A 230,686-nucleotide genomic window follows, 5' to 3' on the forward strand; every position below is an offset into this window, starting at 1 on the left:
ACCAATGCCACTGCTTCAGGTATGGTCCATAAAATAACGAATAATTTTCTTATCAGTGACCGTTACTAGCCCACCTGCTTTAATTTGTTTTTTAAACAAAGGAATCACTAAGCCAGTAAAATCTAACACATTGCCAAATCTCACCATATTAAATCTTGTACCGTTTGATGACTTTGATAGTGCTTGCAATACCATTTCAGCACTACGTTTAGTAGCGCCCATAGGCATTTGTTGGGCGAACAGCTTCATCGGTGAATATTAGTACAAACGTTTCAACCTTGCTACTAATAGTAGCTTGTGCGCAACTGAGCGTACCAAAAATGTTGTTCATCACAACACCTTCAGTAGTGATTAGATTCTACCATAGGTACGTGCTTATAAGCTGCTGCATGATAAATTGTCTACACCTTGAATTGCTTACACACTCTTTCTATTCTATCTTGATTAACCACCGAACCCAATATTGGAAACACCTTAGTGCTATCCTTCAATTCTTTGTCAATGATACAAAGTTCCAATTCACTTTGTTCAAATAATATTAACTTGGACGCACTGAGACTAATAACTTCTCTACACGGCTCTGAACCAATTGATTCATCAGCACCTGTAATCATAACAACTTTGTTTTTGATGTTCACCTCAAGCAGGGATTGATTAAGCCTAACAGGCTTTCTACTCAGCAAGTCACCAATACTCACATCACGCAAATAATCAACTTTAACCTTGCTTTGCGCAAGTGCAGACACACCCGGCAAAATCCACACAAGAACTGGATGTGGCTCTAACTAGATTGATGATTTCATTACGCCTTTGACGTGATGCCAAAGATGGTGCTAATAAAATTTCATTGACACTATATCTGTGTATCAATAATTCAATATGTTTGGCGCTATGCACTTTTACGCCATTAATATGTTGCTTGTTTAAATCCTTCGCATCATCAATAAAAGCAACAGGCTTATACTCTTTTGATTGTAACAACACTTCAGACAACGCCCATCTGGCCAACATTCTCAATCCGCCAATTGGCCATGATTGCCATGATTGCCAGCAACCCATTAATAAGTATAACCGACCTTGGAATACCCTCTACAGCAGACATAAAGCCCAAATTGAATAAAAACTGGAATAGCAATCACTGGCACACCAATAGTCACCCAAAAAAGATCACTTTGTGGCTAATGCCAATATCCAAGTCTAAGAGAAAAGGAAGCTAACAATATACCGACCAGTACAACTGAATCAATTAGTAATACAATTAATTGCTTAATATCTGGGCAAATGTTGTTAATTTATTAAATAATCATCATTAAAAAGTGTTTCAGCAATATACTGTATATGCCCTTTATTAATATAAAATATTCTACTAGTTATGGTGTTATGAAAAAAATAATCTAGACAAAAAACAAATGAATAAAGTTAATATTGTATGTATGAAGTGGGGGGATAAATTTCCTGTTAAGTATGTTAATCGACTCTTTAGCATGGTTTCTCGTCATCTTTCTATACCATTTCGATTTGTGTGTTTCACTGAAAATAATATAGGTATACGGAATGAGATAGAAATACAAGATTTACCAGAATTAGACTTACCATCTGGGCTGCCAGAAAGAGGTTGGCGAAAATTAACTGTATTTAAACAAGGCTTTGGTGGCTTATCTGGGTCTACTTTGTTTCTAGATTTAGACATAGTGGTGGTTGGAAATTTAGATGAATTTTTCACTTATTCTGGTGATTTTCTAATTGCCCATGATAAGAAAAATCCAAAAAAAATAGAGGGAAACTCATCAATATTTAGGTTCGAAATTGGTCAATACCCAGAAATTTTAAGTTATTTTGAACAAAACCCTGAACTGATAAAGAGCGAAGTTCGCCACGAACAAGCGTACTTATCACGCGAAATACACCAACAAGACAAATTGAGATATTGGCCAGATGAATGGGTACCAAGCTTTAAGTATCGCTGTTGTCCTTCTTGGATAAAGTCTTGGTTTCAAGCACCCTCTATACCCAAGGGTGCAAAAGTTATTTTATTCCACGGTTTGCCCAATCCACCTGAAGCAATTACTGGGCACAGTGGAAAATGGTATCGGCACATCCAGCCATCACCTTGGATTAAAAAATATTGGAAAATTTAATGAGTACCAAAGAAATTCCTATTTATATTATCAATTTAGGTAGAAGCCTTAACAGGCTATCTCATATGGACAAACAGTTATCTAAATTAAAGATGCCATTTGAAAAGATGGTCGCAATTGATGGTCACCAAATTCAACTTCAAATATTACAATCTTACTAACAATAATCAAAGCGCTCATGGATTCATTATGCGACTTTATCTGCAGGAGGAATTGGTTACGTTCTTAGTTGGCATAACGCTTGGTGAACAGTATCAAACCATAACTCTAAGGCATGTGTTGTATTAAAGGATAATGTCAAAATACATAACAACTTTAAGAATATAATTGAAATTATATTTCAACATTTAGATGAAAATATTGTAATTGATTTATCTGACAAAAAAGGTATGATAGAAAAAATATTAATGCTGTTATGCTTATTCGTTATCAAACACCACCACTTAAAAATCAAGGTACTATTTATGGCGGGTTAGCTGCTCAAAAAAAATTTAAACAAAATGCAAAATTTTAAGGCACCCGTCGACACGCTACAGAAAATGCTCTAGTTCCATAATGTACAAACTTGGAGTCTAGATAAAGATTGCATCTCTCACCAAGATTTTGAAGTAGGTGGCTCAACAATTTCAACCAAGAAAAGGAAATTACCAACAAGAATAAAGAATGAACTAAGTCATCCTTATATGGAGAATGTGGATTGTTACTAGAAATTTTTTGTCGAATTAAGTAAAAAATGGGACGCAAAGATAAAAGTAAATTTGAAAAATGGTTTTCGTTAAATCGTCATCAAAGACGACTTGGCGCAAAAAACCTATCCAATCAGATTGATACAGATTTTAGAAGCCAAAAAAATAAATTAATTACCGATGGCAAAATCATATATACACACGGCAGTCCCAAGAGTATTGAAAAACACTTTAATACTTTGAAAAATGAGTTTTCTGGACAAAGTGAATTTTGCTATACCCATGCAAAGATTATTGTTTTAATCAGACAGGACTTTGAATCAAGCAAGCATTTTGCTATTTTTAAGAATCTTCGGTATAAAGAGACAAGATTTTTACTCAAGAATTTAAACACACGGTGGTTAATTTCTGCAACTGATACCTTTGCAGATTACTCTAATGATAATGCGCTTAGGGGTTTATCCATAGCTTGTTCATGCCTGTTAAATACTGTCAAAATACAAGAAAGTGAGCGTTTCATTACCAACACCCAAAACTACAAAGATGATAAAGAAAAAATCATTAGACTAGATAATGAAGAGAGAATAGCGCTTTTTTATGGCATTTCGGTATTTAAAATTGGCACTAATGACACGCTTAGAAATATGCGTTGGCGTATTGATAAAGCAGCAAAAATTAATATTGTAGGTCAAATATTACTTGAGGTGTTTCTAAGATTACAAAAATTTGATACCATCTATAAGCGCCTAAAGAATAAGCACACAAGAGGAAAAACTGGTTGGTGGTAAATGGATATTTTTATTATTAATCTAATAAGTTCGATTAAACGACGAGAGTTTCAAGAAAGGCAATTATCATCATTAAAACTAGATTACCAAATAATCCATGCCATGTCTACCAAAGATATTGATAATAATACCTACAAAAAGCATTACTACGACTGGCAAAGACCGCTAAAAAATACTGAAGTTGCCTGCTATTATTCACATAAATTGGTATGGCATAAGATTATCAAAAATAATCAACCAGCTCTAGTATTAGAAGACGATGTATTGCTATCAAAATGCGTACCAAAATTACTTGCAGGTCTCTCTGGCAAAAAAGGCATGGACTTAGTCAACTTTGAAAATAGAGGTAGAAAAAAATTCGTTTCAAAATCTAGCGTAGCTCTTGGATGCAACTCGAAACTTCTTCGTCTTTATCAAGATAGGACAGGCGCAGCAGGATACATACTTTGGCCAGAGGGTGCTAAAAAACTTATTCAATGCGAAAAAAGAAAAGGAATTGCACTAGCTGATGCACATGTTACCGCTTGCCATAGTATTCGTGCCTATCAAGTAGAACCAGCACCTATTATTCAACTGAATCAATGTGCTTATTACGGGTTAAGCAACACCTATTCGGATGAAATATCCACATCAACCATTAATAATTGCAATAACCCAAAAGGTAGTTTTTTATTCCGAATTAAAAGAAACTACTTCCAATTGAAACTAGGATTATACCAATTGTTGTTAATAACAAAATCAGACAGGCGTTATATCAAAACAAGGAAGAAAGATTTTTTTACTAGTTAACAACATTAAATAATGGAAAAAAATCTACACTTAACAACACCTATCAAAATCAAACCCTCTGATATTTTGAGAATGCCAATTGGCAATAAAAATATCAGGGGATTAACAATATATGAATAAATAATTGGCATTCTCACGGAGCGTATTTTACATTTATATTGACTATAATCTGGTACTTATGAACAAGGATACTTACACCAACTTTATCCGCAATCAAATTGATAACGATTTAGAGCAAAAATTGCATACTTCTATTCAAACACGTTTTCCACCTGAACCTAATGGTTATTTACATATTGGACATGCTAAATCAATTTGTCTAAATTTTGGTTTAGCAAAAGATTACAAGGGGCAGTGTAATTTTCGATTTGATGACACTAATCCTGCTAAAGAAGATATTAAATTTATAGACGCCATCAAAGGAGATATTAAGTGGCTTGGGTTTATGTGGGATGGTGATATTAAGTATAGTTCTCATTATTTTGACCAATTTTATAAATACGCCATTGAGCTTATTAATAAAAACCTAGCTTACGTTTGCTTTTTAAATGCAAATGAAACTCGTACTTACCGAGGCACCTTAAAAGAGGCTGGGGAAAATAGCCCTTATCGAGATGCATCAATTGCAGAAAATCTAGAATTGCTTGCAAAAATGAAGGCAGGTAAATTTTCAGAAGGTGAGTGTGTACTACGCGGCAAAATTGATATGAGCAGTTCATTTATGTGTATGCGCGACCCAACTCTATACCGTATTCGCTTTGATAAACATCACCAAACTGGTAATCAGTGGCGTATTTATCCCATGTATGATTTTGCTCATTGTATTAGTGATGCCATTGAAAAAGTAACTCACTCTCTATGCACATTAGAATTCCAAGAGAATCGTCGTCTATATGATTGGATACTAGAAAACCTAAATGATTTTAACAAGCCTAATCGCCCACATCAATATGAGTTTTCACGGCTGAATTTAGAATACACCGTTATGTCAAAACGTAAATTACAAAAATTAGTCGAAGATGAGTTGGTATCTGGCTGGGATGATCCACGTATGCCTACGCTTTCAGGGCTTCGTCGTCGTGGCTATACTGCGGCTAGTATTCGTGATTTTGTCAGTCGAATTGGCATTTCTAAAGTAGACAGCATGACCGATATAGCAATTCTAGAAGCTGCTGTACGTGATGATTTGAATATCAAAGCACCACGCACAATGGGTGTAATTGATCCAATACGCGTTATTATTGAAAATTATCCTGAAGATAAAATTGAAACCTTGAAAGCCCCTATTCACCCACAAAATAAGGCGATGGGAAAGCGTGATATATTCTTCTCTCGTGAATTATATATTGATAGAGCAGACTTTAAAGAAGTGGCGCCTAATAAAAAATTTAAACGACTGACAATCAATAAAGAAGTGCGCCTACGATTTGCTTATGTCATTAATGCCACTACTTTTGATACCGATTTTGATGGCAATGTTACCACCGTATACGCAACATATGACCCTGATACATTAGGTAAAAATCCTACAGATGGTCGTAAAGTCAAAGGCGTGATTCACTTTGTTGAAGCCACCAAAGCACTCAAGGCAGAATTTAGACTATATGATCGATTGTTCACACTTGAGAACCCTGGCAAAAATGACCACTTTGAACAATTGCTTAATTCACAATCACTAATCAGCACTTATGGTGTGGTAGAACCTAGTATGACTAATAGTAAGCCTGAATTTGCTTATCAATTTGAACGTGAAGGATATTTTTGTCGAGACAATCAATCAAACGATGAACTGGTATTTAACAAAACGACAAGTTTACGTGACACTTGGTGCGCTTAATACTCTAATCATCCATCGCTCATGAATAATCACGAAAAAAAATCTAGTAATACTAAAATCAACCAAACAAATAAGATTGTCATTATTTGATTTGATTTAGCCATTCTGATACCGTGTCAATCTCGTTATATTTAGTCAAATCAATTTGTAAAGGCGTGACTGACACATAATGATTAGCAATGGCATGAAAATCTGTGCCTACGCCATTATCAGCCTCTTTACCATTTTCACCAATCCAATAAAGGCTTGGATCGTCTTTATCAGCAACACTTTGCTCCGACATATGACGCTTTCCTAAGCGTGTTGTTTGAAACCCTTTAATATCTCTAAAAGGCACATCTGGTACATTAACATTCAACACAGTATCGTGTGATAACTGAGTATGAGATATTTGACTAATCAGTTGCTTGGCAACCATGCCCGCTGTTTCAAAATTCTGACCTTCCCAGCTTGCCAATGATATTGCCACCGATGGCAAGCCTAAAAATCGTCCTTCTATCGCACCAGCAACTGTGCCTGAATAAATCACATCATCACCTAAATTAGCACCAAAGTTAATGCCTGTCACTACCAAATCAATTTTTTCATTTAAGAAGCCACATAGAGCTAAATGCACACAATCGCTTGGCGTTGCGTCAATGCTATAAACATTATTTGATATTTGAATTGGCCCTAAAGGATTATCAAGTGTAAGCGAACTACTGGCAGCTGATTTGTTTTCACTGGGTGCAACCACGATAACGTCATGTTCCTGCGCTAAAGATTGGGAGAGTTGCACAATACCTGGAGCTTGATAGCCATCATCATTGCTAATTAAAATCTTCATCTTTAATTAGCAAATACTTTGCATCACGATTGCATTGCAAGGATAATTTTATCTTTTTTAACACCAACTTTCACCAATCCACCATTGACTAATTTACCAAATAATAACTCATCTGCTAATGGTTTACGAACTTCTTTTTCAATCAGACGCACCATGGGTCGTGCACCCATCTTGGCATTATAACCATGCTTTGCAAACCATTTTCGAGCAGTGTCAGATACAATTAGCAAAACCTGTTTATTTTCTAATGCTTCTTCCAATTCAAATAAGAATTTATTCACCACGTAAACAATAGTTTGCTCGTTAAGTGCATTAAAATAAATAACCTCTGATAGACGGTTTCTAAATTCTGGTGTAAATAACTTCTTCAATTCAGTTTCATAATCCAATGAGTAATCTTGTTCACTAAAGCCAATTGACGTACGTTGAATACTTTGTGCACCAGCGTTTGAAGTCATTACCAAGATCACATTTCTAAAGTCAACCTCTCGACCATTGGCATCAGTCATCTTGCCGTTGTCCATAACTTGTAGCAATAAATTAAAGATATCAGGATGGGCCTTCTCAATTTCATCAAGCAATAACACAGCATACGGACTGGCATTAACTGCTTCAGTTAGCAAGCCACCTTCATCATAGCCCACATAACCTGGTGGTGAGCCAATGAGCTTTGAAATTGAGTGACGTTCTCCGTACTCACTCATATCAAAACGTAACAACTTAACCTCCATAATTCGAGCCAGTTGCTTACAAATTTCTGTTTTACCCACACCTGTTGGGCCTGCAAATAAGAATGACCCCATCGGCTTATCAGTTTGTGCCAAACCTGAACGTGATAATTTAATCGCTGTGGATAAACTACTTAGTGCATAATCTTGCCCAAACACACCCAATTTAAGTTCTGATTCTAAGTTTTTAAGTAAAGATTTGTCATTATTAGTCACTTGCTTAGATGGAATACGTGCTAATTTAGCAATAATATTTTCAATATCACCCACGCCAATATTAATCTTACGTTTTGATTTAGGCTGAATCTGCTGATAAGCGCCTGCTTCGTCAATCACATCAATGGCTTTATCTGGCAAGCGACGATTATTCATATAACGATGGGACAATTCAGCGGCAGAGCTTAATGCCGCTGCTGAATATTTAACTTTATGATAATTTTGGTAATATTTTTTAAGACCTTGCAAAATTTTGACAGTATCTGCTATCGAAGGCTCATTAATATCAATTTTTTGAAAACGACGCGACAACGCATAATCTTTTTCAAACACTTTTCGATATTCTTCATAAGTGGTTGAACCCATACACCTAAGAGTGCCATCAGCCAATGTAGGTTTTAATAAATTAGAAGCATCTAATGAGCCACCAGAAACACTACCTGCACCAATTAATGTGTGAATTTCATCAATAAACAAAATAGCTTGCGGGATTTTTTCCAAATCTGTTAATACTGCTTTAAGGCGTTTCTCAAAATCACCTCGATATTTTGTACCCGCAATAAGCACGCCGATATCTAATGAATAAATACTGGCTTTCTTTAAAATCTCTGGTACTTTTCCCTCAACAATTTTCAAGGCAATGCCTTGTGCAATAGCTGTTTTACCAACACCAGCAAGGCCAACAAATAGCGGGTTATTTTTACGACGCCTAGACAGTACTTGCACTGTACGAACAACCTCTTTCTCTCTACCGAGTAAGGGGTCTATTTGCCCAGATTTTGCTTTTTCACATAGATTTATTGTATAAGCTTCCAATGAGGATTGTTTGGATTTTTTCTTGTCTAGTTCAATTTTTAATTCACTTGTAATAGATTCTGGCACTCTATTTAAAATACCTTCCATGGCATCTAGGCGTGAGATATTATTAAGTTTTAGTAAATAAACCGCATGGGACTCCTTTTCAGAAAAAATACTCACCAACACATTCATCGCATATACCGTATTTCTTTGTGCAGATTGTGCCTGATAAACACTACGCTGTAAAACACGCTGGAAGCCTACTGTTGGTACGATATCGACATTAGACTCAAGCGCAATGAGTGGTGTATGCGAATCAATATAGCCTTCTAATTCATTTTGAAATTCGTCAATATCAACCCGCTTATTTCTTAAAAAAGTGACTACTTCATCAATATTAAGTAGTGCTAAAAGCAAATGTTCAACCGTTACAAATTCCAAACGATTATTGCGCGCTTGTGTCATAACATAATTAATTTCTTGTTGTAATCCTGTTTCAATCATGGTTTTATTATATCTCCAACTCGCGCAATACGCACATTAATGGTTGTTCATTTCTACGCGCAAACTCTATTACCTGTGTTACTTTAGTTTGTGCAATGTCATGCGAAAAAATACCACAAATTCCCTCTCCCTCTATATGAATTTTAAGCATAATTTCTTGAGCCGCCTTGTCACTTTTGGAAAAAAATTGCACAAGCACATCAATCACAAATTCCATGGTTGTGTAATCATCGTTTAGCAATAATACTTGAAATTTATTTGGTTTTTTTAGCTTTGGTTTTGAAGTTTTTGTTAGTGCCTTTGTCATTCTAAGTCGCTGATTTTTTCTTTAACAATACCCATACAAAAACTAACACCACCAATGTTGGTATTGAGGCACTCAAGAAGTGATTATAGTCAAACCTAAGTGACAATACACCGCCAATACGCGAGGCTAACTCAAAAAACAAGCTCATCATCAAACCTAAGAAAATCTTCTTGCCAAGTGATGCATCACGAAGTGAGCCAAAAATAAACAGCATTGAAAATAATATCATCGCAATCAAAGTAATGGGCTTCATAAGACGTTTATATATTTCTACTTCAGAAACATCAGCGGCAAGATGGTTAATTGTTAAAAAACGTATTTGTTGATAAAGATGCCAAGTGGATAGTTCACGTGGGTCTTTTTTAAGGCTTTCTATCAATTTTTGATTAAACGACACTTGGACACTGTATTTCTCAAAATTATTTTCAGAAAATGTTGTCAACTGACTATTTTTACCTAACTGATAATGGATTGACTGACCAAGCTCTAAATTATCCCCATTAGAAATAGCACTATCAGAATGCGTTATAGAGTCTAATCTATTTGATTCTCGCAACTTAATAAGAGTGACATCTTGAAATGATTTACCATCAAAGTTCTTTTTAACATGAATAAAGAATCCACTATCTTTAAGCCAAAAACCTTGCTGATTCTTAAACGTTATGTTTTGTCCTAGCGCTCTAGCACGTGAACCTTCTGCATACTCAGTGGTTATTGGTGCAATCAATTCACCTATAAAAATAACAATCGCAATAAACGTAAGCGCAGCTCTAACAACAATATGTGAAATTTGCATAATTGAAACACCTGCGCTTCTAATAACAACTAGTTGAGATGTGGACGCTAAATGACCCAATGCCAAAAGCGAGCCTAATAAAATAATCACCGATGAGTGCGAATACATAACTGCAGGAATATCTGAGATTACATATTTTGTTGCTTCAAATACCGTGTAATCAGCTTGCCCTATAAATTTAACTTCTTCAAGAAAGTTAAAAAATGCATAAATACCTAGCCAAACTAACATAACAGCTAATGTGTAAAAGGTCATGCTTTTAACAATGTAGCGGTCTAAAATTTTCATTAAAATATGAGTCTTAAAAATAGAATTATTTAACTTTGGCGCCATGATGAAAAATATTCACCTTGATAAAATCCTTATTCTTGATTTCGGCTCTCAATATACCCAACTTATTGCTCGCCGTGTGCGTGAAATTGGTGTTTATTGTGAATTATTTCCCTATGATGTAGATAATGCTTTTATTAAAAATTTTAACCCTAAAGGCATTATCCTTTCAGGTGGACCTGACACCGTAACACTTGATAATTCTGCTAGAGCGCCAAGTATTATATTTGATCTTAATGTGCCAATACTAGGTATTTGTTATGGTATGCAAACCATGGCCATACAGCTTGGTGGCCATGCTACTTCAGCCGATAAGCATGAATATGGTTTTTCTAAAGTTCATGTTCGCAATCACTCACCACTACTTAGTAACATTAGTGACGAAATTAATCATGAAGGTCATAGTTTATTAGATGTATGGATGAGTCATGGTATTGAGGTAGAACAATTACCAGATGGATTTAAATTGATTGCCTCTACAGACAACTGTGATATAGCTGGATTTGCCAATGTAAAAAAGCATTATTACGGCTTACAATTTCATCCAGAAGTAACTCATACTAAACAGGGAAAACATATTCTAGATCATTTTATTAGTGGCATTTGTCAATGCGAAAAAAACTGGACAACGGATAATATCATCACTGAGTTAGTAGAGAATCTTAAAGGCCAAATTGGTGATAGCAATGTATTACTTGGACTTTCAGGAGGTGTTGATTCATCAGTCGTAGCTGTATTATTACACCAAGCTATCGGCAAACAACTCACCTGTGTATTTGTTGATAATGGTCTTTTACGTTTAAATGAAGGCGATGAAGTCATGCAAACCTTTGCGCAAAATATGGGTGTGACAGTTATCCGCGCTGATGCACAACAAAAATTTTATAATGCACTAGCTGATGAAAGCGACCCTGAGAAAAAACGCAAAATTATCGGTCATGCTTTCATCGAAGTATTTGAAGAAGAGGCTAAAAAACTCAACAATATTCAATTTCTAGCCCAAGGCACAATTTATCCTGATGTGATTGAATCGGCAGGCGCTAAATCAGGTAAAGCCAAAGTGATTAAATCACATCACAATGTAGGTGGATTGCCAGAAGATTTAAAGTTTAGACTGGTAGAACCCTTGAAAGAATTATTTAAAGACGAGATTCGTCAAATTGGTATAAAACTTGGTATTCCAGCACACATGTTATATCGTCACCCTTTCCCAGGTCCTGGACTGGGTGTGCGTATTTTAGGCCAAGTCAAACAAGAATATGTTGATATTCTTAGACAAGCCGATGCCATCTTTATGGATGAATTGCATAAAAACGATTTATATGACGCAGTCAACCAAGCCTTTGCTGTATTTTTACCCATTAAATCAGTCGGTGTTACAGGTGATGAGCGTCGTTATGACTACGTTATTGCACTACGTGCTGTTGAAACCATTGACTTTATGACAGCCCGCTGGGCAAGATTACCGTATGATTTTTTAGATTTGGTGTCTAATCAAATCATGAATGAAATCTCTCGTATTTCACGCGTGGTTTATGATGTTTCTGGCAAACCACCAGCAACCATTGAATGGGAGTAGACCCTTTAATTGATGAAAAGTGGATGGCACTTGCCATTGAACAAGCCAAACAAGCACAAGAGGTAGATGAAATGCCTGTTGGTGCAATTTTGGTGCAAAATAATCAACTAATTAGCAGTGCGCACAATCAACCCATCTCAAACAATGATCCAACTGCACATGCAGAAATACAGTTATTACGTGCTGCAGGTAAACAATTAAACAACTATCGACTGTCTGGCACAGTCTTATATGTCACTTTAGAGCCTTGCGCTATGTGTCTAGGCGCTATAGTTCATGCACGAATATCATGTGTAGTATTTGGTGCTTATGATCAAAAATCAGGAGTTTGTGGGTCGTGTATAGATTTACCAAACAGTCAATGTTTTAACCATTCAATTAATATTCAAGGTGGTATTCTAGCCAACAAATGCAAAGAGTTATTACAGAAATTTTTTAAAAAAAAACGGAAAAAAACGGAAAAATAACCTAAATTTTAGACTGTGTACACGCCACCATTCACATGCAATGTCTGTGCTGTGATATAGGCACCACCCTCACCTGCTAAAAATAATACTGCATTAGCAACTTCATCAACCGTGCCTAAACGACTCATTGGAATTTGCTGGGATAAGGCTATTCTTTGTTCTTCAGGTAGTGCATGAGTCATATCTGTTTCAATAAAACCAGGAGCAACTGCATTAACAGTAATACCACGAGAACCAACTTCACGTGCGAGTGACTTACTAAAACCCATAATACCCGCCTTAGCAGCAGCGTAATTAGTTTGACCTGCATTGCCCATAGCACCCACAACAGAAGCAATAGAAATAATGCGACCTGCTTTTTTCTTCATCATGCCACGCAATACGGCTTTTGACATTTTATAAACAGAAGTCAAGTTGGTATTCATAATATCATCCCATTCATCTTCTTTCATCCGAATCAACAAATTATCACGAGTAATACCTGCATTATTAACCAAGATATCAATAGTGCCATAAGTGTCAACAATAGACTTTATCACCTTAGCAATTTGATTATTATTAGTCACATTAAGTGTCATGCCTATACCTGTAACGTTATTGTCTTTGAATATAGCGCTAATTGCACTTGCGCCTTTATCACTCGTTGCTGTACCAGTAACAGTTGCACCTGCCACGCCTAAAGTCAAAGCGATTGCCTGACCAATACCACGACTTGCGCCTGTTACTAATACGATTTTTCCATCCAAATTGTTCATGATAAAATTTCCTCTAAAGTTGTTTCTATACTCGCTAAATCTAAGATGGCCTTAGCCGTTAAAGATTTTTCGATTCTTTTGGTCAAATCTGTAAGTACTTTACCTGGACCAGATTCAATTAACATTGAAGCGCCCATATTATGCATCGCTTGGACAGTGTTTGTCCATAATACTGGTTTGTGTAATTGTGCAACTAGTTTGACTTTTATATCGTTAATATCTGTTGCTTTAAGTGCATCAAAATTATGTAATACGCCAACACTACCTTGATTGAACTTAACTGTATCTACAAAAATTTTAAACTCGGCTGCTACATCATTCATTAATGAGCAATGTGATGGCACGCTCACTGGTAACACCACTGCACGCTTAGCACCTGCATCTTTCATTGCTTGACAGGTAATCTCCACAGCTTCTTTATTGCCTGCAATAACCACCTGCCCTAATGAATTAAAGTTAGCCACTTCAACAACCCCACTGCCCGTATAATTTGCACACAACTTGATGACAGTTTGATCCTCTAAACCTAGAATTGCCGCCATTACACCCACCCCTTCAGGCACTGCCGATTGCATTAATTTTGCACGCTGTTTGACCAATTTAATACCATCACTAAACCCTAAAGTGCCTGATGCTACCAATGCTGTATATTCGCCCAAACTATGGCCTGCCATACAAATAGGTGATAAATCATATTCACTAGTCAGTGCCAAATAAGTTGCATAACCTGCAGCCAACATCGCTGGCTGGGTATTTTGTGTTTGATTAAGAGCATCTTGGTCTTGCTGTATCAATACCCAAAGATCGAGCCCCAGTACATTGCTCGCCTCAGAAAATGTCTCTTTTACGATTGAAAAATGATCAGCAAGTTCTGATAACATGCCTAAAGATTGCGACCCTTGACCTGGAAATATAATAGCGTATTTCATAAAATTTTAAACAAATGGAATGGACATATTTTAATCAATAAAAAAAGCGCCTGAAAAGCGCTTTTTAAAAATAATATTGGTACGAAAAATTACGCGGTTTCAATCGAAACATATTGACGCATAAACTTGCCTTTTTTAGCAAATACAACTCTGCCATCTATTGTAGCAAATAACGTATCGTCTTTACCCTTGCGAACATTAGTGCCTGAGTGAAATTTTGTGCCTCTTTGACGCACTAAAATGTTGCCTGCCAATACAACTTGACCACCAAATCTTTTAACACCTAGGCGTTTCGATACGGAGTCCCTACCGTTATTAGTACTACCGCCTGCTTTTTTATGTGCCATAAATTATTCCTTATGCCTTAATCTTAACAATTTCAATTTCAGTAAACAATTGGCGATGACCTTGTTGTTTCATTGAATGCTTACGACGACGGAATTTAAGAATATGTACTTTTTTTCCTTTGCCTTGTGAAATAATTTTCGCCTCAACAGTTGCTTTAGGTATAGAAGGTGTGCCTACTTGAACATTGTCACCATCGGCAACCATTAATACTTCTTCAAAAGTGACTGTCTTACCTAGTTCAATTTCTAATTTTTCAATCTTTAAAGTCGTGCCTTGTTCAACTCTAAATTGTTGACCACCTGTCTTGATAACTGCGTACATAACTAATCCTAAATATGCTAGTCAAAAAAAGACGTAATTATACTTGAACGTTTAGGTTTGTGAAGTTTGTTTAATAAAATTCTAATGTATAATTACATTTTTTCTTCAAATAGATCTTAATACATGATTATTTTTGAAACCAACATGGGCAATATTCACATTCACGTTGACACTAAAAACGCATCAATCAGCGCGAAAAACTTTATTGATTACGTGAATGATGGCTTTTATGATGATACTATTTTTCATCGTGTGATTAAAAATTTTATGATTCAAGGTGGTGGTTTTACAAAAAACATGAGTGAAAAAATCACTAAAGCTAATATTGAAAATGAAGCCAAGAATGGTTTAAAAAATACCAAATATTCACTGGCCATGGCTAGAACTTCTGCACCACACTCTGCCAGCTCACAATTCTTTATCAACACATCTGATAATTCATTCTTAGATTGTCCCGGAGAAAATGGTTGGGGCTATTGCGTATTTGGTGAAGTCGTTGAAGGCTTTGAGATAGTTGACAAAATCAATCAAGTCTCTACTGGCAATAAGGGTGGACATGGTGATGTACCAAATAACCCTGTTATTATCAACAAGGCATACAGCCGATTCATAATGAGCCAAACGCTCATCGTAGCAGATTTACACCTTACTACTGATGAGACGAACAAAACCCATCTTTTTATTAAGTTTTGCCAAGAGCAGGCGGTTATGGCCGATCAGCTTTTTATTCTTGGAGATTTGTTTAATATTTGGTTAGGTGATGACTTGTCAATTGATCATTATCAGAAAGTTGTCTTAGCACTAAAAACACTAAGTCTTAAAACTAAAATTTTTATCATAGCTGGCAATCGTGATTTTTTATTAGGTGATGACTTTGCCAAACAAACTAATTGTATTTTGATTGATGCGCCTTATTTACTTGAAGTCAATAACCAACAATATGTGCTCACACATGGCGATGAGTTATGCACTAAGGACAAAGGCTACCAGCGTTTAAAGGACATACTACAATACCCAATTACAAAATTTATTTTTCTGCATTTAGGAGTAGAACTACGCTTAAGAATTAGCGCTCAATTACGCCAAAAGAGCATCAAAGCTCAACAACATAAATCATACGAGATTATGGATGTCGATATAACAACCGTCAATCAATTAATGAAAAAATACCCTGGTGCAAATCTTATTCACGGACATACACACCGATTAAACACTCATGTTAATAATGACTTTACTAGATACGTATTGGGAGACTGGTCAAATAACCAAGGCAATGCAATTGAAATTAGTCGTCAGCTAAATCGTCTTGAAATTAGCACGGCAGTCAACTAAATCAACGGTTGTTACCTTTAGCGCTATCTTTTCATCTAGCTTAGGCAAAATTTTAAACTTAATCTGCGTCATCATACCCAATTCAGGAATCATAAACAACACTTTGTCACCACGTGTATCCACCACAACACCTTCACCTTGCCATGATGGATTATCAAGCAGATAAACGCATTTATAATGGTCATTACTAAAACGCACCGTTCTACCAACACTGGACATGTTGACATTATGAATGCCGATAATATTTTTAACATCTTCCTTGTTTAGTGTATCTTCACCTTTAATAAAATGGCTGAGTTGCTGATGTGCAAGCAGATCAAGATACCTTCTAAGTGGACTGGTAATACGTAAATACGCTTTAAGTCCTAGTCCAAAATGTGGTAAATTCTTGGTGGATGTGGTTGAACGTTTAAAAAACTTTGTGGCTTTGAATGACTCAGATAAAGACAATGCATCTTTATTATCCAGTGCTCCTTGTGGAAACTTCCCTTCATCTTGAATTGCATAAGGCATAACAATGTCATTATCAACAGAAAATTGTGCAACAACACGACCCGCCATTACCATCATTTCAGCCACCAATTCACGACTTTGACTTGAGCTTTGTGGCGTAATTGACACTTGACCTTGCTTAAATCTAACATCAACATTGGGCAAATTTAAACTGATTGCACCACAATTATCTCTATATTGTTTGTGCGTCTTTGTAATGCCTTGTAATTTGGATAAATGTTCATTAGACACTAACATTCCATCTGCATCATCATAGCTGATATTAGTCACTTTGATCAAACTATGAACTACTTCAATATTATCAATCTCACCTGATTCTAAAGTAAACCCTATCGATAAAGCACTTGATGTTTCAGCCAACCCCAATGCGCACATTTTTGTTGCAGAAACAGGCAACATGTGAATAATCTGTTCAGGCAAATATAAATTAGAAACACGTTCTTGTGCGTAAGTATCCAACTCAGAGCCAGCAGTAGCAATCAAAGATACATCAGCAACATGGATCCAAATCTTATCACCATCAATACTAATTGCATCATCAGCATCGTTTGAATCAGCATTGTCTATTGCATAACTGGATAAATGCGTTAAATCAACGCGCTCAACTTGAACCATACTAACATCAATTTGCTCATCCTTAGAAATGTCATGACGCGCTGGATAGGGATTAAAGCTTGGCTTGAAATAGTCAAGTCTTAATAACAATTTATGAGCAGACTCGGGTGTATTTTCTATACCAATATTGGCCAAAATCTTAGCGTGCTTAGATTGATTTAGTGCAACTTTTTCAATCTCTTCAATATAAGACAAATCTTGCTTATCAAAGGTATTATTGGAAAGATTATCCACACAGTGTTTAAGATTTTCAGCCTCAAGAATTTGGGCGTCACGCTTAGTTTGGATGCTTTCAACTTGAGCAGTTGGACGTATAAAAACTTTGTCTTTTTGCCAAAAAAGATACAAACCATCTTCAATTAAAATACGACTACACCAAGCGTTTTTGGCACTGTATTCGTCAAACAACCATTGCGTTATTTCTTCTAATGTTAGTGTCTCTTCTTGAAAATCTTCAAGAACAGCAATATCTGCATGTGCACAAGCATCATCTACTTGAACAAATTCAGGGTGAATAAAACGGAAATCTTTTTCCCGTACCGAACGCGAAGAACCATCAGCAAACTCTAATGCAAATTTATGCATCGTTTGCTTAACAATACGCGCAGGTTTGCCTTTGTAGGCAACTAAAGCGTTAATCAATTTAAATTTTAGTCTAGTGTTTGCGCATAAGTAGCAGCATCCATTAAGTCACTAACTGAATGAGACTTAAATTTAACCAACCAGCCATCATCATAACAACTAGAATTAACCAGTTCTGGTTCGTCATCAAGCGCTTCGTTGACTTTAATAATTTGCAAATCAGCAGGAGCATAAACGCCACTAGCCGCTTTGACAGATTCAACCACACAAAATTCATCCTCGATAGAGACTTCATCATCAACGTTGGATAATTCTACAAATACCGCATCACCTAATAATGCTTGTGCATAATCAGTAATACCCATGGTATAAGTACCGTCGCCATGATCTAAAATCCACTCGTGGGTTTGTGTGTATTGTCTATCCTCTCTTATTTCGCTCATGTTCTTCTCCTGAATTTCTCAAGCAGGACTTTGCCCTACTTATTTAAACCAATACTTTACCATTACGCACGAATGGTGGTTTGACTATTTTAGCGCAAACTTTCTTTTTTCGTATCTCAATTTCACACTTGCCAGTACTACCCTTAGGTACACTTGCCAGTGCAATTGCCTTGCCCATAGTGGGTGAAAATGTGCCTGAAGTAACTTCACCTTCACTCAGGCTGGTGATTACTTTTTGATGATCTCGAATTACACCTTTGCCTTCTAAAACTAATCCAACAATAGTCCTTTCAACGCCTTTTTCTTTTAATGCTTCTAATGCATCACGACCTATAAATGCACGATTTTCATTGACCAGATCAACCGTCCAAGTGAGTGCCGCTTCAAGTGGTGAAACCTCATCACTCATCTCTGAACCATATAAACTCATACCTGCTTCTAGGCGCAAAGTGTCACGCGCGCCTAAACCACAAGGCTTAACGCCAGCCTCAAATAACATTTGCCAAGTAAATTTGGCCGAACTTGAAGGCAGCATAATCTCAAACCCATCTTCACCTGTATAGCCTGTACGTGCAATGAATAACCCGCCTAAACTAGCCGCATTAAATGGCTTTAACTCACCACAAACCTCTTCAAGGCCTGGCATGGCTGTAAATACTTTTGCCCTTGCATTTGGACCTTGTACAGCAATCATTGCTAAATCAGACATCCGCTCAACCGATACATCAAAATCATTTACTTGGACCTTAATCCAGAGCATATCCTTTTCAGCAGTACCCGCATTAATTACCATGCGATAATATTCGTCATTTTGGTAATAAACAATCAAATCATCCACCACTCCACCTGATTTATTTAGCATGCAACTATATAACGCCTTGCCTTGTGTTTTCAGCTTATCAACATCATTAGCAATCAAAACTTGCAAAAATGCTTTTGCTTCAGCACCTTTAAAATCAACCACACTCATGTGCGAAACATCAAACATACCTGCATCACGGCGCACTTGATGATGCTCCTCAATTTGAGAGCCATAATTAAGCGGCATTTCCCAACCTCCAAAATCAACCATCTTCCCTTGCGACTCTATGTGTGTTTGATACAAAGGCGTTTGTTTCATTATTTTTTATCCTTTTTTAATGTATTTATTGATAAAAATTATCGTGATAACAATCAATATAAATGTTAGCCCTATGGTGCCAAATAGCTTGAAATTAACCCAAGATTCCTCAGTCTGCTGGGCAATAATACAAAGTTGCTCCATTGTTGTATTTGCACAATCTAGCTCTGTCAATTCAATTTTAGAATCAAGTTCAGTAGCGGTAAATAACTTCTCTCTAGCACCCAAAGCAAGATTAACATAATAAGCATTAACAATAGAAATGCCTGTAAAACCAAGCCCCCACAACCAACTAAGTTGATGCCACACATTTTCTGACAATTCTAATTCTTTACCCAACATCCTTTGCAATAAAGTTTTCTTGCCAATCCACATACTCAACACTAGCGCAAAAGCAAACACCACATACAACACACTAACTTTCCACATTAAAAATGCAGGATTTCTAAGGGCAAGTGTTGCACCACCTAAAATCACCAATAAACCAAATGTTATTAAATGGATGTTTTCAAACTTGTCCGTTCGGTAACGTGCAATCATCATCTGCAAAAAAGTTGCACCAATCATGGCATAAATTGCCATGTATAAACCCATCGTCTTATAAATAACAAAAAATAGGACAATAGGAAAAAAATCAAGTAAAAATTTCATCACTTATTCCAAATGCTCTTTTGAGCAATACACCTTATTATTTTGAATGATTGCCTCATTTTCAGGAACATGAACCTTGCAAACACTACAAGCGAGCATTTTATTAACCGATGATTCTTGGTCAAGATGATTAGCTGGTTTTTTAATTTTTTTTAAAAGCCAAAAGCCTGTCCACACAAGTAAAACAATAATAATTAACTTAACAATCCCCATACAATTCAATCCTGACAATAAAGTGAAATTTTACCAATGCTTAGTATATAATTGCCTATTTTTATGTGTCGATAAATTCACAAACTGCCCGGGTGGTGAAATTGGTAGACACACAGGACTTAAAATCCTGCGGCTTCACGGCTGTGCCGGTTCGATTCCGGCCCCGGGCACCACTCTTAAATTCGCCTCTTATTGCAATTTAAAATAATTACACAACTGCCTTTCAATATCTTCTTTCAATATCTTACTGATTAGATTGATCATATAAATTAGAATCTCATAAACCTCGGTATTTATCAAAAAAGTCCGCCTTAATCCATCAAAGATTTCGTATAATTAATATATTTTCTAACTTAGGCACTTTAATCATGCAAAAACATATTATTTCAACTAGTAAAGCCCCTAAAGCAATTGGCACTTACTCTCAAGCAGTGTGCATTACTGGTGGCTCTAGCGTTTATTTATCCGGCCAAATCCCCCTAATACCAGAAACAATGGAAATAATCAGTGGCGGTATTAACGAACAAATTAATCAAGTTTTTAAAAATCTAATGGCTGTTTGTCAAAAATCTAATGGCAACTTAAAAGATATTGTTAAGCTTAATATCTATCTCACTGACCTTAACAATTTCCCAAAAGTTAATGAAGTTATGTCCACCTATTTTGATGAGTCCTATCCTGCACGTGCAGTAGTTGGTGTTAGTGAACTGCCCAAAGGCTCAATGGTGGAAATGGATGGAATTATGATAATAGAACCCTGCGATTATACCTACTAAATGTTGCATAAAATACAATCTCTTCAAATAACTTAATGCAATCTTAATGGTTTGTTTAGATAAAACTTCTCCCATCTATGTATCAATTATCTGACCCAATCATTGCATTAAATGGCCTAGGTCCAAAAACACAACAAAAACTAAATGCCATTGGTGTTTTTAATTTGGAACATTTACTGTTTCACCTGCCAATACGTTATCAAGATAAGACCAAACTAATTAAACTAAATCAAGCTCGAGTGGGCGATGAAGTGTTAGTTCAACTGAATATCGAGCGTATCGAAGAAACATCAACCCGTCAACGACAATTATTATGCTACTTGTCTGATTCTAATCATCAAAATTTATTGCTTAGATTTTTTCATTTTAATCAATACCAAAAACAAAACTTTATTCGTGGCGATATTGTTCAATGTTTTGGTGAGGTAAAGATTAGCAGAAATGGTTTAGAAATGCACCATCCTGAATATCGATTAATTTCCAAAGGTCAGGATAATTTACTAGAAAAAACACTCAGCCCCATCTATCCATTAACTGCCAATATTCACCAAGCACAAATGAAAAGATGGATTGATATTGCATTAAAAACTTTGCAACAATCAGACTTGTCTGATAATTTTAAAAACCTAGCAAACAATTCTATACCCACCCTTAAGCAGGCTTTGAATACGCTACATCACCCTAAAGTTGATGATAATATTGAACAAATCTCTAATTTTAAACACCCTTCACAGCAGCGTCTGATTATTGAAGAATTATGTGCACAACGACTTAGTTTGCTCCAACTCAAAGATAAGCGTAAATCCAAAAAATCCAATACATTTAAAATTAAAAGCACTTTAACCAAAAAAGTATTAAACGTCTTAGGATTTCAACTAACAAAGGTACAACAGCGTAGCATTGATGACATTAATTCAGACCTTGCATCGAATCATCCAATGCTTAGACTATTGCAAGGCGACGTAGGCTCAGGAAAGACCATTGTGGCTGTATTTGCTTGTTTGCAGGCAATCGAAAATGGCTTCCAAGCAACCATTATGGCGCCCACTGAAATACTCGCTGCACAGCATTTACAAGAATTCTTAAATTATCTAACCCCTTTAGGTGTTGACATTGCGTTTTTAACTGGCTCACAGAGCGCAACACAAAAAACCAAACAACTTGAAAAAATCAACTCAGGCAAAGCACAAATTATTATTGGCACTCATGCACTATTTCAAACCCAAGTTGTTTTTAATAAATTGGGTTTGGTGATTATTGACGAACAGCACAAATTCGGCGTACATCAGCGTTTATCTCTTGTGCAAAAAGCACATAGCATCCCCCATCAACTGGTCATGACTGCCACCCCTATTCCAAGATCATTAACCATGAGTGCCTACGCAGATTTAGATTGTTCAGTGATTGATGAATTACCCCCTGATAGAAAACCTACTAAAACTATTGCACTTGGCAATGATAAAAAAGACAAAGTGATTAAAAAAATCAAACAAGTTTGTAGTACTGGTAATCAAGTGTATTGGGTATGTACACTGATTGAAGAATCTGAAGCACTCCGTGCTGAATCTGTCACCAATACCTGCCATTATCTACAGGAAAATTTAGAAGAATTAACCGTGGTATTGATTCATGGAAAGATACACAAAGATGAGAAATCTGCCATTATGGCACAATTTTTCAAAGGTGAGATTGATGTTTTAGTTACCACCACAGTCATTGAAGTGGGTGTTAATGTCACCAATGCATCACTCATGGTCATTGAAAATTCTGAAAGGCTAGGACTTGCACAATTACACCAATTACGTGGCCGTGTAGGGCGAGGTATTGATGCTAGTATATGTATTTTAATGTATCAGGCACCACTCAGTCACAGTGCATTTGCACGACTTGATATCTTAAGGCAAACAAATGACGGCTTTAAAATTGCACAAAAAGACTTAGAACTTCGTGGCCCTGGCGAGATTTTAGGCACGCAGCAAACAGGCATCGCCAATATGAAAATTGCCAATATTGTGCGTGATAAGTATTTACTCAAACAAGTACATTTTTACTCAGAGCAATTCTTAAAATTAGGCAAAGACAAGCAACAAGCACTTATTACTCGTTGGACTACTGATGATAAAAACCAATATGGCAATACTTAAAAGCATTTGATTGACGTAAAATGACCCGACTATATGATTAACACAAAAAACTTGATATGGACAAACTTAAATCAAGTGAACAATATACCTGATCAAGTTCTTACTTGGCTTGATGACCATCAATCCTTAACCGTTAAATTAAAGCAAAAATTTAATCGTTTTTCAATCAATGTTCTATCACAAGCAGAATCTCTTATACATGCTGATGAAACAGGTTTGCTTGATTGGCAAGGTCAATCTATTGTGCGTGAAGTAGAACTTTTAGGAAATGGCCAAGTTGTTGTATTTGCCAGATCAATCATTCCCATCACTAACGACACACAAAACTTATTAAAAATTGGCAGTAGGCCTCTAGGTGAGGTGTTGTTTAATGATAAAAATATTAAACGTAGTCAACTACAAATCACCCACACACATGACGCTTGGGGTAGGCGGTCTATTTTTACCATTGGCTCAACTCAAGTACTGGTAAGTGAATTTTTTATAAAAAATTTATATGCCTTATAAATCTTATAAAAATAAGCAAATTAGTCAGCCTAACTAATGCACGATACTATCTTCACTAAAGAAAATAACTTAGTTGATTTCACTTTTGATGCACAAGTGGCCGATGTATTTGATGACATGGTTAAACGCTCAGTACCAGGTTATCAATCCATGATTGAGATGATTAGTTTAAGTATTAAAACTTATGGTCAGGACAATACTAATTATTATGACCTTGGTGCTTCAACAGGTACCACTTCCATTGCGTTAGGCATCAATAACCCACACTCAAATAATCAAATTATTGCCCTTGATAATTCACCAGACATGGTTAAAAAATGTCAGCAAAATTTAACAGGTAAAATTGATAATATTGACGTGGTTTGTGGCGATATCCTTGATATAAAATTTGAGAATGCATCTATTATTGTGCTTAATCTCACCTTGCAGTTTATTACACCAAGCAATAGACAGACTTTAATTAACAAGATTTACAAGGGTCTAAATACGAATGGCGCGCTTATTGTCTCTGAAAAAATTCATTTTGATAATAAGAAAAAACAAAAACAGATAACTAAGTTACACTTAGATTTTAAACGCGCCAATGGTTATAGCGAACTTGAGATTGCAAATAAACGTCAATCGATTGAAAATGTGCTAATAACGGACAGCAAACAAACCCACTTTAAGCGATTTAACACAGCAGGCTTTAAGAACAGTATTTGTCATTTTCAGTGTCTTAACTTTGCCTCCTTTTTAGCGGTAAAATAACGCACAGTATGTTACTGATGATTGACAATTACGACTCATTTACCTATAACTTGGTGCAATATTTTGGCAAGTTGGGGCAAACCGTTGAAGTATATCGTAACGATGAAATTACAATAGAAGGCATTGGAAAACTTGCACCTGAATTTTTAGTCATTTCACCAGGTCCTTGTACACCAAACGAGGCAGGAATTTCAATTGAGGCTATTAAGCATTTTTCTAAGAAAATGCCAATTTTAGGAATTTGCTTAGGGTTTCAGGTTATGGTTCAGGCTTTTGGTGGGTATATTATTGGTGCAAAAAAAATTATGCACGGCAAAGTGTCCAGCATTCATCACACCAAGAAAGGTATATTTACAAACCTTAAAAATCCACTCAATGCAACACGCTATCACTCGTTGGTAGCACAGCAATCAACCCTACCAAACTGCTTTGAGATTACCTCATGGACTCAGAACAGTAAAGGGGAGATAGACGAAATCATGGGCATTAGACACAAAGAACTTGCCATTGAAGGCGTGCAATTTCACCCAGAATCAATTTTGACTGAACAAGGTCATGAAATGTTGGACAATTTTTTAACAGGGAAAACTTTATAGATCATGGAAATACTTGGATTTTTATTTGCTGATGAACAAATGTTTACAACCATTACACTCATATTATTAATTGCTTTGCTTGTTGGTAATATTGTTTTTGATAAATTAAAAAAATATGAAGATATTGATACCAATGGAGCAGTCACACTCATGGATAGTAGCGACCTTATCCTGTTAGATGTTAGGGAAGAGAAGGAGAGAAAGACGGGGTATATTGATGATGATATTCATATTCCACTTGCTAGTGTAAAGGGTAAATTGTCTTCATTGGATAAACGTAAAAAAATACTAGTATATTGTCGTAATGGCTCTCGTTCAGCACATATTGCTGGATTATTAACACGCAATGAGTTTGAAAATGTATATAGTTTAAAAGGTGGTTTTCAGGCATGGAAAAAAGCTAAACTACCCATTAAAACTTAATTAGTTATGAAAAAAAAAATTATTTATTGCTCAGATTCTTGTCCTTTTTGCCAAAGAGCTTATCAATTGTTTGAAAAAAGAGGCATTCCTTTCAAAAAATACCACGTTAAAAGCCAAAATGATTGGAATAAAGTCAAGGAAAAGATAGGTAGAGAAACCGTACCACAAGTATTTATTAACGGCTTTTATATAGGTGGATTTAATGGTTTATCAGCTGCGGATCAATCTGAGAAGTTAGATGAAATTCTAAATCAGCCATGAGCAAAAGCCTCAGCATTATTGGTGCTGGCGCTTGGGGAAGTGCTTTAGCCATTGCCCTTTATGATAATTTTGACACAATTTATCTACATGCCCACACTCAAGACGAAGTCAAAACACTAAAGCCAAAACATCCAGTATTGTCTACGTGCTATCCTCACAATATAAAAATTACTTGTGATTTTTCTAAATTACAAGACTCTAAAAACATATTGATTGTTACACCTAGTTATGCGTTTTCTGAAGTATTAGAAAAAATCAAACCACTCATTAACGATACCCATCAGATTGCTTGGGGCACTAAAGGTTTTGACACCACCAAAAAATGTTTTTTATATGAAAGTTTTGAGCATATATTCCCCAATCGCAATGGTTGTGTTATCTCTGGACCAAGTTTTGCTTTTGAAGTAGCAACGAATAAGCCTACTGCATTAGTCGTGGCATCTGTTGATAAAAATACCAGAAACCACTTTGCAAAATTAATACAAACAAGTACCCTGCGTGCTTATACCAATGCTGACATTGTTGGTGTAGAGATTGGCGGGTCAGTTAAAAATATCTTAGCCATCGCTGCGGGTATCGCTGCGGGATTAGGTTATGGTATTAACACCCAAGCAGCATTGATTACTAGAGGCTTAACAGAAATGTCACGCCTAGGAATAAGCCTTGGTGCAAAAAATTCTACCTTTGTTGGTTTGTCTGGTTTGGGAGATTTAGTACTTACTTGTTCAGATGATTTATCTAGAAATAGGAGGTTCGGCAAAGAATTGGCCTTTAATCATAGTATTAAAGATGCGTTGGCTAATGTAGGAAGCACTGTTGAAGGTCTTAATACACTTGAGCTTATTTTATCTATTGCCAATAAAGAGCAAGTGGAAATGCCAATTTGTGAACAAGTTTATCAGGTTACTCAAGGAAAGCTAACACCTACTGAAGCGGTTAACTATCTAATGTCTAGAGAACAAACTAACGAATGAAACTAGACTTGCTTAGGCATGGAGTGCCTATTGGTGGTCGTATTTATCGTGGTAATCGAGATGACCCCCTTAGCAAAAAGGGCTGGCAGCAAATGCTTGACTCTATCCAAGGAAAATCATGGGATTATATTGCCAGTTCACCCTTGATACGTTGTGCTAAGTTTGCTAAGTATTTGTCTAAAAATCAAACTACGCGTTGTGAAATCTTTAATAACTTTAAAGAGCTAGATTTTGGAGATTGGCAGGGAAAAAGTGTTGATTCTATTGGTCAGACATTGATTGATAATTTTAAACTAGACCCTGTTAATCATCGACCACTTAATGCAGAAAACCTTTATGCTTTTCAAGCGCGAGTTTTATCCTCTTTTAAAGAGATTGAGCTTCATCATACTAATGAATTGGTCTTAATTGTAGCGCACGCTGGCGTTATTCGGGTAATTAAATCCTATTTATTAAATCTACCCATTGAAAAAATGTTTACGATAGAAGTCATTTGTGCATCCAGTGAGCACTTTGACTTTTAAGGATTTTAATCCTTAGCATAACATTTTTAATCGTCCCAATTCAAGCAAATGAATTTCGGGGTTTAAAATCATGGATAAATTCTTTTAAAACACCAGACTTTGATCAAATCAAAGATACTAATCAAAGAAAAATTGCATTTTTAAATTATCCACTGCTTATTATCGAAAAAGAAAATAAAAAAATCAGACTACTAAGAGTGTTGATTAAGAACAATAAACTCAATAAAATACAAATTAATAAAGAAATATCGACTGAAAGAAAGCACTGTTGAACGTTATTGATATTATCCCAAGCTCCATGATATTGGCACAAACAGCGATAGAATCAAACTGGGGACGTTCACGATTTTCTAAACACTGGCATAATTATTTTGGCATTTAGTGTTTCAAGCCTGGTTGTGGTGTTGTACCTAAACAACGCCCTAAGAGTGCTGCGCATGAAATTTCAATATTTTCTTCAGCATCCAAATCTGTAGAATATTATATACTTAATATTAATCGACACTTTGCCTACACGCTACTTAGAAAAATTAGGAAATATAAACGTAATAACCACCTACTGCTTATTACCGGCATTGCTTTATCAGAAGGGCTGAGGCTGGGGTACTCTGAAATTGGCTTTGATTATGTTGAACAAGTGCAAAGCATTATTAGATACAATGAACTTGAATAGTACGATTTTCTAATTTAAAAAATCGTACTATTAATGAAGCAATAAAAAGCTCACATCTATTCAAAATAAATACGGGCTTTTATGAGCGTTTGAAAGTGATTTAACGCTTGGAGAACTGCTCGCTCTTACGTGCTTTCTTGCGACCGACTTTTTTACGCTCTACAATTCTAGCATCACGTGTCACAAAGCCTGCTTTACGTAACTCGCTTCGTAGATCGTTGTTATATGCCATTAATGCACGAGTCACACCCAGTCTAATTGCACCGGCTTGGCCAGTGTCACCGCCACCTTTGACCATGATATTAAAATCAAACTTATCTCTCATTTCAACTGTATCTAATGGTTGATTGATGATCATTGAAGAGGTTTCACGTCCGAAGTATTCATTCATTGGGCGCCTGTTAACTGTGAAAACACCTTTGCCTTTAGTCATATAAACACGGGCTACTGATGTCTTTCTTCTGCCTGTTGCGTAATAAGTTTCTGTCTTTGCCATAATATTTTTTACCTTAAATATCTAAAATTTGAGGTTGTTGCGCACCATGTGTGTGCTCGCTACCTGCAAATACTTTCATTTTTCTAAACATGTCTCTACCTAGAGGGCCTTTTGGCAACATGCCTTTTACCGCTTTATTGATAATTTCCTCTGGCTTTTTGGCTTGTAAGTCTTTAAATGCAATTGATTCTAAGCTACCAACATAACCTGTGTGATGATGATACATTTTGTCTTCAAATTTATTGCCCGTTACTTTAACCTTTGAAGCGTTAATAACAACAATATAATCGCCCGTATCCGTGTGTGGTGTATATTCAGGTTTGTGCTTACCACGAAGACGGGAGGCAATTTGCGTTGCTAAACGACCTAAGGTTTTACCGTCAGCGTCAACGAGTAACCAGTCTCTTTTGACTTCATGTGTTTTAGCGCTAAATGTTTTCATAATCCAATCTATCTTTATGCAGAATAATCGGACCATTATAATCACTTTTAACTTTGAATATTAAATTATATTCCAATATCAGCATCGCCAATACACTTTGAAAAATAGCCAATACCATTAATTTATTTGATATAACGAATGTAATCCAACTCTTTTTTGTAAAGAAGGGTATCTACATTCACCAGTCCTAACAATGTGTGAAACATGCCATCATGAGAAAGTTTAGTATTTGCTTTTTTATTTAACAATTCTGTATCAACATCCTTAGAAAATTCATCACCAAACCACAAAATTGAGCCAACATGAGTTTGCTCTTTAGGAGCAATAAAATAAGGCATTCCATGCAGATATAATCCATTCTCACCCAGAGATTCCCCATGATCACTCATATAAAACATAGCGGTTTTAAATTGATTTTGGTTACTTTTTAAAAAATTGATTGTTTTGGATAAAAAATAATCTGTGTAAACAATGGTATTATCATATGCATTGTTAATCTGATTATTGGTGCATTTATTAAGTTGATTGGTTTCACATATGGGGGTAAATATTTTAAACTTTCCAGGATAGCGCTTGTAATATGCCGGGCCATGGCTGCCCATCATATGTAAAACAATAAGCATGTCTTTGTCATAATGAGCGTTAACATATTGTTGTAAATCAACCAGCATGCCTTCATCTCTGCATTCAATATTACAAATCGTATTCAAACGCTTTGATTTAAAATCTTGATAAGTGAGACGATCTGCCACACCCTTTGAGCTAGAATTGTTATCCCTCCACAAGATCTCCACACCCGCATGGCTTAAAATATCAAGTACATTACTCATGTTCTTACCTTGAACATGCGTATAGTCACTTCGACCTAAGTTTGAAAACATACATGGCAATGAATAGGCAGTATCCGTACCGCAAGAATACACCTGGCTTAAACTAATCACATTTTCATTTGTAAGCAAAGGATTGGTCATTCTTTGATATCCATTCAAAGAAAAACGATCTGCTCTAGCTGTTTCACCAACAACCATAATAATTAATTTTTTTTTATTATCAGCTCGATTGATTAATGCATCTTGGGCAATTATCTTAAAAGAAATGGTAGTAGTTTCAAATTTTGAATTAATATGTTTACCAATGGCATATAAATAATAAGTTGGATTAATATATAGGCGAAGTTGCTTGTTTTCTCGAAAAAGAAAAGTGTACGATTTAGAAAACATCAAAGTTATTAGAACAAACATAACCAACAAAATAACAATCACTTTTAATTTAGACCACAATTGTTGTAGAAAATTTTCTTTAACAATTTGAACTTTATAAACCCAATAACTAGGCATTAGTCCTAACAAAATGACATATACAATTAATTCAAAACTAAACAAGTCCACTGACTCTGCTACATTGGTTTCTAGGCTATTAGCAATCATATTGTCGTCAAAGACAATACTATAATTATTAGTAAAATAATCGACAATAGCCGACACAATAAGTAACAGAATTAATATAGGCCTAGCACTATATCGATAACAAACCAAAAGTAATCCTATCACTAAAAATACAAGTAACCAGACTAGTAAGGAAGCTAAAAACGCAACATTATCAACCAAAGGATAAATCTCAATCACCTTTGAGAAAAATTTAAGATTGCCTGTCGTGGTCAAAAATATCGCAACAATAAACACCAAACTGGTTGTCGTTACTCTTTGGAAAAACTTCATTAATAAATAAGTTACATGTAAATAATGGTTATTATATTGTCTAAACCATAACGACACAAAGCAATGATTAACTCACATGCCCATTTGGATTTTGACCATATTCACACAATCGCTGAAAATACAGTGGCAATTGTGCCTAGTATAGGCAAGCAAAACTGGCAACAGGTGCAAATGTATCCATATTTTGCGCTGGGCATTCACCCTTGGTCGGTTGAATCACACGCTCAACAAGATTTAGGTACTTTGGAATATTTGATTAAATGTAACAATCCTATTGCCATCGGTGAGTGCGGGTTAGATTTTTCTAAAAACATTGATAAGTATAAGCAGTTTTATATCTTTGAATGTCAATTACAATTGGCCGAAACTTACAAATTACCAGTGATTATTCACGCAGTAAAGGCAACTGAAGAGGTTATATTGTTGTTAAAAAAATACCCAAAAGTCACTGGGGAAGTTCACAGCTTTTCAGGTAGTGAAGCACAGGCTAATACTTTGGTAAATATGGGGTTTTGTTTAGGATTTGGACTGCGAATCTTAAATGATAAACCTTTAAGATTAAGAAAGACCGTGCAAAACTTACCACTTGAATCACTACTAATTGAAACAGATGACCATGTTAATCCGAATGACTTAATACTGGTTGCTGAAAATATCGCTCAACTAAAACAAATATCAGTAGGAGACTTGAGTAGGCAATGTGATAATAATGCTATTTTACTATTTGGATTGCAATAATGAGTAGCAGCTGCGCACGAACTGAAATATTATTAGGTCAACAAGGATTAGCACGATTAGCAGAATCTCATGTGTTAGTTGGTGGTGTTGGTGGTGTTGGTGGCGCTTGTGCAGAAGCGCTTTGCAGAGCTGGCATTGGCACATTAACCTTGGTTGATTTTGACATTGTAGAAAAAACGGATCTTAATCGTCAAATTATTGCACTTAATTCAACACTTGGACTACCCAAAGTAGGTGTGTTAGCCGATAGATTGTGTGATATCAACCCTGACACTATGATCATTAAACGTCATGAATTTATAGACCGAGACAAAGCCCAAGCCATTGCGCTTGATGCTAGTCTAGACTTTATTGCAGATTGTATTGATGCTATTGCTTATAAAACTATACTCATTGACAGTTGTAATCAATCTAAAAAACCCATCATTTCAAGTATGGGTGTAGGTGGAAGGCTTGACCCTACTCAAGTTAAAATTTCACGCATGGATAAAACACAAAATTGTGCCTTAGCACGTGAAATGCGCAAGCAACTTAGGCGCATTCACGCCTCGCTTAAATTCCCTGTAGTGTATTCAACTGAAATACCAATCAAAGCACTGCCACATCAAGCAGTACGTGCAACTGATGTTGCACCTGCAGGTAGACCTAGAGCAGTGAATGGTGCAATCTCGTACATGCCTAATATTTTTGGGTTAATGATGGCAGGACACATCATCCAAACTCTATTAAAATTGTGATTTCCAAACAAGCTTTCGCCCGTTTATATCAAGAATGAATCGTATTTTAACTGATAAATATAATATAGTTCGCTAAGGAATTATCTAAATAGGTATAATTTTGGTCTTCATTTATCCCAAAAATCACATGTCTGAAAATAAATCTGACCAAAAGCCATTATCCAAATTTGAATGTTTAGGACTGTCTAATACCATCTTGAAAATATTGGATGTCATTGGCTATGAAACCCCTTCTCCCATTCAAGAGCAATGCATCACTCATTTATTAAATGGCGAAGATATTATCGGTCAAGCCCAAACAGGCACAGGAAAAACAGCAGCATTCGCCCTGCCACTGCTTGACAAAATTGACTTAAACATTAACGCACCACAATTACTAATCTTAACACCCACCCGTGAACTTGCTATTCAGGTATCAGAAGCAGTACAAACCTATGCACGAGGCATGAAGGGCTTTCACGTGCTACCCATTTATGGTGGGCAATCTTATGATATTCAACTACGCCCTCTAAAGCGTGGTGTACACGCTATTGTTGGTACGCCTGGTCGAGTGATGGATCACATTAAAAAAGGCACCTTAAAACTAGACAAACTTAAGTCATTCGTTTTAGATGAAGCCGATGAGATGCTTAAAATGGGTTTTATTAATGATATTAAATGGGTAATGGAGCGCATTCCAGAACAACGTCAAATTGCTTTATTTTCTGCCACCATGCCAAATGTTATCAAAAAAGTGGCTGAGCAATTTTTAAATCAACCAAAAATTGTTAAAATAAAAACCAAGACAGAAACAGCAACCAGCATTACCCAAAAATACTGCATGGTTGGTGGCTTATCACAAAAATTAGAAGCCTTAACTCGCATTCTTGAAGTGACTACCTTTGATGCAATGATTATCTTCGTTAGAACCAAAACACTCACAACAGAATTAGCAGAAAAATTATCCGCCCGTGGCTTTTCAGCAGAATCTATCAACGGCGATATTCAACAAAACCAACGAGAACGCATTATCACTAACTACAAGAAAGGTAAAATTGACATCCTTATTGCTACCGATGTTGCCGCACGTGGTTTAGATGTAGAACGTATCTCGCACGTAGTCAATTATGACATTCCTCAAGACGCCGAATCTTACGTACACCGTATTGGTAGAACAGGACGTGCAGGTCGAAAAGGTGATGCAATTTTATTCGTATCAAACCGTGAAAGACGTATGCTCAATACCATTGAGCGCGCTACTCGCCAAAAAATCACCCCCATTGAACTACCCAGTGCAAAGATTATTAATGCCAAACGCATCGAAACATTCAAACAAAATATAGCACAAACCATCAACAATCAAAACTTAGACACATTTGAAAAATTAGTTAGCGAATTTCAACAAGAAAATCCAGAAATTGAAGTCTCAAAAATCTCTGCCGCCTTAGCATTCATTGCACAAGGTAATGAACCATTGCTATTATCAGAAAAAGAGCCAAATTTTAGCGGCAATCGAACACCAAAAGAAGAAGAAATTCCCACCAAGGCCGACCCACTAAAAGACTTTCCTAAAATTCCAATGTGTCGCTATAAGATTGAAGTGGGCAATAATAATAATGTCAAGCCAGGTAATATTTTAGGTGCTATTGCCAATGAGGCTGACATGAACAGTGAATATATTGGCTCAATTCAAATTTTTGATCATTTCTCAACCATTGACTTGCCAGATGAGATGCCAAACGAGGTATTTGAGGTTTTAAAAAAGACCGTGGTTTGTGGAAAGCGCTTAAACATTGTCGAACTCACTGAGAAAAACAACAAGGCCACTATTGGAGTACGAACGGGAAAACGTAATTTTGGTCGTGGAAAATTCTCCAAGGAGAAAAGCAACAATCGACGTAACAATAAAGACTATCACGGCAAAAGTAAAAGAGACGACAAACACGGCAGAAAACCAAAATTTTCACGCTAAGATTTAAAACACAATGAAGTTCTCACGTTTTTTCCTTTTCTAATCTGATTTAAGCTTGTCAACAAAGCCTCTCTTAAAAACAGATCTAATCGCAGAATTAACTAGCTCTGTTATTGTCCTACCCCAAGGTGTCGCACATTTGCCACTATCGCTGGATTACCCCCTAAATATGGGCTATATACTGCGATGGTTACCCAATTGTTGCTCTGCGCTATTCGGCTTCATCATTGCATCTGGCTTCAGGGCCAACTACAGCCATTTCTATCATGATTTTTTTCCACCATTAGTCATCACGTCGAGCTAGACAGTGCTGAATTTTTATCCTTAGTATTCACACTTACTTTTCTTACTGGCATTTGGCTTAGCACGTTTAGATGTAATGGTTAATTTTGTTTCGCACACGGTCATTATTGGCTTTACGATAGGTGCAACTATTTTAATTGCCAGTAGCCAATTAAAGCACATTACAGGTATCTTTGTACCCAAAAGTAAGTCTTTTATTCATACTTTGATAGACCTATATCAAGGTGCTGGAGATGCTAATATGTATTTGATTATTATTGCCTTAGTAACTTTTAATTACAACTATTTTGACCAAAAAAATCTTTTCAAAATTGTCTAATTTATTATTAAGGCATGGTTATTGGGAGTCTGCTTGCCCTATATTTCAAAGACTTCATCACACAAATTAAGTTAGTGGATGAAATCCCTGCACACTTGCCACCTTTCTAGCAACCCTCTTTCTTGAGCTAGAATTTGCTATTTACTTAGGTGTTTTACTTTCATTAGTTTTATTCCTTAACAAAGCCTCCACATTTACCATTCCTACCCTGTCCCTAGACAATGCCCAAGTCAATGGTAAAAAGAAATTCATTGATATTAACAAAAAACCCATCAAACAATGCCCCTCAACTCAAAATTATTCGCATTGACATGTCCATTTATTTTGGCTCAGTTAATCACATTCAAAAACGCATTAATCATATTTTAATTGCTGCTAGTGGTATTAATTTTATTGACTTGGCAGGCACAGAAGCACTCATTTCAGAGAACAATCGCCTAGTAGAAACAATGGTGGCTTATATTTTGTTGGGCTTAAAGCCCTCGTTTATGAGTTTACCGCAAAACTAGAACAAAAAAAGATGTGTAATCTGCCAAGCACTTATTTTTAACGAATGTCAACCTTAATGACAAAAAGGTGTGCTAAAATTAAAACCGCTGGTAAAGAATACAGCTGCTATTTATATCTATGTTGTTGATTGATTTATTGTCGGTTTTCGTACTCTATAAAGGTGGTCTATTTTTTCGGTAATTTTTAACTTATAGGAGACACAATGTCTACAACAGGAAAAGTCAAATGGTTTGACGCAAAAAAAGGATTTGGTTTTATTGAGCAAGAAAGTGGTGATGATGTATTTGTTCACTTCCGTGCTATTCAAGGCGATGGTTACAAATCATTAGAAGAGGGTCAAGAAGTGGAGTTTGACCTAGAAGATGGTGAAAAAGGTCCGCAAGCCGCGAACGTTTACCCAAAATAATTTTCTAATTATTTAAATAAATAAACCCAGTTTAATCGCTGGGTTTTTTATTGTCTACAATAATATACCTTGTTCTAAGAGTTTCTTATACCATAACCTGCTTGGTGTAGTTATTGCATTTTTTGTATTGCCATTTATATTCTATAGCAAATAGGCTATTATCTAAATTTAACTCTATTTTTATTATTTGTTGTTATAGAATGTGGGCTAAACTGTATTAGCTGGACGAAAACACCCCCCTACAGTTTCAAGATATTGATTGATAGCAATAGTTTTTTCTTGGTCTGAGCACATAACAATAAGTCAAGAAATAACACAACTCTTACCAGTCATTAATAATCTGTTTTAAATAAAATCAAATTTATACTACTTGTACATTCTGATTGGTCAAAATCAGCCAAAAGATGTAGCTAAAATTAATCACAAGCTGCAAAATAATCCGAAAAATCGAAAGACGGAGAGTTTGTTGTAAATCTAACATATTTAATATTATTATTCTCATTGATCTCGCTAAATTTATTATCATAATCTGCTATAAATAATAGATACTGGGTATCTTAAGATGATAAGTTACTTGGCATATTTAATGTTTGATATTCTCTATTTGATGTATCATCAGAGGCTATAACTGGAGTCGTCAGTATCTAGGAGCTCGTCTGAGCTATCAAGGCGTGTATTCTCCGATAAATAATACCCAGTTTTAACACTGTTCATATCACTATTTAAAACATTGCCTGAATAATTAATATCAACATAAGAAGTTATTTCTCCACCAACTTCAACATTATATTTGTCAGCACCATCAACCTCTTACCAAGCCATTATTGCTTTTGATCCCTCTACTTTAACTGATACTTGGTCGCGCCCATCAATAGCATCCTAATATATTACAATCGCTTCATGTGTTATATACTCACCAGTTGTGTTTAGAGTGCTGGGCGTATCTTGGATTTACTCAATTTTAAAATATAATGGCTCTGCCCATGTACTACATCCAGCATCATTACACGCTGTAATATTCCAGTAATACTTATATCTAGCAGTTAAGTCGCTTGACACACTTAAAGATGTACCAACTACATTGGTTTTATTCAGCACTAAACCACCCGTATCCAAATCTTTAACAGAAACGGTGTAATACTTCAGCACCATCAGTTGTATTTCAAGATAAAACTGGATTGAGGCTTGTTAGTATCAACCCTGAAGATCTTGAGCTACCAGGAGATACAAGTATTGGTTTCTTAGGTATAGAAGTGCTATCACCAGTTACACTAATATATATACGTTCTTTATTTATTTTTACACCTTTAATTAAAACAATTTCACACTCTATATTAAAGTTTCCAGTTTGATTAAAAAAAGTACTGCCATTCTTATTACATGTTAAATTAACAGACCTGTCTTTAAACTTATCAAACAAAGATGGAAATGTCCGATAAACGACCTTAAATTCAATTACTTCATTGCTTTTAAAATCTTGTGAGAATTTTTTATAAAATCATAAGCCGAGCTAACAACTTTACTGTTACGAAAATCTTTTAGCGCTTTCTTCAGATTGAAAAAAATCCACAACAGGAGTGATAAAATAATTGTATATAGATTTGCTATCCAATTCTACTGAGCTTATATTATTACTTTCTATTGCTTGGTTTATTATTGATAGCATTTTATTTTCGCTATAACCATCTTTACCCCCATATTTTCATTTATCATTTAAATTAATAGTGTATAAATAGTATGGTTTTTTGTAACCTCAATAAGCGTTTTCTCTTTAGATAAAAAGTCAGTGCTTGCGTATATATCATGAATTGTAGTTGCTAAACTAGTTTCAACAGCAGACACGCATTGAGAAGATTTTTGAGACAGGTCTACATCTTTCCCGCATTTTGCTAACGCAATTGTGTTAAATAATATTTTTACAGTATGCTCATCTGCAAACGCCATTGCGATGAGAAAAACAAGGAGCCCCTATTACTTCCTGCTAAAAAATGAATTTCTGTGCCATATTTTAATAATTCACTGTATTTCAAAAATACTTTTACAGATTCTTCAACACTGTGCTCTGATATTTTGTATATATTCCCAACTGCAGATAGCGTTATATACAAGCTTTAGAACACGAGTCTATATTCACACACACCTCTATCTGAACTACCCCAATAGAACCAAATAGTAAATTGCCAAGTTTAAATGTAACAATATCGTTGTTTACGTAATTAAATTCACCCTTATTGTTAGTTAATCTAATAACACCACTAGCTGTGTTTTTATTACTGACTAATTTTCCAGTTGATGCAGTACCCTTTCTCTTTCTAATGCTTTAGATGCTGCCCCTCTATCTACCCACTTGAAAACAATTATTTTTTACCATCATTGGTTCTGGTTCTATCATTGGAATGGAGCCAGGTAAATTATGTTGCATTAAGACAGCATAGGGGTTTTTAGAAGACTCTAACTCAACTAAAGCTGCAACACCAAGAGGCTTGAACATTTTTTCTCCTTGATTGTGTTTCTCTATTAATTCAAGCGAACCAACATGTTTTCCAGAATAATCTCCTTCAATAACTAGCTTATTGGGTTTTCTTCTAACAAGTCTCCAGTGATGGTCTGTTCCATTGTCAGCTTCTAAAAAAAATTCTTTACCTTTGTAGTAATCAATTTAATTAAATTAAATTTCCACATCTCCTTTCTTCATCTTTCCTTGTTGTAAAATCTATTATAAAATTTTCAGTTACCTCTCAATATGAGACTAAAACAGCCTCATTATACATTTCAAAGAACATGTCATCAGCCTTCGCAAATTTTGGAAAAACAAGCGAAAAGCGCTTGATTTATCTCAACGAGCATTTGCTAGAAAGCATAATTACGACTATTTACTTATTAGTAAGATTGAGCGTGGTGATAGAAGGCTTGACAGCATCAAAACTGTTCAATATTGTAAAAACTTAAAGGTTAATTCCTTATGAGTTAATTGATATTATTTTAGAAAGCCTGAATTGAAGGATGTAAATGATTTTTGCTTAAATTTAGACACAGTGAGCATATTCTCAAAAAAGTAATACATTAAACTAACTACCTATGAAAACATTTTATTGGTATGACTATGAAACTTTTGGCATTTCGCCAAGAATAGATAGAATCTCTCAATTTGCTGGTATCAGGACTGATGAGAATTTTAATATTTTAGATGAGCAGATGTTTTACTGCAAGCCAACTCATGATTGTTTGCCATCACCTGAGGCTTGTTTTATAACTGGTATTAGCCCACAATTGTGTGAACAAAAAGGCATGATTGAACATGAATTTATTAAAAAAATTCATGTTCAATTCTCAACGCCAAATACCTGTGTTGTGGGTTACAATTCAATTCGTTTTGATGATGAATTTACTCGTCACACGCTGTATCGTAATTTTATAGACCCTTATACTTGGCATTGGCAAAATAGCAATACTCGCTGGGATATATTAGACGTTGTGCGACTGTGCTACGCACTTAAAAAAGATACAAGCCTTAAATGGGTTCATGATGAACAAGGCAAACCAGTCTTTAAACTTGATAAATTGTCACTTACTAATGACATTGAACATGCAAATGCACATGATGCTTTGGCTGATGTGCACGCCACTATTGCCATTGCTAAAATTATCAAGCAAACACAACCTCAATTGTTTGACTATAGCTTTAGTTTAAGAGAGAAGAAAACAGTCGCCTCTAAAATTAGTCTACTTGAGCCAATGTTACATACAACTGGTATGTATCCAGCACAACTGTCTTGTACTCGATTATCCGTTGCACTGGCTTATCATCCTGAGCATAACGACCGAGCGCTGGTGTTTAACCTGGATCAAGATCCTTGTATTTTGCTAGAACTTGGCATTGAAGCACTTAAAACTTTGATATTTACCAAGCAATCTGAACTACCAAAAGAGCAAGAAAGATTACAAATTAAAGAGTTAATTTTTAATAAAAGTCCGATGTTTGTCCCTAATGTTTATAAACTTGAGCCAAAAATTATTAAGCAGTTAAATATTGATACGAATCAATGTATGCGGCATCTCACTTTTATCAAAGACAACCAACTCAAGATTAGTAAAGTCGTACAAGATTTATACAAAAACGATCAAAAACGCATTGCAGCAAAAGATATAGACCAATCGCTTTATGATGGTTTTATTGACAATGCTGATAAGCGTATTTGCAACCAAATTCAAGTCTTATCTGTTAAAGAATTAGGCGTGTTTCATCCAAAATTTAAGGACAAAAAGCTCTCAACATTACTCATGCACTTTAAAGCTAGAAATTATCCCAACACTTTAACCGAAGAGGAAAAAGAAGACTGGTTTGAAACTGTACAAGGGCGAGTCCAAACAGGTGAAAATGGCTATACAGCTATTGATGATTACCTAGCAAGAATTAACGCAATGAGGCAACAACACCCAGAACAAGAAGAATTATGGCAACAACTTGAAACTTATAGTAAATCGTTCTTTTAGGGTATTTTGCCTTAAATTTAAATATAAGGTATAATATTCGGCATTGAGAAAAAAAATAGGCAAAGAAAAAATGAACGCCGAGACACGTACAGAAATGTTTGGAAGGTTGCTTAAAAAGATACCAAATCCAACCACAGAATTAAACTATTCAACACCATTTGAACTATTGGTGGCCGTGACATTATCCGCCCAAGCGACTGATAAAAGTGTTAACAAGGTCACTGATAAATTGTTTCCAATTGCCAATACACCTAAAGCTATTTTTAAATTAGGCGAAGACACACTCCGAGACACCATAAGAAGCATTGGTCTGTTCAACTCAAAAGCCAAACACATTATTCAAGCTTGTAAAATTTTGATTGAGAAATACAACTCAGGTGTGCCCGAAACTCGTAAAGAGTTAGAAGCACTACCTGGTGTTGGTCGTAAAACTGCCAATGTTGTGCTTAATACTGCCTTTGGTCATCCAACGATTGCGGTTGATACGCATATTTATCGTGTGGCAAACCGCACCGCTATTGCGAGTGGCAAAACTGTATTAGAGGTAGAGAAAAAATTGGTTAAATTCATCCCTGATGAGTACCGAGTGCCTGCGCACCACTTAATGATTCTACATGGTCGCTATACCTGTAAAGCCCGCTCTCCATTATGTACAGAGTGTATTTTGCTTGACCTTTGTGAATACGAAGAGAAAAACTTATAAACCTTTAAGTGTTTTACACTTAAGATAGAGCACAACAACGACAATTCCTTGCTAATGCTTAGCAAAAGTTCTTAAACAAGTAATCACTTGATTTGTTGAAAACTCAACTCACTCAGGTGATTGAAATACATCCTGGATATCACAAACTGATTAGTGGCATTGAGTCTGACTATTTTCTAGAAAGTGGTGGGATTAATCCTTATTTATACATTTATCCCCAAGGAAGCAAATGTCCATTAATCAGCCATAAGGTATTAATACCTATTATCAAACAATTCTGCGCAAGGTTAAAGATCCACACCAAGCTAAACATTTAATGATGGGTTGTAGCACAAAATGACAAAACTCGACTTATTATCGAGCTGGATAATTATAAAACCAAATAAGGAAAATCTTTGTTAAATCTGCCAACTAACAAAATTACTAAGCAATTGCAAACCATCGTGCTGTGATTTTTCAGGATGAAATTGCACTGCAAATAGTTTATCTTGAGTAATGGCACAAGTGAAATCAATACCATAATTGGTTGAACCAGCAATCACATCTGCATGACTGGCTTCTATATAATAACTATGCACACTATAAAAACGTGCATAGTTATTAATATTATGCCAAAGCGGATGCTCTATTGTTTGTTTCACCGTATTCCAGCCCATATGTGGTACTTTGAGGTTATTTTTAGCGAATTTAACAACATTACCTGAAATGATGGACAAACCATCAATGCCGTTATTTTCCTCGCTATGATCAAATAAAAGTTGCAACCCTAAGCAGATGCCCAAAAATGGTTTTTCATCAACACAACGCTTGATAACATCTACTAATCCATGTTGTGTTAATGCTTTCATACATGCACCCATTGCGCCTTGTCCTGGAAAAACAATACGATCAACGTTTGTGATTAAATCAGCATTATCAGTCAAAAAAACTTTATCATTCGGAGCGACATGCTCAAGTGCTTTTTGCACGCTACGCACATTGCCCATGCCATAATCAATAATTGCAATACTTTGCACGAATGTTTAAAGCAAGCCTTTGGTGGAAGGAATCATGCCTTTTTGACGTTCGTCTTTAGTTATTGCCATACGTAATGCTCTGCCAAATGCCTTGAAGATAGTTTCAGCCTGATGATGAGAATTAACGCCTTTAAGATTGTCAATATGCAGTGTAATCAACGCATGGTTCACAAAGCCTTGGAAAAATTCTGAAATCAAATCAACATCGAAAGTGCCAATCATAGCGCGCATAAAACTCACATTTAAATCCAAACTAGGGCGGCCAGAAAGATCTAACACAACACGTGATAGCGCTTCATCCAGTGGCACATAAGAATAACCATAACGGGTAAAGCCTTTTTTATCACCGACTGCTTGAACAAAGGCTTTACCCAATGTAATTCCAATATCTTCAACACTGTGGTGATCATCAATTTGTGTATCACCATCGCATTTAATGGTTAAATCCATTAAACCGTGCCGTGCAACTTGATCCAGCATATGATCCAAAAATGGCACACCGGTGTCTATATTTGCTTGACCTGTGCCATATAAATTGAGTTCAACACTAATATCAGTTTCATTGGTTTTTCTAGATACTTTAATCATATTCATTCTGCAAGTATTGACAGCAATAATCGCCCATATAATACAAATTATATAAGGGATAAATAGCCCAAACCCAAAGGTGATAGAACCAATAATTGCGGTAATAGCCAGCATAATCAAAGCGCCAATAACACTTGCATAAAACAGCCCGATTGGCCCTAAAAATATGGCTAAAAGAATGGCAAACAACAAGGCTTTTAGTGGGTAGTTTTTGTGATGACACGATTTATAAATACTCCTCAATTAGAATCTCAGCAATTTGTACCGTATTGAGTGCTGCACCTTTGCGAATATTATCAGAAACCACCCATAGATTTAAGCCTTTTTCATGGGAAATATCCTCACGGATACGGCTCACAAACGTATCATCATGGCTAATTGCTTCAACAAATGGTGTGGCATAACCACCATCGTCGCGTTTATCCATAACCGTAACACCATTCGCTTTTGACAAAATATTAGTGGCTTCAGCCGCAGTAATTTTTCTTATAGTTTCGATATTAATCGCTTCAGAATGCCCATAAATAACAGGCACACGTACCGCTGTTGGATTAACTGAAATGTCTTCATCCTCAAAAATCTTTTTCGTCTCCCATACCATTTTCATCTCCTCCTTGGTATAGCCATTATCTTGAAAAACATCAATATGTGGGATGACATTAAACGCAATCTGCTTTGGATAGACCTCAACATCAACCTTAGTATTACCACTTAATAATTTAGTTGTTTGGTCGATTAATTCACTAATCGCCTCCTTGCCAGAACCCGACACCGCTTGATAAGTCGCCACATTAATGCGCTTAATCCCCACCGCATCATAAATCGGTTTGAGTGCCACCAGCATTTGAATGGTTGAACAATTTGGATTAGCAATAATATTGCGCTTTGTATAATCTGCAATTACATGTGGATTTACCTCTGGCACAACCAAAGGAATATCCTTATCACGACGAAAATATGCCGTATTATCAATCACCACACACCCTGCCTTAGCCGCAATCGGTGCATATTTCTCAGAAATACTGCCACCTGCTGAAAACAACCCTATTTGCACTTTCGAAAAATCAAAGGCACTTAAGTCTTGTACCATCCAACTTTTATCCTGACAAAATACTTTCTTACCAGAAGAATTGACACTCGCTAAAGGATATAAATTATTAATTGGAAAATCGCGCTGCTCTAAAATAGAAAGAATCGCTTCACCCACCACGCCTGTTGCGCCCACAACACAAACATCAAACTTCTTGCTCATAGTATAAAAATGTAAGACTTAAAAAAGGAGTATTATACTTAAATTTTAATCGGTATTTTCTTTGTCAAAATCTGACTATTATTGGGCTGTTTAGCTTTTGTCCAAATGTTGCTTAATTTTTCTTGCGCCGTATACCAAAGACAAGCAAAACAAGATAAAAGAATACTAACAAACTAACAAGCAGTAATTCCTCATAACACAAAATTTTATCGATGAGTATAACTTTATCGCTATGTTTGTTTTGTTGTAATTTTTAGCCTGTTTAAAATCTGAGTAAAAGATATCATTATCAATATCTTCATGTATCTCAATAATTTTTTCAATATTGCTAATATTGGTTGAAATGTCAAATATGTAATAAAAAATATTACCAAACCAATAACAATGCCGATAAAAATCCAAATAACAATAATAGGTTGCCATGTTTCAGGCAAGCCGTTCAAGTATGGGTAGAGCTTCTAATTGGTATGCCTAAGTTAAACATGATTATCAATATCAATAAATTGGTGTTTAAACCTAAATTTATCGCTTAGGTATTGGCATAAGGCTTGTACGCCATAGCGCTCAGTGGCGTGGTGTCCTGCAGAGATAAAGGCAATATTGTTTTCTTTAGCAATCGCCGGGATTTTCTCAGAGACTTCACCCGTAATAAAACAATCGGCATCAATGTTAATGGCATGTTCAATGTAGGTTTGTGCACTGCCACTATACCATGCGATACGTTTTAATATTTTATCATCCGCACCAAAAACTAACGGCGTGCGACTCAAGACTTGTTTTATGGTATTGGAAAAACTGCCTAGCGTAGTGTCAACTTCCCCTTGCCAGACTAGCGTATCGCCAATCGACGTGGGGTTTTTAATGTTAAAGCGTTGGGCAAGTTGGGCATTGTTGCCTACTTTTGGATGAGCATCGAGTGGTAGGTGGTAGGCGAATAAATTAATATTGTGTTTTAATAGTGCTTTAATGCGGTTTTTTTTGATGCCTATTATGGCTGAATTTTCATTTTTCCAAAAAAATCCATGATGGACAAACAGTGCATCTGCCCCTTCATCAATTGCTCTATCAATCAAATCTTGATTGGCACTCACGCCTGAAATGATTTTAGTAATATTAGGCTTACCTTCAATTTGTAAACCGTTCGGGCAATAATCATGAAATGCATCTACATTAAGATAATCATGGCAATACTTAGATAATGTTTTATTGTCAATCATAGAAACTTTTTACAATGTTGATAAATTTTTGATTTTGCTCTTCAGTACCAATTGTCACACGTAAACAATCAGTTAGTTGCTTCGTGGCACTTAAATTTTTAATTAAAATACCATTTTCTTTCAAAAATTCAAATAGTTCGTTTGCATTAAGTGCTTTAAATAAAATAAAATTTGCTTGCGATAGATAAACTTTTAAAAAATTTATTTTGACAAGTTTATCAAATAATGTCTGACGCTCAGCAAGAATAATACTAGCATTGGCATTAATCATGTTTTTTTCTTGCAAAAGAAAATTAGCGCTCACTTGGGTTAAGGTATTAATGTTGTAAGGTAGGCGTAATTTATCTAATTGGCTGACTGTGTCTTGCGTGGCAATTAACAAACCTAAGCGCAAACCTGCAAAGCCAATTTTAGAAACCGTTCTAAGCAAAACTAAGTTTGGATACTGAGCAATATCGGCTAAAAAACTGTCCGTTGCATACGTATAATAAGCCTCATCAAGCACCACCATTGCCTTGGTTGAAGTGATGATACGCTCAATAACTATGCGATTAAATACATTGCCTGTTGGATTATTTGGATAAGAAATAAAAATTAATTTAGGATTGTGGGTTTCTATCGCCTTTTGCATGACATCAGCGTCAATCTCAAAATCATTCGTCAATGGAACGCTTTGATAATTAAGACGTGCAAATTTTGCAATCATCTCATACATCACAAAACTTGGCTCAACGCTTAAAACGGTGTCTTGTGCATCACATGCCAATGCTAATAGTTGAATCAGCTCATCCGAGCCATTGCCCAATAGCACGCCAAATTCATCAGGAATATCCATCAACTTACGCAAAGTTTGTTGTGTCTCGTTAGCACTGGCACTTGGATAGCGATTAAGTTGTGCATCGACTAGATAGGTCAAATACTGACCTGTTAACTCATCAGATAAAAGAAATGGCGACTCCATCGCATCCAACTTCACCATATTGGTAGAAGGAGGTATATGATAAGCATTAATTGCTTTAATGTCAGGGCGTAGCCAGTTGTTAATAAAACTCATGATGGTTTTTGTCTATTAGGATGAAACTGCATTTTACCAATACTCTTGGCGTTTAACAAAGTTTGATAAGTATACTCCAGAGCGCACTTGCAAGCAATTTCAACACCCAAGCCTGATGCAATTAATGCACTGATTGCACTAGAGAGTGTACAACCAGAGCCATGATAATCACCAGGTAACTTTTGATAAATAAAATTCTGAACTAGTGTTTCGTGGTGATACAACCGATGTTCAATGACATCGTCAGATACATCAGTTTTAGTGAGTAAAATCCAATTACAAAAGAGTTTTTTAATGGCCTTTTGTTCATCTTGCTCATCTGCCAAAATTTGTAATTCTGCTAAATTAGGCGTGATAATTTTTGCTAATGGTAACAATTGTTGTTTTAAAACATCAATTAAAACAACATCTAAAAAACCACAATCACTACTAGATTTCACAATTGGATCAAGGATGATAGTTTTATTTTTAACCAACTTGGCAATGGTTTTAATTTGCTTAATTGAAGATAACAAGCCAATTTTCACCACTTCAAAATTAACATCGGCTTGCAAATGTTTAAACTGCCTAATAAGTAAATCGCAATCCACTTTATTCAAGCTTTTAATTGATGCTGTATTTTGTACCGTAAGGTTAGTAATAATAGGTAACGGTGTTACACCAAATTGATTAATAGTTTCAATATCAGCAACCAATCCTGCGCCGCCACAAGGGTCAAGTCCTGATAAGACTAAAACTGTATCATTCAAGTTTGCTTTCTTTCTTAATTAAGAAATCCACCACTTTTAGCATATTAGTATGCGAGCCTGCATGCGTGGCATCGGTTAAATATTTACCATTAATAACCATAACTGGCACACCAGTAATCTTATATTTAAGTGTGTTTAGCTTAGATTTATTCACTTTAATTTTTACACTAAAGGAGTCAAATGCTTTTTCGACCTTATTTTTATCAACACCAAAACTTGCCACCCAGTCAACAAAACTCTCTTTAGAGTTAAAGCGTCTATTCTTTGTGTGAATTGCATCAAATAACGCCTCGTGCAATTTTTCAACTAGGTTTAATTCTTCTAATACAAAGTAAAAAATCGCCCCATTTAACCAACGCTTAGAAAACATTGCTGATTGGCGCACAAACTCAACATTACTAGGCTTAGTTTTAAGCCAACCGTTTATTAGCGGCTCAAGATTATAACAATGTGGGCAATAGTACCAAAATAACTCACGCACCTCAATTTTATCGCCTGTTGTCGTTTTAACTGGCTTATCAAGTACTATATAATCTATGCCAGCCTCATAATCTTGTGAAAATGCAAAACTAGAAAGCGAAATTAGCAGGACAAATAGTGTCTTTTTTATCATTATTCCTTGTTTAAGATTCTAATATTATACGATTTTAACTCATTCATAGTTGCACGTAACTGATCATAGGTCTTATGTTGTTGCGGGTGGATTAAATTTGGACTTAATTCTGCCAATGGCATAAGTACAAAGTTATACTTCAGAATATCGCCTCTTGGCAGGTTGTGACGTTGATTAATAACTTCATCATATAAAGTTAAGTCAAGGTCAATTGAGCGTGATGAAAATTTTGGCACTTCTCTATCTCTACCAAGATTATCCTCAATGTCATGTAAAACACTGACCACTTTAGAAATTGTTAAATGAGTGGTTGCATTAATACCAATGTTATAAAAATTATCACCTTTAAACCCAAAGGCTTTAGACTCATAAACCCTAGAAAAAACTGTATTTTCAAATACTGTTTGAATGGCGCCAATAGCCTTAGACAAATTTTCCCTACGGTTTTGATTTGAGCCGATATTGATGTGGATATTAGCCATTACTACGCTCAATAATGACACCCACTCCGCGTGCACCTGTCAATACTTTTCCTTTATTCAAAGTGAGTTTTATCCAAGTAACTTCAAATTCTTTCAATACAGTTTGGGTGATCTTTTCTGCCAAGGTCTCGACCAACTGACACTCACTATTTTGCACAAAATTAATCAAACGCTTTGACACCGCCTTATAATCCAAGGCTTGGTCAATATGATCAGTTTTACTAGCCGCTTTAATATCAGTTGACATCTCAATATCTAGCACAATATCTTGACGAATTTTTCGCTCCCAATCGTAAATACCAATAACGGTGTCAATTTTTAATCCTTGTATAAATACAATATCCATAGTAACATTTTGAGCAACTAAAATTACTCATTCAATTAAACTAAGAAAGCATCATGTTACCTGAGTTACCCTTTGCCATTCTTCTTCTCATTAGTTATCTAATCGGCTCAATTTCAACAGCAATTATTATTTGTAAAATGCTTAATCTACCCGATCCTAGAACTCAAGGGTCAAACAACCCAGGCGCAACTAATGTATTACGCATTGGCGGCAAAAAAGCGGCCGCAATCACACTCATTGGTGATGGGCTCAAAGGTGCAATCCCAGTATTAATCGCCCACTACCTAGCCTTTAACATGTTTAATATTACTTGGGTTGTTTTGGTGGTATTTTTAGGCCATGTATATCCCATCCTCTTTGGCTTGAAAGGTGGAAAAGGGGTTGCGACTTTTTTAGGCGCTTTGCTTGCTCTTAGTTATCTTACTGGGTTTGGCTTTATCATCACTTGGGTTTTTGTGGCAAAAGTACTGAAAATTTCATCACTCTCAGCACTAATCGCTACTGCACTCACGCCAATTTATTTTTATCTAATTACTAATAATTTAGCTTCTACTTACGTCATTACCTTAATCTGTTTATGGATTTTTTACACTCATCAAAGTAACATTAAAAGGCTGCTTAACAAGCAAGAAAATAAAATCAATTAGCGCTCAAAACTCAGCACTTGATCTATCATAAACAAATAAAACAGTGCATTCATTATAAATATATGATAGTATAGATTTCATTACAATTCACTTAGTTTTTATTAATTTACACACTACAATAGTATGTCAATAAGAAAAAAATTTAGTAAAAAAGACGCTAAAAATAAGATAAAAAAATTACAAAACAATAAGTATGTTATGCATAAAAACAATGTCATGTCTGGCAATACATTGTTAAGCTTATCAAAAATAGCAGGCGATTATCCTTACGCTAAAAAAATGAGCGTTGAGGAGTACGAAAATGAAAAATATTTACTTCAAACTGAACTACTAAAAGCGCAAGATTGGATTAAAAATCATAACAAAAGAATTATCTTATTGTTTGAAGGTCGTGATGCAGCTGGCAAAGGTGGCACAATTAAACGTTTCATGGAACACCTCAATCCACGTGCCGCACGTGTTATTGCACTAGAAAAACCATCAAGAGTAGAGTTAGGACAGTGGTATTTTCAGCGCTACATTAAACATTTTCCTACCAATGGGGAAATAGTACTATTTGATCGTTCTTGGTATAATAGGGCCGGCGTAGAACGTGTTATGGGCTTTTGCAAAAATTCAGAATATCTTGAATTTATGCGGCAAGCACCTTTATTAGAACGCATGTTGGTTAATGACGGTTTTATGCTCTTCAAATATTGGTTCTCTGTCAGTCGTCAGGAACAGTTAAGGCGTTTTCACTTACGTAAAAATGACCCTTTAAAAAGATGGAAATTAAGTGGAATAGATTTACAATCATTAACCAAGTGGGATCAATATACCAAGGCTAGAAAAGACATGTTCTTTTATACTAACACCGCTGACTCACCTTGGATTGTTGTAAAGTCAGATGATAAAAAACGTGCGAGAATCAATTGTATTAGGCACTTTCTTTATCATCTAAATTATCTTAATAAAGATACTAAAATAATTTTCGAGTCAGACTCGAAAATTATTGGAAGTGTAAGTAATTTATATAAAAATAAGGAGGATATTTAATGTCAAATAAAAAAAAACAACTAAAAGCCGCTATACAAATCGCCAGAAAAGCAGAAATTGAAACTTTAATTGCGATTGAAAAAGCTCAAAAAGCTGTTAACAAAATAGCAAAATTAAAAAAAGTGCTGGATGCGCAGAATAAAAAATTAGTCAAAAAAATTAAGAAAAATAAAAAAGACAACAATAAGAAAATAGAGCGCTATTCTAAAAAGAAAGTGAAAAAAGCGAGGAAGAAGAAATCTTTAAAATAATCCGTTCTTCAACAATTTATAGTGCTAATCTGTAGATTAGCACTATTCTCTTAATAATCCTCTTTCTAGAGTTAACCTGCTTAACTAAGCCTTGATATTTAAGTAGATAAAAAGTAAATATTGCTAATATAGCAATCATACTCAATAAAACTATCAACCATATAATAAATTGGGTTAAATTTAGACATATCTTGCCAAAATTTTGGCAATATCTTCACACTATAAAACATACCGCCAAGATAAGTCATGGGCATCAAAATGAAAGTCGGAACAATAGAGATGTCATCAAACGATTGAGCAAATACGGCATTAATAAACCCTGCCAGTGAAAACAAAACTGAAGTGAGTAAAAAGATAATTAACACGATGAGCATACTGTCTACTATTTCAAAATCAATAAAAAACCAAACAACAATAAAAACTCCTCATCCGACTACAAAACAGCGTATGACACCACCAAAAAATCAACAAATATAATGACGCTGTTATGATGGTGGAAAAATATAATGCACCCAAATGCAAGGTAATCGTAGAACCTTCTTAACAACAATAGTCTTATAAGTAATTCACATTGCACTCCCTTATTGGTTAGACATAAAAATAAGATTTCTAAACGATTTTATATACTAGGAATATGATTCACATTAACACCCTACATACTCAAGTTTCGCAATATAATTGGTGATGTTAACATCTAAGGCTAATGTAACTCGTAATGAATAATCATCTAAGCGTTCACATTTAAAATAGCGATATTACGACAAAGTAACCCGCCTGATTAATCAAAATTTCTTCAACAGGTTCAAAAAGATTTAAATTAAACTCTTGTGGCATTAATCCAATCATTTTTTTCACCTGATTAGCATGGCTGTTTTGATCAAAGCTCAATATTGCCTGAAGTTTTATTAGGCAGCAGCCCGAAAATAATACCAATAACTGTTGTTTTTCCTTGCACCATTACTTACCCAATAATATAAAAAAATCACCCTGCTCAACGCAAAAATCGAGACCTCTTAGTGCCTCCAATTGATTGGCGTAGGTTTTTTTTAAACCTTGAATGAGTAGTGCAGCCGACATAATAAATATAACCTATAAAAAAATATAGAATAAAAAATCAAAACATTTTAACATTTATCCCCTTTTATTAGCTATTTTTGCGATAATTACCCACTTTAAATTGTTTTCTAAACATGCAAAACTTATGACGAGCATAAAAAATATAGCATTGCCTGATATTGGTGATTTTAATGAAGTTGAGATAATTGAGATTTTAGTGAATATTGGCGATAAAATAAACATTGATGACAGCATAATTACCCTAGAAAGCGATAAAGCCTCGATGGAAATTCCAAGCCCTTTTTCAGGCATTGTCACAAAAATTGAAATCAATATTGGCGACAAAATTAAACAGGATGATGTCATTCTGAGCGTTGAAAATGAAGATGATGACTTTCAAAATACTAACCAAAGCGCCGAAACCGAACATTTTAAACCACAAATCCTACCCGTTGTTGTGCCTGATATTGGTGATTTTAACGAGATTGAAGTGATTGAAATTTTAGTCAATGTAGGTGATGAGCTGTCTGTAGAAGATAGCATAATCACTTTAGAAAGCGATAAAGCTTCGATGGAAATCCCAACACCAGTTGCAGGCACGGTCATTGATATTAATGTTGCACTAGGCGATAAAATTTCTCTAGGTGCATTAATTCTTAATATTGAAAGTATGGATGTAGAAAAAGCACCAAAAACACCTGCCGAAACTAAAACAGAAAGCTTAGTACTGCCCCCACCGACACCAACCTCTAGCACGCCAATATCCGTAACAACAAACACTAACCAAACAGTTTCAACACTGCCCAAAGGCAATTCACACGCCTCACCTTCTATTCGTAAACTGGCTAGAGAATTGGGTATTGATTTATCATCTGTCACTGGCACAGGACAAAAAGGGAGGATTTTAGATGTCGACCTTAAAGGCTATGTTAAACAAATAATGACCTCTGATAATTTGGGCATTGCCATTCCCAAAACACCACTGATTGATTTTTCTAAATTTGGTGACACTGAAACACTAGTGCTATCTAGAATTAATAAACTATCAGGCAAACATTTGACCGTCTGCTGGCTAAACATCCCCCACGTTACCCAATTTGACGAAGTCAATATTAATCAAATGGAAGTGTACCGACAAAAACAAAAAGCCAACGATGTTAAACTTACTCCTCTAGTTTTTATCATGAAAGCACTGGTTCGAACGCTACAAAACCATCCACGTTTTAATGCCTCACTTGATGAATCAGGTGAAAACTTGATTATTAAAAAGTATTTCAACCTAGGTATTGCAATGGATACACCAAAAGGTTTGGTTGTGCCAGTTATTCGTGATGTTGAACAAAAATCCTTAATTGATTTAGCTAAAGAACTCTTTGAAATTTCAAAAAACGCACGAGAAGGCAAGCTAGAACCTGCTAGTATGCAAGGTTCAGGTTTAACCATTTCCAGTTTAGGTGGTATTGGCGGTACACAATTTACCCCCATTGTTAATGCGCCAGAGGTGGCTATTTTAGGTGTATCACGCTCGTATTTCAAACCCATTTGGGATGGTAAAAATTTCATCCCCACTTTAACATTGCCACTGGCATTATCCTACGACCACCGCGTGATTGATGGTGCACAAGGTGGACGATTTATGGCAGAACTGAATAATACTTTGCGAGATATGAAGGGAATTGTATGATGATAAAAACTCAAGTTGTTGTGATTGGTTCTGGCTCTGGTGGTTATACAGCTGCATTTCGAGCGGCTGATTTAGGCAAAAAAGTTACGTTAATTGAGCGTTATGACACTTTAGGTGGTGTATGCCTAAATGTTGGCTGTATTCCTTCTAAAGTACTTCTTCACACAGCTCAAATCATCAACGAGGCAAAAGAAATCTCACATTCAGGTGTTACATTCAATGAACCAGACATTAACATTGATGACGTACGCACAAATAAAACCAACATTATCGCCAAATTAACAGGGGGCATTAAAGCCTTGGCAAAGGCAAGAAAGGTTAATATTATAACAGGTTATGGAAAATTTATCTCAGCCAATCAACTTGCAATCGGACATAGCAACGATATCATTGAATTTGAACAATGTATTATCGCCGCAGGTTCACGTGTTACCAAAATTTCCACCTTTCCATTTGATGATGATCGCGTAATGGACTCAACAGATGCATTAGACCTAACCAACATACCCAAACGCTTGCTTGTTGTTGGTGGTGGTATTATCGGTCTAGAAATGGCAACGGTATATCATGCACTAGGTAGTGAAATATCAATTGTTGAATTATCAGATCAACTCATTGCCAGCGCTGACAAAGATATTGTCAATCCACTATTTAGGCGCATTAAAAAGCAATACGCTGGTATCTTTTTAAACACCAAAGTAACCAGCATGGAAGCACTAGACAAAGGCATCAAAGTCGGCTTTGAAGGCAAAAACGCCCCAGAATTTGACACCTTTGATAAAGTGTTAGTCGCCATCGGCCGCACTCCTAATGGTAAATTAATCGATTGCGAAAAAGCAGGCGTTAAAATCAACGATTGGGGTTTTATCCCCACAGACAAACAAATGAAAACCAACGTTCAAAACATCTACGCCATTGGTGATATTGTCGGACAACCCATGCTCGCCCACAAAGCCGTACACGAGGCCAAAGTCGCAGCAGAAGTCATTTGTGGGCATAAATCAGGCTTTGATGCCCTCACCATCCCGTCCGTTGCCTACACCGATCCAGAAGTCGCTTGGACAGGCAAAACCGAAAAAGAACTCAAAGCTGAAGGCATTGCTTATAAAAAAGGCATATTCCCTTGGGCAGCTTCAGGCCGTAGTTTAAGTATTGGCAGGTCTGAAGGTATGACCAAAGGATTGTTTGATGCAAAAATAGGTAGAATCTTAGGCATGGGTATTTGCGGTACTAATGCAGGTGAGTTGATTGCTGAAGCAACACTTGCCATTGAAATGGGCTGTAATATGGATGACATCGCACTCACCATCCACGCCCACCCAACCTTAAGTGAAACCACCGCCTTTGCAACTGAAATGGCACAGGGTACAATTACAGATTTATTACTGCCGAAAAAGAAAAAATAGGGAGAAGTTATGAATACAAGACAAGCAAGAAAAAACGTCATTGAGCAACAAATTCGTCCTTGGGGTGGGTTAAATTATATTGCTAATAATGCACTTAAAGATACGCCAAGAGAAAATTTCGTACCAGAGAAATATAAAAATCTTACATTCGCAGATATTGAAATTCCACTGACTGATAAAGCGAAAATGCTTTTTCCGAAGATTGAAGGACGCTTACTAGATGCGCTTAATATTCAAAAACATGAGACTGTACTAGAAGTAGGTACGGGTAGTGGCTATTTAACAGCAGTTCTGTCAAAATTATGTAAATCTGTAACCAGTATTGAAATTGATGAGGTGCTTAGTCATAGCGCCCAAAGAAAAATCAATGCTTTAGGAGTTGATAATGTTAATTTAAAAGTAGGGGATGCCTCAAAGGGTTGGCATTCTGATGACTTTTTTGATGTGGTTATTGTTGGTAGTTCGGTGCCTAAGATTACAGGTCGTTACTTTCACTTATTAAATATAGGCGGTAGAATCTTTGTGATTGAAGGTGCTGGCAATATCATGAGTGCAAAATTAATTACTCGCATCAGTGAGCATAAATGGGATACAAAATCCTTATTTGAAACACAATTAGATACCATGCAAGGGTTAGAATCATCGGCCAGTTTTGAGTTTTAAATCATGAATGTGTTTTTTAACTTTGTTCTGAAAAAAGCCTTATTAGGACTGACACTTTTGTTGCTGGTTGCTGTATTTTTTATTGCTCAAATTCCTGATTTTCAACTAGATGCCTCCTCAGATTCTTTAGTGCTAGAAGGTGATAAAAATCTATCTTACTACCAAAGTATTAAAAAAAATTATGGGTCTGATGATTATTTAGTCATTTCCTATCAGGTTGAAGACAATTTATTAGCGCCTACGCAACTCAACCATCTTAAAAAATTTAGACAAGATTTAGCCAAAATTAATCAAGTCAAATCGGTGACGACTATTTTAGACGTGCCACTCTTTAGATCCCCTCCCTTATCTTTAATAGATTTAACTGGCGAAAGTATTAGTATTGATAATGGTAATGCTAATTTGGCTTTAGCCAATGATGAATTTAAAAATTCACCTTTATATGCTAATAATTTAGTCAGCAAAGACGGCAAAACAACTGCTGTTTTAGTCGCTCTAAGAGACAATCAGAAGTTTAAAGAATTACGTGAAAGTCGTGACAAAATGCGTATTCAAAGGGCTAATAATAAATTGTCAGATGACCAGCAATTAAAACTTAAAATTATCGAAAAGCAAATTTTAAAGAATGCTACTGCTCAGAGCAAATTACAAGCGCAAACAATTGCCCAAATTCGAACCACTATTAGCCGATATTCAGACAAAGCCCATTTATTCTTGGGTGGTTTGCCTATGATAACCACTGATATTGTGGCTTATATTAGTAGCGATTTGATTATATTTAGCTTGGCAGTTATTGGGCTTATGAGTCTAATTTTAGCGATTATTTTCAAAAGCATTCGCTGGGTCATTATGCCAATTGGCATCAGCATTGTCAGTGCACTTATCATGACAGGTGTTTTAGCTTATTTAGGCTGGAAAGTTACCGTTATTTCATCTAACTTTTTCTCATTATTACTGGTGATGACACTTTCTGTGGTTATTCATCTTGTAGTTAGGTATAGAGAAATTGCCCAACTCAATCCAGAACTTGACTCGAATCAGCTTATTAAAGATACTTTGTCACAAATGTTTAAGCCTTGTCTTTTTACAACTTTAACCACGTTTGTGGCTTTTGGCTCTTTGCTTATTAGTGGCATTAGACCCGTGATTGATTTTGGTTGGATGATGTCAATTGGTGTCACCATTGCCCTAATATTATCATTTCTTGCTTTTCCGATGATCATGAGTTTATTACCAAAAGCAAAAATTGAAAAACACAAAACCGAACTAAGCGTCACCACTTCACTGGCCAAATTTGTGGAAAAATTTGGCCATCACTTGTTAGTGGTATTGATAATATTTGTCATAGGTGCTGGGTTTGGAGTTAGTAAACTTAGTGTTGAGAACCGTTTTATTGATTATTTTAAAAAAGACACAGAAATTAATCAAGGGCTAACCTTAATTGATAAAAAATTGGGTGGTACTATTCCACTGGAAATTATTTTTGATGATTTAGCAGAGGACTATTGGTTTGATGAAGATTTGCGTGATGAGATACATGAAGTTCATCAATATCTTGATTCTTTGCAAGAAACTGGTAAGGTTTTGTCAATTGACACCCTAATGCAACTCTTAACCCAAGCCAACAATAATGAGGCACTTAATGGATTTTTCTTAAATATTATCCGTTTTCAACTACCTGAAAGCGCTAAAACGCAAGTGTTATACCCTTATTTGTCTGAGGACAACGGGCAACTCAGAATAGTTATCCGCATTCGAGAAACTAATAAAGAATTAAAACGTGGTGAATTGATTGATAAAATCCAACGCCATATTTCTACTAATCTTGGATTTAAGCCAGACAGTTTTCATTTAAGTGGCATGTTAATTTTGTATAACAATATGCTACAAAGTTTATTTGAGTCGCAAATCGAGACCATTGCTGTGGTATTTGTGATGATTTTTATCATGTTTTTGTTTATTTTCAAATCGATTAGTTTATCTATTCTTGCACTGATTCCAAACACTTTGCCGTCGCTTTTTATTCTTGGCATTATGGGGTTATTAAATATCCCATTGGATTTAATGACCATCACCATTTCAGCAATTGCTATTGGCATTGGTGTTGATAATGCTATTCATTACATTCATCGTTTTAAAGATGAATTTAAAAAAGATAAGGACTATATGGCAACGATGTATCGCTCTCATGCTAGTATTGGTTTGGCAATGTTTTATACGTCAATTACGGTAACAATGGGCTTTTTAATTTTAGCCTTATCAAACTTTATACCCAGTATTTACTTTGGCGTATTTACTGCCATTGCAATGCTCAGTGCGCTACTTGCTAATTTAACCCTACTGCCTAAATTAATACTAATGGTAAAACCAAAAATCAACCCATAAGACGCCAACGAATTAAAAAGGGATTATGCCAACAGTATTCATTTATCGTTAATACCTATGCCAAAACAACATCATTTTGACGTTTTAATCATTGGTACAGGCAGTGCAGGATTAATGAGTGCACTACAGTTATCAGGTGATTTAAGTATTGCATTGATTGCCAAAGACAAACTATTGGAAGGTAGTTCATACTATGCACAAGGCGGTATATCTGCCGTGCTAGATATAAATGATAATTTCACCACACACGTGCAAGATACCTTATCAACTGCAAAAGGCTTAGGCGATAAAACTGCCATCCGCTTTATGGTTGAAAATGCACCTAAAGCCATTGCCTCATTAGAACACTCAGGTGTTGAATTTACTAAAGATAAAGATAATTACCACTTAACCACTGAAGGTGGTCATAGCCATAGAAGAGTAGCGCATGTTGCTGATAAAACAGGACAATCAATCCAAATTAATTTGTTCAAAAGCGTTAAAGCAAAAAATAACATAACGCTTTTTGAAAACTATATTGCCATTGATTTATTAATCAAATCCCACGACTGCCATGGCGCTTATATTCTTAATAAAAATACTCACCAAGTTGAAAGTTTTATTTCCCATAAAACCATTATTGCCACAGGTGGGGCATCAAAGGCTTATCTTTATACCTCTAATCCAGATACCTCAACAGGTGATGGTATTGCCATGGCGTATCGAGCAAAATGTATTATTACCAATATGGAATTTACCCAATTCCACCCTACTTGCCTTTACCATCCACATGCAAAATCTTTTTTAATTACCGAGGCGCTTCGTGGTGAAGGTGGTAAGCTGGTTTTACCAAATGGTAAAGCTTTTATGCATGAATTTGATGGTCGAGAGGAGCTTGCACCTCGTGATATTGTTGCTCGTGCAATTGATGCACAAATAAAAATCTATGGGCTTGATTGTGTTTATTTAGACATTTCATTTAAAGACAAAAATTGGATTAAGCAACACTTCCCAACCATTTATAAAAAGTGTCAATCACTTGGTATTGATATCGCTATAGATGCCATTCCTGTTGTACCTGCAGCGCATTACACTTGTGGTGGTGTGCAAACTAATCTCAATGGTCAAACCAATGTGGACAATCTATATGCCGTTGGCGAGGTGGCATACACAGGTGTGCATGGTGCTAATCGTATGGCGAGTAATTCTTTGTTAGAATGCGTGGTATTTGCCAAATCTTGTGCCAATCATATCAATCAACAATCAACAACATTAACGCATAAAAAATTTAGCCAGTGGGATGCCTCTAGAGTGGCGCTTTCAAAAGAAAAAGTGGTGGTATCCCACCTATGGGATGAAATTCGCCGTATTATGTGGAATTTTGTTGGCATTGTGCGCTCTAATAAACGCCTAAAATATGCACAGCACCGCCTAGATCAAATTCAAGCAGAAGTAGACGATTACTACAAACTTTATTTAATCTCTAGTGATTTAATTGAGCTAAGAAACCTTGTTCAAACCGCACAATTAATTGTTCAATCTGCAATTTCCAGAACAGAAAGCAGAGGATTGCATTACAATGAAGACCATCCACAACAAGCACAACAAGCAACTAACACTGTCATTAAAGAATCATGATTCTACCCATTCTAAACTACCCCGATAAACGCCTAAGAATCAAAGCCAAACACGTGGACTCGGTTGATGAAACCATACAAAATTTAATCAAAGATATGTTTGAAACCATGTATGCTAAAGATGGTATTGGCTTAGCTGCCACTCAAGTTGACCGACATTTACAAGTAGTGGTAATCGATGTGCCGGACTCACAAAATGACTATCAATTATTATTAAAAAATCGCCAAAATGACTCATACAAGCAGCCAAAAAGGCAACACCCTTTATATTTTATCAACCCAAAAATTAAAGAAAAAGATGGGCAAGAAACACACACCGAAGGCTGCCTATCTGTGCCAGATTTTCAAGCAGAAGTACAACGCGCTAATCATATTAAAGTTGAAGCGCTCAACGAAAAAAGTGAAGTATTTACCTTGCAAGCAACCGGGCTACTTGCTATTTGCATCCAGCATGAACTGGATCATTTAAAGGGTATTTTATTTGTTGATTATTTATCCAAACTCAAGCAAAAACGCCTACTAGAAAAAACAAAAAAGATGATTAAAGGCTAGTCTGTGTCAGTCCAAATTGATTCGTACAAGCTCAATTCGAAAGTATTAATCGTGGTACATTAAAGAAAAAAATTCAACGATACAAACTCTAACACTTTATAATTATTTTTAACTACCTGTCAAATTTTAAAGGAATAAAATGTCTATACAACGCGCCTTAATCAGTGTTTCTGATAAAACTAGATTGATTGATTTTGCCCAATTTTTAGCAGATAAAAATATCGAAATTATTTCCACAGGCGGCACAGCCAAACTGTTGAATGAGCATCATATTCCAGTCATTGAAGTATCAGACTACACAGGATTTCCTGAGATGATGGCAGGTCGAGTTAGAACCCTTAATCCTAAAATTCATGGCGGTATTCTAGCGCGCCGTGGGCTTGATGAAGGTGTGATGATAGAAAACGACATTAAGCCAATTGATTTAGTTGTGGTTAACCTTTATCCATTCCAAGCAACGATTGCTAGGACTGACTGCGCGTTGGAAGATGCGATTGAAAATATTGATATTGGCGGCCCAGCAATGCTAAGATCGAGTGCCAAAAATCATGCATCTGTGACAGTCGTGGTAGATGGGGCGGATTATCAAAAAGTCATGAGTGAAATTAGTAAATCAGGCAATACCACGCTTGAAACTCGAACCAAACTAGCTCTTAAAACATTTGAACATACAGCAGCTTATGACGGTGCTATTGCCAATTATTTAGGCAAAGGCGAAGATGGTTTTTCTAATACCATCAATCTGCAATTTAACAAGATTCAATCAATGCGCTATGGGGAAAATCCACACCAAAATGCTGCATTCTATGTTGAGAATAATATCACTGAGGCCTGCGTAGCATCCTCAACGCAATGCCAAGGTAAGGAGATGTCATACAATAATGTGGCAGATGCAGATGCAGCGCTTGAGTGCGCACGCAGTTTTGATGAGCCGTGTTGCGTGATTGTTAAGCACGCTAATCCATGTGGTGTTGCCGTACGTGCTGACATTTTTAATGCTTACGATGACGCTTTTAAAACCGATCCAACTTCGGCATTTGGTGGCACTATTGCTTTTAATCGTAACCTAGACAAAAAGACAGCACAACGTATTATTGAGCGTCAGTTTGTTGAAGTCATTATTGCACCTAATGTTGATAATGATGCTAAAGAAGTATTATCAGCCAAACAAAATATACGTGTACTAAAATGTGGCGATTTGAACACAGCAAACCCTTCGCTAGATTATAAGCGTGTGACTGGTGGCTTGTTAGTACAAGATAAGGACTTGGGTATTATCACAGAAGATGATATTAAATGTGTCAGCAATTTAGTACCCACTAAAAACCAAGTTAAAGATTTATTATTTGCTTGGAAAGTCGCCAAAGCGGTTAAATCAAACGCCATTGTTTACACTAAAAACCAGATGACCATTGGTGTTGGTGCAGGTCAAATGTCTAGAGTCTACTCTGCTAAAATCGCTGGCATTAAGGCGGCTGACGAATCTCTCACTGTTAAAGGTTGTGTAATGGCATCCGATGCCTTTTTCCCATTTCGGGATGGTATTGACGCAGCAGCACAAGCTGGCATTAAAGCCATTATTCAACCAGGCGGCTCAATGCGTGATGCCGAAGTTATAAAAGCAGTAAATGAGTATGGTATTGCAATGGTATTGACAGGCATGCGTCACTTTAAACATTAACTGGAAAAATAACCATGTCAGTCAAAAAAATTAAGGTCTACCCACAAATAAATACAATGTCCATCGTTGGTGGTAAGCTTGATGCGCTTACGCAGGAATATGAAAATACTAAAGATTTAAAGACAGCGCTAGAGGGTTGGGTGAACATGATAAAAAAATATGACTCAGTGGGTTATTATCCCTTGGTTAAGCCTGAATTCATTAGTGAAGTGTTGGTAGGTGCATTCTCTAATATCAAACTAACCAAAAAAGCGGTTATTGCAGACAATAATTATCAAAACATAAGTGACTATCCTCAATGCAATCGAGTGTTTCAATTACCCAATGAAATTAAAACCCAAATATTAAAACGCCTTAGCGGGTATTTTGTCAGCTATCAGACAGATAATTGGGAAATACTAAGCGTTGAATCTATTGACAATCCTTAAATGCTAAATATTTATGAAAGAATTCTTACTTTAAACGACCTGCCTTTTAATTTATCATGACTTATCTTTCTTAATGCAGTTTTAACCAATTCTGAACTGACCGCAACATAAGACCAATGGCTAAGTATATTAATCTTACCAATCTTCTCAAAAGTAACACCCCCTTTCCCAGTCAATCCACCCACAATGTCACCTGGGCGTAACTTTTGTTTTTTACCGCCATCTATCTTTAAGGTTGTCATGGGTGGTTTTTTAATGGGTTTATTTAAGTAATGCTCACTTGGTAGTGAATCAGGAATAATCTCATTCCCAATACCTAACTCCAACGCATTGAGTTTGTAAGTTTCTCTATCACTATACAAAGTACAAGCAATGCCAGTACGACCTGCTCTGCCAGTACGACCAATGCGGTGTGTATGGACTTGCTCATCATGAGCAATGTTAAAATTAATCACCATATCGAGTGAGTCAATATCCAAACCACGAGCTGCTACATCAGTTGCCACAAGAACAGATACGCTTTTATTAGAAAATCTAATCAATGCTTGGCCGCGTTCTCGTTGGTCAAGATCGCCACTCATTGCCAATGCGTAAAATCCATAATAAATTAACTCATCAGTCACTTCTTGCGCATCGCGCTTGGTATTACAAAAAACTAAACTAGATTCAGGCTTGTATTTTGCCAATAAAAGCCTCAAAGCTGTCATGCGCTCATCATCCGTATTGATTTTGTAAAAATATTGCTTAATAGTCGATTCTTCGTGTATTGATGGTGCTCTAACCATAACGGGGGACTTCATCACGCGTTGCGCAATACTGGCAATAGTATCTGGATAAGTCGCACTAAATAATAAAGTTTGTCGATTGACAGATATTGTTTCAATAATACTATCAATGGATTCTTGAAAACCCATATCTAGCATACGATCTGCCTCGTCAAGTACCAATGTACTAACCTGATTCAATTTAAGCGTGCCTTTTCGCAAATGCTCTTCAATGCGCCCAGGCGTACCCACCACGATATGAATACCATGTGCTAATGAGCCGATTTGTGGCCCAAAGGGCGTGCCACCACACAGTGATAAAATCTTAATATTATGAATGGCTCTAGCAAGTTTTTGAATTTCAACTGCCACCTGATTAGCCAACTCACGAGTTGGACACAAAACAATGGATTGTACTTTAAACGATTTAATATCCAATTTTTGCAACAAACCCAAGCCAAATGCCGCCGTTTTGCCCGAACCTGTCTTGCCTTGTCCAATTACATCTTTGCCAGATAGAATGGCTGGCAAACTCAACTGCTGAATAGGCATCATTGAATCATAGCCCAAGGTGTTTAAATTTTTAAATAAATCTGGATGTAAATCCAATGAAGAAAAATTAGTTGTGTTCAAAATATAATAAAGGTCAATTAGTATAGGATAAATTTTACGCCAATCTTTCATGTTAAAACCCTCATACTGCTAACCTGAAAATAAAATTTATCCATTCCAGATATGTATTTTTTTATAAAAAATTCAATACAGCGTCTGAAAAAAGAGGATAATAATATTTATCCGTTGTGTTTGTGATTGGTATACCCTGAGCCGATAAATAAATACATCAGGAAATGCGATAGCTTACTATTGAGCAAGCCCATCTTGAAATGGGAAGCCTGCGGTAATCTTCAAACTTCCGCCTTGAGCCTTATGGTTCAGGTTTTCTTCAACACGGCACAATGGACTTTTTTTAAAAGTCTTAATTCTTATTATGCAAGCATTAAGACTCACACTCAGACAAAAAAGACGTGCTATTAGTCACAGTAATCGAGAGAAATTCGCCAAACGCTTATTCTCCCAAATACAAGAATTAACCACTTTTAAACGCGGACAAAAAATTGCCATTTATCTACCAAACGATGGTGAAATTGATACTAAATATATCACTAACTTTTTAAAAAAACAAGATTTTAGTGTCTGTTTACCAATATTAGATAATAAAATCCTTAAATTTTCAAAAGTTAATAGGCATTTCAAAAAAAATCGATTTGGCATTAAAGAGCCTATTTCTACCCAAATTTTAAATGCCAAACAAATGAATATTATCTTCATGCCACTGGTAGGCTTTGATAAAAACAAAAACCGAATTGGCATGGGTGGCGGCTTTTATGACCGCACACTGGCTTTTACAAAATGCCAACAAAATTATAAAAACCCAAAGCTTTATGGCTTGGCATTTGATTGTCAAAGAGTGGATAGAATAAAAACCCAAACATGGGATATACCGCTTGATGCAGTCATTACTCCTAGTGATATTTTTTAGATAAACCAACTGTCTTTTGGTGCTACCTAATGCAATATATTAAAAAAAAACAATGCACTAGATTGATAATAACTGTCAAATACTAAATACCTAAAAAATATCTGGTTTAACAAACCTTAAATCAGTTGAGCCTAAATCAATGCGTTTAATAATCAAACCAGCATTATTGGCAATCAAAGCCGTTGCACCTCTTGCATCAAAATATCGGCATTGCCTAGTAAAATAATGACTACTTGGTAGCCCCCATCAAAAACATGCTGCTTAACTCTAAATGGCAACTTGCTTGGCAAGATTCTATATTTCGACTTACTACAACAATCATTCAGCAGATAGGAATTTTTAATATACCTCTCTGCTTCATTTGCAACAAGAAAATTCGAAACCTTAAAAATTAATAACAATGCTATTACAGATTTTATCATTACATTAAACCTACATTCTGAAAATACATTTCAGCTAAATTGAAACGAGAATAATCGTCTCCTAACTCCATACCCTTCTTGAAATATTTAGTTTTATGCAAGATTTTTTATCATTAATTAAAAACTTAAGTTTTTCTTTTGCTTGTGTTAAATAACCTCTATGCGCATTATTGCTATCTAAATAATCAATTTTTTCTTGATTTAAAAATTCCTGATAACTCTCAATAATATCTAATTTTTCTGCTTTCAACAATTCTGACGGTCTGCTTCTAATATAAGAACTCTATATAGTGCTTCCTCGCTATAAATACCATCAGGGTATTTTTCTAAATATTCATCATAATAATCTTGCTTGTCTTTTTGTGTTGCTGTATCTCAATCTTTATTATCATAGTTATGTTCAATAACTATTAAGTAGTCATTATACGAAGAGATGTCTTTAAGGTTAAATGTTTTCATGATCGCCCTCAAATGATCCATTCATAAAAGACTTTACTTTATTATCAACCTTCTGTTGAGTTTTGGTTTTTCATCAGTCTTATCGTTTTCTTGCACTACTTGAATAAATTCTGGAACTAAGCACAGACTCTTATCTCTAGTTTTTAATACTGCTACAATTTCTTGTTTGGTATTAAGTGGCTTGTTACTTCTGAATTTAAGATTGTGACTAATATTACTCGTATCATTATTATAAATTAACTCATAGTTGTTTAAATATAGTGCCTCTGTATTGCCATAATTTAATATCTTAGATGCTTCACTTTCGCCATTCAATCTAAATGAAACTCTTAGTCTAGTTTGTGCTCCATAATTGCAGAATTAATCCCTGATGATCCAACTGCTTGAGTTGATAAAATCAGATGAATGCCAAAAGCGCCACCTTCACCTTGCTTAACAATGTTTTCTAAAATATCATTAATTTCTTTTTGCTGAGAGTAATCACCTGTAAATAATTTATACACTTCATCAATCACTAATATTGTATGTGGGATTGGTTTATTAGAGTTTAAAGCGTTGTATTCATCAATACTGGTATATTTTTTAGCAATTTCGGTAATGATGTTTTTAAAAAATACACTTTTACCAGGCCTTGCTGTACCAACAATAAATGCATAAAAACTTTCTGATTTATAACCTAGAAAAAAATCAATACTTTGTCTACCATCAGCGCTGATGGCAAGTGGTGCAGCAAGGAAATTTTTACTTTGATAAGTATTGCTCATATCAGTTTGCAATAAATCAAACACCTTGTCTAAGATTTTTTGTCGACCATCTTGGGCCAATACTCGACTTGAATTGATGTTTTTCCATTAGTGCTAACAATGGTTCTAAGGTTGGGTATTTTTCACGTTTGGATCAGTATTGCATCCATAGCAACAAACATGTTTGCCATTAGAGAGTTTAAGTTGATTCTTCTCAAGCATAAGATTGATACTACCCAAAAGTTTATCAAATAGATTTTGTTAATGGTGTCTAACTGAGAATCTGGTATGTTGATAACACTATCAGCAAAAGCTTGTTCTTGGGTGGTTATAACACGCATATTTTTATAAGTAATTAATAGTTATAGTATATTACTATAATATTGGTATTTAATTCATAGGAGTCTTTTGGTTGGTTTAGAGGGTTTTTTCTGGGTTTAATGCAGGGGTGGGTCTTATTTTAGGTAGGATTTTTTACCAAGTAAACTTAACTACTTAAAATGACTGAGAAATTTAATAAAATGGATTTAGAATAACAAGAAAAATTAGTGGATTTTTTACAAGTAGCTATTAAATATTAAACGGTGTATTGCCTGAAGCTTGTTTTTGCAAGAAAGACTTTAAAGTCGAGCTTTCGTTGATTAAATTCATACCAAAACCACGTAACCACCTAAGTGGCTCGTTATTTTCTTTATAAATCCAATTGAGTCCAGTCATGGTTTTTGCCATGAGTTCATTGTCCAATCTTCTGGTTCTAGCATATTTTCGTAACACTAAATAATCGCCTAAAGATTTATTATTAGATTGTAATTGTTGTGATAATTCTGCAACATCAGAAAATCCTAAATTAACGCCTTGACCTGCAAGGGGGTGGATGTTGTGTGCGGCATCGCCAATTAATGCTAAATTATTTTGCACATAATCTTGTGCACTACGCTCAATAAGTGGAAAAGCTTGAATATCGCTAACAACTTTAAATCGACCAAATCTATACTCAACACCTTGGGAAAGCTTGTCAGCAAACTTCTCAGTTGAAAGTTGCATAAGTTCATTAGCTAAATGATTTTCTGCCGACCAGACAATAGATGCTTGTGTGTCACTTAAAGGCAGTAAAGCAATAATACTGTCTGACAAAAAGCGTTGCCAGGTTGTATTTTGAAAACTTTGCGATGATTCAATATTGCAAACAATGGCTTTTTGTTGGTAATTATTCTCAACGTATTCAATGTCTGCCAATTCTCTAACGTTTGATTTAGCACCATCTGCACCAATCAATAAACTACATGCTACCTGCTGATTATTATCCAAATCAGCTTGATAGCCGTCATCAATTTTATGAATGGCAGTTAGTTTTGTACGAATAAATTCAATATGGGCTTTTTCTAATGCCGCATACATTGCAGATTGTATGGCATCATTCTCAATAATATAGCCCAATTGATCAACGCCCCCATCTTCTTTGTGAAAATCTAAACTACCATGAGAATTTTGATCCCAGACATGAGTATCAGTAAACGTATATTTACGCTTAATTAATCCCCACACGCCAATATTTTTTAAAAGTGCCTCTGATTTAGGCGTAATTGCACTAACGCGTGTATGGTGCTTATCTTGTAATTCTGGATTGGGGCAGTTAGGCTCAATAATAACAATCTTTAAGCCTTTATTAATCATAGATAAAGCAAATGCTTGTCCTACCATGCTGCCGCCGATAATGGCAATGTCGTATTGCAAATTGTTTTCAGCGTGCATTAAGCCTCTCCTGCGATGGTCATCTGATTCACTAAAACAGAACCAACTTTAATATTACTACGGTGGTCAATATCTGAACCAATGCGCTCAACGCCTAATAGTATTTCTTTAAGGTTGCCAGCAATTGTAATGCCTGACACTGGATATTGAATTTTGCCATTATCCACCCAAAAGCCCAAAGCACCACGAGAATAATCACCTGTTATGTCATTTACACCTTGTCCCATCAACTCAGTTACTACTAGGCCTTGGTGCATGTCTTTAATCATCTCATCAAGACCACCTTCGAATCCGTGCTCAATCATCACATTATTTATCCCACCTGCATTTGCTGTGGTTTTAAGACCTAGTTGATTGGCTGAATATTGTCCCATAATATAACTTTGCACTTGGCCATCTTTGACAAAATATTGCCGTCTTTTTAACACGCCATCTTGGTCAAAGGGCTTAGCACCAATAGTTTTTTTAATCAATGGATTTTCTAATAAACTAATGCCACTAGGCATTACCTTTTGCTCAATACTGCCTAATAAAAATGTTGATTTTTTATATTGACGAGCGCCACTTAATGCACTCATTAATTGTGCAAATAATCCACCAGACAAGCGTGGTGTGAAGATAACTGAACATTTTTGTGAGATCAGTGATCTTGCACCAAGTTTATTAATGGCCAACTTTGCCACTTTTTGACCGATAGCCTCTGGTAGTTCTAAATCATTACTATCTAATGCTGATGTATATTCATAAGCCGTTTGCATATCTTTGCCTTGTTTGGCGATAATGGAGCAATGAAGCGAATGCTTAGCACCTTTTTGTACTGCCATCATGCCATGCGAGTTTACATACAAACCCTTGCCTTGAAAACTTGATAGTTCGGCACCATCTGAGTTGTTAATATATTCTTGTTCTAATGCTTTTGCTTCACAACGCATGGCCAATTCAATGCTATCACTTGGATCTAGATTCCATGGATAGTACAAATCTAAATCAGGTGGATTAAATGCCATTAATTCTTTTGGTGCTAAACCATTAAACTCATCATTTTGTGTATATTTAGCAATTAGACAAGCAGATTCAATAGTTTTGCTAATGCTCTGTCTGCTCAAATCAAGACTGGATGCGTGTCCTTTTTTATTGCCCATATAAATATTAATATCAAAACTCTTGTCTAAGTGATATTCTAAAGTTTCAACTTTACCTAATCTGACAGCAGTAGAAATACCAGAGCTCGAACTTAACGAAATTTCATAATCAGTAATATCATGCTTTTTTAATAAATCAATAGCAAGTTGCGCGGTGTTTTCTAATGAGGATGACATGATAGAATTATACTAAATAATCAAAATCTGTAGGCTTGAAAAAGCTTATAACACCATGCGAATGATTCATACGCATGGTGTCAAATATCATAGATTTAATCGGCATCCACAATGCCATAATACCCAATACAATAATCAATAAGCCAGATAAACGCCGAATCCAGGGTTTTTGAATTAAAAGACCCAATTGGGTAGATAGACTTGCCATTAACAACAGGCTTGGTAATGTCCCTAATCCAAATGCCAGCATAATTAAACCACCTTCAAGCATCGAGCCAGACAAAACAGCAAAACTAAGCGCACCATAAACCAATCCACAGGGAATAGCACCCCATAATAAGCCAGTAAAAAATGCACTTCTAAGATTTCTGATTGGCAAAAACTGTTGAGTTAGTGGCTGTAATTTTGCCCAAAGTTTAGTGCCAAATTTTTCTAATATTTGGATGCTGGATGACCAATTTCCTATATACAGTCCTACCATAACCATCAACACACCTGAAAATATTCGCAAAACCTTATCAAACACATTCATTTGTAATGTTTGTACTAGTAAAGTGCCGATTAAGCCAAAAATAGTCCCCATCAGCATATAGCTTAAAATTCTACCAAGGTTATAATTCAAATGAAAGAGTACTACTTTTTTTGGATTGGCTCTCACTTGGGGGTCAAGCCCAGCACTGAGCATACCTACCACACCACCACACATACCTAAGCAGTGCACACCACCTAATAATCCCATTAAAAAAACACTAATAAAAATATCCATTAAGTATTACCACTACCCAACGAGCGTTCTACTTCAAGCAAATGAATGCGCCTAGAGTCAGTTTTTAAAATTTTAAAATCAAAGCCTTGTAGTGATATTTCATCCATCTGCTCAGGCAAACGAGTAAAGCCCTTAATGACCAAGCCAGCTACTGTATCAATATTTTCGACTTGTAATTTCACCCTAAAGAACTCATCAAATTCTTCAATAGGGGTGTTGGCTTTGAGTAAGAATCTACCTTCACCAAAATCAATAATGTTATCTTCTTCTAAATCGTGCTCATCTTCAATCTCACCCACAATTTGTTCTAATACATCTTCAAGTGTTATCAAACCTGCAATTTCGCCATACTCATCCATCACAATTGCCATGTGTGATTTTTTTTGTTGAAAATCTCTTAACAATGCACCAAGAGTTTTGCTTTCTGGCACAAGGATAGAATCTCGCAAATACTCTTTATAATTAAACTCAGACTTTTGGTCGCCTGCTAAAAACTCAAGCAAATCCTTAGCTAAAATCACACCTTGAATTTTATTCTTATTGCTATTAATAATTGGAAACCTAGAGTGTGAAGATTTAATCATAATATCAAGCAATTCTTTAGTGCTTGCTTGATGCTCAATCATCACCATTTTTGATTTTGGCACCATTACATCGCGCACTTCTAGTTTTTCAAGCTGCATCGTACCTTCAATAATTGAGCGAGAATGGGAATCAATGACATGGTTTTCCTCCGCTTCTTTGAGTACTTGTAAAAGCTCATCACCTGAGCGTAGCGGCGTATGCAGGCAGCGTTTTTTAAGTCTTTGTAAAAAGGAGAATTTCGATAGGAGTTGTTTTTCGTTCATTAACGTTTATGTAGATTTAAAACACTATTTTAACAAAGTTCAAGTTTCTTACCGCCACGCATCTTTTTACCTTGTGCAGCCCGCTCCTTGCGCACTGCTTTAGGGTCAGCAATCAGTGGACGATAAATCTCAACTCGGTCTTTGTCTCTAAGTATTGTATCAAGTTTGGCAATTTTACCAAAAATACCAGTTTTGTCTTTAATAAGATCAACCTGCGGATAAATATCCAATATGCCAGATACCTCAATCGCTTGCTTTAAAGTCACCCCTTCGTTCACTTCTAGCTCAAGTAAAGTCTGCTTATCTCTTAAAGCGTAGGCAACCTCAATTTGCATCGCAAAATTGTTGTGCTTGTTTAAAATCAAGCGTGCCTTCATAAATCGCCCGTCCAGTAATCGCCCCCATAATGCCAAAGTGTGCCTCAACTAATAATCCAGAGATGTCTTCCATATTAGTAATTCCGCCCGAGGCAATAATGGGAATTGAGGTTTGCTTAGCAAGATTAACTGTGGCTTTGACATTCACTCCCTGCATCATGCCATCACACGCAATATCTGTATAAACAATAGAACTCACCCCGTCTTGTTCAAATTTTTTCGATAAATCCACCACATTCAAATCCGTTTGCTGCGCCCAACCCTGTGTTGCCACCAAACCATCATTCGCATCCAAACCCACAATCACCTTGCCAGGGAATTCACGACACAACTCAGATACAAACTCAGGGTTTGTTACTGCCATCGTACCAATAATCAAATAACTAATGCCCACTTCGATATAAGTATTCGCAATCTGCATATTACGAATACCACCTCCAATTTGCACTGGCAAATCAGGAAATGCTGATACGATTTCAGTCACACTAACCGCATTGACGGGTTTGCCTTCAAACGCACCATTAAGATCCACCAAGTGTAATCTGCGCGTACCTTGCTCTACCCACTGCGCCGCCATTTCAACAGGGTTATCAGAAAATACTGTCGTATCGGTCATCAAACCTTGTCTTAAACGAACACATTGACCATCTTTTAAATCTATTGCTGGAATAACAACCATATTTTCTCTTAATTATTGTGTCAACAATATCCAATCATTTCAAGCAAATATTGCTGATTAGAATTTTCACCACTTTTAAAATCTGACAAAAAATCCTAGTGTATAGGTGCAATTTATTAATCAAACCCTCTAAATAACCACTTATTTTTTCTTATCTTTTTAGTTACGTATTATAGCTTTTAGATCCTTACTCACTCTATAAGTTTTACTGCTCAATATCATGATTTCTTTAGCCAAGTAATGCTTCTTTTAGCAATAGAAGAGTGCATTTAACGTTATGTTCAAGCAATAACCTTAAGAATATAAGTGAAGTTTTATAAAACATTTATAATTTTTAGACATTATCTCCTCCTTTATCCTTATTTATATCAAGATCAAAGGAAATACTATACCTAAGACTTAATCCAAATAGAAATTACGCTAAAACTAAAGCCTAAATCTATTAAATCCATAAATAAAGAAATAAGCTCGGACATGAAAAAGCCATTACTAACGTATAAAAAATACGCTGTGGTTTACTTTCAAACATTTTATACCTCTTATACCTCTTATACCTCGCTTAATTAGTAACTATTATGAGTACTTACCATTCACCAATGATTGGCATGTTAACCCATGATTCTTGTATTTCCAATGCATCACCCTCTTGCAATAGTTCAATTGATATATTATCAGGTGAGCGCACAAAAGCCATATGCCCATTTTTAGGCGGAAAATTAATAACAACATCCGCATCCATCAATCGCTTACATGTCTCATATATATTTTTTACTCTAAATGCCAAGTGTCCGAAATTTCTCCCTCCGGTATATTCTTCTTTATTCCAATTGTGAGTAATTTCAATTAATGGTGGATTTGCATGGTTGGCATCTTCATCTGCTGCCAAAAAAATAAGCGTGAACTCTTCTTGGGGATAATCTTTCCTGCTAACTTCAATCAAACCCAAAACATCGCAATAAAACTGCAAGGTTTTATCAAGATCAGTTACTCTAATCATAGTATGTAAGTACTTCATATTTATTTCCTATTGCTCACAAAATTGAATCTTCTCAATTGATTTAAAACTAGTAGGGATTTTCCCCAAAACAATTTTTTAGCATTTTGGCATTTTTTACTTGTGCCAAGCAATCCAAAATACAATAACACCGTCAAACATTCATCCAAAATCTAAACATAAAAACATTTTATCACCTTTTTTAATTGATTAATGAAAGCTAATTAAACTATAGAACGAGTAAGAGAGGATATTTGAGAACGCTTAACTTCTTCCTTAACAGCAAGACGCTCAGGAGTATTATCATCAGCAAGAGTATAAGCATTATCCTCACGAAGGATCTTAAGATTCATAAAATCCGCAGGCATATCATGCTCGTATTTACGATCATAATATGTAGGAGGACGCATTTTCTTACCACGAACAACAATAGAGTCAGCAGGATAAACATCAGATTTAAATTTATCATACCATCCAGAACCAATACCAGGTTTTAAAGACATAGTACTATATTCAGGTAGAAGAGACCAAACTTCACCAGTAGCATCATCAACACAACGATAATGGTCGTCCTTACGACGACCATTAATCTTTTTCATAACATAAGGAGTCACATAAGCAGTGGACTCAAAGGTGACAGACCCAACAGTAGTGAAACCCTTTCCCCAAAGGGTTTCAAGAATCTCAGAAATATAAAGAAAAGTACCATCTTTATTTTTTTAAAAAGGAACTCGATCTTCGAAATGATGATTAAAGAGAATAGCATGATAGTGAGGGCGTTTATGTAAATCGCCATACTCACCACAATGATAGAAACAAATCTTTTTATGAGAATACTTCTTACGAAGAGGTTTCATAAAGAGTTGAAAATGACGTTTATCTAAGCTGCGATTAGAAGGAAGATTGTCATTATCGTAAGTAAGAGTAATGAAAGAATTATCTGGATAAAGAGAAGCTTCATGTATGCAGCGAATAGCCCATTGATGAGAACGCTCCAGTCTACAACCTATACATTGACCACACGGAAGTAAAAGTGTAGTCTCGTAAGGAAGAGGAGAATTGAAATGGATAACAGTAGAGTCATAATCACAGTAAGCAGTTAGTGGATGGAAACAAGCCACTATAGACGTATACCAACCTCGAGAAAGAGGACGAGAACGATTATAAGGATGAGTCCGAAAAGCAGTAGGAGAAAAAGTACGACGAGGATTTAATTTAAATCTTTTACGCATTAGAGAATCTCCATAATTTTTATTTTAAAGAAAAAATGCTTTTTAATTTTTTTTTATTAGTCTAAACATACTGAAATAATCATTTTGGTGTCACCTAGACCAGTTACATTTGAATAGGCTCCACAGACGGGTTCATAATTGCCTTTTTAGAAGGTGAAGTAGCATGCTCGATCAAGCCAAGATCGTTAAGAATTTCAAGATCGCTAGAATCATCACTATGAACACATGAAAGAAAATCATTTAAGTTATTATTAAAATGATCACGAACAGCAGAAGAAAGAGATTCGAACATAGAGTAAGAATCAGCTTTTGCATCCATAGACTGCTGAAAAGAAGGGTAAGATGCAAAATCACCATAAACGGGACGATCAGTAAGGGAAGGATCCCCAAGAATTCCAGTAGTATGGAAAGACTTAACAAGTATATTGATATCAGCACCATCCTTAAAGGATTGATGAGTCATAGAAGGTTGCGAATTAGCAATAGAAGTATCAGGACGATCAGAGTAAACATCAGAGTAAACATCGTAAATTGTAGGTTTTGGTTTTTGCATAATATTTCCTATATGAAGGGAGAGTAGTTATTACCCACTCTCTGGGTTAGGCCTAAAGGACCCCAGAGTGAGAATAACATTATTTGAGCCGACGCTTACGCGAAGCGGCTTTAGCACGTTCAAGGAACGAAGGAGAAGAAGGTAGAAGAGCACCAGCACCCCCGAAGCAGACCTCCAAAAAGATTACCAGATACGGCTACCGTTAAAGAAGCTCATCCTCTAAAAGGAATGGCATATTTTTTTCTTGCTCAGCCGCTATTTCTTCTTCGTTTGTAGATACTGTAATAGAACGCCCAGCAAGTAATGATTTTCCATTTTTTAAGGTAGCGCCAATAAAACAGGCTGGGCCATGACAAACTGCAGCAATGATTTTGTTGTCTCCATAAAAATGTTGAAGGATGTTTTATTGATGTTAGGGTTATTGGGTAAATCAAACATTGTACCGTGTTCCCCAGGGAAAATACTGCATCATAATCACCAAGACTAACTTCTGATAATTTATGTTGGATTGCTTTGAGGATCAATAGGCACCCGTTCCATCCTCAACACTTGCAGTCTCAACCGTAAGACCTTCTTGTATAAAAAATTGATAAGGAACAACATACTCTTCTAGCCATATTTCTGTCAGCTTATTTTTTAGCATTATGCCACAACTCGTTACTATAATTAAAATACATCGTTAGTATAAATATACTTATGGTTAGCTTTGAATGGTACCGTAGTTTCATACACAGTGACAAGTGCCTCAGGATTTCTTTTTTTTACGCAGCCTACCGTTAGTCAGCAGATTACTTCTCTAGAGACAATGCTTGGTACAAAGTTATTTGAAAGAATACCAAGAAAAATGATTCCAACAGATGATGGTAAGGCGCTTTATCCTAGAGTGGTTTCATCTGTCAATATTCTTAAATCAACACCAATACATATTATCGAGAAAGAAACAATCTAACATCCCTAGTTAGATTATGCCTCCCTAATGAGTTTTTCCTTAAGAAAATTTTAAGCTACTTAGTAGGTGAAGAAGGTTACATATATCGCATTACCTTTGGGAGCGTTCATAGTTTACTAGACAAATTAGAAAAGAAAAAACTAGATATTGTCGTTGCTGCAAGAAAGAAGCTTTACAATAAAAGAATTGAGTATCAGAAACTATTCGTAGAAAAGTTTGTTTTAGTGCAGTCAACAAAATCAAACAGTTCACTAAAAAAATTACAGACAATGAAAAAGAGCATCCTAGCGAGTCCTTACTACTACAACAGAACTGAATAAGTTAATACAGACCTGCCAATTATTCGCCGGCACTGGAATGACGTGTTTCAAACAAAACCAGCCATCACGCCTTCTACTGTTATCCCCAACTTAAACATCATGGCAAAGACCGTTGAAATGGACAAAGGCATTAGCCTACTACCTTCCTACATTTGTGTTGATGCAATTAAGGAAGGAAAGCTAGAAATTAAAATAAATATTTCTTTTTGATCTTGATGCTCTGATATGTCTTTATGCATCCCTCCATATCCATCTTGCCCTAAAAATATAGATTCCTCTACATCTAAATTAAACTTAATTCCTTTATGGCTTTCTATACTCTATATCTGCATTGTTAGCAGAATACAAATGTTTTTCTTTTATTTTTAATATCTGCAACAAAATCTATATATTCTTTTAATAATCTAGCTATTGGAGAAACTGTACTGCTCTTGAGTGTCTGTAGACCATTGGTCATCATAGGTTCTTTATAATTTTAGGATACTCTTTAGATTTATACATATCACTCACAAAAGTCAAAGTATCTAATGCTCTACTTAATGCTGTCTCATTATATTTGGTTAATTTTTTTCTAATAGTGTTATCAAGAGATTAACCAACAGAAACATTGTTGTTAGTCGTTGCTGCCCATCAATGATAACCATAACCTTTGTTGGCGCCCCTAACAATAGATACAATAGACTGATGTTTAGTATCGTGCATTGTTATAACAAATCCCAAGAAAGTAATATAATCTTCACTATTCCCTAATTGCTCTAACCCGTAAACAATACCCTACCAGATTCGATTAATATCATCTTTCTTCTATGAGTAAGGTCTCTAGTAAGCAGGAATATAAAAACGATCTTCATAAACAGCAATTTCATCTTTATCAGATAAATAAACTACAATATAAAAAAATAGGCAGTACTAGCTTCTTAACACCAAAAGGAGGTGAGGTCAAAATTTCATTTAAAGTAGAAAATTTTGTGCCTCCTCTTTAGCATTTTTGAAAAAGTCCTCTATTATGCTCCACACTTTTAAATAAATAGAGTCTTTAGGTGGTACAATCTTCCAACCACCTTTTATTTCTCTATGTATACCACTGTTTTCTAATGTAGCTTTATACATATTTTTTTCTACGGGATATTCTTCAATGCCTAAATCTAGCTTATCAGAATTATTTAATAATACTGTTAATAGCTTTCTACGACCTACATTTACCTGAGCCAATGGACGATTTCTATTAATAAATTCATTTTTAATAATTGGAGTTTGGTAAAAAATATTCTCTAGGGTTCTGGAAAATAATTTTTGAATATCTCTTTTATATTATTTGTTGAAAATCGTTCTATCGCACTATTAACCTCAACCGCTGTTCTTTGCACTTGTAAACCATTGGTTAATTGCAACAAAATAAACAATAGGATATTGTTATCGTAAGTCACCTCAACACAAGTATCTGTAATAAAAAAATATCATTGCTTTCATGACGAGCTGAATATTCTAAAAACTTACCTAACTCATCAACAACCCTTTGCCACCATTATTTTGAATATTAATAACTAAATTACTTACTTTGGATAACGATACCTTGTCATTAGACAGTAGCTTATCAATTATTGCCAAACTCGTACCATCCGCTATGTTTAATGCCGCATAATAATCAATAACACTTGTTTTAAATGTTTTTAAAATACCGCAATAAGTGAGTCTGGATTACCCGTAATTAGCACCTCACAATAGCCATTAGAGCCCTTTTAAGGGCTTGCCAATATCGGTTGCAAAATTAGTGTTTTCTGTGCGTAATTTTTTACACGCTAATTTACTAAGTGTTGTCTTAATAGAAATTGTTTTACTGTCTCTAAATTTATTGTTGATATTGTGAGCAATAACTTCAATTGGTGTATTTTTTGGACTAAGAGAAAAATGATACTTTCCATTAAAATGTTTGATTAAACCCAGCAAAGATAAAGGAGACTCCAGCATATCTTCTATTTGAGTTTTTGCTGATTTGTGTGGTGCACACATTCTTAAAATTACCTGAATATCTATCTTTATGGTTTAAAAATTTACCAAATTTGGTGATTGAGTCATTACCTATAACCTTGGTTGCTATTAGTAACGAATAGCGGCAACCATATTTTTACCCACGTCCAAATTAACCGTTACATCGTCCGGGGTAAATACATCGGATATTTTGAGAGATTTTTTAGCTTGTACTGCTCGAATACCTTTTGTTATCCCAGCCATAACGAAGCTGAAAAGAGCCATATCTGCCAATTATAAAAGTATTATTCATACATATTTTATTCTAGTTATAACATTCTGTTTATACTTAAAACTTAAGAAATTTACCAGTTAAACCGTCGATACCCAACCGTCTCAACCAAGTGAGATTTATCGACCATTTTGCTTTCATCTAAATCAGTAATAATTCTAGCAACTCTCAAAATACGATGGTAGGCACGGGCTGATAGATTGAGTTTGTCGATGACATTGGATAATAGTTGCTTGTTGTCTTGGCTTAGGTTAATCAGTTTTTCTATTTCATCAGGTGCAAGTTTGTCGTTAGATTTACCTTGTTTTTTTAATTGGATACTATGCGCTTTAATGACTCTTTTTCTGATGATTTCACTGTTTTCCGTATTTTAAGAATTTTGATTAAGTGAGACTTCCTTAGGCAAGAGTGGCCCATTTAGCACCATATCAATCCTACCTAGTAGTGGGGCCTGATATTTTATTTTTAAATCTATCAATTTGGTCGCTGGTACAATGGAATTTGGCAGTAGCATCGTCATAAAATCCACAGGGACAAGGGGGGGTTCATTGTACCAATAAGTTGAAAGTTTGCAGGGAAAGTGGTTTGTTGGGCGACTGAGTAAATAGAGGCGAGCTCTAAGGCTTTATCGATGCTTACTCTTAGTAGTGGCATGATTGAGAGTAAACACTCTGCCAACATGGTTTTGCCTGAACCGGGTGGGCCAATTAAAAGTAAATTGGTCGGCTATCAGCTAAATTGTGCATTAATTTATTAACATCACTAACGCCTTGTAAAACTCGCATACTTTGAGTAGATGCGTAGTACACGGATAAATAATGGCTTCGTCACCAGTGTGATATTGATTTGAATCTTAATCTGGCAAGGACATGCAATGCTTGGCTTGGCTTGGCTGCTTACAATGATGGCTGGCAATAATCCTTTGGTTGCTCGAAGTGAGGCCGTCTAAGCCTAGTTCACCATAAAATTCAAATGAATTAATATTGGGTTCAATTTGTTCAGAAGCCAGTAGCAATCCAATGGCAATTGACAAATCATACCTACCACCGCTTTTAGATAAATTAGCTGAGGCAAAACTAACAGTAATTCGCCCTTTAGGGAATTTGAACTTTGAGGTCATAATTGCACTGCGCACACGGTCTTTGCTCTCGCGTACTGTGCACCTTCAGGCAAATCCGACTATCGAGAATCCTGGCAAGTCACCTGAAATATGCACTTCAATGGTTACCAATAATGCGTCAAGTCCTATTGATACACGGGTAAATAATTTGCTTAGTTTACTCAATTTGTTTTAATTCCTCTAAACTCCATCTGGGTTTGATGTTAATTTCATGATGGATGTCACGTTGCCCATGGCTTAGGCGAAAATGTCCAACTAGGGCTATCATAGCACCATTGTCGGTGCAGAATTCTAGCCTTGGATAAAAGACATTTGTGCCTACTTTTTTACCCATTTGGTTAAGCTCTTTACGTAAAGATAAGTTTGCACTAACCCCACCTGCAACCACAAGCGTTGCGTATTTAGTTTGTTCTAACGCCCTTCTGCATTTAATCATGAGCGTTTGTGTAGCAGCTACTTCAAATGCTTTAGCGATGTCTGCTTTTTTGTTAGGATGCTTGGCAAAGGTGTTACGTGCAAACGTTTTAAGGCCACTAAAACTAAAATCAAGTCCAGGGCGATCAACCATAGGACGTGGAAACTTAAACGCATCAGGGTTGCCTTGCTCAACAAGCATCGCTAAAGCAGGACCGCCAGGATAACCCAAACCCAAAATCTTTGCTGTTTTATCAAATGCCTCGCCCACCGCATCATCTAAAGACTCGCCCAAAATTTTGTATTGACCAATGGCTTTAACATCAATCAGCATGGTGTGGCCACCTGAAACCAGCAAAGCTACAAAGGGAAATTTAGGTTGAGACTTTTCTAACAAAGGGGCTAGTAAATGCCCTTCCATATGATGCACAGCTAAAGACGGAATATCCAAACTCCAAGCCAAAGATTTAGCCACCGCACCCCCTACCAAAAGCGCACCTGCCAAACCAGGCCCGGCTGTATAGGCAATACCGTTTAAATCTTTCAGGGTAAATTTTGCGTCTACTAAAACTGCTTTAATTAAAGGCAACACCCTTTGGATATGATCACGTGATGCTAACTCAGGAACTACACCACCATATTCAGCGTGAATTTTAACAGATGAAAATAATTGATGTCCAATAAGGCCAAATTCAGAATGGTACAAGCCAATGCCCGTCTCATCACAAGAACTTTCTATGCCTAGCGTAATGAAATCAAATTGGGTAGCCTGTTGCTCCTGATGATTGTGCATTGTAGAGACAGAACTAGTCATACTCACCTAAATAAACCTCGCGAACTTTTTCATTGTAAAGAATTTGCTCTTTATTGCCTTGTGCAATAATCGCACCATTATGCAGCACGTAGGAGTAGCCACAAGTATCCAGCATTTCACGATAGTTATGATCCGTAATTAAGATACCAATATCTTTGTCTTTTAAGTGGTAAATAATTTTTTGAATATCCCCAACAGAAATTGGATCAACGCCTGCAAATGGCTCATCAAGTAATACAAATTTTGGATTCATTGCCAGTGCTCTAGCGATTTCTACCCTTCTTCTTTCACCGCCAGATAGACTGATACCTTTGATATAACGAATATGCTCAATGCTAAATTCTGCTAACAACTCTTCTAACCGATGAACTCTTTGTTTTTTATTAAGGCTAGAGTTTAACTCTAACACTGCCATAATGTTGTTTTCCACCGAAAGCTTGCGAAAAATAGAAGGCTCTTGAGGTAAGTAACCAAGCCCTAAATCAGCACGCTTGTGCATAGACAAATGCTCAATTCTTTTTTTGTTCAAAGATACTTTGCCTGAACTTGCTTTAACCAAACCACAAGCAATATAAAAACAAGTGGTTTTCCCCGCACCATTTGGACCTAACAATCCAACCACCTCTCCCCCTTGTACAAAAAATGAAACATCGTTAACCACATCCCTACCCGCGTAAGATTTACTAATATTTTGTATGCTTAAAACGTTACTAGACATAGTGATTGATATTGATTATAATTAATAATTTTAACAGTTAACCAGCTATTATATTTAATACTAAAAAACCTGGACCAAATATAATAATCAAGAGCAAAAACCCCAATCTAAAACAATCATATCTAAAGAATGTCATATTAAGGGCGATGTTTCTGATGGCGATGATATAAACAATCTTTGGAAAAATTAAAGGTACAATAACTCTAAAAAATAACTCAGTTATAATTGAAAAATTAGCCAAAATTAACGCAGATGTTTTTGCTAAAATTGTTAATGGCAATATTGAAGAAAGTGAAAAAATGTTATTACTAACAGTGGTAACGTTACTGGCGATATAAGTGCACCAAAAGTTATTTTAAAAGATGGCTCTTACTTTAAAGGCAATGTTTCAATGAAAGATGCCAAAGTAAACACCATGCTAATCAACACTAATAAAGGTGTAAAAACTCAGATGAATAAATCGGTTTAACACCGCATTGAGTTTCAACCAACAAAATACCTTGGTGATTAATTCCAAGGCAAGTACCGCTAAATGATTCTGCCTTGCTTGTATGCTTAACTTGCTTGCCTAATAAATAATCTACTTTCGCCCACTTAGCATAAAACTCATCAAAACCATTTGATTCTAAAATATCAAAATATTCTAAAATTTTATTAATTAGATTTTTACTCAAATTGAGCTTATCAATCGGTGTTGAAGTTATCTTTTTTAAGTCTATCCAAGGCGTTTCACACTGGAAATTTTGATTAAAATCAACATTCAGCCCCAAGCCAATAATGACTGATTGATAATTGCCCTGCAGTGAATTCTCAATCAAAATACCTGCTAATTTTCTACCTTCAAAGTAAACATCATTTGGCCATTTGAGTTTTAAATCAGAAATGCCGTATTTTTCTAACACATCAACCAATGCAAGACCAGCTACCAAGCTTAGCCCGCTTAATAAAGCACTATTAGGAAAAATACGGCGAATTGATAAAATAATACTTGTGTTTTTCTGACTCAGCCATTTCCTATCGTATTGACCCTTGCCACAGGTTTGCTCAGAAGTAATGCAAACTTGAGTTTTTTTGCAAAAGGCTAACTGAGCTAGGTAATCATTGGTGCTGGGTATTGAATCAAAAGCAAAGCACTTAATATCATCACTCAGATAATTTGTTAAATCAGAATAATTAGCCATGATATAACAAGTAGCGTTAATGACAACCACACCGCTGCAGAACCCATGTCCTTTGCAGCGCCCGATAATACGTGATATTCATTACCAATTCTATCAACCACTGATTCAATAGCTGAGTTTAAAACTTCAACAATTAAAACCAAAAATATAGGCACAATTAATAGCACCTTATCAACGGATGACTCCCCTAACAAAAATGCCAAGGGCATTAACACAATACTTAACCACAATTCTTGCTTAAAAGCTGCTTCAGATTGATAGCAAAACTTTAATCCCTTCATAGAAAAGCTAAAAGCATTAATAATTCTGCTCAACCCTGTTCGTTCATTTTTCATGTAAACCCATTTAATTAAATAGTTAAAATAGTTAAAATAGTTAATTAAATTTTACCAAAAAGTTGAATCATGAAAATAGCATTAGGTGTTGCATACTTAGGCACAAACTTCCATGGCTGGCAGTGTCAAAAACCTAACATTCGTACTGTACAGCAAGTGGTTGAACAGGCCCTATCAAGCGTTGCCAATCACCCCGTTAGGGTGTTTTGTTCTGGTAGAACCGATGCTGGTGTGCATGCCACCTGCCAGGTTATTCACTTTGAAACCAACATCAAGCGCGAAAATAAGGCTTGGCTATTTGGTGGTAATGTTAATCTACCAAGCGATGTTAATTTCACTTGGGCAAAACACGTTGATGATAATTTCCACGCACGATTTAGCGCCACCGCTAGACAATACAACTACAAAATACACAACACAAAAACTCGCTGTGCCATCATAACGGCCCATTCATTATGGGAGCCAAGAAAGTTGAACATAATGGCAATGGATAAAGCTAGCAAATATTTAACTGGCGAATATGACTTTTCAGCCTTTCGAGGTAGTTTATGTCAAGCGACATCCCCCATTAAAACCATTGAATTCATAAAACTAACCAAGTGTGATGACAACATTTTACTAGACATAAAAGCCGACGCCTTTTTACATCATATGGTACGCAATATTGTTGGTACACTACTCAAGGTGGGTAAAGGTGAAAAATCCATTAAATGGGTAAAAAAGGTGTTGAATAGTAAGCAGCGCAAACAAGCCGGTCCCGCCGCCCCGCCCCAAGGACTTTACTTTATTAAAGCTTTTTACTCCAATTTATAAATCAATTTTTTCGAAGTTGTTGGCTAGCTAACACCATATTAGTTAATGCAAGATTTACTTCATCCCAATGTCTGGTTTTTAAGCCACAATCAGGATTAACCCATAGCCTTTTAATAGGAATGTGTTTTGCCGCTTTTTGCATGAGTTTAACCATAGAATCAACCGAAGGAATATTAGGAGAATGAATATCATAAACGCCTGGACCTATTTCATTAGGATAATCAAACTCATCAAATATATCCAATAATTCCATGTCCGAGCGAGAGGTCTCAATAGTGATAACATCAGCATCCATCTGCGCTATTGCCCCAATAATATCATTAAATTCTGAATAGCACATATGTGTGTGAATTTGGGTTTCATCACTTACACCATTGGCACTGATTCGATAAGCCCTAATCGCCCAATCAAGATAAGCTTGCCACTGAGATTCTCGCAGTGGCAAGCCCTCTCTTAATGCCGCCTCATCAATCTGGATGATATTTATATTAGATTTTTCAAGGTCCAATACCTCATCTCTAATAGCCAAAGACAATTGCAAGCATGTTGTCTTTCTTGGCTGGTCATCACGCACAAACGACCAATTCAACATCGTAACAGGGCCTGTAATCATACCTTTCATAGGCTTATTGGTGAGTGACTGAGCATAGGTTATCCAATCTAGCGTCATAGGTTTTGGGCGAGAAATATCACCAAAAATAATCGGTGGCTTGACACAACGAGAACCATAAGATTGCACCCAACCAAATTGGCTAAATGCGTAACCGCTTAATTGTTGCCCAAAATATTCCACCATATCGTTACGCTCAGGCTCGCCGTGCACCAAAACATCTAGGCCTAAGTGTTCTTGCACTTGCACACAATGCCTAATTTCAGAGCGCATCGCTTTCATATATTGCTCTGCTGATAATTCACCCAATTTATAATCGCGTCTGACTTGTCTAATCTCTAGCGTTTGTGGAAACGAGCCGATTGTCGTGGTTGGATATAAAGGTAGGTCAAATTTTTCACTTTGTAATTTTGCTCTGCTCTTATAATTAGATTGACGATTGCCCAGTTCATCATTCACCTTAGCAATGCGTTCTTTAACTTTACCATTATGTACAAGTGATGAATATTTTCTAGCATTAATGGCAGCAATATTATTTGCTATTTCTTTAGTTACACTTACTTGTCCTTGATTAAGTGCTTGCGCTAATATGCTTAGTTCTTCTAATTTTTGCACAGCAAACCCAAGCCATGATTTAATGTCATCATCCAATTCTTGCTCGCTATCTAAATCCACAGGCACATGCAATAATGAACAAGACGGGGCTAACCATAATCTACTCTGTAATTGCTGGTGAATAGGTGCTAGCCACAACAAAGTTGCACTTAAATCTGTCTTCCAAATATTCCGACCATTCACCACGCCCAAAGATAAAACTTGATCATCTGATAGGCTATCAATCACTAATTGAACCTCATCTTTTGCATTAATCGCATCAATATGTAACCCGTCAATAGGCAAGCCACAAGCCAAGCTTAAATTGTCCTGCAAAGTGCCAAAATAACTAGCAAGTAACAATTTAATCGGGCGATTTGCCAACATATCGTAAGCCTTCCTAAACGCCACTTGCCAATCTGCTTCTAGTTCTGTAACCAAAATAGGCTCATCAACCTGTATCCACTCTATACTTAGCTTTGCCAATTCATCAAATAATTGTGCATACACCCTAACCAATGAATCTAATAAATCTAGTTTGTTGATTTTATCTTTGGACTTGCCTAACCATAAATAAGTGACTGGACCAATAACAACAGGCTTAACCTTCACGCCTTGCGCTTGCGCTTGCCTAATTTGTTCAATCAGACGTTGTGCTTGGAGTGCAAAATTTGTCTCTTGACTAAATTCTGGTACAATGTAATGATAATTGGTATCAAACCATTTGGTCATCTCGCTCGCTTGAATACAAGTACAATCAGACTCATTAACAAAGGCACGCCCACGTGCTATTCGAAAATAGTTATCTAGCTCATTATCTGATAAATTTTCAGCACGTTTTGGGATATTGCCTAATAAAAAACTCATATCCAAAACCTGGTCATAAAAAGAAAAATCACCCACTGGCACCCAATCTAGTTTATTTTGATTTTGCCAGTATTGCTTGCATAATGTACTAGCAGTTTGCAATAACTCATCCTGAGAAATAGCATTTGACCAATATTTTTCTAATGCAAATTTTAACTCCCGATGTTTACCAATACGCGGAAAACCCAGATTGTGTGTTGTAACCATAATTAAGATTCCTACTGATTGCAAAGTCAAATATTTTATAAGGGCTATTTTATAAAGTAAAATGATTATTTTTAACTTAATGATGAATTATATTCATATTATGATAACGCTTAAACATTTGAAGATCATCCAAGCATTACATGAAAATAGTACTTTAACGCGTGCTGCAAATATATTATATTTGAGCCAATCTGCCTTATCCCACCAAATTCGTTACTTAGAGGAAAAACTGGGTGTTCCACTTTGGGAACGAAAGGGTAGAAATTTACGCTTCACAAAGGCAGGCGAATTACTATTACAAACTGCACAACAATTATTACCAATTTTAGAACAAACCGAGAAAACTTTGAAGGCCTATGCACAAGGTCGCCAAGGTATTTTGCGTATAGGCGTTGAGTATTATCCTTGCTATGAATGGCTAACAAAGGTCATTGGTGTATTTTTGCAAAAAATGCCTGATGTTGAAGTAGAAATCATCAACAAATTTCAATTTTCTGGGCACGAAGGACTGCTCAATTACCATATTGATATCCTAATTACACCTGATATAGAGAAAGAAGCAGACATTCATATTGAAACACTCGTCCAATATAATTTGGTACTTTTAGTTGCTGATGAACACCCACTAGCACATAAAACAATAATTACACCAAAAGACTTAGCTCATAAAACTTTATTGACTTTTCCTGTACCACTAGAACGGCTTGATATTTTGACACAATTTTTAAACCCAGCGCATATTAAACCCAAACATATTAAAAAAATTGAATCCATTGAGCTCATATTACAAATGACAACGCTCGGGCGTGGCGTTTGCATATTGCCAGAATGGCTGGCAGATGAGTTTATTAAAAAAATGCCTGTTAAAAAAATCCGCATAAGCGCTAACGGACTTAATCAAAAACTATTTGCAATTTTACGTAAACAAGACAAAGAAATTAATTATATCCAACGCTTTGTTAAAATTAGTAAGAAAATAGTCAACACCACCTAAAAATTATCTAGCCTAAAAATAAATATTTTTTATCAGTAAAACTTGTTAGTGGTGGTTAGTAATGTTTTGATTATGGTATAATTTTTCCTAAACTTTTTTTACGCTTAATAAAAACCAAAACCATGTTTAATAAAAAAAAAATTTCAGCCATTATTTTTGCTATTTTTGCCGTATGGCTTTCAACAATTGCACCAACTACCCCTATCTCTTGGATGTTGGGTATTCTCGTATTAACAATTTACCTGTTTGCTTTTGAAGTGCTGGAAGTTGATGAAGCTTCCATTACCATTATGATTATTTTAGGGTTAAGCTCTTTACCATGGATTCATACTTTGATGGGATTAGAAGAAGGCTTGGTTGATAACCAAAGACTGTTTGATGGATTCTCTTCTAATGCGGTTATGTCAATTATTGCGGTGATGATTATTGGTGCAGGCTTGGATAAAACAGGATTAATGGGCAAGGTTGCTACTTTTATTCTTAAAGTAGGGGGTAGTTCTGAACCAAGAGTAATTCCAATCATCTCTTCTACCGTTGGATTCATTTCATCCTTTATGCAAAATGTGGGCGCGGCTGCACTATTTATCCCTGTTGTGAGTCGTATTTCATCACGCTCGGGTATTCCAATCTCACGGCTATTAATGCCGATGGGATTTACAGCAATTTTAGGTGGTACGATGACCATGGTGGGTTCTAGCCCTTTAATCTTGCTAAATGATTTAATTTTAGCCACCAATCAGGGATTAAAAGTTGGACAACAAATGGACACCTGGGGATTGTTCTCTGTAACCCCAATAGGTATTGCATTGGTTATAACAGGTATTGTGTATTTTGTTATTGCTGGAAAGTTTGTCTTACCTACAGCTAAAAAAAACCAGTCAGAATCTGTATCAGCCGTTGAACACTTTCACCAAGTTTACAACATAGATTATGATTTATTTGAGGTTAATGTTCCTAAAGACTCTAACTTAATTGGCATGATGCTTGATGATATTGAGACAGCTACTAAAATCAGAATCATCGCTATACAAACCATTGAGGGGGAAACATTTATTGGACACCATTCAGTTGAGCGTAGCACTACAATTAAGCCACAAATGACCTTGGGCGTATTGACAACAAAAGAACATCTGGATGCTTTTGTTCAAGGCTTTCATCTTGAGTTATCAGATACCATTGAAAAATTCTCTAACCTACTATCTACACAAGAGTGTGGAACAGCAGAAATTGTTATTCCACCTAACTCTTCTCTCATTAATCAAAGTGCTAGAGATATATGGTTACGCAAAACTTATGGCGTTGCCATGGTGGCATTACATCGTAGTGGAGAAACCATGCAAGAAGGCGAAGGCATTCGTAATATACCTTTCCAATCAGGCGATACACTAATTGTCTATACACGTTGGGTTGACTTAGACAGGTTGCAATCAAACACCGATTTTATTGTTATCACTTCTGAGTATCCAAGACAAGAAGAATACCGTCCTGAGAAAATTAAATGGGCAAGTATTTTTTTTGCCATTGCACTTTTCTTAGTATTATTTACTGATATTAAGCTCTCTATCGCACTCATGACTGGTGCTTTAGGTATGATTTTATCTGGTGTTATTAAAATAGAAGAAGCCTATCGTGCAGTTTCTTGGAAAACAGTATTCTTATTAGCAAGTCTTATTCCACTAGGCATGGCAGTATCAAAAACTGGCACTGCTTTGTGGATTGCACAAGAAACAGTTAAAGTAGTTGGGGATATGGCATCTTGGATCATATTAACCTCAATTGTCATACTGGCAACTTTCTTTACTTTGGTAATGTCCAATGTAGGCGCGACCATTCTCTTAGTACCTATTGCCGTTAATATTGCCATTCAAGTAGGAGAAAACCCTGCAGTTTATGCACTAGCAGTCGCTATTGCAACTTCGAACTCATTTTTAATTCCCACCCATCAAGTAAATGCTTTAATTATGGGGCCTGGTGGTTATAAAGTAGCAGATTTTATCAAAGCAGGGGGTCTTATGACGGTGCTATTCATCATCGTTATGATATCAATGATGAATATTATTTTTTAAAATAACCTTACCTTAGTAAGTACCTTTGTTATTTACCGTAAGAATAAGCCTTTTTTAATAATATGAAACATTTAAATTCAACACAAGCAAAAAAAAAACTGGCTGATGGTAATCAACGCTTTGTTAATGGCACTGCATTGAATTATAAATTTCACCCCCATAGATATACAAAAGACATACAGAATCAATCGCCTTTTGCGATTGTAATAGGTTGTTCTGATTCAAGAGTACCAATTGAAACTATTTTTGATCAGAGTTTTGGAGATTTGTTTATTATTCGCATTGCAGGAAATATAGTAGCCCCATCACAAATGGGTAGTGTTGAGTTTGCAATCTCAAAATTTAAGGCCTCCTTGATTATGGTATTAGGGCACTCTAACTGTGGTGCTATTAGTGCTACTATTGATGAGTGCATCAATAAAACATATTTATCAGACAGTCTTCATTCTATTACTGATAGGATAAAGCTATCAATTCTACCCTTAATCAACTTAAATTTGCCAAATCATAAATTAATGAACAAGGCTGTTGAGGTTAATATTATTCATTCTGTCAAACAATTACAAAGCCAATCACTAATCATTAAGGAGGCCATCGAAAATAATAAACTAGAGGTTATAGGCGCTAGCTACTCTTTAAAATCAGGTACAGTTCAGCTTCTGACTTAATTTTTTTAGACTTTTGAATTGAACCAATCTGTTTAAAAATTCTCATCCCAATCAACTAAAATAGTTTGATTATCCATATCTACTTTGATTAAAAATGGCGAAATATAAGGTACCCAATACTCTCTCTTACCATTAACCACGAGCACATTGTTTGAGCCAGTATCAACCAAATTAGACACTTTACCAAGCACAATTTTTGCCTTATTGATTACTTCTAAACCAATTAAATCGTCCCAATAATACTCACCTGCCTTAAGTTGTGGTAATTGTAATTTTTCAATATACAAATCAGTGCCCATATAAGCCCTAGCTTGTTCTTTATCAAAGACATCTTTGATTTGCGCCACAATGGTTTTACCTTGCAGGCGACCTTGAACAACCTCCAAGGTTTGCCAATTGCCATCAACATTGATATGCCACGGCTGATAAGATAAGATATTTTTTCTTGGATAGGTGTAGGAGAAAATTTTCACCCAGCCTTGAGCACCAAAAAGGCCATTAATCTGTCCGATTAATAGCCTTTTGTTGTCAGATGTAGGAAGTTCTGAATTACTCAGTGACCTTTTCCTCTTCTGTTGATGGCGCTTCTTGCTCAGTAGTTTCTGTTACTTCTTCTGCTTGTGCTTTAGCTTGCGCTGCTAGTTTGACTGTCACCAAAGCTGCTTTTGCTTGCTGAGTAGCAACACGCTTTTCATGAATTAAAGGGTTTTTGAACTCTTTAACAAGTTGCTTAACGCGATCAGAGATTTGTGCACCTTGTGATATCCAATACGCTAATCTATCTTCATCGACGCTCAGCCTAACTTCTTGTCCACGGGCAACTGGATTAAAATATCCAAGTCGCTCAATGTAACCACTGTCTCTACGTTTTCTAGAATCTGTTGCTACAATTGAATAAAAAGGTTTCTTCTTGGCTCCACCTCGGGCCAGTCTAATTTTAACCATGGGTTTTTTGCTCCTTTTGTGCTATTAATTGATTTATACCAAAAAGATATAAGGTCCGATATTATATCAGTTTTTTGATTGCGTTTGCTAGTTTTTGTGCATCACCGGTATAAGTCATGGGCGTTAGTTCAGACAAAGCTATTTTCGCCTCATCTGGCATATCAAGATTTTTAACAAACTCTGCCAACACTTGTGCATTAATCATTTGGCCACAGGTAAGGTCTTTGAGCCTCTCATATGGATTGTCAATACCATAACGGCGCATCATTGTTTGAATTGGCTCGGCTAATACTTCCCATGAATTGTCTAAATCCTGAGTTAATTTTTCCTCATTAGTCTGCAACTTACTAATACCTTTAATAATGGATTCATATGCTACCAAGCAATGTGCGCAACTCACACCTAGGTTTCTAAGCACAGTTGAATCAGACAAATCCCTCTGCCAACGTGAAATTGCCAACTTATCTGCCAAGTGCGTATTAAGTACATTCGCAATACCTAAATTACCCTCACCATTTTCAAAATCAATCGGATTGATTTTATGTGGCATGGTAGATGAGCCTACTTCACCAGTAATGGTTTTTTGCTTGAAGTAACCAAGCGAAACATAACCCCAAATATCACGACAAAAATCAATCAAAATCGTATTAAAGCGATTAACTGAATGGAAATACTCCGCAATATAATCATGAGGCTCAATTTGCGTGGTGTACATAGCGTAATTAATACCCAAACTTTCAATAAAATTCTGAGAAATTTTCTGCCAATCTAAATCGGGATAAGCACAAATATGTGCATTAAAATTACCCACAGCACCATTAAATTTGCCCATAATTTTGACACTTTCTAGCTGCTTAATTTGTCTCTTCAAACGAAAAGCAAAGTTAGCCATCTCTTTACCTACAGTACTTGGAGAAGCGGTTTGCCCATGTGTACGAGACAACATTGAAACTGAAGCGTTGTCTTGCGCCAATTTAGCAATGAGTGATAATAACCCACACATCTTAGTCAGCATGACATTACGTCCTTCTAACAACATAAGTGCATGTGATAGATTGTTAATATCTTCAGATGTACAAGCAAAATGAAAAAACTCACTCACAGCTTCAAGTTCGCTATTACCTTTGATTTTATCTTTCAAAAAATATTCAATCGCTTTAACATCATGATTGGTTGTACGTTCAATCGTCTTAACTGCTTGAGCATCAACCAATGAAAAATTAGCAACAATACCATCTAAAAACTTAACCACTACTTGACTAAAAGTTGGCACTTCTATTATACCAGCATTATCCGCCATGGTTTGCAGCCACTTAACCTCAATTAAAACACGATATTTAATTAAGCCAAACTCACTAAAGATAGCATTCAATGCTTTGGTTTTATCAAAATAGCGCCCATCAATGGGTGATATAGCAGTTAGTTCGGTTAATTTCATGAGATTGTTTTGTAAAAACTGTACAAATTTTTCACCATATGAAAAATAAGATTATGATATGAAAAAAGGTATAGAAATAAAATGATAAAATTATACACTTTATTATTTTGCACAAGGACTCAGATGAAATCAGCCTACCTTCAACATGTTAATAAACGTCAACAAGGCAATCTACCACCTCTTGCCTTAAATGCACAACAAACCAAATCAGTGGTTGAGTGCTTAATCAAGGATGTTGATACGTCTTTTTATCTTGATTTACTCACCCATCAAATACCACCTGGTGTTGATGAAGCGTCCTATCTAAAAGCCAGCTTTTTAAGCAGTATTGCTAAGGGCAATCAAGCCTGTCCTAGTATTTCTCAAGCGCACGCTACTTTTCTTTTAGGTACTATGATGGGTGGTTACAACATTGAGCCCCTAATTGAACTACTAGATATTAACGCCACAAGAGAAAGTGCACAAACAGCGCTGGCAAATACCTTATTGATTTATGAGGCATATCAAGCTATTGTTGATAAATCTCAAACCAACCCTTATGCTAAGAATGTTGTAGATAGCTGGGCAGATGCACAATGGTTTAACAAAAAAGCACCCTTGCCTCAGAAAATTAAATTAAGCGTTTTTCGTGTTGAAGGCGAAATTAATACGGATGATTTATCGCCTGCAACACAAGCCTGGTCACGTCCAGACATTCCTTTACATGCACAATCCATGTTAATTAAAAAGATAAACAGGCCACTTGAGATGATTGAAAAACTCAAGCAAAAAGGCCTACCATTAGTCTTTGTGGGTGATATTGTTGGTACAGGCTCTTCACGTAAATCTGCCATTAACTCAGTGCTTTGGCACATAGGTGATGATATTGATTACGTGCCTAATAAGCGCAGTGGTGGTGTTGTGCTGGGTGGCAAAATCGCACCGATATTTTTTAATACTGCACAAGATTCTGGCGCTCTGCCGATTGAGTGCGACGTTAGCAAAATGAAAATGGGTGATGAAATCACAATTTATCCATTCGAGGGAAAAATTATCAATAGCAAAGGTGAAACCATTTCAATTTTTGAACTCTTACCAACCACTTTATCTGATGAAGTACATGCAGGAGGACGAATTCCGCTTATTATTGGTAGGGGCTTAACTGATAGAACTCGCCAAGACCTCGGCTTACCCGTCTCAACTACTTTCTTACGCCCACAAGATGTTAGCCAAAGTAATACTGGCTACACATTGGCACAAAAAATTGTTGGCAAAGCTTGCGGTGTAGATGGCATTCGCCCAGGCACTTATTGCGAGCCACGCATGTCTAGCGTAGGTTCACAAGACACCACAGGTGCAATGACACGCGATGAATTAAAAGAACTAGCCTGTCTTGGATTTTCAGCCGATTTAGTCATGCAAAGCTTTTGCCATACGGCTGCTTATCCTAAACCTGTTGATTTAGAACTACAACACTCACTGTCTGATTTTATGCACTCACGTGGGGGTGTGTCACTTAAGCCGGGTGATGGTATTATCCACTCATGGCTTAATCGCATGCTACTACCTGATACAGTAGGCACAGGTGGTGATTCCCATACGCGCTTTCCTATTGGCATTAGTTTTCCAGCTGGATCTGGGCTGATTGCTTTTGGCGCTTCACTTGGTGTATTGCCATTAAACATGCCTGAATCTGTCTTAGTGCGCTTTACAGGCACAATGCAACCAGGTATCACCTTAAGAGATTTGGTCAATGCAATCCCATACATGGCTATACAAAAAGGCTTATTAACGGTTGAAAAATCTACTAAGAGAAACATCTTTTCAGGTCGTATTTTAGAAATTGAAGGACTGAGTGATTTAAAAGTAGAACAAGCATTTGAACTGGCTGATGCTTCAGCCGAGCGCTCTGCCAATGGTTGCACAATTAAGCTAAATAAAGAACCTGTGATAGAATATCTAAACTCTAATATTGCCTTATTATCTTCGATGATTAATAAGGGCTATGAGGATAAAAAAACCCTCGCCAGACGTATTCAAGCCATGGGAAAATGGCTAGATACGCCTGAATTACTAGTCGCAGATACAGATTGTGAATATGCCGCAATGATTGACATTAACCTTGATGAAATCAAAGAGCCAATCTTGGCGTGTCCGAACGATCCAGATGATGTCAAACTACTCTCAGAAGTGGCCAACACCAAAATTGATGAAGTCTTTATTGGCTCTTGCATGACTAATATTGGTCACTTTAGGGTAGCTGCACAATTATTAAAGGACAGGTCAGAACTGACAACCGAATTGTGGATTGCGCCACCCACCCGAATGGACGAAGCGCAGCTTAGAGCAGAAGGTGTCTACGGTACATTTGACAAACTAACTAAACACACCGAAATCCCTGGTTGTTCTTTATGCATGGGCAACCAAGCACGAATCAAAGACAATGCCACAGTGATGTCCACTTCAACACGCAACTTCCCTAATCGTTTAGGTGACAATGCTGATGTCTATTTATCTTCTGCCGAAGTAGCAGCAATTACTGCCAAACTAGGACACATTCCAACAAACATAGAATACCAAGAAGCAATAAAGGACATCAAACCAATGGAGGCACAAATTTATCAAAATTTAAATTTTGACCAACTAGATGAATATAAAGATGAGATAAATAGTGTGCCACTAGAAACCATCTTAAGTTCATAGCCAACAAAAAAGCCAAAAAGCGACTTTTTTATTAAAATTTTATATAAACGAACTACTTAATCTTCGCTTCTTTGTACATCACGTGTTTTCTAACAACTGGATCAAACTTTTTAACTTCTATCTTTTCTGGATGAAGACGTTTGTTTTTAGTGGTTGTATAAAAATGGCCTGTTTTAGCTGATGATACTAACCTAATTTTCTCTCTCATAACTTGCTCCTAAACCTTTTCGCCACGTATACGAATTTCTGCTAACACAGTGTCAATACCTTTTTTATCAATAATGCGCAATCCTTTTGCTGATAACTTTAACTTAACAAAACGATTCTCACTTTCCACCCAGAAACGGTGTGTGTGAAGATTTGGATAAAAACGACGACGCGTTCTATTGTTCGCATGAGATACATTGTTACCACTCATTGGTCGCTTGCCCGTAACCACACATACCTTCGCCATAATTCACCTATCAAAAAATCTATAAGGAAAGGAATTATACTTAAAATTATTCAGCTTTCAAAGCTAAATTATACAAAAACCCTATTTACTATTGCCTGAACAAACGGTATCATACTCCGGCATTGGAGGGATGGCAGAGCGGCTGAATGCACCGGTCTTGAAAACCGGCAAGGGTTAATATCCTTCTAGGGTTCAAATCCCTATCCCTCCACCATTATTCTAGTCACCTTACCCACAAACACACACTTCTCGCCACTTGCCCCATACATCGCGGTAATGTCGCTGTTCGTCATATCAAAAAAATAACCTTGATGACATTTATAGTGCGTTAATTCAATCTATTTTGACAACGCTCATCTACTACCTGTTTTGAAAAAGGTGCGGTTGGATAATTTTACAAAACCGCCTCACTCAATACACAAACATTTCTTGTAAACACTGGCATAAAGTTTGCTGAGTTGTTTGATTAATGACGCCTAATTTTCTAATCAGTTTTGACTTGTCAATCGCTCTTATTTAGTCTATTAAAATTAACCTTTCTTTTCCTGAAATTTTACCAAAACTCGGCAAGGGTACTTCAAACCCTTTGGTTGTCATTGGAGCGACAATAACCGTTGATAGGGCTGAAAGCTCATCTGGTGAAACCACAATACAAGGCCTAGTTCTATTAATTTCTCTACCCTTTGTTGGATTGAGACTAACCAACCACACATCAAGCCTATCAACTTTTTTAGTATTCACCATTCTATGTCACTGTCATCAATCAAAGTGGCGTGCAACCATTCATTATCAACCTGTTCTTTACTGAATAATTTTATATGGTTTTCTATACTTTCTTGCCAGCCATCTCTAACTATTACACTTTTATGAGACTTTATCAATAATCCCTCATCCACTACTTTTAGTTCAAGTTCAAAACCACTTAAATGCGCCTGTTCTATAATTGGTTTAGGAATTCTAATACCCTGTGAGTTGCCAATTTGAATTAAAAATATTGCAAAATCCATTAGTGATAGCAACGGCAAGAGCTGTACGCGGTGTAGAGCTTCTTACAGAGAAAATTCCTGGGTTTGACTCAATTTAAGACAGTGTTCATACCTTTATTCGCATCCCGCTTGGAGCACTACTTACAGGCTATGCAATGGCAGAGTTTGGCCTTATAAGTGAAACCGTGGGGATGGTTATTAGCGGCGGAGTGACCTTTGCAACACATTTTATCAAGACAGGTACGCGTGCTTTAACATCAGTCCTGAATCAGTCAGTAATTGGACGGCTTTTCACTGAAGATGTTGCTGTGTTTACTGATATGTGGGCAGCAATTAATCATCCTGCTGTTTGGATTGTTGTTGCCACTATTATCATTATTTTGATGGTTTGGTTGATGTTAGCCAAAGTAATACTGGCTACACATTGGCACAAAAAATTGTTGGCAAAGCTTGCGGTGTAGATGGCATTCGCCCAGGCACTTATTGCGAGCCACGCATGTCTAGCGTAGGTTCACAAGACACCACAGGTGCAATGACACGCGATGAATTAAAAGAACTAGCCTGTCTTGGATTTTCAGCCGATTTAGTCATGCAAAGCTTTTGCCATACGGCTGCTTATCCTAAACCTGTTGATTTAGAACTACAACACTCACTGTCTGATTTTATGCACTCACGTGGGGGTGTGTCACTTAAGCCGGGTGATGGTATTATCCACTCATGGCTTAATCGCATGCTACTACCTGATACAGTAGGCACAGGTGGTGATTCCCATACGCGCTTTCCTATTGGCATTAGTTTTCCAGCTGGATCTGGGCTGATTGCTTTTGGCGCTTCACTTGGTGTATTGCCATTAAACATGCCTGAATCTGTCTTAGTGCGCTTTACAGGCACAATGCAACCAGGTATCACCTTAAGAGATTTGGTCAATGCAATCCCATACATGGCTATACAAAAAGGCTTATTAACGGTTGAAAAATCTACTAAGAGAAACATCTTTTCAGGTCGTATTTTAGAAATTGAAGGACTGAGTGATTTAAAAGTAGAACAAGCATTTGAACTGGCTGATTATACAAAAAGACAAAAACAACACCATCAACAAGGCAATATTTCTCAAGTTTATATGCCACAAATCATTAAAATCCACTCAGGCTAGTGGCACAGTTGGCTTTAACCCTGAACACCATAACAATATCGATACGCCTCAATGCGCTCAATTAACCCATGGTCATTGCCTTGCCTTAAATAATCAACCAAGTGTGATAAATTAATAATACTTAAAACCGAAAGCCCGAAATTTTGTTCGATTTCTTGAATAGCGGATTGCTCACCTTTGCCTTTTTCTTGACGATTAATCGCCACAATCACGCCCTTGGCAGTTGCATCATTTGCTTTAATGATATCCATCGCCTCACGAATAGCCGTACCTGCTGTGATGACATCATCAATAATCAAAATATTGCCCTCAAGTGGATGACCGACAATATCTCCACCCTCGCCATGCGTTTTGGCTTCTTTACGATTAAAGCTATAAGGCACATTTTTATTAAAACCATTATTAAATGCCATGGCAGTTGCGGTTGCTAGTGGAATGCCTTTGTAGGCTGAGCCAAACAAAACATCAAAATCTAGGCCACTATTTTCAATCGTTGTCGCGTAAAATTTACCCAGTTGAGAAAGATGCTGCCCCGTATTAAATGCCCCCGCATTAAAAAAATAAGGACTAACTCGGCCAGATTTTAAGGTGAATTCACCAAACTTAAGCGCACCACTGTCCAACATAAAATCTACAAAGTCTTTTTGATACTGTTCCATAGATTTTCCTATAAAATTATTTCGATGAAAAGAATTATAACGGCTAATGTCAACGGAATTCGTGCCGCTGAACGAAAAGGTTTTTTTTATTGGATAAAAATCCAAAATGCAGACGTGGTTTGCTTGCAAGAAATCAAAGCACAAGAAAACCAACTAGATGATCGATTTTATCCAAAAGAATACCACTGCTATTACCAATTTGCTCAGAAAAAAGGCTATGCTAGCACAGCAATCTTTACCAAACAAACGCCCATTCAAGTTATTAAAGAAAGCCCGTGGGATGATATTAATTTTGAAGGGCGATTTATTCGAGCTGACTTCGAAGATTTGTCAGTTATTTCAATTTACATACATTCAGGCAGTGCCAAACAAGAGCGCCAAGATTTAAAAATGGCGTTTTTAACTGAGCGATTTATGCCTTATTTACAAGAGCTTAAGGCAAGCGGACGCAAGGTAATTATTTGTGGTGATGTGAATATCGTACATCAGGAAAGAGATATTAAAAACTGGAAAGCCAATCAGAAAAATTCAGGCTGCTTGCCAGAGGAACACGCTTGGCTGGATGAGTTATTTTTTGAAGTTGGCTTTATTGACAGCTTTCGTGAAGTCAATAAAGAAGATGGGCAATACACTTGGTGGAGTAATCGCGGGCAAGCATGGGCGAATAATGTCGGCTGGCGTATTGATTATCAAATCCTTACACCAAATCTCAAAGGCACGGTTAAAAGTGCCAGTATTTACAAAAATGAGCGTTTTTCAGACCATGCACCACTAATTATGGATTATCAACTATGAAGAAACTTAGCCTGCTACTAATGTTGGATTGCTTTTAATGACTACGCCGTTAAATCATTAATTAAGCGATATATTGGCGGGAGCCTGCCTATATTGCCTCCATCTCTTGCAAGTTTAAATGCACTTGTTTGAGTTCGAATAACAAAGGTCGATGGTTATAATCTATTTCATCAAGCTCAATACAAAGAACTTGGTTAAAACTACTTAGTGCCAATGTTAACAACTCTGTAGTTGTATTGGTTATGTGTGACATAGGGTTAGGGTATCCTGATTAATTGGATAAAAAGCCACTATAATAACGGTAAGTGGAAAGCCACTTTTTTTTAGTTTAAGGCTTGTAAATATACTACATATTATTTAACTGTCAAACGACAAAATAAAGCTCATTTTCACAGAAAACTAATATTTGTTTCCTTAGGTTTTTTTAATGCGTTTGTTGTTTTGTTTTTCTTGGCAACAATTCAACTAAATACTGTTTATGATTTGTGCCAATATTTTGATAAACAAAATGAGAAAAATTCAAAGTTTTGTGCGCCGCTCTGGCAGATTAACGCTTGGGCAAAAAATGGGGCTGACTGAACTTTGGGCGAATTATGGGGTTGATTTACCAAAAGGTAGAATCAATTTAGATGCTTTGTTTGTCAAACGACAAAAAATTGTTTTAGAAGTTGGCTTTGGCAATGGTGATAGTTTGCTGGAAATGGCAATTAAGATACCTGATAGAAATTTTTTGGGCATTGAGGTGTATGAGGCAGGTATTGGTAGATTAATTAACGAAGCATACAAGCACCAATTAAGCAATCTTAAAATCATTAAAGCAGATGCTGTTGAGGTATTAACAAACCATATAAAAGACGGCAGTTTTAATCGTTTTCAGCTGTTTTTCCCTGACCCGTGGCATAAGAAAAAACACCATAAACGCCGAATTGTGCAAACTGATTTTCTAGATTTGTTGTCACGCAAAATAATTAAAGGTGGAAAAGTCCACATGGCAACTGACTGGGCACACTATGCCACTGCAATGATGAACACCTTAGAAAATCACCCCCACTTTAAAAACACACAAAACGGCCCTATCTATTCACCAAGATCTGAATACCGACCCATTACTAAATTTGAACGACGAGGTCATAGGCTGGGACACGGCGTTTGGGATTTAATTTTTATTAACGAGAAAACATAATGATATTTCCTTTATTTGTTGTCATGACGCTGCTTGAGATTTATGTTTTAATATCGGTGGGTGAGTCAATTGGTGGTTTTTCAACCATATTATTAGTTGTTATTACTGCACTTATTGGCTCAACATTACTCAAACAACAAGGGTTTTCTACCCTTGTAAAAGTACAGAAAAAAACCATGAACGGACAAACACCTGCTTTTGAAATGCTTGAGGGTGTAGTAATCTTAGTCTCAGGTGTTTTGTTATTAACGCCTGGTTTTATTACGGATTTTATCGGCCTACTTGGACTTATACCCATTTCAAGGGCTTATTTTATTAATCAAATTTTGAAAAAGAACGCACAAAAGATATTTAATAAAAACCGATCTGGTTTTATTCATAAAACCAAAAATATCCACCCTCAACAGCGTCATAAAAACAACACTATTGAGGGTGAGTTTTGGGAAGAGTAAACACCCTAGATGATTGGCTAAACTACCAAGAAAACCTACATTTTCAGGACATTGATTTAGGGCTAGAACGTGTTCAAAAAGTTTATCAAAAGCTATTTCCAAAAGGTGTTTCTTTTAAAGTAATTACGGTTGCTGGTACGAATGGCAAAGGCTCTACCGTTGCTTTTATTGATAGCATTTACCAACAATCAAACTTTAAAGTGGCTAAATTTAGCTCGCCACACATTCTTAAATACAATGAGCGCTTTGTGATTAATGGCACGCAAGCCACTGATGAGCAGATTTGCTCGGCGTTTAATAAAATAGAGCAAATTCGAGGCAAAATCTCACTCACTTATTTTGAATTTTCAACTTTGACTGCGCTGATTATTTTTGAGCTAGAAAAAGTTAATGTGGCTGTATTAGAAGTGGGGCTAGGTGGTCGGTTGGACTCGGTTAATATTATCGATAACGACGTGAGCGTTATTACTAATATTGATATTGATCATGTGGGTTATTTGGGTGATACTCGTGAGTTGATTGGATTTGAAAAAGCAGGTATTATGCGCAAAAATACGCCTTGTATTTGTGCTGATACCAATCCACCTGCCTCAATTAGTCAATACGCCCATCAAATCGAGGCGCAACTGGAATTTGTTAAGGAAAAATATACAAGTGATATAGGCTTAATCGGTAAGCACCAACAGCAAAATGCAGCTGCGGCAATGCTTGCTGTGCAAAAATTGCATAAAATTCTGCCAATTAGCACTACTGAAATTAAAACAGGTATTAAATATACGCAACTTGGTGCTAGATTTCAAATAAAAACCGTTAATAATAAAACCGTTATTCTTGATGTCGCACATAATGCAGCAGCTGTTAAAGTGTTATCAGCAGAATTGGCAAAACAAAAATGCCCCACCATCGCCATATTTTCAGCTTTAGAAGATAAAAATATTGGCTTGATGATTAATGAAATTAACATAATTATTAATCAATGGTTACTAGTGCCACTTGATGTTAATCGAGCAATAGACATGAAAGTGCTTAGTAGCGAGTTTGATTTAAATCATAAAATTCACGTTTGTGATGATATGAAAGATGCCATTAATCACGGCCTTAATGACAAGCAATATTGGCGTATTGTTATTTTTGGCTCGTTTCATGTTGTGACTGATGCATTAAAAATACTTACACCATTTATGAAAAATGATGAAGAAAAAATCTTGTAAAATTGCAACTAATCACAAAGCACCTCTAGGAGAGATTTGATGGATGAGTTTTTTGCAACTATCTGGCACATGATTGAACGCTTAGTTTGGTCTGACTGGATAACCATTGCTATCTTAGCGACATTCCTAGTATTAGGCTTTAAACGTGGTATGGCAAGAGAGCTCATCAATTTAGGGTTTTTATTATTAGCCATTTTAATTGCGTGGCTGTTTTACCAAATATTGGCTATAAGCTCGCTCATCACTTGGCTAGTACTCTCACACCAATCTCATTTAGCCATATCATTTGGGGTGATTTTTATTGGTGTTATGATTATCAAAAGAATAATTTATAAACTAACACAACTCTCCTCAACCGTTGATAATCCTTGTGTATTAAACAAACTGTTTGCGCTAATGGTCGTTTTGGTGGCAATTACAATGTTTAGTTGGCATTACTTGGAGGTTGTCGCTGGGCTGGGTATTATAGAAATATTGATTGGCAATGAATCTGTTCGCATTGGCTTGTCATTTTCAATTGTATTTGGGTTTGCCTTTGGCATTTTAACTTTTATATCAAGTGTGTTAACTATCTCTATTGATGAAACCAAACCTTGTTTTTTATCGTCTTTTTTCAAAAAAATACTTGAGACTTTGCAAACAATAGACACTAAGCTTAATGCCAAAAATATCAACAGCACTCAAAACAATTTATTAGGCTTAATTGTGGGCCTAATCAAAGGTAACTTGGCAATTTTAATCATGGTATTGGTGTTGCAAAGTATCAGTTGGGTTTCACAAAAGTATTATTGGATTGAAACTCATGGCGCTTTAAAAGCCTTTCAAGATGTGGCTTCAGATATTAAACCTGAGTTATCACAATACTTATTATTTATTGAAAACAATTAGGAAATAACTTATGTGTGGCATTGTTGGCATTTTATCTACCACTAAGAAAGATACAGCTGTTTATATTTATGATGCGTTAACTATTTTGCAACATCGTGGTCAAGATGCAGCAGGCGTTGTCACTGCTCATAAAGGGCGTTTTTATATGCGCAAGTCAAATGGCTTGGTTAGGAATGTCTTTAGAACTAAGCACATGACACAGTTGTTAGGCGATATGGGCATTGGCCATGTACGTTATCCTACTGCAGGTAGCTCGTCTAATGCAGAGGCACAGCCTTTTTATGTTAATTCGCCATACGGCATTGCATTTGCACATAACGGCAACTTAACCAACACTGAGCAATTGGCTCAAGAATTATTTGAGCAAGACCTTCGCCATATTAATACCAATTCTGATTCAGAGATTTTGCTAAATGTATTTGCCAGTGAATTAGCCAAGTTACAAAAACAACGCATTAACGAGGCTGATATTTTTGCATCTGTAAAACAAGTGCATAAACGTGTACGCGGTGCTTATGCAACCATTGGCATGATTCCAGGCTATGGTATCTTTGGCTTTAGAGACCCTAATGGTATTCGCCCATTAATTCTTGGCAAACGTACTACTAAAGGCGGTACTAAATATATGTTAGCCTCTGAAAGTGTGGCACTTAGCGCACTTGGTTATGAGATTACTCAAGATATCAAACCAGGTGAAGCGGTCGTTATTGACAGAGCAGGTAATACATTTATTAAACAGTGCGCAGAAAGCCCTAAGCACTCACCTTGCATCTTTGAATTTGTTTATTTTGCCCGTCCAGATTCAGTCATTGATGATATTTCCGTATACAAATCTCGCCTAAGAATGGGAGAAAAGTTAGCCGAAAAAATTCATAAAGAATGGGGTGTTAATGATATTGATGTGGTAATTCCAATTCCCGACACCTCTAGAGTAGCTGCGCTACAACTGGCACATAAGCTAGACGTGAGATATAGCGAAGGCTTAATTAAAAATCGATACATTGCTCGCACTTTTATTATGCCAGGGCAAAAACAGAGAAAAAAATCAGTGCGTCAAAAACTCAGCACAATTGAACTTGAGTTCAAAGGCAAAAATGTATTATTGGTCGATGATTCCATTGTACGTGGCACAACCAGTGAACAAATTGTACAAATGGCTCGTGATGCTGGTGCTAATAAAGTGTTCTTTGCCTCAGCTGCGCCTGCCGTGCGCCATCCCAATGTATATGGTATTGATATGGCTAGCAACAAAGAGTTTATTGCCCATGATAGAGATACCAATCAAATCTGCCAAGCCATTGGTGCGGATAAGCTAATTTATCAAGATCTGGATGATTTAATTTGGTGCGTGCAACAAGGCAACAAGGCAATTACTACGTTTGATTGCTCTTGTTTTAATGGTCAATACGTAACCGATGATATCGATAAAGACTATCTAGAACATGTTGAATCTTTACGAAGCGACCTTGCTAAAGAAGAAAACAACATCTTTGAGGCTTCTGAATTGATTGGTAATGATGTAGAATAGTGCTATTTAATAATTTTACAAGTACATGAAAGATTTAGGCTTCGATACCAAGGCTATACGCACAGGTTATCGAACCACTACTGAACAAGAACATTCTGAGGCAATATTTTTAACCTCCAGTTTTGTCTTCGACTCAGCCGAACAGGCTGCCAATCGCTTTTCTAAAAAAGAGTCGGGGAATATTTATGCGCGTTTTACTAACCCGACAGTGGGTGCCTTTGAAAAAAAATTAGCCGCAATTGAAAGTGCACAAGCCTGTGTTGCAACGTCATCTGGCATGGCGGCAATCTTTGCCACCATCATGGCACTACTTAAATCGGGTGATCATATTGTTGCTTCTCGTAATATGTTTGGCACCTCAATTGTGCTATTAAACACCATTATTGCTAAATTTAATGTTGGCATTAGTTTTGTAGATTTATCTAACTTATCAGCATGGGAGAGTGCGGTTAAAAATAATACCAAGCTCTTTTTGCTTGAGACGCCATCTAACCCACTGGGTGAGGTTGTAGATATTGCTGCACTTAGTAAAATATCAAAAGCCAATCATGTTCTTTTAGCAGTTGACAATGCAATTCTAGGCCCTGCGCTACAAAACCCTATTGCTTTGGGTGCTGATATTGTGATTCACTCAGCCACTAAATATATTGATGGTCAAGGCAGATGCTTAGCAGGTGCTGTGGTTGGAAGTGCTGACATTATTGAGCAAGTTCATGGATTTGTGCGCACCACAGGCCCTAGTTTGAGCGCTTTTAATGCTTGGATTGTGCTTAAGGGGCTAGACACTCTAAGTCTTAGAATGAAAGCCCACTCAGACAATGCGCTTAAACTTGCCATCTGGCTTGAAACTCAAAATCAGGTAGAAAAAGTCTATTATTTAGGTCTGTCTTCGCACCCTGATTACAACTTAGCCAAATTTCAACAGTCTGGCTTTGGTGGTATTGTGTCATTTGAAGTTAAAGGTGGAAAAGAGTCGGCCTTTAAAATAATCAACGCCACCAATATACTTTCCATTACTGCTAATTTAGGCGATACAAAATCTACAATCACCCATCCAGCAACCACAACGCACGGAGGCTTAACCGATGAAGAAAGACTTAATGCTCATATAACGGATGGATTAATCAGGATATCTGTTGGTCTGGAAGACATTAAGGACATCATTGCTGATATTAAACAGACACTGGTATAATCTAGAGAATATTTATTTACATAAAAACACAATGCAAAATTCTTTCTCTTATGATGAATTAATTAAATGTGGCAATGGCGAATTGTTTGGGCTGGGCAACGCCCAACTGCCAAAGCCACCGATGTTGATGTTTAATCGTATTAGCCATATTTCTAGTGAGGGTGGCGAATACGGCAAGGGTGAAATTATTGCTGAATTAGATATTAACCATGATTTGTGGTTTTTTGAATGTCACTTTAATGAAGATCCCGTTATGCCTGGTTGCTTAGGACTAGACGCCATGTGGCAATTAATTGGCTTTTATTTAGGATGGTTGGGTGGCTCTGGTCATGGTCGTGCGCTTGGTGCTGGTAATATTAAATTTGTCGGTCAAGTACTGCCCAGTGCAAAAAAAGTAACCTACAAAATTGATTTATCTCGCGTTATTGCACGTAAATTGTACATGGGTGTGGCTGATGCAACTATGGAGGTGGATGGCAAAGTCATTTACGAAGCCACCAATCTTAAGGTTGGATTATTTACTGATACTAGCAAAATGTAATGAACAGAGTCGTTGTCACAGGAATGGGAATTGTTTCTAGTTTAGGTGTAAACTGCACAGAGGTTTTAGCCTCCTTAAAAACTGCCAAATCAGGCATCAAATTTGATAAAGATCAGGCAAAAATGGGGCTTCGTTCACACGTGTCTGGCGCTATTGCTGAACTAGACTCTAGTGAAATCATTGACAGAAAAATGAAACGTTTTATGGCTGATGCCGCTATTTATAATGCAGTTGCCTTGGATGAAGCAATTAAACAATCAGGATTAACACCTGAACAAATCTCAAATAAACGTACTGGGCTTATCATGGGTTCTGGCGGCGCCAGCAACCAAAACGTAGTAGAAGCTGCCGATATCTTAAGGGGAAAAGGCATTAAGCGTGTTGGTCCTTATCGCGTACCGCGCACGATGGGTTCTACCACTTCGGCCTGCCTCTCAACCCTGTTCAAAATTAAGGGCATTAACTATTCAATCAGCTCTGCTTGTTCAACTTCTGCACACTGCATCGGCAACTCCATGGAACAAATTCAAATGGGCAAACAAGATGTGGTATTTGCTGGTGGCGGTGAAGAGTTAGATTGGTCGCTCACCATGTTGTTTGATGCAATGGGCGCCTTATCTTCTAAATATAACGAAACGCCTTCAAGTGCTTCTCGTGCCTTTGATGCAAGTCGTGATGGTTTTGTTATTTCTGGTGGTGGTGGTGCATTAGTACTTGAATCACTAGAACATGCACAAGCTCGAGGCGCAACTATCCTTGCAGAACTCACAGGCTATGGTGCAACGTCCGATGGCTATGATATGGTTGCACCGTCGGGTCAAGGTGCTAAACGCTGTATGCAACTTGCCATGTCAACCGTTAAAGGGTCGATTGATTATATCAATGCACACGGCACTTCTACCCCTGTGGGTGATGTTAAAGAATTAGGTGCTATTAAAGTAGTGTTTGGCAACAGCACCCCATATGTTGGCTCAACCAAATCTCTTTCTGGACATGCCTTGGGTGCAGCAGGCGTGAATGAGTCAATCTACTCATTACTCATGCTACAAAATGACTTTATGGCAGAATCTGTTAATATTGAAAATCTTGATGAAGCAGCTGAAGGCATATCAATTGTACGAACAACAACCAAACAATCACTCAAGCGAGTGATGTCTAATAGTTTTGGTTTTGGTGGTACAAATGCCTGTCTAGTCTTTGAAAAATTTAAGCAATAAACGAAAAAACTTCTTAACAAACATCCAAATATTACTTAACTATGGTCGTGAATCAAGTGCTTTCTTTTCTTTTTCAGATGGCAACAAATCTTCCTTGATAATGCCCAATGCAAGAATTATTGAACTGGCAACATAAATAGAAGAATAAGTACCCACCACTACACCAATTAGTAACGCTAAAGCAAAACTATGAATGGTTTCACCACCTAAAAAGAACAGCGCTAACAACACCAATAAGGTGGTTAAAGAGGTCATTATTGTTCTAGATAACGTTTGGTTAAGCGCGCCATTAATAATCTTAGGAGAATCAACGTGGCGTGTTGATAAGAAATTTTCACGAATTCGGTCAAACACTACGATAGTATCATTCAAAGAATAGCCAATGACGGCTAATATGGCAGCCAGTACCGTTAAATCAAACTCAATTTGAAATAATGAGAAAAAGCCTAAGGTGATAATAACATCATGAATAAGGGCGGCAATTGAGCCTAATGAAAAACGATACTCAAAACGTATCGCTACATAAATCAAAATACCAATCAGTGCATACAACATTGCCAAACCGCCATCATTAGTAAGTTCTTCACCCACTTTAGGGCCTACAAATTCAACCCGACGGATATCAACATTATCGCCCAATAAATTGATGATTTTTGAACTTAGTTTGGCACTAGAAATTGATTGCGGTTCTAAGCGAATTAAAACCTCATTAGTTGAACCAAAGTATTGGACATTAGCCCCTTTAAAATTTGCCTTGGCAAGCTTGATTCTAATCCCAGCCAAATCAACACCTTGTTGATAACCCGCTTCAATTAAAGTGCCACCCGTAAAATCAATACCTAACTTAAGTCCATTCATGGTCAATGAAAAAATGCTAGCAACAATCAATAATACCGAAAATATAATGGCATAAGTGCGCTTGCCCACAAAATCAATCGTTGGAATGTTTAGTGCTTTTAAACTCATATTGAAATCTCCTCTAACTTTTTGCCACCGTATATTTTATTAATGATTGCACGTGAGACAGTAATAGCTGTGAATATTGAAGTGATAATGCCAATTGACAAAGTAATCGCAAAGCCTTTAATTGGTCCAGTACCAAAGCTAAATAAAACCAATGCCGCAATCAAAGTCGTAATATTAGCATCTGCAATGGTTAGTAGCGCTTTATCATAGCCACTTGAAATAGCTTTTTGAATATTGTTATTTGTGCCCAATTCTTCTTTAATACGCTCAAAAATTAACACATTAGCATCTACTGCCATACCCACTGTGAGCACAATACCTGCAATACCTGGTAACGTCAGCGTAGCTTGTAATAAAGACAAAACAGACACAATCATCACCAAATTAAGCGTCAAAGCCACATTCGCCACCATGCCAAATACACGATAACGCATAGCCATAAATAACAAAACCAAAACAAAACCAACCGATACCGATATCACACCTTTGGTAATATTATCTGCGCCAAGACTTGGGCCAATAGTGCGCTCCTCAATAATCTCAATCGGTGCCGAGAGTGAACCTGCCCTTAATAATAACGCTAAATTACGCGCTTCCCGAGCACTGTCAATCCCTGTAATTTGAAACCGTGATGAAAATATACCTTGAATTGTGGCAGCATTAATAATATCTTTAGTGGTGGTACGTTTCTTAATGGTTTTTCCATTTTTAGTTATGGTTTCAACTTTATTTTCAATAAAGACAACTGCCATACGATGGTGTAAGTATTTTTTAGTCGTGTTAAGCATTGCTCTGCCGCCAATACTATCAAGTGTGATATTCACCATTGGAATGTTGTTTTCTTGATCAATGCCAGACGCCGCACCTGTAATGTTCTCACCTGTTGTGATAACGCGATTCTTTAGCAAAAGTGAACGACCATCTTTAAAATAATAAAGTTTTGAACCAATTGGCACACGCCCCGATTGGATGGCTGTTTGTGGGTCATTTTCTTCATCAACCAATCTAAACTCCAAAGTTGCCACCGCACCTAAAATCTCTTTTGCTCTAGCTGTATCTTGTACACCTGACAGTTGAACCACAACACGTTCCGAACCTTGCTGTTGAATAATTGGCTCTGCCACACCTAGCTCATTCACTCGATTACGCAACGTTGTAATATTTTGTTTAAGTGCGTTTTTTTTAGCTTGTTTTTGTGCACTATCACTAATACCAATATTGAGTAATAATTCGCCCATATTGTTGTTATCAAAAATTACCAAGTCATCCAATTCTGATTTAATTAGCTGAGCCGCTTTGTCTTTTAATTCAGCGTGCTTAAAACGAATAACAATACTGCCATTTTCTTGCCTAATGCTCTTATATAATCTATCTTTACGTAATAAAACACGAAGTTCATTATATGCCTTATCCATTGTGGCTGAAATGACCGCTTCCATATCAACTTCTAATAAGAAATGCACACCACCCCTAAGGTCTAAACCAAGTGACATGGCTTTGCCACCAAGGCTCGTCAACCAAGTTGGTACAGAAGGTGCTAAATTTAGTGCCACCACGTAACGACGACCCAATGCCTGTTTAAGGGCATCCTTAGCTAAAAGCTGTTGTGTATTGTTCTTAAAACGCGCCAAAATTCTTTGGCTGGTCAGTTCAACAGATTTAAACTCAATTTGTTGTGCTTTTAATGCATTTTTAACTTTATCCAAATCTTGGTCAACAATCAAAGCATTATCTGCGCTTGACACCTGAACAGCCAAATCAGAGCCAAATATATTTGGCAACGCATACAACATTGAAAGCAATAAAACAAATGCGATCAATGCATTTCTAAACCCTGAGTAATGATTCATAATGGTTATTTTTTAACTAAATTTTAGCACTGCCTTTTGGAATTTTTTGGTTAATACCTTGTTTTTGCACCTTAACCACGACACTATCAGCAATTTCCAATGTTGCAAAAGACCCATCCACAGAAACAACCTTGCCAATCACACCGCCATTGGTCACAACTTCATCACCTGTTTTTAATACTGCTAATAATGTTTTGTGTTCCTTAGCACGTTTTTGTTGTGGTCTGATGAGTAAAAAATACATCAGCACAAATATAACCAATAAAAACGGCAATCCACCCCAAGGATCTGAAACACTATCCCCTGGTACTGAGCCTTCTGCAAATGCTGGTGCAATGATTAAATCTAATAAACTCATTTTATCTCCTTATATAAAAAATTAATTAATAACTTCTAAACCACCCATGTAGCTTTGTAAAACAAAGGGTATTTTAATACTTCTATCGGCTTGCTGATGGTTTTCTAATACTGCCACTAATGTTCTACCAACTGCTAATCCTGAGCCATTCAATGTGTGTAATAGTTCCGATTTGTTAGTTTCTTTGTTTTTATATCTCAGTTGTAAACGTCGTGCCTGAAAATCCTCAAAACAAGAGCAAGAAGAAATTTCACGATAAGCGTTTTGCCCAGGCAGCCACACTTCTAAATCATAGGTTTTGGCAGCAGAAAAACCAAGATCTCCCGCACATAAGTTGACCTTTCTATAAGGCAATTTTAAAGCTTGCAAGATGCCTTCAGCGTGTGCAGTCAACACTTCTAAAGCCTGATACGAATCTTGCGCTTTAACCACTTGTACCAACTCAACCTTTTCAAATTGGTGTTGGCGAATAAGACCACGAGTATCACGCCCATAACTACCTGCTTCTGATCTAAAACTAGGCGTATGTGCCACAAACTTAAGCGGTAAATCGTTCTCTTTGACAATCATATCACGCATCATATTAGTCACAGGCACTTCGCCAGTTGGAATCAAATACAATGTCTTAGCCTCCCCTCCCTGTTCGCCATGTAGCTGGGTTTTAAATAAATCAGTTTCAAACTTTGGTAACTGGCCTGTACCAATTAAAGATTCTGCATTCACCAAATAAGGCACATAAGCCTCGATATAACCATTAACCTCACTATGTTGATCCAACATAAATTGTGTCAATGCACGATGCAAACGTGCAATTTTCCCAGTCATAACAGAAAATCTAGCACCAGAAATCTTAGCTGCTGTCTCAAAATCTAGCCCATACATTTCACCCAAATTAACATGGTCTTTTACATCAAAATTATACTGACCTGGTTCACCCCATTTTGACACCTCAACATTATTCTCTTCACTCTTACCCTCAGGTACAGAATGATGAGGAATATTTGGCATCAATAAAACAATCGCATCAATATCAGACTGAATCACTTGCAAATTTGATTTTTCTACATTTAACTGATCACTTAAATCTGCAACGCCCTTTAATAAAGGCTTAACATCTCCTCCAGAAGCTTTGGCTTTGCCAATCGCCTTAGACTGTGTATTACGTAGATTTTGCAAGTTTTGAGTTTTGATTTGATTTTTTTTTCTATTATCTTCTAGCTCGGTTAATTGATTGACATCAAAAGAAAAGTGTCGCTTTTTTAGGGCATTAGCAACAGCCTTTATGTCTAATCTTAGTTGCTTTTTGCTTAACATTGTTATATAATGATTTCCTAATATAGATTAACGCCTAGTTACACTAGGTTTGACTTTAAAAACTAACTTCGGAAATTATACTATGTTTAATTCATTTTCAAGCAGTGATGCTTGCAAACTATTGGCCAATGGTGCTCAATTAGTTGATGTTCGCTCTAGTAGCGAATTTGCCCAAGGCGCACTACCAAATGCAATCAACCTGCCACTACAATCCATTATGGGCACTGAGCAAATCATCAACCGTGACAAAGCCATTATTCTTTATTGCGTTACAGGCGCTCGATCATCAACTGCTAAAAATTATTTAATCCAGATGGGTTATAAGAATGTTAATGACTTGGGTTCGTTTAAGAATTACAACTGCGAATAACACAATACAGTAATGGTATAAACTAGTGCAATGAGAGTTAAAAGCACTTGGCACAAAACCCAAGTTAAAACTATTGATGATATTGCTGGTGCGCTGGCATTTAACTCGTGGCGCATTACTAAAAACCATTTGGAAGATTTAATTAACGAAGCTTTCGTGATTGAAAAAGTACAAGTGTTTGATGTAATCTCTGAATACTTGTACTTTCTAATTCAGTGTATTGATAGACTGGTATTTGATAAATTAGATGCTAAGCAACGTCAAGTATTGATTGTCAAGTTAACCAAACAATCAGCTGATTATTTTCATGAAAACAAACAAGAGCGTATCAGTTCAGGCGAACATTGGAAGGACTTTATTCAAATTTATAACGCCAGATCTCAGGAATATGCCAATTATGAATTTACAAATGGTGAGCCTAATTATCATTTCTTAAGATACTTTGCAGAGAAAATTCAAAAAGCCATGACTCATTCCGATTCAAAATGGATTGTCCAACAAATTATTGAAATCCAAGCGCCAAAGGCCTTTAAATCAATCAAAAAAAGTGTTAAAGATTTGGTGGCAGTTGAAAAAATAATATCCAAAGCCGAGCAAATAAAAAACAAAGAAAACAAAATCCCCAGGTCTAAACGAAAATCTACCCGTTCTGACTTGCAATAGACCCAATCCACCCATAGATAATGCTCAATAATATCAGAAATAGGAGCTAACATGATTGCAATGTGCCCAAACTGCGGCGGACTTAATAACATTCCAAAAGAGAGATTAAACAACAAACCCAATTGTGGAAAATGTAAAAGTCCAGTTTATAGCGGACAGCCTATTAATATGAGTGGTACACAACTCACTCGTGCAATAGAAAAAACCAATGAATTGTTGGTGATTGATTTTTGGGCAACTTGGTGTGGTCCCTGTAAGATATTTGCCCTTGCTTTTAAACAAGTAGCAGAACAACTTGAACCTAAAGCTCGGTTTATCAAAATAGAAACCGAAAAAGAGCAAGTCATTTCTACTAAGCACAACATCCGCTCCATCCCAACACTAGCTATCTTTAGAAATGGTAAAGAAATAGACCGCATTTCTGGCGCACTTAGTGCACCAGATTTTACTAATTGGGTTAATCAACATATATAGAAAAACCATTTGAACAATCAATAAAAAACCCCAGCATCAAAAAATGCCTGGGGTTTTTTAAATTTAAAGCCTAGCAATGTCCTACTCTCACATGGGGAGACCCCACACTACCATCGGCGCTAAGTGGTTTCACTTCTGAGTTCGGGATGGAATCAGGTGGGTCACACTTGCTATTGTCGCTAAGCAAACTGGTTTCTTGTCCATTCAATGACGTATATTGGCTGGCATAGACAAGAGAATCAAAAAGTTTTTATACCTTAAAAAGAAGGTATAACATTTAAATACAGGTTATAAAGTTTACACACTTACTCAGTGTATTTGTATGACACACCAACACAAAAATTACAGATTCACTCAAATAATTTGGGTGTTATATGGTCAAGCCTCACGATCAATTAGTACAGGTTAGCTTCACACGTCACCGCGCTTCTACACCCTGCCTATCAACCTCGTAGTCTTCGAGGAATCTTAAGGAGCGTTTAACGCTCAGGGAGACCTAATCTTGGGAGGGGCTTCCCGCTTAGATGCTTTCAGCGGTTATCCTTTCCACACATAGCTACTCGGCAATGCGACTGGCGTCACAACCGAAACACCAGAGGTGTGTCCATTCCGGTCCTCTCGTACTAAGAACAGCTTCCTTCAAGTCTCCAACGCCCACGGTAGATAGGGACCGAACTGTCTCACGACGTTCTAAACCCAGCTCGCGTACCACTTTAAATGGCGAACAGCCATACCCTTGGGACCTGCTTCAGCCCCAGGATGTGATGAGCCGACATCGAGGTGCCAAACACCGCCGTCGATGTGAACTCTTGGGCGGTATCAGCCTGTTATCCCCGGCGTACCTTTTATCCGTTGAGCGATGGTCCTTCCACTCAGAACCACCGGATCACTAAGACCTAGTTTCCTACCTGCTCGACGTGTCAGTCTCGCAGTCAAGCACCCTTTTACCTTTGCGCTCATTGCACGATGTCCGACCGTGCTGAGGGTACCTTTGCGCTCCTCCGTTACTCTTTAGGAGGAGACCGCCCCAGTCAAACTACCCACCATGCATTGTCCCCGATCCAGATAATGGACCTAGGTTAGAATCCCAACCATACCAGGGTGGTATTTCAAGGATGGCTCCACTCGAACTAGCGTCCAAGTTTCAAAGCCTCCCACCTATCCTACACAGGTAGAATCAGAGTTCAATGCAAAGCTGTAGTAAAGGTGCACGGGGTCTTTCCGTCTGGCCGCGGGTATACTGCATCTTAACAGCAATTTCAATTTCACTGAGTCTCGGGTGGAGACAGTGTGGCCCTCGTTACGCCATTCGTGCAGGTCGGAACTTACCCGACAAGGAATTTCGCTACCTTAGGACCGTTATAGTTACGGCCGCCGTTTACTTGGGCTTCAATCAAAAGCTTCGGACGAATCCTAACCTCATCAATTAACCTTCAAGCACCGGGCAGGCGTCACACCCTATACGTCCACTTACGTGTTTGCAGAGTGCTGTGTTTTTAATAAACAGTCGGAGCCACCTGGTATCTTCAACTCTTACCAGCTCATTTAGCAAGTAAAATCACCGGCAAGAGCACACCTTCTCCCGAAGTTACGGTGTCATTTTGCCTAGTTCCTTCACCCGAGTTCTCTCAAGCGCCTTAGAATTCTCATCTCGTCCACCTGTGTCGGTTTGGGGTACGGTTTCATATAACCTGAAGCTTAGAGGATTTTCCTGGAAGCATGGTATCACGCACTTTTCCCAAAAGAGGGTTCGTTATCACGCCTTGAGCTTTAGATCTAAATCTAAGATTCCTGGATTTTCCTAAGAACCTACTCTACACGCTTGAACTTGGACAACCATCACCAAGCTGCGTTAACCTTCTCCGTCTTCCCATCGCAGTTATATGAAGTATGGGAATATTAACCCATTTCCCATCGACTACGCATTTCTGCCTCGCCTTAGGACCGACTAACCCTACGCCGATTAACGTTGCGTAGGAAACCTTGGACTTCTGGCGAGGGGGCTTTTCACCCCCTTTATCGTTACTCATGTCAGCATTCGCACTTCTGATACCTCCAGCAAACCTCACAGTTCACCTTCAACGGCTTACAGAACGCTCTCCTACCATCGCAATAAATTGCAATCCGTAGCTTCGGTATGTAGTTTTAGCCCCGTTAAATCTTCCGCGCAAACCGACTCGACCAGTGAGCTATTACGCACTCTTTAAAGGAATGGCTGCTTCTAAGCCAACCTTCTGGCTGTCTGGGCCTTTTCACATCGTTTCCCACTTAACTACAATTTTGGGACCTTAGCTGACGGTCTGGGTTGTTTCCCTTTCCACTACGGACGTTAGCACCCGCAGTGTGTCTCCCATGCTCATACTTGTCGGTATTCGGAGTTTGCAATGGTTTACTAAGCCTTGACGACCCGCTAGCCATAACAGTGCTCTACCCCCGACAGTAATACATGAGGCTCTACCTAAATAGATTTCGGAGAGAACCAGCTATCTCCGGGTTTGTTTGGCCTTTCACCCCTATCCACAGCTCATCCCCTTATTTTTCAACATAAGTGGGTTCGGGCCTCCAGTTAGTTTTACCTAACCTTCACCCTGGCCATGGATAGATCACCCGGTTTCGGGTCTACTCCCAGCAACTAAACGCCCATTTAAGACTCGGTTTCCCTACGGCTCCCCTATTGGTTAACCTTGCTACTGAGAAGTAAGTCGCTGACCCATTATACAAAAGGTACGCAGTCACGGAATAAATCCGCTCCTACTGCTTGTATGCATACGATTTCAGGTTCTATTTCACTCCCCTCCCGGGGTTCTTTTCGCCTTTCCCTCACGGTACTTGTTCACTATCGGTCATTAGAGAGTATTTAGCCTTGGAGGGTGGTCCCCCCATGTTCAAACAGCGTTTCACGTGCGCCGCCTTACTCGATTTCACATAAATTAAACTTTCCTATACGGGACTATCACCCTGTATCGTTGAACTTTCCAGAACATTCTAGTAATTTAAAATATGCTTAAGGGCTGGTCCCCGTTCGCTCGCCGCTACTAAGGGAATCTCGGTTGATTTCTTTTCCTCTAGGTACTTAGATGTTTCAGTTCCCTAGGTTTGCCTCCTTAACCTATGTATTCAGTTAAGGATAATGGTCTGATGACCACTGGGTTTTCCCATTCGGAGATCTCCGGGTTAGAGCTTATTTATCAGCTAACCGAAGCTTATCGCAGATTATCACGTCCTTCATCGCCTTCTAATGCCAAGGCATCCGTCGTATGCACTTATTCACTTGACCATATAACCCCAAACCATCTGATATGTGCTTCCACATTTTACTTTTACCTGTGTTGTTCTATTTCTTCAATCAGTCATTTAGCAGAGCTAAACTCCTTCAATCCTCAATAAAACGCCTTGTTAAAGAAAAAATCTGAAACCATTCAAGTTTGGTGTTATACAGTTAGTATTTCACCTTGAATTCACAAATTGTGATAAATCACAATCAGTGAATTCTTTATTTCATTACCAGTTTTTACACTGGCAATGAGAATCCATATTTTTTGAAATTGTTGTGTCAATGCAATACACCAATGAAAACTATCATCACAACAGTCTTCGCGTTGTTATATTGTATATTTACAAACTTTACTTCATGTATTAAATTGTTAAAGAGCTCCACACCCGAAAGCGCGGTATAAAAACTTAAACAAAGCAACGATTAAAAATTGTCTTGTTTAAGTTTTTAAATAAAAGAATATTTGGTGGAGCCAGAGAGGATCGAACTCTCGACCTCTTGCGTGCAAGGCAAGCGCTCTCCCAGCTGAGCTATGGCCCCTTACTTATTCTTTTTAATTTTTACTGTATTATATTTTTTATACGTTCTATTATGTAGATTTACTACTCTCTATGAACTTACCTCAAAAATATTTTGTAAATGATAAGGGTGAGGTCGGTAATTGGTGGGTCTAGGTGGATTTGAACCACCGACCTCACCCTTATCAGGGGTGTGCTCTAACCAACTAAGCTACAGACCCAAAATTACTAATTTATTTTCATTCTTCTGCGTTACTCTCTTAATTTAGTTAGTCATGTAGCTACTACTACACTCCTGCCTTCACTCAAAAAATACCTTGAATAAAAAAATATTCTGCGTAATCACTATAAAAATTATTACGCAAAAGTGTAATGTAATTCTTCTTATCTTTATAATCATCAAACAACTTGTTGTGGACACTCATACTTTTCTTAAGGAGGTGATCCAGCCCCACCTTCCGGTAGGGCTACCTTGTTACGACTTTACCCCAGTCATGAATCACACCGTGGTAACCGTCCTCTGTAAACAGTTAGACTAGCTACTTCTGGTGCAACCCACTCCCATGGTATGACGGGCGGTGTGTACAAGACCCGGGAACGTATTCACCGTAGCGTTCTGATCTACGATTACTAGCGATTCCGACTTCACGGGGTCGAGTTGCAGACTCCGATCCGGACTACGAAAAGATTTGTGAGATTAGCACCACCTCGCGGCTTAGCGACCCTTTGTCCTTCCCATTGTAGCACGTGTGTAGCCCTGGTCGTAAGGGCCATGATGACTTGACGTCGTCCCCGCCTTCCTCCGGTTTATCACCGGCAGTCTCTTTATAGTTCCCACCATGATGTGCTGGCAAATAAAGATAAGGGTTGCGCTCGTTACGGGACTTAACCCAACATCTCACGACACGAGCTGACGACAGCCATGCAGCACCTGTATTCGCATTCCCGAAGGCACCAATCCATCTCTGGAAAGTTTGCGATATGTCAAGACCAGGTAAGGTTCTTCGCGTTGCATCGAATTAAACCACATGCTCCACCGCTTGTGCGGGTCCCCGTCAATTCCTTTGAGTTTTAACCTTGCGGCCGTACTCCCCAGGCGGATAACTTAACGCGTTAGCTTCACCACTAAAGGGTAACCCCCCTTAACGACTAGTTATCATCGTTTACGGCGTGGACTACCAGGGTATCTAATCCTGTTTGCTACCCACGCTTTCGTACCTCAGTGTCAGTATTAGTCCAGAAAGCTGCCTTCGCCATTGATGTTCCTTCTAATATCTACGCATTTCACCGCTACACCAGAAATTCCACTTTCCTCTCCTATACTCTAGTTTGCCAGTTTCAAATGCAGTTCCCAGGTTGAGCCCGGGGCTTTCACATCTGACTTAACAAACCACCTACGCACGCTTTACGCCCAGTAATTCCGATTAACGCTTGCACCCTCCGTATTACCGCGGCTGCTGGCACGGAGTTAGCCGGTGCTTCTTCTAAAAGTAACGTCAAGACTAATTGGGTATTAACCACTAGTTTTTCTTCCTAATTGAAAGTGCTTTACAACCCTTAGGCCTTCTTCACACACGCGGTATTGCTGAATCAGGCTTGCGCCCATTGTCCAATATTCCCCACTGCTGCCTCCCGTAGGAGTCTGGACCGTGTCTCAGTTCCAGTGTGGCTGATCATCCTCTCAGACCAGCTAAAGATCGTCGCCTTGGTGAGCTTTTACCTCACCAACTAGCTAATCTTACGCAGGCTCATCTGATAGCGAAAGCATATAAATAGAGGCCCCCTTTACTCCGTAGAGATTATGCGGTATTAATCCGGATTTCTCCGGGCTATCCCCCACTATCAGGCAGATTCCTACGCGTTACTCACCCGTCCGCCACTCGACGCCTACTAGCAAGCTAGTATCGTTTCCGTTCGACTTGCATGTGTTAAGCATACCGCCAGCGTTCAATCTGAGCCAGGATCAAACTCTTCAGTTCAATTCTAACTATTTAGAACATTGGCAACATTCAAATAAATAAATGCGCTTTGCGTTCAATTTTTTAAAAAGCTTATTTGCTTTAGTTTTTAATGTGCACTTGCACAATTTTATTGTACGAGTGCCCACACAAGTTGTTTGATAGTTTTTTAAAGAGCAACCACAACATAAATAGCCAAAGCAATTTTTTTGCTGCAGTAAAAATTGGAAATTATACAGCTAACTGATAACCTGCCAAGCGTTATTTAAACTTTTATTTCCAACTTCCTTGCATTAAAAACAAAGGCCGTTTCTGTGCAGTGAAAGTGCCTAATTATACTAAGAAAACACACTAGGTCAAGTGTTAATTAACATTATTTTTACAAGGTGTTAATTTATCTTCTGAAACAGCTCTATTAAGCCATTTATCAGCTTGGTCAATATCAACAATTGCGTGATTAACATTCACCATTTCAAAATCATTATCGTTCCAGCCTTTGATACCCATTTTTAATGAGCACATCTTAGTAAAGCCCATTTGTTGCATGGTAAGGGCTGCAAGTACACTACGATTACCTGAGCGACAAATCACAACAATATTTTGGTCTCTTGCTTGTGCTAATGTTGGCACAGTGTCATTGTAATTCCAAACACAAGCCCCCTCAAGTATGCCTCTAGGCACGTGAATTGAATGTTTAATGTGCATCATGTCAAATTCATCTTGCTCGCGAATATCTAGTAATATTAAATCACTGTTGTGCTTAATTTCTTTTTCTAAGTCCCATGGAAACACTTCACTTACTGTTGTTAGTGCTTGTGCTACTAATTTTTGATATCCGTCCATTGTTTAATAAACTTCATTATGCATACCGATGTCAATCAGAATTATTGTGTTATCCTTGATCATAAAATCAACCACAATTCTGTATTTCGTATTGATAGAAACACTGTAATATTGTTTTAATTGTCCTTGTAGTTTGTGGTTTCTAAGTGATGGGTGTCTTGGATTTGCACTCAATATAACAATACTCTTCTTGTATTGTAGAGATATTTCCGAATGTTGTTTTAGAAATTTTTCTAACTTTTTTAAATAATGTTCAGTGGCAATGATTTGATAATTCATTCTAACAAATCATTAACATATTTGATATGCTCCTCTGCGGTTTGAATTTGATAGTCACCATTCTTAATATCTTGCATGGCTTGGATATAGAGGATATCCAAGCCATTTGCCCTAAAATCATTATAACGGTCAATATCCAACACCACGTATTTATTTTTACCACGAACGTTAATCACAACTTCATCGCCTTGTTTTAAGGCGTCATCAAAAACAGAAACACCCTTCGTCTTTACTTCGTTTGCGGTAATATTCATAATAGTTTTTTTATAATACTTTTAAAAGTATTATATATGAAAAATCTATTTGCAATAACCTTTTTGTGTCACCATGACTGCTACTTCAACGCGTGAGCTGAGTGATAGTTTTTTAAGAATTGATTTGACGTGGAGTTTAACTGTGCCATCGGAAATACCCAGTTCTCTAGCAATGACTTTATTGCTATAACCACTGGATACTTGACAAGCGACTTCTTCTTCTCGGCTGGTTAAGGAATCAAACGAAGGCTCATTATCAGTTAATTCATCCCGCAAAGCCTTTGCTAATACATGTGTCATATTTTGTGTAACAACAATTGAGCCTTTAACAACTTCATCTAAAGCGTCAACCAGCTCATCTGGATCCATATCTTTTAATAAATAACCTTGAGCGCCATGTTTAAGACAATTACGTAAATCATGTTCTTGGGTGCTGGTGGTTAGCATCACAATTGGCGTGGTGATGTTCTTTGCTTTGAGCGTTTTTAATACTTCAAGTCCGGACATTTGTGGCATACGTAAATCTAGTAGAATAATATCTACTGACAAAGAAGGAATTTCTGCCAAGCCTTGTTCTGGCGAGGCAGCCGCACTAGCACTAATTTGTTTAGATTCTAACAAGGCAATGAGTCCGTTACGAAACAAGGCATGGTCATCAATGATATAGATTTTCATGACAGTTTCGGGAAGTTGACGATAACGCGTGTACCTTCATCAACTTCTGATTCAATTTCAATACTAGCACCAATTCTTGTTGCTCGTTCTTTCATAATATTCATGCCAATATTATTCCCCATTACTTCACTTTCATTCTGATCTTTTTCAAATCCAACGCCATCATCCTCAATCAATAATTGATAATTAGGCTCTGCTAAAAGCAGAACACGTACATTACGAGCTTTGGCGTGTTTGCGTATATTAGACAACGCCTCTTGAGTAATGCGCATAATTTGCATTTCCACTTCTGGAGATACTTGTAGTCTGCCTTCAACTTGAAAATAAGTGGCAATGCCTTCTTCTGACATAAATCGATTGAGTAAATTTGTTAAAGAAGCCTCAATCCCTTTAGGGTCTAATGGCACACGAAAATTACACATCAGCTCACGCAACTCTTGATTTGCCTGAGTAATATTAGATTGTAAACTCAACACTTTATCACTCGCATCAGATTTTTTACCTGCTTTAAGCATGTTCCCAAGTACCGTTACTTGCAGTTTTAAACTGTAAATAGTTTGGGCCAATGAATCATGTATCTCTTGTGATAAAAACAAACGCTCTTGTGACAATTCTATGCGTTTGGTTTGGGCATCTAGGCGAGCTTTATCTAGTGCAATAGCGATATTTTCAGCAATAGAACTGAGTAGTGCACGCTCATCAAAAGCCAGTGAGGGCGATGTATCAAAAAATAAATTAAAAGTGCCTAGTGTTTTCCCATGATATCTAAGCGGGATAAATATCGTACCAACACTTGCCTTGGCTTGAGATTTTTTACCGACGCATTGTGCGCAAGTATGTACACTAAATTGCACATAAGTGTCACTTGCCATAGCGACTTCGCCACAAAAACAATCTGCATTCAATACATCTGCTACCTGAGCTTGCTTGTCAATAACTCCTTGTGTTGCCATCAAGTGAAGCTGACCATCATCAGACAAACTGCGTACAGCGCCTGATGAGGCGCCAGTCATGTTAATAAAAATGTCTAAAAAGTGCGAGAACAATTCATCAATCGAATGCATTTTATTCAGTTTTGATGACACACTATATAGCGTCTCTAAAGAGGCAGATTTTTTACTTAAACGCTGAATTTGCTTGTTTAAGATGCTTTCCATATCATCATATAGATGTTGATTTTCATCAATCAAATGATTAATCGCTTTTACAACAGGTTGAAACGTGGTTCTTTGGTGATCGCTTAAACGCACATTTTGGCTAGACTTATGATTATCCACCCAATTTTGCAAATCACTGAATGGTGATAAAAAATCTTGACGAATGGACAAGTAGAGGCCTAAATAAACCAACAGAATTAAGACAACCAACAACACATCCACGATATTAGTCATTGTATAAGCAAGTACCACTTCATACATTAACAATGGCGAGAGCAAAATCGTGACCAAAAAGTAAATGTAGAATTTTATTTTAATATTCAATATGTTTAGTTTCAAACCAGAAAGCAAGTTTTCCTTATTTTCCAATACAAAAAGAAGAAAATATTTCACCAAGTAAATCATCCGATGAAAACTCACCAGTAATACTACCCATAGATTGACCAGCAAAGCGTAAATCTTCAGCCATTAGCTCTATTGCACCATTTTCTAATTGCATAATGGCATTTTCAATAGATGCTAATGATGCTTCTAGGGCAATAATATGACGTTTTCTGGCAAGCACAATCCCTTCTGAAAAATCTTCTAATCCTGCAATATCAAACAACTCTTTTCGTAACAGCTCCATGCCTTCTGAATGCTTGGCTGAAACTGACAATTGAACAATATCATTAATCACGCCTCTTTCAATAGTGCCGCCTATTAAGTCCACTTTATTTTTAATTAGTAATAAGAACTGATAATCCATATTTTTAGGCAATATGGAAAAATCTAGCTTATCATCTTGCGCATCAAACACCATCAGCACCACATCAGCACGCTCAATCTCCAAATACGCTCTTTTGATGCCTTCTTTTTCTACCTTATTATGACTATCATGCAGACCTGCTGTATCAATAATATTAAGTGGCATGCCATTTACATGAATGGTTTCTTTTAACACATCACGCGTTGTACCTGCAATATCAGTCACAATAGCGCTGGATTCTTGTGTGAGCGCATTCAGCAACGAAGACTTACCAACATTAGGCTTACCAGCAATGGCAACATTTAATCCTTCTCTTAAAATAACACCTTGTGTGGCAGATTTTAAAATGGTTTCAATCTCCTGTTTAATGCCTTTTGCTTTAAGTTTAACTTGCTCAAATTGTAAAAAATCAATTTCCTCATCCGAAAAATCAATGGTCGCTTCAACAAAAACTCTAAGTTCAATAATAGACTTGGTAAGCATGTTAACTTGACTAGAAAACACGCCTGATAAAGACCTAAATGCTGATTTAGAGGCATATTTTGAGTTGGCATCAATCATATCTGCCACCGCTTCTGCTTGCACCAAGTCCATTTTTCCGTTTAAAAAAGCGCGTTTTAAAAATTCACCTGGCTCAGCTGGTTTAGCACCCATTGATATAATAGATTCTAATAAACAACGCATCACACTCATGCCGCCATGCCCTTGAAATTCTAATATATCTTCGCCTGTAAATGAATGCGGCTTAGAAAAAAAAAGAGCAATGCCTTTGTCTATCTCAGCATTTTCTTGGTCAAAAAATAAACCATAATGCGCATAACGCGGCTTGGGAACAAAGCCAAGCATTTTCTTTGCAATAACTTTGCATAATGGCCCTGATACACGCACTACGCCAATGCCTCCTTTGCCAACGCTACTGGCCAATGCACAAATTGTTGTTTCACTACTGTTCATTAATTTTTTAGGTATTTTTAAAATACTCGGTTAAAAATGTATCAAAACTCACTAAATCAGAGGCTTCAATCTGTTGCTGCTTTTTACATGAAACCTTTGCCTGATGATCCAAATAATCAAAGTGTTCTTGATTGATTGTATTAGATAAAAAATCGCTTCTATATTGTTTAGACAATGAATCAGTATAATCAAAAAATCCTTGATTACGCTCTTTCATCTGACTAAGTGTTATCGCAGAAGGGGTTAAATTTGGATTATTAATACGACATGCTATATCCCGAACAAATACCTGGTGGCTTTCACTTAGTAGGGTTGCACATTGCTCAATCTTGGTCATAATATCGTTTCCCCACTTTTGAAGTGAAGTCTGTGTGCCTCTATGCATTAACATTAATTTAGGCTTGCGACCCTCATGGGCAACCAGTTGATCATTAGTGTCAATTTCAAACTGCTCTGAGGTAGAAATAGCACAAGATGGTTCAAGCAAACAAAACAACATAAAAGCCTCTAAAAAATAAATTTGTGCTTTGTCGATACCCAGTGGCAAGAGTGGATTGATATCTATTGACCTTAACTCAACATAGCTAATGCCACTACTACTTAGTGCATCTAGAGGTTTTTTATCTGGCTCAAGCAGCGGTTTTGGGCGTACAGAAGCGTAATATTCATTTTCAATTTGCAAAATATTGGTATTAAGTTGTTGATATTTCCTATGGCGCTTTAAGCCAATCATTTCATACTCAAAACAAGCCGTTTGTATACCTGCTTTAAGACTATTTACATAATGGCCCAAACTATTATAATTGGCCTTAACACCTGCTTCATCCTCAGCTAAATTTTGATAGCCAATATCCCCCATGCGCAAAGAAGTAGCATGAGGTTCATACAAAGTTGACTCATTAAACTCAATCAACGAATGCGCATGGTAGCCTTTTAAAAACGACTTACACACAGCAGGCGATGCACCGAATAAATAAGGAATTATCCAGCCATAACGCACTATATTACGGGTTAAGCCCATATAGCTATTATCAATAAATGACCTTAACGTCTCTGTAGAGGTGAACAATGTTTGATATTGCTGCCAAAATTCATGAGAAAACGAATAATTAAAATGGATCCCTGCAATGGTTTGCATCACACTACCGTAACGATTTGCCAACCCTTGACGATAAATTGTTCTCATCATGCCTTGGTTAGAAGTACCATATTGAGCAATGGGAATGGTAGTTTCACCACGAATAACACAAGGCATGCTTGTCGGCCAAAAGTTTTGATCCTTAGGCAAATGATAATACAAATAATGCTGTGTGTCTTCTAAAAAAGACAACATTTCCACTGAATTATCAAGCGGCGGCGTTACCAATTCTATTAATGATTCAGAAAAATCCGTAGTGATATTAGGGTGTGTCAATGCACAACCAAAAGTTTGAGGGTGTGGCGCTTGAGAAATACCACCTTCTCTTGACACACGTAACCCTTCTTTTTCTAGGCCCATTAAGTTGCCCTTCAGTAACCTATTATATGGCTTTAGTTGTTGAATTTTTTCCTGTAATTGCAAAACAAGTCCAGATGCTAAAATAGTATTATTTTACATTAGGGCAACTGATGAGAACAATTAAGACGGTTGTGGGTGTTTTACGCAACAAGAACCAAGAAATACTCATTGCAAAACGCAAAAAAGAGCAATTTATGGGTGGTTTTTGGGAGCTCCCTGGCGGCAAAATTGAAGCTGATGAATCAAAAGAACAAACCGTCATAAGGGAGCTAAAAGAAGAATTAGGTATACAAGTTAATCAATTAACCCTTCATCAAACCATAATACATAAGTATGAAGACAAAATCGTCCAACTAAGTATTTATAACATCAACAAGTACCAAAACACGCCTTTAGGTGCTGAAGCTCAAGCAATATCTTGGGTTAACATTGATGATTTACACAGTTATAAACTATTACCCACCATGAAGGCATTTATCGACTCTATCATTCTGCCAGATAAATACTGGATAACCCCCTCTATAGACCATCAAAGTGATGGGTGGATGGAAAGATTTAATCAAAAACTAACACAAGACATAACACTCATCCAACTTAGGAGTAAAACCAAACTTGATAATGGCTTTATCCAACAACTTCACAACAAATGCAAGCAAAATAACATAAAGTTACTGCTTAATACCGTCAATAAGACTTTCGATGAGCTCTATTGCGATGGCTGGCATATCACCACCACTGAAATGCTTAAATTGAACAAAAAACCTTGTTCTAATAATAAACTCTTAGGCGCATCCACACACACCCTAACTGAAGCACTAAAAGCCCAAGCAATGGGTGCTGACTTTGTTGTCATCTCCCCCGTACAAGCTACTAAAACTCATCCTGATACTCTCCCATTAGGCTGGGAAAGTGTCAAAGAAGTCGTGGATAAACTCAATATTCCTGTGTACTTTTTAGGCGGAATGGAGCTTAAAGACCTAGAAAAAACCATCAAACTGGGCGCTCAAGGAATTGCGAGTGTTAGTGCTTTTTAATAATAACAAGCAAAATAACTTGAGGGAGGCTTTATACTTGACCCTCCCTGTATATAAAAAATTTGTCCGAATTGTTGCAACATAGAACTTAATGCTATTTTGCAACAATTTTGGACTGTTACCACGAAGCACCTAAAGATAATTTACTTTCTACCCAGTTATTTTCTTACACCTCTACTTCTTTTAATTTAAGTAGTCTTAAACGTTTAGAACTGAGATCTTAGGTTTAATAAAACTGATAAATAGATTGTGCTCTTTGTGACGTAAGTGTTGAAAATTCTATATGGTCAATTATAATATTATGGTGTAACTCATCGCGCAGCGCATCACTAAGTTGTAAACGTTTTGCCTACTAAAGTGCGTGTTTTGTTTGTTATCGGCTAACAATATGATTAATTTTTTCTCACGCAATGCATGTGTATCACGTACAGTATTGTAAACAGGGTGAATACCTTTTAACACCTATATTTAGATAAAGTTCACCTAAACTTAATAACGTTTTGCCGCCATCATCAGGCAGGTGCAAGTTCTTAATTTTTAGTTCTAACGTTAAAGGATTAAACTCAACTTGCTCTACACTCATAGCAACCCCAAGCATTTCTTGGCTATACATCGGTAGATACTTTTTAAGCGCATAAGGCAAACATCAATATTGGATCCAACTGTAGGGCCACATTCATATTGCTATCGTGAATAAAGCCAATAGAGATATTAAACGCATATTTTTTTTGGTAATAATCGCTAAAAAAAATTATCAATATTATCGCCTACCAATTTTGGCAGATTACTAGCTTTTACCTCACTCAGATAATTTTTGGCAATATCACCATTACCGAGTTGATATTCAACCTATGCCGGTTCTAATTTCATCTCACCAGTCAGTGCTGAGTTGTTAGAATATTTAATCGCTTGGTTAAAATAATCCTTAGCTGCAAACAACTTGTTATTTGCCTTAGCCAAAATCCCTAATAAACGATATCCCAAAGGATTTTTACTAGACTCATCAAAACCTGCTAGTAAAAATTCATAGCCATCTTTTTCGCCGCACTCATCTAACATACTTTGAGCAACGTTTAGACTTAAATCGTATTAGCCCGAATAAACCGAATTCAAACTAAAAGATAATAGGAAAGCGGTAATTATTGATTTTAAATTTTTCATTCTCGTTGCTCCTTATTGCTTGGCACGGAAAACACTAGAGCCTGAATTTGTACTGTTAGTACCACTATCCATATTTAAACCCTCCACTCATTTCAATAATTTTTTCGGCGAAAAGATTAAAATCGTAAGAGAGGAAAACAAACTAAACAGAAAAAAAATTAGCCGAAATAATGTGCCTTTAATTTCTTTTTTTCACTGTTCTAAATTTAGTGATGATAGTGGCTTGGTGACTTTTGTACACCTAACACTTTGTAGTCTCAAAGCAAAGGACGCAGGATTGCTTAGGAGTTAACCTCTGGTAAAAATCCATGTTGTGTCATCAGACATATCGACTCTAAATTGATAGTCTTCTTTATCAAAATCTTTCAAATTTTCTGCATGAGTGATTCTATTTTTAATCATATAATTAACCATCAGACCTCTAGCACGCTTGGCATAAATACCAATAATTTTATAGATGTCGTTTTTGAACTCTTTAAAAGCGATGTTAATGATTTTGGCATTCAAGGTTTTTTGATCAATACCTTTAAAATACTCATTAGAAGCAAGGTTAATGATAGTGTCAGCTTCGTCTTCATTTAATATGGTTGAAATCTCATTGCCCCAAAACTCATATAAATTCTTACCCTTAGCATTCTCAAGCCGAGTGCCCATTTCTAAGCGATAAGGTTGAATTAAGTCAAGCGGGCGAATCACACCGTATAGGCCTGACAACATGCGCAAGGTGCTTTGTGCAAACTCTAAATCCGCTATTGATAAAGAGGGGACATCAATACCTCTATAAACATCACCCTTGAATGCAAGCAATGCTTGCTTGGCATTTGTTAGATTAAAAGGGGTTGAAAATGTTTGAAAGTGCTCATGATTTAAATTGGCGAGTGCGTCACTAATTGACATGAGCTGTGCTATTTCATCTTGGGTTTTTGTCTTTAAGAGCTCAATTAACGTTTTAGATTGTTTAATTTGGTATGTTTGTGTGTATTCATCAATGTTAGAAGTAGAAAAATCTTGGGTTTTTGAAGGGGAAATAATGGCTAACATTAGATAAAATTTAAGTAAAAATTGATTAACATTCTACCTTAATATGATTGATAAATACGCCACTAAAAGGGCGCATTAGAGGCATTAATAGAGTATTTTATATGTTATAATCAGGGAACTTTTTCAATTTTTATTTTGTAGATTTTAACCTATGAGCACCCAATTATTACACCTGCCTAAAGCGCGTGGCTTTTATCATCCAAATAATGAAAAAGAGAACTGCGGCGTAGGTTTTATCGCCCACATTAAAGGTGAACCTTCACACCAAATTACCCTTGACGCTTTGGAAATGTTATCTAGAATGGATCATCGTGGTGGCTGTGGCTGTGAAACCAACACAGGGGATGGCGCTGGTATTTTAACCAATATTCCACATGGGTTTTTCATTCAAGAAATTAAGCGTTTATTTGGTATATCGGTTAAAAAAGGTGCTTATAGTGCTGGTAATATTTTCTTGCCACAAGATGAAAAACAAAGAGCGCATTGCATGAATTTGTTAGAAAAATCTGTTGCACGTGAGGGTCAAACTTTTATTGGCTGGCGTGATGTGCCTATTAATAGTGATAAAGCTAATATTGGCAATATTGCTAGAAAATCCCAACCTGTCATTAAGCAACTTATTATTGCTTGTGCCAAAGGCATTGACACACCAGCTTTTGAGCGTGCATTATTTGTTATCAGAAAACACACCTCAAATATCATTAGAACAGATGGGGCTTTGTCTCAAGCATTATTGTTCTACGTTTGCAGTTTGTCAAGTAGTGTTATTATTTACAAAGGCATGTTAATGGGCTCACAAGTACTTGATTTTTATCAAGACTTATCTGATATTGAGTATTCAACCTATTTGGCGATGGTACACTCACGTTTTTCGACCAACACATTCCCTTCATGGGATAGGGCGCAACCTTGCCGCTATATGTCACACAACGGTGAAATTAATACCCGCCAAGGCAATTATAACTGGATGCATGCTAGAGAAGGCGTCCTAAAAAGTGACCTCTTCAAAGGTAATTTAAACAAAATTCTGCCTGTTATTGAAACCGAAGTATCTGATTCGGGCAGTTTTGACAATGTGTTAGAATTTTTGATGATGAATGGTCGCACCTTGCAAGAAGCAGTGCTAATGATGGTGCCTGAAGCTTGGCAAAATGACGACAACATGAGTGCTTCAAAAAGAGCGTTTTATGAATACTTCTCTAACATTATGGAGCCGTGGGATGGACCTGCCTCTATTACCTTTACAGATGGCGCTTATATTGGTGCGGTGCTTGACCGTAACGGTCTTCGCCCTTCGCGTTACTATTTAACTCATGATGAGCGCGTTATTATGGCAAGTGAAGTGGGCGTAGTCGATGTGGCAACTAATAATATCAAAACTAAGGGCAGGTTACGCCCAGGCAAGATGTTTTTGGTTGATTTTGACAAAGGTGAGTTGATTGATGATGAGGCTATAAAATCTGAATTGGCCTCAAAAAATCCTTACCAAAACTGGCTAAATGATCAACAAATATACCTATCAGAATTTCACTATGGAGTTGAAACGCACAGTTTCCATCCAGAGTCATTAATTCACCGCCTAAAAGCATTTGGCTATAGCACTGAAACCTTGCAATTTATGTTATTACCACTGGTTAACGAATTGCGTGATCCAGTGGGCTCTATGGGTAATGACTCAGCACTAGCATGTTTGTCTAGTCAATCACGCATTATTTATGACTATTTTAAGCAATTATTTGCACAAGTCACCAATCCAGCAATTGATTCTATTCGTGAAGAAGTGGTGATGTCATTACGTTGCTCGATTGGACCAGAAGGCAACTTATTAAGCGACAAGGCTGAAAATGCACACCGCTTAGTTATTGAGCATCCAATTTTAACCAATGAAGAAGCCGCCGCATTAAGACATTGCAACCATCGTGGTTGGACGAGCAAAACCATTGATATTACTTATAACATTGATGAAGATCAAAAAGTATCTGAATTATTAGACAATATTTGCGCCCAAGGCTCTCAGGCCATTAAAGATGGACACACTTTAATTATATTGTCTGATTGTAATATTGGTAAAAATCGTGTCGCAATATCTAGCCTATTGGCCTCTTCTGCCCTACACAGATACTTAGTTGCCAGTGCTGAACGCACCCAAGTGGGTATTATTGTTGAAACGGGTGAGGCTCGTGAGGTTCATCATTTCTGTTTGGTGATAGGTTTTGGTGCGGATGCAATTAATCCATACCTTGCATTTGAGGCGTTATGGCAAGCACGCCGTGATAAAATCATTGACATTGAAAGTGATGATGCCATTATATCTGCCTATCGCAAAGGTATTGCCAAAGGCATGTTAAAAGTCATGGCAAAAATGGGTATTTCTACCTTAGAGTCTTACAAAGGTGCACAAATTTTCGAAGCAGTAGGTCTGGCACCAGAAGTGATGGATAAGTGCTTTTTTGGCACAGCGTCTCGTATTGATGGGGTTAATTTTGATATTTTACAAACAGAAAATGAAAAACGGCATCAACATGCCTATCAAACTAACTCTTTGGATAATTTAGGTCAATATCATTGGCGCAGTGGCGGTGAAAAACACATGTGGGATCCGCAAGCAATTTCCAACTTGCAATTAGCAGCTCGCAATAATGACGAATCGGCTTATTGGACGTTTTCTAAACACGCCAACGAACAAGGCACACGCAACTCAACATTGCGTGGTTTGATGTCGTTTAAAAAATCCAACCCAATTGCTACAATTGCTATTGATGACGTTGAAGATGTTAAAGAAATTGTCAAACGTTTTGCTACAGGTGCGATGAGTTTTGGTTCTATTTCTGCTGAATCACACGAATCTTTAGCCATTGCCATGAATCGCTTGGGCGGCAAATCAAACACAGGCGAGGGTGGTGAAGATGCCAAACGCTGGACACCAGATGCCAATGGCGATTCACGCCGTAGTGCTATTAAACAAGTAGCTTCAGGACGTTTCGGTGTTACCATTGATTACTTAAATAACGCAGATGAAATCCAAATTAAAGTCTCACAAGGTGCAAAACCTGGTGAAGGTGGCGAATTACCTGGTGCAAAAGTAGATGAAGGTATCGCTTCAATACGCCACTCCACACCCGGTGTAGGGCTTATTTCCCCACCGCCTCATCATGATATTTATTCCATTGAAGATTTGTCACAACTTATTTTTGACCTAAAACGCTCTAATCCAACTGCCCGTATTAGTGTAAAGCTAGTTGCAGAAGTAGGTGTGGGCACGATTGCTGCAGGTGTTGTTAAAGCAAAGTCTGATCATATTGTTATTGCTGGACATGATGGTGGTACAGGCGCTTCACCACTAACCTCAATCAAACATGCAGGCTTGCCATGGGAGTTAGGCTTAGCTGAGACTCACCAAACCTTGGTGATGAATGGCTTGCGCTCACGCGTGGTTATTCAAACAGATGGGCAGTTAAAAACGGGTAGAGATGTTGCCATTGGTATTCTTTTGGGTGCTGAAGAGTTCGGATTTTCAACCGCACCACTGATCACCCTAGGCTGCATTATGATGCGTAAATGCCACCTAAATACTTGCCCAGTCGGCATTGCCACACAAGACAAAGAATTACGTAAAAAATTTTCAGGCAAACCTGAACATGTGGTGAACTACTTATTTATGGTGGCTCAGGAATTACGTTTAATCATGGCAGAACTTGGTTTTAAAACCATTAATGAAATGATTGGCCGTGTTGATATGTTAGAGATGAATCAAGCGCTTAATCATTGGAAACAAGAAACCATAAACCTAGATGCTTTATTAACACCTGCTAAAAAACCTAGCAAAGACACAGGCACTTATCAAACCATTGCTCAAGACCATCAATTAGACCAACAAATTGACAACACGCTCATTGCACAATCAGAGTCAGCCATTAAAAATGCTGAAAAAATTCATATCAATTCTGTTATCACTAACGTTGATCGCGCTGTAGGTACAATGCTTTCGTCACACATTGTTAAAACACGTGGTGGTAATAACTTAAAAGATGATACTATTCATATTAATTTTAAAGGCTCTGCAGGTCAATCTCTTGGTGCATTTTTAGCAAAAGGTGTTACTTTAGAGGTTGAAGGCGATGCTAATGATTATGTTGGTAAAGGGCTTTCAGGTGGTCATATTATTGTTTATCCACCTAAAAACTCAACTTTTAATGCTGAAGATGAAATTATTGCTGGCAACGTTTGTGGTTACGGTGCAACAGGTGGTGAAATGTATTTATCAGGTTGCGTATCTGAGCGCTTTTGTGTGCGTAATTCAGGCGCTATCGCCGTAGTAGAAGGAGTTGGTGATCATGGTTGTGAATATATGACAGGCGGTCACGTTATTATTCTAGGCGAAGTGGGTCGTAACTTTGGTGCTGGTATGAGCGGCGGTATTGCTTATATCTATAACCCAAATCATACGTTCGAATCCATGGCCAATCCAATCATGATTGACCTTGATCCGATGGATGATGAGGCGCAAGTAAAATTGAAACAATACATCAACAATCACGTTAAATATACTGGCTCAAAAGTAGCCATGCGTATTCTTAACAACTGGCACGATGAAATCAAGTATTTTATTAAAATCATGCCAAAAGATTTCAAGCGTGTTTTAGCTCAAAATTCTAACTAACAAATCTTTAATAATAATGGGTTTAGCGATCACAAAAGGTATTCACCATGCTGAGTTAACAGTCTCAAAACTAGAAGAAAGTGCAGATTCTTTTATCTCGCTACTGGATTGGAAAGAGGTGCGTAGAAATAAAACATACCCAAGTATCTTTGTTAGTGATGGTCATGTTTGTTATGCTCACACTTTATTAGCTAGCCAAAGAAAACACACCAAGCCCATTCAATAAGGATATCGGTCTACATCATAAGCACTTGAAATTGAAAGTGAGGAGAGTTTAAATATACTCTACCAATAATTACTCAATAATAGAATGTGTGTTACACTTCCCCCCAGTGCATCTTTCTTTGTAAAACGACAAAATCATAGATGTGTGGATTTTTCTCATCAGCTTGATGAGATTCACGACTAAATTCGACAAATTGAGTACGATCAAATTCTGGAAAGTACGCATCACCCTCAAATTTATCCTTAACTTCGGTGATATAGAGTCTATCAATCCTATCTATCATTTGTTCGTAAAAAGATGCGCCGCCCATAACCATCAGCTCATCACCATTAGCCAGACTTAATGCTGCGTTAATACTACCAACAACCTCACAACCATCAGCTTTAAATTTAGTGTTTCGACTCACAATAATATTGCGACGATTAGGTAGTGGCTTGCCAATGGAGTCATAAGTTTTACGCCCCACTAAAACGACTTTACCTGTCGTTGCCTTTTTAAAATAAGCCAAATCAGCTGGCAAATGCCAAGGCAAAGCATTATTTTTACCAATCAGCTGATTATCGTCCATTGCGACAATAATAGATAATTTCATAGGAAAAGTTTCAAATAAAGTAAAATGATACCTATTTTACAAATATCACTCATCATGGTGTCACTAATTCTGGCTTCAAGCTCACCTTTTAAAAAAACATTACTTGCTAAGTTAGGGTTGGCATTTACGACACGCTCACCAAAAATTGACGAATCAAGAAAAACAAGTGAAACGCCTGAACAGTTGGTTTATCGTTTAGCTCAGAGAAAAGCACGAGAAATTGCAAAAACACACAGTGGTTTGATTATTGCTTCTGACCAAGTGGCGACACTTAATGATGGCTTTAATACTGATGACAAGGTACTGACTAAGCCAAAAAATCATGAGAATGCCATTAAACAGCTACAGCAAAGTTCTGGAAATACAGTAACTTCTATTACAAGTTTGGCACTTTTAAATACAAATACCAACAATATACAAACTAAAGTTGAAACTTTTAAAGTGATTTTTAAAGATTTGAATATTGAACAAATTGAGTATTATCTTAAAAAAGAAACCCCTTATAACTGTGCAGGTAGTTTTAAATCAGAAAGCCTAGGCATTAGTTTATTTAAACGCATGATTGGAGACGACCCAAATAGCTTAGTTGGCTTGCCACTTATTCAACTTATTACAATGCTAGAAAATGAAGGCATTGAGATCCTAACTGACAACAGCTAAACGTCATGCAATATCTTTATCCTTATAAGTCTAAATGCTTTCAATCGGGTCAAAAAACTTATTGGGGCTCACTGTACGGCAGTGCAGATGCACTGGCATTAATTGAATTTGCCAATCAACAACAGCAAGTTATTTTAGTCATTGCTAATGACATTGCACATTTTGACAGTCTTTATAAATCTTTAAATTTCTACAACACAGATTTAGAAATTTTAAAATTTGATAACTGGGAAGTGCTCGCCTATGATCACTTTTCGCCTCATCCTGATATCACCTCAAGTCGACTAAAAACCTTATCAAAACTTAAAAATCTTAAACGCGGTATTGTTCTCACCACACTAGAATCATTATTTTCACACTTATGCCCGTTAGAGTTTGGCGAAAAATATAGCTTTAATATTGGTATTAATGACAATATTAATCTTGATACTTTTAGTGAAAGACTATTAAAAATTGGCTACAACCGCGTAACCACAGTGATGGAGCATGGTGAGTTTAATGTACGTAGCTCATTGATTGATTTATACCCAATGGGTGCAAAAACACCCTACCGAATTGATTTATTTGATCAAGAAGTAGAGTCTATTCGCACCTTTGATACCTCAACTCAACGCTCCAAGGTGCAAGTGTCTGAAATTGCGCTACTGCCTGCCAGAGAATTTCCCACAGATAATGCTAGTATTGAGCGTTTCAAAACCAATTATCAAAAAGCGTTTAATGATCATAGTTTCATTTATACCGAAGTTAGTGAAGGCAGGCTACCAGGCGGTATTGAATTCTATTTACCACTATTTTTTAACACAACCAACACCTTGTTTGACTATCTAGTAAATAACGCCGTGATTGCCACATCAAAAGGGTTTTCAAACTTGGTAGATAAGACCTATAGCGAGATACGCGAACGATTTGAAAATGCCAAAAAAACATTAGATAGAGCGCCACTTGATATTCACCAAGTTTTCCTGTCCAAAGAGTTGTTGTTTAGTGAAATCAAGCAAAAATCACAACTCATCATTAGCACGTCAAAACTAGAAGAAAAAAACCAACACTTTAATTTTAATTCAAGCCTATTGTCTCCCATACGCATTGAGCCAAAAACAAAAAATCCATTAAACAAATTTTTAATATTTGTTAAAAGATTTACCAACAAGAAAAGCAAAAAAATATTAATTGTTTGTGAGTCGTACGGCAGGCAAGATGTGCTCAGCGATTTACTCATCAAGCATAACCTTGATATTCATAGTGTTAAAAACTGGCATGAATTTAGCAAGAGTAACAAGCCACTTAACATTACCCATGAAGACCTTACCCATGGCTTATTCACTAATGATATCGCCATTGTTACTGAAGAGGATTTATTCGGTCAAGAAGTGGTTCAGCAACAGCGCCGTCGCCGTGCCAAACATAAAGATTTTGATGAGGCAATTAAAAGCTTGGTTGAGATTAGAATGGATGATGCTATTGTGCATGAAAACTATGGTGTGGGCAGATATTTAGGGCTTAAAACCCAAATCTTTGATGGTCAATCACAAGATTTTCTTGCCCTGGAATATGCTGATAAGGCAAAATTAATGGTGCCAATCACCTCGCTTAATTTAATCTCTAGGTACGCTGGCATTTCACCAGATAGTGCACCATTACACAAGCTAGGTACAAATCAATGGAGCAAGGCTAAGAAAAAATCAGGCGAGGCTTTGTTTGATGTGGCGGCTGAATTATTAGAAATTTATGCCAAGCGAGCCTCTCAAACAGGCTTTGCTTTTCCTGAACCGAATGATGCTTATTCCTCATTCGTTGCCAGTTTTCCCTTTGAGGAAACACCGGACCAGCTCAAAACCATGGGCGAAGTGTTAGCAGATATGCAATCACACAAACCAATGGACAGATTGGTTTGTGGCGATGTTGGTTTTGGTAAAACTGAAATTGCCATGCGTGCAGCGTTTTTAGCAGTTGAGGCAGACAAGCAAGTGGCAATTCTGGTACCAACCACGCTATTATCTAACCAACATTACCAATCATTTGTTGACCGTTTTACTAGCTACCCTGTTGAAATTGCAGCGCTTTCAAGGTTTCAAACTCCAAAAGAGCAAAGAATAATCATTGAAAAATTAAACCAAGGAAAAATTGACATCGTCATTGGTACACACAAAATTATTCAAGGCACTATTAAATACAAAAACCTTGGCTTGGTTATTATTGACGAAGAGCATCGCTTCGGCGTTAAACAAAAAGAGGCGTTGAAAAAACTACGGGGCGAGAGTGACGTTCTGACCATGACTGCCACCCCTATTCCACGTACATTGAATATGGCGCTAGGCTCATTAAGAGAATTGTCTATTATTGCCACGCCACCTGCCAAACGTAGCGCCATCCAAACGTTTGTACAAGAGTGGAGTAACAATAACATCAAAGAGGCAATCACACGTGAAATACACCGTGGTGGTCAGATTTTTGTGTTACATAACGACATTGATTCAATTGACAATATGGCAAAAAATCTTGAACAAATTATACCAAAAGCCCACGTTCGTATTGCCCACGGACAAATGCCAACACGTGAATTAGAAAGAATCATGAGTGACTTTTATCATGCGTGTTTCCAAATTTTGGTTTGCACCACAATTATTGAAACAGGGATTGACATTCCCAATGCTAACACTATTATTATCAATAATGCGCAAAAATTTGGTCTGGCACAATTACATCAACTACGAGGTCGTGTTGGTCGTTCCCACCATAGGGCCTACGCTTATTTGATTGTCAAGTCTCATCAATCACTATCCAGAACAGCCAAAAAACGTCTCGATGCCATTGAATCTTTAAAAGAGCTTGGTACTGGATTTATGCTGGCTAATCACGACCTTGAAATTCGTGGTGCGGGTGATTTATTGGGTGACAATCAGTCTGGAAAAATTAGCGAAATTGGTTTTAATCTTTATCATGATTTATTAAAACGCACTATTGATGCCATGCGCTCTGGTAGAAAAATTAACCTTAACGATCCAATTAATCATGAAGTGCAAATTAATTCTGGCTTGCCATCCATTATTCCAGAAACCTATATTTTTGATGTGCACGAACGACTGGTATTCTACAAACGCATTGCCAATTGCCAAAACAATAAGGAGCTTAAAGCCTTGCAAATTGAGATGATTGACCGTTTTGGATTATTACCAGATTCAACCAAAAACTTATTTGTCAATATCAAACTCAAACTCTTTTCAGAAAAAATTGGCATTGATGAAATCAACCTCTATGAAGACAAAGCCATCATCACCTTTGGCAGTAAAAATACCATTGAGCCAATCAAAATCATCAATCTTATTCAAAAACAAGCGAAAAAATATCAGTTAAAGGGTCAAAACCAATTAATCATTAAAGAAGAGATGCCTGAAGATATTAGACGAATCGAGTTGATAGAAAACCTACTAAAAACATTAAGTTAATTCAGTTATAACAAAAAACTGGCTAACCAGATAGCAAAGCCAAAAAAAATAACGACTGCCATAACTAAAACAACGATTCGCCATAACTATCTTGATAGCGATTTTCAATATCAATCATATCAAACTGATGATTTTGCGTACCTAGATGCGCCACTTTAATGGCGCCCAATAGCCCTGCTAATTGACCAGTTGTTTTCCAATTCATGTCATGCATTAAGCCATACAACAATCCAGCACGATAAGCATCGCCACAGCCTGTAGGGTCTTGTGCAGTATCTGCCTTGGCGGGGACAATATTGATTAATTTTCCATCGGTATGAATTTCTGAACCTTCACTGCCTTTGGTAACAATCAAAGCATTAACTTTGGAAGCGATAGTTGATAAATCTAGTCCAGTTTTGGCTTGTAACATTTGTGATTCATAATCATTTACTGCTATATAAGTGGTTTGTTCAATAAAGTTAACCAACTCTTCATCTGAAAACATTGGCATACCCTGGCCTGGATCAAAAATGAATGGGATGTTTAATTGTTTAAATTGTACCGCATGCTCAATCATGCCAACACGTCCATCAGGAGACACAATGCCAATATCAACCGCACTGGCATCAGATACCTTATTTTGGTGCGATTGATCCATTGCACCTGGGTGAAAGACAGTAATTTGATTATCACTCATATCAGTGGTAATAAACGCCTGCCCTGTATATTGGTCTTTTAGAACTTTGATATACGAGGTGTTCATATGATGCTTTTTCATCCACGCTAAATAGGGCGTAAAATCACTACCCACTGTTGCCATTGGCACTGAATTAACACCTAATAAATGCAAATTATAAGCAATATTACCAGCACAACCACCAAACTCTTTGCGCATGGTTGGCACTAAAAATGACACATTGAGCATATGCACCTTGCCTGGCAAAATATGGTTTTTAAAATGATTATGGAACGCCATAATGTTATCAAAGGCGTACGAACCACAAATTAATGCTGTTTTTTTCATATTATTATTTTCCTTTTTATTTTTAATAAACGATGAGTGTCTTTGCCAAACTTAGCTTGCTTATTAAATGAAATATCCTATCTTAATTCTTTTGGCACTGGGAAATGAATATTTTCCTTCGCACCATTCACTTCAATAACTTTAGTTGCGCCCTTATCTCGCAAATAATGGATTACTTCTTGAACCAAAACTTCTGGCGCTGAAGCGCCTGCAGTTACGCCTATTGTATTCATGCCTTTAAGCCATAACTCATCAATTTCACCAGCACCATCAATCAGATAGGCAGGAATGTCCATTTTTTCAGCAATTTCTTTAAGGCGATTTGAGTTAGATGAGTTGCTAGAACCTAATACTAACAACACATCAGAAGATTGCATCAAGATTTTAACTCCGTCTTGACGATTTTGTGTGGCAAAACAAATATCATCTTTCTTGGACGCATCAATAGTGGGGAACTTTGATTTTAAATAATCCACAATATATTGAGTATCATCAATCGAAAGCGTGGTTTGTGTTGTATAAGAAATATGGATATTTTTTGAAAAATTTAAACGCTCAACATCCTCAATTATTTCCACTAATTGAACACACTTGTCCTCACTAGATTGCCCTAACGTGCCTTCAACCTCTGGATGTCCTTTATGACCAATCAAAATAACCTGATGATTTTGTTTTTGTTTTCTGGCAACTTCTTTATGCACTTTGGTCACCAAAGGACAAGTGGCATCATAAATAGTTGCACCCGTGTTTTGTGTTTGTTTTCGTACCGCCATTGATACGCCATGCGCACTAAAAATAACCACTTGGTTATTAGGCACATCAGCGATATTTTCAACAAAAACAGCACCTTTAGCCTTTAGCCCATCAACCACAAATTTATTATGCACCACTTCATGACGAACATACACAGGTGCGCCATGCAACTTTAACGCACGCTCCACAATTTCAATTGCACGCTCAACACCAGCACAAAAACCACGTGGGTTTGCCAGTAAAATTTTCACTGTTTTTGGAGGATTTTTACTTGAAAAGAGACATCACTACCTGCCAGTGGGTGATTAAAATTAACGGTAATATCATCCCCCTCAATTTGATCAATACAGCCCTCATAAGAATCTCCTATAGGTGTTTTAAACTCAACAACGGCACCTAACTCAATCATCATAGTTTGTGGAAAATCTGGGCGCTTCATAACTTGAAAGGCTTCTTCCAGCTCACTGCCAAATGCCTCTGATGCGCTTAAAAGAAAGGTTTGCAATTTCCCCACTTGAGCGTCAATAACGCAGGACTCTAAGCACGAATCTAGCTGACCATCGCCCAATTCAAACTCAAGTGGCTCGTTCCAAGATTCATCAACCAAGGCACCGTTTGCATGGCTAAGCTTGTAGAAAATTTTGTATTTAGCCACTATTAAACATCATGGCGCTTAATATTTTATGTACTTGAGTGCGCAATTCAGACCGGTGCACAATCATATCAATCGCACCTTTTTCTAGCAAAAACTCACTACGTTGAAAGCCTTCTGGCAATGATTCTCGCACGGTTTGTTCAACCACTCTAGGGCCAGCAAAACCAATCAACGCACTTGGTTCAGCAATATGAACATCTCCTAACATGGCAAAACTAGCAGAAACGCCGCCCATGGTTGGATCAGTCAAAATCGAAATAAAAGGTACTTTTTTGTTACTCAGCAACTTAATCATTAAAGCTGTTTTACTCATCTGCATCAGTGAAAACAAGCCCTCTTGCATACGCGCACCGCCTGAAGCTGAAAAACAAATCAACGGCGAGTTGGTTTCAATGCTTATTTTTGCAGCGCGAACAAGCTTCTCACCCACCACAGAGCCCATTGAACCGCCCATAAATTTAAATTCAAAAGCGGCGACCACGACTTTTATACCGTTAAGCGTACCTGTTTTAACCACAAGCGCATCTTTTTCATGGGTGATTTTTTGTGCTTGTAAATAACGATCTTTGTATTTTTTTTGATCCTTAAACTTTAGAGGATCAACCGCACTTAAATTAGCAGCAATTTCTTCCTGCCCATCTTTCTCCAAAAAACCATCAAGTCGCATACGAGCGGAAATACGCATATGATAATCGCACTTAGGGCAAACACAATTCAACGCTTTTAATTCTTCTGAATAAAGCGTGGTTTCACACTTAGGGCACTTTCTCCATAAGCCTTCTGGAATATTTTTCTTCGCTACACTGGTAATAGAGGGTAGGATTTTTTCTAGCCAACTCATACGCCTTTCCTTATTTTTAATTATTTAATTGCGGTAGCAATTTCATTTGCCAAACGCCCAACACTTGCTAGCATTTTATCTCTATCATTTGCATATTGTTCAACAAATGCAACCAACGATGAGCCCACAATAATTGCATCAGCATGCTCAGACACTGCCTTTGCGCTTTTAGCGTCTTTAATACCAAACCCCCCTCCAATGGGCAAATCAACCGTTTGACGAATTCTTAAAAGATGTGCTTTGACCAAATCAACATCCAAATGCTCTGCGCCCGTCACACCTTTAAGAGCGACAAAATAAATAAAACCTGAGGCAATGGTGGCTAAAAATGCTAAGCGCTCATCTGTTGTCGTTGGCGCAACCAAAAAGATAAAATCAATATCAACCCCGTCAAGACTCTGCTTTAAATCATGCGCCTCTTCTGGTGGCATATCCACCACCAACACACCATCAACGCCACTTTCACTAGCAACATTAGCAAAGGCTTGATAACCAAAAACCTCAATCGGATTTAAATAACCCATCAGCACAATAGCTGTTGTATCGTTGCTTTGTCTAAATTTTTTAACTAAAACAAGCACATCAGATAAACTTACACCATCCTTCACCGCACGCTCGTGCGATTTAGCAATTGTAGGGCCATCAGCCATCGGGTCTGAAAACGGCACACCCAACTCAATCACATCTGCACCATTTTTGACCAAAACTTGCATTAATTCAAGGGTATTATCAAGCCCGCCATCCCCCGCAGTAATAAAGGGGATAAATGCTTTTTCATCAACAGGAAGTTGGGTAAAAATTGTACTTAACCTTGACATTATGCGTTATCTTTTGCTAAATTCATGCACAGCATCTACCAGAACCTTCATGTGCTCAGGATTGACATCAGGAGAGGTGCCATGACCTAGGTTAAATACGTGGCCTGTATCGCCTTGAAATTGTGATAAGATTTTTTTAACTTCTTTTCGTATTTTTTCAGGTGATGCGTATAAAACACAAGGATCTAAATTACCCTGAAGTGCCACCTTAGTGCCAATACGCCGTTGTGCATCATTCAACTCCACTGTCCAATCCAATGCCACACCATCACAACCACTATTTGCAATCTGCTCTAGCCACATGGCACCACCTTTAGTAAACAAGGTGACTGGAATGGTTTTACCGTTAAATTCACGCTTGATACCATTAACGATTTTGGTCATATATTGAAGTGAAAAATCTTCATAGCTTTGTTTATTCAACAAACCACCCCAAGTGTCAAAAATCATCACCGAATCTGCACCTGCTTGAAGTTGACCATTCAAATAATCAATAATTGTGTCTGCTAATTTGTCTAATAATTGATGCATGTGCGCGGGGTTTTCATACATCAGCCCTTTAACTTTGGAAAAGTTCTTGCTTGAACCGCCTTCAACCATATACGTGGCTAATGTCCATGGACTGCCTGTAAAGCCAATTAATGGCACCCTGTTATTTAAAGCTTTCTTAATCACTGATACGGCGTCAGTGACATAAGACAACTCATTGCCCACATTGGGCTTTTTTAATTGCTCAATGGAGGCTAATGTATTAAGTGGGTTTGAAAATTTAGGACCTTCGCCTTCTGAAAAATACAAGCCTAAATCCATTGCGTCAGGAATGGTTAAAATATCTGAGAACAAAATGGCTGCATCTAAATCAAAACGATCAATAGGCTGCATGGTGACTTCACATGCCAGTTCAGGTGATTTGCACAGGGTTAAGAAATCACCTGCTTTTGCACGTGTTGCTCGATATTCTGGTAAATAGCGACCCGCTTGACGCATCACCCAAATAGGTGTGCGTGAGGTAGGTTTTTTCAATAAGGCATTAATATAATCAAATGACATGGGCTTTTAATATAAAAAAGTAAACGCTGTAATTATAATGATTTTGTTGGTATATCTTTACCAATCAGGCATAAAAAAAGCCACTTTCGCGGCTTTTTTTTATTGAATTTTGTTACCCTTGTCTCTTAAAACTGGCATAACGTGATTTAAACTTCTCAACACGACCAGCACTGTCCATAATCTTTTGTTTACCTGTATAAAAAGGATGACAACTAGAACATACATCTAAGTGTAATTCTTCTTTGTCAACGGTTGAGCGTGTTTCAAAGGAATTGCCACATGAGCAAACTACTTTAACGTCATTGTAATTAGGATGAATATCTGTTTTCATGTTATCTGGATTTTTTCTAAAATCGTAAAAGAGGACAAATTATATACTATTTAAAACTTATGCGTATGCTATTTTTACTTGTTTCTTAGACGCGTAGCATTGCCAATCACAACTAATGAACTAATCGGCATAACAATAGCGGCGAATAGCGGCGTAACTTTTGCCATTATCGCCAGTGGCACCATAAAAGCATTGTATAGTAGTGCAAAAGTGATGTTTTGTTTAATGGTGCTGTTAGTACGCTTTGCTAAATTAATCAGTTCAATAATTGGGCTAAGTGTAGATTTTAAGATAACCAAATCTGCACTATTAACCGACACATCACTGCCTGAGCCAATCGCAATACTGGCATTAGCTTGCACTAAGGCAGGTGCATCATTCACGCCATCACCTACCATAAGCACCGTATAGCTTTGCTGTAATTGTTTTATATAATCGGCCTTATCTTTTGGCAAGGCTTGCGCAATCATATTTTCAACCCCTAATTTTGAAGCAATCGCTTGGGTGACCACTTTGCTATCACCACTTAATATGCTGACTTGCTTGCCCATAGATTTAAGCTTATCAACAACCTCAGTAGCATCTGATTTAATTTGATCTTTTAAAGCAACAAAACCCAACACGTCAGATTCATTAGCACACCAAATACAACTCGCACCTTGTTGCTCTAATATGCTAGATTTATTTAACAAATCAGTATCTACTTGATGTTTACTATCCACATAAGACAAATGACCGATTTTATAACTTTGCTGATTAATAACACCACTCACACCTTGACCATGGTCAGCATAAAACTCGCTTACCTCTAAAATTCTGCCAGTTTTATCAGCGCCAACAATTGCTTTAGCCAAAGGGTGCTCAGAATGCCTTTCAATGCTAGCCATGATATTGATAAAATTGGTTTTATCAATTAAAGCTTCAATATGACTGATGCTAAACTCACCTTTGGTAAGTGTGCCAGTTTTATCAAAAACCACCCAATCTACTTTATCTAGCACTTCAAGTGCATTACTGTTTTTAATGAGTATTTTTTTCTTAATTGCCACACCACTTGCAACCGCAATACTCATTGGTGTAGCCAGCCCAAATGCACAAGGACAGGTGATAATCAGTACGCTAGTGGCACTTAACAATGCCAAATCAAAATCATATGGATACCAATAAATAAAAGTCGCTATTGCCAAAAAAATAGTCGTGCCAACAAAATAGGGAATGATTTTATCAAGCGTACAAATAATTGAGTTTTTGTTGTACTGCGTGTTCTCAACTAGGCTAACAATTTGTCCTAAAGCCGAATTCTTTAAGGTTTTTGTCACCTTAATCATAAGGCTGCCACTGGCATTGACTGAACCAGCAAATACCTCATCACCAGATTGCTTTCTAACTAACAAAGACTCCCCTGTCAATAACGATTCATCCACTTCACTATCGCCTGACAAAACAATACCATCCACTGCTAAACGTTCTGTAGGCTTAATCAGGACAGTTTCATCCATTTTAATTGTACCCACTGGTGTAATTTTTTCCTCGCCTTTGCTAATCACATAGGCAACTTTGGGCTGTAACTGTTGCAAAGCACTAGAGGCCGATAGTGTGGATTTTTTGGCTGAGCTTTCAAGATAACGCCCAATTAAAATCACAAAGATAAAATTAACCACCGTGTCAAAATACACCTCGTTTTTAGTAGACAGCCCTAATAGTACATACACAGAATAAAAATACGTGCTCAACGCCCCAATACTAATCGGCACATCCATATTCATAAAGCGGTTTTTAAGCCCAAAATAAGCATTTTTAAGAAATGGCATACCCGCATAAAATAAAGTAGGTGTGGCCAATGAAAAGCCCAGCCACTGAAAATAATTATGGTATTTTCCATCTGCTGCGCCTGTATACATAGCAATTGAAATCCACAATAAATTCATCATCGTAAATGCGCTAAAACTAATACGATAAAGCATGGCTTTATTGGCTTTATTAGCAATAGACTCAGCCATATTTTGTTCGTACGGCATGGCTGCATATCCAAGGCCTGCTAATCTTTGCATAATCACAGATAGTTGAATATCAGCATCAGCCCAACTAAGACGAATGCGCTTATCAGTCAAACTCACCCGCACCCAAACAACCCCACCAAGTACGCCAATTGCTCTTTCAATCAGCCACACACAAGCAGCACAATGGATGCTGTTGCTAATTAGGGTGATGGTTTTAACCCCTTCATCAAAAGGTTCTAAGAAAGGCTGCTGAAAAGCATCTGCATCATAAAATTCTACTGGATATTCCAAATCAACAACAGGCAGTAATGAGTTGGTTTGTTGATGATAAAAAAAACCCAGCCCACTCAAATAAATGGTTTGACACACACTTGCACAACCAACACAACAAAAATCCTTCTGTTCGTCTTCAATAGATGCTTGGACTTTATTATGTCTAGTCACTTCTAATCCGCAGTGATAACAGGTATTGTTCATGGTGGTTGATTTTATTGTATTTATGCCTCTAAGCGTTTACAATATCAACCCAGACTACTTATTAACTTGACACAATTTATGCAACACATAAAACAACGATTTTTTAATGATGACTAGTCGCATCTTTTGTTTTTTAAATAAAAATTTATATTCTGTACTTCTCAGACGTATAAATCACACTTTGCGTCTATCGCTGTGAATAAATCTTCCATAAAACTTGTCACACTACTTGGTTTGTTGTTGCTTAGCACCCAAAGCATCTCCGAATTGCCAATTCGTCTTTATAAACAATACTTAATTGGCATGCCAAAAGCATATTTACAAAAGTCGCACCCATTAGAAGATTGCTCTGCCAAATACGAAAAAGGCACGCTGTGCATGCAAAAACATTCATTAGCAGGCGAGGAGGCTGAAATAGTTTTTCGATTCCTAAACGATAGACTTGTTTCCATTGTGCTAATAATGCCATTAACTAATGTTAGCAAGATTAAGAAAATATTCTACGCGTTAAAAACGCAGTTCGATTTAGTCTTAATTGAAGAAGATAGTAATAAATTAGACATTATCCAAATTAGCGCCAATACCTTTAATAAGCGCGAATTTACTAAAATAATCGCTGATTTTGAGAATGAAGCCTACCAAAAACACAATATCAAATACACGTTCATCAGTAAAAAGGATTTTATTATTCAATCACGCAAATCACGCAACTTTGCTGATATTTTTAAAAATGCACCCATGCAAATGCGCGCCGCAACTTATAGCGTGGGTCGAAAAAATGGGCAAGTGATTGGTACTATTAGTTTTATTGTGCCTGGTATTACTCAGTCTTATCTTGATCAAAACCCAATTGTAGAGGATTTTTAGGCTATTTTTATGGGCAATACTCATGCTATTATTTTGGCCGCAGGCAAAGGCTCACGCATGAACTCATCCAAGCCAAAAGTCTTGCAAACCTTATCAAATAATACCTTATTGGAGCATGTTTTCTCTCAAGCCAAAGCCTTGTGCGATCGAATTCATGTGGTTTATGGCTTTGAAGGCGAACAAGTACAACGAAAAATTAACGACCCCAATATCAACTGGGTAGAGCAAATTGAACAATTGGGCACTGGACACGCCGTAGCACAAGTAATGCCACATATTGAGGACAATTCAATCTCACTCATATTGTATGGTGATGTGCCACTGATTAAAGAATCCACACTGGCTGATTTAATTCATAAAGCACAGCAAAGTGGCATTGCCTTATTGTCCGTGATTTTAGATAAGCCAACTGGCTATGGGCGCATTATTCGCCAAAATGAACAAATACAAGCCATTGTTGAACAGAAAGATGCAAATAATGCACAACTAAATATTAATGAAGTGAATACAGGTATCATGGCTGTTCGCTCGCAATTATTAAAGCAGTATTTAAGCAAGATCAACACAAGCAATGTCCAAGGGGAATTTTGTTTAACCGATATTATTGCCTGTGCAGTTGCTGATGGGCAAACTGTTTCATCCATCGTTAGCAAAAATCAATTTGAGGTAGCAGGTGTGAATGACAAAGTACAACTGGCAGAATTAGAACGTGTTTTCCAAAAAAATCAAGCGACTCAATTTATGCAACAAGGGCTTAGCTTAAAAGACCCAAATAGGTTTGATTGTCGAGGTACATTCACCTTTGGACGAGATTGCGAGATTGACATTAACGTACTTATTGAAGGTAAAGTGACACTGGGAGACAATACCGTAATTGCACCGAATTGTATTATAAAAAACGCTAAAATTAGCAATCAGGTATCAATTTTGCCAAACTGCGTTATTGAAGATTGCGTTATTGAAGATGGTGCTACTATTGGTCCATTTGCACGCATTCGTCCACAAACTCACATCAAAACCTATGCCAAAATTGGTAATTTTGTTGAAGTTAAAAAGTCTACCATTGGCGAAAACACCAAAGTTTCTCATTTAAGCTATGTGGGCGATGCCATTATCGGCGAGAACGTCAACATTGGCGCTGGTGTCATCACTTGTAATTATGATGGTGTTAACAAACATCAAACCATCATTGGCGATGGTGCCTCCATTGGCTCTGATTCTCAACTAGTTGCACCTATAAAAATTGGTAAAAATGCCACAATTGGTGCGGGCTCTACTATCACTAAAACAGTATCTGACAACCAATTAAGTTTAAGTCGCACCAAGCAAACCAGCCTAAAAAATTGGCAACGTCCGACTAAAAAATAAATGCGTTCACTGTGCCTCATAAGTCTGGTTGTTGACAATTAGTTTGTCACTATTTTATATCCCTAGGCGTTTTTGTTATTTTTTATGCCAGTTTATCAGCTTTGCCAGTAGCAATGATTGTAATAGACACTGTTAGCGTCATTTCTGTTGTCTACGTTATGTCTGAAATTGGTAAAAGGCACACTTTTTTGGGTATTTGTGTCTATACAATCGCTATCATTGCACTTGCCATCACCGCTTTACAAATAAAGCCGTTTTATTTATTTTGCCATGTCCAGTGCTGCAGCAGATTACATTATTATGACTGCCACACCAATGAGTATGCATGTTATTGATGACTTTTCATTGGTACAAACTAAATTTGTGATTCAGTCACATGTTATTGTCATGTTCCTACCTTCCTTATTTACCCCCAATTATTGTCAAACTATTTGGACTCTGAAAAATGATGATAATCAGCATCACACTATATCTAATCTGTATCATAATTGGCTATACCAACTACAGTTTAAATAATTACTGGATGGCGTTAATTCTCTTAGGGCTTAGCTGGAACTTTCTATTTATCGGTGGCATCAATTTATTACCACGTGCTTATCATAATCTTGAAAAATTCAAAGTACAATCTGTCAATGACTTTCTAATTTTTAGTATGCAAGCCATAGCTTCACTATCAGCAGGCTGGTTTGTGTTTAATTTATATTAGCGGCTCACAAGCCTTCATCATCAAAGTAACTTTCCAATAATGAAGATATATAAATACATAGCTATGCTGCCTTTATACGTTTTTAATATCCGTTCTGAAATAAAGATTTCAACTAATTGTATCCTCATTGGGGTTGACATTGCAACAATAAATACAACTCAAGGAGCGTTGTTTTGGAAAAGAGAGCTAATGCCCAATAAAAGTTGCACAAGTTGCCATACTAACGACCTTAAAAAAAATGGCGCTTATGCAACAAGGACTAAAAAATTAATTAAATCCATGTCACCAAAGATTAACCAAAAAAGATTAACCGATACCAAAAAAAATAAGTGGCTAAAGAGAAACTACAAATTTTCATAGAATTTATCTTAGTTATATGATTGATAATTCTTCGTTTAAGCCTTCGCGCAAGATCATGAAGTCCCTATCATATAATGATGCGCCATTAAGCATATTAAAAACACCTTACATGCGTAGAAAACATAGCGATATATAAAGACACTGATTGTCCAAGTGCAAGTAGGGACACTTTCAAACTGTGAGGGATGTCATAAACAAGCCTTAAAAGATAATTATGATGACGAGCAGATACGTATACCTAATGCTAATCTTTACTAGAAATTACGGCATAACGATTAGGTAGACTTTACATTGTGCTGTTTTTTTAAAGTAAATCTTCAAGAAAATAGGCTGATAGTTCATGCCGACCTTTTAAGTTAGATTTTTGATAAATAGTTGGGGCTTGCTGACGTATCGTTTTTTCCTTAGTACCTCTTATTTAGCTAATTTCTTCAAGACTTAAGCCTTTCTAAACAGCAATGCCACCTTCGTGCAGCAAGTGCATGAGGCTATCACCCTCTATAATATCCTTAACAAATAGTATGATATTTGAAAAAGATATAAATTAATGCTATCAAAACAATCTGCTTAGAGAGTGTATTCTGAATTTTTTGAGTCCTATTCATTAAAACTCAATGCCTTCAATTTGTGCAATGGTGTGAATATCTTTATCACCACGACCCGAAAGGTTAATAATGATATTTTTATCCTTGCCCAATTCTTTTGCAAGCTTAATGCCATAAGCCACCGCATGAGAAGACTCTAACGCTGGCAAAATACCTTCAACTTTGGTAAGTGTATGAAACGCCTTTAATGCCTCTTCATCAGTGATTGCTACATACTGCGCACGACTACTGTCTTTTAAATATGCATGTTCTGGGCCAACGCCAGGATAATCTAGACCTGCTGAAATTGAATACCCCTCAATAATTTGCCCATTTTCATCTTCCATTAGATAAGTACGGTTGCCATGCAACACACCCACACTGCCTGCACAAAGCGGAGCGGCATGTGCAGTTGGGCCTTTTTCTAGACCATATCCTGCTGCCTCAACACCATAGATTCCAACTGAAGTATCATCAATAAACGAATGGAACAAGCCAATCGCATTCGAGCCACCACCCACACAAGCCACTAAAGCATCGGGCAAGCCACCCACTTGTGCGGCAAATTGTACTTTTGCCTCTTTACCAATAATACTCTGAAAATCTCGCACCATCATTGGATAAGGGTGCGGGCCTACAACTGTGCCAATAATATAAAACGTATCATCAATGTTCGTCACCCAATCGCGCATCGCTTCATTAACTGAGTCTTTGAGTGTTTTTGAACCTGAAGTAACTGGAATAACCGTGGCACCTAACAGCTTCATGCGAAACACATTCAGTGCTTGGCGAGCCACATCCACCTCGCCCATATAAACCACACATTCCAGCCCTAAACGCGCTGCAACCGTTGCTGTTGCCACGCCATGCTGACCAGCGCCTGTTTCAGCAATGATGCGTGTTTTATCCATACGCTTAGCAAGTAGTGCTTGACCAATGGTATTGTTAATTTTATGTGCGCCCGTATGATTTAAATCTTCACGTTTAAGATAAATCTGGGCACTGCCCAACTTTTTGCTTAAATTTTGTGCATGATAAAGTGGCGTTTCACGACCTACATAATGCTTTAAATCCTGTTCAAATTCACGAATAAATGCTGCATCATCTTTATATTTCTCATAAGCATCTTTGAGTTCTGTGACTGCTTTCATAAGCGTTTCTGCAATAAAAACACCGCCATATTGCTCAAAATGGCCCTTATCATCTGGTAAATTGTAATTATTCATATTTTGGGAATGGTTTTTTAAAAAATTGTAAGTATGGTTTAAAAGCGAAAAGGCGATTACGCTTGTTGCCCGTTAATTCATCTAAAACATCAGCTCTAACCAAATGCAGTTGTTGCAGATACTGACAACTCTGTCTTAACATTTTTGCCCTAACAAATCACCCTTCATTCTAACTTGCGTCAGCCTTTGATAATATTCATCTTTATTGGCTTCAGAAAAATGCTGACATATAAAGCAAAGGCTTTGATAAGAGTTTTTTACCAACTAAATGCAGTGGCACATTAGCATTCTACCATTACCATCACAAAAAAGGATGAATGATCTCAAATTGATAATGAATAATAGCAATTTTATTATTTAGAAATTTTTTTTAAATCTGACATCAATTCATATACATCGTCTTAAAATCAGTATTCTGAATACTATTTCCATCAATCCAATTTTGTGAAGAGCGAAACTCTTCTGATAGTTTTTTACTTACCCCTTCCTAATGATAGCAGTGTTACATGTCCCTGTTTAATTAAACGCATGCAATTAGCAGTTTACCTAGATTATTAATGGCACTTCGCACTGCATTTATATAAAGAGTGACTTCGAGCTAATCATCTCTTTGCTTTATTTTAATGTCCTCCTCTTTTTTAAATGAATCCTCAGTCGCAGTTTGCATGCCTTCTATTTTGCTAGATAAAGTTGCCTCATTACTTATAAAACTCATAATAAACAGATCAATATTCGGCACCAATCTTGTCATGGCATTCAATTCACCTAACAAATGGATAGATTTTTCTAACTATACTTGTAAATTATTATTGTCAACTTCAAATGTGTGATTGATGCCATTTGGCAAGAAGCATTGATACTCATAATGTTTTCCGTTATTTTTAGATTGAAAGACGCCCGCCTTAAATTTTGATATCTTCATGCTTAATATTTAGTATAAAAAGTGAAATAAATCTATTATCTCATATTGGCTAAAAATTGTTTAATCTTGTTAATATCTTTAATGCCTTTCTCACTTTCAACACCACTTGACACATCAATCGCATAAGGATGTACTTGGTTAATAGCATCAGCCACCGTATTAGGGTTAAGCCCGCCCGCTAAAATAATAGGCAGGTCAATATCAACCTTAGCCAAGTGCCAATCAAAATGTTCGCCCGTACCGCCATAAATATCTTTGTTAAACGCATCTAATAACAAACCACTAGCCTGGTGGCACTCCTCTGCCATTTTGGTGATATTGGTCTGCCTATTCACACGCAGCGCCTTAATAAACGGCATGGCATATTGAGCACACTCATGTGCCAGTTCATCGCCATGGAATTGCAAAGTATCCAGTGGCACTTCGCACAACACTTCATCAATAAAATCAGAATCTGCATTCACAAACAAGCCCACACGATTCACAAAAGGTGGCAATGCATTTACAACATCAATCGCAGTTCCTATATCAACACAGCGTGGGGACTTGTCATAAAACACCAAACCAATTGCATCAATACCAAGCATAGCAGCCTGCTTGGCATTATCTGCATTGGTGAACCCACAAACCTTAATCTTCATTTACTTGCCTTCGGCATCTAATTTTGCTTTAATCTTACCCCTGTCAACCCACCAATCATCAGCCACTAACTGATCAACAGCACCTGAAAGTTTTTTTAAAAACACTTCTGGTTTGTCTAATTGTAAGGTTTTACGCCATAAATCAAACATTGATTGATCAGTCACATGCGAATGCTCATCCGCAACAGATGCCATCATTTGTGATGCAAAAAAAGTTAAATCATCCTCCGCGCTACAACGCATAGAGGTAATATAATACGCCGTTGCAGCAGCAATGGCACGGGTACCTGCCCCTTTTGGCGACTCCTCAACCAAATGTTGTAGCATTGCAACAGTCAATTCTGGGTCAATTGGAAAGGTAATACCTAGCCACAACGCATGGCCTAACGCCTTCAAAGCATCCGGTCCTTCAGATAAAAACATCACATCACAAGCCTCAACCGCTAACTCCCAGAGCTCATTATCCCTTGCGATATCAAAAGCACTAAAGGCCTTTTCCCAAGCATCTGAACCCCTATAACGCTCAACCTGAATTCTGCCAATCTCTAATAAATTCTTAATTTGCTCCTCAACAGGCGTATCCTCAGTTTGCGCTTGAATTTTCTTTTCAAAATAATCCAGCCTAGCCTTAAGTTGCTCTTCATTGGCATATAAATCTTCACCACCTTCAGCATCAAAAATCTGCTCTTTATTTAAGTATTTTCCCATCAGCTATCTTCCTAACAAAAAGCCGCCTCTAAGCGGTCCTCCCAATTATCAGGCACATCCGTATAATCAGGCTTCACATCCATCCTAAAAAACCGCTCGTCAGACCCTTTAGACACCTGTTTCAAAACCACAACCAACGCCTCAAAATTCTCCACTTGAGGATTGGCAATAATCACTTCACTCAATAATAACATATTTTTAACGATACAGAAAAGCTAGTATTTTACCCATCTATTAAGACAATCATAACTCACAGAGTTATTTTATCGAGGATGGCGACATACTCAAATTTCCAATTTTGACAATTTCCTTCCAACCACTGCTGTTTAAAACGTTTTTATAAAGGTTTTAAATAATGGTTAGCTGATAATTATTACTACCCATTTCATCTTTTTTTACTAAATAGAGAAAATAATTATCTTTCTCTATTTAGTAACTTTTATTTCATCTCTAGACCAATAAAAATAGGGGGCTTCCCGAGTATGATTTAGCTTCTATAAATTTATCAAAAATCAAAGAATACTGATTTTACAAAGAAGATATGTCATACCCAGTAGAAGTATCAACATGGGGAATTTGTTCAATGGCACTTAGCGATAACTTCACCTTCCTAACAGCATTCTTATCAAAATATTTTTTATATTGACTTACAATAGAAAAATAATCTCCAAGGCAAGAAGTTCTAATTACATCAAAATCTATTAAAACAATTTTTCCTACCATTTAATTGAGTATTAATGCCGTTATATTCTAAATAATCATCCATTGTTTGCATGATATTTAAATATTTTAAATATCATGTGCTTTCAAATATTTTTCAATGGGGTTGTGGTCTAGTTTCTTATCTTCACCCATTTGATAAGCTGTTTTCTCCTTCATTATACAATTTCACCATTAGCATATTGACTAATTAGTCTATTAGTTTCTTCTATTAATTCTACGGGGTGTAATTTTTTATCTGACCTTCCATTTTCTTTGATACAGTAATTTGTCAATGCTATTGTCATGTTTCCATCTTTAAAAGGATGTCCTCTGAAGCGAGAACCTTTTTTCTAAAAAGTGTTTGATAATCCACCTTTTAGAAAAAAGGTATTTAAATTTATCACACTATTTACTCTTAAAACTGATACGCCCAATACTTTTAGTGCTGCTCTTGCAGTTGTACTACTAGTAAGAGGACATACAGCGATTACCTACCAATCGCCATTTACTACTTTGTGTGCTTAATGATCTATCTACATTATCGCCTTTATTTGAATTTGAAAAACTAACACAAGAGACTGTGCCCTAAAATAATATCGGTATTAGGTAACGCATTTATACGCTTTAAATCTTAAAACTTTAGTATGTCTTGAATTTCATCTTATAAGCCAAAATTATGATTAAAAGTATCAATAGCAGGCTTTCAGTTATCTATGTCTTGAATAATATCAAAACCTTATTGCTTAAACCCTTCAGAAGACCCTCCCGCTCCGCAAAAAAGTCTACAACTGATAAGTTTTTCACTGAATCATGCTCATTTTTTAGTAATTTTTTTCTTTTTTCTAGGCTTGGCTTTAGGTTTAAATTTTCCAGAAACCGCTTTTTTGCATTCTTCAAGGGTTAAGCCTGCTGGGTCTTTATCGCCGAAAACTTTTTTGATAGTAATATTTTTTTGACCTTTACCTTTCTTTTTACCATTCCAGATGTAGGGGCCAAAACAACCGTTGAGGACTTGGATATCGGAATCATCGAAAGTTTTGATGGTACGTTCGGCGTCGAATTTTTCTTTAACAGCAATCAGCTCTAGTGCTTTTTCTAGGCTAACTTCTTCTGGGATATCTTCTTTGAGTGAGACGTATTTTTTACCATATTGAATGTAGGGACCAAAACGACCATAGTTGGCTTCGATGATGCCAAAATCATTAGTCTCGCCAACAGTGCGGGGCATATTAAATAATTCTAAGGCCTCATCAAGGGTGATGCCTTCAATATCTAATGAGCCTCTGAGTGAGGCAAAGGTTGGCTTGTCTTCGTCGTCTTTATGGCCGATTTGGGCGAAGGCACCGCATCTGCCAAAGCGCACGCTAACGCGTTTGCCACTTTTTGGGTCAGTACCGAGTTCGCGCATACCGTGGGTTTCTTCTCTGGAAATGTCAGCAGCATCTTCGATTTTTTGATGAAAAGGGGTGTAAAAGTTTTTAACCACACCTTGCCACGGAACATTTTGTGTGGCGATGGTGTCAAAATCGCTTTCAAGTTTAGCGGTAAATTTATAATCAATAATGTTGTCAAAATATTTGACTAGAAAATCAGTGAGCAAATAGGCAACATTGGTCGGGAACAGTTTGTTTTTTTCAGCACCTGTTATTTCGCTTGCTTGGGATTGAATAACTTGGCTGTCTTTGATTTCAATCAATTCATACGCTCGTTCAGCACCTTCTCTGGTCTCTTTTGTGACATAATTTCTGTCTTGTACTGTTGATATCATAGTGGCGAATGTTGAAGGCCTGCCGATGCCCATTTTTTCAATCTTTTTCACCAGCGATGCTTCAGTGTAGCGAGGTTTGACTCTTGAAAAATTCTCTCTAGCTTTAAAGCTGGTCAAACTCAATGTGTCGCCTTTGTGTAAATCGGGTAATAGTTTATCCTCTGACGATAGATAATCATAAACTCTTAGAAATCCTGGAAATGTCAATATTTTGCCATTGGCTAGGAATTTTTCATCAAGTCCTGAAATGTTGATTTTTATTTGGGTCTTTTGTAATTGAGCGTCGCTCATTTGGCAAGCCAATGTGCGTTTGTAAATAAGGCTATATAGTTTAGCAGCCTGATCTTCAATACCAAAAATACTGGGCTTGGTTAAATCGGTTGGGCGAATTGCCTCGTGCGCTTCTTGCGCACCTGCATCTTTGGTTTTATATCGTCTTATGTGGTGATATTCACTGTCAAATCTTTTTACAATGACTTGGCCGGCTGCCTCAATTACTGTTTCTGATAGCGTGAATGAGTCAGTTCGCATATAAGTAATAGACCCTTCACGGTACAAATTTTGTGCCAAAGTCATGGTTTGCTTAACTGAAAATCCTAATTTTTGAGAGGCTTCTTGTTGTAAGGTTGAGGTGATAAAGGGTGGTTTTGGTGAGCGTTTAGAGGGTTTTTTTTCAATTGATGCAACGGTTAAATTAGCCGATAAAAGTGCATTAGCAAAGGCCAATGCTTGCTCTTTAGATTCAAACTCCTTACTCAGTTTAATCTCAAATATCTCGCCACTTTCACTCACTAATTCTGCTTTGACTTTGTAAGTAGAATTGGCAATATATTGGCTAATTTCTCGCTCTCTTTCGACCACGAGGCGCATCACCGGGGATTGTACCCTGCCAGCGGAACGTGCGCCTGAAATTTTGCGCCATAAAACAGGTGATATTTCAAAACCTACTAATCTGTCAATAACGCGGCGCGCTTGTTGAGCATCTACCAACTGATAATCAACTGTTCTAGGCTTAACAATAGCGTGAGTAATTGCACTCTTGGTAATCTCATGAAAAACAATTCTTGGGGTATCTTTAGGTAAATTGAGCGCTTCTAGCAAATGCCAAGCAATGGCTTCACCTTCACGATCCTCGTCCGTTGCGAGGTAGACTTTTTCTGCTATTTTTACAGCCTTACGCAAGTCAGCGACTACTTTTTTCTTATCTGTGGTAATTTCATACGTGAGGGTAAAATTATTTTCAATGTCAATGCCCATGTTTTTCTTAGGCATGTCGCGGATGTGGCCAATACTAGATTTAACACTAAAATCTTTACCTAAAAACTTTTCAATGGTTTTAGCTTTGGCAGGGGACTCAACAATAACAAGATTTTTTGCCATTATTGAATGATGCGATTGTCATCAAGAAATACGATGGATTCCAGCCACTGCGCTGATGTTTCACCATCAACACTATTGCCTAATACCATCATCACTACCCATTTAAGATCTTCTAAAGAAACACTGACATCACCCAATGACATGATTTGGTCAATAATCATCTCGCGCTGATTAGCATTTAATTGACCAATATTTTCCATAAACAACAAAAACCCTCTGGATTTGGCACTGAGTTTTATTTTTTCGGTCTCAGTGTAAATACGCATACTGCCCTGATAAGTCGTCTTGAATGGCTTAATCTTACCATTTTGAATGGTGGCGATGTTTTCTAGCCAGCTAAGCGCCTTATCAATGCGCGTTGTGTCAAATCCAATGTCTGAAAGATGTGCTTTTAACTCGGTATCATCAATCTCATGGGTAGAATCTTGCTCTGCCTCTTCAAAAAGATAATCAAACATATAGGTTAGAACATCAAGAATATTATTTGTCATAAAAATCTCACTTAGGTTAGTACGTAGCCTGACCCTGTAATTTTAGCAACTCTGTTTTCAAGCTCAAGCAACAAAAGCACTTGAGTAAACTATCTGTGGGCTAAGGTTGATTTTTCAACTAGCTTATCAACCGTCACCGCATTGTAACTCAGATATTTTAATAGCATAACGTCTGTTTTGTCTACATTTTTTATATCAACAGGCTCTTTTTTAGATGAAACTGACAAACCCGAACCCTTGAGCAACTCAGATAACATATCTTCAATATTGTCAGTTAATTTAGCGCCTTGCTTAATAAGTTGATGACAGCCCTTTGATAATGGATTGTAAATTGAGCCAGGTATTGAAAATACTTCTTTACCTTGTTCAGCGGCTAATTTTGCAGTAATCATGATGCCGCTTTTAATGCTTACCTTCACCACTAAAGTGCCAAAACTCAGCCCACTAATCACACGATTTCGTCTTAGGACGTTACTAGCTACATGGGTGAAGCGCCAATGGGAAACTCTGAAATAAGTGCACCGCACATTGAAATTTGATGTGCCAAAGATTTGTGCTTGTACCAGTAATTTATTAATTTATCCGCTTGTTGTAAACATGTTAACGTTTCTTTTCTAAATAAGCCTGATTGCTTGTTGCCCATCTAGATGCTTCAAATACTTGCTGTGGCAATTCAAAATATTTTAATGCTTTAATTAATAGAGTCATCTTTAACATAACCAATAAACAATATCCACTTAAAGCTCTTACTTTAATCCACAAATTAGCTACTGTATTAAAACACTAAAGCCTTAACAAGATAACAAATATAAGGCTGGTAAAAAATTATGGTAAAATTGTTAGATTTCATCTAAAGAAATTGCATTATGAAGCAAAAGAGAACCTTTCAACCGAGTGTTATAAAACGTAAACGTACACACGGTTTCAGATTAAGAATGAGCACCAAATCAGGCCGCGCTGTTATTAATGCACGTAGAAAAAAAGGGCGTAAGCGTTTAGCAGCTTAGTTAATTTAAGTGTCCCTTCTTAGGCTAACACGCAACTTAAGAATTTTAAAACCCTTTGATTATAAAGCCATTTTTAATCATGGTAGAATGACCAAAGGGCGGTACTGGCAAGTCATCGCACGAAAGGTTGATGCGCCCACACCCCGCCTTGGACTTGCCATTGCAAAAAAAGTTCATAAACTAGCTGTTGATAGAAATAGAGCCAAGAGAATTGTGCGCGAAACCTTTAGAACACACCAAAATGATTTTAATCATTGGGAATTTGTAGTGATGACAAAACATTCAAAACCCGCTAAAAACTCTATAATGATCGATGACTTGCTACATTTATTCAAAAAAATAACCACTCATTAATGCGTTACTTACTCCTAATGCCCATTAAATTTTATCAACTATTCATTAGCCCTTTATTGGGTTTTAATTGTCGCTTTCAACCAACTTGCTCACAATATGCTTATGACGCAATCCAAGTGCATGGATTTTTTAAGGGGCTTGGCCTTAGTTTAAAACGCATTGGCAAGTGCCATCCATGGCATGATGGTGGGTTTGACCCCGTACCAAAAAAATAATGTCACTCTATTAATTAAAAAATAATCTTATGAACAATCAAAAATTCTTTCTCATTATTGCTATTTTTTTAAGCGTTTTTCTCTTGTGGGACAAGTGGGAGGTAACACATGTAGTGGATGCAAACGGTAATTTAATCAGTCAAACCAAAATTACAGGCGCTAGCACGGTAAGTGACTCCTTAACAAATCAGAACCTAGACGTACCCAATGTTACAAATCGCAATACCGAATTAGACCTTCCTAACACTGTTGCAAAAAATCAAGGTCCATTTACAACGGTCACAACAGATTTACTAACCTTAGAAATTAGTCATAAAGGTGGTACTATCCAAAATGCATGGCTTAATGATTATCCAATAGAAATTAATTCTGAGCAAAAATTCCAGCTACTCAGTGATAAAACTGGTGAAATATTCCAAGCACAAAGTGGTTTATTGCCGCAAGGGCAAATGCCCACTCACCATTCAACATTTAGTTCAAAAAATAGCCATTATCAAATGGATGGTAATAGTTTGATTGTGCCCTTTACTTGGCAAAGTGAGAATGGTATCAAAGTCACCAAGCAATATCACTTTAACAAAAACAGCTACGTGGTTGGTATTGATTACCAAGTAACCAATACCACTAACAATACATTAAACATAACTGGCTACACACAACTAGTTCGCAATGCACTTGACCAGTCCAACATGATGATGCCAACTTATACAGGTGGTGCAAGATTTGATGACCAAGATGTGTATGAAAAAATAGAGTTTGAAGACTTTGGCGACCAGCCAAAAATCACCTCTAAAGGTGGCTGGATAGCGATGATTGAACATTACTTTTTTGTGGCTGCAATCCCAGATGAAAATCAAACACACACTTATTCATCAAAGATTATCAATGGTGAATATTTACTAACCGTTGTCAACCCAAAATTAACAATAGCACCTGGTGCAACAGCAACACTACCAAGCAGTAACCTTTATATCGGACCTAAAGAGCAAGAACAAATTAACACTGTTGCGCCAGGTTTAGACAAAACCGTTGATTATGGCATACTGTTTATTATTGCCAAGCCATTATCTGAGTTACTCAACTGGATTTATTCAATGATTCACTCTTGGGGTTACTCTATTATCGTTCTTACTTTGTTAATCAAATTGGCGTTTTATAAACTCAGCGAAAAATCATATCGATCAATGGCAGGCATGCGACAGCTCGCCCCAAGATTGACAAAACTTAAAGAAACTTATGGTGATGACAAGCAAAAACTAGGTCAAAAAACCATGGAACTATATAAAAAGGAAAAAATCAACCCTGCCTCTGGTTGTTTGCCCATTTTGGTGCAAATTCCTGTATTTATTTCACTTTACTGGGTGCTATTAGAAATGATTGAGTTACGCCAAGCGCCGTTTTGGTATTTAACCGATTTATCAGCCCAAGACCCATACTATATATTACCGCTCATCATGGGTGTATCAATGTTTGTTCAACAAAAACTAAATCCGCCACCACCTGACCCAATACAGGCAAAAATTATGATGGCATTACCTTTTGTATTTACTATTTTCTTCCTATGGTTTCCATCTGGATTGGTGCTTTATTGGGTGGTCAACAACATCTTATCAATCACTCAACAATGGGTGATTGATAAACGCATTAATGGCTAAAAATTGCCATGTCCATTCTCAACAATTTAGATGAATACAAACGCTGGAGAGATGACAAACTAGCAAATATTAGCACCAAGATTGAAACCTGCCTGATTGAAATTAGCAATCCCTTTGAGCTCACACGCTCAGAAAAAGATAGGATTAAGCATTTGTGCCAACATAACAATTTTGCCCTATTTAATATTGAACAGCAAGACAACTACCCACAAGCCATTATTGCCATTAATAAACAGTTTGGATTGATAGATTATGACCCGCATTTATATGTCCAAAATCGGGGTTTAGCGCATATTACCCAAAGCGTTAAACAAGATCAGGCTGAATTTATTCCCTACACCAATAAAGCCATCGGCTGGCACACAGATGGTTATTACAATACAATAGAGCAACGTATACGTGCCTTTTCTTTGTTTTGTGTTACACCTGCAAACCGTGGTGGAGAAAATCAATGGATTGACCAGCAAATGGTGTATTTACAACTAAGGGAGTCTAATCCAGATGTTGCTAAGGCACTCACTCACACCCAAGCCATGAGCATACCCAAACATGTTGTAAACGGCGTTGTTAGGCGTAAAATCTCCATAGGGGCTATTTTTTTTATTGACGAGCCCAGCTCACAACTTTATATGCGCTATACACAAAGAAAGAAGAATATCAAATTTTTGAATGCCCAAGAGGTTAGGCAAGCTGTTGCCATTTTGGATACGCATTTAAGCACCACCACTGAATATCACTTTAGTCATACTATGGTTGCTAATCAGGGAATGTTGTGTAACAATATCCTGCACAAGCGTTCTGGATTTATTGACAATCCCTTCAATCCAAGGTTGCTACTCAGAGGTCGTTACTTTAACCGATTAAATTAGGATTATAATTAAGCGATGATTAACAATCACCGACTCGAAAACGCCAAGCAAATCAGCTCGCCAAACTTTAACAAAAGACCCAATCAAGCCATATCTTTGATTGTTATTCATAATATTTCACTACCGCCTGGTAAATTCAACAACAACCATATTGAAGATTTTTTTACCAATCAGCTTAATACCAGTCAGCACCCTTACTTTAAAACCATTAAAGAGCTAAAAGTATCCGCACACCTGCTGATCAAACGCAACGGCATGATAATTCAGTTCGTGCCTTTTAATCAGCGCGCTTGGCATGCAGGTGAATCAAGTTATAAAGGCAAGTATAACTGTAATGATTTTTCTATTGGTATTGAGTTGCAAGGAGATGACAATACGCCGTATGAATCGGTACAATATGAAGCCTTAAATAAAGTGATAAATTTATTAAAATCTCATTATCCAATAAGCGCTATCAAGGGTCATAGTGACATTTCTCCGATAAGAAAAACAGATCCTGGGCCCTATTTTAAGTGGAGTAAACTACATGCAATTACTTGATAAGTTTTACTTACAGGCTGAACACATCAAACTAATTATTTTTGATGTAGATGGCGTATTAACAGACGGTGGCTTATATTTCTCTGACGAAGGCATAGAACTTAAACGCTTTAATTCATTTGATGGGTTAGGGATTAAACTACTCAAACAAAACGGTATTGAAGTGGCTGTTATCAGTGCCAGAAACTCTAAAAATGTAGCACACCGAATGAAGAACTTAGGTATTGAACATTTTTACCAAGGGCAAGACGACAAAGTTGTTGCTTTTAATAATCTTATCAAAAAACTATCACTTCAAACTGAACAAGTTGCTTACATGGGCGATGACATCATTGATTTGCCTGTTATGAGAAAAGTTAATCTGCCAATTGCCGTTGCCAATGCCCACGAACTGGTGAAAGAAAATGCTTGTTTTGTGACTGAAAAAATAGGCGGCTATGGCGCAGTAAGAGAAGTTTGTGATTTATTACTAAAAGCTCAAAATACCTTTAATAAAGCCATGGAAAAGTACCTAACATGACCCCATTTCAACAAAAATGTTACCAAACTCTTACAAAAGAAAGCGTTGAAGTGACCAACAACAAAATTGTTAAATTAACGGCATTTTTAATTAAGAAATGTGGTTCTTAAATTTTCTTACCACGTATTTTGTTAATCATTTGCAATTGTGCCATTGACTCAGCAAGTGCCGCCTGTGTTGCTGAAATATTTTGACTCTCAGTTGCATTTTTCATTGCCTCTTGCGCGCGCTGTTTGGCTTCTAACGCCTTAGATTCGTCTAAATCGCTTGCTCTAATTGCAGTGTCAGAAAAAATAGTCACGACATCTGGCTGGACTTCTACGATACCACCAGAAACATAAATGGATTCTATACCTTTATCGGTTTCTACTCGAACTTCACCCGGCTTTAAGGTTGACAAAAGTGCCGTATGTTTTGGATAAATACCTAATTCTCCTGTAGATGCAGGCGCAAACACACACAATGCCTCGCCTGAGTAGAGAGACTCTGTTGCGCTAACGACATCAACATGAATAATTGGCATTTATGCCCTCTCCTTAGCTTTTTCACGAATCTCATCAAGCGAACCTACCATATAAAAGGCTTGCTCTGGAAAATCATCCATCCCACCATCAAGAATAGCTTTAAACCCAGAAATCGTATCTTTAAGTGATACATACTTACCTGGTGCACCAGTGAAGACTTCTGCTACAAAAAATGGCTGAGACAAAAAGCGTTGAATTTTACGAGCACGAGACACTGAACGTTTGTCTTCTTCAGATAATTCATCCATGCCTAAAATCGCAATAATGTCTTTTAATTCTTTGTAGCGTTGCAACACGCCCTGTACGCCACGAGCCACGTTATAGTGCTCTTCGCCCACGATTAATGGGTCTAGTTGGCGTGAAGTAGAATCCAGTGGATCTACCGCAGGATAAATGCCTAATTCTGCTACTTGACGTGACAACACAACCGTTGCATCTAAATGAGCAAATGTGGTTGCTGGCGATGGGTCAGTTAAATCATCTGCAGGTACATACACTGCCTGAATTGAGGTAATTGAACCTTTCTTAGTTGAAGTAATACGTTCCTGTAATGCGCCCATCTCACTTGCTAATGTTGGCTGATAGCCCACTGCTGATGGCATACGACCTAATAGTGCCGATACTTCCGTACCTGCAAGTGTATAACGATAAATATTGTCAATAAACAACAATACATCACGACCTTCATCACGAAAGTATTCTGCCATGGTTAGTCCCGTTAAAGCAACACGCAACCTGTTTCCCGGAGGCTCGTTCATTTGACCATATACCAAGGAGACTTTATCAAGTACATTTGACTCTTTCATTTCGTGATAAAAGTCATTGCCTTCACGAGTACGTTCGCCCACACCAGCAAATACTGAATAACCAGAGTGCTCAATCGCAATATTACGAATTAACTCCATCATATTAACGGTTTTGCCAACACCAGCACCACCAAACAAACCAACCTTACCACCTTTAGCAAACGGGCAAATTAAATCAATGACTTTAATACCTGTTTCTAATAATTCTGCTGCAGGTGCCAGTTCATGATAAGCAGGCGCACTTCGGTGAATAGCCCAATTGACTTCTTGAGCAATATCGCCAGCATTATCAATCGGCTCGCCCAGCACATTCATAATACGCCCTAATGTCTTAACACCGACAGGCACCTTAATCGGCTCACCTGTGTTGGTGACTTCCAAACCTCTTTTTAGGCCTTCAGAACCACCCATGGCAATTGCACGCACTACATAGTCGCCTAACTGTTGCTGAACTTCTAAGGTTAAGCCTGTTTCTGAAACTTTTAAGGCGTCATAAATTTTTGGCATGCTGTCTGCTGAGAATTCGACATCGATAACTGCACCAATAATTTGTGTAATTTTTCCTGTACTCATTTTGCTTTTCCTTTTTTTAAACTTTAAACAGCAGCAGCACCACTAACAATCTCAGAAATTTCTTGCGTAATTGCCGCTTGCCTTGCCTTGTTGTAAACCAACTCTAACTCTTTAACCATATCACCTGCATTATCAGTTGCACTTTTCATTGCAACCATGCGTGAAGATTGCTCACAGGCGATGTTTTCAACTAAGCCTTGATAAACCAAAGCCTCAATATAACGTACTAGTAACGCACTTAGAACCTCTTGTGCATCAGGTTCATAGATATAGTCCCAATAGTGGTTCATATTGTTTGATTCGCCTGCTACCATTGGCACCAATTGCATAATTATAGGCATTTGGGTCATAGTATTTTCAAATTTGTTGTAGGCCACTGATAATTGTTGAATTTCGCCTGCATCAAACCCGTCAAGCATGACTTTAATCGTGCCTAACAAATCATCAAAATGAGGTGCATCACCTAAATCTGTTAATACAGATTTAACGTTTAAGCCAGAATTTTTAAAAAATGAGGTTGCTCTTTTGCCAATAGTGCAGATATCAACCTTAATACCCTTGATCTGGTATTCAACAACTTGTTTTAAAATATACCTAAACAAATTAGTATTCAAACCACCACACAAACCTCTATCACTTGAAATAATAATAATACCGATGCACTGAAGTTTTTCAGAACTGTTCATATAAGGATGTTCAAATTCTGAATGTGCATAGGCTAAATGACCAATAACATTGGAAATTTTTTCGCAATAAGGGCGTGATGCTAACATTCTATCTTGCGCTTTTTTCATCTTAGAAGCTGCGACCATCTCCATGGCCGAAGTAATCTTCTGAGTATTCTTAATACTCGAAATTTGTGTTCTAATTTCCTTGCCAGCTGCCATTATCTATCCCATTCTACCAAGTATGGTTTGCCTTAAAGTCATCAATTGCTGCTTGTAATTCATTTGAAATTTCATCATTGTAGTCACCTGTTTCATTAATTTTATCCATCAATGATACTTGGTTTGCGTTCATATAAACGATTAGTGCCGCTTCAAAATCAACCACTTTATTTGCCTCAATGTCGTCTAACGAGCCTGAATTGGCAGCAAACAATGAGGTTGCCAATTCAGCAATTGATAAGGGCGAGTATTGATTCTGTTTCATTAATTCTGTCACACGTTGACCACGATCAATTTGCGCCTTAGTTTCTGCATCAAGGTCTGATGCAAATTGTGCAAAAGCCGCCAACTCACGATATTGAGCCAAATCAAGACGAATACCACCACCTAGTTTTTTAATAATATTAGTCTGCGCTGCACCACCTACACGTGATACTGACAAGCCTGCATTAATCGCTGGGCGAATACCTGCATTAAATAAATCTGTTTCTAAGAAGATTTGACCATCTGTAATTGAAATAACGTTGGTAGGAACGAATGCTGACACATCGCCACCTTGAGTTTCAATAATTGGCAATGCTGTTAAAGAGCCTGTTTTGCCTTTAACTTCGCCATTAGTCATCTTTTCTACATAGTCTGCATTGACACGTGAGGCACGCTCAAGCAAGCGTGAATGTAGATAGAATACATCACCTGGATAAGCTTCACGCCCTGGCGGGCGTTTAAGCAATAAAGAAACCTCACGATAAGCCCAAGCTTGCTTGGTTAAATCGTCATAAACAATCAAAGCATCTTCACCTCGATCACGAAAATACTCAGCCATAGCGCACCCTGCATAAGGTGCAATGTATTGTAATGCTGGGGCTGATGCAGCGCCAGCAGCCACAATAATGGTGTTTGCCAATGCGCTGTGTTCTTCTAATTTTCGCACAACTGCCGCTACCGATGAATCTTTTTGACCAATAGCCACATATACACAATGAATGCCGCTGTCTTTTTGATTGATAATCGTATCAATCGCGACAGCTGTTTTACCTGTTTGACGATCGCCAATGATGAGTTCACGCTGACCACGACCCACTGGTACCATCGCATCAATCGCTTTAATGCCTGTTTGAATAGGCTGGTCTACTGATTTACGATCAATCACGCCAGGTGCCATTACTTCTAATGGTCGTACGCTTTGGGCATCAATGCCACCTTTGGCATCAATGGCTTTGCCCAATGGATTAACCACTCGACCTAGCATAGCCTCACCAACAGGCACTTCAACCAAACGATTGGTACATTTAACGATATCACCTTCTGAAATATGCAAATAATCGCCCAGAACAACTGCACCAACACTGTCTTGCTCTAAGTTAAGCGCCATGCCAAAGGTGTTATTTGGGAATTCAAGCATCTCACCAAACTGCACATCAGCCAAGCCATGAATACGAACAATGCCATCACTCACACTAACCACACTACCTTCTGTACGTACCTCAGCGGAGAAGTCAAATCCTTCTATCTGCTTTTTAATTAAATCACTAATTTCATGAGTGTTTAATTGCATAGTCCTTCCTCCCTCTTTAAATTTTAATAATTTAGTGTGTTATTGATAGACGCAACCTTAACTCATCCACTTGAGCTTTGATTGACATATCGATAACTTTATCACCATCTTTAACAATAACGCCACCTACTAAGTCTTTATCTATAGTGGTGTCAATGCTTACTACTTTGTTGTATTGATTTTCCAAATCACTCACAATTTGCTTTTTTTCAGGCTTGCTTAACTGATAAGCACTAATAACATTAAACATTTTGACATCATTTGTTGTGTTCATCAAACTTTCAAACAAGGTGGCAATACTTGGCAAAGCGTTGGTGCGATTATTGTCTAATAACATGCCAATAAATGTCGCTTCATGCTCGCTTAACTCTCTTGCCAATATTGACTTGAGCAATGCCTTAATAGTGCTTAATTTATCTTGTTTTAAAACATCGGGAGAAGCGATTAATTTTCGCAACTGCTCATCAATAAGCAATTGCGCGCCTGTATCTAAAACCATTTTCCACTGCAAATGCGATTTGTCTTGTTGTGCTAGTTCAAAAATTGCATTGGCATAAGGTTTGGCGATGACGGTTAATTCCATAACTAATTACGACAACGATTGTGACAATTTACCCAACATTTGTTGGTGTACTTTCGCATCAACTTCCTTGGCAAGCACCGCACTAACGCCTTGCATAACCAAATCAGACACTTGATTTTTTAACTCATTACGTGTTTGAATTGTGTCTTGTTCAAGCTGTGTTTGTGCTTGTGCTTTTACTTTACCCGCTTCTTTTAAAGCAACGTTTTTCGCATCTTCAATCATATTTAATGCTTGACGAGTGGCATTTATAATAATATCAGCCGCCTGATCTTTAGATTGATTAATCATCTCTTGAGCTTTGATTTGCGCTTCTTCTTGCTCAGAACGACCACGCTCCGCCGCTAATAAACCGCTTTCTATACGTTTTTTACGTTCTTCCATGGCTATCACAATAGGCGGCCAAACAAACTTCATGCAAAACCAAGTAAACATGGCAAACATGATTAATTGCCCAAACATCGTCAAATTAATATTCATAGTTCAACCCCTGTGTTCTAAATCGTTTTTTATTTTATCCTGCAACCGCAAATAAAATATACATTGAAATACCAACAGCAATCATTGGTACCGCATCCACCAAACCCATGACAATAAACATTTGCGTTCTAAGCATTGGAATTAACTCTGGCTGGCGCGCTGCCCCTTCTAAAAACCTTGCACCTAAAATACCAATACCAACCGCTGCACCTAGCGCGCCCAAGCCCATTAAAATTGAACCTGCTAAAAATAAAATACTTTGTTCCATTTTTTACTCCTACTTTTATAAAAAAATTAATGCTCTTTTTGGTGAGCCATGTCCATATACACAATGACCAAAGTCATAAAGATAAAGGCCTGTAACAATACAATCAAAATATGAAAAATTGCCCATGGTAAAGACAAGCTCCACTGAACCCAAAATGGCAATAAGGCGATGAGAATAAAAATCATCTCTCCTGCATACATATTGCCAAATAAACGCAACGCTAATGAGACAGGCTTGGCAATTAAGTTCACCCCTTCTAAGAACAAATTAAACGGTAACATTATTTTACCAAATGGATGGAAGGTCAATTCTGATGCAAAACCGCCCGCGCCTTTTTCCTTGATGCTGTAATAAATAATAAGAATGAAAATACCAATTGACATGCCAAAGGTCGCATTTGGGTCAGTGGTTGGCACCGCCTTAAAGAAAACGTGATGTGGATCAGCGCCAAACCAAACACCGATTTGCTGTGCCACATATGGCAACCAATCGACTGGCACCAAATCCATGGTGTTCATTAACACAATCCAAATAAAAGTAGTGAGTGCTAATGGTGCAACCACAGGATTTTGATCATTAAACGAACCACGAACATTCTCGTTAATAAAATCAATCACACTTTCAATAAAATTTTGTGCACCTGAAGGGGTGTCAGTGGTCATTTTTTTACCTACTCGGTAAAAAAAGATTAAAAATAAAGCGCCTAATACAAAGGAAACACTTAATGTGTCCAGATGAAAAGCCCAAAAATCCATTTCTTTTGCCTCGCTTACGGTAGACGCAAGCCCCCAATGTCCGTCTGGAAATTGACCATATGTCAAATTTTGTAAATGGTGCTTAATATAGCTACCAGAAGTTATGACTTCATTTGTCGCTGACATTATTCATTTATAACCTTATCTATTAAAAAACCAATCTGTCCCAAAACCAAGCCGATAATTAACGCCTCTGATGGTAACTTTAAAATCAATAAGCCGAATAAAGTCAATGCCACCAACAGAGCCATACGCATAATAACACTCACTGCCATCATACCAACGCTAGCTCCTGCGCTAATACCCAATTGTCTTGTTTGCTTGTTTGTGTGCCTATTAATTAAACCTGTATTTAACAAGCTAATCATACTGCCATAAATTGCCGCTAAAGCCACACCATTGATAGCAAAATAAACACCCACTATTAACAATATGCCTAATTGTACCTTTGGCCATCCATTATCCGTTGCCAAAATATCTATCGCTATCAAACTCACAAAATTAAGATTATACTAGTCCGGCTTATAAAAAAATCGTTTTTTTGTGACTTTAATCAATTAAACCACGCCTTATTATATATTATACGTTAATTAACAATATAATAATATTGTGATATATTTGACAAGTGTGCACATTATCGGAATAATTGACTCATTTTGAGGAGAGAAATATGGCCCATATTGTTGTTATTGGCGCAAGCACAGGCGGACTGCCTTTTGCCTATGATATTAAAAAAACATTAGGAAAAGATCACAAGGTAACGGTTATTTCCAATAATCCAAACTTTAACTTTATTCCTTCAAACCCTTGGTTGGCAGTTGGTTGGCGCAGTGAAGAGGACATTAGTTTTTTACTTGAGCCTCATTTGAAACGTAAAAATATTGAGCTGATTGTCGGCGAGGCTAGTGAAATCAAACCTAATGATAATCAAGTTATGATTGGCGACCAAGTTGTAGACTATGACTATCTAGTGCTAGCCACAGGCCCTAAATTAGCCTTTGATGAAATTGAAGGCTTGGGTCCTGAGGGTCATAGTGTTTCAATTTGCACCACTGCTCACGCTGAATCAGCGCGCCAAAAGTGGGAAGAGTTTTGTGCGAATAATGGCGGTCCAATTGTTGTGGGCGCAGTGCAAGGTGCTTCCTGTTTTGGTCCAGCTTATGAATTTGCATGTATCATGGATACTGACCTTAAAAAACGAGGTATTCGTGATAAATGCCCTATCACCTTTGTGACTGCAGAGCCGTATATTGGCCATCTAGGTTTGGGTGGTGTGGGCGATTCAAAAGGTCTGTTAGAATCAGAATTCAGGCAACGTCATATCAAGTGGATTACCAATGCCAAGGTGGCTAATATTACCGCTAATGATGTCACCGTAGACCAAGTTAACGACGAAGGAGGAGTGGTTAAAACTATAAAGGTTGCCACCCAATACACCATGATGTTGCCGGCCTTTAAAGGCGTTGATACGGTTGCAAAATTAGCTGATGTAGATGTAGACTTTGTCAATCCACGTGGCTTTGTTATGGTGAATAATTACCAACAATCCCTTGTTAAAGATAATATTTTTTCAGTTGGTGTGAATATCGCTATTCCGCCTGTTGAAGCAACACCTGTTATGTGTGGCACGCCAAAAACAGGCTACATGATTGAATCCATGGTCACCGCTGTTGTACATAACATTGAAGAAATGATTGCCGACAAATCGCCTTCTCACATTCCAACTTGGAATGCGGTTTGTATTGCTGACATGGGCGATACAGGTGCAGCCTTTGTCGCTATGCCACAAATCCCACCTAGAAACGTTACTTGGGCTAAAAAAGGCAAAATGGTGCACCTTGCTAAAATTGCCTTTGAAAAATTCTTCATTCGCAACATGAAAACAGGCAACTCAGAGCCTGCCTATCAAAAGTACATTTTCAAAATGTTGGGCATTGAACGTTTAAAGAAAAAATAGACTCCCCTAATTCTATTTTCCACACTGTAATAGAGAACTGTAATAGAGAACTGTAATAGAGAATCATCATGAAACCTACAAACATCTACTGGAATCCCCTTGATTCTTCAAGCTTCGGAAAATGGAAAGAAGTTGACAGCTTCAAATGGGAATGTTCTAGAACTTACTGTTTCTGAAGACTCATTCTCTGGTGATTACACTCGGTTAACTAAATCTAAAGATGGGTATTGTATAAATTGTTTTGGCACTAAAAGTCATGATTATCCTGAAGATATATTTATTATATCTGGCAGGGTTTATGACAAAGCTTTTGAACAATGGCTTGAAACTGATACATATGCAAGCAGGCCTCCAGGTGAAGGTCATGGACCCTTTATTGCCGACGGTGATGTTACACCCAAAAGGGGTAAGGCAGATGAAAACTCACTATCCAGCATCCCTAGCACTTACATGATTTGTGTGACTAAGTTTGATAACTCATGCGTCTTGCTGGTTCTAATTTTGCTTAAGTGCACTGCTTCTTCTTGGTAATCTGCTTGCAGTTGCCTTTTTTGATGGGCAAGCTCATCAAGCGAGTGCATGCCAGGTGCCTATCTCATCTAATTGCAACTCAATTGGGTATTAATATCTGCCTCGTTTTCAAACTGATTTCAGCCTTACCTGCACCAAGACGCACCAAAGTAGCATCGCCACGACCGCCCAATACCAAATTAAGGGCTTATAAAAGAGTGGATTTCCCTGCCGCCTGTTTCACCCGTAACAACACTCATATCTTGCTTAAAAGATAAGTCTAGTGTTTCCAACAACAGCCAAATTTTTAACACTTAATTGAGCCAGCATTGATTAAAGCTTGCGACTCCAGTGTAATTTAGAGCGAATAATCTCAAAGTAGTCATAATCCTTAGGGTGTAATAAATGAATAAGACTACTGTGCTGACGCACACGAATATCCTGCCCTGCCTTGATAGCAACCGAAGTTTGTCCATCAAAACTAACAATTGCACCATTATCTGAATCTTTCACTTGAATCACTACTTCACTATCACCTGACACCAACAAAGGGCGGTGACTCATAGTGTGTGGGCAGATTGATACCAAGCCAATAACATTCACACCTGGATGCATAATAGGACCACCGCTGGATAGTGCATAAGCAGTTGATCCTGTTGGTGTGGTAATAATCAAACCATCGGCACGTTGATTATTAACAAATTTATCATCAATATAAACATCAAATTCAACCATTTTTAAATGCTCTTTTCGATGAATAACCACATCATTCAATGCTAAAAAGTTGTCTAATGCTTCGTTGTTTCGCTCTATTTGGCAAGACAGCAGACAGCGCTTTTCTTTGGTGTATTTACCATTTAAAACTTCAGAAACGATATCAAGCATGTCTGTTAATGGCACATCTGCCAAAAAGCCCAGCCGCCCAAGATTAATACCCAAAATTGGAATATTGTTATCAACAAAACTACGCGCTGTACTAAGTAGTGAGCCATCACCACCTAAAACAATAATCAAGTCCGCCTGTTGAGCAATACTTTTATCGTCAAACACCATGCTTACGCCCTGAGTTGATAAAAATTCACGCAACTCAATAGCTGTGTCTTCACTCACAGAATCGTTAGGTTTGGTAATAATGCCAATTGTGTTAAACATATTTGTTAATCATTAAGATTGAATTCTTTAAAATAGCCACCATTATAATCAAGCACTTTGTGGATAATCTTAATCTTATCCACAATCAATACTTTTAACAAATATACATGAATTGGGCAACAAAATGACAAAAAAGAAACCAGAAAATAAGAACCAAAAAAAATCCTCAACAGAAAAAGAGGATATTGAAGCCGCCATTAAAGCTGCCTCGCAAACACCTCAAAAAGATGATTTGCAAGAACAGCTAGCCCAAGCGCAACAATCTGCCAAAGATAATTGGAACAAACTTTTAAGGTCTCAAGCAGAAATGGAGAACCTCAAACGCCGCAACGCTAAAGATGTTGAAAATGCACACAAGTTTGCACTGGATGGTTTTGTCAAAGCATTGCTCGAAGTCAAAGACTCGTTAAGCATGGGCATTAAAACTGCACAAGAAGAAAAAGCCACCGTTAAGCATATTATTGAAGGGCTAGAAATGACCGATAAAGTTTTTCTCTCAACCCTAGAAAAATTTGGCGTAGAAATGATTAGCCCAGAAGGTGAAACCTTTAACCCAGAATTACACGAAGCCGTTATCATGGTGCCCATGCCAGACAAGAACTCAAATTCTGTTTTAGAAGTCGTACAATTTGGTTTTACTTTAAATGGTCGCTTAGTTCGTCCAGCAATGGTGGTGGTAGTCCAATAGGCAATAAGTTTCTACAACTCAAGCAAGTCTCCAATAACAAAGTGAGCAACGAGATTGCTCATTACTCGCATCAAATTTATAACGTAGATTAGTTGAGTGGGATAAAACTCCGTTTTAGAAAATAGTTTTAAACTTATCACAAGTTTTTGTTAGATGCCGTCTATCTTGATTTTACTCCATGCTTAAATAAAGCATTTAGCCACACTTACATCAATGAATTTAACGCCTTTAATGTAGTGCGTTTTGATGCTGGCTCCACACAAGCTATTATTGATAATAAAAGCAATCAAATTACGCCTAAAGATTAGGCATAACAACTCAAACTTAACTACCGACCTGGCATTGTCTTAATTTAATAAGGGTAATGAAATTACTCGTATTGATGGGTTTTTATACATTTTTCATTTTCAGGAAGTATTGCGCTACGTGAATGGTGACTCTTATCAAGAATTTACAAACTTATAACGCCTATCTTGCGTATAGACAAAGGAAATTGCTTAAATAAGGCATTGATATTGATATTTGTCAAACAATATTTAATTATTGCAACTAAGCGTATAACATGCTAAAGTTCAATTGATACATTGAGAAAAGAGACATGAAACATTTATTATTACCCTTATTTTTATTATTATCCACATTTTCATTAGCAGAAGATGATTTGTTGCCAGTAGATGAGGCATTTACCTTTAAAGCCAGCGTGGTTAATAACGAAATACTGCTTAATTGGGACATTGCTAAAGGTTACTATCTTTATAAAGAGAAGATTAAGATTTCTGCTGATTTTTTAGCCCAGCTAGGCAATGCTAAGTTCCCAACAGCAAAGATTAGAAATGATGAATTTTTTGGCAAAATTGGAGTTTATCGTGATAATACCCTGGTGGTGGTTCCTGTGCTTAAAGGCGATGCCAAATCTATTTTATTAACTGTTAGCTATCAGGGTTGTGCCGATTTGGGTGTTTGCTACCCGCCCATTACTAAATCGGTTGCGCTTAACATCGGTTCAATGCGCTCGACATCTTTAGCTGATAATGCATTTAATCTATTTTTACGAACCACTAACAAAGCACGGTCAAGTCTTGAAAAAAACATCTCAATTCCTGATGAGCCTCTATCTGAAGACGATGCCTTTAAATTTTCAGTGGTGGCAATTGATGCCAATATGCTATTAGCAAGATGGGCTATTCATCAAGAATATTATTTATACCATGATAAATTTTTCTTTGATATCAAAGGGGCAAAATTTGGCGATATTGTCTTTCCAAAAGGTAAAATTAAAGACGATGAGTTTTTTGGAAAAATTGAGGTTCACAAAGGCGTATTAGAAGTTAAGATTCCGCTTACTAATGTCAGCACTCAACCAATTACTTTTATCGTTAAATATCAAGGCTGTTGGGAGGGTGGTGTTTGCTATCCGCCACAAAAAAAAACTAAAGATATTGTGTTGCTTTCTCAAACAGGTGGCTCTAATATCAATACCACACCTGAAAAAGCCAAAGCACCCAATGTCGCGCAAGTTGAATTAAACAAAACCGACCAAATTACTGCGTTACTTCAACAAGACAGTATATTATTAGTATTGGCAAGTTTCTTTGGTTTTGGCTTATTGCTGTCATTAACCCCTTGCGTGTTTCCAATGATTCCAATTCTGTCAGGCATTATTGTGGGTCAAAAAGGCGAAATTAGCACTAGAAGTGCGCTGATTATGTCCATTGTATTTGTATTATCCATGAGCATAACTTATTCAATTGCGGGCGTATTGGCAGGCTATTTTGGTGAAAATTTACAAGTGCTATTCCAAATCCCTTGGATACTGGCTATTTTCAGTTTGATTTTTATCGCCTTGGCATTTTCTATGTTTGATTATTATGAAATCCAACTACCTGCCAGTTTACAAGGAAAAATTACAAAAATAAGCAATGACCAAGAAGGTGGGCACTTAATTGGTGTGGCTGTTATGGGATTTTTATCAGCACTCATTGTAGGGCCTTGTGTTACACCACCGCTAGCAGGCGCATTGATTTATATTGGACAAACTGGCGATGCATTATTAGGTGGATTATCACTGTTTGTAATGAGCTTAGGCATGGGCGCACCACTTGTTGCGATTGGCGCAGGCATAAGCAAACTACCTAAAGCAGGTGGCTGGATGGATAATGTTAAATACGTCTTTGGTATTTTAATGCTAGCCGTAGCAATTTATCTACTTGATAGAATTATCTCACCCCTTACGTCACTTATATTATGGGCAATGCTCATGACTATATCACCGATTGCGATGGGCGCATTGAATACACAAACAAATACTTCAACAAGCCCTTGGCAACGTATTTTTAAAGCTTTAGGGCTAATTATATTGGGCTATGGCATCTTGATCTGGATGTTGGTGGCACGTGGTGGTGGCAATATGTTACAGCCACTATCGGACTGGGGTGCATCAAGTGTGGCAACTGAATCAGTTCATATAAAACTTGAACGCATCAAATCGGTGGGTGAACTAGATCAAATCCTAGCAAAAGCAGAGAGTAGCAAGCAAATTGTTATGCTAAATTTTTATGCTGATTGGTGCATCTCTTGTAAAGAGCTTGAACGCTTTGTGTTTTCTAATGCCAATGTAGTTAACGAAATGACCAATGTTACCGCACTACAAGCTGATGTGACTGAAAATAATGCCAATGATAAAACACTGATGAAACGATTTGGCCTTGTTGGCCCGCCTGCTATTTTATTTTTCAACAATGGTATTGAAAACCGTTCACAAAGAATTATTGGCGAGATTAACGCACAAGACTTTCTCAGCCACCTCAACAAAACCAAATAAAATAAGCGAAAATACCGATAAAACCAACTATCGTACACGATATTGGTGGTAAAATCAGTTCTATTTAGGTTTTGGTTTTGCTTGTTAACAAAATGGATGTTCTATTATTAAACGGTCCTAACCTTAATCTGCTTGGTACTCGAGAGCCTGATTATTACGGCGCACAAACACTAGATGAGATTACCAGTAATCTTGCAAAAATAGCAAACGATGCTGGACTTACACTTGAATACCATCAAAACAATTCAGAAGCAAGATTGATTGAACACATTCACAACGCTACAAATAACGACGTTCAATATATCATTATCAACCCTGCAGCTTTCACACACACATCAGTCGCTTTGCGTGATGCCCTGCTCGCTGTGGATATTGAGTTCACTGAAGTTCATTTGTCTAATGTGTATAAGCGTGAAGATTTCCGTAAACAATCTTATTTCTCAGACATTGCACAAGGCGTCATTTCAGGCTTTGGTGTCCAAGGCTACGAATTTGCACTACAAGCCGCAATTCAACATATTCAACAATTAAAGAGGTCATGAATGGACATTCGTAAAGTAAAAAAATTAATGGAATTGCTAGAACAATCTGGCATGAGTGAAATTGAAATTGTTGAGGATAAAGAATCCGTACGTATTTCGCGCTATGGCAACGCCCCAATAGCAGCACCAGTGGCAATAGCAGCCTCTGTAGTAGCACCAACAGAGGCTGCTACAATGGCAACACCATCTGAAGATAGTGCACTAACAGTAGATGATCATCCGATTACTTCTCCTATGGTTGGTACTTTTTATGGCGCAGCATCACCCACTTCTGATGCTTTTGTTAAAATCGGTCAACACGTCAAGCAAGGCGATACAATTTGTATTGTTGAGGCCATGAAAATCATGAACCAAATTGAGGCAGACCAATCTGGAACAGTCACTGAAATCTTATGTACAGATGGCGATGCAGTTGAATTTAGTCAAACACTAGTCGTCATTCAATGACGCCAATGAATAAAATCCGCAAAGTTCTCATTGCTAATCGTGGTGAAATTGCGCTTAGAATTTTAAGAGCTTGTAAGGAGCTAGGTATCAAAACCGTTGCTGTGTATTCAACAGCGGACAGAGACCTTAAGCATGTACGTTTGTCTGACGAGGCTGTGTGCATTGGTCCGCACCCATCAAAAGATAGTTATTTAAACACTCCCGCACTGATTGCTGCTGCAGAAATTACTCATACTGATGCCATTCATCCTGGCTATGGTTTTTTATCTGAAAATGCAGATTTTGCACAGCGCGTTGAAGAAAGTGGTTTTATTTTTATCGGTCCACATGCAGATAATATTCGTATCATGGGTGACAAAGTTGCCGCCATTAAAGCTATGAAAAAATTCAGCGTGCCTTGTGTACCTGGATCAAATGGTGGTTTGACTGAAGACGCTGCTCAAAACACCAAACTTGCTCGTGATATTGGCTTTCCAATTATCATCAAAGCCTCTGGCGGTGGCGGTGGTCGTGGCATGCGTGTAGTTGAAAAAGAAACCGATCTACTTAATTCAATAGAGTTGACTAAAACAGAAGCACTTAACTTTTTTGGCAATGGCGAAGTATATATGGAGAAATTTCTAATCACGCCTAGACATGTTGAAATTCAAATATTAGCTGACGAACATGGCAATGCTGTGCACTTAAGCGAACGTGACTGTTCGATGCAAAGACGTCATCAAAAAGTGGTAGAAGAAGCGCCAGCACCTGGCATCACACCAGAATTACGCCAAAAAATCGGCAGTGCTTGTACGGATGCTTGTAAAGCCATTAACTATCACGGTGCTGGAACGTTTGAATTTTTATTTGAAAATGATGAGTTCTATTTCATTGAAATGAATACTCGCATCCAGGTGGAACACCCTGTCACCGAAATGATTACTGGTATTGATATTGTGCGTGAACAAATACGCATTGCTGATGGTCAAACACTTTCATTCACACAGAATGATGTGAAAATCAAAGGCCATGCGATTGAGTGTCGTATTAATGCTGAAGATCCTAATAATTTTATGCCCTCACCAGGAAAAATCACCCAATATCATGTCGCTGGCGGTTTAGGCGTGCGTGTCGATTCACATATATATAACGGCTATACCGTGCCACCCCATTACGATTCTATGATTGGTAAATTGATTACTTTTGCTGATACTCGACTAGGCGCCATTATCAAAATGCAAAATGCACTTGATGAAATGGTGATTGATGGTATTAAAACCAATATCTCTTTGCAAAGAAGAATCATGGATGACAAAATCTTCCAAAAAGGCGGTATGAATATCCACTATCTCGAAAAAATGTTAGGGGTTCACTAGTATGATTAAAGTAGGCATTATTGGCGCTACTGGATACACAGGTCTGGAGCTTATACGTCTTTTACAAAATCACCCAAGTGCAAAAATTATTGCCCTATGTTCAAGGGCAAATGTTGGTAAAGCTGTTGTTGAAGAATTTCCCAGCCTAATAGGCTATGTTGATTCTAACTTTATTGCACCAGATGATAAAACATTATTTAAGTGCAACGTCATTTTCTTTGCCACACCACACGGCGTAGCTATGAACAGCGTTGGCCAATTCCTAGACAGAGGTATCAAAATAATTGACTTAGGTGCTGATTTTCGTATTAAAGACAGCTCCGAATGGAGCAAATGGTACGGCATGGCACACACACAGAATGCTTTATTAGAAAATGCCGTTTATGGCCTGCCTGAAGTTTACAGCTCACAAATCAAAAATGCCACCTTGGTTGCCAATCCTGGATGCTACCCAACTGCAATCACGCTAGCACTTAAGCCTTTGCTTGAAGCAAATGTCATTGACACAAAAAGCATTATTGCTGATTGCAAATCAGGAGTTAGTGGCGCAGGCAGAGGTGCGAATATTGCCACACTTTTTTGCGAAGTGAACGACTCCTTAAAGCCTTATAATGTTAATCAACACCGTCACAAGCCTGAAACGCAACAAGTGTTAACAGACATCGCAGGCACAGGTGTGGACTTTATCTTTACTCCACACCTGATACCTATGACTCGGGGCATGCTTGCTAGTGTTTACGTTGATTTAACAAAGAATATTAATGCACAAGAATTGTTTGAAAATCACTACCAAGACAACAAATTTGTTCATATATTGCCAACTGGCATTTATCCACAAACCAAATCAGTTAAAGGCACGAGTAATTGCCATATTGGCATTCAAAAATCAAGCAACAAACTTATTATTATGGCAGTTATTGACAATGTAGGTAAAGGCGCCTCAGGGCAAGCCATACAAAACATGAATCTCATGTTTGGGCTTGGTGAAGGCTTAGGATTGGAACAAATTGGCTTATTGCCATAGGGGGAAAGTAATATGGAAACAGAACAAGTTTTAGAAAAAGCAGACATTATTTTTAGCGACAATGCGGCTAAAAAAGTATCAACTCTCATTGAAGAAGAAGAAAATGATAACTTGCATTTGCGTGTTTATATTACAGGAGGTGGTTGTTCTGGCTTTTCCTATGGTTTTACTTTTGACGAAACCTACAAAGAGGGTGATTCAAGCATTGAAAACAGTGGCGTACAATTAGTCGTTGACCCTATGAGTTATCAATACTTAATTGGTGCAACCGTTGATTATTTAGAAGACTTACAGGGCGCACGTTTTATTATCCACAACCCAAATGCCAAAACCACTTGTGGTTGTGGCTCGTCTTTTTCAGTCTAAAAAAAATACTTTATTTAAAAAACTAACGGGTATTTTTGGACACAATCAAAACATTAATCATTTTGATATTTTAGTGGGTTATTTTCGCTCATCGGGGTATTTTTTTTAGACTCTGCTCTTTATTGGGGGATGTTGCTAATATTCGTATCTTAGTTGGGATAGATGTTGATTAACACAAAAAAGTCATTCTCTAGGGTTGATTTATCAAGAAGGTAAAGAAAGTTGAACAATCGTGGCAAGAAAAGTTTACTGCCGAATAACCAGTCCCAAATGATTACGATATGATAATTGTAGATGAAGCACATAAATTTCGTAATAACACAGCTCGGGCATACAATCAATTGCAACAGATTTGTAAAACTAAAACCTCTGCTAATAAAGTTAAAAAGTAATGCTCATTTCTGCCACACCGCTTAATAACTGTCCTGATGCTTTATACAACCAGATTTTATTATTTAAAGATGGCAATAATTCAACCCTTGATTTTCCCCTTAGCCAGTTTTTTCACCAAGGCAAAAGAAAGAATATAAAGAAATATTACAACTCTCCAATAATAAAAAAGCCAAAGAGCAAACAGCAAAACTTTATGAAAAAATTAGAGAAAATGTAATAACCCCACTAATAGTTAGGAGGACACGCACTGATTTGATAAACAGCGAGCGCATAAAAAAGATAAGATAGAGCTATTACATACGCGTTATCGTGCATTGCATTATCTAAAACCAGAATTAAAACAAAAATACATTCGAGTAGAAAATCGTTATTTTTACCGAAAGCACCGATACGATGGAATATCTATCAGACAAAATAGTTGATACCGATTATCAGGATAAAACTTTAGTGGTTAATGCAAATAATCGCAATCAATTAAAACAACAAATAAGCTAAAATTTTAATGCTAACATGGCATTGAATAACAAAAGAAAACGATTACCAAATTATCCTGAATTTGGTGTGCCGTTAGTACAACTGAGATAAAACATATTATCAATCCTATCGGCTATATATGGAGCTGTATTCAGGGTAAAATTTTCGATTTACAATAATAATATTTTATAGATTATGATTGAATATATCCCAGGCTTGGCAGGTGTTCCTGCAACAGAATCTTCTATCTCTTCTATTGATGGAAAAAATGGTATTTTGGCTTATCGTGGCTACTCAATTGAAGATTTGGTTAAACATGCCTCTTTTGAAGAAGTGTCTATGCTACTTCGAGATGGAGAATTACCAGACAAAAACAAACTAGATAACTTTAAATATGTTTTACACAAGCGTTATGAGGTAAAGCGCAATATCCGTTCTATGATGTGGTCTTTGCCTACCAATGGACATTCGATGGATGTTTTACAAACTACCATTGCCGCTATGGCAACATTTTATCCTGATGCGGGCGCACAAAACCCGGACTCTGTTTATACACAAAGTGCGTTGACTAAAATTATTTCTAACATGAGTACTCTGGTGGCAATGTGGGCGCGCATTAGTGCTGGTTATGATCCCATTCCGCCCAGTAGGGGGATGTCCTACGCTAAAAACTTTTTATATATGTCATTTGGAGAAGAGCCTGATGATGATATTGTCAAGCTTTTTGATGCTTGCTTAATTTTGCATGCAGAACATACCATTAATGCCTCAACTTTTTCTGCCATGGTAACCGCTTCTACGCTTGCCAATCCATTTGCTTCAATTTCGGCTGCAGTTGGCACTTTGGCAGGTTCTTTACATGGTGGTGCAAATGAAGACGTTCTTAAAATGTTGGATGAAATTGGAGATGCCAAAAATACTCGTGCTTATATTAAAAACCGCCTAGAAAACAAACAAGTCATTTGGGGTATGGGGCATAGAGAATATAGCGTTAAAGACCCTCGTGCAAGTATTTTACAGGCCATGATTGAGGCCTATGTTAAAAAATCTAACACGCGCCTTTCTAAACGTTTTGAAACTGCACTAGAGGTAGAAAGAATTTGTGAAGAGTTGCTATCAAGCAAAGGCGTTTATCCAAATGTAGATTTTTACTCAGGTATTTTATATGCTGAAATTTTCAAAATTCCGCAAACACACTTTACGCCTATTTTTGCTATGGCTCGTTCTGCTGGTTGGACAGCCCATTGGCACGAACAAGTTGGGCACAACCGTATTTTCAGACCCACACAAATCTACACAGGGGCTAATTTTAGAGATTATCCTAAAAAATAATCATGGAAAATACCACACATTTTGGATTTAAACAGATTGCTACCAACGACAAACAAAGTTTGGTTAGAGATGTTTTTAACTCTGTCGCAAGTAAATACAACTTAATGAACGATGTCTTGTCCTTTGGTGCGCACCGCCTTTGGAAGCATTACACGATTGCTTCAAGTAATGTTAAGATTGGCGACAAAGTACTAGACATTGCTGGTGGTACAGGCGATTTAGCCATTGAATTTAGGAAAAAAGTAGGTGACAATGGGCAAGTCATACTAAGCGATATTAACGCTGCCATGCTGAATGAAGGTCGTAAAAACTTAACCAATAAAGGTATTTTTAGTGTTGAATTTGTGCAACTCAACGCACAGAGCCTACCCTTTGATAGCAATACATTTGACTGCGTGAACATTTCCTTTGGCCTTAGAAACGTGACTGACAAAGACCAAGCACTCAAAGAAATGTATCGTATTTTGAAGCCTGATGGTTGTTTGTTGATTTTAGAATTTTCAACAACTGATTCTGTATTTTTAAAAAAAATCTACGATTTTTATTCATTTAATATTATGCCAAAACTCGGTGGTATTATTGCTGATAATGAGGCCTCGTATCAATACTTAGCTGAATCAATCCGAAAACACCCAAACCAAGAAACCCTTAAAGACATGGTACTGGATGCTGGCTTTGACTTTTGCGAATATCATAATTTATCAGGTGGCATTGTTGCCTTGCATAAAGGCATCAAAGTATAAAACCCGATGCAGTCCTTTGCAATTTTTTGGCATAAACAAGCCGTTATTCTTGAGCGGGCATTAAACTACTTAATCATTAACAGCAGAGTTGACATTGATGCACTTAATGGCAAAACAATTGGTCTTTCTTTGCAAGATTTACCATTGGACGTGCACTTTGTATGCGCCAATAATCGAATATTTGTTTTCTCTGCCACTGACAAGCCCACAGACGTTGATATTAAGCTCAAATCTATGGTATTTATATCCTTACTCCAAGGCGAAGGCCCAACTGAACTGTTTAGACAAAATAAAATTAATATTCATGGTGATGTTAAAACCGCTCAATTATTGCTTGATTTACTAAAAGAGGTTGATATTGACCTTGAAGAAATGGTATCAAAACACACAGGCGATATAATTGCCAACCAGCTTGGGAAACTAACAAAAAAATTCAACCGTACCGGCACACAATCAAACAACCCGTTTGAGATAATTAAAGATGGGTTGTCCACCTTGTTAATCAATCCAATTAAATCTAAACGCTACAAACATAAAAACAGTTAGCCATGCACAACCTTCTAAGATTTATTAAAATTTCTCGTGTTTTAATGCGCTATCGTCTTGATTCTTTGGTGCTATCAACACCACTACTGAAAAGCTTCAGGCCTTTGGTGTATCCCATTCCTTGGCATTACTTTCCCATTAAAAAATACACACGAGGCCAGCGTATTCGCTTAGCACTAGAAGAGCTAGGACCCATATTTATCAAATTTGGGCAAACACTTTCCACTAGGCGTGATTTACTACCAGAGGATATTGGCGATGAATTAGCAAAATTGCAAGACAACTGTCCCGCTTTTGACCCAATAAAGGCCAAACAAATTATTGAACAATCGCTAGGCGCGTCTACTGAAAATTTATTTAAACGCTTTGATATTAAGCCTCTAGCCTCAGCCTCAATTGCCCAAGTACACACCGCACTAACAAATGATGATAATGAAGTGGTGGTTAAGGTTGTCAGGCCTGATATCGATAAAACCATCGGGCATGATATTAAACTAATGTACACCCTAGCAAGGCTATTTAATAAACATCCGATTAGTAAAAAACTACGCCCTATAGAAATTGTAGCAGAGTTCGAAGGCATTATTTTGAATGAACTAGACATGCGCATTGAAGCCAAAAACTGTTTAAGAATTGGCAAAAATTTTAAAAATTCTAATTTGCTTTACATTCCAAAAGTTTACCCAAGCTTGTGCCATAAGAACATTCTAACCACTGAACGCATTCATGGTATTCCAGTAGGTGACATTAAACAACTAAAAGCCAACCATATTGACATGAAACGATTGGCAGAAGAAGGTGTGATTATTTTCTTCACTCAGGTTTTTAAGCATAATTTTTTCCATGCTGATATGCACCCTGGTAATATTTTTGTCAGTACTAATGGACAATATATGGGGGTTGATTTTGGCATCATGGGCACGCTTACTGAAGCTGACAAAGACTTTTTAGCGGATATTTTTCTGGCTTTTTTTAACCAAGATTATAAAAAAGTAGCGCAAACTTATATTGACTCTGGCTGGATAAGCCCAACAACAGACATATCTGCCTTTGAAGCTGCCGTTAAAAGAATTTGTGGGCCAATGTTTGAAAAACCTCTGGTTGAAATCTCTTTTGGTCAGGTATTGCTTGAACTTATTCAAGAGGCTAAAAATTTTGACATCACCATTCAGCCACAACTGTTATTGTTAGACAAAACCTTATTAAATATTGAAGGACTTGGCAGGCAGTTGTATCCACAGCTCAATTTATGGACAACTGCAAAACCATTTTTAGAAGATTTAATTAAAAAGAAATACAGTATGAAAAATACCTTTGAAAAAATAAAAGATCAAGCACCACAACTCCTAAAAGACATTCCAGAGTTGCCCGTCTTAACCATTAATGCGCTCAAGCAATTAAACAAAATAAGAGACATAGGGCGTCTTCATGCTCAGCAAACCGATAGTATTGTTAACCAACTCAAAGACAATGCAAACAAGCAAACTTATGCTATTTTTTCTGGCGCTTTGGCTATTCTTAGTGGCATTTTAGCGGTTAATGAATTTTGGCTACCAAGTTTTCTTAGTAGTATTATTGCTTTGATATTTTGGTTCAAATCTAGATAGGTAGTTTTCCTAATTTCAACATAGAAAATTTGTTGTTTTACTTTTGATTAGGTTTCCGGGTAAAATGACCCTCTTGATGTATTTGATCGCAAAATATATCTTTTGTGTGGCGTTCATTGCGGTGTTTTTTTATTTTTTGGAGTATCAATATGAGTTTAACAATTAACGCTTTAACAAGAGGTGATCAAGGTAAAGGTGTGAGCCGTCGCCTACGTCGCAATCATAAAATCCCTGCCATTGTTTATGGCACTGACAAAGCCCCTAGCAATATCACCCTAGATATTTTTGAAATTACTCACCTATTAGAAAACGAGGAGTCTTATACTTCAGTGCTTGATCTAATGGTTGATAAAAAAAAAGAGGCTGTGATTATTAAAGATTTACAACGCCATCCTGCTAAAAACATCGTCACTCATGTTGACTTTCTACGTATTAACTTAAAACAAGCTATTGTCACTAGCATCCCTCTACACTTTAATAACGAGGAAGATAACGAAGCAATACGTCTAGGTGCAGTTCTTAATCAATTTGTTACTTCAGTTGAGGTTTCTTGTTTACCAACAGACTTGCCTCATGCTATTGATGTAGACATCAGCAACCTTGCAATGGGCGAACATATTAGTTTGACAGGTCTTAACATACCAAAAGGCGTGGTTATTACCGCACTAACACATGGCGATATTGAAGCATACGATCAAAGCGTTGTTGCCGTTCAAGAGCCTAAAAAAATGGCCGAAATTGAAGAAGAAGCCTCTGTTGTTGCTGAAGATACTGACGATGAAAATACCGAAAACAGTGATACTGATAAAGACAAACTAGATTCATAATTTAAACTGAACTAATATGACGATAAAACTGATTGTGGGCCTAGGCAACCCGGGCAAAGACTATCAGTCTCATCGTCATAACGTAGGGGTTTGGTTTTGTGAGGCGTTAGCGCATCTGTACACTGGTAATTTTAAAAAAGAAGCGAAGTTTTTAGGCGAAGTTGCCCAGATTAATATATCTGACCAGAACATTCGATTGCTCAAGCCCACTACATTTATGAATTGCTCAGGACAATCTATTCAAAGCATTGCTAATTTTTATCAAATTAATACCAATGAAATATTGGTTGCGCATGATGAACTAGGCATCAGCCCTGGTATTGCAAAAATTAAATCTGATGGCGGGCATGGCGGGCATAATGGCTTAAGAGACACTATTAAAGCCCTGGGCACTAAAGTATTTCACCGACTGAGAATTGGCATAGGCCATCCCGGTGATAAATCACAGGTAGCTAACTTTGTACTACATGCACCCAGTAAGAGCGAATTAGAAAAAATACAAAGTGCTTTGAGTGATTCATTGCAAGTCATTGAAGATATGATTAAAGGCAACTTTGATAAGGCCATGAAAACCTTACATACAAAAGAATAAACAATTTAGAAGGATGATAAAAAATGGGATTTAAATGCGGCATAGTTGGTCTGCCAAATGTTGGAAAGTCCACCTTATTTAATGCATTAACTCAAGCTGGCATTGAATCTGCCAACTACCCTTTTTGTACGATTGAGCCAAATGTTGGTATTGTGCCTATTAGTGACTCGCGCTTAGACAAACTGGCAAAAATTGTTAGTCCTCAAAAAGTCCTACCCACCACAATGGAATTTGTTGATATTGCTGGATTGGTCGAAGGTGCTTCAAAAGGCGAAGGGCTAGGCAATCAATTTTTAACCAGTATCCGTGAAACAGACGCCATTATCCACGTCGTTCGTGCCTTTGATGATGATGATATTATTCACGTATCAGGAAAGGTTTCACCGCTTGATGATGTTGAGATTATTAACACCGAGCTTATTTTGGCTGATCTGAATGTGGTTGAAAAACTGTATCAAAAAGCCCTGAAAAACACCAAATCGGGTCAAAAAGATGGCATCTCCTTTAAAAACCTATTGGAAAAAATCTTACCTATGCTTGAGCAGGGAAAAAGTGTCCGCACACTCCCATTTAATGAGGAAGAATTAAAACTACTAAAAGGCTTTCAGCTACTTACCATTAAACCTGTCTTATACGTTGCCAATATAAGCGAAGATAGCTTTGTTGATAACTCTTATTTGGAAATAATAGAAAAATTCGCCCACATCGAAAGTTCGCAAACTGTCGCTATTTGCGCTGAAATTGAGGCTGAAATTGCCGAATTAGACAAAGATGAAAAACAAGAATTCCTGTCTGAAATGGGGCAAAACAAATCAGGGCTGGACAGATTAATTAAAGCAGGATACCAATTATTAGGACTGCAAACGTATTTTACCGCCGGGGTACAAGAAGTACGCGCATGGACAATTAACACTGGTGACAACGCTCCGCAAGCCGCTGGAAAAATTCACGGCGATTTTGAAAAAGGCTTTATTCGCGCACAAACCATCGCATTTTCTGATTTTATTAAGTTTGGTGGTGAAAAAGGTGCAAAAAAGGCTGGAAAATTGCGCTTAGAAGGCAAAGAATATATCGTTCAAGATGGTGATGTGATACACTTTCTGTTTAATGTATAACTGCTCTAATGATTAATATAAATTTTTATGAACTCTAAAAAACAAACAAAACTACTATTAATTCTAGATGGATGGGGGCATTCTGAAATAACTCAAAACAATGCCATTGCACTAGCAAATACACCGGTTTGGGATAAATTTAACCAAACATTCTCACATTCCTTAATCCATACCAGTGGTAAGGATGTTGGTTTGCCTGGCAAGCAAATGGGCAATTCAGAAGTGGGACACCTTAATCTAGGCGCAGGACGCATTGTTAAACAAGACTTTACTCGCATTTATAACGAGCTTCAAAATGGCGATTTCTTTAGAAACCCAATCTTAAAAAACTCATTAGAATACGCAAATGATAATAACAAAGCGGTTCATATTATGGGACTTTTATCTGATGGTGGTGTACATTCACACGAAGAACAAATTCACGCCATGTTGGAAATGACTCACAAACAAGGCTGCAAAAACGTCTATTTACATTTATTTACCGACGGCAGAGATTGTGCACAAAAAAGTGCTGAAAAATACATTCAAAAACTTGAAGACAAAATAGCTACCCTTGGTACGGGGGAAATTGTTAGCGTTATTGGCCGATACTTTTCAATGGATCGAGACAATCGCTGGTCGCGCATACGTTGTGCTTATGAACTTATCGCTAAAGGAAAAGCAAAGTTTTTAGCCCAATCCGCCCTACATGCTGTTGAATTGGCATACGCGCGTAGTGAAACCGATGAATTCATCCAATCAACCTTGATTAAGGCACCAACCTCGATTAAAAAAGGCGACGTGTTAATTTTTATGAATTATCGTGCAGATCGTGCTAGACAAATTACGCGCGCCTTCACTGATGAAGACCTTCAAGGGTTTTCACGTGGAACATTCGTCCCAACACAATTTGTCTGCCTGGCTGAATACAAAAAAGATTTTAACCTACCGGTGGCTTATCCATCTTCTAAACTGAATAACGTTCTAGGTAAATATTTATCAAATTTAGGCATGACCCAACTTAGAATTGCCGAAACTGAAAAATATGCACACGTCACTTTTTTCCTCAATGGTGGCGTCGAGCAAGCTTTTAATGGCGAGGACCGCATATTAATTCCTTCGCCTAATGTTGCCACTTATGACTTACAGCCTGAAATGAGTGCTTTTGAACTCACTGATGCACTGGTTGAAAGTATTGAAAGTCAAAAATATGATTTAATTATTTGCAATTTTGCCAACACTGATATGGTGGGTCATTCTGGCAAATTAGATGCCACCATTAAAGCTGTTGAAACCGTTGATAGTTGTCTAGGTATTATTCATAAAGCTATGTTTGCCATTGGTGGCGAAATACTAATCACCGCTGATCATGGCAATGCAGAACAAATGGTTAACCCAGAAACACACGAGGTGCATACAGCACACACCAACAACCCAGTGCCTTTAATTTTTGTTAGTGAGCGTAAAGCAGACATTGCCAAGCCAGAAAAAGGTGCATTATCAGACATTGCACCAACCTTATTAGCAATGATGAATATTGAGAAACCAGATGAAATGACTGGCAATAGTTTATTAACATTTAAGTAAAATAACAACAAGATTAATCTCACACAAGGAGAACCCCATGAAACAAACTAATTTTATTGCCCCTTCGATTCTTGCGGCGGACTTTACCAGACTAGGCGAAGAAGTTGACAATGTACTTAGAGATGGCGCAGATATCGTCCACTTTGACGTCATGGACAATCACTACGTGCCAAATTTAACAATTGGCCCTTTGGTGTGTGAAGCGCTCAGAAATCATGGCGTTAGTGCACCAATTGATGTCCACTTAATGGTGAAACCCGTTGATAGAATTATTCCTGATTTCATTAGAGCTGGCGCATCATATATCACTTTTCATCCAGAAACATCAGAGCACATTGACAGAACATTAGATCTGATTCAAGAAGGGGGGTGCAAAGTTGGCTTAGTATTTAACCCCGCAACACCACTACACGTACTAGAAAACGTCATGAACAAATTAGACATGATTTTACTAATGTCGGTTAACCCTGGTTTTGGCGGGCAATCTTTCATTCCTCATACATTGGAAAAATGTCAAAAAGTTAGAAAACTGATTGATGCAAGCGGTAGGAAGATTCGTTTAGAGATTGATGGTGGTATAAAAATTGACAACATTCGTGAAGTAGCTAAAGCTGGTGCAGATACATTTGTTGCTGGTTCTGCAATCTTCAGTACTGATGATTACAAGGCAACTATTGATGCTATGCGCATAGAATTAGCAAAAGCCTAACTAAATAATCTAGGTCTAATAACGTCGTTTAAGGCCTGCCCTATTAACGATATTGGCAACAATTTCTTTAATAGACATTTGGCTAGTATCAACAAAGACAATCTGATTAGTGTCAAATATATCTTGTACGTAACGAACTTTTTTTGCATTGAGATAATGCCATGTAGTGACTATTACTCTTACGTTCACTACGGATTTTATGTAAATGCGTAAAGTTAATCATTAACCCAAACAATTTGTGCTTGTGCGCCTGTAAAGATTTAGGCAAGAACACTCTCGAGTGTATAAATCTTGCTCAATTAGTGGATAACAACGGCAATTAACAAAATGTCACTATTTGGTTTTAAAAGGTAAATCAGCCTATTTTAGAGATAGGAAATATCATCGTGTGCAATCTAACCCTTAGGTATAATTTCTGCTTTTATGATTTTTGCAAAAATCAAATTATTGAATTGCACTTTTCTTGAAATGGTAAGTTCAGTTCTTATTAATGTATCACACAGCTCGACATATTAGTCAGGGTGCTCTTGCAAAAGAGTTGGCTGGTAGAAGTTGTGGAAGAAGGTGTCAATAGGCACTTTATTTAACTCCTTGGAGAAAATATAATGGCAAAAACGTCAATGAAAAAAATGCTAGAAGCTGGTGTACATTTTGGTCACCGTTCTCGTTTCTGGCACCCAAAAATGGAGCGCTTTATTTACGGCACTCGTAACGGTGTTCATATTATCAACCTAGAAAAAACACTACCCCTGTTTAATGATGTGCTTAATTTTGCAAGCAAAATCACAGCAGCAGGTGGATCCATTTTATTTGTAGGTACAAAAAGAGCAGCGAGCGATATCATCAAACAAGAAGCCATACGTTGTGGCATGCCATACGTTAACCACCGCTGGTTAGGCGGCATGATGACAAACTATAAAACTATTAAAGCCTCTATTAAACGCTTAAAAGACCTTGAGTTTTTAGCTGAAGAGAATTTTAATCAATTTGGCAAAAAAGAAGCGTTAATGATGACGCGTGAAATGGAAAAGCTAGAGCGTAGTCTTGGTGGTATTAAAAATTTAGGCGGCATTCCAGATGTTGTCTTTGTGATTGATATTGGTGTTGAAAAAAATGCAGTTTCAGAAGCTAAAAAACTACACTTACCCATTATTGGTATTGTAGACACCAATCACAACCCTGAAGATATTGATTATGTTATCCCTGGCAATGATGACTCCATTAGAGCAATTGGTTATTACGCAAGAGAAATTGCAAATGCTATTTTAGAAGCCAAAGCTGCTATTGGCACATCAATTGAGAAGAAAGTTTCGGTCAAAAAATCAGAAACTAAAAAACCGGCCGCCAAAAAAGCGCCTATTAAGGAAGATAACAAGCCTGAAACGCTAAATAAAACAGCCCTTAATGTAATGAAAAAATCTGGCCTAGTTGCTTATGCTGAAACACAAGGCGTGGCTATTAACAGTGCTGACACTAAGGAAAAAATTATCGAAAAGCTTGCATAGTTCAACGCATTGATTAATACATCTTTGCTGCTTACAAGTGGTAAAGATACAACACAAACAGGAGATTAATTATGACAATTACAGCCTCTTTAGTTAAAGAACTAAGAGAAAGAACAGGTGCAGGCATGATGGACTGCAAAAAGGCTTTAACTGAAACTAATGGCGACATGGAAGCAGCTATTGACTTAATGCGTACCTCGGGCGCTGCTAAAGCTGCTAAAAAAGCAGGTCGTGTTGCAGCTGAAGGTTTGATTAAAATTAACATTAGCACTGACAAGAAAACAGTCACCATTTTAGAAGTTAATTCTGAAACTGATTTTATTACCAAGGGCGATGCTTTTATTGGTTTTGTTGATATGCTTGGTGCACTAGCACTTAAAACAACACCTGCTAATATCGAAGAATTCTTATCTCAAACGCTAGACAATGGCGACTCACTAGAAAAAGCGCGTGAGGACATCATTGCAAAAGTAGGTGAAAATATTGCAATCAGGCGCGTACAAACAATCACAACTGATAGTGGCTTCATTGGTGCATACAAACATGGCGATCGTATTGCTGTAGTAACAGTACTAGAAGGTGGTGATGAAGCGCTAGCAAAAGACATTGCAATGCACATTGCCGCCACCAAACCAGAATGTATTACTGAAGCAGAACTATCGACAGACCTTTTAGAAAGGGAAAAAGTAATCTTTGCGAAACAGGCCAAAGAATCAGGAAAACCAAGCAATATCATTGAAAAAATGATTGTTGGTCGTATGAAAAAATTTGTGAATGAAATAACGCTATATGGTCAATCTTTTGTTAAAGACCCTGGTACCACAGTAGGCAAGCTTGCACAATCAAACAATGCACAAGTTAAGTCTTTTGTACGATTTAAAGTTGGCGAAGGCATTGGAAAGGAAGAAGAAAACTTTGCCGATGAAGTTATGGCACAAATTCAAGGCTAATACTGATTAAAAAGCGTTTATTCGCCTTGCCGCCCAAGACATAGCCTCTACTCATGTCTTGATTCATTACGCACAAATACACAAATAACACCAAAGACAAGGGGCCCCCCGCCCAGTTTTTCTGCTCAAATATTTCTAAAAACCGCCTATTCCTCCTAAAGAATAACCTTTTATCTGTTTGTTTCAAACAATTAAACAAGGCACAATTAGGCTATCATTTTCCAAATAAAGGAGAATGAAATGAAGAAGATAATACCTATATTATTGCTCGGTTCAACACTATCCTATGCTGCCAATATTGAAGTAACCATTAACAATATCAAGCCTGTCATAAATCGATTATCAATTGCGCTTGACACTGTGAAGGAATACCTATGGTAAAAACGACAAATCAAATAGCATTTTTAGTGCTAGAAAAAAAAGTATCGGCCTTGAATTATAAGATTATCCTTAATGGCATTGAACCTAGCACTTATCCCCTTTTTATTATATTTCACAATGAAGATAATAATACGCTAGGTACTAATTTTTTTTAGTGCACCAAATGAAGGCAATCAACCAGTACTTTAGCATTAAGCAGTTTGGTATTTTCACATCTGTCATTTGCCGAACAAGATAAGTGGATAACAGCATTCAATCAAAACCTTAAAATTAAACCATGGCTTATAGGCTGGCAAAGGCACAAATACAGTAATTCTGCAAACTACTGATATTCAAATTGAAGGAAAAATACTTCAGGCATTGAAGTGTGGGCTATTTTTATCGCAATGGGCTCACACTAAATATATGGTAAGCACTATCATCATTGATTTGATAACATGGTGCAGAAATTTCACATCAATAATAGAAAAATATCTCACTGAGGAAAAATGATAGACACCACCAAGTGTTTGCTAGAAAAACATAAGCAAAAGATAACAATGTCCACTTTTAGTACACACCTGTCTGACAGAATTTCCAGTGTAGATCAAATCAACCCTGGAAATATTAGTTTGATGTCATTTAATAAACAATTATTTGCGCTATGGTAGGATGATAGTGCTTATAAAATTAAGCAAAAAACTTTAGATACAATTCGGCGCCATTAAGGCCTGATTACCAGCCACCAAGAGATTTCAATTTGGAGAGTATTATCGTAAAGATATTAATACTTTAAAATAAACTAGTATTTACACCCAAGATAAAGCATATTTAATCAATACCAGCGTTAAACTATTGATTAACCAATTAGACCCAAATTACTTTTGGACTATTTCATCATGACACTATTATAAACTTAGAATTTGTTGGCAAAATACTAAAAAACAAACAGGATAAATTAATGCTTCATTTAGATGATGACACCACATTATCAGTAAATCTTAACCATTAACTTATTTAAAAAATATAGCAATGTAGCCTTGCCTTACTCCGCCTAGAAGGCTTTTTTTTGCTAAATTAGGCCCTATATTATTTTATACCTACCGTTTATCAAACAAGTCATACGAAAATATTCAGTACTATTATTTTTCAAACATAAATAAAAACCACCCAAAAGGGTGGTTTTTATTTAACCTTAAACTGCTAGATTAACCCAGCAGTCAATTGAGAAGCTTTACTTAGCAATCACTTGATCACGACTGTCAACTATTGCATTAGCTTTAGCATCTGCATAACCTTTAGCATAAGCGTTAGCTTGTGCTTTAGCGAATGCATCGGCTTGACCTTTGGCATAAGCGTTAGCAACGCCTTTAGCATTAGCATCGGCAGTGCCTACATATTTACCATCAGCAGTTGCGTTAGAAACGTTCTTAGTTTTATTTTTGTTGTTGTAATGGAAACCCCAGTCAGAATCGTTGTTCATGTCGTTGTTATTTGAAAAAGGACCCCAGTTGTTAGCGCCGTTAAATGGACCCATGTTTGAACCACCGTTAAATGGACCCCAGTTAGAACCGCTATTCATTGGACCCCAGTTAGAACCGCCATTCATTGGACCAAAGTTAGAACCACCGTCAAAAGGACCCCAGTTGGAACCACCATTACCAGTACCCCAGCCATTATTATTATTACCATAGCCGTTGTTGTTTGAACCATTGTTAAAGAAACCAGCTGATGCTGATGTGGCAGCTACTAAAGTAGCAATCGCAATTATTTTTTTCATATTAATCTCCAAATTAAAAAGTATTAACGCTCTTGTTATTAAGCGGATTTTAAGTATCAGACTTTATAGTCTTGATAGGGGCATTATACGATAAATATATTAGAAGTCAATGATATTCTAATATATATTTTATAAAGTGTCTAGAAAAGCCGATGCAACACAGAATTAACAGAATAAATTAGCGTCATTATATTAAAAAATCACTCTGCTTTTAGCAAAACATATGCTAAACACAGAGTCTTTGCCAAGTATTAGTGCCTTTGATGATATTTTTGTAATAATTAAATCATCAAACAATTGCCACATATTGAACTTTATTTTTCATATTTATTGTTAAAAACATTGCCAGTTTAATCAATAAATATGACAGAGTGAAAAATAATTCTCACTTAACTTCACGCAACTATTTCTAATAATTAGAAATATATATTGTCTCAATCTTATTGAGTATTAATAACCCTTAAGGTAGAAACTGCTGCAGGAGACAACGTACGGCCTTGCTTGTTATGAGTTACGCCCCTTACCCCAAAAAAATTTCTCCGGTATTGTCCAACATCGTTATCAATAGTAAAATTAGGTCTCAATGCTTTGTTTTCTTTCAAGGTAGAAGAAAAATCAGTTTTTATTAGCCAATTACTAGGCTTAACCCTATTCTGAGCTCGAGGTTTTGTGTCATTTAGCCAAACGCTTGGATTTTTTGCAGTATTGTAATAATTCATAACGCTTGAAGGAACTCTCCAATAAGGATTATTTATCTGGTTGTTGTAATTTGATGCCCAATTATTACCATTCCAAAACGCCAAGGATACATTGGGTGTTATTAATAGAAAAAATAATAACCAGTTAACTTTTTTCATAAAAATATCCAGCAATCAATCATCATCCTAAAAAAAGCTTACTTTAGCAAAGATTCTATCATTGTTCTTAATATCTTCGAATACTGGCAAATATCCACCCATATAATCAATCACACCACCACTGATTGAGGTTTGATCATCAATAGCATAATCAAGCGACATTCTTGACAAGCCGCCTTCTAAATACGGCTTGTCAATATAAGTACCTGAAAAATATAGGCCTAAATCATAACCTTCAAAAACGCCCGTAAGACTTAATACCACGTCCAAACCGCCACTAGCCTTGTTAACAAGGCTTATCTACACTTATTTTAAAATCAGAGCCATAGGTGGGGTAGTTTTTCTAAAACGATTTTCATGCAAAACAATCATGGATAAATTCAATTTATCAAAATAATAATTCAGTTTACTCATCAATCTACCAAGTCTGGTATGCAATTATCCAAAGGATTGAGAAGGTCTGTTATGCAAATAAAATCTGACTTTCCCCAAATAATAATTTGTCTGCCAATTTTAAATCAAATTTATGCTTAATACTACCTCAAGGGTTAATTCATTTAAATTCAATTCGTGCTTATAGCCCCTTTGGGCACAGTAGTGTATTTGCTCAAATTAACGCCATAAACAAAATCATGATAGGCTTAAAGATTGCCTTGACTTTATTACTATTACACTAACACCATCGTCTCTGGCATCAATTTTTTCCATAATGTTCTAGCCTTATCGTCAGAAAATTCTGATTAATATATATAATCAGGCAGTGCAATAAACGCTGTTAATATAGTTTTTTTCACTATAAATCTCCTTTATTATGGATGATGAGTTTCATAATCGCAGGCACTAAGAAAAAATCAGCCAATAGCGCAACAAAAATCGCACTGGCAGGCTGTACACCAAAATTAAAAAGTCTTCGCTTTTTATATTACACCCTATTCAGATTTTAAATAAGATTATCAAAAGTGGTGCCGATGGCCGGAGTCGAACCGGCACAAGCGTAGCTTACCACCCCCTCAAGGTAGCGCGTCTACCAATTCCGCCACATCGGCATATAAGGTTGGAATTTGAAATATTACTAGTTTGGAATATCACTAATATCTGACCCAGTTGAAATGGGCATAACAACCATAGGCACGTCAGATGGAACTGTCTCACCTGTTACTTGTTCCATAATACTTGTTGGTTCGCTATTAACATCACTGTCATTGGTTGCTAAATAAGCCAATGTCAAACTGGTTAAAAAGAAGCCAAAAGCCAAACTAGCAGTTAACTTGTAAAGAAATGAATTTGCACCTCGTGCACCAAAAACTGACCCAGAAGCACCTGCACCAAAAGCAGCACCTGCATCAGCACCCTTGCCATGTTGCATTAAAATTAAAGCAATTAAACCTAGTGCCAATAATATATGAACAATTAAAATAACTTGAAACGACATTATTAACCCGCTTTACAAATTTGTAAGAAATCTTGTGCTTTAAGTGAAGCGCCACCAATTAGACCGCCATCAATATCTTTACAATTAAGTAATTCAGCTGCGTTACTAAGGTTCATACTACCACCATAAAGAATCGGGGTGGTTTGTGCAATATCAGCGTCGTGTTCAGCTAACATTGAGCGAATAAAAACATGTGTGTCCTGTGCTTGCTGTGGCGTTGCGGTAACACCTGTGCCAATTGCCCAAACAGGCTCATAAGCCACAATAATATTTTTAAACGCGTCAATACCAACCTGATCAATCACTGCTTGAATTTGTTTTGAAACGATCACTTGCGTATTGCCAGATTCTCTGTCTTCTAACAATTCACCGATACAAAAAAGTGGGGTTAAATTATTATCCAGTGCAACTTGTACTTTTTGTGCAACAATCTCATCGGTTTCACCATAAAGACTTCTGCGCTCTGAATGACCGACAATAACATACTGTACACCAAAATCTTTAATCATATCGGCACTGATTTCGCCCGTAAAAGCGCCTGATGCGTTGATATTTAAGTTCTGCGCGCCTAAATTAAGTTGTGAATGTACAATCAATGCCTCAACCTGTGACATATAAGGTGAAGGCACACAAACGATGACCTTAGATTTAACATCTGCCATACCTGAAAGAATACCCATAACCAATGTATCCGCCTCTTCTTTTGAGGTATTCATTTTCCAGTTGCCCGCTATGATTACTTGACGCATAATAATTATCTTTTTTTAAAAAAGAGGTAATGTTACGCTATTTGATTGTAAAAATCAATCCTGTTAGAGTCTTAGTGTGAAGATTTCGAGCTAAAATATAAGGCCAAAGAGACCATTAAAATACCCAAAGAAAAATACATTAAATCTAATGCTGAATTAAATAACATTGACAAAGACACCTCAAAAAAAGTCACCACTAAAATCATAAGTATTACTTTAGCAAGTTTAGATTTCAAATCATCCAGTGAATTAATCACCAAAACTTTAGACGACTGGCCGCTTTTTTTAGCCTCATCAATGTCACTAATAAAAAGCTCGTACAAGCCCAATGAGAAAATTAACAAAATAGTTGCTAACAAAAATCCATCAATTGAACCTACTGTATGCGCAACCAATTCAATCCTTAACACCTTTCTAACTTCTGTTGTGGCTGAAATATAATCAAAAGCGTGCATCAATAAAGCAGCCACATCAACTGCAGTGATAACAAATAGTAATAACGACAACAATAACGACGAAATAACAGCCGCAAAAACCATGTGGCGAGAACTCCACAATAATTTTTCAAAATACTTTTCTAAACCACTCATTGATTAACTCCACGTGCATAATATAATATTTTAGTATATCATTACTTAATTTTAATTTAGCTTTTATGTCGCAAATCTGGTCAGAATGTTTAAACACTCTTAGAGACAGTATCCCTCTTTCTCAATATAGTGTATGGATACAGCCCTTAAAAGCATTTGAAAATAACAATACTTTATCTTTATTAGCACCTAATTTTCAAGTGCTTAACTATATCAATAAGAACCTGAAAGCACAAATCAAAAATGCAGTTGCACAACACAACAAAAATCTAAAAATTTTTATCAGTATCGCAACCAATCAAAATTCACAAAACACCCAACAACACACCACGCCTTTATTTGAAGACTACACATTTGATAATTTAGTACTGGGCAATGCCAACCAAATGGCCTATGGCGCAACCAAACAAATTGCTGAAAATATAAAAACCTCGCCCTACAATCCTTTTATTATTTATGGTGGTTCAGGCCTTGGAAAGACGCACTTAATGCAAGCTTCTGGACACTTAGCAAAAGAAAAAAATCCAAATATTAAAATAATCTATGTACCTTTAATGGACTTTGTTAGGAACATTACCTCCAGCCTGAGACACAACACCATTGAGAATATTAAAACTTTTTATCAATCTGCTGATTTATTATTGGTCGATGATGTCCATTTAATTGCAGGCAAAGAAAAATCTCAAGAAGAATTTTTTCATATTTTTAATTTTCTATTCAGTGGTAAAAAGCAAATTATTTTTACCTGTGACCAACCACCTAAAAACATCAAATCGCTAGAAAATCGCTTAAAAACCCGATTTTCCCAAGGTTTAAACCTACATCTAACCCCGCCAGAATTAGAAATGCGCGCTGCTATTTTGCTTAAAAAAGCACAAAATAAAAGAATTAACATCAACTTAACAGAAGATACTGCTTTGTTTATTGCTGGTCATATTTCTTCTAATGTTAGAGACCTTGAAGGTGCACTTCTTAAACTTAAAGCCTTTATTGATTTTTCAAAAATCAATCATGATTTTATCTCTAAAGAAATTATTGAAACAGCTTTAGGTGATTTAATCAAACCCCAAGTTAAAAACATCGACATTAACGATATACAAAAAGAAGTGGCTAAACATTACGCTTTAACTATCTCTGATTTAAGCTCAAAATCCCGTAAACAACACATGGTACTTGCCAGACAAATGGCAATATTTATTTGCCATGAATTGAGCTCTTTATCACTGAGCAAAATTGGAAAACATTTTGGAAATCGAGATCATTCCACTGTTTTACATGCGATTAAAAAAATCAAAAAAAAACACCTAGAGAGTATTGAAATAAAGAATGATTACGAATTAATAAAATTAAAATTAGCTAACTTATAAACATACCCACACCTAACTTATCCAACCAGGTGTTAACAACATTAACAACCTAAACACTTTATAAAATTTATACACATATCCATATTTTTTTACATAAAATACTTAAATGTTATCAACAGACTAAAACTTTATTTTTTAAAGAAAAATAACCATTATTAACATAAGATAACCATACTAATAATAATAATAACTTTTTGATAAAAGGATTTTCTAATGGACACACAACTCACTGTTAAAGAACTACTTGAACCCCTACAAACAGTTATTAGTGTAGTTGAGAAAAAACAAACATTGCCCATCCTTTCTCATGTTCTTATCCAACTTAAAAATAATTTGTTAACTTTAACCACAACAGACATGGAAATTGAGATAAGAGCTTCTCAAGTTATAAAAACCCAAGAAGAAGCTTTTTTTACAATTTATGCAAAAAATTTAATTGATATCATCAAAAAATTATCAGAAGACACTATAATTGAATTTATTATTGAAAGTTCTAAAATTTACATTAAAACTAATAAAAATTCATTTGAGCTTAATACCTTTAATCATCAAGATTTTCCATCATTACCAAAAATAGAAAACAATAATATCATTAAAATTAAACAGCATATTTTAAAAGATTTAATTGAAAACACTAGTTTTTCAATGGGTAACCAAGACATTAGAGCTTACTTAAACGGTTTATACTTTGAGTTTGATAAAAATAGTATCACCGTTGTTGCAACTGATGGTCATCGACTTGCTATTGGCGAAGTGAAACAAGTCAACAACTTATCTAATAAAAAAACAATTATTTTACCAAGAAAAGCGGTACTTGAATTAACCAAACTACTTAATAAAAATAGACACGAAGAAATTACCATCCATTTATCAGATAATTATTTTTATCTTATTAGCAATAATACGACTATTATTAGTCGATTAATTGATGGTAATTTCCCTAACTATTTACAAGTATTACCCACAAATTTTAACAACACCATTATTATTGACCGCTTAGCTTTTTTAAATTCACTACAGCAAGCCTCAATTTTTGTTGAAGAACGAACTAAAGGTGTTAAATTAATATTTAAGGATTCACAACTACACATTTTTTCACATTCTGAAAGAGGGCAAGCCAAAACACAAATCAGCACTAAAAATTTTGATAAAGAAATTGAAATTGCATTTAACATTCACTACTTGATTTCAATTTTAGAAAAATTACACACCAACGAAATTAATATGGTGGTATCTGGTGAAGAAAACCAATCTTGTTTACTAAGTAGTATGAATGACGACATTTATCAATATGTTGTTATGCCTATGCGTATTTAGTATTATTAATAAATTGTTTATTAATAATACTAAATAACTAATCAAAGTTATTAAAGAGTTAATCAATGTAGATAATAATAATAGCAACGATTGAAAAACACCAGTGAACTAACGAAAATACTACCCATCCAAATTATAACCCCTCATAAAGCTAGTTTTGAATTAAACAAAGGAAAAAAATAAAATAATATTACACTATTTAAACACCTTAGATGTGCAAAATTTTATGACCAATATTAATCATAATTTACCTTTGATTAAAGATGATAGTACAAATATTTTTTTCATATTAACAAAGGTGTTATCATTCTTTCATTATTTTATAATAATTATTGCTATATCCCTTTAAATATAACAACATAAACAACAATCACAACCGTAAATAAATAGGATTTATCTGTTTGCGTGGTATAATCATTGTATTTATTTACAATGATTATGTCTAAAAAACAATCACAAGAATATCAAGCCTCTAGTATTAAAGTTTTAAAAGGCTTAGATGCGGTTCGAAAGCGTCCTGGTATGTACATTGGTGATACCGATGATGGCACTGGATTGCATCACATGGTGTTTGAAGTTGTTGATAATGCTATTGACGAAGCTTTAGCTGGATATTGTTCAAAAATTAACATAACCATTCACGAAGATCAATCAGTTTCTGTTAGTGATGATGGTCGTGGTATTCCTGTTGATATTCATCCTGAAGAGAAAATATCTGCAGCGGAAGTGATTATGACCATGCTCCATGCAGGGGGTAAATTTGACGATAATTCTTATAAAGTATCAGGTGGATTACATGGTGTGGGCATTTCTGTTGTTAATGCACTAAGTGAATGGGTTGAATTAACTGTGTATCGTAGTGGTAAAACTCATTTTCAACATTATGATATTGGTGTACCTGATGAACCAATGAAAGTGATTGGAAAATCAGATAAAACAGGTACAATCATTCACTTCAAACCCAGTGTTACTGTTTTTGCAATTACTGAATTTAAATATAATATTTTAGCAAATCGTGTTCGTGAATTATCGTTCTTAAACTCAGGTGTTCATATTGAAATTGAAGAATTATCAACAAACAAGAAAGATATTTTTAAATATAAAGGTGGTATTAAAGCATTCGTAGAGCATCTTAATAAAGCAAAAAATCCAATTCATAATAATATTATTACAATCAATGCGCAGCGTAATGATATTAAAATCGATGTTGCATTGCAATGGTCTGATTCTTATCAGGAAAGTATTTATTGTTTCACAAACAACATACCACAAAGAGATGGTGGTGCTCACTTAGCTGGTTTTAGAGGGGCATTAACCAGAACACTTAATAATTATATTGATAATTCTAGCATTGCTAAAAAAGAAAAAGCTTCAATTACAGGTGAGGATACTCGTGAAGGCCTAACAGCGATTGTTAGTATTAAAGTATCTGATCCAAAATTTTCATCACAAACTAAAGATAAATTAGTATCAAGTGAAGTGAGAGCCCCTCTTGAATCAGCACTAAGTGAAAAACTGGATGATTATTTATTAGAAAACCCAACAGAAGCAAAAATTATTATTGGGAAAATTTTAGACGCCTCACATGCACGTAATATAGCTCGGAAAGCAAAAGAAATGAGCCGTCGTAAAGGGGTGCTTGATATCGCTGATTTGCCGGGAAAATTGAGTGATTGCCAAACAAAAGATCCTGCTGAGAGTGAAATTTTCCTAGTTGAGGGTGATTCTGCAGGTGGCTCTGCCAAACAAGGTCGTAATCGTCGTACGCAAGCTATTTTACCCCTTAAAGGAAAAATCTTAAATGTTGAGAAAGCATGCTTCGAAAAAATGCTATCTTCAGTAGAAGTGGGCACTTTAATTACCGCACTAGGTTGTGGTATTGGCAAAGAAGAGTACGATATTACCAAATTACGTTATCATAAAATTGTGATTATGACAGATGCAGATGTAGATGGTGCACACATTCGTACTCTATTGTTAACCTTTTTTTATCGTTATTTGCCAGAATTAATTATAAATGGATATTTATACATTGCACAACCGCCTTTATATAAAATAAAAAAAGGAAAACAAGAACGTTATTTAAAAGATAATCAAGAATTAAACGATTATTTATTACAAGAAGCGGTTAATGATGCGTATTTCTTTATATCAAAAGAAGCGCCTGCTATCTCAGGTGTGGCATTAGAATCTTTGGTGAAAGAATATTATAAAATAAATACCATTATTGATAAATTATCTAAACGCTATAATTTAACTTTGCTCAAAGCAATTGCGAGTTTAACACCTATTGATGATTTAATTAACCAAGAAAATATGAACACTTGGTGTATAAATTTAACTGAAAAATTAAATCAGGCTGTAACACTAACACAAAAACATACGGTTACTTTTAACGCTGATTCTAATGAAGTTGAATATACATTATGCGTATATGGAGTTGATACTGATCATATCATACTAAATGCAGTATTCTTTAATTCTCTTGAATATCAAACTATTAAAAAATTTTCTCAGAAAATTGAAAGTGTAATTACTCAAGAATCTTATGTTGAAAAGAAAGCCAAACAAGTTAAAGTTGATTGCTTTAGTCATGTGGTTGATTTTTTAATTGAAGATGCTAAAAAAGGTCAAAGTTTCCAAAGATACAAGGGTTTAGGTGAAATGAACCCTGAACAACTTTGGGAAACTACCATGGATCCTGAACAAAGAACCCTACTTAAAGTTAAGATTGAGGATACCATTGTTGCTGATGAAGTTTTCTCCACCCTAATGGGTGATGAAGTCGAACCTAGAAGAAACTTTATTGAGGACAATGCTCTGTCGGTTGATAACTTAGATTTTTAATAAAAACTAATATAAATAAGGAGATAAGTATGTCAAATAAACATCCAGTTATTGTAGTGACAGGCTCATCAGGCGCTGGAACAACCTTTGTTAAACGTGCTTTTGAGCATATTTTTAGAAAAGAAAATATTAATCCTTTAATTGTTGAAGGGGATAGTTTTCACAAATATGATCGTACCTCAATGAAAGCAAATGTTAAAAAACAAGAGGATTTAGGCAATAATTTCTTTTCTCATTTTGGCCCTGATGCTAATTTATTTGACAAAATTGAACAAACTTTCAAAGATTATAGCGAAACAGGTAAATGTGATCGTCGTTATTATTTACACTCTGAGAAAGAGGCCGCTGAACACAACCAACGTCTAAACACCGATTTAAACCCAGGCGAGTTTACCCTTTGGGAAGAAGTAGGTGGTGGTACAGATTTATTATTTTATGAAGGTTTGCATGGCACAGTAGTTACAGGCGATATAAATATGGCACAATATAGTGACTTAAAAATTGGCGTTGTTCCCAGTGTTAATCTTGAATGGATTCAAAAAATTCATCGTGATAATTCAGAAAGAGGTTATTCAGCAGAAGAAACAGTCGATACTATTTTGCGTAGAATGCCAGATTATATTAACTATATAACACCACAATTTTCACAAACAGATATTAATTTCCAACGTGTGGCAACAGTAGATACTTCCAACCCTTTTATTGCTCGAGATATTCCAACACCAGATGAAAGTTTTGTAGTGATTCGTTTTAATGATTTAGACAAAACACCTGTTGATTTTATGTACTTATGCAATATGATTAATGGCTCGTTTATGTCCAGACGTAATACTATCGTTGTTCCAGGTGGAAAAATGAGCTTAACAATGGAAATTATTCTTTATCCAATTATTAAAAAAATGATTGAAAATAAGTAAAATGAAAGTAACAAGCAATCCCTTTAAAGCCCAGTTTTTTATTTATTGGTATTATGAGTAATTGCCGTTAGTGGTATATAATTGGTTTCGGTATTTTAAAGTTTTTTTAGTAATGATATCTAAGTTGTACTTTTAATATTTTCTTACTCTTTATTTTTCTAATAAAAATAATCTTCCAAAGTATTTAAGGAGAAATTGTGCAATAGATTCAAGAAATCTACTTGCATTAGAACAGGGTATTTCAAATTCTGAAAAAATTATAACAGAATAATGTCACTTCTTAAGTTCTACTTTAGATTCTTTTATAAGTGTGTGTAGACTAAGAATTGGAGTAATTTGTTATACTACCTCTTATAATCCTTTACCAAAACTATAAAAAAGTATATTTTTTATACTAAAAAGGCTTATTTGACAACAATATTAACCAATTTATTCGGTATAATGATCACTTTGACGATAGCTTTTCCTTTGGTGAATTTGGTAATATTTTCATTCGCTAATGCTTGTAGTTTAACTTGTGTTTTATCAGCATCAGTGTTGAGTATTAACTTAGCACGTAGTTTACCATTTACTTGAACGATAATTTTCACTTCGTCTTGAGCTAGTGCTGATTCATCAATATTTGGCCATGGTTCGTTGATAATCGCCTTTGTATTGCCTAGTTTTTGCCACAAGTGATGGCATAGGTGCGGTGAAATTGGGCTTAGGGTTTTAAGTAAGATATGGATAGATTCTTGGCGGACTGCCATAGAGGTTTCGCTGATATCATCAAATTTAGACAAGGTATTGCACAGTTCCATAAGTGCGGAAATAACAGTATTAAATAAATGCCTGCGACTTATATCATCGGTAATTTTGCTAAGTGTTTTATAGGTCTTAAGGCGGATGTCTTTTTGGGTTTTACTAAGATTGTCTAAAGTGCCAATGGCGTGATTTTCATGGTCTTGGATAAAGCCTTTAACTAGGCGATAAACTTTGTTAATAAAGCGGTATGCGCCTTCTAGACCTGAATCACTCCATTCTAGATCTTGGGTTGGTGGTGCGGCAAATAAGATGAATAGGCGCACTGTATCAGCGCCATATTTTTCAATCATTTGTGTAGGGTCAACGGTATTGCCTTTGGATTTACTCATCTTAGCACCATCTTTAAGCACCATACCTTGGGTGAGTAAGTTTTTAAACGGCTCGTCGTTTTTAATAAAACCCTCATCACGCAATAATTTATTAAAAAATCTAGCATAAAGCAAGTGCAAAATTGCATGTTCAATACCGCCAATATATTGGTCTACACCGCCATTGGCTAGCCAATAATTGGCGCGCTTGTCTAGCATTTTATCGTTATTATCTTTGCAAGTGTAGCGGGCAAAATACCAAGATGATTCAAAGAAAGTGTCGAAAGTGTCAGTTTCTCGCTTTGCTGCCTCGCCACATTTCGGACAAGTTGTTTGATAAAATTTAGGTATTTTTTTAATCGGCAAGCCAATACCATCAAAACTCACTTCCTTAGGTAAAACAACGGGTAAGTCGGCTTCAGGTACTGCCACTGCTCCGCAACCTGGACAGTTGATGATGGGGATTGGGCAGCCCCAGTAGCGTTGGCGTGATATACTCCAATCACGCAAACGGTAGTTGATTTTTTTTCTGCCTAAGTTTTTGTCTGTTAAGGTCTTGGCAATGCTGTTAAAGGCTTGCTCGAAGTTCATGCCGTTAAATTCACCTGAGTTAAACAACACTCCTTTGTTAATCATGGCGTTTTCATCAATATTTGCGTTTTCATTAATGACTTGTTTGATAGTAATACCGTATTTTTTGGCAAATTCATAATCCCGTTCATCATGTGCAGGTACACTCATGATTACACCTGTACCGTAGTCCATTAAGACAAAATTAGCAATCCAAATAGGTACATCCTCATTTGTCATTGGGTGTGTGCATTTTAGCCCAGAATTAATACCCTTTTTTTCCATGGTTTCCATTGCCGCTTCGGTGGTTTTTAGGATTTTGCACTCGTCAATAACGGCTTGTACCTGTGGGTTATTTCTGCCCGCCTCAAGCGCAAGAGGATGTTCACTGGCGATGGCTAGATAGGTAACACCCATGAGTGTGTCTGGACGAGTAGTGTAAACTCTAAGAGAATCGGCATTACGTCTAGGAAAATCAACCTCTAGACCAATAGATCTACCAATCCAATTTTTTTGCATGGTTTTGACGGCATCTGGCCAGCCATTAAGTTTATCTAAATCATTGAGCAATTCATCGGCATAATTAGTGATACGCATAAACCATTGTGAGATTTCTTTTTTCTCAATCAGGGCATTAGAGCGCCATCCACGCCCATCAATCACTTGTTCATTTGCCAACACGGTTTGATCAACAGGATCCCAATTAACAATGGCATTTTTCTTATATACCAAGCCTTTTTCAAACAACCTAATGAATAGCCATTGTTCCCAACGATAATATTTTGGGTGGCAAGTAGCAATTTCGCGCGACCAATCATAACCAAAACCTAGTTGGCTTAATTGGGCTCTCATATAATCGATATTTTTATAGGTCCACTTGGCTGGCGGGACTTTGTTCTTCAATGCGGCGTTTTCAGCTGGTAAGCCGAACCCATCCCAGCCAATCGGTTGCATGACATTTTTGCCCTGCATTTTTTGATAGCGTGAAATCACATCGCCAATACTATAATTACGTACATGTCCCATGTGTAAACGCCCAGACGGATAGGGGAACATACTCAAGCAGTAATATTTTTCTTTTGAAGTGTCTTCGCTGACTTCAAAAGATTTGTTTTCTTGCCAATATTTTTGCGCTTGCGCCTCAATTTGTTGAGCATTATATTCTGAATTCATAAGGTATTTTTGTTGGTGTTAGTGTCACAGGTTGATATAGCAGAATTAAGCTCTAATGTGCCCACTAAATCACCAATACTATCCAAATTATTTTCATTTAAATATTCACTAATACCATCGTTGATTTTATGACACACTAATGGGTCATAAAACAGTGCTGTACCTATACCAACAGTGGCTGCACCTGCGATAATGAATTCTATTGCATCATTAGCAGTGGTAATACCACCTTGACCAATAATGGGTACATTGTGACGTTTGCTGATTTGATAAACTTGATGTACTTTTAACAGAGCGATTGGTTTAATAGCAGAGCCAGATAGACCACCTTGATTGTTACCAATGATTGGTTTTTTAGTTTTAGTATCAATGGACATACCCATAAGTGTGTTAATCACTGACAAACTGTCAGTACCTGCATCAATGCAGCGCTGGGCGCTAAAAGCAATGTCAGTTTGGTTGGGTGATAATTTAGTGATGATAGGTTTAGTGGTATTTTTTCGGCAAATTTCTACGACTCGATAAGACATATCTGGGTCATTGCCAAAAGCCACGCCACCTTCTTTAACATTTGGACAAGAGATGTTAATTTCAATTGCGTCAATATCTGTATTGTCAAAGCGTTTGGCAATTTCGCCATATTCTTCAACGGATAAGCCAGAAATATTAATGATAAAATAAGTTTCGGCTTTATCCAATTTTGGTAGGATATTGTTAATTACCACATCAGTGCCAGGATTTTGCAATCCAATGGCATTAATCATACCACTAGGTGTTTCACATATTCGATGAGGGACATTACCTAAACATGGCTCTAGGGTTGTGCCTTTAAGACAAACTGCGCCCACATCAGCGTTAGAAAATCCATCAATACGTGTATATTCCTCACCAAAGCCAACACAGCCTGATAAAAGAACAATGGGTGAGTTTAGCGAAAGCCCGCAGAATTGAGTCTTTAAGTTATTATGCATGGGTGGTATTATACATTTTTACTGTTAAAATTATTATTCATGAAAGGATTATTCATTAGTGGTAGTGACACCAATGTTGGTAAAACATTTATTGCTCAGCATTTGATTAGGTTATTATCAAGCACTCTCAAGGTGAGTGTTAGAAAACCAGTTGAAAGTGACTGTGAAAATCAAAATGGACAGCTGATACCAAAAGATGCCTTATTATTATCCAAGGCTTGCAATATTAATGAACCAATTGACAAAGTATGCCGATATAAATTTGAGGCGTGTAGTAGTGCGCAGATGGCAAGCCAAGCCTTAGGGTTAAAACTTACCCTAGATGATTTGGTTGATGCTTGTATGGTAGATGAGTTTGTTGTTGTTGAAGGGGCGGGCGGGTTGCTTTCTCCAATAGCAATACAAGCATTAAACAGTGATTTAATTCAAGTGCTTGATATGCCCGTAGTGCTGGTGGTTAAAGATGAACTAGGTGCGGTCAATCAGGCGTTGCTTAGTATTAACGCGGCTCAGCGTTATGGGCTTAATATAAGCATGTTGGTGTTGAATCAAATTCAACCTAATTTGTTAAAAAATGCACAAGAAATTGCTCAGTATACGGACATTAATATCAATGTGTTTAATCAAGATGATTTAGCAGCGTTTGAAAGCCAAGTTGAGAAAATTCTATTAGTGATTTAATTAAGCAGCGTTAAGTTTGGTTTTTTTTCGGTTTTTTTAGTTTCAGTTTTAAAGAGCGTGCCTTCGCCATTTTCACCCGCATAAATGCTAGAAACCGCATTGATAGGCACAAAGATATCAACTAATTTATTAGAAAACCTTGCTTTAAAACTAAGACTGTTATTATTAATCACTAAGTCATGGGTTGTGTTGCTGGCAATATTTAGAACAATTTTGTTCTGTTGAATGAATTGCTTTGGTACAACTACGCCTGAATAAGTGCAATCGACCAATATGTGAGGGGTTAGCTCAGCATCTTCCATCCATGCGTGATAGGCTCTGATTAAGTAAGGTACTACAGAAGGCACAACCCATTGTTCCATTGTTTTTTAGTTATATTCTTTTTCGCAATCGGTTAGGCTTGCTTTAAAGCTGTCTCTAGCAGAAAGTCTATTTGCATAATCTGTAACGGCTTTTCCTGGTACACCTAACTCAATGTCAAGCTTTTTTAAACGCCATAATAAAGCGCCTAGGCAGGCATCAACAATGGTCATGTCGTCGCTTTTAAAGAAAGGTTTATAAGCAAACAAAGGCACTAATTCAATCAGATTACTTTTTAGGATTTTGCGCGCCTCATTAGCACCTTTCTTGTTGCCTGATTCAATGGTATTTACCAATTCAAACCAACAACCAGGTGCTCTGGTAAATCTAAAGATAAGTAATCTTTTCTCCGATTTTTCAATCGGGTCCACAGGTAATAATGGCGGGAACGGGAAACGTTCATCAAGGTATTCCATCACCACCGAAAGGTCGTATAAAACAATCCCTCTATCAAATAAAGTAGGTAATGACTGACACGGGTTAAGCTCTAGAATTTCTTCAGGAATTTCCTCAAGTTTCAAATTTAACACCTCTCTTTCAATATTTTTCTCAGCCATGATGAAGCGCACTGCATGGGATTCCATCTCTTGTGGTGAAGAATAAAGAGTTGTTGAAGCAGGGTTAGGTTTTGTTAACATAATAATTACCTTTAAAAATAATAATAACAGCGTTTTTAAAAACGCTGTTATGTAGAGTGAACTTTACTTGTATTAGAAATTAATCCTTAGCACGCCATTTTCCGTATTTAACATCTTTCCAATATTCTTTTTTCAGTAAATAGGCAAAAATGAATAAGACAAACAAAAAGCCCAATACTTTAATACCAAGGTCAAATCGTACCAGCTTAGCTGGCTCACCAACATAGTCTAGAAAGTTGGTAATATCTCTAATATCTTGGTTAAATTCTTTGCTGGATTTGTCTTGTTTTAACTGCCATAGAACATCTGGCATGGAGGCGTTTTCTAGTACATGATTGTTTACACCAAATACACGTGAATCGTCTTTATAAAACCCACGTAAGTAAGTGTATATCCAATCTGTGCCTTTTGAGCGCGACACCAAAGATAGGTCTGGATTGTTGCCAAACCATTGTTCAGCATCAGAAACAGACATGGCTGAAGTGATTAATGAACCTACTTTTTCATCGGTAAATATTAGATTTTTTTCCACCTCTTTATCAGTGGCTTTTATTAAATTTTCTTCAATTTCTTCTTTAGAAATTTTTGCAAAAAAACTTTTAGCCTGCTCAAGACTAGTGATTTCATTATCAAATGCCTTTGAAAGAGCTGTAAGGTCGTTATGTTCTAGCGATTGATTATTTAGCACAGCTACTTTTGCTTTCTCATAAGTAGCAATGACATCATCTAAGAATAAGTCCTTTCCAATGCGATTGTAGCGCATAAATTGGATTGAATGACAGCCAGAACAATAATTCATAAATAATTTTGCACCTCTTTGCAATGATTTTTTATCATTAATGTCAGTATTAGCATGGTCTAGATGAACCTCAGTTGATGCAAAGACATTAAGAGAGAAAGTTAAAATTGCGACTGTTATTAGTGTTTCGTGTAATTGTTTTTTCATCATTTATCCCGTTACTCTTGTTGGCACTGGTTTGGTTTTTCCAATGGAAGTAAACCAAGGCATTAAGATAAAGAACCCAAAATAAGTAACTGTAAATACTCTTGCTAATAGCGCATTAATTGGTGTTACTGGCTGCATACCTAAGTAGCCAAGCACAACAAAACTGATAACAAAAACCCCTAGGGCAACTTTATAAGGCCATGAACGATGGCGGATTGATTTCACGCTAGATCTGTCCAACCATGGTAGTGCAATTAAAATTAATAGTGCTGCAAACATACCAACAACGCCTGGGAATTGTGAACCAAACATAGGTGGAATGGCTCTTAATACTGAATAAAAAGGCGTTAAGTACCAAAGTGGTGCAATATGACTAGGTGTTTTAAGTGGATTTGCTTCAACAAAGTTGGCATTTTCTAAGAAATAACCATTCATTGCTGGGGCGAAGAATACAAAAACTGAGAAAATCATTAAAAATACCACTACGCCCACAATATCCTTAACACTGTAATATGGATGAAATGGAATGCCATCTTTAGGAATACCATTTTTATCTTTATTTTGCTTGATTTCTATCCCGTCTGGATTGTTTGAGCCCACTGTGTGTAATGCCACAATGTGCAAAAACACCAAAATAACTAAAATCAACGGTAAAGCAATCACGTGTAATGAAAAGAAACGATTTAGAGCAGGATCGCCAACTGCATAGTCACCTAAAATGAAGGTTAGGATATCTGGACCAAATACAGGCACTGAACCAAATAGTGAGATAATAACTTGTGCGCCCCAATATGACATTTGCCCCCACGGTAATACGTAGCCCATAAAAGCTTCTGCCATTAATGCAATATATAGTACCATGCCTAAAATCCAAATCAACTCACGCGGTGTTTTGTATGAGCCATAAAGCAAACCACGATACATGTGCAAATAAATAACAATGAAAAAAGCAGAGGCACCTGTTGAGTGTAGATAGCGAATGAGCCAACCCCAGTCAACATCACGCATAATGTATTCAACTGAGGCAAAGGCATGCGCTGCATCAGGTTTAAAGTGCATGGTTAAGAAAATGCCGGTTATAATTTGCATGACCAATACCAACATGGCTAATGAGCCAAAAAAATACCAGAAATTAAAATTTCTAGGGGTGTAATATTCTGCTAAATGTTCGTTCCAAACTTTGGTTAGTGGAAATCTTTGATCAATCCAGTTTTTGTTATTATCCATCCTATTCTCCTGATTATGCTTTTGGATCAATGCCAATTCGAATAAGATAATCGGCGATAAAATGATAAGGCGGAATGACCAAGTTTGTTGGTGCTGGAACGCCCGCATAAACTCTGCCTGCTAAGTCAAACTTAGAGCCATGGCAAGGACAATAAAAACCACCTTTCCATGAGGCTCCACCAAGATCGGCAGCGCCCAGTTCAGGTCGATAAGTTGGCGAGCAACCTAGGTGAGTGCAAACACCAACAATAACGGCAACATCAGGATTGATTGAGCGATAAAGATTTTTAGCGTATTCTGGTTGTTGAGAGAGCTCATTGCTACCAGGGTCGGTTAAGACGCTGTCCAACGTGCTTAAATTTTCAATGGTTGTTTTGTCACGCTTAAAAATCCAAACGGGCTTTTTCCGCCACAGAACCCTAACCAACTGCCCATTGTCTAACTTGCTAATATCAACGTCAACTGGTGCGCCAGCTGCTTTTACTCTTGCTGAAGGCATCCATGATGATAAAAATGGCACCAAGACAAAACCAACACCTACTGCACCAACTACGCTTGTAGCGCCTGTTAAAAAGTGCCTTTTCTTCAAGTCTATTTCTTGTTCTGACATAAGAGTTACAATCCTTTATTTTGAATGTTCGCAAATAAAATCTAATTTTAAACCCTAATCATTATAATGTATATTAGCTTTATGTAATAGATAATTGTTATGAGTGTTATTTGTTGATATTAATTTTGATTTCTACGTGTATTACAGACTCAAGCGCTGGTATTTGTGTCAAAAGTTCTAGCAATATCACTAATTGCTTTTGAGCTCTAAAAGCAATAGCTTGATTATGGGTTATTAATGTTGCTGTATTGTCTTTAATTAAGCACAATTCAAGTGATTTTAGTGTGCTTGGTAAAAGCTTAGCAAGCTCAATGTTAATTTTGTTATAGGCCTTTGCTTGGGCAAATAGTTGCCCAAGTTGACCATTGGGCACAAAACTTGCAAGATTTGTTAGGGTTTTATACTGACACATTTATATATCTATGAGAAAATAGGTTTTTTAAATTAATTTAAAAATATTCTATTATGAGTATTATAAATAAAGTTTTATCAAAAATTGTTGGCTCTAGAAACGATCGACTCATCAAAGTATTATACAAAACTGTTGGTCAAATTACTGAATTAGAACCAAACATGCAAGCATTTAGTGATGAGCAACTTAAGTCCAAAACTCAAGAATTTAAAGACAGAATTAACAATCAAGAAGCTCTAGATTCAATCCTTGTTGAGGCATTTGCCGTGATTCGTGAAGCATCAACACGAGTGCTAGGCCTTAGGCACCATGATGTGCAACTCATTGGTGGCATGGTGCTTAATGATGACAACATTGCAGAGATGGGCACAGGCGAGGGCAAGACTTTGGTGGCAACTTTGCCTGCCTATCTTAATGCACTTAGTGGCAAAGGCGTACATATAGTCACTGTGAATGATTACTTGGCGACTCGTGATGCACAGTGGATGGGTAAAGTGTTTGATTTTTTAGGCATGAGTGTGGGTATTATTACCTCAAACATGGCACATGAAGACAAACAAGCCGCCTATTTGTGTGATATTGCTTATGCAACTAATAATGAGCTGGGCTTTGATTATCTTCGTGACAATATGGTATTTACTTCTGAGCAAAAAGTACAACGCGTGCTTAATTTTGCCATTGTGGATGAGGTGGATTCGATTTTAATTGACGAGGCTAGAACGCCTTTGATTATTTCTGGCCTGGCAGGTGATTATACACAGATTTATCAGGCCATTAACCACATGATTCCTAATTTTACCAAGCAAACAGAAAGTGGCGAAGGCAAGGAAGTGGTTATTGAAGTGGTAGGTGATTACACCGTTGATGAAAAGCACAAGCAGGTGTTTTTGACTGATGATGGCCATGGCAAAGCTGAGGATTTGTTGATTGATGCTGGCGCCTTGCCAGAGAGTGCTAGTCTTTATGATGCGAGTAATATTTTATTAATGCAACATATTAACTCAGCATTACGTGCACATATTTTATTCCAAAAAGATGTGGACTATGTTGTGCAAGATGATGAAGTTGTGATTGTTGATGAATTTACTGGTAGGACTATGCCAGGTCGTCGTTGGTCAGAAGGGCTGCATCAGGCTATTGAAGCCAAAGAAGGGGTGAGCATTAAAAAGGAAAACCAAACGCTCGCCTCAATTACTTTTCAAAACTATTTTAGGCTTTATACAACGCTTTCAGGCATGACAGGTAGTGCTGATACTGAAGCAGTAGAATTTCAAGATATTTACGGGTTGGAAACTGTGGTTGTTCCACCTAACAAGCCGTCTGCACGTGTAGATAAACCAGACCAAATTTATCTAACAACTCAAGAAAAATTTGAAGCTATTGCGCTTGATGTTGCCGATTGTCAGCAAACTGGACAGCCAGTTTTGGTAGGTACTAGTAGTATTGAAAATTCAGAACTAATTTCTGCCCTATTAGAAAAAAATAATATCAAGCACGAAGTTCTAAACGCCAAACAGCACGAACGAGAGGCTATTATTATTGCCAATGCTGGCAGTATTGGCGCAGTGACCATTGCGACTAATATGGCAGGTCGAGGTACGGATATTGTACTCGGTGGAAAATTGCCTGAAGAGGCAACGGATAAACAAAAAGTTGATTGGCAAATTCAGCACGACGACGTTATTAAAGCAGGAGGTTTGCATATTGTGGGCACAGAGCGTAATGAGTCACGTCGGGTAGATAATCAATTACGTGGTCGTGCTGCGCGTCAAGGTGATGTGGGTTCAACGCGTTTTTATTTGTCGTTAGAAGATAATTTAATGCGTATTTTTGCCAGCAAAAAAATGGCATCTATGATGCAAAGATTGGGCATGGAAAAAGGCGAGGCAATTGAGCACAAAATGGTCAATCGAGCCATTGAAAATGCCCAAAAAAAGGTAGAAGGCATGAACTATGACGCACGTAAACACCTTTTAGAATATGATGATGTTGCTAATGGCCAAAGAAAAGTCATCTATCAGTTGCGTGATGATTTGATGAGTGTCAATGATGTTCAAGACCGCTTTATCAGAATTAGAGAGAAAGTCATTGAGCAGCTTTTTGCAGACTATATTTCAGTCGAATTGATGGAAGAAGATTGGGATGTTGAAGGCTTTCATAATGCGTTAAAAGCCGATTATTCAGCCGATTTTCCATTACAACAATGGCTTGATGAAGGTGTTGATATTGATGAATTACAATCAAGAATTATTCAAGGGCTTAGTACCATTTGTAATCACAAAGAAGAAATGGTTGGCACTGAGCCTATGCGTGAATTTGAAAAAGCAGTCATGTTGCAAACCCTTGACCACTATTGGAAAGAGCATTTGGCAGCTATGGATTATTTACGTCAAAGTGTTAATCTGCGTGGCTATGCGCAAAAAAATCCAACACAAGAATATAAGCGAGAATCGTTTACTATGTTTACCTCGCTGTTAGACACTATTAATATTGAAATTGTTAAATCTCTATCAAGTGTCATCATTAATGAAAATACCAATGCCTCAGATGTTGAACAGCAAAACAACGAGAGTGCACAGGCTCAGCATGAAAAAGTTGGAACATTGGGTGTTGATGATGTCGAAATAAAAGCCGTCCAACAAAACACATATCAAAGAGAAGAAAAAAAAGTAGGACGAAACGACCCCTGTCCTTGTGGCTCAGGTAAAAAATATAAAAAATGTCATGGCTAACTATATTGGCTTAATGTCAGGCACCAGTCTTGATGGTGTTGATGGCGTTATTATCAATGAAACGGGCAGGAAAATAATAACTCAAGCTTATCTGCCGTACCCTGAAAAACTAAAACAAAGCCTATTAGAACTTACCCAAAGTTTAAAAACCTCATTAGAAAATCTGGCTAATATTGACATTCAAATAGCGAGTTGCTTTTCTGATACAGTGCATTTATTATTGCAACAAGGAGGGTTTGAGGCAAAGGGTATCAAAGCAATCGGCTCACACGGACAAAGCGTTTTCCACCAAGGTGGCAAGTACTCAATGCAAATTGGACACGGTGCATTGATTGCTGAGAAAACGAGCATTACCACAGTGGCTGATTTTCGTATGCAAGACGTGGCTGCTGGTGGTCAAGGTGCACCACTCACACCACTTTATCATCAGCATATGCTTAACGGCAAAGATGGTGTGATTATCAATTTAGGTGGTATTGCTAATATTACCCACAGTTTTAATGGTGAAGTAATTGGATTTGATACAGGTCCTGCTAATACGTTATTAGATCATTGGATAAAAAAGAACAAGAACTTAGATTATGATCGAGACGGAATTTGGTCGCGTTCTGGATTGGTGAGTCAAGCCTTATTAAACTCAATGCTTTCAGATGATTATTTCCATAAAGACTACCCTAAAAGCACAGGCCCAGAATATTTTAATTTAGACTGGCTGTCGCAACATTTAAATGGCACTGAGCCACCTGAAGATGTGCAAAGAACGCTAATAGAGCTCACAGCGATAAGCATTTCTGAAAATATTCCCTCAGGGGCAGATGTGTATTTTTGTGGTGGTGGTGTACACAATTTATTTTTATTTGAGCGTTTGTCTTATCAAAACCCTGATAGCAAAGTTACATTAACCAATGATTTGGGCGTATTTGTGGATTATGTAGAAGCTGCTGCATTTGGTTTTTTTGCCCAACGAACTTTAGAAGGTTTACCGTCAAATTTACCGTCGGTGACAGGCGCTAAGAGTGAAAGGGTATTAGGAGCAATTTATGCAATTTAAAATGATTCAGCCAGACGACTGTCATTTACACGTGCGCTCAGGCGCAGCATTAAAATCAATTATTGGCATGACGGTGGCGCAAATGGGCAGAGCGATTATTATGCCTAATTTAAACTCGCCTGTGACTAATGCTACTCAGGCGCGTATTTATAAAGAAGAAATCTTATCTGTTTTGCCAAAAGGCAGTAAATTTAACCCGTTGATGGTCTTATATTTAACGGATAACACCACGTCTAAAGACATTCAAGAAGCGATTGATAGTGGCGTTGTAGCAGCCAAGTTGTACCCTGTAGGGGTAACGACCAATTCAGATGGTGGCGTGACCAATATTACTAAACTTTACCCAACACTAGAGAGTATGCAAAAACTAGGCATGCTACTTTTGATGCACGGCGAAGTAACACGTAATGAGGTGGATATTTTCGACCGTGAGGCGGTGTTTATTGATGAGGTGCTGAACCAAGTGGTGAATAATTTTCCTGAGTTGAAAATCGTGTTTGAACACATTACCACTAAAGATGCCGTTGATTTTGTTTTAACAAGTCATCATAAAATAGCAGCAACCATTACACCACACCATCTCTTAGCCAATAGGAACGATATGTTAGTGGGTGGTATTAAGCCACATTATTTTTGCTTGCCAGTTTTAAAGCGCAAGAATCCACACCAATTAGCATTATTATACGCTGCAACCAGTGGTAATACTAAATTTTTCTTAGGTACAGATTCTGCGCCACATGCTAAGACGGATAAAGAATCTGCCTGTGGTTGTGCTGGTATTTTTACCGCACATTGCGCCATTGAACTTTATGCGACGGCTTTTGAACGTCAAAATGCATTAGATAAGTTAGAAGGGTTTGCCTCAAAATTCGGTGCAGATTTTTATAACTTGCCTCATAATACACAGACCATTACACTCAAAAAGCAAGATTGGGTTGTACCAGCAAGCTATCCTTTTGCGCATAGTGATATTGTGCCATTTATGGCAACCAAAACACTTGGCTGGAAACTTATTTAAAGTAAAACTAAGAGCAACAACTTCCTTTTAACACTCTTTATCTTTTCTGGCTTTTCCGGGTCGTAAATAATGCCAGCGCCAGACAGGCCAACAGCCATTAGTGGATTGTTCTTATGTGTTTTCATTAAGTTGGCGATTCCATCGTGCAATTATACTGTTATCTTAAATAGTGCGAACATAATATTTAAAGAGTAGTTTAGCATCTTTAACATCTAATTTTATTTGTTGTTTTAATGCTGGAAAAGAGTCGAATTTTTGTTCATCACGAATCTTGTATTTGAATATAACTTTGGCATTTTCGCCATAAACTTGGCTGTTAAAATCAAATAAAAAGACTTCTAATAAGATTGTTTCATCCTTAATTATGGGGCGTTTTCCGAGATTGCACACACCGTTGTAAATCTTGTTATTTAATTCTACATTAACTGAAAACACGCCTAATAGTGGGCTAATTTTTCTTTTAATGGGAATATTGATTGTGGGAAAGCCGATGGTTTTGCCTTGTTTTTGACCGTGAATGATTTTGCCTGAGATTGAAAATTCTCGTCCTAATAGCTGACTTGCTAAGTCAAAATTACCTTCTTTAAGTGATTGTCTGATTTTTGAGCTGCTGACTCTGTCAAAGTTGTGAAACACAGTAGGTGTTTTTTTTACCTCAAAATCAAAGGTTTGTAGTAAAGAAAAATCACCTGTTCGATTGGCGCCAAAACGAAAATCATCGCCAACTAGACAGTGCTTAACATTGAGTTTATCTAGCAATATCTGCTGAATAAAGGCATCAGCGGAGAGTTGTGAGAATGGCGTATTAAAGTTAATTAGCAAGTGTTCGTCTAGTCCAAGGCTTGTAAGCAAGGCGTGTTTTTGCTTAAAACTAGTCAGTGTGGCTTGCATGTGCCCAAAAAAGTGTTGTGGTGTTGGTGAAAATGAAACAAGTACTGATGGTAAATTCATAGCTTGTGCTTTATTAACCAAAGTTTTGATAATTTTTTGATGTCCTATATGCACACCATCAAAGTTGCCAATGGTAACAACACTGCCTGAATGGGGTTTTAAGTTTTGTAAGCTACGAATGAGTCTCATAAATGTTTATTTTAGTCTAATTGGCAGATGATGTTATCAACTGGCTTTGGCAAGCCAATATTTAACTGAGATAAGGGTTTGAACTCACCCTTGACATCTGAGCAGTGAATGAGTATTGGGTGAATCAGCAAATGGTAGTGAGTGAAACTATGTTTAAAAATAGTTAGGCTTTTTTCTATTAAAGCTGATGGGTGAAAATAAGTTATGCTTTGCTGAATATCTTTCTCATTGTCTTCACATTCTATAAAGCTCCACAATCCACCCCAAATACCCTTGTTTGGGCGTTTTTGTAAGTAGATATTGTGTTTGTCGTCTCTAAAAATTAGCATGGCAATTGAGCGAGTGGGTTTGTTTTTTTTTGGTTTTGGATTGGGATATTGATTTTGGGTGTTGCTTTGCTGTGACAAACAATCAGATTGGATTGGGCACTGCTCACAATCTGGCTTACGTTGAGTACATAAGGTTGCACCTAGATCCATGATGGCTTGTGTATAGTCAGCGTTACGTTCATTAGGCGTGTGATATCTAGCCAAGCGCCATAGCTCTTTAAGTGTTTTGCTTTGTCCATAATGGCCCTTAACTTGATGGTATCTTGAGAGTACGCGTCTAACATTGCCATCGAGTATGGCGTGGTTTTTATTAAAGCTAATGGCTAAAATAGCGCCTGCTGTGGATTCGCCTACACCAGGCAAGTTAATCACCTGTTTAAACTCAGTTGGAAAATTGCCTTGGTATTGGTTCATGATGATATTGGCAGTTGTGTGTAGGTTTCTTGCTCTGGCGTAATACCCCAAGCCTGCCCATTGAGCTAATATTGCATCTTCAGAAGCGTTGGATAAGGAAGCTAATGTGGGGAAATGCTGAATAAAATTATTAAAATAATCAATAACCGTTGTTACTTGAGTTTGTTGCAGCATGACTTCACTCAGCCAGACATGATAAGGGTTGTTTGGTATATTTTGTTCTACTTGCCAAGGCAGGTAGTGACGACCAAACTGGTCAAACCACTTCAGTAGTGGCTTTGAGATTGAGCGCACTATTTTAAATTAAGCGGGTCATGTGGATTAATACCATCCATAAATGGCTTGTTAATGTCTTCATGAGTCGTTTGGTAAACACAGCCAATCCAGTTGTTGATGATGACATTAGTGGCGTTGCCCCAAGTGTTATTTAAGGTTTTGCTAATTAGTTGTTCAGGGAGGTCTGTAATGCTAAGCTCTTTGGATAAAAGCTTGGTTTTATACTCATTAAGAATGGCTTTGCTTTGTTCGGTTAAATAATGTTTAGGGAAAGGCGGATAATCATCTCGTGTTTTTTCTAAATAGGCAATAATATCGCGCTTATATTCTTTTAATAAGCTAATAGTGTCGTATTCTGGATGGCCTTGGAAAAATACAATCCTTAATAAATCTTCACTAACGCCTAAGTGTATACCGATTTTGCTTTCAACCAAAATTTTAACCCCAGCAGCACTAAATTGCGCTTTTGAAATTTCATTAAAGCGGGAATGCGGTACATCAAAGCGTGTATTCACGCCATTCATTAAAGGGTGTTGTCGGTCTAGCATTTGGTGTGGAAATACACCCCAACATTTTTCACCAATGGCTTGGCGTTTTTGTCCATATCTAAATTCCAAGACGGCGTGCGTTGCTAAACATGAACATAGTGTTGAAGTAACGTGGTCATATGACCAATCAACCACTTCTTTTAACTCTTTATAGAAAGGTGCTTTTTGCAAATCTGCTTGTTCAATGTGTGCACCTGTAATAATCAGTGCATCAAGCCCTTGAGCTTTAATGTCTGCGAAAGTTTGATAATGTTGTTTGACATGCTTGCTTGTTTTTTCGCCTCGCTTGATTGACGATAATGTAAATGGATGCAGATAAAATTGTGCAATTTGATTAGAATGTCCAACAAGGCGAAAAAATTGGCGCTCGGTTGCTTCAAGTGCGGCATCTGGCATCATGTTTAATAAGCCAATATGCAATTCACGAATGGCTTGATTGTTTGCTCTGTCTTTTGATAGAATGGTTTCACCCTCATCTTTAAGGCGTACAAAAGAAGGCAAGTTTGAATGTGCAATTAGTGGCATTAGTTCATGGCTCCATAGATAAGCTCAAAGACCTCATCGGCATTTTTGCACTGATACAAATCTTCACTGTCGATGGTGTAACCATATTTTTTGGCAATGGCTTTATATTTTGGCTTGCGGTGTTCAAGTAGGCGTGGAAACACCCAGCGTACAAATTCGTTTGGGTTGATTTGTGCGACATAAATTAGCTGATTTTTTTGCAAGTAGATGTCTAATTGCTGTTTCAGAAAATCAGCCTGATAATACAAAGGCTTTGGATGTGTTTGTGCGCGTTCAATCAAAGCGGTTTCGTTAGTTTTACTGGCTCTAATGTAGAGAATCACAGTGTTGTCAGCCAGGGTTTGATATACTTGCTCATTGTCTAATTCACATAGGCTACCACCTGCACTTAAAAAATGTTAAACCCTTGTGTTTTGGTTTTTTGAAAAGGGCACGTCAAGCGGCTTTGGTTTCTGGGGTTTGGCACGTTTGAGGGGCAAAAAGTATAAAGGGGCGTGCCCCCCGTTCAGGGCCAGCCTTGCCCAAAAAAGCAGACACTGATGATAAATTATCAAAGGTAATGTGATTTTGGATGCTGATAGAGTCGTTATCCACTAGGTTCTTAAGCCACTTGTCTTGTCTAACGTGGTTTTTGATGTTGTCTAAAATTTTATCATTCAAATATTCAGCGCCAATGCGATAGTCACCAGAATAATGAAAGTATTTATCCTGACGGCTAAGGAGTTTTGCTAGGTGTGTTTTTCCCACGCCTGACATGCCTAATAGGGTTAGGCATTTGTGATTAGAGTTTTTGAATTCTCTGGCTGATAATTTCATGATTTTGAGTTTGCATCAAATTCGTTTTTATAGCAAGCCATCTTGTTTAAACATCTCTCGAATGCCTCGGATTGCTTGACGGGTTCGGTGTTCATTTTCAATCAGACCAAAACGCACGTATTGATCGCCATAACTACCAAATCCAATGCCGGGCGACACGCCAACTTTTGCAATTTTTAGTAATTTTTTGGTAAATTCTAGCGAACCCATGTGCTGATAAAATTCAGGAATTTTTGCCCAAACAAACATTGTGGCTTTAGGTGGTGTAACCACCCAACCAATTGAGTCCAAACCGTCACACAATACATCACGCCTGTCTTGGTACATATTAGATATTTCTTTCACACAACTTTGGTCGCCTTTTAGCGCCTCAATAGCGGCGACTTGAATGGGGGTGAACATACCATAATCCAGGTAAGATTTAATTTTGACAAGTGCACTTACTAAGGTTGGATTGCCCACCATAAACCCCACGCGCCAACCAGGCATGTTATAGCTTTTTGACAACGAGAAAAATTCGACAGCAATTTCTTTAGCGCCTTCTACTTGTAGAATACTGGGCGCTACGTAGCCATCAAATCTATCTGGGCCAAAATCCTGCCCCCCAAAATTTCATACTTTGAAGATGACTTTTCAAAAACCCAAACAGCGATTGCGGGTTGGATTAGACGGATAATTTAAAACCAGCATCTTTGGTTTTGGCCAAGTGTTTTTAATAGAGCGTTCTAATTCTTCTAAGAAATCATCATCTGGACCACAAGGCACATGTTGAATATCTGCGCCTGCAATCACAAATCCATACGGATGAATAGGATAAGCAGGATTAGGCACCAATACCGTATCGCCACCACCCACAACAGCTTGTGCTAAATTAGACAGCCCCTCTTTAGATCCAATGGTAACAATGGCCTCAGTTTCTGGGTCAATATCAACATCAAAGCGCCTTTTATACCAATTGGCAATTGCTTTACGTAACTGTGGAATACCGCGAGAAGTAGAATAGCGGTGTGTGTCTTTACGTCGCGCTGTTTCTACCAGTTTTTCAACAATATGATCAGGTGTTGGTTGGTCTGGATTGCCCATGCCAAAGTCAATAATATCTTCACCACGAGCACGTGCCTTGGCTTTTAGCTCGTTAGTAACTGCAAAAACATAAGCGGGTAGTCTTTTTATTCGTGGGAAGTCATCATTCATTGTTGTTTGGTTTGTATTGGCTAGGGCGGATTATTGAATGGCTAATAACTCAACTTCAAAAACCAGTGTGGCACTTGGTGGAATAAGACCGCCTACACCTATTTCGTCATAAGCCAGTTTTGAAGGGATGGTGAGTTTGCGCTTACCACCAACGCACATGCCATCAATACCTTGGTCCCAGCCAGCAATGACTTGCCCAACGCCAAGTTTAAAATCAAAAGGCTCGTTTCTATCGACGCTAGAATCAAACTTTTTACCATTGGTAAGCCAGCCAGTATAATGCATTGAGATAAAATCACCTACTTTGCAAGTGATGCCCGTGCCTGTTTCTAAATCTTGTATTTCTAAATCTGCCATGTTTATCTTCCTAATAAAAATGAAATTTGATACAGAAAATTTTCTAATGTTTTACGCCTTACGCAACAAGTATTTTTTAAACCCTTTCAAAATGCCTTCAATTTTAGGGGTTTTGTCAAAGTTTAATGAGTTAATTTTTCTAGGGTATTCTACCACAGAGTAGTTAATTACTAAGACCTTATTGTCTAGTACGATTACATCTAAGTCATCAATTAGATGAGGTATTTTTTTGAACAAATCATCGCGTGTTGTGCTTAGGTTGGCGTGCTTCACTTCGTTTTTGAGCATTTTTCGCCAGTTGATTTTATCATTGACATAATCTTTAAGTACCACTTCAATTTCCCCTTTTTTGACCGATTGTCACCCGTTCGGTAGTGGGGCATGCACCTTGATCAACCAACGGCTAGAATTTTCTTTTAAAAACCCAACCTTTATTCCAGATGAATTGGCCAAATAAATAACATGCGGATTAAAACAATTATCCTGTCCCCACTGTGGCTCGCGACAAGGGCCAAGGTGATGATGGCAGGTTTCAGGCTTCATAATGCACAAATCACACCGCGCCAAGCGCTGACAACAAGGATAACAAAACCCTTGAGAATAGCTTTTATTGGTACGTTTATTGCAATTTGAGCAAATAATTTCACCATTAAACTCAAGGCTGATTTGTTCGCCCACTAAATCATTTATAGTTAGCAATTTATCACCAATTGGCAGTTGATACTGTGCCACGCCACTATTTAAGTGGGCGTGCATTTTTGCAATAAGTCCATTAATTTGCATGGTTTTTAATCTTGCATTAATCGTTGTTGAACTTCTTTGTATTTGTCAGCGGTTTGTTGAATAATGGATTGGGGTAGTGTTGGGGCAGGCGGGGTCTTGTCCCAGTCTAGCGTTTCTAAATAGTCACGCACAATTTGCTTGTCAAAACTTTTTGGGCTGGTGCCTACTTTATAATCAGCGCTTGACCAAAATCGTGATGAATCGGGCGTTAGCACTTCGTCCATTAAGGTTAACTGGTTGTTTTCATCCAGTCCAAATTCAAATTTGGTATCAGCGATAATAATGCCACGCTCTAAGGCATAATCAGCAGAAAATTGATAAATTTTAAGGCTTGTTTGTTTGACTTGTTCAGCCAGGTTTTGACCCAAGATTTCAACGGTTTTGTCAAAATCAATATTGACATCATGTTTACCTAAATCTGCCTTTATGGAAGGGGTGTAGAGTGTTTTGGGTAGCTCTTCGGCTAGTTGTAGGTTGGTGGGTAGTTGGATACCACAAACCTTACCTGTTTGTTGGTAGTCTTTCCAGCCAGAGCCGATAATATAGCCACGAACAATAGCCTCAACAGCAAGGGATTTAAGTTTTTTGACAATAACGCCACGACCTTTGATTAGAGCTGCCTCTTTAGTATTTAGAACATTATCAAGTGGCTCAAGGGTTAAGTGATTGGGAATGATGTGCTTGGTTTTTTCAAACCAAAAATTTGCCACCTCGGTTAAGATTGCACCTTTGTTGGCAATAGGCTCATCAAAAACAACATCAAAGGCGCTGAGTCGGTCTGTGGTGACAACCAACATACGTTTATCATCAATGTCATAAATGTCTCTAACCTTGCCTTTTTGAATCAGTGGCAGGTTTAGGTTTGTGCTAAATAATGTTCCCTGAGTTTACGTGTATAAATTGTTTAATTTAGGTGTTATTTTAACCAATTGTGTGACTAGGCTTGCAAATTATGACAACTTAAGCCATGGTAAAATAATTGTTAAATTATGATGCAAAAAAAACCTATTTTTTTCTACTTGTGGCATTCGGCAATTGCCTAACGGTAAAGCCATTGCGGCAAAAAGGGCCAGAAAGGGTTTCGGGATGGGCTTTAAGGGGAATTTTTTTTAAAAGGGTTTTTTGGGTGATTTTGATGCCATGTATGAAGTTTCAAAACAAGTTAGAAAAGGCAGTAAATTGATGGGATATCTTCCTTTAGAGCTTGAAGCCAATGAAATTTTAATTAAATTGGTGAGAAAGAGTTATGATCCTGCTTTGTATGAGTATGCCTTAAATTTGCTTGATGGCAGTGGCGGCTTTATTAAGAATGAATTTTTGGCTCTAAATTTATTTGAAGAGTCTTTTTTAGTGCATGGCAATGCAAAATCTGCACTAATGGCAGCTATTATTCGCAATGAGTCGTTAGTGCCAGGCACTAAAAAAGTACGCTACATTGATGAGTTAATTACATTTGCAATATTAAACTATGTTGCAGGCGCACAGGCGTATCAAAAGCAATATATAAAGTTAGATTATTTATCTGATCTTAATCCGCCCAGTTGGCGTGTTTGGATTGATAATCAAGCTCTAAATTAGATAAAACCTTGTTAACCCTGGTTTTAAAATTCTGCAAATTGGCACAGCTAATGTTCTTTTGTGCGGGTAGTTTATGAGTGAGCGGGTTTCTTCTTTTTCCTTTGTAATGCAGTTCATAATGTAGGTGCGGACCTGTTGAGCGACCTGTTGAGCCTACATAGCCAATTATTTGGCCTTTTTTAACCTTTCTACCTTTGTACAAGTTGTTAGCATATCTTGATAAGTGTGCATAAACAGTAGTGTAATCAAAACTATGTTGGATGATGATGACTTTGCCAAGTGCGCCTTTTCTGCCTTTGGTGGTGATTACGCCATTGGCAGTAGAATAAACAGGCGTGCCGTAGTTGGCTGCATAATCAACAGCCCGATGGGGACGCCAAGTTTTTAAAATTGGGTGATAGCGTCTGAGTTGAAATTTGGAGCTAATGCGCTTGTATTTCAAAGGTGCTCTTAAAAAAGAGGAGTTCAGAGAGTGTCCAAAACGATTAAAGTAATTAATATGCCCATGTTTGTTTTTGTAAGCAAATGCTTCAATGGATTTATTTTTGATAATGCTTTGGTAAATAATAGCTACTGGCTTTTCACCAAAGCCATTAACAATGATAAATCGGTCGCCTTTTTTAAGGTCGGTATTAAAGTTTAGTTGCCATGAAAGCTCTTTAACAACGAGGCTAATAGTGCTAAAACCGATTCCTGCTTTTTGCGCATCAGCACCAAAGGAGTGGTTAATGCTAACCACTGTTATGGACAAATCACTAGGTGTTTGTTTGGATTGTCTGTTGAGAATAGTGGAAAAATAATTACCGTTAAGAACAATGTTTAGGTTGGTTTTACGATTTAACTGATAAGTTAGAGATTTGAACCGTCGATTATTATGCAACCTAATGGTTAGCTTGTGGCCAATATTAAGTTGGTTGAGCTTTTTGTTGTTTTTGTTGGCAAAAAGTAGATTAGCAAGTAATCGATTAGACAGTCCAAGCTTGGAAAAATATTGACTTAGTGAATCGCCACGTTTAACAGTAAAATGATATGTATTGTTATCAGTATAAGCGGGAGCAGATGCCATGCTAAAAGACATTAATATTAGCAATATGCTTATATAGAACTTACCCATATCGCTTGATGGTTTCACGGGCCATTTCACGAGCAACAAAGTCGTTATTAATCACCTCTTCTAAAGAGTTGAGCGTTGTGTGTTTCATGGTGCTTAGCGTTTGGTCAATAATTTTTGGTATGCCTAAGAAGTCGATTTTATGGTTAAGAAAATGTTCAACTGCAATTTCATTGGCCGCATTTATGGTAATCATAGCATTACCACCCTTTTTTAGCGCCTCAAAGGCTAGTTTTAGGCAAGTAAATTTTCCAAAATCTGGTTGATAAAACTCTAAGGCAGGGGTGTTGCTCAAGTCAAGCGTAGCAACACCAGAGTTAATACGTTGTGGATAACTCATGGCATATGAGATGGCTGTACGCATATCTGGATTGCCTAATTGAGACAGGGTTGAGCCGTCTTCATAATAAACGGATGAATGCACAATGCTTTGCGGATGTACCACCACATCAATTTGTTTTGGCGCGAGTGAAAATAAGTAATGCGCCTCAATCACCTCCAGCCCTTTGTTCATCATGGTGGCAGAATCAACAGAGATTTTTCGCCCCATTGACCAATTTGGATGTGCACAAGCCTGATCTGGGGTGATGAATTTAAATTGGTTAATTGGCGTGTGTAAAAATGGCCCACCACTGGCAGTTAACTGGATTTTGCTTAAGCCTGATTTGCCACTTTGTAGGCACTGGAAAATTGCACTGTGTTCTGAGTCAACAGGGATTAGTTCAGCATTAAACGTTCCCACCGCCTTCATAAAAATATCACCCGCCAATACCAAGGATTCTTTATTTGCCAGCATAATTCGTTTGCCTGCTTTTGCAGCGCAAAGTGCTGAGGACATACCCGCAGCGCCAACAATAGCAGCCATAACAAAGTCAGTATTTTGATGAGCGACAATCTCATCTAGTGCTTGAGCGCCACTAAGTACTTGGGTATCAGTTATAATGGCATTTGATAATTTTTCAGCAGATTGCTCGTCTACCATGACTGCATAGTTAGGCTGGTACTTGTTGCACAACTCAAGCATTTGTTGCCAATTAGTATTAGCACTTAGCGCAAAAATATTAAATCTATCAGGATGTAAATCCACCACCAACAAAGTGCTTTTGCCGATAGAGCCAGTTGCACCTAACAAGGTTATATTTTTCATATCAAGTTAAGCCCTAGCAGAAAGAATGGTGCTGCCGCTGTTAGAGAGTCAATTCGGTCTAAGATGCCACCGTGACCAGGAAAAATTTGCCCACTGTCTTTAATATTTGAGACACGCTTGAACAAGCTTTCAAATAAATCACCCAATACTGCTACGCTAGCAACAACAATGGTTAATAGTAAATAACTCAAATATTGATTGGTCGCTATATTTTGATATTGTAAGAACATAACCATTACCATCAAAGCAACGCCAATACCACCAATCACACCTTCAATTGATTTTCCTGGACTTACTTTTGGCGCCAATTTTCGTTTGCCAATTGCCTTACCAGTAAAATAAGCACCAGAATCAGTACCCCAAATAATCAGCATGAGTAGTAAGAAATACTCAGCGCCGTATTGCTGTTGTAAAGTAATTAATGCAATCCACATAGGCACTAATAATAATACGCCACTTATGATACGAACAATAAGCGGATTAAACCACAGGTTGGTTTTATTGGGATAGCTTAATACCCAGTATAAATTAACCACCCACCATAAAATGGACAAGTAAAACACAAACGAAATAACTTGAGTATTGTTTTGGATGGTGAGTGCACACGCAACAATACCAGCCACTAATAATAGTCTAACAACTAAGCGCTTAAATTTAATTAAACGTGAGAATTCCCATGCGCCGAGCACAACAAAAACCAAAAGTAATTGCGCGAAGTAATGATTAGGCATGGTGAATATTGCCCAAACAAATAGTGGCGCTAAAATGAGTGCAGTGATGACTCTTTCTATGAGCATGGTTTTTCCTTAAAGCCTTGCGCCAAAACGCCGATTACGATTATTAAAGTTGTTGATGGCTTTAATTAATTCAGACTCGTCAAAATCTGGCCATAACGTTTCTGTGAAATAAAACTCACTATAAGCAATATCCCATAGTAAAAAATTACTAATCCTAAGTTCGCCACTGGTTCGGATTAACAAATCAACATCTGGTTCATTGGCTAATGATAGATATTGTGAAAAACTTTTCACATTAGTGTTACTGGCTTCTATGTCACCAGCGATGGCTGCTTTGGCTATTTTAGCTGCTGCTTGAGCAATGTCCCATTGACCGCCATAATTAGCTGCAATCACTAAAGTTAAACCAGTATTGCCAGCGAGTAATGCCTGTGCATCAAGTGCTGTTTGTTGGATTTTGGCAGAAAATAAGGACATATCACCAATTATTTTTAGCCTGATATTGTGCTTATTGAGTTTTTTAACTTCTTGTTTAAGCACGCTAAAAAATAGTTTAAATAACAAAGAGACTTCTTCAGTTGAGCGGTTTTTATTCTCGCTGCTAAAAGCAAACAAGGTAAGTGTTTTAATACCGCGTATTGCACAAGCTTTAACAACACCATGCACCGCTTTAATCCCTTGTTGGTGCCCTAAAATACGGGGCAAAGAGCGTTTTGATGCCCAACGACCATTGCCGTCCATGATAATTGCGATGTGTTTAAGCGTGTCCATAACAAAGTTGGATTATACCCATAGCATTACGAGCAATCAGCAAACACGGTTAATACAGAACTGGCGTGTGCGGTAAAATTCATCATTATGAGTTTAGCAAAAAGAATTATTCCTTGTCTTGATGTGCGTGATGGTCGTGTGGTTAAAGGCACTAAGTTTGTTGATATCAAGGATGCAGGCGACCCGGTTGAGGTGGCTAGGCGTTATGATCTTGAAGGCGCTGATGAGATTACTTTTTTAGACATTACTGCATCAATTGAAGGTAGAGATACCATGATACATATGGTTGAGGCGATTGCCAATCAAGTGTTTATTCCACTGACTGTGGGTGGCGGTATTCGTAAGACGGCTGATGTGCGCGCGATGTTAAATGCAGGTGCAGATAAAGTTGCTGTTAATTCTGCTGCTATTTTTAACCCCAATCTAATCAATCAGTTGAGTAAAGAGTTTGGTTCACAATGTGTTGTAATTGCTATTGATGCAAAGAAAGTTGCTGACAATAAATGGGAAATATTCACTCACGGCGGGCGAAAGCCTACAGGTATTGATGTTATTGAGTGGGCAGTTAAAATGACCCAAGGTGATAATGGTGCTGGCGAAGTACTACTTACCTCAATGGATTGTGATGGCGTTAAGACAGGCTTTGATTTGCTACTCACTAAGGTAGTTTCTGATGCGGTGGATGTGCCTGTTATTGCTTCTGGTGGTGTGGGTAATTTAGAGCATTTATCTGAAGGTGTATTACAAGGTGGTGCTGATGCGGTATTAGCAGCCAGTATTTTTCATTTTGGTGAATACACGATACAACAAGCCAAACAAGCTATGCAAGAAAACGGTATAGAAGTCAGACTATAATGCTTGGTTTTTTAATTTCTTGGTTTTTTTTAAGTGTATTATTAAGTGTTTTAATAAGCATCAAATTTTTATGAACTCTAAGAAAGAATTATGGATATTATTGGTATTCTTTGTACTACCGATTGCTTTTGGAACGGCTTTCTTTTACTTAAGTCCCACTTATTTTACCCAGCATACGGTTAATTATGGACAGTTTGTTAATCCTATTATTACCACTACAAAACAAGACGTTAGTTTTATTGACACTCAAAGCGGTTTGCAAGGTTTATGGACATTGGCCTATGCAACCAAGCAATGTGACAGTGTTTGTATAAAAGCACTACAAGATATGAAGATTGTTCGCATTTTGATGAATGAAGACATGCGTCGTATTCAAAGTTTATTGTTAATGACAAGTAAAGCCAAAGCGCAACAAGCAGACGTATTAGTTGGACATGCCAGCGAGGCGCTTAATCGACAACTTAATCAGTTCCCAAAAAGCAGTTTATTTTTGATTGACCCACTTGGCAATCTGATGCTGCGTTACGATT

245 protein-coding genes, 5 tRNA genes, 3 rRNA genes, 1 other RNA gene and 7 pseudogenes (2 of these 261 only partly in view) are annotated in these 230,686 nt (G+C 37.1%); 115 read left to right on the top strand and 146 right to left on the bottom strand.

Annotated features, from left to right (window positions below):
* The 5 genes from HUE58_RS06925 to HUE58_RS06940 form a co-directional block, all read right to left on the bottom strand.
* On the bottom strand, positions 1–11 hold the beginning of the coding sequence (locus HUE58_RS06925) for a polysaccharide biosynthesis protein (protein ID WP_246260749.1). Its footprint begins 409 nt before the window's first position; the window shows 11 of its 420 coding nt (coding positions 1–11); the start codon lies at positions 9–11; its stop codon lies off the left edge, out of view.
* A 4-nt stretch (positions 12–15) separates the two neighbouring features.
* Positions 16–222 (bottom strand): polysaccharide biosynthesis protein, encoded by a 207-nt coding sequence (locus tag HUE58_RS06930; protein ID WP_246260751.1) that lies wholly within the window; start codon positions 220–222, stop codon positions 16–18.
* On the bottom strand, positions 209–331 hold the full coding sequence (locus HUE58_RS07160; RefSeq protein ID WP_277997996.1) for a polysaccharide biosynthesis protein: 123 nt from the start codon (positions 329–331) through the stop codon (positions 209–211). Before HUE58_RS07160 ends, HUE58_RS06930 begins: the two co-directional genes overlap by 14 nt.
* 70 nt (positions 332–401) lie before the next feature.
* Entirely contained in the window at positions 402–746 is a 345-nt protein-coding gene (locus HUE58_RS07165) for a polysaccharide biosynthesis protein (RefSeq protein ID WP_277997997.1), read from the bottom strand.
* Positions 718–1,059, bottom strand: a complete 342-nt coding sequence (locus tag HUE58_RS06940; RefSeq protein ID WP_246260753.1) for a nucleoside-diphosphate sugar epimerase/dehydratase — start codon at positions 1,057–1,059, stop codon at positions 718–720. Before HUE58_RS06940 ends, HUE58_RS07165 begins: the two co-directional genes overlap by 29 nt.
* Before the next feature lie 350 nt (positions 1,060–1,409).
* Between HUE58_RS06940 and HUE58_RS04525 the strand changes: the two genes are divergently transcribed.
* From HUE58_RS04525 to HUE58_RS04545, 5 genes are all read left to right on the top strand, one after another.
* Complete coding sequence (locus HUE58_RS04525; protein ID WP_174605832.1) at positions 1,410–2,138, top strand: glycosyltransferase; 729 nt, start codon at positions 1,410–1,412, stop codon at positions 2,136–2,138.
* Positions 2,138–2,299, top strand: coding sequence for a glycosyltransferase family 25 protein (locus HUE58_RS04530; protein ID WP_174605833.1), 162 nt, complete (start codon positions 2,138–2,140; stop codon positions 2,297–2,299). The genes HUE58_RS04525 and HUE58_RS04530 overlap by 1 nt, the downstream gene beginning before the upstream one ends.
* 572 nt (positions 2,300–2,871) lie before the next feature.
* A complete protein-coding gene (locus tag HUE58_RS04535; RefSeq protein ID WP_174605834.1) occupies positions 2,872–3,612 on the top strand; it encodes a hypothetical protein in 741 nt (246 codons plus the stop codon).
* Entirely contained in the window at positions 3,613–4,401 is a 789-nt protein-coding gene (locus HUE58_RS04540) for a glycosyltransferase family 25 protein (protein WP_174605835.1), read from the top strand.
* A 178-nt stretch (positions 4,402–4,579) separates the two neighbouring features.
* On the top strand, positions 4,580–6,238 hold the full coding sequence (locus HUE58_RS04545) for a glutamine--tRNA ligase/YqeY domain fusion protein (protein WP_174605836.1): 1,659 nt from the start codon (positions 4,580–4,582) through the stop codon (positions 6,236–6,238).
* Positions 6,239–6,320: 82 nt separating this feature from the next.
* Here the strand turns inward: HUE58_RS04545 and surE are convergent, their stop codons facing one another.
* Genes surE through lptG form a run of 4 tightly spaced genes read right to left on the bottom strand, consistent with a single transcriptional unit; the run spans position 6,321 to position 10,701 of the window.
* A complete protein-coding gene (gene surE, locus HUE58_RS04550) occupies positions 6,321–7,064 on the bottom strand; it encodes a 5'/3'-nucleotidase SurE (protein ID WP_174605837.1) in 744 nt (247 codons plus the stop codon).
* 23 nt (positions 7,065–7,087) lie between these two features.
* The gene (gene clpA / locus HUE58_RS04555; protein WP_174605838.1) at positions 7,088–9,310 is read right to left on the bottom strand and encodes an ATP-dependent Clp protease ATP-binding subunit ClpA; all 2,223 of its coding nucleotides are present in this window, start codon (positions 9,308–9,310) and stop codon (positions 7,088–7,090) included.
* Between the two features lie 7 nt (positions 9,311–9,317).
* A complete protein-coding gene (gene clpS, locus HUE58_RS04560) occupies positions 9,318–9,617 on the bottom strand; it encodes an ATP-dependent Clp protease adapter ClpS (protein WP_174605839.1) in 300 nt (99 codons plus the stop codon).
* A gap of 1 nt (position 9,618) precedes the next feature.
* Entirely contained in the window at positions 9,619–10,701 is a 1,083-nt protein-coding gene (gene lptG / locus HUE58_RS04565; RefSeq protein WP_174605840.1) for an LPS export ABC transporter permease LptG, read from the bottom strand.
* 46 nt (positions 10,702–10,747) lie between these two features.
* On the opposite strand from lptG, the gene guaA reads away from it, so the two are divergent.
* Complete coding sequence (gene guaA / locus HUE58_RS04570) at positions 10,748–12,322, top strand: glutamine-hydrolyzing GMP synthase (RefSeq protein ID WP_174606237.1); 1,575 nt, start codon at positions 10,748–10,750, stop codon at positions 12,320–12,322.
* Complete coding sequence (gene tadA, locus HUE58_RS04575) at positions 12,313–12,789, top strand: tRNA adenosine(34) deaminase TadA (RefSeq protein ID WP_174605841.1); 477 nt, start codon at positions 12,313–12,315, stop codon at positions 12,787–12,789. The genes guaA and tadA overlap by 10 nt, the downstream gene beginning before the upstream one ends.
* Before the next feature lie 8 nt (positions 12,790–12,797).
* On the opposite strand, the gene fabG is transcribed toward tadA, so the two are convergent.
* The 4 genes from fabG to rplU form a co-directional block, all read right to left on the bottom strand.
* On the bottom strand, positions 12,798–13,544 hold the full coding sequence (fabG, locus tag HUE58_RS04580; protein WP_174605842.1) for a 3-oxoacyl-ACP reductase FabG: 747 nt from the start codon (positions 13,542–13,544) through the stop codon (positions 12,798–12,800).
* The gene (fabD, locus tag HUE58_RS04585) at positions 13,541–14,473 is read right to left on the bottom strand and encodes an ACP S-malonyltransferase (RefSeq protein ID WP_174605843.1); all 933 of its coding nucleotides are present in this window, start codon (positions 14,471–14,473) and stop codon (positions 13,541–13,543) included. Before fabD ends, fabG begins: the two co-directional genes overlap by 4 nt.
* Before the next feature lie 89 nt (positions 14,474–14,562).
* Positions 14,563–14,820: a 50S ribosomal protein L27 gene (gene rpmA, locus HUE58_RS04590; protein WP_174605844.1), complete on the bottom strand. Its 258-nt coding sequence runs from the start codon at positions 14,818–14,820 to the stop codon at positions 14,563–14,565.
* Positions 14,821–14,830: 10 nt separating this feature from the next.
* On the bottom strand, positions 14,831–15,142 hold the full coding sequence (rplU, locus tag HUE58_RS04595) for a 50S ribosomal protein L21 (protein ID WP_174605845.1): 312 nt from the start codon (positions 15,140–15,142) through the stop codon (positions 14,831–14,833).
* Positions 15,143–15,265: 123 nt separating this feature from the next.
* Here rplU and HUE58_RS04600 point away from each other — a divergent pair.
* Together HUE58_RS04600 and HUE58_RS04605 are read left to right on the top strand one after the other, a co-directional pair.
* Positions 15,266–15,739 (top strand): annotated as a pseudogene (locus HUE58_RS04600) (peptidylprolyl isomerase); the annotation flags it as partial.
* Positions 15,740–15,817: 78 nt separating this feature from the next.
* Positions 15,818–16,474 (top strand): annotated as a pseudogene (locus HUE58_RS04605) (UDP-2,3-diacylglucosamine diphosphatase); the annotation flags it as partial.
* Here HUE58_RS04605 and HUE58_RS04610 read toward each other — a convergent pair.
* Genes HUE58_RS04610 through HUE58_RS04630 form a run of 5 tightly spaced genes read right to left on the bottom strand, consistent with a single transcriptional unit; the run spans position 16,439 to position 20,611 of the window.
* Positions 16,439–18,244, bottom strand: coding sequence for a ribonuclease catalytic domain-containing protein (locus HUE58_RS04610; RefSeq protein ID WP_174605846.1), 1,806 nt, complete (start codon positions 18,242–18,244; stop codon positions 16,439–16,441). The pseudogene HUE58_RS04605 and the gene HUE58_RS04610 overlap by 36 nt on opposite strands.
* An 8-nt stretch (positions 18,245–18,252) precedes the next feature.
* Positions 18,253–18,627 (bottom strand): glycine cleavage system protein GcvH, encoded by a 375-nt coding sequence (gcvH, locus tag HUE58_RS04615; RefSeq protein WP_174605847.1) that lies wholly within the window; start codon positions 18,625–18,627, stop codon positions 18,253–18,255.
* 43 nt (positions 18,628–18,670) lie between these two features.
* The gene (gene gcvT / locus HUE58_RS04620) at positions 18,671–19,750 is read right to left on the bottom strand and encodes a glycine cleavage system aminomethyltransferase GcvT (RefSeq protein WP_174606239.1); all 1,080 of its coding nucleotides are present in this window, start codon (positions 19,748–19,750) and stop codon (positions 18,671–18,673) included.
* Positions 19,751–19,753: 3 nt separating this feature from the next.
* Positions 19,754–20,398, bottom strand: a complete 645-nt coding sequence (locus HUE58_RS04625; protein ID WP_174605848.1) for an inner membrane-spanning protein YciB — start codon at positions 20,396–20,398, stop codon at positions 19,754–19,756.
* A gap of 3 nt (positions 20,399–20,401) precedes the next feature.
* Positions 20,402–20,611, bottom strand: a complete 210-nt coding sequence (locus HUE58_RS04630; RefSeq protein WP_174605849.1) for a PP0621 family protein — start codon at positions 20,609–20,611, stop codon at positions 20,402–20,404.
* A gap of 86 nt (positions 20,612–20,697) precedes the next feature.
* On the opposite strand from HUE58_RS04630, the gene HUE58_RS04635 reads away from it, so the two are divergent.
* From HUE58_RS04635 to HUE58_RS07380, 11 genes are all read left to right on the top strand, one after another.
* Positions 20,698–20,784, top strand: a tRNA-Leu gene (locus HUE58_RS04635).
* Between the two features lie 195 nt (positions 20,785–20,979).
* The gene (locus HUE58_RS04640; RefSeq protein ID WP_174605850.1) at positions 20,980–21,387 is read left to right on the top strand and encodes a RidA family protein; all 408 of its coding nucleotides are present in this window, start codon (positions 20,980–20,982) and stop codon (positions 21,385–21,387) included.
* 77 nt (positions 21,388–21,464) lie between these two features.
* Entirely contained in the window at positions 21,465–23,531 is a 2,067-nt protein-coding gene (recG, locus tag HUE58_RS04645; RefSeq protein WP_174605851.1) for an ATP-dependent DNA helicase RecG, read from the top strand.
* A gap of 75 nt (positions 23,532–23,606) precedes the next feature.
* On the top strand, positions 23,607–24,038 hold the full coding sequence (locus tag HUE58_RS04650) for a chorismate--pyruvate lyase family protein (RefSeq protein WP_246260755.1): 432 nt from the start codon (positions 23,607–23,609) through the stop codon (positions 24,036–24,038).
* Positions 24,039–24,074: 36 nt separating this feature from the next.
* A complete protein-coding gene (gene cmoA / locus HUE58_RS04655; RefSeq protein ID WP_174605853.1) occupies positions 24,075–24,788 on the top strand; it encodes a carboxy-S-adenosyl-L-methionine synthase CmoA in 714 nt (237 codons plus the stop codon).
* An 8-nt stretch (positions 24,789–24,796) separates the two neighbouring features.
* Positions 24,797–25,384 (top strand): anthranilate synthase component II, encoded by a 588-nt coding sequence (locus tag HUE58_RS04660; RefSeq protein ID WP_174605854.1) that lies wholly within the window; start codon positions 24,797–24,799, stop codon positions 25,382–25,384.
* A gap of 3 nt (positions 25,385–25,387) precedes the next feature.
* Positions 25,388–25,807 (top strand): rhodanese-like domain-containing protein, encoded by a 420-nt coding sequence (locus tag HUE58_RS04665; RefSeq protein ID WP_174605855.1) that lies wholly within the window; start codon positions 25,388–25,390, stop codon positions 25,805–25,807.
* 6 nt (positions 25,808–25,813) lie between these two features.
* Positions 25,814–26,068: a glutaredoxin family protein gene (locus HUE58_RS04670; protein WP_174605856.1), complete on the top strand. Its 255-nt coding sequence runs from the start codon at positions 25,814–25,816 to the stop codon at positions 26,066–26,068.
* Positions 26,065–27,042 (top strand): NAD(P)H-dependent glycerol-3-phosphate dehydrogenase, encoded by a 978-nt coding sequence (locus tag HUE58_RS04675; RefSeq protein WP_174605857.1) that lies wholly within the window; start codon positions 26,065–26,067, stop codon positions 27,040–27,042. Before HUE58_RS04670 ends, HUE58_RS04675 begins: the two co-directional genes overlap by 4 nt.
* A complete protein-coding gene (locus HUE58_RS04680; protein ID WP_174605858.1) occupies positions 27,039–27,566 on the top strand; it encodes a histidine phosphatase family protein in 528 nt (175 codons plus the stop codon). Before HUE58_RS04675 ends, HUE58_RS04680 begins: the two co-directional genes overlap by 4 nt.
* A gap of 298 nt (positions 27,567–27,864) precedes the next feature.
* Positions 27,865–27,948 carry a glucosaminidase domain-containing protein gene (locus HUE58_RS07380; protein ID WP_422851487.1) on the top strand — a complete coding sequence of 28 codons (84 nt, stop codon included), beginning with the start codon at positions 27,865–27,867 and terminating at the stop codon, positions 27,946–27,948.
* 391 nt (positions 27,949–28,339) lie between these two features.
* Here the strand turns inward: HUE58_RS07380 and rpsI are convergent, their stop codons facing one another.
* The 3 genes from rpsI to HUE58_RS04700 form a co-directional block, all read right to left on the bottom strand.
* Positions 28,340–28,735, bottom strand: a complete 396-nt coding sequence (gene rpsI, locus HUE58_RS04690; RefSeq protein ID WP_174605860.1) for a 30S ribosomal protein S9 — start codon at positions 28,733–28,735, stop codon at positions 28,340–28,342.
* 13 nt (positions 28,736–28,748) lie between these two features.
* Positions 28,749–29,177 (bottom strand): 50S ribosomal protein L13, encoded by a 429-nt coding sequence (rplM, locus tag HUE58_RS04695; protein WP_174605861.1) that lies wholly within the window; start codon positions 29,175–29,177, stop codon positions 28,749–28,751.
* Between the two features lie 122 nt (positions 29,178–29,299).
* Positions 29,300–30,895: a phosphoethanolamine transferase gene (locus tag HUE58_RS04700; RefSeq protein WP_174605862.1), complete on the bottom strand. Its 1,596-nt coding sequence runs from the start codon at positions 30,893–30,895 to the stop codon at positions 29,300–29,302.
* Positions 30,896–30,958: 63 nt separating this feature from the next.
* On the opposite strand from HUE58_RS04700, the gene HUE58_RS04705 reads away from it, so the two are divergent.
* From HUE58_RS04705 to HUE58_RS04725, 6 genes are all read left to right on the top strand, one after another.
* Positions 30,959–31,633: a TatD family hydrolase gene (locus HUE58_RS04705; protein ID WP_174605863.1), complete on the top strand. Its 675-nt coding sequence runs from the start codon at positions 30,959–30,961 to the stop codon at positions 31,631–31,633.
* The gene (locus tag HUE58_RS04710; RefSeq protein ID WP_174605864.1) at positions 31,633–32,370 is read left to right on the top strand and encodes a tRNA threonylcarbamoyladenosine dehydratase; all 738 of its coding nucleotides are present in this window, start codon (positions 31,633–31,635) and stop codon (positions 32,368–32,370) included. The genes HUE58_RS04705 and HUE58_RS04710 overlap by 1 nt, the downstream gene beginning before the upstream one ends.
* 127 nt (positions 32,371–32,497) lie before the next feature.
* Complete coding sequence (locus HUE58_RS04715; RefSeq protein WP_174605865.1) at positions 32,498–34,321, top strand: DEAD/DEAH box helicase; 1,824 nt, start codon at positions 32,498–32,500, stop codon at positions 34,319–34,321.
* A gap of 379 nt (positions 34,322–34,700) precedes the next feature.
* Positions 34,701–34,943 (top strand): SulP family inorganic anion transporter, encoded by a 243-nt coding sequence (locus tag HUE58_RS06945; RefSeq protein ID WP_246260757.1) that lies wholly within the window; start codon positions 34,701–34,703, stop codon positions 34,941–34,943.
* Positions 34,944–35,176: 233 nt separating this feature from the next.
* Complete coding sequence (locus HUE58_RS06950; RefSeq protein WP_246260759.1) at positions 35,177–35,452, top strand: sodium-independent anion transporter; 276 nt, start codon at positions 35,177–35,179, stop codon at positions 35,450–35,452.
* A 203-nt stretch (positions 35,453–35,655) separates the two neighbouring features.
* Positions 35,656–35,859 (top strand): cold shock domain-containing protein, encoded by a 204-nt coding sequence (locus HUE58_RS04725; protein ID WP_174605866.1) that lies wholly within the window; start codon positions 35,656–35,658, stop codon positions 35,857–35,859.
* A 951-nt stretch (positions 35,860–36,810) separates the two neighbouring features.
* Here the strand turns inward: HUE58_RS04725 and HUE58_RS04730 are convergent.
* The 3 genes from HUE58_RS04730 to HUE58_RS04740 form a co-directional block, all read right to left on the bottom strand.
* Positions 36,811–37,011 carry a hypothetical protein gene (locus HUE58_RS04730; RefSeq protein WP_174605867.1) on the bottom strand — a complete coding sequence of 67 codons (201 nt, stop codon included), beginning with the start codon at positions 37,009–37,011 and terminating at the stop codon, positions 36,811–36,813.
* Positions 37,012–37,572: 561 nt separating this feature from the next.
* Positions 37,573–37,803, bottom strand: a complete 231-nt coding sequence (locus HUE58_RS04735; protein WP_174605868.1) for a hypothetical protein — start codon at positions 37,801–37,803, stop codon at positions 37,573–37,575.
* Positions 37,804–38,194: 391 nt separating this feature from the next.
* Entirely contained in the window at positions 38,195–38,350 is a 156-nt protein-coding gene (locus tag HUE58_RS04740; RefSeq protein WP_174605869.1) for a hypothetical protein, read from the bottom strand.
* Positions 38,351–38,937: 587 nt separating this feature from the next.
* Here HUE58_RS04740 and sbcB point away from each other — a divergent pair.
* The 3 genes from sbcB to HUE58_RS07385 all read left to right on the top strand — a co-directional run bounded on the left by sbcB (position 38,938) and on the right by HUE58_RS07385 (position 41,373).
* On the top strand, positions 38,938–40,353 hold the full coding sequence (sbcB, locus tag HUE58_RS04745) for an exodeoxyribonuclease I (protein WP_174605870.1): 1,416 nt from the start codon (positions 38,938–38,940) through the stop codon (positions 40,351–40,353).
* Between the two features lie 70 nt (positions 40,354–40,423).
* Complete coding sequence (gene nth / locus HUE58_RS04750) at positions 40,424–41,056, top strand: endonuclease III (RefSeq protein WP_174605871.1); 633 nt, start codon at positions 40,424–40,426, stop codon at positions 41,054–41,056.
* A 116-nt stretch (positions 41,057–41,172) separates the two neighbouring features.
* The gene (locus HUE58_RS07385; RefSeq protein WP_422851488.1) at positions 41,173–41,373 is read left to right on the top strand and encodes a hypothetical protein; all 201 of its coding nucleotides are present in this window, start codon (positions 41,173–41,175) and stop codon (positions 41,371–41,373) included.
* 81 nt (positions 41,374–41,454) lie between these two features.
* Here HUE58_RS07385 and hisH read toward each other — a convergent pair whose 3' ends face one another.
* The 9 genes from hisH to folB form a co-directional block, all read right to left on the bottom strand.
* Positions 41,455–42,072 (bottom strand): imidazole glycerol phosphate synthase subunit HisH, encoded by a 618-nt coding sequence (gene hisH / locus HUE58_RS04760; protein WP_174605873.1) that lies wholly within the window; start codon positions 42,070–42,072, stop codon positions 41,455–41,457.
* A gap of 6 nt (positions 42,073–42,078) precedes the next feature.
* Positions 42,079–42,660, bottom strand: a complete 582-nt coding sequence (hisB, locus tag HUE58_RS04765; RefSeq protein WP_174606240.1) for an imidazoleglycerol-phosphate dehydratase HisB — start codon at positions 42,658–42,660, stop codon at positions 42,079–42,081.
* 226 nt (positions 42,661–42,886) lie between these two features.
* Positions 42,887–43,912, bottom strand: coding sequence for an aspartate-semialdehyde dehydrogenase (locus tag HUE58_RS04770; RefSeq protein ID WP_174605874.1), 1,026 nt, complete (start codon positions 43,910–43,912; stop codon positions 42,887–42,889).
* 476 nt (positions 43,913–44,388) lie between these two features.
* Positions 44,389–45,129: a Nif3-like dinuclear metal center hexameric protein gene (locus tag HUE58_RS04775; RefSeq protein WP_174605875.1), complete on the bottom strand. Its 741-nt coding sequence runs from the start codon at positions 45,127–45,129 to the stop codon at positions 44,389–44,391.
* Positions 45,122–46,183, bottom strand: a complete 1,062-nt coding sequence (hisC, locus tag HUE58_RS04780; protein WP_174605876.1) for a histidinol-phosphate transaminase — start codon at positions 46,181–46,183, stop codon at positions 45,122–45,124. The genes HUE58_RS04775 and hisC overlap by 8 nt, the downstream gene beginning before the upstream one ends.
* Positions 46,180–46,932 (bottom strand): bifunctional hydroxymethylpyrimidine kinase/phosphomethylpyrimidine kinase, encoded by a 753-nt coding sequence (thiD, locus tag HUE58_RS04785; RefSeq protein ID WP_174605877.1) that lies wholly within the window; start codon positions 46,930–46,932, stop codon positions 46,180–46,182. Before thiD ends, hisC begins: the two co-directional genes overlap by 4 nt.
* The gene (locus tag HUE58_RS04790; protein WP_246260761.1) at positions 46,925–47,545 is read right to left on the bottom strand and encodes a thiol:disulfide interchange protein DsbA/DsbL; all 621 of its coding nucleotides are present in this window, start codon (positions 47,543–47,545) and stop codon (positions 46,925–46,927) included. The genes thiD and HUE58_RS04790 overlap by 8 nt, the downstream gene beginning before the upstream one ends.
* The gene (gene folK, locus HUE58_RS04795; RefSeq protein WP_174605878.1) at positions 47,545–48,027 is read right to left on the bottom strand and encodes a 2-amino-4-hydroxy-6-hydroxymethyldihydropteridine diphosphokinase; all 483 of its coding nucleotides are present in this window, start codon (positions 48,025–48,027) and stop codon (positions 47,545–47,547) included. Before folK ends, HUE58_RS04790 begins: the two co-directional genes overlap by 1 nt.
* On the bottom strand, positions 48,020–48,373 hold the full coding sequence (gene folB / locus HUE58_RS04800; protein WP_174605879.1) for a dihydroneopterin aldolase: 354 nt from the start codon (positions 48,371–48,373) through the stop codon (positions 48,020–48,022). Before folB ends, folK begins: the two co-directional genes overlap by 8 nt.
* A 53-nt stretch (positions 48,374–48,426) precedes the next feature.
* Here folB and plsY point away from each other — a divergent pair, with 53 nt between their 5' ends.
* The 3 genes from plsY (at position 48,427) to HUE58_RS04815 (ending at position 50,306) form a co-directional block, all read left to right on the top strand.
* On the top strand, positions 48,427–49,020 hold the full coding sequence (gene plsY, locus HUE58_RS04805; protein WP_174605880.1) for a glycerol-3-phosphate 1-O-acyltransferase PlsY: 594 nt from the start codon (positions 48,427–48,429) through the stop codon (positions 49,018–49,020).
* 198 nt (positions 49,021–49,218) lie between these two features.
* Positions 49,219–50,055, top strand: coding sequence for a polyphosphate kinase 2 (gene ppk2 / locus HUE58_RS04810; protein WP_246260865.1), 837 nt, complete (start codon positions 49,219–49,221; stop codon positions 50,053–50,055).
* Positions 50,055–50,306: a hypothetical protein gene (locus tag HUE58_RS04815; protein ID WP_174605882.1), complete on the top strand. Its 252-nt coding sequence runs from the start codon at positions 50,055–50,057 to the stop codon at positions 50,304–50,306. Before ppk2 ends, HUE58_RS04815 begins: the two co-directional genes overlap by 1 nt.
* A gap of 98 nt (positions 50,307–50,404) precedes the next feature.
* Here the strand turns inward: HUE58_RS04815 and HUE58_RS04820 are convergent, their stop codons facing one another.
* Positions 50,405–50,680: an ABC transporter permease gene (locus HUE58_RS04820; RefSeq protein WP_246260763.1), complete on the bottom strand. Its 276-nt coding sequence runs from the start codon at positions 50,678–50,680 to the stop codon at positions 50,405–50,407.
* Between the two features lie 827 nt (positions 50,681–51,507).
* Between HUE58_RS04820 and HUE58_RS04825 the strand changes: the two genes are divergently transcribed.
* The 8 genes from HUE58_RS04825 to HUE58_RS04860 all read left to right on the top strand — a co-directional run bounded on the left by HUE58_RS04825 (position 51,508) and on the right by HUE58_RS04860 (position 61,777).
* Positions 51,508–53,046, top strand: a complete 1,539-nt coding sequence (locus HUE58_RS04825) for a dihydrolipoyllysine-residue acetyltransferase (protein WP_174605883.1) — start codon at positions 51,508–51,510, stop codon at positions 53,044–53,046.
* Complete coding sequence (gene lpdA / locus HUE58_RS04830; RefSeq protein WP_174606243.1) at positions 53,046–54,452, top strand: dihydrolipoyl dehydrogenase; 1,407 nt, start codon at positions 53,046–53,048, stop codon at positions 54,450–54,452. The genes HUE58_RS04825 and lpdA overlap by 1 nt, the downstream gene beginning before the upstream one ends.
* A gap of 9 nt (positions 54,453–54,461) precedes the next feature.
* The gene (locus tag HUE58_RS04835) at positions 54,462–55,115 is read left to right on the top strand and encodes a protein-L-isoaspartate O-methyltransferase family protein (RefSeq protein ID WP_174605884.1); all 654 of its coding nucleotides are present in this window, start codon (positions 54,462–54,464) and stop codon (positions 55,113–55,115) included.
* A 3-nt stretch (positions 55,116–55,118) separates the two neighbouring features.
* Positions 55,119–57,500 (top strand): efflux RND transporter permease subunit, encoded by a 2,382-nt coding sequence (locus HUE58_RS04840; RefSeq protein WP_174605885.1) that lies wholly within the window; start codon positions 55,119–55,121, stop codon positions 57,498–57,500.
* Positions 57,501–57,557: 57 nt separating this feature from the next.
* Positions 57,558–59,117 (top strand): L-aspartate oxidase, encoded by a 1,560-nt coding sequence (gene nadB, locus HUE58_RS04845; RefSeq protein WP_174605886.1) that lies wholly within the window; start codon positions 57,558–57,560, stop codon positions 59,115–59,117.
* Positions 59,111–59,668 (top strand): peptide deformylase, encoded by a 558-nt coding sequence (gene def, locus HUE58_RS04850; RefSeq protein WP_174606244.1) that lies wholly within the window; start codon positions 59,111–59,113, stop codon positions 59,666–59,668. The genes nadB and def overlap by 7 nt, the downstream gene beginning before the upstream one ends.
* A 139-nt stretch (positions 59,669–59,807) precedes the next feature.
* Positions 59,808–61,349 (top strand): bifunctional phosphoribosylaminoimidazolecarboxamide formyltransferase/IMP cyclohydrolase, encoded by a 1,542-nt coding sequence (gene purH / locus HUE58_RS04855; RefSeq protein ID WP_174605887.1) that lies wholly within the window; start codon positions 59,808–59,810, stop codon positions 61,347–61,349.
* Positions 61,350–61,363: 14 nt separating this feature from the next.
* On the top strand, positions 61,364–61,777 hold the full coding sequence (locus HUE58_RS04860) for a hypothetical protein (protein WP_174605888.1): 414 nt from the start codon (positions 61,364–61,366) through the stop codon (positions 61,775–61,777).
* 11 nt (positions 61,778–61,788) lie between these two features.
* Here the strand turns inward: HUE58_RS04860 and dbpA are convergent, their stop codons facing one another.
* Positions 61,789–63,174, bottom strand: coding sequence for an ATP-dependent RNA helicase DbpA (gene dbpA, locus HUE58_RS04865; protein ID WP_174606245.1), 1,386 nt, complete (start codon positions 63,172–63,174; stop codon positions 61,789–61,791).
* A 156-nt stretch (positions 63,175–63,330) separates the two neighbouring features.
* On the opposite strand from dbpA, the gene ssrS reads away from it, so the two are divergent.
* Both ssrS and HUE58_RS04875 read left to right on the top strand, forming a co-directional pair.
* Positions 63,331–63,508: non-coding RNA, 6S RNA (ssrS, locus tag HUE58_RS04870), on the top strand.
* Positions 63,509–63,529: 21 nt separating this feature from the next.
* On the top strand, positions 63,530–64,081 hold the full coding sequence (locus HUE58_RS04875; RefSeq protein WP_174605889.1) for a 5-formyltetrahydrofolate cyclo-ligase: 552 nt from the start codon (positions 63,530–63,532) through the stop codon (positions 64,079–64,081).
* Positions 64,082–64,254: 173 nt separating this feature from the next.
* Here the strand turns inward: HUE58_RS04875 and HUE58_RS04880 are convergent, their stop codons facing one another.
* The 15 genes from HUE58_RS04880 to HUE58_RS04945 all read right to left on the bottom strand — a co-directional run bounded on the left by HUE58_RS04880 (position 64,255) and on the right by HUE58_RS04945 (position 74,225).
* Positions 64,255–64,503 (bottom strand): hypothetical protein, encoded by a 249-nt coding sequence (locus HUE58_RS04880; RefSeq protein ID WP_174605890.1) that lies wholly within the window; start codon positions 64,501–64,503, stop codon positions 64,255–64,257.
* 61 nt (positions 64,504–64,564) lie between these two features.
* Complete coding sequence (locus tag HUE58_RS04885) at positions 64,565–64,753, bottom strand: hypothetical protein (protein WP_174605891.1); 189 nt, start codon at positions 64,751–64,753, stop codon at positions 64,565–64,567.
* 242 nt (positions 64,754–64,995) lie between these two features.
* Positions 64,996–65,277 (bottom strand): hypothetical protein, encoded by a 282-nt coding sequence (locus HUE58_RS04890; RefSeq protein WP_174605892.1) that lies wholly within the window; start codon positions 65,275–65,277, stop codon positions 64,996–64,998.
* A gap of 14 nt (positions 65,278–65,291) precedes the next feature.
* Entirely contained in the window at positions 65,292–65,786 is a 495-nt protein-coding gene (locus HUE58_RS04895) for a hypothetical protein (RefSeq protein WP_174605893.1), read from the bottom strand.
* Positions 65,787–65,848: 62 nt separating this feature from the next.
* Positions 65,849–66,046, bottom strand: coding sequence for a hypothetical protein (locus tag HUE58_RS04900; protein ID WP_174605894.1), 198 nt, complete (start codon positions 66,044–66,046; stop codon positions 65,849–65,851).
* Between the two features lie 229 nt (positions 66,047–66,275).
* Positions 66,276–67,457 carry a UbiH/UbiF/VisC/COQ6 family ubiquinone biosynthesis hydroxylase gene (locus HUE58_RS04905; protein WP_174605895.1) on the bottom strand — a complete coding sequence of 394 codons (1,182 nt, stop codon included), beginning with the start codon at positions 67,455–67,457 and terminating at the stop codon, positions 66,276–66,278.
* Complete coding sequence (gene pmbA / locus HUE58_RS04910) at positions 67,457–68,776, bottom strand: metalloprotease PmbA (RefSeq protein WP_174605896.1); 1,320 nt, start codon at positions 68,774–68,776, stop codon at positions 67,457–67,459. The genes HUE58_RS04905 and pmbA overlap by 1 nt, the downstream gene beginning before the upstream one ends.
* Before the next feature lie 7 nt (positions 68,777–68,783).
* Positions 68,784–69,542: a sulfite exporter TauE/SafE family protein gene (locus HUE58_RS04915; RefSeq protein WP_174605897.1), complete on the bottom strand. Its 759-nt coding sequence runs from the start codon at positions 69,540–69,542 to the stop codon at positions 68,784–68,786.
* Positions 69,542–70,390, bottom strand: a complete 849-nt coding sequence (locus HUE58_RS04920; RefSeq protein ID WP_174605898.1) for a CorC family transporter — start codon at positions 70,388–70,390, stop codon at positions 69,542–69,544. The genes HUE58_RS04915 and HUE58_RS04920 overlap by 1 nt, the downstream gene beginning before the upstream one ends.
* 29 nt (positions 70,391–70,419) lie before the next feature.
* Positions 70,420–70,725, bottom strand: coding sequence for an RnfH family protein (locus HUE58_RS04925; RefSeq protein WP_174605899.1), 306 nt, complete (start codon positions 70,723–70,725; stop codon positions 70,420–70,422).
* On the bottom strand, positions 70,715–71,446 hold the full coding sequence (gene hisA, locus HUE58_RS04930; RefSeq protein ID WP_174605900.1) for a 1-(5-phosphoribosyl)-5-[(5-phosphoribosylamino)methylideneamino]imidazole-4-carboxamide isomerase: 732 nt from the start codon (positions 71,444–71,446) through the stop codon (positions 70,715–70,717). The genes HUE58_RS04925 and hisA overlap by 11 nt, the downstream gene beginning before the upstream one ends.
* 583 nt (positions 71,447–72,029) lie before the next feature.
* The gene (locus HUE58_RS04935) at positions 72,030–72,461 is read right to left on the bottom strand and encodes a VOC family protein (RefSeq protein ID WP_174605901.1); all 432 of its coding nucleotides are present in this window, start codon (positions 72,459–72,461) and stop codon (positions 72,030–72,032) included.
* Positions 72,462–72,664: 203 nt separating this feature from the next.
* Entirely contained in the window at positions 72,665–73,039 is a 375-nt protein-coding gene (locus HUE58_RS04940; protein ID WP_174605902.1) for a hypothetical protein, read from the bottom strand.
* A gap of 120 nt (positions 73,040–73,159) precedes the next feature.
* Positions 73,160–73,672: a rolling circle replication-associated protein gene (locus tag HUE58_RS07390; RefSeq protein WP_422851467.1), complete on the bottom strand. Its 513-nt coding sequence runs from the start codon at positions 73,670–73,672 to the stop codon at positions 73,160–73,162.
* A gap of 103 nt (positions 73,673–73,775) precedes the next feature.
* The gene (locus tag HUE58_RS04945) at positions 73,776–74,225 is read right to left on the bottom strand and encodes a hypothetical protein (protein WP_174605903.1); all 450 of its coding nucleotides are present in this window, start codon (positions 74,223–74,225) and stop codon (positions 73,776–73,778) included.
* Positions 74,226–74,958: 733 nt separating this feature from the next.
* On the opposite strand from HUE58_RS04945, the pseudogene HUE58_RS07395 reads away from it, so the two are divergent.
* Together HUE58_RS07395 and HUE58_RS04955 are read left to right on the top strand one after the other, a co-directional pair.
* A pseudogene (locus HUE58_RS07395) lies at positions 74,959–75,033 on the top strand (hypothetical protein); the annotation flags it as partial.
* A 503-nt stretch (positions 75,034–75,536) separates the two neighbouring features.
* Positions 75,537–75,704, top strand: a complete 168-nt coding sequence (locus HUE58_RS04955) for a hypothetical protein (protein ID WP_174605905.1) — start codon at positions 75,537–75,539, stop codon at positions 75,702–75,704.
* 741 nt (positions 75,705–76,445) lie between these two features.
* Here HUE58_RS04955 and HUE58_RS04960 read toward each other — a convergent pair.
* The 11 genes and pseudogenes from HUE58_RS04960 to HUE58_RS05010 form a co-directional block, all read right to left on the bottom strand.
* The gene (locus HUE58_RS04960; RefSeq protein ID WP_174605906.1) at positions 76,446–76,706 is read right to left on the bottom strand and encodes a hypothetical protein; all 261 of its coding nucleotides are present in this window, start codon (positions 76,704–76,706) and stop codon (positions 76,446–76,448) included.
* A gap of 516 nt (positions 76,707–77,222) precedes the next feature.
* Positions 77,223–77,504 (bottom strand): hypothetical protein, encoded by a 282-nt coding sequence (locus HUE58_RS04965; protein WP_174605907.1) that lies wholly within the window; start codon positions 77,502–77,504, stop codon positions 77,223–77,225.
* A gap of 87 nt (positions 77,505–77,591) precedes the next feature.
* Positions 77,592–77,726 (bottom strand): DUF4007 family protein, encoded by a 135-nt coding sequence (locus tag HUE58_RS04970; protein WP_174605908.1) that lies wholly within the window; start codon positions 77,724–77,726, stop codon positions 77,592–77,594.
* A gap of 101 nt (positions 77,727–77,827) precedes the next feature.
* On the bottom strand, positions 77,828–78,106 hold the full coding sequence (locus HUE58_RS07400; protein WP_174606246.1) for a magnesium chelatase subunit ChlI family protein: 279 nt from the start codon (positions 78,104–78,106) through the stop codon (positions 77,828–77,830).
* Between the two features lie 82 nt (positions 78,107–78,188).
* Positions 78,189–78,248 (bottom strand): annotated as a pseudogene (locus tag HUE58_RS07405) (hypothetical protein); the annotation flags it as partial.
* A gap of 22 nt (positions 78,249–78,270) precedes the next feature.
* Positions 78,271–78,435 (bottom strand): hypothetical protein, encoded by a 165-nt coding sequence (locus tag HUE58_RS04985; RefSeq protein WP_174605909.1) that lies wholly within the window; start codon positions 78,433–78,435, stop codon positions 78,271–78,273.
* A 172-nt stretch (positions 78,436–78,607) separates the two neighbouring features.
* Positions 78,608–78,889: a magnesium chelatase domain-containing protein gene (locus tag HUE58_RS04990; protein ID WP_174605910.1), complete on the bottom strand. Its 282-nt coding sequence runs from the start codon at positions 78,887–78,889 to the stop codon at positions 78,608–78,610.
* Between the two features lie 142 nt (positions 78,890–79,031).
* Entirely contained in the window at positions 79,032–80,102 is a 1,071-nt protein-coding gene (tsaD, locus tag HUE58_RS04995; RefSeq protein ID WP_422851468.1) for a tRNA (adenosine(37)-N6)-threonylcarbamoyltransferase complex transferase subunit TsaD, read from the bottom strand.
* Positions 80,095–80,820, bottom strand: a complete 726-nt coding sequence (lptB, locus tag HUE58_RS05000; protein WP_174605911.1) for an LPS export ABC transporter ATP-binding protein — start codon at positions 80,818–80,820, stop codon at positions 80,095–80,097. The genes tsaD and lptB overlap by 8 nt, the downstream gene beginning before the upstream one ends.
* 428 nt (positions 80,821–81,248) lie before the next feature.
* Positions 81,249–82,001 carry a biotin--[acetyl-CoA-carboxylase] ligase gene (locus tag HUE58_RS05005; RefSeq protein ID WP_174605912.1) on the bottom strand — a complete coding sequence of 251 codons (753 nt, stop codon included), beginning with the start codon at positions 81,999–82,001 and terminating at the stop codon, positions 81,249–81,251.
* Positions 81,980–82,336, bottom strand: coding sequence for a diacylglycerol kinase (locus tag HUE58_RS05010; protein WP_174605913.1), 357 nt, complete (start codon positions 82,334–82,336; stop codon positions 81,980–81,982). The genes HUE58_RS05005 and HUE58_RS05010 overlap by 22 nt, the downstream gene beginning before the upstream one ends.
* A gap of 69 nt (positions 82,337–82,405) precedes the next feature.
* Here HUE58_RS05010 and truA point away from each other — a divergent pair, with 69 nt between their 5' ends.
* Positions 82,406–83,149 (top strand): tRNA pseudouridine(38-40) synthase TruA, encoded by a 744-nt coding sequence (truA, locus tag HUE58_RS05015; RefSeq protein WP_174605914.1) that lies wholly within the window; start codon positions 82,406–82,408, stop codon positions 83,147–83,149.
* Position 83,150: 1 nt separating this feature from the next.
* Here the strand turns inward: truA and metE are convergent, their stop codons facing one another.
* Positions 83,151–85,427 (bottom strand): 5-methyltetrahydropteroyltriglutamate--homocysteine S-methyltransferase, encoded by a 2,277-nt coding sequence (metE, locus tag HUE58_RS05020; RefSeq protein ID WP_174605915.1) that lies wholly within the window; start codon positions 85,425–85,427, stop codon positions 83,151–83,153.
* A 61-nt stretch (positions 85,428–85,488) separates the two neighbouring features.
* Between metE and HUE58_RS05025 the strand changes: the two genes are divergently transcribed.
* From HUE58_RS05025 to HUE58_RS05035, 3 genes are all read left to right on the top strand, one after another.
* The gene (locus tag HUE58_RS05025) at positions 85,489–86,421 is read left to right on the top strand and encodes a LysR family transcriptional regulator (RefSeq protein WP_340689619.1); all 933 of its coding nucleotides are present in this window, start codon (positions 85,489–85,491) and stop codon (positions 86,419–86,421) included.
* A gap of 122 nt (positions 86,422–86,543) precedes the next feature.
* Complete coding sequence (locus HUE58_RS05030) at positions 86,544–88,487, top strand: SLC13 family permease (RefSeq protein ID WP_174605916.1); 1,944 nt, start codon at positions 86,544–86,546, stop codon at positions 88,485–88,487.
* A gap of 62 nt (positions 88,488–88,549) precedes the next feature.
* Positions 88,550–89,155 (top strand): carbonic anhydrase, encoded by a 606-nt coding sequence (locus HUE58_RS05035; protein ID WP_174605917.1) that lies wholly within the window; start codon positions 88,550–88,552, stop codon positions 89,153–89,155.
* Positions 89,156–89,187: 32 nt separating this feature from the next.
* Here the strand turns inward: HUE58_RS05035 and rimM are convergent, their stop codons facing one another.
* The 3 genes from rimM to purB all read right to left on the bottom strand — a co-directional run bounded on the left by rimM (position 89,188) and on the right by purB (position 91,538).
* Positions 89,188–89,628, bottom strand: a complete 441-nt coding sequence (rimM, locus tag HUE58_RS05040) for a ribosome maturation factor RimM (protein WP_246260765.1) — start codon at positions 89,626–89,628, stop codon at positions 89,188–89,190.
* A gap of 76 nt (positions 89,629–89,704) precedes the next feature.
* Positions 89,705–90,100 carry a 30S ribosomal protein S16 gene (rpsP, locus tag HUE58_RS05045; RefSeq protein WP_174605918.1) on the bottom strand — a complete coding sequence of 132 codons (396 nt, stop codon included), beginning with the start codon at positions 90,098–90,100 and terminating at the stop codon, positions 89,705–89,707.
* Between the two features lie 61 nt (positions 90,101–90,161).
* Positions 90,162–91,538, bottom strand: coding sequence for an adenylosuccinate lyase (gene purB / locus HUE58_RS05050; RefSeq protein WP_174605919.1), 1,377 nt, complete (start codon positions 91,536–91,538; stop codon positions 90,162–90,164).
* Between the two features lie 123 nt (positions 91,539–91,661).
* Between purB and acnB the strand changes: the two genes are divergently transcribed.
* The gene (gene acnB / locus HUE58_RS05055) at positions 91,662–94,220 is read left to right on the top strand and encodes a bifunctional aconitate hydratase 2/2-methylisocitrate dehydratase (protein WP_174605920.1); all 2,559 of its coding nucleotides are present in this window, start codon (positions 91,662–91,664) and stop codon (positions 94,218–94,220) included.
* 52 nt (positions 94,221–94,272) lie between these two features.
* On the opposite strand, the gene rpmG is transcribed toward acnB, so the two are convergent.
* A complete protein-coding gene (gene rpmG, locus HUE58_RS05060; protein WP_174605921.1) occupies positions 94,273–94,428 on the bottom strand; it encodes a 50S ribosomal protein L33 in 156 nt (51 codons plus the stop codon).
* A 9-nt stretch (positions 94,429–94,437) separates the two neighbouring features.
* The gene (gene rpmB / locus HUE58_RS05065; RefSeq protein WP_174605922.1) at positions 94,438–94,674 is read right to left on the bottom strand and encodes a 50S ribosomal protein L28; all 237 of its coding nucleotides are present in this window, start codon (positions 94,672–94,674) and stop codon (positions 94,438–94,440) included.
* A 124-nt stretch (positions 94,675–94,798) separates the two neighbouring features.
* On the opposite strand from rpmB, the gene HUE58_RS05070 reads away from it, so the two are divergent.
* Positions 94,799–94,888: transfer RNA gene (locus HUE58_RS05070), tRNA-Ser, on the top strand.
* Positions 94,889–95,190: 302 nt separating this feature from the next.
* Here HUE58_RS05070 and HUE58_RS05075 read toward each other — a convergent pair.
* The gene (locus tag HUE58_RS05075) at positions 95,191–95,418 is read right to left on the bottom strand and encodes a type II toxin-antitoxin system PemK/MazF family toxin (protein ID WP_246260767.1); all 228 of its coding nucleotides are present in this window, start codon (positions 95,416–95,418) and stop codon (positions 95,191–95,193) included.
* Positions 95,412–95,681 (bottom strand): AbrB/MazE/SpoVT family DNA-binding domain-containing protein, encoded by a 270-nt coding sequence (locus HUE58_RS05080; RefSeq protein WP_174605923.1) that lies wholly within the window; start codon positions 95,679–95,681, stop codon positions 95,412–95,414. The genes HUE58_RS05075 and HUE58_RS05080 overlap by 7 nt, the downstream gene beginning before the upstream one ends.
* A gap of 134 nt (positions 95,682–95,815) precedes the next feature.
* On the opposite strand from HUE58_RS05080, the gene HUE58_RS05085 reads away from it, so the two are divergent.
* Entirely contained in the window at positions 95,816–96,121 is a 306-nt protein-coding gene (locus HUE58_RS05085; protein WP_246260769.1) for a DUF4126 domain-containing protein, read from the top strand.
* A pseudogene (locus HUE58_RS05090) lies at positions 96,058–96,726 on the top strand (aconitase family protein); the annotation flags it as partial. The gene HUE58_RS05085 and the pseudogene HUE58_RS05090, both read left to right, overlap by 64 nt.
* Positions 96,727–96,827: 101 nt before the next feature.
* Here HUE58_RS05090 and pyrE read toward each other — a convergent pair.
* On the bottom strand, positions 96,828–97,472 hold the full coding sequence (gene pyrE, locus HUE58_RS05095) for an orotate phosphoribosyltransferase (RefSeq protein ID WP_174605924.1): 645 nt from the start codon (positions 97,470–97,472) through the stop codon (positions 96,828–96,830).
* A 24-nt stretch (positions 97,473–97,496) separates the two neighbouring features.
* Here pyrE and HUE58_RS05100 point away from each other — a divergent pair, with 24 nt between their 5' ends.
* Complete coding sequence (locus tag HUE58_RS05100; RefSeq protein ID WP_174605925.1) at positions 97,497–98,267, top strand: exodeoxyribonuclease III; 771 nt, start codon at positions 97,497–97,499, stop codon at positions 98,265–98,267.
* 88 nt (positions 98,268–98,355) lie between these two features.
* Here the strand turns inward: HUE58_RS05100 and HUE58_RS05105 are convergent, their stop codons facing one another.
* Positions 98,356–98,520 carry a hypothetical protein gene (locus tag HUE58_RS05105; protein WP_174605926.1) on the bottom strand — a complete coding sequence of 55 codons (165 nt, stop codon included), beginning with the start codon at positions 98,518–98,520 and terminating at the stop codon, positions 98,356–98,358.
* A gap of 255 nt (positions 98,521–98,775) precedes the next feature.
* Between HUE58_RS05105 and trmB the strand changes: the two genes are divergently transcribed.
* From trmB to fabB, 8 genes are read left to right on the top strand one after another with little or no spacing between them, the layout of a single operon-like run.
* Positions 98,776–99,450 carry a tRNA (guanosine(46)-N7)-methyltransferase TrmB gene (gene trmB / locus HUE58_RS05110; RefSeq protein WP_246260771.1) on the top strand — a complete coding sequence of 225 codons (675 nt, stop codon included), beginning with the start codon at positions 98,776–98,778 and terminating at the stop codon, positions 99,448–99,450.
* Positions 99,450–99,902: an FxsA family protein gene (locus tag HUE58_RS05115; protein WP_174605928.1), complete on the top strand. Its 453-nt coding sequence runs from the start codon at positions 99,450–99,452 to the stop codon at positions 99,900–99,902. Before trmB ends, HUE58_RS05115 begins: the two co-directional genes overlap by 1 nt.
* Positions 99,890–101,113: a bifunctional folylpolyglutamate synthase/dihydrofolate synthase gene (locus HUE58_RS05120; protein WP_174605929.1), complete on the top strand. Its 1,224-nt coding sequence runs from the start codon at positions 99,890–99,892 to the stop codon at positions 101,111–101,113. The genes HUE58_RS05115 and HUE58_RS05120 overlap by 13 nt, the downstream gene beginning before the upstream one ends.
* Before the next feature lie 39 nt (positions 101,114–101,152).
* Entirely contained in the window at positions 101,153–102,001 is an 849-nt protein-coding gene (locus tag HUE58_RS05125) for a CvpA family protein (RefSeq protein WP_174605930.1), read from the top strand.
* Positions 102,002–102,011: 10 nt separating this feature from the next.
* Positions 102,012–103,529 carry an amidophosphoribosyltransferase gene (gene purF / locus HUE58_RS05130; protein WP_174605931.1) on the top strand — a complete coding sequence of 506 codons (1,518 nt, stop codon included), beginning with the start codon at positions 102,012–102,014 and terminating at the stop codon, positions 103,527–103,529.
* Positions 103,530–103,554: 25 nt separating this feature from the next.
* A complete protein-coding gene (locus tag HUE58_RS05135) occupies positions 103,555–104,721 on the top strand; it encodes an O-succinylhomoserine sulfhydrylase (RefSeq protein ID WP_174605932.1) in 1,167 nt (388 codons plus the stop codon).
* 31 nt (positions 104,722–104,752) lie between these two features.
* Positions 104,753–105,262, top strand: a complete 510-nt coding sequence (fabA, locus tag HUE58_RS05140) for a bifunctional 3-hydroxydecanoyl-ACP dehydratase/trans-2-decenoyl-ACP isomerase (protein WP_174605933.1) — start codon at positions 104,753–104,755, stop codon at positions 105,260–105,262.
* A complete protein-coding gene (fabB, locus tag HUE58_RS05145; protein ID WP_174605934.1) occupies positions 105,262–106,479 on the top strand; it encodes a beta-ketoacyl-ACP synthase I in 1,218 nt (405 codons plus the stop codon). The genes fabA and fabB overlap by 1 nt, the downstream gene beginning before the upstream one ends.
* Before the next feature lie 39 nt (positions 106,480–106,518).
* Here fabB and secF read toward each other — a convergent pair whose 3' ends face one another.
* The 4 genes from secF to serS are packed head-to-tail and all read right to left on the bottom strand — an operon-like array spanning position 106,519 to position 110,967.
* Positions 106,519–107,445: a protein translocase subunit SecF gene (gene secF / locus HUE58_RS05150; RefSeq protein ID WP_174605935.1), complete on the bottom strand. Its 927-nt coding sequence runs from the start codon at positions 107,443–107,445 to the stop codon at positions 106,519–106,521.
* On the bottom strand, positions 107,442–109,295 hold the full coding sequence (gene secD, locus HUE58_RS05155) for a protein translocase subunit SecD (RefSeq protein ID WP_174605936.1): 1,854 nt from the start codon (positions 109,293–109,295) through the stop codon (positions 107,442–107,444). The genes secF and secD overlap by 4 nt, the downstream gene beginning before the upstream one ends.
* A gap of 16 nt (positions 109,296–109,311) precedes the next feature.
* Positions 109,312–109,653 (bottom strand): preprotein translocase subunit YajC, encoded by a 342-nt coding sequence (gene yajC / locus HUE58_RS05160; RefSeq protein ID WP_174605937.1) that lies wholly within the window; start codon positions 109,651–109,653, stop codon positions 109,312–109,314.
* Positions 109,654–109,674: 21 nt separating this feature from the next.
* Positions 109,675–110,967, bottom strand: a complete 1,293-nt coding sequence (serS, locus tag HUE58_RS05165; RefSeq protein WP_174605938.1) for a serine--tRNA ligase — start codon at positions 110,965–110,967, stop codon at positions 109,675–109,677.
* A gap of 82 nt (positions 110,968–111,049) precedes the next feature.
* Here serS and HUE58_RS05170 point away from each other — a divergent pair, with 82 nt between their 5' ends.
* From HUE58_RS05170 to trxC, 3 genes are read left to right on the top strand one after another with little or no spacing between them, the layout of a single operon-like run.
* Positions 111,050–111,337, top strand: a complete 288-nt coding sequence (locus tag HUE58_RS05170) for a rhodanese-like domain-containing protein (protein ID WP_174605939.1) — start codon at positions 111,050–111,052, stop codon at positions 111,335–111,337.
* A 30-nt stretch (positions 111,338–111,367) separates the two neighbouring features.
* Positions 111,368–112,000 (top strand): hypothetical protein, encoded by a 633-nt coding sequence (locus HUE58_RS05175; protein WP_174605940.1) that lies wholly within the window; start codon positions 111,368–111,370, stop codon positions 111,998–112,000.
* 51 nt (positions 112,001–112,051) lie between these two features.
* Positions 112,052–112,474, top strand: coding sequence for a thioredoxin TrxC (gene trxC / locus HUE58_RS05180; protein ID WP_174605941.1), 423 nt, complete (start codon positions 112,052–112,054; stop codon positions 112,472–112,474).
* Positions 112,475–112,542: 68 nt separating this feature from the next.
* Here the strand turns inward: trxC and rrf are convergent.
* The 12 genes from rrf to gshA form a co-directional block, all read right to left on the bottom strand.
* Positions 112,543–112,658, bottom strand: a 5S ribosomal RNA gene (gene rrf / locus HUE58_RS05185).
* 190 nt (positions 112,659–112,848) lie between these two features.
* Positions 112,849–115,751, bottom strand: a 23S ribosomal RNA gene (locus HUE58_RS05190).
* Between the two features lie 461 nt (positions 115,752–116,212).
* Positions 116,213–116,288: transfer RNA gene (locus HUE58_RS05195), tRNA-Ala, on the bottom strand.
* Positions 116,289–116,410: 122 nt separating this feature from the next.
* Positions 116,411–116,487, bottom strand: a tRNA-Ile gene (locus HUE58_RS05200).
* Positions 116,488–116,699: 212 nt separating this feature from the next.
* Positions 116,700–118,245: ribosomal RNA gene (locus tag HUE58_RS05205) — 16S ribosomal RNA — on the bottom strand.
* Together the 16S, 23S and 5S rRNA genes with 2 tRNA genes alongside form the textbook arrangement of a ribosomal RNA operon.
* Positions 118,246–118,587: 342 nt before the next feature.
* Positions 118,588–119,067: a rhodanese-like domain-containing protein gene (locus HUE58_RS05210; protein WP_174605942.1), complete on the bottom strand. Its 480-nt coding sequence runs from the start codon at positions 119,065–119,067 to the stop codon at positions 118,588–118,590.
* Positions 119,068–119,070: 3 nt separating this feature from the next.
* Complete coding sequence (locus HUE58_RS05215) at positions 119,071–119,346, bottom strand: type II toxin-antitoxin system RelE/ParE family toxin (protein WP_174605943.1); 276 nt, start codon at positions 119,344–119,346, stop codon at positions 119,071–119,073.
* Positions 119,343–119,600 carry a type II toxin-antitoxin system Phd/YefM family antitoxin gene (locus HUE58_RS05220; RefSeq protein WP_174605944.1) on the bottom strand — a complete coding sequence of 86 codons (258 nt, stop codon included), beginning with the start codon at positions 119,598–119,600 and terminating at the stop codon, positions 119,343–119,345. The genes HUE58_RS05215 and HUE58_RS05220 overlap by 4 nt, the downstream gene beginning before the upstream one ends.
* A 45-nt stretch (positions 119,601–119,645) precedes the next feature.
* A complete protein-coding gene (locus tag HUE58_RS05225) occupies positions 119,646–120,275 on the bottom strand; it encodes a response regulator (protein ID WP_174605945.1) in 630 nt (209 codons plus the stop codon).
* A complete protein-coding gene (locus HUE58_RS05230) occupies positions 120,272–121,711 on the bottom strand; it encodes a GAF domain-containing sensor histidine kinase (RefSeq protein WP_246260773.1) in 1,440 nt (479 codons plus the stop codon). Before HUE58_RS05230 ends, HUE58_RS05225 begins: the two co-directional genes overlap by 4 nt.
* A 79-nt stretch (positions 121,712–121,790) precedes the next feature.
* Positions 121,791–123,134, bottom strand: a complete 1,344-nt coding sequence (mnmE, locus tag HUE58_RS05235; protein WP_174605947.1) for a tRNA uridine-5-carboxymethylaminomethyl(34) synthesis GTPase MnmE — start codon at positions 123,132–123,134, stop codon at positions 121,791–121,793.
* A 7-nt stretch (positions 123,135–123,141) separates the two neighbouring features.
* The gene (gshA, locus tag HUE58_RS05240; protein WP_246260775.1) at positions 123,142–124,632 is read right to left on the bottom strand and encodes a glutamate--cysteine ligase; all 1,491 of its coding nucleotides are present in this window, start codon (positions 124,630–124,632) and stop codon (positions 123,142–123,144) included.
* A 110-nt stretch (positions 124,633–124,742) separates the two neighbouring features.
* Here gshA and HUE58_RS05245 point away from each other — a divergent pair, with 110 nt between their 5' ends.
* Complete coding sequence (locus HUE58_RS05245) at positions 124,743–125,666, top strand: Nudix family hydrolase (RefSeq protein WP_174605949.1); 924 nt, start codon at positions 124,743–124,745, stop codon at positions 125,664–125,666.
* Positions 125,667–126,087: 421 nt separating this feature from the next.
* Here the strand turns inward: HUE58_RS05245 and HUE58_RS05250 are convergent, their stop codons facing one another.
* The 3 genes from HUE58_RS05250 to yaaA all read right to left on the bottom strand — a co-directional run bounded on the left by HUE58_RS05250 (position 126,088) and on the right by yaaA (position 127,868).
* Positions 126,088–126,279 carry a hypothetical protein gene (locus tag HUE58_RS05250; RefSeq protein WP_174605950.1) on the bottom strand — a complete coding sequence of 64 codons (192 nt, stop codon included), beginning with the start codon at positions 126,277–126,279 and terminating at the stop codon, positions 126,088–126,090.
* Positions 126,280–126,515: 236 nt separating this feature from the next.
* Positions 126,516–126,725, bottom strand: a complete 210-nt coding sequence (locus HUE58_RS05255) for a hypothetical protein (RefSeq protein WP_174605951.1) — start codon at positions 126,723–126,725, stop codon at positions 126,516–126,518.
* Between the two features lie 390 nt (positions 126,726–127,115).
* Positions 127,116–127,868 (bottom strand): peroxide stress protein YaaA, encoded by a 753-nt coding sequence (gene yaaA / locus HUE58_RS05260; protein ID WP_174605952.1) that lies wholly within the window; start codon positions 127,866–127,868, stop codon positions 127,116–127,118.
* Between the two features lie 151 nt (positions 127,869–128,019).
* Here yaaA and gltB point away from each other — a divergent pair, with 151 nt between their 5' ends.
* Positions 128,020–132,528, top strand: a complete 4,509-nt coding sequence (gene gltB, locus HUE58_RS05265) for a glutamate synthase large subunit (protein WP_174605953.1) — start codon at positions 128,020–128,022, stop codon at positions 132,526–132,528.
* 16 nt (positions 132,529–132,544) lie between these two features.
* Complete coding sequence (locus HUE58_RS05270; protein WP_174605954.1) at positions 132,545–132,754, top strand: VOC family protein; 210 nt, start codon at positions 132,545–132,547, stop codon at positions 132,752–132,754.
* 91 nt (positions 132,755–132,845) lie between these two features.
* Here HUE58_RS05270 and HUE58_RS05275 read toward each other — a convergent pair whose 3' ends face one another.
* Positions 132,846–133,346, bottom strand: a complete 501-nt coding sequence (locus HUE58_RS05275; protein ID WP_174605955.1) for a dihydrofolate reductase — start codon at positions 133,344–133,346, stop codon at positions 132,846–132,848.
* 54 nt (positions 133,347–133,400) lie between these two features.
* On the opposite strand from HUE58_RS05275, the gene HUE58_RS05280 reads away from it, so the two are divergent.
* Together HUE58_RS05280 and mfd are read left to right on the top strand one after the other, a co-directional pair.
* Complete coding sequence (locus HUE58_RS05280; protein WP_174605956.1) at positions 133,401–134,006, top strand: Maf family protein; 606 nt, start codon at positions 133,401–133,403, stop codon at positions 134,004–134,006.
* A 5-nt stretch (positions 134,007–134,011) separates the two neighbouring features.
* The gene (gene mfd, locus HUE58_RS05285) at positions 134,012–137,452 is read left to right on the top strand and encodes a transcription-repair coupling factor (RefSeq protein ID WP_174605957.1); all 3,441 of its coding nucleotides are present in this window, start codon (positions 134,012–134,014) and stop codon (positions 137,450–137,452) included.
* A 64-nt stretch (positions 137,453–137,516) separates the two neighbouring features.
* Here mfd and HUE58_RS05290 read toward each other — a convergent pair whose 3' ends face one another.
* The 8 genes from HUE58_RS05290 to HUE58_RS05325 form a co-directional block, all read right to left on the bottom strand.
* On the bottom strand, positions 137,517–138,458 hold the full coding sequence (locus HUE58_RS05290; protein WP_174605958.1) for a carbohydrate kinase family protein: 942 nt from the start codon (positions 138,456–138,458) through the stop codon (positions 137,517–137,519).
* A gap of 77 nt (positions 138,459–138,535) precedes the next feature.
* Positions 138,536–139,462 (bottom strand): 4-hydroxy-3-methylbut-2-enyl diphosphate reductase, encoded by a 927-nt coding sequence (gene ispH, locus HUE58_RS05295; RefSeq protein WP_174605959.1) that lies wholly within the window; start codon positions 139,460–139,462, stop codon positions 138,536–138,538.
* Complete coding sequence (locus tag HUE58_RS05300) at positions 139,459–139,866, bottom strand: FKBP-type peptidyl-prolyl cis-trans isomerase (protein ID WP_174605960.1); 408 nt, start codon at positions 139,864–139,866, stop codon at positions 139,459–139,461. The genes ispH and HUE58_RS05300 overlap by 4 nt, the downstream gene beginning before the upstream one ends.
* On the bottom strand, positions 139,859–140,707 hold the full coding sequence (gene accD, locus HUE58_RS05305) for an acetyl-CoA carboxylase, carboxyltransferase subunit beta (RefSeq protein ID WP_174605961.1): 849 nt from the start codon (positions 140,705–140,707) through the stop codon (positions 139,859–139,861). Before accD ends, HUE58_RS05300 begins: the two co-directional genes overlap by 8 nt.
* A 20-nt stretch (positions 140,708–140,727) precedes the next feature.
* On the bottom strand, positions 140,728–141,525 hold the full coding sequence (gene trpA / locus HUE58_RS05310; RefSeq protein WP_174605962.1) for a tryptophan synthase subunit alpha: 798 nt from the start codon (positions 141,523–141,525) through the stop codon (positions 140,728–140,730).
* Between the two features lie 6 nt (positions 141,526–141,531).
* A complete protein-coding gene (hemE, locus tag HUE58_RS05315; protein WP_174605963.1) occupies positions 141,532–142,575 on the bottom strand; it encodes a uroporphyrinogen decarboxylase in 1,044 nt (347 codons plus the stop codon).
* Positions 142,576–142,687: 112 nt separating this feature from the next.
* Positions 142,688–142,906, bottom strand: coding sequence for a 50S ribosomal protein L31 (rpmE, locus tag HUE58_RS05320; RefSeq protein WP_174605964.1), 219 nt, complete (start codon positions 142,904–142,906; stop codon positions 142,688–142,690).
* Between the two features lie 74 nt (positions 142,907–142,980).
* A complete protein-coding gene (locus HUE58_RS05325; RefSeq protein WP_174605965.1) occupies positions 142,981–145,383 on the bottom strand; it encodes a heavy metal translocating P-type ATPase in 2,403 nt (800 codons plus the stop codon).
* A 195-nt stretch (positions 145,384–145,578) separates the two neighbouring features.
* Between HUE58_RS05325 and HUE58_RS05330 the strand changes: the two genes are divergently transcribed.
* From HUE58_RS05330 to HUE58_RS07410, 4 genes are all read left to right on the top strand, one after another.
* Complete coding sequence (locus HUE58_RS05330) at positions 145,579–146,250, top strand: hypothetical protein (protein ID WP_174605966.1); 672 nt, start codon at positions 145,579–145,581, stop codon at positions 146,248–146,250.
* 9 nt (positions 146,251–146,259) lie between these two features.
* On the top strand, positions 146,260–147,618 hold the full coding sequence (glmU, locus tag HUE58_RS05335) for a bifunctional UDP-N-acetylglucosamine diphosphorylase/glucosamine-1-phosphate N-acetyltransferase GlmU (RefSeq protein WP_174605967.1): 1,359 nt from the start codon (positions 146,260–146,262) through the stop codon (positions 147,616–147,618).
* Between the two features lie 523 nt (positions 147,619–148,141).
* Positions 148,142–148,324 carry a hypothetical protein gene (locus HUE58_RS05340; protein ID WP_174605968.1) on the top strand — a complete coding sequence of 61 codons (183 nt, stop codon included), beginning with the start codon at positions 148,142–148,144 and terminating at the stop codon, positions 148,322–148,324.
* Positions 148,325–148,513: 189 nt separating this feature from the next.
* Positions 148,514–148,684: a DUF1924 domain-containing protein gene (locus tag HUE58_RS07410; protein WP_422851470.1), complete on the top strand. Its 171-nt coding sequence runs from the start codon at positions 148,514–148,516 to the stop codon at positions 148,682–148,684.
* Positions 148,685–149,288: 604 nt separating this feature from the next.
* Here the strand turns inward: HUE58_RS07410 and trpB are convergent.
* From trpB to HUE58_RS05385, 8 genes are all read right to left on the bottom strand, one after another.
* Positions 149,289–150,494, bottom strand: coding sequence for a tryptophan synthase subunit beta (trpB, locus tag HUE58_RS05350; protein ID WP_174605970.1), 1,206 nt, complete (start codon positions 150,492–150,494; stop codon positions 149,289–149,291).
* 598 nt (positions 150,495–151,092) lie between these two features.
* Positions 151,093–151,209: a Fic/DOC family N-terminal domain-containing protein gene (locus HUE58_RS05355; RefSeq protein ID WP_246260777.1), complete on the bottom strand. Its 117-nt coding sequence runs from the start codon at positions 151,207–151,209 to the stop codon at positions 151,093–151,095.
* Between the two features lie 242 nt (positions 151,210–151,451).
* The gene (locus HUE58_RS05360) at positions 151,452–152,057 is read right to left on the bottom strand and encodes a phosphoribosylanthranilate isomerase (protein WP_174605972.1); all 606 of its coding nucleotides are present in this window, start codon (positions 152,055–152,057) and stop codon (positions 151,452–151,454) included.
* On the bottom strand, positions 152,058–152,765 hold the full coding sequence (locus HUE58_RS05365) for a hypothetical protein (RefSeq protein WP_174605973.1): 708 nt from the start codon (positions 152,763–152,765) through the stop codon (positions 152,058–152,060). It abuts the gene before it with no gap.
* Positions 152,766–152,776: 11 nt separating this feature from the next.
* Positions 152,777–152,959 carry a sulfur relay protein DsrC gene (locus HUE58_RS05370; RefSeq protein WP_174605974.1) on the bottom strand — a complete coding sequence of 61 codons (183 nt, stop codon included), beginning with the start codon at positions 152,957–152,959 and terminating at the stop codon, positions 152,777–152,779.
* A 1,322-nt stretch (positions 152,960–154,281) separates the two neighbouring features.
* The gene (gene topA, locus HUE58_RS05375) at positions 154,282–156,615 is read right to left on the bottom strand and encodes a type I DNA topoisomerase (protein ID WP_174605975.1); all 2,334 of its coding nucleotides are present in this window, start codon (positions 156,613–156,615) and stop codon (positions 154,282–154,284) included.
* A complete protein-coding gene (locus tag HUE58_RS05380) occupies positions 156,615–157,106 on the bottom strand; it encodes a Smg family protein (protein WP_174605976.1) in 492 nt (163 codons plus the stop codon). Before HUE58_RS05380 ends, topA begins: the two co-directional genes overlap by 1 nt.
* Before the next feature lie 89 nt (positions 157,107–157,195).
* Positions 157,196–157,558, bottom strand: coding sequence for a DNA-processing protein DprA (locus tag HUE58_RS05385; RefSeq protein ID WP_246260779.1), 363 nt, complete (start codon positions 157,556–157,558; stop codon positions 157,196–157,198).
* A gap of 414 nt (positions 157,559–157,972) precedes the next feature.
* Between HUE58_RS05385 and rpmH the strand changes: the two genes are divergently transcribed.
* From rpmH to kdsC, 7 genes are read left to right on the top strand one after another with little or no spacing between them, the layout of a single operon-like run.
* Positions 157,973–158,113, top strand: a complete 141-nt coding sequence (gene rpmH / locus HUE58_RS05390; protein WP_174605977.1) for a 50S ribosomal protein L34 — start codon at positions 157,973–157,975, stop codon at positions 158,111–158,113.
* A 9-nt stretch (positions 158,114–158,122) separates the two neighbouring features.
* Positions 158,123–158,467, top strand: a complete 345-nt coding sequence (gene rnpA, locus HUE58_RS05395; protein WP_174605978.1) for a ribonuclease P protein component — start codon at positions 158,123–158,125, stop codon at positions 158,465–158,467.
* Positions 158,467–158,682, top strand: coding sequence for a membrane protein insertion efficiency factor YidD (gene yidD, locus HUE58_RS05400; protein ID WP_174605979.1), 216 nt, complete (start codon positions 158,467–158,469; stop codon positions 158,680–158,682). Before rnpA ends, yidD begins: the two co-directional genes overlap by 1 nt.
* Positions 158,683–158,711: 29 nt before the next feature.
* Positions 158,712–160,337, top strand: coding sequence for a membrane protein insertase YidC (gene yidC, locus HUE58_RS05405; protein WP_174605980.1), 1,626 nt, complete (start codon positions 158,712–158,714; stop codon positions 160,335–160,337).
* 8 nt (positions 160,338–160,345) lie between these two features.
* A complete protein-coding gene (locus tag HUE58_RS05410; RefSeq protein ID WP_174605981.1) occupies positions 160,346–161,206 on the top strand; it encodes a TauD/TfdA family dioxygenase in 861 nt (286 codons plus the stop codon).
* Between the two features lie 15 nt (positions 161,207–161,221).
* A complete protein-coding gene (ampD, locus tag HUE58_RS05415) occupies positions 161,222–161,746 on the top strand; it encodes a 1,6-anhydro-N-acetylmuramyl-L-alanine amidase AmpD (protein WP_174605982.1) in 525 nt (174 codons plus the stop codon).
* Positions 161,733–162,266: a 3-deoxy-manno-octulosonate-8-phosphatase KdsC gene (gene kdsC, locus HUE58_RS05420; RefSeq protein WP_174605983.1), complete on the top strand. Its 534-nt coding sequence runs from the start codon at positions 161,733–161,735 to the stop codon at positions 162,264–162,266. The genes ampD and kdsC overlap by 14 nt, the downstream gene beginning before the upstream one ends.
* Before the next feature lie 106 nt (positions 162,267–162,372).
* Here kdsC and HUE58_RS05425 read toward each other — a convergent pair whose 3' ends face one another.
* From HUE58_RS05425 to HUE58_RS05465, 9 genes are read right to left on the bottom strand one after another with little or no spacing between them, the layout of a single operon-like run.
* A complete protein-coding gene (locus HUE58_RS05425; RefSeq protein ID WP_174605984.1) occupies positions 162,373–162,789 on the bottom strand; it encodes a F0F1 ATP synthase subunit epsilon in 417 nt (138 codons plus the stop codon).
* A complete protein-coding gene (gene atpD, locus HUE58_RS05430; RefSeq protein WP_174605985.1) occupies positions 162,790–164,169 on the bottom strand; it encodes a F0F1 ATP synthase subunit beta in 1,380 nt (459 codons plus the stop codon). It lies immediately after the preceding gene.
* A 23-nt stretch (positions 164,170–164,192) separates the two neighbouring features.
* Positions 164,193–165,056, bottom strand: a complete 864-nt coding sequence (gene atpG, locus HUE58_RS05435; protein WP_174605986.1) for a F0F1 ATP synthase subunit gamma — start codon at positions 165,054–165,056, stop codon at positions 164,193–164,195.
* Positions 165,057–165,069: 13 nt separating this feature from the next.
* Positions 165,070–166,611, bottom strand: coding sequence for a F0F1 ATP synthase subunit alpha (gene atpA, locus HUE58_RS05440; RefSeq protein WP_174605987.1), 1,542 nt, complete (start codon positions 166,609–166,611; stop codon positions 165,070–165,072).
* A 31-nt stretch (positions 166,612–166,642) separates the two neighbouring features.
* Positions 166,643–167,194: a F0F1 ATP synthase subunit delta gene (locus tag HUE58_RS05445; protein ID WP_174605988.1), complete on the bottom strand. Its 552-nt coding sequence runs from the start codon at positions 167,192–167,194 to the stop codon at positions 166,643–166,645.
* 6 nt (positions 167,195–167,200) lie between these two features.
* On the bottom strand, positions 167,201–167,674 hold the full coding sequence (locus HUE58_RS05450) for a F0F1 ATP synthase subunit B (RefSeq protein WP_174605989.1): 474 nt from the start codon (positions 167,672–167,674) through the stop codon (positions 167,201–167,203).
* Between the two features lie 34 nt (positions 167,675–167,708).
* Complete coding sequence (gene atpE / locus HUE58_RS05455) at positions 167,709–167,942, bottom strand: F0F1 ATP synthase subunit C (protein WP_011738379.1); 234 nt, start codon at positions 167,940–167,942, stop codon at positions 167,709–167,711.
* Positions 167,943–167,968: 26 nt separating this feature from the next.
* Positions 167,969–168,823 (bottom strand): F0F1 ATP synthase subunit A, encoded by an 855-nt coding sequence (gene atpB, locus HUE58_RS05460; RefSeq protein ID WP_174605990.1) that lies wholly within the window; start codon positions 168,821–168,823, stop codon positions 167,969–167,971.
* Entirely contained in the window at positions 168,823–169,194 is a 372-nt protein-coding gene (locus tag HUE58_RS05465) for a hypothetical protein (protein WP_246260781.1), read from the bottom strand. Before HUE58_RS05465 ends, atpB begins: the two co-directional genes overlap by 1 nt.
* A gap of 173 nt (positions 169,195–169,367) precedes the next feature.
* Here HUE58_RS05465 and HUE58_RS05470 point away from each other — a divergent pair, with 173 nt between their 5' ends.
* Positions 169,368–170,654 carry an NAD(P)/FAD-dependent oxidoreductase gene (locus HUE58_RS05470; protein ID WP_174605991.1) on the top strand — a complete coding sequence of 429 codons (1,287 nt, stop codon included), beginning with the start codon at positions 169,368–169,370 and terminating at the stop codon, positions 170,652–170,654.
* A 99-nt stretch (positions 170,655–170,753) separates the two neighbouring features.
* On the top strand, positions 170,754–171,185 hold the full coding sequence (locus HUE58_RS05475) for a hypothetical protein (protein ID WP_340689620.1): 432 nt from the start codon (positions 170,754–170,756) through the stop codon (positions 171,183–171,185).
* 312 nt (positions 171,186–171,497) lie between these two features.
* Here the strand turns inward: HUE58_RS05475 and HUE58_RS05480 are convergent, their stop codons facing one another.
* Entirely contained in the window at positions 171,498–172,316 is an 819-nt protein-coding gene (locus HUE58_RS05480; protein ID WP_174605992.1) for an NAD(+) kinase, read from the bottom strand.
* A 124-nt stretch (positions 172,317–172,440) separates the two neighbouring features.
* On the opposite strand from HUE58_RS05480, the gene grpE reads away from it, so the two are divergent.
* From grpE to rpe, 18 genes are all read left to right on the top strand, one after another.
* Complete coding sequence (grpE, locus tag HUE58_RS05485) at positions 172,441–173,004, top strand: nucleotide exchange factor GrpE (RefSeq protein WP_174605993.1); 564 nt, start codon at positions 172,441–172,443, stop codon at positions 173,002–173,004.
* Between the two features lie 146 nt (positions 173,005–173,150).
* Entirely contained in the window at positions 173,151–173,312 is a 162-nt protein-coding gene (locus tag HUE58_RS05490) for a hypothetical protein (protein ID WP_174605994.1), read from the top strand.
* 290 nt (positions 173,313–173,602) lie between these two features.
* Positions 173,603–175,825: a protein-disulfide reductase DsbD gene (locus HUE58_RS05495; protein ID WP_174605995.1), complete on the top strand. Its 2,223-nt coding sequence runs from the start codon at positions 173,603–173,605 to the stop codon at positions 175,823–175,825.
* Between the two features lie 92 nt (positions 175,826–175,917).
* Entirely contained in the window at positions 175,918–176,367 is a 450-nt protein-coding gene (gene aroQ / locus HUE58_RS05500; RefSeq protein WP_174606252.1) for a type II 3-dehydroquinate dehydratase, read from the top strand.
* Entirely contained in the window at positions 176,368–176,814 is a 447-nt protein-coding gene (gene accB / locus HUE58_RS05505; protein ID WP_174605996.1) for an acetyl-CoA carboxylase biotin carboxyl carrier protein, read from the top strand. It begins immediately after the preceding gene.
* Between the two features lie 5 nt (positions 176,815–176,819).
* A complete protein-coding gene (accC, locus tag HUE58_RS05510; RefSeq protein ID WP_174606253.1) occupies positions 176,820–178,169 on the top strand; it encodes an acetyl-CoA carboxylase biotin carboxylase subunit in 1,350 nt (449 codons plus the stop codon).
* A 1-nt stretch (position 178,170) separates the two neighbouring features.
* Positions 178,171–179,193: an N-acetyl-gamma-glutamyl-phosphate reductase gene (gene argC / locus HUE58_RS05515; protein ID WP_174605997.1), complete on the top strand. Its 1,023-nt coding sequence runs from the start codon at positions 178,171–178,173 to the stop codon at positions 179,191–179,193.
* A 12-nt stretch (positions 179,194–179,205) separates the two neighbouring features.
* A complete protein-coding gene (gene erpA, locus HUE58_RS05520; RefSeq protein WP_174605998.1) occupies positions 179,206–179,559 on the top strand; it encodes an iron-sulfur cluster insertion protein ErpA in 354 nt (117 codons plus the stop codon).
* A 391-nt stretch (positions 179,560–179,950) separates the two neighbouring features.
* Positions 179,951–180,169 carry a hypothetical protein gene (locus HUE58_RS05525; RefSeq protein ID WP_174605999.1) on the top strand — a complete coding sequence of 73 codons (219 nt, stop codon included), beginning with the start codon at positions 179,951–179,953 and terminating at the stop codon, positions 180,167–180,169.
* Between the two features lie 452 nt (positions 180,170–180,621).
* Positions 180,622–181,758 (top strand): citrate synthase, encoded by a 1,137-nt coding sequence (locus HUE58_RS05530; RefSeq protein WP_174606000.1) that lies wholly within the window; start codon positions 180,622–180,624, stop codon positions 181,756–181,758.
* 2 nt (positions 181,759–181,760) lie between these two features.
* Positions 181,761–182,501: a bifunctional demethylmenaquinone methyltransferase/2-methoxy-6-polyprenyl-1,4-benzoquinol methylase UbiE gene (gene ubiE / locus HUE58_RS05535; protein WP_174606001.1), complete on the top strand. Its 741-nt coding sequence runs from the start codon at positions 181,761–181,763 to the stop codon at positions 182,499–182,501.
* A gap of 6 nt (positions 182,502–182,507) precedes the next feature.
* Positions 182,508–183,047: a ubiquinone biosynthesis accessory factor UbiJ gene (locus tag HUE58_RS05540; RefSeq protein ID WP_174606002.1), complete on the top strand. Its 540-nt coding sequence runs from the start codon at positions 182,508–182,510 to the stop codon at positions 183,045–183,047.
* 2 nt (positions 183,048–183,049) lie between these two features.
* Positions 183,050–184,654: a 2-polyprenylphenol 6-hydroxylase gene (gene ubiB, locus HUE58_RS05545; RefSeq protein WP_174606003.1), complete on the top strand. Its 1,605-nt coding sequence runs from the start codon at positions 183,050–183,052 to the stop codon at positions 184,652–184,654.
* Between the two features lie 149 nt (positions 184,655–184,803).
* Complete coding sequence (locus tag HUE58_RS05550) at positions 184,804–185,481, top strand: 50S ribosomal protein L25/general stress protein Ctc (protein WP_174606004.1); 678 nt, start codon at positions 184,804–184,806, stop codon at positions 185,479–185,481.
* Positions 185,482–185,497: 16 nt separating this feature from the next.
* A complete protein-coding gene (pth, locus tag HUE58_RS05555) occupies positions 185,498–186,073 on the top strand; it encodes an aminoacyl-tRNA hydrolase (RefSeq protein WP_174606005.1) in 576 nt (191 codons plus the stop codon).
* Positions 186,074–186,096: 23 nt separating this feature from the next.
* Positions 186,097–187,188, top strand: coding sequence for a redox-regulated ATPase YchF (gene ychF, locus HUE58_RS05560; RefSeq protein ID WP_174606006.1), 1,092 nt, complete (start codon positions 186,097–186,099; stop codon positions 187,186–187,188).
* Between the two features lie 27 nt (positions 187,189–187,215).
* Complete coding sequence (gene gpmI, locus HUE58_RS05565) at positions 187,216–188,754, top strand: 2,3-bisphosphoglycerate-independent phosphoglycerate mutase (RefSeq protein WP_174606007.1); 1,539 nt, start codon at positions 187,216–187,218, stop codon at positions 188,752–188,754.
* Between the two features lie 37 nt (positions 188,755–188,791).
* Entirely contained in the window at positions 188,792–189,463 is a 672-nt protein-coding gene (gene rpe / locus HUE58_RS05570; protein WP_174606008.1) for a ribulose-phosphate 3-epimerase, read from the top strand.
* Between the two features lie 112 nt (positions 189,464–189,575).
* On the opposite strand, the gene HUE58_RS07415 is transcribed toward rpe, so the two are convergent.
* Entirely contained in the window at positions 189,576–189,686 is a 111-nt protein-coding gene (locus HUE58_RS07415) for a hypothetical protein (RefSeq protein WP_422851489.1), read from the bottom strand.
* A gap of 382 nt (positions 189,687–190,068) precedes the next feature.
* Here HUE58_RS07415 and rpsB point away from each other — a divergent pair, with 382 nt between their 5' ends.
* The 4 genes from rpsB (at position 190,069) to HUE58_RS05595 (ending at position 192,454) form a co-directional block, all read left to right on the top strand.
* Positions 190,069–190,968: a 30S ribosomal protein S2 gene (gene rpsB / locus HUE58_RS05580; protein ID WP_174606010.1), complete on the top strand. Its 900-nt coding sequence runs from the start codon at positions 190,069–190,071 to the stop codon at positions 190,966–190,968.
* A 71-nt stretch (positions 190,969–191,039) separates the two neighbouring features.
* The gene (gene tsf, locus HUE58_RS05585) at positions 191,040–191,918 is read left to right on the top strand and encodes a translation elongation factor Ts (protein WP_174606011.1); all 879 of its coding nucleotides are present in this window, start codon (positions 191,040–191,042) and stop codon (positions 191,916–191,918) included.
* A 240-nt stretch (positions 191,919–192,158) separates the two neighbouring features.
* A complete protein-coding gene (locus HUE58_RS05590) occupies positions 192,159–192,299 on the top strand; it encodes a hypothetical protein (RefSeq protein ID WP_174606012.1) in 141 nt (46 codons plus the stop codon).
* On the top strand, positions 192,293–192,454 hold the full coding sequence (locus HUE58_RS05595) for a hypothetical protein (protein WP_174606013.1): 162 nt from the start codon (positions 192,293–192,295) through the stop codon (positions 192,452–192,454). Before HUE58_RS05590 ends, HUE58_RS05595 begins: the two co-directional genes overlap by 7 nt.
* A gap of 1,058 nt (positions 192,455–193,512) precedes the next feature.
* On the opposite strand, the gene HUE58_RS05600 is transcribed toward HUE58_RS05595, so the two are convergent.
* The 7 genes from HUE58_RS05600 to HUE58_RS05630 all read right to left on the bottom strand — a co-directional run bounded on the left by HUE58_RS05600 (position 193,513) and on the right by HUE58_RS05630 (position 197,686).
* Positions 193,513–194,058, bottom strand: a complete 546-nt coding sequence (locus HUE58_RS05600) for a hypothetical protein (protein WP_174606014.1) — start codon at positions 194,056–194,058, stop codon at positions 193,513–193,515.
* 440 nt (positions 194,059–194,498) lie between these two features.
* Positions 194,499–194,915 (bottom strand): hypothetical protein, encoded by a 417-nt coding sequence (locus tag HUE58_RS05605; RefSeq protein WP_174606015.1) that lies wholly within the window; start codon positions 194,913–194,915, stop codon positions 194,499–194,501.
* A gap of 27 nt (positions 194,916–194,942) precedes the next feature.
* Positions 194,943–195,179: a hypothetical protein gene (locus tag HUE58_RS05610; protein ID WP_174606016.1), complete on the bottom strand. Its 237-nt coding sequence runs from the start codon at positions 195,177–195,179 to the stop codon at positions 194,943–194,945.
* Positions 195,180–195,875: 696 nt separating this feature from the next.
* Positions 195,876–195,961, bottom strand: a tRNA-Leu gene (locus HUE58_RS05615).
* A gap of 26 nt (positions 195,962–195,987) precedes the next feature.
* Positions 195,988–196,347 carry a preprotein translocase subunit SecG gene (secG, locus tag HUE58_RS05620; RefSeq protein ID WP_174606017.1) on the bottom strand — a complete coding sequence of 120 codons (360 nt, stop codon included), beginning with the start codon at positions 196,345–196,347 and terminating at the stop codon, positions 195,988–195,990.
* Positions 196,348–196,349: 2 nt separating this feature from the next.
* Positions 196,350–197,096, bottom strand: coding sequence for a triose-phosphate isomerase (gene tpiA / locus HUE58_RS05625; RefSeq protein ID WP_174606018.1), 747 nt, complete (start codon positions 197,094–197,096; stop codon positions 196,350–196,352).
* Between the two features lie 71 nt (positions 197,097–197,167).
* Positions 197,168–197,686 carry a YqhA family protein gene (locus HUE58_RS05630; protein WP_174606019.1) on the bottom strand — a complete coding sequence of 173 codons (519 nt, stop codon included), beginning with the start codon at positions 197,684–197,686 and terminating at the stop codon, positions 197,168–197,170.
* A 65-nt stretch (positions 197,687–197,751) separates the two neighbouring features.
* Between HUE58_RS05630 and dnaA the strand changes: the two genes are divergently transcribed.
* From dnaA to HUE58_RS05650, 4 genes are all read left to right on the top strand, one after another.
* On the top strand, positions 197,752–199,053 hold the full coding sequence (dnaA, locus tag HUE58_RS05635) for a chromosomal replication initiator protein DnaA (protein ID WP_174606020.1): 1,302 nt from the start codon (positions 197,752–197,754) through the stop codon (positions 199,051–199,053).
* A gap of 213 nt (positions 199,054–199,266) precedes the next feature.
* The gene (gene dnaN / locus HUE58_RS05640; RefSeq protein WP_174606021.1) at positions 199,267–200,370 is read left to right on the top strand and encodes a DNA polymerase III subunit beta; all 1,104 of its coding nucleotides are present in this window, start codon (positions 199,267–199,269) and stop codon (positions 200,368–200,370) included.
* Positions 200,371–200,808: 438 nt separating this feature from the next.
* Positions 200,809–203,217 carry a DNA topoisomerase (ATP-hydrolyzing) subunit B gene (gene gyrB, locus HUE58_RS05645; protein WP_174606022.1) on the top strand — a complete coding sequence of 803 codons (2,409 nt, stop codon included), beginning with the start codon at positions 200,809–200,811 and terminating at the stop codon, positions 203,215–203,217.
* Between the two features lie 29 nt (positions 203,218–203,246).
* Positions 203,247–204,134, top strand: coding sequence for a phosphoribulokinase (locus HUE58_RS05650; protein ID WP_174606023.1), 888 nt, complete (start codon positions 203,247–203,249; stop codon positions 204,132–204,134).
* A 404-nt stretch (positions 204,135–204,538) separates the two neighbouring features.
* On the opposite strand, the gene leuS is transcribed toward HUE58_RS05650, so the two are convergent.
* Positions 204,539–206,989 (bottom strand): leucine--tRNA ligase, encoded by a 2,451-nt coding sequence (leuS, locus tag HUE58_RS05655; RefSeq protein ID WP_174606024.1) that lies wholly within the window; start codon positions 206,987–206,989, stop codon positions 204,539–204,541.
* A complete protein-coding gene (locus HUE58_RS05660) occupies positions 206,986–207,960 on the bottom strand; it encodes a dihydroorotate dehydrogenase (protein WP_174606025.1) in 975 nt (324 codons plus the stop codon). Before HUE58_RS05660 ends, leuS begins: the two co-directional genes overlap by 4 nt.
* A gap of 39 nt (positions 207,961–207,999) precedes the next feature.
* Between HUE58_RS05660 and bioD the strand changes: the two genes are divergently transcribed.
* Positions 208,000–208,641 (top strand): dethiobiotin synthase, encoded by a 642-nt coding sequence (gene bioD / locus HUE58_RS05665; RefSeq protein WP_174606026.1) that lies wholly within the window; start codon positions 208,000–208,002, stop codon positions 208,639–208,641.
* Here bioD and HUE58_RS05670 read toward each other — a convergent pair.
* The 6 genes from HUE58_RS05670 to HUE58_RS05695 all read right to left on the bottom strand — a co-directional run bounded on the left by HUE58_RS05670 (position 208,638) and on the right by HUE58_RS05695 (position 212,834).
* A complete protein-coding gene (locus HUE58_RS05670; protein ID WP_174606027.1) occupies positions 208,638–209,003 on the bottom strand; it encodes a ClpXP protease specificity-enhancing factor SspB in 366 nt (121 codons plus the stop codon). The two genes, bioD and HUE58_RS05670, sit on opposite strands and share 4 nt — an antisense overlap.
* Before the next feature lie 6 nt (positions 209,004–209,009).
* Entirely contained in the window at positions 209,010–209,639 is a 630-nt protein-coding gene (locus tag HUE58_RS05675; protein WP_174606028.1) for a glutathione S-transferase N-terminal domain-containing protein, read from the bottom strand.
* A 79-nt stretch (positions 209,640–209,718) separates the two neighbouring features.
* Positions 209,719–210,588, bottom strand: coding sequence for a cytochrome c1 (locus HUE58_RS05680; protein WP_422851471.1), 870 nt, complete (start codon positions 210,586–210,588; stop codon positions 209,719–209,721).
* Complete coding sequence (locus HUE58_RS05685; protein ID WP_174606029.1) at positions 210,589–211,812, bottom strand: cytochrome b; 1,224 nt, start codon at positions 211,810–211,812, stop codon at positions 210,589–210,591. It lies immediately after the preceding gene.
* A gap of 13 nt (positions 211,813–211,825) precedes the next feature.
* Positions 211,826–212,422, bottom strand: a complete 597-nt coding sequence (gene petA, locus HUE58_RS05690; protein ID WP_174606030.1) for a ubiquinol-cytochrome c reductase iron-sulfur subunit — start codon at positions 212,420–212,422, stop codon at positions 211,826–211,828.
* A gap of 106 nt (positions 212,423–212,528) precedes the next feature.
* Complete coding sequence (locus HUE58_RS05695; protein ID WP_174606031.1) at positions 212,529–212,834, bottom strand: hypothetical protein; 306 nt, start codon at positions 212,832–212,834, stop codon at positions 212,529–212,531.
* Between the two features lie 53 nt (positions 212,835–212,887).
* On the opposite strand from HUE58_RS05695, the gene secA reads away from it, so the two are divergent.
* Genes secA through pyrC form a run of 3 tightly spaced genes read left to right on the top strand, consistent with a single transcriptional unit; the run spans position 212,888 to position 217,635 of the window.
* A complete protein-coding gene (gene secA, locus HUE58_RS05700; RefSeq protein ID WP_174606032.1) occupies positions 212,888–215,566 on the top strand; it encodes a preprotein translocase subunit SecA in 2,679 nt (892 codons plus the stop codon).
* Entirely contained in the window at positions 215,559–216,617 is a 1,059-nt protein-coding gene (locus HUE58_RS05705; protein ID WP_174606033.1) for an anhydro-N-acetylmuramic acid kinase, read from the top strand. Before secA ends, HUE58_RS05705 begins: the two co-directional genes overlap by 8 nt.
* A complete protein-coding gene (gene pyrC / locus HUE58_RS05710; protein ID WP_174606034.1) occupies positions 216,607–217,635 on the top strand; it encodes a dihydroorotase in 1,029 nt (342 codons plus the stop codon). The genes HUE58_RS05705 and pyrC overlap by 11 nt, the downstream gene beginning before the upstream one ends.
* Positions 217,636–217,797: 162 nt before the next feature.
* On the opposite strand, the gene ribF is transcribed toward pyrC, so the two are convergent.
* The 9 genes and pseudogenes from ribF to HUE58_RS05750 all read right to left on the bottom strand — a co-directional run bounded on the left by ribF (position 217,798) and on the right by HUE58_RS05750 (position 224,811).
* On the bottom strand, positions 217,798–218,715 hold the full coding sequence (gene ribF, locus HUE58_RS05715; protein ID WP_174606035.1) for a bifunctional riboflavin kinase/FAD synthetase: 918 nt from the start codon (positions 218,713–218,715) through the stop codon (positions 217,798–217,800).
* An 11-nt stretch (positions 218,716–218,726) separates the two neighbouring features.
* Positions 218,727–219,752 (bottom strand): A/G-specific adenine glycosylase, encoded by a 1,026-nt coding sequence (mutY, locus tag HUE58_RS05720; RefSeq protein ID WP_174606036.1) that lies wholly within the window; start codon positions 219,750–219,752, stop codon positions 218,727–218,729.
* Complete coding sequence (metA, locus tag HUE58_RS05725) at positions 219,752–220,807, bottom strand: homoserine O-succinyltransferase MetA (RefSeq protein WP_174606037.1); 1,056 nt, start codon at positions 220,805–220,807, stop codon at positions 219,752–219,754. Before metA ends, mutY begins: the two co-directional genes overlap by 1 nt.
* Complete coding sequence (locus tag HUE58_RS06955; RefSeq protein ID WP_246260782.1) at positions 220,807–221,130, bottom strand: hypothetical protein; 324 nt, start codon at positions 221,128–221,130, stop codon at positions 220,807–220,809. Before HUE58_RS06955 ends, metA begins: the two co-directional genes overlap by 1 nt.
* Positions 221,131–221,242: 112 nt before the next feature.
* Positions 221,243–221,623 carry a DEAD/DEAH box helicase family protein gene (locus HUE58_RS06960; protein WP_246260783.1) on the bottom strand — a complete coding sequence of 127 codons (381 nt, stop codon included), beginning with the start codon at positions 221,621–221,623 and terminating at the stop codon, positions 221,243–221,245.
* A 27-nt stretch (positions 221,624–221,650) separates the two neighbouring features.
* Positions 221,651–222,817 (bottom strand): annotated as a pseudogene (gene alaC / locus HUE58_RS05735) (alanine transaminase); the annotation flags it as partial.
* 30 nt (positions 222,818–222,847) lie between these two features.
* Positions 222,848–223,174, bottom strand: a complete 327-nt coding sequence (locus HUE58_RS05740) for an FKBP-type peptidyl-prolyl cis-trans isomerase (protein ID WP_174606038.1) — start codon at positions 223,172–223,174, stop codon at positions 222,848–222,850.
* Positions 223,175–223,225: 51 nt separating this feature from the next.
* A pseudogene (locus HUE58_RS05745) lies at positions 223,226–223,957 on the bottom strand (DUF2797 domain-containing protein).
* A 5-nt stretch (positions 223,958–223,962) separates the two neighbouring features.
* The gene (locus HUE58_RS05750; protein ID WP_174606255.1) at positions 223,963–224,811 is read right to left on the bottom strand and encodes a phosphoribosylaminoimidazolesuccinocarboxamide synthase; all 849 of its coding nucleotides are present in this window, start codon (positions 224,809–224,811) and stop codon (positions 223,963–223,965) included.
* 268 nt (positions 224,812–225,079) lie between these two features.
* Here HUE58_RS05750 and HUE58_RS05755 point away from each other — a divergent pair, with 268 nt between their 5' ends.
* Positions 225,080–225,535, top strand: a complete 456-nt coding sequence (locus tag HUE58_RS05755; RefSeq protein WP_174606039.1) for a hypothetical protein — start codon at positions 225,080–225,082, stop codon at positions 225,533–225,535.
* Here the strand turns inward: HUE58_RS05755 and HUE58_RS05760 are convergent.
* The 4 genes from HUE58_RS05760 to uppS are packed head-to-tail and all read right to left on the bottom strand — an operon-like array spanning position 225,486 to position 229,301.
* Entirely contained in the window at positions 225,486–226,601 is a 1,116-nt protein-coding gene (locus HUE58_RS05760) for a peptidoglycan DD-metalloendopeptidase family protein (protein ID WP_246260784.1), read from the bottom strand. The two genes, HUE58_RS05755 and HUE58_RS05760, sit on opposite strands and share 50 nt — an antisense overlap.
* 40 nt (positions 226,602–226,641) lie before the next feature.
* Positions 226,642–227,793, bottom strand: a complete 1,152-nt coding sequence (gene ispC, locus HUE58_RS05765) for a 1-deoxy-D-xylulose-5-phosphate reductoisomerase (RefSeq protein ID WP_174606040.1) — start codon at positions 227,791–227,793, stop codon at positions 226,642–226,644.
* Entirely contained in the window at positions 227,790–228,590 is an 801-nt protein-coding gene (locus tag HUE58_RS05770; RefSeq protein WP_174606041.1) for a phosphatidate cytidylyltransferase, read from the bottom strand. Before HUE58_RS05770 ends, ispC begins: the two co-directional genes overlap by 4 nt.
* A 9-nt stretch (positions 228,591–228,599) precedes the next feature.
* The gene (gene uppS / locus HUE58_RS05775) at positions 228,600–229,301 is read right to left on the bottom strand and encodes a polyprenyl diphosphate synthase (RefSeq protein WP_174606042.1); all 702 of its coding nucleotides are present in this window, start codon (positions 229,299–229,301) and stop codon (positions 228,600–228,602) included.
* Positions 229,302–229,388: 87 nt separating this feature from the next.
* On the opposite strand from uppS, the gene hisF reads away from it, so the two are divergent.
* Positions 229,389–230,156 (top strand): imidazole glycerol phosphate synthase subunit HisF, encoded by a 768-nt coding sequence (gene hisF, locus HUE58_RS05780; RefSeq protein WP_174606043.1) that lies wholly within the window; start codon positions 229,389–229,391, stop codon positions 230,154–230,156.
* Between the two features lie 70 nt (positions 230,157–230,226).
* Positions 230,227–230,686, top strand: partial view of a redox-active disulfide-containing membrane protein gene (locus HUE58_RS05785; protein ID WP_174606044.1) — the 5' portion only. Its footprint extends 71 nt past the window's final position; 460 of the gene's 531 nt are visible here — the first part of the coding sequence; the start codon lies at positions 230,227–230,229; its stop codon lies off the right edge, out of view.

The organism is Candidatus Ruthia endofausta (assembly GCF_013342985.1).
Lineage (GTDB): Bacteria > Pseudomonadota > Gammaproteobacteria > PS1 > Pseudothioglobaceae > Ruthia > Ruthia endofausta.

What these genes read in the sequence shown, in the direction of transcription:
- rpsP (WP_174605918.1), bottom strand. Translation starts at nt 90,100, where the DNA reads ATGGTTAAAATTAGACTGGCCCGAGGTGGAGCCAAGAAGAAACCTTTT.
- ribF (WP_174606035.1), bottom strand. Translation starts at nt 218,715, where the DNA reads ATGAGACTCATTCGTAGCTTACAAAACTTAAAACCCCATTCAGGCAGT.
- fabA (WP_174605933.1), top strand. Translation starts at nt 104,753, where the DNA reads ATGCAAAATTCTTTCTCTTATGATGAATTAATTAAATGTGGCAATGGC.
- pth (WP_174606005.1), top strand. Translation starts at nt 185,498, where the DNA reads ATGACGATAAAACTGATTGTGGGCCTAGGCAACCCGGGCAAAGACTAT.
- HUE58_RS04940 (WP_174605902.1), bottom strand. Translation starts at nt 73,039, where the DNA reads ATGAAAAAGATTAATGGTCGTCGTAAGGACGACCATTATCGTTGTGTT.
- hisA (WP_174605900.1), bottom strand. Translation starts at nt 71,446, where the DNA reads ATGGTTGTTATTCCAGCAATAGATTTAAAAGATGGTCAATGTGTTCGT.
- HUE58_RS05085 (WP_246260769.1), top strand. Translation starts at nt 95,816, where the DNA reads ATGGCAGAGTTTGGCCTTATAAGTGAAACCGTGGGGATGGTTATTAGC.
- trxC (WP_174605941.1), top strand. Translation starts at nt 112,052, where the DNA reads ATGATTGCAATGTGCCCAAACTGCGGCGGACTTAATAACATTCCAAAA.
- HUE58_RS05550 (WP_174606004.1), top strand. Translation starts at nt 184,804, where the DNA reads ATGAGTTTAACAATTAACGCTTTAACAAGAGGTGATCAAGGTAAAGGT.
- sbcB (WP_174605870.1), top strand. Translation starts at nt 38,938, where the DNA reads ATGAAAACATTTTATTGGTATGACTATGAAACTTTTGGCATTTCGCCA.
- HUE58_RS05115 (WP_174605928.1), top strand. Translation starts at nt 99,450, where the DNA reads ATGATATTTCCTTTATTTGTTGTCATGACGCTGCTTGAGATTTATGTT.
- HUE58_RS04905 (WP_174605895.1), bottom strand. Translation starts at nt 67,457, where the DNA reads ATGCACGCTGAAAACAATTTGCAATACGACATTGCCATTATCGGCGGC.
- secD (WP_174605936.1), bottom strand. Translation starts at nt 109,295, where the DNA reads ATGAATCATTACTCAGGGTTTAGAAATGCATTGATCGCATTTGTTTTA.
- clpS (WP_174605839.1), bottom strand. Translation starts at nt 9,617, where the DNA reads ATGACAAAGGCACTAACAAAAACTTCAAAACCAAAGCTAAAAAAACCA.
- yaaA (WP_174605952.1), bottom strand. Translation starts at nt 127,868, where the DNA reads ATGTTAGCCATTATTTCCCCTTCAAAAACCCAAGATTTTTCTACTTCT.
- accC (WP_174606253.1), top strand. Translation starts at nt 176,820, where the DNA reads ATGAATAAAATCCGCAAAGTTCTCATTGCTAATCGTGGTGAAATTGCG.
- HUE58_RS06950 (WP_246260759.1), top strand. Translation starts at nt 35,177, where the DNA reads ATGGTAAAAAGAAATTCATTGATATTAACAAAAAACCCATCAAACAAT.
- HUE58_RS04775 (WP_174605875.1), bottom strand. Translation starts at nt 45,129, where the DNA reads ATGATTGACAATAAAACATTATCTAAGTATTGCCATGATTATCTTAAT.
- HUE58_RS06930 (WP_246260751.1), bottom strand. Translation starts at nt 222, where the DNA reads ATGGGCGCTACTAAACGTAGTGCTGAAATGGTATTGCAAGCACTATCA.
- glmU (WP_174605967.1), top strand. Translation starts at nt 146,260, where the DNA reads ATGGGCAATACTCATGCTATTATTTTGGCCGCAGGCAAAGGCTCACGC.
- HUE58_RS07410 (WP_422851470.1), top strand. Translation starts at nt 148,514, where the DNA reads ATGCCCAATAAAAGTTGCACAAGTTGCCATACTAACGACCTTAAAAAA.
- mnmE (WP_174605947.1), bottom strand. Translation starts at nt 123,134, where the DNA reads ATGAACAGTAGTGAAACAACAATTTGTGCATTGGCCAGTAGCGTTGGC.
- HUE58_RS05680 (WP_422851471.1), bottom strand. Translation starts at nt 210,588, where the DNA reads ATGATGAAAAAACAATTACACGAAACACTAATAACAGTCGCAATTTTA.
- purB (WP_174605919.1), bottom strand. Translation starts at nt 91,538, where the DNA reads ATGAAATTAACCGAACTAACTGCTATATCACCCATTGATGGGCGCTAT.
- HUE58_RS05275 (WP_174605955.1), bottom strand. Translation starts at nt 133,346, where the DNA reads ATGAAATTATCTATTATTGTCGCAATGGACGATAATCAGCTGATTGGT.
- HUE58_RS04675 (WP_174605857.1), top strand. Translation starts at nt 26,065, where the DNA reads ATGAGCAAAAGCCTCAGCATTATTGGTGCTGGCGCTTGGGGAAGTGCT.
- metA (WP_174606037.1), bottom strand. Translation starts at nt 220,807, where the DNA reads ATGCCACTAATTGCACATTCAAACTTGCCTTCTTTTGTACGCCTTAAA.
- HUE58_RS07390 (WP_422851467.1), bottom strand. Translation starts at nt 73,672, where the DNA reads ATGCGTAAAAGATTTAAATTAAATCCTCGTCGTACTTTTTCTCCTACT.
- rpsB (WP_174606010.1), top strand. Translation starts at nt 190,069, where the DNA reads ATGGCAAAAACGTCAATGAAAAAAATGCTAGAAGCTGGTGTACATTTT.
- ppk2 (WP_246260865.1), top strand. Translation starts at nt 49,219, where the DNA reads ATGCATAAAAACAATGTCATGTCTGGCAATACATTGTTAAGCTTATCA.
- HUE58_RS05595 (WP_174606013.1), top strand. Translation starts at nt 192,293, where the DNA reads ATGGTAAAAACGACAAATCAAATAGCATTTTTAGTGCTAGAAAAAAAA.
- HUE58_RS05340 (WP_174605968.1), top strand. Translation starts at nt 148,142, where the DNA reads ATGGCGTTAATTCTCTTAGGGCTTAGCTGGAACTTTCTATTTATCGGT.
- gltB (WP_174605953.1), top strand. Translation starts at nt 128,020, where the DNA reads ATGAGCACCCAATTATTACACCTGCCTAAAGCGCGTGGCTTTTATCAT.
- HUE58_RS04725 (WP_174605866.1), top strand. Translation starts at nt 35,656, where the DNA reads ATGTCTACAACAGGAAAAGTCAAATGGTTTGACGCAAAAAAAGGATTT.
- HUE58_RS04530 (WP_174605833.1), top strand. Translation starts at nt 2,138, where the DNA reads ATGAGTACCAAAGAAATTCCTATTTATATTATCAATTTAGGTAGAAGC.
- kdsC (WP_174605983.1), top strand. Translation starts at nt 161,733, where the DNA reads ATGCAATTACTTGATAAGTTTTACTTACAGGCTGAACACATCAAACTA.
- HUE58_RS05025 (WP_340689619.1), top strand. Translation starts at nt 85,489, where the DNA reads ATGATTATTTTTAACTTAATGATGAATTATATTCATATTATGATAACG.
- tsaD (WP_422851468.1), bottom strand. Translation starts at nt 80,102, where the DNA reads ATGACTAGTTCTGTCTCTACAATGCACAATCATCAGGAGCAACAGGCT.
- HUE58_RS05105 (WP_174605926.1), bottom strand. Translation starts at nt 98,520, where the DNA reads ATGTCACACATAACCAATACAACTACAGAGTTGTTAACATTGGCACTA.
- HUE58_RS04660 (WP_174605854.1), top strand. Translation starts at nt 24,797, where the DNA reads ATGTTACTGATGATTGACAATTACGACTCATTTACCTATAACTTGGTG.
- atpE (WP_011738379.1), bottom strand. Translation starts at nt 167,942, where the DNA reads ATGGAACAAAGTATTTTATTTTTAGCAGGTTCAATTTTAATGGGCTTG.
- HUE58_RS05740 (WP_174606038.1), bottom strand. Translation starts at nt 223,174, where the DNA reads ATGGCAGATTTAGAAATACAAGATTTAGAAACAGGCACGGGCATCACT.
- HUE58_RS05210 (WP_174605942.1), bottom strand. Translation starts at nt 119,067, where the DNA reads ATGGACGGATATCAAAAATTAGTAGCACAAGCACTAACAACAGTAAGT.
- secA (WP_174606032.1), top strand. Translation starts at nt 212,888, where the DNA reads ATGAGTATTATAAATAAAGTTTTATCAAAAATTGTTGGCTCTAGAAAC.
- HUE58_RS05370 (WP_174605974.1), bottom strand. Translation starts at nt 152,959, where the DNA reads ATGTTATTATTGAGTGAAGTGATTATTGCCAATCCTCAAGTGGAGAAT.
- clpA (WP_174605838.1), bottom strand. Translation starts at nt 9,310, where the DNA reads ATGATTGAAACAGGATTACAACAAGAAATTAATTATGTTATGACACAA.
- surE (WP_174605837.1), bottom strand. Translation starts at nt 7,064, where the DNA reads ATGAAGATTTTAATTAGCAATGATGATGGCTATCAAGCTCCAGGTATT.
- HUE58_RS05605 (WP_174606015.1), bottom strand. Translation starts at nt 194,915, where the DNA reads ATGAAAAAAGTTAACTGGTTATTATTTTTTCTATTAATAACACCCAAT.
- HUE58_RS04540 (WP_174605835.1), top strand. Translation starts at nt 3,613, where the DNA reads ATGGATATTTTTATTATTAATCTAATAAGTTCGATTAAACGACGAGAG.
- trmB (WP_246260771.1), top strand. Translation starts at nt 98,776, where the DNA reads ATGAGAAAAATTCAAAGTTTTGTGCGCCGCTCTGGCAGATTAACGCTT.
- HUE58_RS04935 (WP_174605901.1), bottom strand. Translation starts at nt 72,461, where the DNA reads ATGAAGTACTTACATACTATGATTAGAGTAACTGATCTTGATAAAACC.
- HUE58_RS04925 (WP_174605899.1), bottom strand. Translation starts at nt 70,725, where the DNA reads ATGCAAATTGAGGTTGCCTACGCTTTAAGAGATAAGCAGACTTTACTT.
- HUE58_RS04710 (WP_174605864.1), top strand. Translation starts at nt 31,633, where the DNA reads ATGAGTAGCAGCTGCGCACGAACTGAAATATTATTAGGTCAACAAGGA.
- recG (WP_174605851.1), top strand. Translation starts at nt 21,465, where the DNA reads ATGTATCAATTATCTGACCCAATCATTGCATTAAATGGCCTAGGTCCA.
- folB (WP_174605879.1), bottom strand. Translation starts at nt 48,373, where the DNA reads ATGGATATTGTATTTATACAAGGATTAAAAATTGACACCGTTATTGGT.
- HUE58_RS05685 (WP_174606029.1), bottom strand. Translation starts at nt 211,812, where the DNA reads ATGGATAATAACAAAAACTGGATTGATCAAAGATTTCCACTAACCAAA.
- fabB (WP_174605934.1), top strand. Translation starts at nt 105,262, where the DNA reads ATGAACAGAGTCGTTGTCACAGGAATGGGAATTGTTTCTAGTTTAGGT.
- secF (WP_174605935.1), bottom strand. Translation starts at nt 107,445, where the DNA reads ATGAGTTTAAAAGCACTAAACATTCCAACGATTGATTTTGTGGGCAAG.
- HUE58_RS05245 (WP_174605949.1), top strand. Translation starts at nt 124,743, where the DNA reads ATGAGAACAATTAAGACGGTTGTGGGTGTTTTACGCAACAAGAACCAA.
- yidD (WP_174605979.1), top strand. Translation starts at nt 158,467, where the DNA reads ATGCGTTACTTACTCCTAATGCCCATTAAATTTTATCAACTATTCATT.
- tsf (WP_174606011.1), top strand. Translation starts at nt 191,040, where the DNA reads ATGACAATTACAGCCTCTTTAGTTAAAGAACTAAGAGAAAGAACAGGT.
- lptG (WP_174605840.1), bottom strand. Translation starts at nt 10,701, where the DNA reads ATGAAAATTTTAGACCGCTACATTGTTAAAAGCATGACCTTTTACACA.
- HUE58_RS04640 (WP_174605850.1), top strand. Translation starts at nt 20,980, where the DNA reads ATGCAAAAACATATTATTTCAACTAGTAAAGCCCCTAAAGCAATTGGC.
- yidC (WP_174605980.1), top strand. Translation starts at nt 158,712, where the DNA reads ATGAACAATCAAAAATTCTTTCTCATTATTGCTATTTTTTTAAGCGTT.
- rpmE (WP_174605964.1), bottom strand. Translation starts at nt 142,906, where the DNA reads ATGAAAACAGATATTCATCCTAATTACAATGACGTTAAAGTAGTTTGC.
- HUE58_RS07415 (WP_422851489.1), bottom strand. Translation starts at nt 189,686, where the DNA reads ATGATTAACTTTACGCATTTACATAAAATCCGTAGTGAACGTAAGAGT.
- HUE58_RS04860 (WP_174605888.1), top strand. Translation starts at nt 61,364, where the DNA reads ATGTCAGTCAAAAAAATTAAGGTCTACCCACAAATAAATACAATGTCC.
- HUE58_RS05255 (WP_174605951.1), bottom strand. Translation starts at nt 126,725, where the DNA reads ATGTTAGATGAGTGCGGCGAAAAAGATGGCTATGAATTTTTACTAGCA.
- HUE58_RS05365 (WP_174605973.1), bottom strand. Translation starts at nt 152,765, where the DNA reads ATGGGAAAATACTTAAATAAAGAGCAGATTTTTGATGCTGAAGGTGGT.
- HUE58_RS05005 (WP_174605912.1), bottom strand. Translation starts at nt 82,001, where the DNA reads ATGGCTAATTATTCTGATTTAACAAATTATCTGAGTGATGATATTAAG.
- HUE58_RS04700 (WP_174605862.1), bottom strand. Translation starts at nt 30,895, where the DNA reads ATGAAGTTTTTCCAAAGAGTAACGACAACCAGTTTGGTGTTTATTGTT.
- HUE58_RS05175 (WP_174605940.1), top strand. Translation starts at nt 111,368, where the DNA reads ATGAGAGTTAAAAGCACTTGGCACAAAACCCAAGTTAAAACTATTGAT.
- nth (WP_174605871.1), top strand. Translation starts at nt 40,424, where the DNA reads ATGAACGCCGAGACACGTACAGAAATGTTTGGAAGGTTGCTTAAAAAG.
- HUE58_RS04670 (WP_174605856.1), top strand. Translation starts at nt 25,814, where the DNA reads ATGAAAAAAAAAATTATTTATTGCTCAGATTCTTGTCCTTTTTGCCAA.
- HUE58_RS05100 (WP_174605925.1), top strand. Translation starts at nt 97,497, where the DNA reads ATGAAAAGAATTATAACGGCTAATGTCAACGGAATTCGTGCCGCTGAA.
- grpE (WP_174605993.1), top strand. Translation starts at nt 172,441, where the DNA reads ATGACAAAAAAGAAACCAGAAAATAAGAACCAAAAAAAATCCTCAACA.
- HUE58_RS05125 (WP_174605930.1), top strand. Translation starts at nt 101,153, where the DNA reads ATGGATGAGTTTTTTGCAACTATCTGGCACATGATTGAACGCTTAGTT.
- aroQ (WP_174606252.1), top strand. Translation starts at nt 175,918, where the DNA reads ATGGATGTTCTATTATTAAACGGTCCTAACCTTAATCTGCTTGGTACT.
- accB (WP_174605996.1), top strand. Translation starts at nt 176,368, where the DNA reads ATGGACATTCGTAAAGTAAAAAAATTAATGGAATTGCTAGAACAATCT.
- acnB (WP_174605920.1), top strand. Translation starts at nt 91,662, where the DNA reads ATGAAATCAGCCTACCTTCAACATGTTAATAAACGTCAACAAGGCAAT.
- HUE58_RS04985 (WP_174605909.1), bottom strand. Translation starts at nt 78,435, where the DNA reads ATGTTGGCAGAGTGTTTACTCTCAATCATGCCACTACTAAGAGTAAGC.
- rpmA (WP_174605844.1), bottom strand. Translation starts at nt 14,820, where the DNA reads ATGGCACATAAAAAAGCAGGCGGTAGTACTAATAACGGTAGGGACTCC.
- leuS (WP_174606024.1), bottom strand. Translation starts at nt 206,989, where the DNA reads ATGAATTCAGAATATAATGCTCAACAAATTGAGGCGCAAGCGCAAAAA.
- nadB (WP_174605886.1), top strand. Translation starts at nt 57,558, where the DNA reads ATGCCAAAACAACATCATTTTGACGTTTTAATCATTGGTACAGGCAGT.
- HUE58_RS04900 (WP_174605894.1), bottom strand. Translation starts at nt 66,046, where the DNA reads ATGCGTGTTATAACCACCCAAGAACAAGCTTTTGCTGATAGTGTTATC.
- ychF (WP_174606006.1), top strand. Translation starts at nt 186,097, where the DNA reads ATGGGATTTAAATGCGGCATAGTTGGTCTGCCAAATGTTGGAAAGTCC.
- HUE58_RS05540 (WP_174606002.1), top strand. Translation starts at nt 182,508, where the DNA reads ATGCAGTCCTTTGCAATTTTTTGGCATAAACAAGCCGTTATTCTTGAG.
- HUE58_RS04815 (WP_174605882.1), top strand. Translation starts at nt 50,055, where the DNA reads ATGTCAAATAAAAAAAAACAACTAAAAGCCGCTATACAAATCGCCAGA.
- HUE58_RS04825 (WP_174605883.1), top strand. Translation starts at nt 51,508, where the DNA reads ATGACGAGCATAAAAAATATAGCATTGCCTGATATTGGTGATTTTAAT.
- HUE58_RS04965 (WP_174605907.1), bottom strand. Translation starts at nt 77,504, where the DNA reads ATGTGTGCACCACACAAATCAGCAAAAACTCAAATAGAAGATATGCTG.
- HUE58_RS05695 (WP_174606031.1), bottom strand. Translation starts at nt 212,834, where the DNA reads ATGTGTCAGTATAAAACCCTAACAAATCTTGCAAGTTTTGTGCCCAAT.
- HUE58_RS05410 (WP_174605981.1), top strand. Translation starts at nt 160,346, where the DNA reads ATGTCCATTCTCAACAATTTAGATGAATACAAACGCTGGAGAGATGAC.
- HUE58_RS04705 (WP_174605863.1), top strand. Translation starts at nt 30,959, where the DNA reads ATGATTAACTCACATGCCCATTTGGATTTTGACCATATTCACACAATC.
- HUE58_RS04820 (WP_246260763.1), bottom strand. Translation starts at nt 50,680, where the DNA reads ATGCTCATCGTGTTAATTATCTTTTTACTCACTTCAGTTTTGTTTTCA.
- HUE58_RS05770 (WP_174606041.1), bottom strand. Translation starts at nt 228,590, where the DNA reads ATGCTCATAGAAAGAGTCATCACTGCACTCATTTTAGCGCCACTATTT.
- atpG (WP_174605986.1), bottom strand. Translation starts at nt 165,056, where the DNA reads ATGGCAGCTGGCAAGGAAATTAGAACACAAATTTCGAGTATTAAGAAT.
- HUE58_RS05080 (WP_174605923.1), bottom strand. Translation starts at nt 95,681, where the DNA reads ATGGATTTTGCAATATTTTTAATTCAAATTGGCAACTCACAGGGTATT.
- lptB (WP_174605911.1), bottom strand. Translation starts at nt 80,820, where the DNA reads ATGTCTAGTAACGTTTTAAGCATACAAAATATTAGTAAATCTTACGCG.
- HUE58_RS04740 (WP_174605869.1), bottom strand. Translation starts at nt 38,350, where the DNA reads ATGTTCAAGCCTCTTGGTGTTGCAGCTTTAGTTGAGTTAGAGTCTTCT.
- HUE58_RS04625 (WP_174605848.1), bottom strand. Translation starts at nt 20,398, where the DNA reads ATGAAATTTTTACTTGATTTTTTTCCTATTGTCCTATTTTTTGTTATT.
- folK (WP_174605878.1), bottom strand. Translation starts at nt 48,027, where the DNA reads ATGGCTAATATCCACATCAATATCGGCTCAAATCAAAACCGTAGGGAA.
- HUE58_RS05215 (WP_174605943.1), bottom strand. Translation starts at nt 119,346, where the DNA reads ATGAATTATCAAATCATTGCCACTGAACATTATTTAAAAAAGTTAGAA.
- gyrB (WP_174606022.1), top strand. Translation starts at nt 200,809, where the DNA reads ATGTCTAAAAAACAATCACAAGAATATCAAGCCTCTAGTATTAAAGTT.
- HUE58_RS05360 (WP_174605972.1), bottom strand. Translation starts at nt 152,057, where the DNA reads ATGAAGATTAAGGTTTGTGGGTTCACCAATGCAGATAATGCCAAGCAG.
- HUE58_RS04535 (WP_174605834.1), top strand. Translation starts at nt 2,872, where the DNA reads ATGGGACGCAAAGATAAAAGTAAATTTGAAAAATGGTTTTCGTTAAAT.
- ubiB (WP_174606003.1), top strand. Translation starts at nt 183,050, where the DNA reads ATGCACAACCTTCTAAGATTTATTAAAATTTCTCGTGTTTTAATGCGC.
- atpB (WP_174605990.1), bottom strand. Translation starts at nt 168,823, where the DNA reads ATGTCAGCGACAAATGAAGTCATAACTTCTGGTAGCTATATTAAGCAC.
- rplM (WP_174605861.1), bottom strand. Translation starts at nt 29,177, where the DNA reads ATGAAAACATTTAGCGCTAAAACACATGAAGTCAAAAGAGACTGGTTA.
- atpA (WP_174605987.1), bottom strand. Translation starts at nt 166,611, where the DNA reads ATGCAATTAAACACTCATGAAATTAGTGATTTAATTAAAAAGCAGATA.
- HUE58_RS05325 (WP_174605965.1), bottom strand. Translation starts at nt 145,383, where the DNA reads ATGAACAATACCTGTTATCACTGCGGATTAGAAGTGACTAGACATAAT.
- hisB (WP_174606240.1), bottom strand. Translation starts at nt 42,660, where the DNA reads ATGATTAAAGTATCTAGAAAAACCAATGAAACTGATATTAGTGTTGAA.
- HUE58_RS04665 (WP_174605855.1), top strand. Translation starts at nt 25,388, where the DNA reads ATGGAAATACTTGGATTTTTATTTGCTGATGAACAAATGTTTACAACC.
- gcvH (WP_174605847.1), bottom strand. Translation starts at nt 18,627, where the DNA reads ATGAGCGAAATAAGAGAGGATAGACAATACACACAAACCCACGAGTGG.
- HUE58_RS05380 (WP_174605976.1), bottom strand. Translation starts at nt 157,106, where the DNA reads ATGACAAATAATATTCTTGATGTTCTAACCTATATGTTTGATTATCTT.
- HUE58_RS05030 (WP_174605916.1), top strand. Translation starts at nt 86,544, where the DNA reads ATGTTTAATAAAAAAAAAATTTCAGCCATTATTTTTGCTATTTTTGCC.
- fabD (WP_174605843.1), bottom strand. Translation starts at nt 14,473, where the DNA reads ATGAAATACGCTATTATATTTCCAGGTCAAGGGTCGCAATCTTTAGGC.
- HUE58_RS04525 (WP_174605832.1), top strand. Translation starts at nt 1,410, where the DNA reads ATGAATAAAGTTAATATTGTATGTATGAAGTGGGGGGATAAATTTCCT.
- atpD (WP_174605985.1), bottom strand. Translation starts at nt 164,169, where the DNA reads ATGAGTACAGGAAAAATTACACAAATTATTGGTGCAGTTATCGATGTC.
- HUE58_RS04915 (WP_174605897.1), bottom strand. Translation starts at nt 69,542, where the DNA reads ATGGATATTTTTATTAGTGTTTTTTTAATGGGATTATTAGGTGGTGTG.
- HUE58_RS04680 (WP_174605858.1), top strand. Translation starts at nt 27,039, where the DNA reads ATGAAACTAGACTTGCTTAGGCATGGAGTGCCTATTGGTGGTCGTATT.
- HUE58_RS05495 (WP_174605995.1), top strand. Translation starts at nt 173,603, where the DNA reads ATGAAACATTTATTATTACCCTTATTTTTATTATTATCCACATTTTCA.
- tadA (WP_174605841.1), top strand. Translation starts at nt 12,313, where the DNA reads ATGGGAGTAGACCCTTTAATTGATGAAAAGTGGATGGCACTTGCCATT.
- gshA (WP_246260775.1), bottom strand. Translation starts at nt 124,632, where the DNA reads ATGGGCCTAGAAAAAGAAGGGTTACGTGTGTCAAGAGAAGGTGGTATT.
- HUE58_RS05075 (WP_246260767.1), bottom strand. Translation starts at nt 95,418, where the DNA reads ATGGTGAATACTAAAAAAGTTGATAGGCTTGATGTGTGGTTGGTTAGT.
- guaA (WP_174606237.1), top strand. Translation starts at nt 10,748, where the DNA reads ATGAAAAATATTCACCTTGATAAAATCCTTATTCTTGATTTCGGCTCT.
- HUE58_RS05530 (WP_174606000.1), top strand. Translation starts at nt 180,622, where the DNA reads ATGATTGAATATATCCCAGGCTTGGCAGGTGTTCCTGCAACAGAATCT.
- HUE58_RS05010 (WP_174605913.1), bottom strand. Translation starts at nt 82,336, where the DNA reads ATGAAAAATGAACGAACAGGGTTGAGCAGAATTATTAATGCTTTTAGC.
- lpdA (WP_174606243.1), top strand. Translation starts at nt 53,046, where the DNA reads ATGATAAAAACTCAAGTTGTTGTGATTGGTTCTGGCTCTGGTGGTTAT.
- rplU (WP_174605845.1), bottom strand. Translation starts at nt 15,142, where the DNA reads ATGTACGCAGTTATCAAGACAGGTGGTCAACAATTTAGAGTTGAACAA.
- HUE58_RS05525 (WP_174605999.1), top strand. Translation starts at nt 179,951, where the DNA reads ATGCTCATTTCTGCCACACCGCTTAATAACTGTCCTGATGCTTTATAC.
- purH (WP_174605887.1), top strand. Translation starts at nt 59,808, where the DNA reads ATGTCTATACAACGCGCCTTAATCAGTGTTTCTGATAAAACTAGATTG.
- hemE (WP_174605963.1), bottom strand. Translation starts at nt 142,575, where the DNA reads ATGTCATTTGATTATATTAATGCCTTATTGAAAAAACCTACCTCACGC.
- ubiE (WP_174606001.1), top strand. Translation starts at nt 181,761, where the DNA reads ATGGAAAATACCACACATTTTGGATTTAAACAGATTGCTACCAACGAC.
- secG (WP_174606017.1), bottom strand. Translation starts at nt 196,347, where the DNA reads ATGTCGTTTCAAGTTATTTTAATTGTTCATATATTATTGGCACTAGGT.
- purF (WP_174605931.1), top strand. Translation starts at nt 102,012, where the DNA reads ATGTGTGGCATTGTTGGCATTTTATCTACCACTAAGAAAGATACAGCT.
- HUE58_RS05760 (WP_246260784.1), bottom strand. Translation starts at nt 226,601, where the DNA reads ATGGCATCTGCTCCCGCTTATACTGATAACAATACATATCATTTTACT.
- uppS (WP_174606042.1), bottom strand. Translation starts at nt 229,301, where the DNA reads ATGGACACGCTTAAACACATCGCAATTATCATGGACGGCAATGGTCGT.
- truA (WP_174605914.1), top strand. Translation starts at nt 82,406, where the DNA reads ATGAAAATAGCATTAGGTGTTGCATACTTAGGCACAAACTTCCATGGC.
- HUE58_RS05270 (WP_174605954.1), top strand. Translation starts at nt 132,545, where the DNA reads ATGGGTTTAGCGATCACAAAAGGTATTCACCATGCTGAGTTAACAGTC.
- HUE58_RS05450 (WP_174605989.1), bottom strand. Translation starts at nt 167,674, where the DNA reads ATGAATATTAATTTGACGATGTTTGGGCAATTAATCATGTTTGCCATG.
- argC (WP_174605997.1), top strand. Translation starts at nt 178,171, where the DNA reads ATGATTAAAGTAGGCATTATTGGCGCTACTGGATACACAGGTCTGGAG.
- HUE58_RS05470 (WP_174605991.1), top strand. Translation starts at nt 169,368, where the DNA reads ATGGCCCATATTGTTGTTATTGGCGCAAGCACAGGCGGACTGCCTTTT.
- HUE58_RS05600 (WP_174606014.1), bottom strand. Translation starts at nt 194,058, where the DNA reads ATGAAAAAAATAATTGCGATTGCTACTTTAGTAGCTGCCACATCAGCA.
- gpmI (WP_174606007.1), top strand. Translation starts at nt 187,216, where the DNA reads ATGAACTCTAAAAAACAAACAAAACTACTATTAATTCTAGATGGATGG.
- HUE58_RS05445 (WP_174605988.1), bottom strand. Translation starts at nt 167,194, where the DNA reads ATGGAATTAACCGTCATCGCCAAACCTTATGCCAATGCAATTTTTGAA.
- HUE58_RS05650 (WP_174606023.1), top strand. Translation starts at nt 203,247, where the DNA reads ATGTCAAATAAACATCCAGTTATTGTAGTGACAGGCTCATCAGGCGCT.
- HUE58_RS05480 (WP_174605992.1), bottom strand. Translation starts at nt 172,316, where the DNA reads ATGTTTAACACAATTGGCATTATTACCAAACCTAACGATTCTGTGAGT.
- HUE58_RS04840 (WP_174605885.1), top strand. Translation starts at nt 55,119, where the DNA reads ATGAATGTGTTTTTTAACTTTGTTCTGAAAAAAGCCTTATTAGGACTG.
- pmbA (WP_174605896.1), bottom strand. Translation starts at nt 68,776, where the DNA reads ATGTCATCCTCATTAGAAAACACCGCGCAACTTGCTATTGATTTATTA.
- HUE58_RS04945 (WP_174605903.1), bottom strand. Translation starts at nt 74,225, where the DNA reads ATGCAAAAACCAAAACCTACAATTTACGATGTTTACTCTGATGTTTAC.
- dnaN (WP_174606021.1), top strand. Translation starts at nt 199,267, where the DNA reads ATGGACACACAACTCACTGTTAAAGAACTACTTGAACCCCTACAAACA.
- bioD (WP_174606026.1), top strand. Translation starts at nt 208,000, where the DNA reads ATGAAAGGATTATTCATTAGTGGTAGTGACACCAATGTTGGTAAAACA.
- HUE58_RS05135 (WP_174605932.1), top strand. Translation starts at nt 103,555, where the DNA reads ATGAAAGATTTAGGCTTCGATACCAAGGCTATACGCACAGGTTATCGA.
- rpe (WP_174606008.1), top strand. Translation starts at nt 188,792, where the DNA reads ATGAAACAAACTAATTTTATTGCCCCTTCGATTCTTGCGGCGGACTTT.
- HUE58_RS04630 (WP_174605849.1), bottom strand. Translation starts at nt 20,611, where the DNA reads ATGGGGATTGTTAAGTTAATTATTATTGTTTTACTTGTGTGGACAGGC.
- HUE58_RS07160 (WP_277997996.1), bottom strand. Translation starts at nt 331, where the DNA reads ATGAACAACATTTTTGGTACGCTCAGTTGCGCACAAGCTACTATTAGT.
- pyrE (WP_174605924.1), bottom strand. Translation starts at nt 97,472, where the DNA reads ATGGAACAGTATCAAAAAGACTTTGTAGATTTTATGTTGGACAGTGGT.
- yajC (WP_174605937.1), bottom strand. Translation starts at nt 109,653, where the DNA reads ATGAGTTTATTAGATTTAATCATTGCACCAGCATTTGCAGAAGGCTCA.
- accD (WP_174605961.1), bottom strand. Translation starts at nt 140,707, where the DNA reads ATGAGTTGGCTAGAAAAAATCCTACCCTCTATTACCAGTGTAGCGAAG.
- rpmB (WP_174605922.1), bottom strand. Translation starts at nt 94,674, where the DNA reads ATGGCGAAGGTATGTGTGGTTACGGGCAAGCGACCAATGAGTGGTAAC.
- ampD (WP_174605982.1), top strand. Translation starts at nt 161,222, where the DNA reads ATGATTAACAATCACCGACTCGAAAACGCCAAGCAAATCAGCTCGCCA.
- cmoA (WP_174605853.1), top strand. Translation starts at nt 24,075, where the DNA reads ATGCACGATACTATCTTCACTAAAGAAAATAACTTAGTTGATTTCACT.
- petA (WP_174606030.1), bottom strand. Translation starts at nt 212,422, where the DNA reads ATGTCAGAACAAGAAATAGACTTGAAGAAAAGGCACTTTTTAACAGGC.
- HUE58_RS06945 (WP_246260757.1), top strand. Translation starts at nt 34,701, where the DNA reads ATGGTTAATTTTGTTTCGCACACGGTCATTATTGGCTTTACGATAGGT.
- tpiA (WP_174606018.1), bottom strand. Translation starts at nt 197,096, where the DNA reads ATGCGTCAAGTAATCATAGCGGGCAACTGGAAAATGAATACCTCAAAA.
- erpA (WP_174605998.1), top strand. Translation starts at nt 179,206, where the DNA reads ATGGAAACAGAACAAGTTTTAGAAAAAGCAGACATTATTTTTAGCGAC.
- trpB (WP_174605970.1), bottom strand. Translation starts at nt 150,494, where the DNA reads ATGAATAATTACAATTTACCAGATGATAAGGGCCATTTTGAGCAATAT.
- HUE58_RS05630 (WP_174606019.1), bottom strand. Translation starts at nt 197,686, where the DNA reads ATGAGTGGTTTAGAAAAGTATTTTGAAAAATTATTGTGGAGTTCTCGC.
- HUE58_RS06940 (WP_246260753.1), bottom strand. Translation starts at nt 1,059, where the DNA reads ATGGGTTGCTGGCAATCATGGCAATCATGGCCAATTGGCGGATTGAGA.
- HUE58_RS05280 (WP_174605956.1), top strand. Translation starts at nt 133,401, where the DNA reads ATGGTGTCACTAATTCTGGCTTCAAGCTCACCTTTTAAAAAAACATTA.
- HUE58_RS04875 (WP_174605889.1), top strand. Translation starts at nt 63,530, where the DNA reads ATGCAAGCATTAAGACTCACACTCAGACAAAAAAGACGTGCTATTAGT.
- HUE58_RS04880 (WP_174605890.1), bottom strand. Translation starts at nt 64,503, where the DNA reads ATGATAAAATCTGTAATAGCATTGTTATTAATTTTTAAGGTTTCGAAT.
- HUE58_RS05170 (WP_174605939.1), top strand. Translation starts at nt 111,050, where the DNA reads ATGTTTAATTCATTTTCAAGCAGTGATGCTTGCAAACTATTGGCCAAT.
- dnaA (WP_174606020.1), top strand. Translation starts at nt 197,752, where the DNA reads ATGTCGCAAATCTGGTCAGAATGTTTAAACACTCTTAGAGACAGTATC.
- rpmG (WP_174605921.1), bottom strand. Translation starts at nt 94,428, where the DNA reads ATGAGAGAGAAAATTAGGTTAGTATCATCAGCTAAAACAGGCCATTTT.
- HUE58_RS05355 (WP_246260777.1), bottom strand. Translation starts at nt 151,209, where the DNA reads ATGAGTTTTATAAGTAATGAGGCAACTTTATCTAGCAAAATAGAAGGC.
- HUE58_RS05290 (WP_174605958.1), bottom strand. Translation starts at nt 138,458, where the DNA reads ATGAAAAAAACAGCATTAATTTGTGGTTCGTACGCCTTTGATAACATT.
- trpA (WP_174605962.1), bottom strand. Translation starts at nt 141,525, where the DNA reads ATGTCAAGGTTAAGTACAATTTTTACCCAACTTCCTGTTGATGAAAAA.
- ispC (WP_174606040.1), bottom strand. Translation starts at nt 227,793, where the DNA reads ATGAAAAATATAACCTTGTTAGGTGCAACTGGCTCTATCGGCAAAAGC.
- rpsI (WP_174605860.1), bottom strand. Translation starts at nt 28,735, where the DNA reads ATGGCAAAGACAGAAACTTATTACGCAACAGGCAGAAGAAAGACATCA.
- HUE58_RS05220 (WP_174605944.1), bottom strand. Translation starts at nt 119,600, where the DNA reads ATGAATATTACCGCAAACGAAGTAAAGACGAAGGGTGTTTCTGTTTTT.
- HUE58_RS05225 (WP_174605945.1), bottom strand. Translation starts at nt 120,275, where the DNA reads ATGAAAATCTATATCATTGATGACCATGCCTTGTTTCGTAACGGACTC.
- serS (WP_174605938.1), bottom strand. Translation starts at nt 110,967, where the DNA reads ATGTTAAGCAAAAAGCAACTAAGATTAGACATAAAGGCTGTTGCTAAT.
- fabG (WP_174605842.1), bottom strand. Translation starts at nt 13,544, where the DNA reads ATGAACAATTTGGATGGAAAAATCGTATTAGTAACAGGCGCAAGTCGT.
- hisF (WP_174606043.1), top strand. Translation starts at nt 229,389, where the DNA reads ATGAGTTTAGCAAAAAGAATTATTCCTTGTCTTGATGTGCGTGATGGT.
- HUE58_RS04920 (WP_174605898.1), bottom strand. Translation starts at nt 70,390, where the DNA reads ATGAACGAAAAACAACTCCTATCGAAATTCTCCTTTTTACAAAGACTT.
- HUE58_RS04545 (WP_174605836.1), top strand. Translation starts at nt 4,580, where the DNA reads ATGAACAAGGATACTTACACCAACTTTATCCGCAATCAAATTGATAAC.
- HUE58_RS05035 (WP_174605917.1), top strand. Translation starts at nt 88,550, where the DNA reads ATGAAACATTTAAATTCAACACAAGCAAAAAAAAAACTGGCTGATGGT.
- HUE58_RS05675 (WP_174606028.1), bottom strand. Translation starts at nt 209,639, where the DNA reads ATGTTAACAAAACCTAACCCTGCTTCAACAACTCTTTATTCTTCACCA.
- topA (WP_174605975.1), bottom strand. Translation starts at nt 156,615, where the DNA reads ATGGCAAAAAATCTTGTTATTGTTGAGTCCCCTGCCAAAGCTAAAACC.
- HUE58_RS04735 (WP_174605868.1), bottom strand. Translation starts at nt 37,803, where the DNA reads ATGGCGTTTGCAGATGAGCATACTGTAAAAATATTATTTAACACAATT.
- HUE58_RS04715 (WP_174605865.1), top strand. Translation starts at nt 32,498, where the DNA reads ATGTCTGAAAATAAATCTGACCAAAAGCCATTATCCAAATTTGAATGT.
- HUE58_RS05250 (WP_174605950.1), bottom strand. Translation starts at nt 126,279, where the DNA reads ATGTATAGCCAAGAAATGCTTGGGGTTGCTATGAGTGTAGAGCAAGTT.
- HUE58_RS05590 (WP_174606012.1), top strand. Translation starts at nt 192,159, where the DNA reads ATGAAGAAGATAATACCTATATTATTGCTCGGTTCAACACTATCCTAT.
- pyrC (WP_174606034.1), top strand. Translation starts at nt 216,607, where the DNA reads ATGCAATTTAAAATGATTCAGCCAGACGACTGTCATTTACACGTGCGC.
- metE (WP_174605915.1), bottom strand. Translation starts at nt 85,427, where the DNA reads ATGGTTACAACACACAATCTGGGTTTTCCGCGTATTGGTAAACATCGG.
- HUE58_RS05660 (WP_174606025.1), bottom strand. Translation starts at nt 207,960, where the DNA reads ATGCATAATAACTTAAAGACTCAATTCTGCGGGCTTTCGCTAAACTCA.
- HUE58_RS05705 (WP_174606033.1), top strand. Translation starts at nt 215,559, where the DNA reads ATGGCTAACTATATTGGCTTAATGTCAGGCACCAGTCTTGATGGTGTT.
- HUE58_RS04970 (WP_174605908.1), bottom strand. Translation starts at nt 77,726, where the DNA reads ATGGCTGGGATAACAAAAGGTATTCGAGCAGTACAAGCTAAAAAATCT.
- HUE58_RS04730 (WP_174605867.1), bottom strand. Translation starts at nt 37,011, where the DNA reads ATGGTGCTGAAGTATTACACCGTTTCTGTTAAAGATTTGGATACGGGT.
- hisC (WP_174605876.1), bottom strand. Translation starts at nt 46,183, where the DNA reads ATGAGTTTTATTAACAACTGGCTACGCCCTGACATTAAAGCAATTAAT.
- mfd (WP_174605957.1), top strand. Translation starts at nt 134,012, where the DNA reads ATGCAATATCTTTATCCTTATAAGTCTAAATGCTTTCAATCGGGTCAA.
- HUE58_RS06960 (WP_246260783.1), bottom strand. Translation starts at nt 221,623, where the DNA reads ATGAAATTATCAGCCAGAGAATTCAAAAACTCTAATCACAAATGCCTA.
- plsY (WP_174605880.1), top strand. Translation starts at nt 48,427, where the DNA reads ATGTTACCTGAGTTACCCTTTGCCATTCTTCTTCTCATTAGTTATCTA.
- HUE58_RS04790 (WP_246260761.1), bottom strand. Translation starts at nt 47,545, where the DNA reads ATGATAAAAAAGACACTATTTGTCCTGCTAATTTCGCTTTCTAGTTTT.
- rpmH (WP_174605977.1), top strand. Translation starts at nt 157,973, where the DNA reads ATGAAGCAAAAGAGAACCTTTCAACCGAGTGTTATAAAACGTAAACGT.
- HUE58_RS07380 (WP_422851487.1), top strand. Translation starts at nt 27,865, where the DNA reads ATGATATTGGCACAAACAGCGATAGAATCAAACTGGGGACGTTCACGA.
- HUE58_RS05425 (WP_174605984.1), bottom strand. Translation starts at nt 162,789, where the DNA reads ATGCCAATTATTCATGTTGATGTCGTTAGCGCAACAGAGTCTCTCTAC.
- HUE58_RS05670 (WP_174606027.1), bottom strand. Translation starts at nt 209,003, where the DNA reads ATGGAACAATGGGTTGTGCCTTCTGTAGTACCTTACTTAATCAGAGCC.
- HUE58_RS04770 (WP_174605874.1), bottom strand. Translation starts at nt 43,912, where the DNA reads ATGAGCAAGAAGTTTGATGTTTGTGTTGTGGGCGCAACAGGCGTGGTG.
- HUE58_RS04835 (WP_174605884.1), top strand. Translation starts at nt 54,462, where the DNA reads ATGAATACAAGACAAGCAAGAAAAAACGTCATTGAGCAACAAATTCGT.